The sequence below is a fragment of the Rahnella inusitata genome, from assembly GCF_018288855.1.
Classification (GTDB): Bacteria; Pseudomonadota; Gammaproteobacteria; order Enterobacterales; family Enterobacteriaceae; genus Rahnella; species Rahnella inusitata.
Genome location: NZ_CP065024.1, coordinates 2,127,731 through 2,358,416, shown reverse-complemented (window position 1 = coordinate 2,358,416; position 230,686 = coordinate 2,127,731). Strand labels below are relative to the sequence as shown.

212 protein-coding genes, 3 tRNA genes, 1 pseudogene and 1 other annotated feature (2 of these 217 cut by a window edge) are annotated in these 230,686 nt (G+C 52.1%); of the genes and pseudogenes, 97 read left to right on the top strand and 119 right to left on the bottom strand.

Annotated elements, in window-relative coordinates:
* Positions 1–221 carry the 5' portion of a PQQ-dependent sugar dehydrogenase gene (locus I2123_RS11090; RefSeq protein WP_213050441.1) on the bottom strand. 931 nt of this gene lie to the left of the window's left edge, so 221 of the gene's 1,152 nt are visible here — the first part of the coding sequence; its start codon is at positions 219–221; its stop codon lies off the left edge, out of view.
* A gap of 297 nt (positions 222–518) precedes the next feature.
* Between I2123_RS11090 and I2123_RS11085 the strand changes: the two genes are divergently transcribed.
* The 4 genes from I2123_RS11085 (at position 519) to I2123_RS11070 (ending at position 7,351) form a co-directional block, all read left to right on the top strand.
* Positions 519–1,592 (top strand): sugar ABC transporter substrate-binding protein, encoded by a 1,074-nt coding sequence (locus I2123_RS11085; protein ID WP_213050440.1) that lies wholly within the window; start codon positions 519–521, stop codon positions 1,590–1,592.
* A gap of 181 nt (positions 1,593–1,773) precedes the next feature.
* Positions 1,774–3,141 carry a glycoside-pentoside-hexuronide family transporter gene (locus tag I2123_RS11080; RefSeq protein WP_112168136.1) on the top strand — a complete coding sequence of 456 codons (1,368 nt, stop codon included), beginning with the start codon at positions 1,774–1,776 and terminating at the stop codon, positions 3,139–3,141.
* Between the two features lie 103 nt (positions 3,142–3,244).
* The gene (yicI, locus tag I2123_RS11075) at positions 3,245–5,569 is read left to right on the top strand and encodes an alpha-xylosidase (protein ID WP_213050439.1); all 2,325 of its coding nucleotides are present in this window, start codon (positions 3,245–3,247) and stop codon (positions 5,567–5,569) included.
* 357 nt (positions 5,570–5,926) lie between these two features.
* Positions 5,927–7,351, top strand: coding sequence for a CBM96 family carbohydrate-binding protein (locus I2123_RS11070; RefSeq protein ID WP_213052444.1), 1,425 nt, complete (start codon positions 5,927–5,929; stop codon positions 7,349–7,351).
* Between the two features lie 56 nt (positions 7,352–7,407).
* On the opposite strand, the gene xylR is transcribed toward I2123_RS11070, so the two are convergent.
* From xylR to xylF, 4 genes are all read right to left on the bottom strand, one after another.
* Positions 7,408–8,595, bottom strand: coding sequence for a D-xylose utilization transcriptional activator XylR (gene xylR / locus I2123_RS11065; RefSeq protein WP_112168139.1), 1,188 nt, complete (start codon positions 8,593–8,595; stop codon positions 7,408–7,410).
* A 181-nt stretch (positions 8,596–8,776) separates the two neighbouring features.
* A complete protein-coding gene (gene xylH / locus I2123_RS11060; protein ID WP_213052443.1) occupies positions 8,777–9,976 on the bottom strand; it encodes a xylose ABC transporter permease XylH in 1,200 nt (399 codons plus the stop codon).
* The gene (locus I2123_RS11055; RefSeq protein ID WP_213052442.1) at positions 9,969–11,510 is read right to left on the bottom strand and encodes a xylose ABC transporter ATP-binding protein; all 1,542 of its coding nucleotides are present in this window, start codon (positions 11,508–11,510) and stop codon (positions 9,969–9,971) included. Before I2123_RS11055 ends, xylH begins: the two co-directional genes overlap by 8 nt.
* Positions 11,511–11,576: 66 nt before the next feature.
* Entirely contained in the window at positions 11,577–12,569 is a 993-nt protein-coding gene (xylF, locus tag I2123_RS11050) for a D-xylose ABC transporter substrate-binding protein (RefSeq protein WP_213052441.1), read from the bottom strand.
* 380 nt (positions 12,570–12,949) lie between these two features.
* Between xylF and xylA the strand changes: the two genes are divergently transcribed.
* The 4 genes from xylA (at position 12,950) to I2123_RS11030 (ending at position 17,267) form a co-directional block, all read left to right on the top strand.
* Positions 12,950–14,269, top strand: coding sequence for a xylose isomerase (gene xylA, locus I2123_RS11045; protein WP_213052440.1), 1,320 nt, complete (start codon positions 12,950–12,952; stop codon positions 14,267–14,269).
* A 103-nt stretch (positions 14,270–14,372) separates the two neighbouring features.
* Positions 14,373–15,824, top strand: coding sequence for a xylulokinase (gene xylB, locus I2123_RS11040; protein WP_213052439.1), 1,452 nt, complete (start codon positions 14,373–14,375; stop codon positions 15,822–15,824).
* 350 nt (positions 15,825–16,174) lie between these two features.
* Positions 16,175–16,579: a CidA/LrgA family protein gene (locus I2123_RS11035; protein WP_112168145.1), complete on the top strand. Its 405-nt coding sequence runs from the start codon at positions 16,175–16,177 to the stop codon at positions 16,577–16,579.
* Positions 16,572–17,267: a CidB/LrgB family autolysis modulator gene (locus I2123_RS11030; RefSeq protein ID WP_112168146.1), complete on the top strand. Its 696-nt coding sequence runs from the start codon at positions 16,572–16,574 to the stop codon at positions 17,265–17,267. Before I2123_RS11035 ends, I2123_RS11030 begins: the two co-directional genes overlap by 8 nt.
* 304 nt (positions 17,268–17,571) lie before the next feature.
* Here the strand turns inward: I2123_RS11030 and flgL are convergent, their stop codons facing one another.
* From flgL to flgB, 11 genes are all read right to left on the bottom strand, one after another.
* Positions 17,572–18,534, bottom strand: coding sequence for a flagellar hook-associated protein FlgL (gene flgL / locus I2123_RS11025; RefSeq protein WP_213052438.1), 963 nt, complete (start codon positions 18,532–18,534; stop codon positions 17,572–17,574).
* Positions 18,535–18,597: 63 nt separating this feature from the next.
* Positions 18,598–20,250, bottom strand: a complete 1,653-nt coding sequence (gene flgK / locus I2123_RS11020) for a flagellar hook-associated protein FlgK (protein ID WP_112168148.1) — start codon at positions 20,248–20,250, stop codon at positions 18,598–18,600.
* Between the two features lie 187 nt (positions 20,251–20,437).
* Positions 20,438–21,388: a flagellar assembly peptidoglycan hydrolase FlgJ gene (gene flgJ / locus I2123_RS11015; protein WP_112168149.1), complete on the bottom strand. Its 951-nt coding sequence runs from the start codon at positions 21,386–21,388 to the stop codon at positions 20,438–20,440.
* Complete coding sequence (locus tag I2123_RS11010) at positions 21,388–22,494, bottom strand: flagellar basal body P-ring protein FlgI (RefSeq protein ID WP_112168150.1); 1,107 nt, start codon at positions 22,492–22,494, stop codon at positions 21,388–21,390. The genes flgJ and I2123_RS11010 overlap by 1 nt, the downstream gene beginning before the upstream one ends.
* Before the next feature lie 10 nt (positions 22,495–22,504).
* Positions 22,505–23,179: a flagellar basal body L-ring protein FlgH gene (locus tag I2123_RS11005; RefSeq protein WP_244879919.1), complete on the bottom strand. Its 675-nt coding sequence runs from the start codon at positions 23,177–23,179 to the stop codon at positions 22,505–22,507.
* Positions 23,180–23,319: 140 nt separating this feature from the next.
* Positions 23,320–24,102 carry a flagellar basal-body rod protein FlgG gene (gene flgG / locus I2123_RS11000; RefSeq protein WP_056769747.1) on the bottom strand — a complete coding sequence of 261 codons (783 nt, stop codon included), beginning with the start codon at positions 24,100–24,102 and terminating at the stop codon, positions 23,320–23,322.
* A 21-nt stretch (positions 24,103–24,123) separates the two neighbouring features.
* Positions 24,124–24,879 (bottom strand): flagellar basal body rod protein FlgF, encoded by a 756-nt coding sequence (locus I2123_RS10995; RefSeq protein ID WP_112168151.1) that lies wholly within the window; start codon positions 24,877–24,879, stop codon positions 24,124–24,126.
* Between the two features lie 29 nt (positions 24,880–24,908).
* Positions 24,909–26,156, bottom strand: coding sequence for a flagellar hook protein FlgE (gene flgE, locus I2123_RS10990; protein ID WP_112168152.1), 1,248 nt, complete (start codon positions 26,154–26,156; stop codon positions 24,909–24,911).
* A gap of 178 nt (positions 26,157–26,334) precedes the next feature.
* Entirely contained in the window at positions 26,335–27,027 is a 693-nt protein-coding gene (gene flgD / locus I2123_RS10985; RefSeq protein WP_112168153.1) for a flagellar hook assembly protein FlgD, read from the bottom strand.
* 11 nt (positions 27,028–27,038) lie between these two features.
* On the bottom strand, positions 27,039–27,443 hold the full coding sequence (gene flgC / locus I2123_RS10980; RefSeq protein ID WP_112168154.1) for a flagellar basal body rod protein FlgC: 405 nt from the start codon (positions 27,441–27,443) through the stop codon (positions 27,039–27,041).
* A gap of 6 nt (positions 27,444–27,449) precedes the next feature.
* Positions 27,450–27,860 (bottom strand): flagellar basal body rod protein FlgB, encoded by a 411-nt coding sequence (flgB, locus tag I2123_RS10975; protein ID WP_112168155.1) that lies wholly within the window; start codon positions 27,858–27,860, stop codon positions 27,450–27,452.
* A gap of 176 nt (positions 27,861–28,036) precedes the next feature.
* Between flgB and flgA the strand changes: the two genes are divergently transcribed.
* The 3 genes from flgA (at position 28,037) to I2123_RS10960 (ending at position 29,718) form a co-directional block, all read left to right on the top strand.
* The gene (gene flgA / locus I2123_RS10970; RefSeq protein ID WP_213052436.1) at positions 28,037–28,762 is read left to right on the top strand and encodes a flagellar basal body P-ring formation chaperone FlgA; all 726 of its coding nucleotides are present in this window, start codon (positions 28,037–28,039) and stop codon (positions 28,760–28,762) included.
* Positions 28,763–28,956: 194 nt separating this feature from the next.
* A complete protein-coding gene (gene flgM / locus I2123_RS10965) occupies positions 28,957–29,259 on the top strand; it encodes a flagellar biosynthesis anti-sigma factor FlgM (RefSeq protein WP_112168157.1) in 303 nt (100 codons plus the stop codon).
* A 21-nt stretch (positions 29,260–29,280) separates the two neighbouring features.
* Complete coding sequence (locus I2123_RS10960; protein ID WP_112168158.1) at positions 29,281–29,718, top strand: flagella synthesis protein FlgN; 438 nt, start codon at positions 29,281–29,283, stop codon at positions 29,716–29,718.
* A gap of 219 nt (positions 29,719–29,937) precedes the next feature.
* On the opposite strand, the gene I2123_RS10955 is transcribed toward I2123_RS10960, so the two are convergent.
* Complete coding sequence (locus I2123_RS10955; protein WP_112168559.1) at positions 29,938–30,507, bottom strand: GNAT family N-acetyltransferase; 570 nt, start codon at positions 30,505–30,507, stop codon at positions 29,938–29,940.
* A 129-nt stretch (positions 30,508–30,636) separates the two neighbouring features.
* Here I2123_RS10955 and dapF point away from each other — a divergent pair, with 129 nt between their 5' ends.
* From dapF to aroQ, 5 genes are all read left to right on the top strand, one after another.
* Positions 30,637–31,476, top strand: coding sequence for a diaminopimelate epimerase (dapF, locus tag I2123_RS10950; protein WP_213052435.1), 840 nt, complete (start codon positions 30,637–30,639; stop codon positions 31,474–31,476).
* A gap of 326 nt (positions 31,477–31,802) precedes the next feature.
* Positions 31,803–33,182 (top strand): MFS transporter, encoded by a 1,380-nt coding sequence (locus I2123_RS10945; RefSeq protein ID WP_112168557.1) that lies wholly within the window; start codon positions 31,803–31,805, stop codon positions 33,180–33,182.
* A gap of 91 nt (positions 33,183–33,273) precedes the next feature.
* The gene (locus I2123_RS10940) at positions 33,274–34,536 is read left to right on the top strand and encodes a gallate dioxygenase (RefSeq protein ID WP_213052434.1); all 1,263 of its coding nucleotides are present in this window, start codon (positions 33,274–33,276) and stop codon (positions 34,534–34,536) included.
* Positions 34,533–35,369, top strand: coding sequence for an amidohydrolase family protein (locus I2123_RS10935; protein ID WP_213052433.1), 837 nt, complete (start codon positions 34,533–34,535; stop codon positions 35,367–35,369). The genes I2123_RS10940 and I2123_RS10935 overlap by 4 nt, the downstream gene beginning before the upstream one ends.
* 15 nt (positions 35,370–35,384) lie before the next feature.
* Positions 35,385–35,825 carry a type II 3-dehydroquinate dehydratase gene (gene aroQ, locus I2123_RS10930; RefSeq protein WP_112168554.1) on the top strand — a complete coding sequence of 147 codons (441 nt, stop codon included), beginning with the start codon at positions 35,385–35,387 and terminating at the stop codon, positions 35,823–35,825.
* On the opposite strand, the gene I2123_RS10925 is transcribed toward aroQ, so the two are convergent.
* Positions 35,794–37,041 carry a LysR family transcriptional regulator gene (locus I2123_RS10925; protein WP_213052432.1) on the bottom strand — a complete coding sequence of 416 codons (1,248 nt, stop codon included), beginning with the start codon at positions 37,039–37,041 and terminating at the stop codon, positions 35,794–35,796. The genes aroQ and I2123_RS10925 overlap by 32 nt on opposite strands.
* Positions 37,042–37,203: 162 nt before the next feature.
* On the opposite strand from I2123_RS10925, the gene galB reads away from it, so the two are divergent.
* From galB to I2123_RS10905, 4 genes are read left to right on the top strand one after another with little or no spacing between them, the layout of a single operon-like run.
* Complete coding sequence (gene galB, locus I2123_RS10920) at positions 37,204–37,959, top strand: 4-oxalmesaconate hydratase (RefSeq protein ID WP_213052431.1); 756 nt, start codon at positions 37,204–37,206, stop codon at positions 37,957–37,959.
* Complete coding sequence (locus I2123_RS10915; protein ID WP_213052430.1) at positions 37,956–38,681, top strand: 4-carboxy-4-hydroxy-2-oxoadipate aldolase/oxaloacetate decarboxylase; 726 nt, start codon at positions 37,956–37,958, stop codon at positions 38,679–38,681. Before galB ends, I2123_RS10915 begins: the two co-directional genes overlap by 4 nt.
* A 9-nt stretch (positions 38,682–38,690) precedes the next feature.
* The gene (locus tag I2123_RS10910; RefSeq protein ID WP_112168550.1) at positions 38,691–39,803 is read left to right on the top strand and encodes a 4-oxalomesaconate tautomerase; all 1,113 of its coding nucleotides are present in this window, start codon (positions 38,691–38,693) and stop codon (positions 39,801–39,803) included.
* A complete protein-coding gene (locus tag I2123_RS10905; RefSeq protein ID WP_213052429.1) occupies positions 39,796–40,683 on the top strand; it encodes an NAD(P)-dependent oxidoreductase in 888 nt (295 codons plus the stop codon). The genes I2123_RS10910 and I2123_RS10905 overlap by 8 nt, the downstream gene beginning before the upstream one ends.
* Positions 40,684–40,816: 133 nt before the next feature.
* Here I2123_RS10905 and I2123_RS10900 read toward each other — a convergent pair whose 3' ends face one another.
* From I2123_RS10900 to I2123_RS10870, 7 genes are all read right to left on the bottom strand, one after another.
* On the bottom strand, positions 40,817–41,776 hold the full coding sequence (locus tag I2123_RS10900) for an oligopeptide/dipeptide ABC transporter ATP-binding protein (RefSeq protein WP_213052428.1): 960 nt from the start codon (positions 41,774–41,776) through the stop codon (positions 40,817–40,819).
* A complete protein-coding gene (locus tag I2123_RS10895; protein ID WP_112168547.1) occupies positions 41,776–42,804 on the bottom strand; it encodes an ABC transporter ATP-binding protein in 1,029 nt (342 codons plus the stop codon). The genes I2123_RS10900 and I2123_RS10895 overlap by 1 nt, the downstream gene beginning before the upstream one ends.
* 1 nt (position 42,805) lies before the next feature.
* Complete coding sequence (gene ddpC, locus I2123_RS10890) at positions 42,806–43,717, bottom strand: D,D-dipeptide ABC transporter permease (RefSeq protein ID WP_112168546.1); 912 nt, start codon at positions 43,715–43,717, stop codon at positions 42,806–42,808.
* 3 nt (positions 43,718–43,720) lie between these two features.
* The gene (locus I2123_RS10885; RefSeq protein WP_213052427.1) at positions 43,721–44,737 is read right to left on the bottom strand and encodes an ABC transporter permease; all 1,017 of its coding nucleotides are present in this window, start codon (positions 44,735–44,737) and stop codon (positions 43,721–43,723) included.
* 87 nt (positions 44,738–44,824) lie between these two features.
* Positions 44,825–46,405, bottom strand: coding sequence for an ABC transporter substrate-binding protein (locus I2123_RS10880; protein WP_213052426.1), 1,581 nt, complete (start codon positions 46,403–46,405; stop codon positions 44,825–44,827).
* A gap of 38 nt (positions 46,406–46,443) precedes the next feature.
* Positions 46,444–47,025 (bottom strand): D-alanyl-D-alanine dipeptidase, encoded by a 582-nt coding sequence (gene ddpX, locus I2123_RS10875; RefSeq protein ID WP_213052425.1) that lies wholly within the window; start codon positions 47,023–47,025, stop codon positions 46,444–46,446.
* Between the two features lie 30 nt (positions 47,026–47,055).
* A complete protein-coding gene (locus tag I2123_RS10870; RefSeq protein ID WP_213052424.1) occupies positions 47,056–47,928 on the bottom strand; it encodes a MurR/RpiR family transcriptional regulator in 873 nt (290 codons plus the stop codon).
* Between the two features lie 395 nt (positions 47,929–48,323).
* Here I2123_RS10870 and I2123_RS10865 point away from each other — a divergent pair.
* Positions 48,324–48,399, top strand: a tRNA-Asn gene (locus I2123_RS10865).
* Between the two features lie 161 nt (positions 48,400–48,560).
* On the opposite strand, the gene I2123_RS10860 is transcribed toward I2123_RS10865, so the two are convergent.
* Positions 48,561–48,713, bottom strand: a complete 153-nt coding sequence (locus I2123_RS10860) for a Hok/Gef family protein (protein WP_112168542.1) — start codon at positions 48,711–48,713, stop codon at positions 48,561–48,563.
* Positions 48,714–49,035: 322 nt separating this feature from the next.
* On the opposite strand from I2123_RS10860, the gene I2123_RS10855 reads away from it, so the two are divergent.
* A complete protein-coding gene (locus I2123_RS10855) occupies positions 49,036–50,349 on the top strand; it encodes an NAD(P)/FAD-dependent oxidoreductase (protein ID WP_213052423.1) in 1,314 nt (437 codons plus the stop codon).
* Between the two features lie 53 nt (positions 50,350–50,402).
* Here I2123_RS10855 and I2123_RS10850 read toward each other — a convergent pair whose 3' ends face one another.
* The 10 genes from I2123_RS10850 to I2123_RS10805 form a co-directional block, all read right to left on the bottom strand.
* Positions 50,403–51,059, bottom strand: coding sequence for a methionine ABC transporter permease (locus I2123_RS10850; RefSeq protein WP_056780917.1), 657 nt, complete (start codon positions 51,057–51,059; stop codon positions 50,403–50,405).
* Complete coding sequence (locus I2123_RS10845; protein WP_112168540.1) at positions 51,040–52,194, bottom strand: methionine ABC transporter ATP-binding protein; 1,155 nt, start codon at positions 52,192–52,194, stop codon at positions 51,040–51,042. The genes I2123_RS10850 and I2123_RS10845 overlap by 20 nt, the downstream gene beginning before the upstream one ends.
* An 11-nt stretch (positions 52,195–52,205) precedes the next feature.
* Positions 52,206–53,048, bottom strand: coding sequence for a MetQ/NlpA family ABC transporter substrate-binding protein (locus tag I2123_RS10840; protein WP_112168539.1), 843 nt, complete (start codon positions 53,046–53,048; stop codon positions 52,206–52,208).
* A 168-nt stretch (positions 53,049–53,216) separates the two neighbouring features.
* Positions 53,217–53,321 carry an AraC family transcriptional regulator gene (locus tag I2123_RS25455; protein WP_274611825.1) on the bottom strand — a complete coding sequence of 35 codons (105 nt, stop codon included), beginning with the start codon at positions 53,319–53,321 and terminating at the stop codon, positions 53,217–53,219.
* A 150-nt stretch (positions 53,322–53,471) separates the two neighbouring features.
* Positions 53,472–55,778 (bottom strand): phosphatidylglycerol--membrane-oligosaccharide glycerophosphotransferase, encoded by a 2,307-nt coding sequence (gene opgB / locus I2123_RS10830; protein WP_213052421.1) that lies wholly within the window; start codon positions 55,776–55,778, stop codon positions 53,472–53,474.
* Positions 55,779–56,216: 438 nt separating this feature from the next.
* Positions 56,217–56,933 (bottom strand): ABC transporter ATP-binding protein, encoded by a 717-nt coding sequence (locus tag I2123_RS10825; protein WP_112168536.1) that lies wholly within the window; start codon positions 56,931–56,933, stop codon positions 56,217–56,219.
* Positions 56,930–57,805: an ABC transporter ATP-binding protein gene (locus I2123_RS10820; RefSeq protein ID WP_112168566.1), complete on the bottom strand. Its 876-nt coding sequence runs from the start codon at positions 57,803–57,805 to the stop codon at positions 56,930–56,932. Before I2123_RS10820 ends, I2123_RS10825 begins: the two co-directional genes overlap by 4 nt.
* An 11-nt stretch (positions 57,806–57,816) precedes the next feature.
* Positions 57,817–59,109 carry a high-affinity branched-chain amino acid ABC transporter permease LivM gene (gene livM, locus I2123_RS10815; protein ID WP_213052420.1) on the bottom strand — a complete coding sequence of 431 codons (1,293 nt, stop codon included), beginning with the start codon at positions 59,107–59,109 and terminating at the stop codon, positions 57,817–57,819.
* A gap of 10 nt (positions 59,110–59,119) precedes the next feature.
* Positions 59,120–60,034, bottom strand: a complete 915-nt coding sequence (locus I2123_RS10810; protein ID WP_213052419.1) for an ABC transporter permease subunit — start codon at positions 60,032–60,034, stop codon at positions 59,120–59,122.
* A gap of 60 nt (positions 60,035–60,094) precedes the next feature.
* Positions 60,095–61,219 (bottom strand): branched-chain amino acid ABC transporter substrate-binding protein, encoded by a 1,125-nt coding sequence (locus I2123_RS10805; RefSeq protein ID WP_112168533.1) that lies wholly within the window; start codon positions 61,217–61,219, stop codon positions 60,095–60,097.
* A 471-nt stretch (positions 61,220–61,690) separates the two neighbouring features.
* Between I2123_RS10805 and I2123_RS10800 the strand changes: the two genes are divergently transcribed.
* From I2123_RS10800 to I2123_RS10790, 3 genes are all read left to right on the top strand, one after another.
* Positions 61,691–61,906 carry a YgdI/YgdR family lipoprotein gene (locus I2123_RS10800; RefSeq protein WP_112168532.1) on the top strand — a complete coding sequence of 72 codons (216 nt, stop codon included), beginning with the start codon at positions 61,691–61,693 and terminating at the stop codon, positions 61,904–61,906.
* Between the two features lie 108 nt (positions 61,907–62,014).
* A complete protein-coding gene (locus I2123_RS10795; RefSeq protein WP_213052418.1) occupies positions 62,015–62,929 on the top strand; it encodes a LysR family transcriptional regulator in 915 nt (304 codons plus the stop codon).
* Positions 62,930–63,064: 135 nt separating this feature from the next.
* The gene (locus I2123_RS10790; RefSeq protein WP_213052417.1) at positions 63,065–63,571 is read left to right on the top strand and encodes an SRPBCC family protein; all 507 of its coding nucleotides are present in this window, start codon (positions 63,065–63,067) and stop codon (positions 63,569–63,571) included.
* A 14-nt stretch (positions 63,572–63,585) separates the two neighbouring features.
* Here I2123_RS10790 and gstA (I2123_RS10785) read toward each other — a convergent pair whose 3' ends face one another.
* Positions 63,586–64,209: a glutathione transferase GstA gene (gene gstA / locus I2123_RS10785; RefSeq protein ID WP_213052416.1), complete on the bottom strand. Its 624-nt coding sequence runs from the start codon at positions 64,207–64,209 to the stop codon at positions 63,586–63,588.
* A 130-nt stretch (positions 64,210–64,339) separates the two neighbouring features.
* Here gstA (I2123_RS10785) and I2123_RS10780 point away from each other — a divergent pair, with 130 nt between their 5' ends.
* Complete coding sequence (locus tag I2123_RS10780) at positions 64,340–65,212, top strand: LysR family transcriptional regulator (RefSeq protein WP_213052415.1); 873 nt, start codon at positions 64,340–64,342, stop codon at positions 65,210–65,212.
* Positions 65,213–65,314: 102 nt separating this feature from the next.
* Here I2123_RS10780 and I2123_RS10775 read toward each other — a convergent pair whose 3' ends face one another.
* Positions 65,315–66,517 (bottom strand): MFS transporter, encoded by a 1,203-nt coding sequence (locus I2123_RS10775; RefSeq protein ID WP_213052414.1) that lies wholly within the window; start codon positions 66,515–66,517, stop codon positions 65,315–65,317.
* Between the two features lie 63 nt (positions 66,518–66,580).
* Here I2123_RS10775 and I2123_RS10770 point away from each other — a divergent pair, with 63 nt between their 5' ends.
* Positions 66,581–67,603 (top strand): AraC family transcriptional regulator, encoded by a 1,023-nt coding sequence (locus I2123_RS10770; RefSeq protein WP_213052413.1) that lies wholly within the window; start codon positions 66,581–66,583, stop codon positions 67,601–67,603.
* A 281-nt stretch (positions 67,604–67,884) separates the two neighbouring features.
* On the opposite strand, the gene I2123_RS10765 is transcribed toward I2123_RS10770, so the two are convergent.
* The 5 genes from I2123_RS10765 to I2123_RS10745 form a co-directional block, all read right to left on the bottom strand.
* Positions 67,885–68,568 carry an O-methyltransferase gene (locus I2123_RS10765; protein WP_213052412.1) on the bottom strand — a complete coding sequence of 228 codons (684 nt, stop codon included), beginning with the start codon at positions 68,566–68,568 and terminating at the stop codon, positions 67,885–67,887.
* A gap of 260 nt (positions 68,569–68,828) precedes the next feature.
* Complete coding sequence (locus I2123_RS10760; protein WP_213052411.1) at positions 68,829–69,893, bottom strand: bifunctional transcriptional activator/DNA repair enzyme AdaA; 1,065 nt, start codon at positions 69,891–69,893, stop codon at positions 68,829–68,831.
* The gene (locus I2123_RS10755) at positions 69,877–70,653 is read right to left on the bottom strand and encodes an isocitrate lyase/PEP mutase family protein (RefSeq protein ID WP_213052410.1); all 777 of its coding nucleotides are present in this window, start codon (positions 70,651–70,653) and stop codon (positions 69,877–69,879) included. The genes I2123_RS10760 and I2123_RS10755 overlap by 17 nt, the downstream gene beginning before the upstream one ends.
* 738 nt (positions 70,654–71,391) lie before the next feature.
* Entirely contained in the window at positions 71,392–71,667 is a 276-nt protein-coding gene (locus I2123_RS10750) for a hypothetical protein (RefSeq protein WP_213052409.1), read from the bottom strand.
* Between the two features lie 74 nt (positions 71,668–71,741).
* Positions 71,742–71,912 carry a hypothetical protein gene (locus I2123_RS10745; RefSeq protein WP_213052408.1) on the bottom strand — a complete coding sequence of 57 codons (171 nt, stop codon included), beginning with the start codon at positions 71,910–71,912 and terminating at the stop codon, positions 71,742–71,744.
* Between the two features lie 528 nt (positions 71,913–72,440).
* Between I2123_RS10745 and I2123_RS10740 the strand changes: the two genes are divergently transcribed.
* The 3 genes from I2123_RS10740 to nudI all read left to right on the top strand — a co-directional run bounded on the left by I2123_RS10740 (position 72,441) and on the right by nudI (position 74,228).
* Positions 72,441–72,926 (top strand): GNAT family N-acetyltransferase, encoded by a 486-nt coding sequence (locus I2123_RS10740; RefSeq protein ID WP_213052407.1) that lies wholly within the window; start codon positions 72,441–72,443, stop codon positions 72,924–72,926.
* A 138-nt stretch (positions 72,927–73,064) separates the two neighbouring features.
* Positions 73,065–73,517, top strand: coding sequence for a GNAT family N-acetyltransferase (locus tag I2123_RS10735; RefSeq protein WP_213052406.1), 453 nt, complete (start codon positions 73,065–73,067; stop codon positions 73,515–73,517).
* A 285-nt stretch (positions 73,518–73,802) separates the two neighbouring features.
* Entirely contained in the window at positions 73,803–74,228 is a 426-nt protein-coding gene (nudI, locus tag I2123_RS10730) for a nucleoside triphosphatase NudI (protein WP_213052405.1), read from the top strand.
* 275 nt (positions 74,229–74,503) lie between these two features.
* Here nudI and I2123_RS10725 read toward each other — a convergent pair whose 3' ends face one another.
* From I2123_RS10725 to I2123_RS10715, 3 genes are all read right to left on the bottom strand, one after another.
* Positions 74,504–74,761, bottom strand: a complete 258-nt coding sequence (locus I2123_RS10725; RefSeq protein WP_213052404.1) for a hypothetical protein — start codon at positions 74,759–74,761, stop codon at positions 74,504–74,506.
* A gap of 453 nt (positions 74,762–75,214) precedes the next feature.
* Entirely contained in the window at positions 75,215–75,547 is a 333-nt protein-coding gene (locus I2123_RS10720; RefSeq protein WP_112168525.1) for an NIPSNAP family protein, read from the bottom strand.
* A gap of 33 nt (positions 75,548–75,580) precedes the next feature.
* Positions 75,581–76,525 (bottom strand): sugar-binding transcriptional regulator, encoded by a 945-nt coding sequence (locus tag I2123_RS10715; RefSeq protein ID WP_213052403.1) that lies wholly within the window; start codon positions 76,523–76,525, stop codon positions 75,581–75,583.
* Between the two features lie 208 nt (positions 76,526–76,733).
* Between I2123_RS10715 and dalD the strand changes: the two genes are divergently transcribed.
* The 3 genes from dalD (at position 76,734) to I2123_RS10700 (ending at position 81,005) form a co-directional block, all read left to right on the top strand.
* On the top strand, positions 76,734–78,131 hold the full coding sequence (dalD, locus tag I2123_RS10710; RefSeq protein WP_213052402.1) for a D-arabinitol 4-dehydrogenase: 1,398 nt from the start codon (positions 76,734–76,736) through the stop codon (positions 78,129–78,131).
* Between the two features lie 10 nt (positions 78,132–78,141).
* On the top strand, positions 78,142–79,605 hold the full coding sequence (gene xylB, locus I2123_RS10705) for a xylulokinase (protein WP_213052401.1): 1,464 nt from the start codon (positions 78,142–78,144) through the stop codon (positions 79,603–79,605).
* Positions 79,606–79,718: 113 nt separating this feature from the next.
* Entirely contained in the window at positions 79,719–81,005 is a 1,287-nt protein-coding gene (locus tag I2123_RS10700; RefSeq protein WP_112168521.1) for an MFS transporter, read from the top strand.
* Between the two features lie 47 nt (positions 81,006–81,052).
* Here the strand turns inward: I2123_RS10700 and hemB are convergent, their stop codons facing one another.
* From hemB to I2123_RS10685, 3 genes are all read right to left on the bottom strand, one after another.
* Positions 81,053–82,027 (bottom strand): porphobilinogen synthase, encoded by a 975-nt coding sequence (gene hemB / locus I2123_RS10695; protein ID WP_112168520.1) that lies wholly within the window; start codon positions 82,025–82,027, stop codon positions 81,053–81,055.
* A 211-nt stretch (positions 82,028–82,238) separates the two neighbouring features.
* Positions 82,239–84,338, bottom strand: coding sequence for a peptidase domain-containing ABC transporter (locus I2123_RS10690; RefSeq protein ID WP_213052400.1), 2,100 nt, complete (start codon positions 84,336–84,338; stop codon positions 82,239–82,241).
* Positions 84,325–85,611, bottom strand: coding sequence for an HlyD family secretion protein (locus tag I2123_RS10685; RefSeq protein WP_112168518.1), 1,287 nt, complete (start codon positions 85,609–85,611; stop codon positions 84,325–84,327). Before I2123_RS10685 ends, I2123_RS10690 begins: the two co-directional genes overlap by 14 nt.
* Positions 85,612–86,054: 443 nt before the next feature.
* Between I2123_RS10685 and I2123_RS10680 the strand changes: the two genes are divergently transcribed.
* Positions 86,055–86,246, top strand: a complete 192-nt coding sequence (locus tag I2123_RS10680; RefSeq protein ID WP_056781007.1) for a hypothetical protein — start codon at positions 86,055–86,057, stop codon at positions 86,244–86,246.
* 84 nt (positions 86,247–86,330) lie between these two features.
* Here I2123_RS10680 and I2123_RS10675 read toward each other — a convergent pair whose 3' ends face one another.
* From I2123_RS10675 to pspA, 6 genes are all read right to left on the bottom strand, one after another.
* Positions 86,331–87,398: a YcjF family protein gene (locus tag I2123_RS10675; RefSeq protein ID WP_213052399.1), complete on the bottom strand. Its 1,068-nt coding sequence runs from the start codon at positions 87,396–87,398 to the stop codon at positions 86,331–86,333.
* A complete protein-coding gene (locus I2123_RS10670) occupies positions 87,395–88,792 on the bottom strand; it encodes a YcjX family GTP-binding protein (RefSeq protein ID WP_112168516.1) in 1,398 nt (465 codons plus the stop codon). The genes I2123_RS10675 and I2123_RS10670 overlap by 4 nt, the downstream gene beginning before the upstream one ends.
* Complete coding sequence (locus I2123_RS10665) at positions 88,767–89,018, bottom strand: phage shock protein PspD (RefSeq protein ID WP_213052398.1); 252 nt, start codon at positions 89,016–89,018, stop codon at positions 88,767–88,769. The genes I2123_RS10670 and I2123_RS10665 overlap by 26 nt, the downstream gene beginning before the upstream one ends.
* Before the next feature lie 71 nt (positions 89,019–89,089).
* Positions 89,090–89,449, bottom strand: coding sequence for an envelope stress response membrane protein PspC (gene pspC, locus I2123_RS10660; RefSeq protein ID WP_112168514.1), 360 nt, complete (start codon positions 89,447–89,449; stop codon positions 89,090–89,092).
* Complete coding sequence (gene pspB / locus I2123_RS10655; RefSeq protein WP_056773709.1) at positions 89,449–89,676, bottom strand: envelope stress response membrane protein PspB; 228 nt, start codon at positions 89,674–89,676, stop codon at positions 89,449–89,451. The genes pspC and pspB overlap by 1 nt, the downstream gene beginning before the upstream one ends.
* A gap of 96 nt (positions 89,677–89,772) precedes the next feature.
* Positions 89,773–90,444: a phage shock protein PspA gene (gene pspA, locus I2123_RS10650; RefSeq protein WP_112168513.1), complete on the bottom strand. Its 672-nt coding sequence runs from the start codon at positions 90,442–90,444 to the stop codon at positions 89,773–89,775.
* Between the two features lie 256 nt (positions 90,445–90,700).
* Between pspA and pspF the strand changes: the two genes are divergently transcribed.
* The 9 genes from pspF (at position 90,701) to I2123_RS10605 (ending at position 101,608) form a co-directional block, all read left to right on the top strand.
* Complete coding sequence (pspF, locus tag I2123_RS10645) at positions 90,701–91,705, top strand: phage shock protein operon transcriptional activator (protein ID WP_112168512.1); 1,005 nt, start codon at positions 90,701–90,703, stop codon at positions 91,703–91,705.
* Between the two features lie 368 nt (positions 91,706–92,073).
* A complete protein-coding gene (gene sapA / locus I2123_RS10640) occupies positions 92,074–93,738 on the top strand; it encodes an ABC transporter substrate-binding protein SapA (protein WP_112168563.1) in 1,665 nt (554 codons plus the stop codon).
* Entirely contained in the window at positions 93,735–94,700 is a 966-nt protein-coding gene (gene sapB / locus I2123_RS10635; protein ID WP_112168511.1) for a putrescine export ABC transporter permease SapB, read from the top strand. The genes sapA and sapB overlap by 4 nt, the downstream gene beginning before the upstream one ends.
* On the top strand, positions 94,687–95,577 hold the full coding sequence (sapC, locus tag I2123_RS10630; RefSeq protein WP_112168510.1) for a putrescine export ABC transporter permease SapC: 891 nt from the start codon (positions 94,687–94,689) through the stop codon (positions 95,575–95,577). The genes sapB and sapC overlap by 14 nt, the downstream gene beginning before the upstream one ends.
* A complete protein-coding gene (gene sapD / locus I2123_RS10625) occupies positions 95,577–96,569 on the top strand; it encodes a putrescine export ABC transporter ATP-binding protein SapD (protein WP_112168509.1) in 993 nt (330 codons plus the stop codon). Before sapC ends, sapD begins: the two co-directional genes overlap by 1 nt.
* The gene (gene sapF / locus I2123_RS10620; protein ID WP_213052397.1) at positions 96,569–97,384 is read left to right on the top strand and encodes a putrescine export ABC transporter ATP-binding protein SapF; all 816 of its coding nucleotides are present in this window, start codon (positions 96,569–96,571) and stop codon (positions 97,382–97,384) included. Before sapD ends, sapF begins: the two co-directional genes overlap by 1 nt.
* 237 nt (positions 97,385–97,621) lie before the next feature.
* Positions 97,622–98,824 carry a CMD domain-containing protein gene (locus I2123_RS10615; RefSeq protein WP_213052396.1) on the top strand — a complete coding sequence of 401 codons (1,203 nt, stop codon included), beginning with the start codon at positions 97,622–97,624 and terminating at the stop codon, positions 98,822–98,824.
* A 586-nt stretch (positions 98,825–99,410) separates the two neighbouring features.
* Positions 99,411–100,922: a dipeptide/tripeptide permease DtpA gene (gene dtpA / locus I2123_RS10610; RefSeq protein WP_213052395.1), complete on the top strand. Its 1,512-nt coding sequence runs from the start codon at positions 99,411–99,413 to the stop codon at positions 100,920–100,922.
* A 131-nt stretch (positions 100,923–101,053) separates the two neighbouring features.
* Positions 101,054–101,608 carry a serine acetyltransferase gene (locus tag I2123_RS10605; RefSeq protein WP_213052394.1) on the top strand — a complete coding sequence of 185 codons (555 nt, stop codon included), beginning with the start codon at positions 101,054–101,056 and terminating at the stop codon, positions 101,606–101,608.
* A 16-nt stretch (positions 101,609–101,624) separates the two neighbouring features.
* Here the strand turns inward: I2123_RS10605 and I2123_RS10600 are convergent, their stop codons facing one another.
* On the bottom strand, positions 101,625–103,520 hold the full coding sequence (locus I2123_RS10600) for a diguanylate cyclase domain-containing protein (RefSeq protein WP_112168504.1): 1,896 nt from the start codon (positions 103,518–103,520) through the stop codon (positions 101,625–101,627).
* Between the two features lie 165 nt (positions 103,521–103,685).
* Positions 103,686–104,717 (bottom strand): AraC family transcriptional regulator, encoded by a 1,032-nt coding sequence (locus tag I2123_RS10595; protein WP_112168503.1) that lies wholly within the window; start codon positions 104,715–104,717, stop codon positions 103,686–103,688.
* Positions 104,718–104,887: 170 nt separating this feature from the next.
* Between I2123_RS10595 and I2123_RS10590 the strand changes: the two genes are divergently transcribed.
* The 4 genes from I2123_RS10590 (at position 104,888) to gstA (I2123_RS10575) (ending at position 108,957) form a co-directional block, all read left to right on the top strand.
* Complete coding sequence (locus I2123_RS10590; protein ID WP_112168502.1) at positions 104,888–105,157, top strand: hypothetical protein; 270 nt, start codon at positions 104,888–104,890, stop codon at positions 105,155–105,157.
* Between the two features lie 344 nt (positions 105,158–105,501).
* Positions 105,502–107,175 (top strand): putative bifunctional diguanylate cyclase/phosphodiesterase, encoded by a 1,674-nt coding sequence (locus I2123_RS10585; RefSeq protein WP_213052393.1) that lies wholly within the window; start codon positions 105,502–105,504, stop codon positions 107,173–107,175.
* A gap of 124 nt (positions 107,176–107,299) precedes the next feature.
* Positions 107,300–108,166, top strand: coding sequence for a 4-hydroxy-tetrahydrodipicolinate synthase (gene dapA / locus I2123_RS10580; RefSeq protein WP_213052392.1), 867 nt, complete (start codon positions 107,300–107,302; stop codon positions 108,164–108,166).
* Positions 108,167–108,351: 185 nt separating this feature from the next.
* Positions 108,352–108,957 carry a glutathione transferase GstA gene (gstA, locus tag I2123_RS10575; protein ID WP_213052391.1) on the top strand — a complete coding sequence of 202 codons (606 nt, stop codon included), beginning with the start codon at positions 108,352–108,354 and terminating at the stop codon, positions 108,955–108,957.
* 78 nt (positions 108,958–109,035) lie between these two features.
* Here the strand turns inward: gstA (I2123_RS10575) and pdxY are convergent, their stop codons facing one another.
* From pdxY to anmK, 5 genes are all read right to left on the bottom strand, one after another.
* Complete coding sequence (gene pdxY, locus I2123_RS10570; RefSeq protein ID WP_213052390.1) at positions 109,036–109,896, bottom strand: pyridoxal kinase PdxY; 861 nt, start codon at positions 109,894–109,896, stop codon at positions 109,036–109,038.
* Positions 109,897–109,999: 103 nt separating this feature from the next.
* Complete coding sequence (gene tyrS, locus I2123_RS10565) at positions 110,000–111,274, bottom strand: tyrosine--tRNA ligase (RefSeq protein WP_213052389.1); 1,275 nt, start codon at positions 111,272–111,274, stop codon at positions 110,000–110,002.
* A 162-nt stretch (positions 111,275–111,436) separates the two neighbouring features.
* Positions 111,437–112,102, bottom strand: coding sequence for a pyridoxamine 5'-phosphate oxidase (gene pdxH, locus I2123_RS10560; protein WP_213052388.1), 666 nt, complete (start codon positions 112,100–112,102; stop codon positions 111,437–111,439).
* A gap of 105 nt (positions 112,103–112,207) precedes the next feature.
* Entirely contained in the window at positions 112,208–112,522 is a 315-nt protein-coding gene (locus I2123_RS10555; protein WP_112168495.1) for an MliC family protein, read from the bottom strand.
* A gap of 85 nt (positions 112,523–112,607) precedes the next feature.
* Complete coding sequence (gene anmK / locus I2123_RS10550) at positions 112,608–113,726, bottom strand: anhydro-N-acetylmuramic acid kinase (protein WP_112168562.1); 1,119 nt, start codon at positions 113,724–113,726, stop codon at positions 112,608–112,610.
* A gap of 396 nt (positions 113,727–114,122) precedes the next feature.
* Between anmK and I2123_RS10545 the strand changes: the two genes are divergently transcribed.
* Positions 114,123–114,593, top strand: a complete 471-nt coding sequence (locus I2123_RS10545; RefSeq protein WP_112168494.1) for an outer membrane lipoprotein — start codon at positions 114,123–114,125, stop codon at positions 114,591–114,593.
* Positions 114,594–114,720: 127 nt separating this feature from the next.
* Here I2123_RS10545 and slyA read toward each other — a convergent pair whose 3' ends face one another.
* Complete coding sequence (gene slyA, locus I2123_RS10540) at positions 114,721–115,155, bottom strand: transcriptional regulator SlyA (RefSeq protein WP_112168493.1); 435 nt, start codon at positions 115,153–115,155, stop codon at positions 114,721–114,723.
* Positions 115,156–115,349: 194 nt separating this feature from the next.
* On the opposite strand from slyA, the gene I2123_RS10535 reads away from it, so the two are divergent.
* Genes I2123_RS10535 through I2123_RS10525 form a run of 3 tightly spaced genes read left to right on the top strand, consistent with a single transcriptional unit; the run spans position 115,350 to position 118,495 of the window.
* Positions 115,350–115,574 (top strand): DUF1656 domain-containing protein, encoded by a 225-nt coding sequence (locus I2123_RS10535; RefSeq protein ID WP_112168561.1) that lies wholly within the window; start codon positions 115,350–115,352, stop codon positions 115,572–115,574.
* A 2-nt stretch (positions 115,575–115,576) separates the two neighbouring features.
* The gene (locus I2123_RS10530; RefSeq protein ID WP_213052387.1) at positions 115,577–116,434 is read left to right on the top strand and encodes an efflux RND transporter periplasmic adaptor subunit; all 858 of its coding nucleotides are present in this window, start codon (positions 115,577–115,579) and stop codon (positions 116,432–116,434) included.
* Between the two features lie 9 nt (positions 116,435–116,443).
* Positions 116,444–118,495, top strand: coding sequence for an FUSC family protein (locus I2123_RS10525; protein ID WP_213052386.1), 2,052 nt, complete (start codon positions 116,444–116,446; stop codon positions 118,493–118,495).
* A gap of 18 nt (positions 118,496–118,513) precedes the next feature.
* Here I2123_RS10525 and I2123_RS10520 read toward each other — a convergent pair whose 3' ends face one another.
* Positions 118,514–119,410 carry an aldo/keto reductase gene (locus I2123_RS10520; RefSeq protein WP_213052385.1) on the bottom strand — a complete coding sequence of 299 codons (897 nt, stop codon included), beginning with the start codon at positions 119,408–119,410 and terminating at the stop codon, positions 118,514–118,516.
* 116 nt (positions 119,411–119,526) lie between these two features.
* On the bottom strand, positions 119,527–119,766 hold the full coding sequence (locus I2123_RS10515; RefSeq protein WP_112168489.1) for a DUF1289 domain-containing protein: 240 nt from the start codon (positions 119,764–119,766) through the stop codon (positions 119,527–119,529).
* 200 nt (positions 119,767–119,966) lie between these two features.
* On the opposite strand from I2123_RS10515, the gene nemA reads away from it, so the two are divergent.
* From nemA to rnt, 3 genes are all read left to right on the top strand, one after another.
* Positions 119,967–121,058, top strand: coding sequence for an alkene reductase (gene nemA, locus I2123_RS10510; RefSeq protein WP_112168488.1), 1,092 nt, complete (start codon positions 119,967–119,969; stop codon positions 121,056–121,058).
* Positions 121,059–121,217: 159 nt separating this feature from the next.
* The gene (gloA, locus tag I2123_RS10505) at positions 121,218–121,625 is read left to right on the top strand and encodes a lactoylglutathione lyase (protein WP_213052384.1); all 408 of its coding nucleotides are present in this window, start codon (positions 121,218–121,220) and stop codon (positions 121,623–121,625) included.
* 103 nt (positions 121,626–121,728) lie between these two features.
* Positions 121,729–122,445: a ribonuclease T gene (gene rnt / locus I2123_RS10500; RefSeq protein WP_112168560.1), complete on the top strand. Its 717-nt coding sequence runs from the start codon at positions 121,729–121,731 to the stop codon at positions 122,443–122,445.
* A gap of 103 nt (positions 122,446–122,548) precedes the next feature.
* Here the strand turns inward: rnt and I2123_RS10495 are convergent, their stop codons facing one another.
* Positions 122,549–122,896 (bottom strand): Grx4 family monothiol glutaredoxin, encoded by a 348-nt coding sequence (locus I2123_RS10495; RefSeq protein ID WP_056773605.1) that lies wholly within the window; start codon positions 122,894–122,896, stop codon positions 122,549–122,551.
* Between the two features lie 462 nt (positions 122,897–123,358).
* Between I2123_RS10495 and I2123_RS10490 the strand changes: the two genes are divergently transcribed.
* A complete protein-coding gene (locus I2123_RS10490; RefSeq protein WP_112168486.1) occupies positions 123,359–124,261 on the top strand; it encodes a C40 family peptidase in 903 nt (300 codons plus the stop codon).
* A 164-nt stretch (positions 124,262–124,425) separates the two neighbouring features.
* Here I2123_RS10490 and cydH read toward each other — a convergent pair whose 3' ends face one another.
* The gene (gene cydH, locus I2123_RS25785) at positions 124,426–124,515 is read right to left on the bottom strand and encodes a cytochrome bd-I oxidase subunit CydH (protein WP_112168485.1); all 90 of its coding nucleotides are present in this window, start codon (positions 124,513–124,515) and stop codon (positions 124,426–124,428) included.
* 333 nt (positions 124,516–124,848) lie between these two features.
* On the opposite strand from cydH, the gene purR reads away from it, so the two are divergent.
* Both purR and I2123_RS10475 read left to right on the top strand, forming a co-directional pair.
* Entirely contained in the window at positions 124,849–125,874 is a 1,026-nt protein-coding gene (gene purR, locus I2123_RS10480) for an HTH-type transcriptional repressor PurR (RefSeq protein WP_112168484.1), read from the top strand.
* Between the two features lie 372 nt (positions 125,875–126,246).
* Positions 126,247–130,002, top strand: a complete 3,756-nt coding sequence (locus I2123_RS10475) for a S6 family peptidase (RefSeq protein ID WP_213052383.1) — start codon at positions 126,247–126,249, stop codon at positions 130,000–130,002.
* A gap of 57 nt (positions 130,003–130,059) precedes the next feature.
* Here I2123_RS10475 and punR read toward each other — a convergent pair whose 3' ends face one another.
* Positions 130,060–130,965, bottom strand: a complete 906-nt coding sequence (gene punR / locus I2123_RS10470) for a DNA-binding transcriptional activator PunR (protein WP_112168482.1) — start codon at positions 130,963–130,965, stop codon at positions 130,060–130,062.
* Positions 130,966–131,101: 136 nt separating this feature from the next.
* Here punR and punC point away from each other — a divergent pair, with 136 nt between their 5' ends.
* Both punC and cfa read left to right on the top strand, forming a co-directional pair.
* The gene (gene punC / locus I2123_RS10465; RefSeq protein ID WP_213052382.1) at positions 131,102–132,313 is read left to right on the top strand and encodes a purine nucleoside transporter PunC; all 1,212 of its coding nucleotides are present in this window, start codon (positions 131,102–131,104) and stop codon (positions 132,311–132,313) included.
* 348 nt (positions 132,314–132,661) lie between these two features.
* On the top strand, positions 132,662–133,813 hold the full coding sequence (gene cfa / locus I2123_RS10460) for a cyclopropane fatty acyl phospholipid synthase (protein WP_213052381.1): 1,152 nt from the start codon (positions 132,662–132,664) through the stop codon (positions 133,811–133,813).
* 79 nt (positions 133,814–133,892) lie between these two features.
* Here the strand turns inward: cfa and I2123_RS10455 are convergent, their stop codons facing one another.
* Positions 133,893–134,546, bottom strand: coding sequence for a riboflavin synthase subunit alpha (locus I2123_RS10455; protein ID WP_112168480.1), 654 nt, complete (start codon positions 134,544–134,546; stop codon positions 133,893–133,895).
* A gap of 254 nt (positions 134,547–134,800) precedes the next feature.
* On the opposite strand from I2123_RS10455, the gene I2123_RS10450 reads away from it, so the two are divergent.
* From I2123_RS10450 to I2123_RS10430, 5 genes are all read left to right on the top strand, one after another.
* A complete protein-coding gene (locus I2123_RS10450) occupies positions 134,801–136,174 on the top strand; it encodes an MATE family efflux transporter (RefSeq protein ID WP_213052380.1) in 1,374 nt (457 codons plus the stop codon).
* Positions 136,175–136,387: 213 nt separating this feature from the next.
* Positions 136,388–136,464 (top strand) — tRNA-Val (locus I2123_RS10445).
* A 28-nt stretch (positions 136,465–136,492) separates the two neighbouring features.
* Positions 136,493–136,569: transfer RNA gene (locus I2123_RS10440), tRNA-Val, on the top strand.
* A gap of 565 nt (positions 136,570–137,134) precedes the next feature.
* A complete protein-coding gene (pykF, locus tag I2123_RS10435) occupies positions 137,135–138,547 on the top strand; it encodes a pyruvate kinase PykF (protein ID WP_112168611.1) in 1,413 nt (470 codons plus the stop codon).
* A 293-nt stretch (positions 138,548–138,840) separates the two neighbouring features.
* Entirely contained in the window at positions 138,841–139,077 is a 237-nt protein-coding gene (locus I2123_RS10430) for a major outer membrane lipoprotein (protein WP_056773575.1), read from the top strand.
* A gap of 233 nt (positions 139,078–139,310) precedes the next feature.
* On the opposite strand, the gene I2123_RS10425 is transcribed toward I2123_RS10430, so the two are convergent.
* The 7 genes from I2123_RS10425 to sufA form a co-directional block, all read right to left on the bottom strand.
* A complete protein-coding gene (locus I2123_RS10425) occupies positions 139,311–140,324 on the bottom strand; it encodes a L,D-transpeptidase family protein (RefSeq protein ID WP_213052379.1) in 1,014 nt (337 codons plus the stop codon).
* Between the two features lie 266 nt (positions 140,325–140,590).
* Complete coding sequence (sufE, locus tag I2123_RS10420) at positions 140,591–141,004, bottom strand: cysteine desulfuration protein SufE (protein WP_213052378.1); 414 nt, start codon at positions 141,002–141,004, stop codon at positions 140,591–140,593.
* A 28-nt stretch (positions 141,005–141,032) separates the two neighbouring features.
* Positions 141,033–142,253 carry a cysteine desulfurase SufS gene (gene sufS, locus I2123_RS10415; RefSeq protein WP_112168607.1) on the bottom strand — a complete coding sequence of 407 codons (1,221 nt, stop codon included), beginning with the start codon at positions 142,251–142,253 and terminating at the stop codon, positions 141,033–141,035.
* Entirely contained in the window at positions 142,253–143,554 is a 1,302-nt protein-coding gene (gene sufD, locus I2123_RS10410; protein ID WP_213052377.1) for a Fe-S cluster assembly protein SufD, read from the bottom strand. Before sufD ends, sufS begins: the two co-directional genes overlap by 1 nt.
* On the bottom strand, positions 143,529–144,275 hold the full coding sequence (sufC, locus tag I2123_RS10405) for a Fe-S cluster assembly ATPase SufC (protein ID WP_213052376.1): 747 nt from the start codon (positions 144,273–144,275) through the stop codon (positions 143,529–143,531). The genes sufD and sufC overlap by 26 nt, the downstream gene beginning before the upstream one ends.
* A 120-nt stretch (positions 144,276–144,395) precedes the next feature.
* Positions 144,396–145,919 (bottom strand): Fe-S cluster assembly protein SufB, encoded by a 1,524-nt coding sequence (gene sufB, locus I2123_RS10400; RefSeq protein ID WP_112168604.1) that lies wholly within the window; start codon positions 145,917–145,919, stop codon positions 144,396–144,398.
* A 47-nt stretch (positions 145,920–145,966) separates the two neighbouring features.
* Positions 145,967–146,338: a Fe-S cluster assembly scaffold SufA gene (gene sufA, locus I2123_RS10395; protein WP_112168603.1), complete on the bottom strand. Its 372-nt coding sequence runs from the start codon at positions 146,336–146,338 to the stop codon at positions 145,967–145,969.
* A 455-nt stretch (positions 146,339–146,793) separates the two neighbouring features.
* On the opposite strand from sufA, the gene I2123_RS10390 reads away from it, so the two are divergent.
* Positions 146,794–147,198, top strand: coding sequence for a hypothetical protein (locus I2123_RS10390; RefSeq protein WP_213052375.1), 405 nt, complete (start codon positions 146,794–146,796; stop codon positions 147,196–147,198).
* A 107-nt stretch (positions 147,199–147,305) separates the two neighbouring features.
* Here I2123_RS10390 and I2123_RS10385 read toward each other — a convergent pair whose 3' ends face one another.
* Positions 147,306–147,725: a hotdog fold thioesterase gene (locus I2123_RS10385; RefSeq protein ID WP_112168601.1), complete on the bottom strand. Its 420-nt coding sequence runs from the start codon at positions 147,723–147,725 to the stop codon at positions 147,306–147,308.
* A gap of 16 nt (positions 147,726–147,741) precedes the next feature.
* Positions 147,742–150,798: a D-2-hydroxyglutarate dehydrogenase YdiJ gene (gene ydiJ / locus I2123_RS10380; RefSeq protein WP_213052374.1), complete on the bottom strand. Its 3,057-nt coding sequence runs from the start codon at positions 150,796–150,798 to the stop codon at positions 147,742–147,744.
* A 332-nt stretch (positions 150,799–151,130) separates the two neighbouring features.
* Between ydiJ and ydiK the strand changes: the two genes are divergently transcribed.
* The gene (gene ydiK / locus I2123_RS10375) at positions 151,131–152,228 is read left to right on the top strand and encodes an AI-2E family transporter YdiK (RefSeq protein ID WP_112168600.1); all 1,098 of its coding nucleotides are present in this window, start codon (positions 151,131–151,133) and stop codon (positions 152,226–152,228) included.
* Between the two features lie 424 nt (positions 152,229–152,652).
* Here ydiK and ppsA read toward each other — a convergent pair whose 3' ends face one another.
* A complete protein-coding gene (gene ppsA, locus I2123_RS10370; protein ID WP_213052373.1) occupies positions 152,653–155,028 on the bottom strand; it encodes a phosphoenolpyruvate synthase in 2,376 nt (791 codons plus the stop codon).
* Positions 155,029–155,538: 510 nt separating this feature from the next.
* Here ppsA and ppsR point away from each other — a divergent pair.
* The 6 genes from ppsR (at position 155,539) to I2123_RS10340 (ending at position 161,560) form a co-directional block, all read left to right on the top strand.
* Complete coding sequence (ppsR, locus tag I2123_RS10365; protein ID WP_213052372.1) at positions 155,539–156,360, top strand: posphoenolpyruvate synthetase regulatory kinase/phosphorylase PpsR; 822 nt, start codon at positions 155,539–155,541, stop codon at positions 156,358–156,360.
* A 127-nt stretch (positions 156,361–156,487) separates the two neighbouring features.
* Positions 156,488–157,534: a 3-deoxy-7-phosphoheptulonate synthase gene (locus tag I2123_RS10360; protein ID WP_213052371.1), complete on the top strand. Its 1,047-nt coding sequence runs from the start codon at positions 156,488–156,490 to the stop codon at positions 157,532–157,534.
* 358 nt (positions 157,535–157,892) lie between these two features.
* Positions 157,893–158,927, top strand: coding sequence for a hemin-degrading factor (locus tag I2123_RS10355; RefSeq protein ID WP_213052370.1), 1,035 nt, complete (start codon positions 157,893–157,895; stop codon positions 158,925–158,927).
* Positions 158,924–159,754, top strand: a complete 831-nt coding sequence (locus tag I2123_RS10350; RefSeq protein WP_213052369.1) for a heme/hemin ABC transporter substrate-binding protein — start codon at positions 158,924–158,926, stop codon at positions 159,752–159,754. The genes I2123_RS10355 and I2123_RS10350 overlap by 4 nt, the downstream gene beginning before the upstream one ends.
* A 17-nt stretch (positions 159,755–159,771) precedes the next feature.
* Positions 159,772–160,779 carry a FecCD family ABC transporter permease gene (locus I2123_RS10345; protein WP_112168610.1) on the top strand — a complete coding sequence of 336 codons (1,008 nt, stop codon included), beginning with the start codon at positions 159,772–159,774 and terminating at the stop codon, positions 160,777–160,779.
* Positions 160,772–161,560: a heme ABC transporter ATP-binding protein gene (locus tag I2123_RS10340; RefSeq protein WP_213052368.1), complete on the top strand. Its 789-nt coding sequence runs from the start codon at positions 160,772–160,774 to the stop codon at positions 161,558–161,560. Before I2123_RS10345 ends, I2123_RS10340 begins: the two co-directional genes overlap by 8 nt.
* Before the next feature lie 53 nt (positions 161,561–161,613).
* Here the strand turns inward: I2123_RS10340 and I2123_RS10335 are convergent, their stop codons facing one another.
* The 15 genes from I2123_RS10335 to I2123_RS10265 all read right to left on the bottom strand — a co-directional run bounded on the left by I2123_RS10335 (position 161,614) and on the right by I2123_RS10265 (position 176,756).
* Complete coding sequence (locus I2123_RS10335; protein WP_213052367.1) at positions 161,614–163,068, bottom strand: protein adenylyltransferase SelO; 1,455 nt, start codon at positions 163,066–163,068, stop codon at positions 161,614–161,616.
* A gap of 139 nt (positions 163,069–163,207) precedes the next feature.
* Positions 163,208–163,936 carry an EAL domain-containing protein gene (locus tag I2123_RS10330; RefSeq protein ID WP_213052366.1) on the bottom strand — a complete coding sequence of 243 codons (729 nt, stop codon included), beginning with the start codon at positions 163,934–163,936 and terminating at the stop codon, positions 163,208–163,210.
* Positions 163,937–164,265: 329 nt separating this feature from the next.
* The gene (locus tag I2123_RS10325) at positions 164,266–165,282 is read right to left on the bottom strand and encodes a lipoate--protein ligase (protein ID WP_213052365.1); all 1,017 of its coding nucleotides are present in this window, start codon (positions 165,280–165,282) and stop codon (positions 164,266–164,268) included.
* 83 nt (positions 165,283–165,365) lie between these two features.
* On the bottom strand, positions 165,366–165,845 hold the full coding sequence (locus I2123_RS10320) for an NlpC/P60 family protein (protein WP_082465713.1): 480 nt from the start codon (positions 165,843–165,845) through the stop codon (positions 165,366–165,368).
* A gap of 157 nt (positions 165,846–166,002) precedes the next feature.
* Complete coding sequence (arnF, locus tag I2123_RS10315; protein WP_213052364.1) at positions 166,003–166,392, bottom strand: 4-amino-4-deoxy-L-arabinose-phosphoundecaprenol flippase subunit ArnF; 390 nt, start codon at positions 166,390–166,392, stop codon at positions 166,003–166,005.
* Positions 166,389–166,721, bottom strand: coding sequence for a 4-amino-4-deoxy-L-arabinose-phosphoundecaprenol flippase subunit ArnE (gene arnE, locus I2123_RS10310; protein WP_112168589.1), 333 nt, complete (start codon positions 166,719–166,721; stop codon positions 166,389–166,391). The genes arnF and arnE overlap by 4 nt, the downstream gene beginning before the upstream one ends.
* Positions 166,718–168,388, bottom strand: a complete 1,671-nt coding sequence (gene arnT / locus I2123_RS10305; RefSeq protein ID WP_213052363.1) for a lipid IV(A) 4-amino-4-deoxy-L-arabinosyltransferase — start codon at positions 168,386–168,388, stop codon at positions 166,718–166,720. Before arnT ends, arnE begins: the two co-directional genes overlap by 4 nt.
* Positions 168,388–169,287, bottom strand: coding sequence for a 4-deoxy-4-formamido-L-arabinose-phosphoundecaprenol deformylase (gene arnD, locus I2123_RS10300; RefSeq protein ID WP_213052362.1), 900 nt, complete (start codon positions 169,285–169,287; stop codon positions 168,388–168,390). The genes arnT and arnD overlap by 1 nt, the downstream gene beginning before the upstream one ends.
* Positions 169,288–169,300: 13 nt before the next feature.
* Entirely contained in the window at positions 169,301–171,283 is a 1,983-nt protein-coding gene (arnA, locus tag I2123_RS10295) for a bifunctional UDP-4-amino-4-deoxy-L-arabinose formyltransferase/UDP-glucuronic acid oxidase ArnA (protein ID WP_213052361.1), read from the bottom strand.
* Positions 171,283–172,263, bottom strand: a complete 981-nt coding sequence (arnC, locus tag I2123_RS10290; protein ID WP_112168585.1) for an undecaprenyl-phosphate 4-deoxy-4-formamido-L-arabinose transferase — start codon at positions 172,261–172,263, stop codon at positions 171,283–171,285. The genes arnA and arnC overlap by 1 nt, the downstream gene beginning before the upstream one ends.
* Positions 172,263–173,405 carry a UDP-4-amino-4-deoxy-L-arabinose aminotransferase gene (gene arnB, locus I2123_RS10285; RefSeq protein ID WP_112168584.1) on the bottom strand — a complete coding sequence of 381 codons (1,143 nt, stop codon included), beginning with the start codon at positions 173,403–173,405 and terminating at the stop codon, positions 172,263–172,265. Before arnB ends, arnC begins: the two co-directional genes overlap by 1 nt.
* A gap of 343 nt (positions 173,406–173,748) precedes the next feature.
* Complete coding sequence (btuD, locus tag I2123_RS10280; RefSeq protein ID WP_112168583.1) at positions 173,749–174,525, bottom strand: vitamin B12 ABC transporter ATP-binding protein BtuD; 777 nt, start codon at positions 174,523–174,525, stop codon at positions 173,749–173,751.
* A gap of 30 nt (positions 174,526–174,555) precedes the next feature.
* Entirely contained in the window at positions 174,556–175,107 is a 552-nt protein-coding gene (locus I2123_RS10275; RefSeq protein WP_112168582.1) for a glutathione peroxidase, read from the bottom strand.
* 57 nt (positions 175,108–175,164) lie between these two features.
* Positions 175,165–176,172 (bottom strand): vitamin B12 ABC transporter permease BtuC, encoded by a 1,008-nt coding sequence (btuC, locus tag I2123_RS10270; protein WP_213052360.1) that lies wholly within the window; start codon positions 176,170–176,172, stop codon positions 175,165–175,167.
* A gap of 146 nt (positions 176,173–176,318) precedes the next feature.
* Positions 176,319–176,756, bottom strand: coding sequence for a DUF2502 domain-containing protein (locus I2123_RS10265; RefSeq protein WP_112168580.1), 438 nt, complete (start codon positions 176,754–176,756; stop codon positions 176,319–176,321).
* 271 nt (positions 176,757–177,027) lie between these two features.
* On the opposite strand from I2123_RS10265, the gene I2123_RS10260 reads away from it, so the two are divergent.
* Positions 177,028–177,183 (top strand): lipoprotein, encoded by a 156-nt coding sequence (locus I2123_RS10260; RefSeq protein WP_167457459.1) that lies wholly within the window; start codon positions 177,028–177,030, stop codon positions 177,181–177,183.
* Between the two features lie 358 nt (positions 177,184–177,541).
* On the opposite strand, the gene ihfA is transcribed toward I2123_RS10260, so the two are convergent.
* From ihfA to thrS, 8 genes are all read right to left on the bottom strand, one after another.
* Entirely contained in the window at positions 177,542–177,838 is a 297-nt protein-coding gene (gene ihfA / locus I2123_RS10255) for an integration host factor subunit alpha (protein WP_004089944.1), read from the bottom strand.
* Between the two features lie 4 nt (positions 177,839–177,842).
* A complete protein-coding gene (pheT, locus tag I2123_RS10250) occupies positions 177,843–180,230 on the bottom strand; it encodes a phenylalanine--tRNA ligase subunit beta (RefSeq protein WP_112168579.1) in 2,388 nt (795 codons plus the stop codon).
* Between the two features lie 14 nt (positions 180,231–180,244).
* Complete coding sequence (pheS, locus tag I2123_RS10245) at positions 180,245–181,228, bottom strand: phenylalanine--tRNA ligase subunit alpha (RefSeq protein ID WP_112168578.1); 984 nt, start codon at positions 181,226–181,228, stop codon at positions 180,245–180,247.
* A gap of 99 nt (positions 181,229–181,327) precedes the next feature.
* Positions 181,328–181,452: a sequence feature (Phe leader region), on the bottom strand.
* On the bottom strand, positions 181,403–181,447 hold the full coding sequence (gene pheM / locus I2123_RS10240; RefSeq protein ID WP_106120997.1) for a pheST operon leader peptide PheM: 45 nt from the start codon (positions 181,445–181,447) through the stop codon (positions 181,403–181,405). (Overlaps the previous feature by 45 nt.)
* Before the next feature lie 113 nt (positions 181,453–181,565).
* Positions 181,566–181,922, bottom strand: coding sequence for a 50S ribosomal protein L20 (gene rplT / locus I2123_RS10235; protein ID WP_056773451.1), 357 nt, complete (start codon positions 181,920–181,922; stop codon positions 181,566–181,568).
* A gap of 42 nt (positions 181,923–181,964) precedes the next feature.
* Positions 181,965–182,162 (bottom strand): 50S ribosomal protein L35, encoded by a 198-nt coding sequence (rpmI, locus tag I2123_RS10230; protein ID WP_056773448.1) that lies wholly within the window; start codon positions 182,160–182,162, stop codon positions 181,965–181,967.
* A gap of 95 nt (positions 182,163–182,257) precedes the next feature.
* Complete coding sequence (infC, locus tag I2123_RS10225; protein ID WP_013576136.1) at positions 182,258–182,809, bottom strand: translation initiation factor IF-3; 552 nt, start codon at positions 182,807–182,809, stop codon at positions 182,258–182,260.
* 3 nt (positions 182,810–182,812) lie between these two features.
* Entirely contained in the window at positions 182,813–184,741 is a 1,929-nt protein-coding gene (gene thrS, locus I2123_RS10220) for a threonine--tRNA ligase (RefSeq protein ID WP_112168577.1), read from the bottom strand.
* Between the two features lie 290 nt (positions 184,742–185,031).
* Between thrS and I2123_RS10215 the strand changes: the two genes are divergently transcribed.
* A complete protein-coding gene (locus I2123_RS10215) occupies positions 185,032–185,715 on the top strand; it encodes a MarC family NAAT transporter (protein WP_112168576.1) in 684 nt (227 codons plus the stop codon).
* Positions 185,716–185,740: 25 nt separating this feature from the next.
* On the opposite strand, the gene I2123_RS10210 is transcribed toward I2123_RS10215, so the two are convergent.
* Complete coding sequence (locus I2123_RS10210) at positions 185,741–186,376, bottom strand: transglycosylase SLT domain-containing protein (protein ID WP_112168575.1); 636 nt, start codon at positions 186,374–186,376, stop codon at positions 185,741–185,743.
* A gap of 322 nt (positions 186,377–186,698) precedes the next feature.
* Between I2123_RS10210 and I2123_RS10205 the strand changes: the two genes are divergently transcribed.
* Positions 186,699–187,568 (top strand): fructosamine kinase family protein, encoded by an 870-nt coding sequence (locus tag I2123_RS10205; RefSeq protein WP_213052359.1) that lies wholly within the window; start codon positions 186,699–186,701, stop codon positions 187,566–187,568.
* Between the two features lie 108 nt (positions 187,569–187,676).
* Here the strand turns inward: I2123_RS10205 and I2123_RS10200 are convergent, their stop codons facing one another.
* A complete protein-coding gene (locus I2123_RS10200; RefSeq protein WP_213052358.1) occupies positions 187,677–188,225 on the bottom strand; it encodes a YniB family protein in 549 nt (182 codons plus the stop codon).
* 192 nt (positions 188,226–188,417) lie between these two features.
* On the opposite strand from I2123_RS10200, the gene hxpB reads away from it, so the two are divergent.
* The 5 genes from hxpB (at position 188,418) to I2123_RS10175 (ending at position 193,343) form a co-directional block, all read left to right on the top strand.
* Positions 188,418–189,083: a hexitol phosphatase HxpB gene (gene hxpB, locus I2123_RS10195; RefSeq protein WP_213052357.1), complete on the top strand. Its 666-nt coding sequence runs from the start codon at positions 188,418–188,420 to the stop codon at positions 189,081–189,083.
* Between the two features lie 298 nt (positions 189,084–189,381).
* The gene (gene kduI / locus I2123_RS10190) at positions 189,382–190,218 is read left to right on the top strand and encodes a 5-dehydro-4-deoxy-D-glucuronate isomerase (protein ID WP_112168571.1); all 837 of its coding nucleotides are present in this window, start codon (positions 189,382–189,384) and stop codon (positions 190,216–190,218) included.
* Between the two features lie 77 nt (positions 190,219–190,295).
* The gene (gene kduD, locus I2123_RS10185) at positions 190,296–191,057 is read left to right on the top strand and encodes a 2-dehydro-3-deoxy-D-gluconate 5-dehydrogenase KduD (RefSeq protein WP_112168570.1); all 762 of its coding nucleotides are present in this window, start codon (positions 190,296–190,298) and stop codon (positions 191,055–191,057) included.
* A 150-nt stretch (positions 191,058–191,207) separates the two neighbouring features.
* Complete coding sequence (locus tag I2123_RS10180) at positions 191,208–191,765, top strand: metal-dependent hydrolase (RefSeq protein ID WP_112168569.1); 558 nt, start codon at positions 191,208–191,210, stop codon at positions 191,763–191,765.
* A gap of 186 nt (positions 191,766–191,951) precedes the next feature.
* Positions 191,952–193,343, top strand: coding sequence for an L-cystine transporter (locus I2123_RS10175; protein WP_112168568.1), 1,392 nt, complete (start codon positions 191,952–191,954; stop codon positions 193,341–193,343).
* An 85-nt stretch (positions 193,344–193,428) separates the two neighbouring features.
* On the opposite strand, the gene kdgR is transcribed toward I2123_RS10175, so the two are convergent.
* Positions 193,429–194,220, bottom strand: coding sequence for a DNA-binding transcriptional regulator KdgR (gene kdgR, locus I2123_RS10170; protein WP_120078191.1), 792 nt, complete (start codon positions 194,218–194,220; stop codon positions 193,429–193,431).
* A gap of 237 nt (positions 194,221–194,457) precedes the next feature.
* Here kdgR and I2123_RS10165 point away from each other — a divergent pair, with 237 nt between their 5' ends.
* Positions 194,458–195,861 (top strand): MFS transporter, encoded by a 1,404-nt coding sequence (locus tag I2123_RS10165; RefSeq protein WP_112168833.1) that lies wholly within the window; start codon positions 194,458–194,460, stop codon positions 195,859–195,861.
* 61 nt (positions 195,862–195,922) lie between these two features.
* Here I2123_RS10165 and htpX read toward each other — a convergent pair whose 3' ends face one another.
* From htpX to I2123_RS10145, 4 genes are all read right to left on the bottom strand, one after another.
* Entirely contained in the window at positions 195,923–196,804 is an 882-nt protein-coding gene (gene htpX / locus I2123_RS10160) for a protease HtpX (RefSeq protein ID WP_112168832.1), read from the bottom strand.
* A gap of 290 nt (positions 196,805–197,094) precedes the next feature.
* Positions 197,095–199,170 (bottom strand): carboxy terminal-processing peptidase, encoded by a 2,076-nt coding sequence (gene prc, locus I2123_RS10155; RefSeq protein WP_112168831.1) that lies wholly within the window; start codon positions 199,168–199,170, stop codon positions 197,095–197,097.
* 19 nt (positions 199,171–199,189) lie between these two features.
* Positions 199,190–199,879 carry an RNA chaperone ProQ gene (gene proQ / locus I2123_RS10150; protein WP_056773403.1) on the bottom strand — a complete coding sequence of 230 codons (690 nt, stop codon included), beginning with the start codon at positions 199,877–199,879 and terminating at the stop codon, positions 199,190–199,192.
* A gap of 95 nt (positions 199,880–199,974) precedes the next feature.
* Complete coding sequence (locus I2123_RS10145; protein ID WP_112168830.1) at positions 199,975–200,472, bottom strand: GAF domain-containing protein; 498 nt, start codon at positions 200,470–200,472, stop codon at positions 199,975–199,977.
* 256 nt (positions 200,473–200,728) lie between these two features.
* On the opposite strand from I2123_RS10145, the gene yebS reads away from it, so the two are divergent.
* The 5 genes from yebS to I2123_RS10120 all read left to right on the top strand — a co-directional run bounded on the left by yebS (position 200,729) and on the right by I2123_RS10120 (position 208,806).
* Positions 200,729–201,976, top strand: a complete 1,248-nt coding sequence (yebS, locus tag I2123_RS10140) for a membrane integrity lipid transport subunit YebS (protein ID WP_213052356.1) — start codon at positions 200,729–200,731, stop codon at positions 201,974–201,976.
* Positions 201,945–204,575, top strand: a complete 2,631-nt coding sequence (locus I2123_RS10135; RefSeq protein ID WP_112168828.1) for a PqiB family protein — start codon at positions 201,945–201,947, stop codon at positions 204,573–204,575. Before yebS ends, I2123_RS10135 begins: the two co-directional genes overlap by 32 nt.
* Positions 204,576–204,818: 243 nt before the next feature.
* Positions 204,819–206,288: a 16S rRNA (cytosine(1407)-C(5))-methyltransferase RsmF gene (gene rsmF / locus I2123_RS10130; protein WP_274611821.1), complete on the top strand. Its 1,470-nt coding sequence runs from the start codon at positions 204,819–204,821 to the stop codon at positions 206,286–206,288.
* Between the two features lie 368 nt (positions 206,289–206,656).
* Positions 206,657–208,378, top strand: coding sequence for a sensor domain-containing diguanylate cyclase (locus I2123_RS10125; RefSeq protein WP_112168826.1), 1,722 nt, complete (start codon positions 206,657–206,659; stop codon positions 208,376–208,378).
* 185 nt (positions 208,379–208,563) lie between these two features.
* On the top strand, positions 208,564–208,806 hold the full coding sequence (locus I2123_RS10120) for a DUF1480 family protein (RefSeq protein WP_112168825.1): 243 nt from the start codon (positions 208,564–208,566) through the stop codon (positions 208,804–208,806).
* 44 nt (positions 208,807–208,850) lie between these two features.
* On the opposite strand, the gene I2123_RS10115 is transcribed toward I2123_RS10120, so the two are convergent.
* The 4 genes from I2123_RS10115 to I2123_RS10100 all read right to left on the bottom strand — a co-directional run bounded on the left by I2123_RS10115 (position 208,851) and on the right by I2123_RS10100 (position 215,753).
* Positions 208,851–209,501, bottom strand: a complete 651-nt coding sequence (locus I2123_RS10115) for a C39 family peptidase (RefSeq protein ID WP_213052355.1) — start codon at positions 209,499–209,501, stop codon at positions 208,851–208,853.
* A 144-nt stretch (positions 209,502–209,645) separates the two neighbouring features.
* Positions 209,646–210,038 carry an ASCH domain-containing protein gene (locus I2123_RS10110; protein WP_112168823.1) on the bottom strand — a complete coding sequence of 131 codons (393 nt, stop codon included), beginning with the start codon at positions 210,036–210,038 and terminating at the stop codon, positions 209,646–209,648.
* 97 nt (positions 210,039–210,135) lie between these two features.
* Entirely contained in the window at positions 210,136–212,976 is a 2,841-nt protein-coding gene (locus tag I2123_RS10105) for a WG repeat-containing protein (protein WP_213052354.1), read from the bottom strand.
* On the bottom strand, positions 212,976–215,753 hold the full coding sequence (locus tag I2123_RS10100; RefSeq protein WP_213052353.1) for a WG repeat-containing protein: 2,778 nt from the start codon (positions 215,751–215,753) through the stop codon (positions 212,976–212,978). Before I2123_RS10100 ends, I2123_RS10105 begins: the two co-directional genes overlap by 1 nt.
* 516 nt (positions 215,754–216,269) lie before the next feature.
* On the opposite strand from I2123_RS10100, the gene I2123_RS10095 reads away from it, so the two are divergent.
* Positions 216,270–216,527, top strand: a complete 258-nt coding sequence (locus tag I2123_RS10095) for a DUF1883 domain-containing protein (protein ID WP_213052352.1) — start codon at positions 216,270–216,272, stop codon at positions 216,525–216,527.
* 272 nt (positions 216,528–216,799) lie between these two features.
* Complete coding sequence (locus I2123_RS10090; RefSeq protein ID WP_213052351.1) at positions 216,800–217,978, top strand: M20 aminoacylase family protein; 1,179 nt, start codon at positions 216,800–216,802, stop codon at positions 217,976–217,978.
* A 7-nt stretch (positions 217,979–217,985) separates the two neighbouring features.
* Here I2123_RS10090 and I2123_RS10085 read toward each other — a convergent pair.
* The 4 genes and pseudogenes from I2123_RS10085 to I2123_RS10070 all read right to left on the bottom strand — a co-directional run bounded on the left by I2123_RS10085 (position 217,986) and on the right by I2123_RS10070 (position 221,786).
* A pseudogene (locus I2123_RS10085) lies at positions 217,986–218,683 on the bottom strand (extensin-like domain-containing protein).
* Between the two features lie 317 nt (positions 218,684–219,000).
* Positions 219,001–219,219 (bottom strand): DUF7661 family protein, encoded by a 219-nt coding sequence (locus I2123_RS10080; protein WP_213052350.1) that lies wholly within the window; start codon positions 219,217–219,219, stop codon positions 219,001–219,003.
* 156 nt (positions 219,220–219,375) lie between these two features.
* Positions 219,376–220,878 (bottom strand): ATP-dependent nuclease, encoded by a 1,503-nt coding sequence (locus I2123_RS10075; protein ID WP_213052349.1) that lies wholly within the window; start codon positions 220,876–220,878, stop codon positions 219,376–219,378.
* Positions 220,879–220,925: 47 nt separating this feature from the next.
* Positions 220,926–221,786, bottom strand: a complete 861-nt coding sequence (locus I2123_RS10070; protein WP_213052348.1) for a helix-turn-helix domain-containing protein — start codon at positions 221,784–221,786, stop codon at positions 220,926–220,928.
* Positions 221,787–221,900: 114 nt separating this feature from the next.
* Between I2123_RS10070 and I2123_RS10065 the strand changes: the two genes are divergently transcribed.
* The 9 genes from I2123_RS10065 to I2123_RS10025 all read left to right on the top strand — a co-directional run bounded on the left by I2123_RS10065 (position 221,901) and on the right by I2123_RS10025 (position 229,218).
* Positions 221,901–222,317, top strand: a complete 417-nt coding sequence (locus I2123_RS10065; RefSeq protein ID WP_213052347.1) for a hypothetical protein — start codon at positions 221,901–221,903, stop codon at positions 222,315–222,317.
* Between the two features lie 31 nt (positions 222,318–222,348).
* Entirely contained in the window at positions 222,349–222,855 is a 507-nt protein-coding gene (locus I2123_RS10060) for a phage regulatory CII family protein (protein WP_112168813.1), read from the top strand.
* A 2-nt stretch (positions 222,856–222,857) separates the two neighbouring features.
* Positions 222,858–223,028 carry a phage filamentation protein Fil family protein gene (locus I2123_RS10055; RefSeq protein ID WP_213052346.1) on the top strand — a complete coding sequence of 57 codons (171 nt, stop codon included), beginning with the start codon at positions 222,858–222,860 and terminating at the stop codon, positions 223,026–223,028.
* A gap of 7 nt (positions 223,029–223,035) precedes the next feature.
* Entirely contained in the window at positions 223,036–223,338 is a 303-nt protein-coding gene (locus tag I2123_RS10050) for a hypothetical protein (protein ID WP_195814404.1), read from the top strand.
* 66 nt (positions 223,339–223,404) lie between these two features.
* Positions 223,405–223,686, top strand: a complete 282-nt coding sequence (locus tag I2123_RS10045; RefSeq protein ID WP_244879904.1) for a DUF2732 family protein — start codon at positions 223,405–223,407, stop codon at positions 223,684–223,686.
* The gene (locus tag I2123_RS10040; RefSeq protein WP_213052345.1) at positions 223,686–223,910 is read left to right on the top strand and encodes a TraR/DksA family transcriptional regulator; all 225 of its coding nucleotides are present in this window, start codon (positions 223,686–223,688) and stop codon (positions 223,908–223,910) included. The genes I2123_RS10045 and I2123_RS10040 overlap by 1 nt, the downstream gene beginning before the upstream one ends.
* A gap of 79 nt (positions 223,911–223,989) precedes the next feature.
* Positions 223,990–226,251, top strand: coding sequence for a replication endonuclease (locus I2123_RS10035; RefSeq protein WP_213052344.1), 2,262 nt, complete (start codon positions 223,990–223,992; stop codon positions 226,249–226,251).
* Between the two features lie 135 nt (positions 226,252–226,386).
* Positions 226,387–226,554 carry a hypothetical protein gene (locus I2123_RS10030; RefSeq protein WP_213052343.1) on the top strand — a complete coding sequence of 56 codons (168 nt, stop codon included), beginning with the start codon at positions 226,387–226,389 and terminating at the stop codon, positions 226,552–226,554.
* A gap of 486 nt (positions 226,555–227,040) precedes the next feature.
* Positions 227,041–229,218, top strand: coding sequence for a hypothetical protein (locus tag I2123_RS10025; protein WP_213052342.1), 2,178 nt, complete (start codon positions 227,041–227,043; stop codon positions 229,216–229,218).
* A gap of 25 nt (positions 229,219–229,243) precedes the next feature.
* Here I2123_RS10025 and I2123_RS10020 read toward each other — a convergent pair whose 3' ends face one another.
* The gene (locus I2123_RS10020) at positions 229,244–230,272 is read right to left on the bottom strand and encodes a phage portal protein (protein WP_213052341.1); all 1,029 of its coding nucleotides are present in this window, start codon (positions 230,270–230,272) and stop codon (positions 229,244–229,246) included.
* Positions 230,273–230,686: the 3' end of a terminase ATPase subunit family protein gene (locus tag I2123_RS10015; RefSeq protein WP_213052340.1), read on the bottom strand. Its footprint extends 1,350 nt past the window's final position; only the last 414 of its 1,764 coding nucleotides appear in the window; its start codon lies beyond the right edge, outside the window — the gene reads right to left on this strand; its stop codon occupies positions 230,273–230,275.

Below are 230,686 nucleotides of genomic sequence, written 5' to 3'. Positions count from 1 at the left end.
TGCCACAGACGCAGCTGACCGCTGCGCTCGGTGATCAGTGCGCCGCCATTATCCGGCAGAAACGCCAGCGACCATGGGTTTTCCAGCCCGGTGGCAAGTTCGGTGACATCCGCACGCGCTGACGTTGGGGAGATGGGTGCTTTCGGTGCCGCATAAACGTTACTGGCCAGCAGAGCTAGTGCGAAAACGGGCAGTAAGGTGTCGCGGAAAGGATAAGTCATAGGGCTTCCTCCGGTGGCATCTTTTCAGGTGTGTGCTTTTAGTCTAGGCCATGTGACTGATTTTGCTCACACAGCGGCGCTGATCTATAACTAACAGGAATAACGCCGTACTGAAATATAATAACAACAAAGCATTCCCTCCTTCTTAACATACCGGTAGACTGCTCCGACAGAATAGCCGTCTGGACAGACAGACTTCTGTACATCCTCACTCTGGAATGCCTTATTGCATACCGAAATGACACCAGATGTTTTCCCTGCCGCAAGCAGACATCGCACCGACGGAGTTGTTAAATAATGAAAAAAATATCCGCATCCCTGCTGGCACTCAGCCTGTTCTCCGCCCTTCCGGCGTTTGCTGCTGATACCACGCCAGCGCCTGTTCCGGCGGCGATTGCTCAACACAACGGTCCGGTACGCATCGCCATTGTGCGTAACCTTGGCTCGGACGATAACACTACCCAGTTTCTTGCCGGTGCGATCAAACAGGGTCGCGCCCTCGGCTTTAAAGTTGATACATTTCTGAGCAACGGCGACGACGCGAAATTCCAGGATTTCGTTAATCAGGCCATCAGTCAGAAATACGACGGCATCATTCTCTCGCAGGGTCGCGGTCCGTACTCTGAAGCGCTGGTTAAACGTATCGCCGCGGCGGGCATCGCGGTGTCAGCATTTGATACCGAAGTACCGGAAAATATTCCGGGCGTGACCGTCACCCGTCAGGACGACGCGTCACTGGCAAAAGCGTCCGTCGGGCAGCTCGTCAAAGATTTCAACGGCAAAGCCAATATCGTCAAGCTGTGGGTGGCCGGATTCCCGCCGATGGAACGTCGCCAGAAAACCTACGAAGCCATCCTTAAAGAGAATCCTGGCATTCATCAGCTCGAATCTATCGGTGCGGTCTCTTCTGACGTGCAGGGCGATACCGCCAACAAAGTCGGTGCGATCTTAGCGAAATACCCGAAGGGCCAGATCGACGCTATCTGGGGTGCATGGGATGCCTTCAGTCAGGGCGCATATAAAGCGCTGAAAGAGAATGGCCGTACTGAAATCAAACTCTACAGCATTGACGTCTCGAATCAGGATTTGCAGTTGATGCGTGAAAAAGGCAGCCCGTGGCAGATGACCGCAGCGGTGGATACGCAGCTGATCGGTGCGGTGAACCTGCGCATTGTGGCGCTGAAAATTGCCGGCGAGAAAACCCCTGCGACCTATGAGTTCCCGGCGCAGACCATCCCGCAGTCCCTGCTGCTCAGCCAGCCGGATGGCATCAACGTGACCGGTTTGAGCAAAATTATTCCAGGCTGGGGAAAATCTGAAGATTTCACCGCACCGTGGTTTGCCACGCTGGAAGCGAAGTACAAAAAGTAATTTTCTGAACCTCCCGGAAACGGGAGGTTTTTTCATCGTTTTTTGCGCTCAACTTTCACCCTTTTGCCCACTGCGATCACAGAAATAAAGAAACATAAATTCAGAAGCAAAAATCTCAATAGCCCTTCCCGCCGCCAACCTATAAAAAAGTACTCTCCCTTTTCATACGGACAATGAAGCAATGAGTACAGAAATCCTTTCAGTCAAGGAAAAGATTGGTTATGGATTAGGCGATGCCGCCAGTCATATCATTTTTGATAATGTCATGTTGTACATGATGTTTTTCTACACCGATATTTTTGGCATCCCTGCCGGCTACGTGGGCACGATGTTCCTTCTGGCGCGCGCACTGGATGCTATCTCTGACCCGTGCATGGGATTACTCGCTGACCGGACCCGGACCCGCTGGGGTAAATTCCGTCCTTACGTGCTGTTTGGCGCCATTCCGTTCGGCATTGTCTGCGTGTTCACCTACACCACGCCGGAACTGAGCATGACCGGCAAAATGATTTACGCCGCCATTACCTATACGCTGCTGACCCTGATGTACACCGTGGTCAACATCCCGTACTGCGCTCTCGGCGGGGTGATCACCAACAATCCGGAACAGCGCATCTCCCTGCAATCCTACCGCTTCGTGCTGGCCACCGCGGGCGGCATGCTGAGTACCGTGCTGATGATGCCGCTGGTGAACTTCATCGGGAAGGGCAATCAGGCGCTTGGCTATCAGGGCGGGATCGCCGTGCTGGCGATTGTCGCGGCGGTGATGCTGGCGATTTGCTTTGCCACCACCAAAGAACGAATCGATCCGGGCAAACCTACCGGCACCATGCGTGAAGACTTGCGTGATATCTGGCATAACGACCAGTGGCGCATCGTCGGCCTGCTGACCATTCTCAATATTATGGCTGTCGCCGTTCGCGGCGGCGCGATGATGTATTACGTCACCTATATTCTGGGTAATCCGGTGCTTTTCGCCTGGTTCCTCGGCGTGTACTCCGTTGGCAACCTGTTCGGCAGTGCGCTGGCAAAACCGCTGACCGACTGGAAATGCAAAGTCAGCGTCTTCTGGTGGACCAACGCCATTCTGGCCGCCCTCAGCCTGTGCATGTTCTTCCTGCCGGTGAATGGCAGCGTACTGATGTTCATCTTTATCTTCGTTATCGGCGTTCTGCATCAACTCGTCACGCCAATCCAATGGGTGATGATGTCCGACACCGTCGATTACGGCGAATGGAATGATGGTAAACGCCTGACCGGCATCAGCTTCGCGGGCACCCTGTTCGTCCTGAAACTGGGTCTGGCTCTGGCCGGCGCAATGATCGGCTGGATGCTGGCCGGTTCCGGTTACCAGTCCGGTGCCGCCACGCAAAACGCCGCCACCATGACCAGTATTGTCGCGCTGTTCACGCTGGTTCCGGCGGTCTGCTACCTGCTGAGCGCCATTATCTGTAAACGCTTTTACATCCTGCGCACCCCGCTGTTGCGCCGCATCATTGACGAAGTCGCGCAAGGCATCCGCCGCAATCAGCAAGAATTTATGAAATGATTTTGGTCTTTTGAATTTATGAAACTGGCCCAGCATCATTTGTACTGAATCCTGGGGATAACGCAGAGTCAGTGCAAAGGATGCAGGGCAAAAGGAGATATACATGAAAATCAGTGATGGTAACTGGTTGATCCAGGACGGCCTGACGCTCACTCACCCGCTACAGGTGTTTGAAGTGCAAAGATCAGGAAACGAGATGGTGATTTACGCCGCGCCGAAAGACGCATCGGAACGCGCCAGTCAGCTGGATTCGCCGCTGTTTACGCTGCGTTTCTTCTCGCCGCAAAGTGGCGTGATTGGTGTACGCATTACGCACTTCGACGGTGAAACGGACAAAGGTCCGCACTATCCGTTGATTCAGTCTGATACGCATGAACTGCATTTTGAAGACAACGACGACTTTGCTGCATTACACAGCGGCGATTTGTCGGTGCGCGTCACCAAAGGCAACAACTGGACGCTGGATTTCCTGCGCAATGGCCGCCGCATTACCGGCAGCGTGGCGAAATCTAACGGTTACGTGCAGGACGGCAACAGCCAGAAAACCTACATGATGGAGCGACTGGATCTGGGCGTCGGCGAAACCGTGTATGGTCTCGGCGAACGTTTTACCGCGCTGGTCAAAAATGGCCAGACCGTCGAAACCTGGAACCGCGATGGCGGCACCAGCACCGAACAATCTTATAAAAATATCCCGTTCTACCTGACTAACCGTGGCTATGGCGTGCTGGTGAATCATCCGGAATGTGTATCTTTTGAGGTCGGCTCTGAAAAAGTCTCCAAAGTTCAGTTCAGCGTGGAAGGCGAATACCTCGAGTATTTCGTCATTGATGGCCCGACGCCGAAAAAAGTCCTCGACCGTTACACCCGTCTGACCGGCCGCCCTGCGCTGCCGCCCGCCTGGTCATTCGGGCTGTGGCTGACCACGTCGTTCACCACCAATTATGACGAAGCCACGGTCAACAGCTTTATCGACGGCATGGCCGAACGCCAGCTGCCGCTGCACGTTTTCCACTTCGACTGCTTCTGGATGAAAGCTTTCCAGTGGTGCGATTTCGAATGGGACCCGGCCACCTTCCCGGATCCAAAAGGTATGTTGCAACGTCTGAAAGCGCGCGGCCTGAAAATCTGCGTATGGATTAACCCGTACATCGGCCAGAAATCACCGCTGTTCCACGAAGGTAAAGAGAAAGGCTACCTGCTCAAACGCCCTGATGGCCGCGTCTGGCAGTGGGACAAATGGCAGGCGGGCATGGGTATCGTTGATTTCACCAATCCGGAGGCCAGCGCGTGGTATGCCGGACACCTGAAACGTCTGGTGGATATGGGCGTCGATTGCTTTAAAACCGACTTCGGCGAGCGTATTCCGACTGACGTGGTCTGGCACGACGGATGCGACCCACAGAAAATGCACAACCACTATGCATTCGTGTACAACAAACTGGTGTATGAAACGTTGCAGGATAAACTCGGCGCTTCCGAAGCCGTTCTGTTTGCGCGTTCCGCCTCGGTGGGCGCTCAGCAATTCCCGGTGCACTGGGGCGGCGACTGTTACGCTACCTACGAATCTATGGCGGAAAGCCTGCGCGGGGGCTTGTCCATCGGCCTGTCTGGTTTTGGATTCTGGAGCCACGACATCGGCGGTTTCGAAAACACTGCACCGGCACATATTTATAAACGCTGGTGCGCTTTCGGGCTGCTCTCAAGCCATAGCCGCCTGCATGGCAGCAAATCCTATCGTGTGCCCTGGGTTTACGACGATGAAGCCTGCGACGTGGTACGTCAGTTCACACAGCTTAAATGCCGCCTGATGCCGTACCTCTATCCTGCGTCGGCGCAGGCCGCCAGCCACGGTACGCCAGTGATGCGCGCCATGATGCTCGAGTTCCCGGAAGATCCGGCTTGTGACTATCTGGATCGTCAGTACATGCTCGGTGATAACGTGCTGGTTGCGCCGGTATTCAGCGAAGAAGGGAATGTCGATTTCTATCTGCCGCAGGGCCGCTGGACGCATCTGCTCAACAACGAGGTGGCGGAAGGTTCCCGCTGGCACCGTCAGCAACATGGCTTCGACAGCCTGCCGCTGTATGTGCGTCCGAACACCCTGCTGGCACTGGGCTGCAACGATCAGAAACCGGATTACGATTACAGCGAACGTCCGCAGTTCCATCTGTTTGAGCTGGAAGACGGTGCTATTGCCGAAAGTCAGATTACCGATCTGCAAGGCAATGTGGTCTTTACCCTGAATGTTCATCGCAGCGGTGACACCTTAACGCTGACCACCGAAGGAAAAGCAACGGACTGGGCGTTGTGCCTGCGTAACATTCACAGCGTGAAGAATTGCTCACTGGCAACTGCCTCAAAGAACGAGCAAGGTACTGTCATTACGCCGGAATACGGTCACAATCAGTACACCATCACGTTATAAAATTCAGCTTTTTACTAATAATCTTACCCTGCCCCGGCGTTATCCAGCGCCGGGGCTTTTTTATGTTCCTAAACTCCGCGCTGTTTCCCGCCTTTTCTCACCATAAAATAACTCACAAATTTAAATTAGATGAATGTGAGTGTCTCTCAGAATATTTATCAAATAATAATCAATGCCCATAAATAATATTAAACAAGCTCACCGGATATGAAATTAACCTTGCTGTCCTGTACTCCACCACAGGACGATGAAACATTTCATTAACGGGATAGCAACTTAATATTGAATGGTGATGAGATTTTATTTCACACATACATTCGCAGCCTTTCCCATAAGATTATCTGAAGGATATTCAGCATGAAATATACCTTGTGTGCTTTAGCCCTGTTAACAGGATCATTCGCACTGATACCTCAGGCCGCGATGGCGGCTGATGCGCAAATAAACGTTGACTGTAACTTCAGTCATATGAAACCTGACGACGCTATTCTAATGCCCGGAATGCCGGGGATGGCGATGTCTCATGATTTTGTCGGTAACCGTTCTGCTGATGCCTATTCAACGGCGGAAAGCCTGAAACTCCATCCGAAAACCACTTGCGATAACGCCGCCGACAGCACTGCCTACTGGGTGCCTACCATGATGCTGCCCGATGGCACCATCGTGAACCCGACGTATATCAAAAACTATTATCAGGCCGATAACGTATTGCAGTATCCCATCACCCCTTATCCCTACGGTTTACAGTTACTGGCGGGCGACCATAGAGGGACAACGGCGAATCCTCACGTCACTTTCCTGTGCGCTAACGGGACTGGTTATACCAATACCGCCGACCAGATCTGCGGCCTGCGTGCAGCAGGCGACGCCGTTCAGTTCAATATCGGCGTGATGTTCCCCGACTGCTGGGATGGTGTAAATCTGGCCGCTAAAGGGACGAAGAATGCGGTTTACAGCAACAGCAACGGCCAGTGTCCGGCAGATCATCCGGTTAAACTGGCGAAGGTGAATATGAATATCGCCTATGTGCTGACAAACATTACCTCACTCGATGTCAGCAAAATCAAACTTTCCCTGGACCCGAAAACGATTGATGGAAAGCTGACGACACTTTGGGGGAGCATTTATACCGCTCACGGTGATTTCATGAATGGCTGGTCGGATGACGCCACTAAATTCATGGCTGACCGCTGTATGAATTACTCAATGGATTGCGGTACTAACATCCCTTACAGCTATTCAGATGTCGAAGCCGATACCTATGTCAGCGACCAGACTGACAGCAATAAAAACTTTGGTGATGCAAAAACGTTACTGGTGCAAGATAACTGGAACACACCGGGTCGCGACCAAAATAAACAGACACTAGCATTAATGAAATTTAAAATACCCGCGCTTCCTGCCAATATGGATGACTATCCGGGTGTCGATTTCAAATATAAAATCCGTGTCTTCGACGGTAATATCTCTGACACTGCTGCAGTTACAATTTACTTCTATCCAACGGATCCCGGTGCATGGGATGAAAATACGGTCACCTGGAATAACAAACCGGCATTTAAATACACCGCCGATGGCAGTATGTATATGGATAACGTCCAGCAATTCCGTTATGTCGATGTCGATAAAGCGGTTCGTGCTGCCATTGCCGCCGGTAAAACGGAAGTCGCTTATTATGTTGGCGGCGAACGTAATGGCCGTACCCTCTCCATCAATTCCAAAGAAAGCGGAAAAAACCCGACACTGATGCTGATTGGTTATAAGGAGGTCGTCGAACCTTAACCGGTTTGCCCTGCTCAATTCTGAGCAGGGCATTTCTTCAACACTGACGGCGCACCTTAACTCTCCTGATAGACCCCTTCACCGTGAATACTGCGATACTCTTTTGGCGTCATTTCATAGCCTTTTCTGAATACCGAGTAGAAATATTGCAGTGACGGATAACCACACATTTGTGAGATCTCATTTATCGAAATCGACGTCGCCGCCAGCAGATTACGGGCACGGTCGAGTTTTTCTTCGTGGATCACACCGTGAATGGTTTGTCCGGTTTCATCCTTAAAACGCTTCTCGAGATTAGAACGCGACATGCCAATGGCATCCAGCACCTGTTCCACCTTGATACCTTTACACGCGTGGTAGCGGATGTAATGCATCGCCTGGATCACTGCCGGGTCCCGCAACGAGCGGAAATCGGTAGACCGGCGCTCCACCACTTTCACCGGCGGCACTAAAATACGCTGCAAGGGCAAATCGCGCTGATCGAGCAACTGATGCAGCAACTTCGCCGCGCGATAGCCCATCTGACGCGTCCCCTGCACCACCGAAGATAACGCCACGCGCGACAAATAGCGGGTGAGCTCCTCATTATCAATCCCGATCACGCTGAGTTTTTCGGGTACAGGAATATTGAGATGTTCGCAGACCTGTAATAAGTGACGGGCGCGGGCGTCGGTCACCGCAATAATCCCCGTTTGCTGCGGCAGGGTTTGTACCCAATCGGCCAGCCGGTTTTGAGCGTGCTGCCAGTTCTCCGGCGCGGTTTCCATCCCCTGATACACCACGCCCTGATACTGCTCGGAAGCCACCAGCGTTCTGAACGCGTGCTCACGCTCCTGCGCCCAGCGTTTTCCGCCGGTGTCGGGTAAACCGTAAAAAGCGAAACGGTTAATGCCCTTTTCTTTCAGATGCATAAAGGCCGCTTCCACCAGCGCAACGTTGTCGGTGGCGATGTAGTGAACCGGCGGATAATCTTCTTCGCGATGATAGGAACCCCCGACGCCGACAATGGGCACTTTGAGATCTTTAAGCAGGGTTTCGATTTCACGATCGTCAAAATCAGCGATAACGCCGTCGCCCAGCCAGTCCTTAATGTTATCTATGCGACAGCGAAAATCCTCTTCAATGAAGATATCCCAGTCACTTTGTGAGGCCTGCAAATACTCACCCACGCCTTCCACCACCTGACGGTCGTAGACTTTATTAGCGTTAAAGAGCAGCGTAATCCTGTAGCGTTTTTCAAACATGCCTGTTTCTCACCGATGATCCCATTAACGAAAGCCTTGTTCCTCCACACGGAAGAACAAGGCTAATTGCGTTGCTCAATATCACAACCACCCAAGATCTGCAGATTCGGCGTTGTAATTCTGTGAGGTATCACAGGTTTCCCGGTGGCAACGCCTGCAAAACCTGCCTATCACGACGCTTTTATGCGCGACGTTTGGTGGCTGAATCCATCCATACAGCCAGCAATAAAATCGCGCCCTTGACGATGTACTGCCAGAACGTCGGCACGTCGAGCATACTCATGCCGTTATCGAGGGAGGCCATGATAAAAGCGCCCATCACTGCCCCAGCGACACTGCCGACGCCGCCCGCCAGGCTGGTGCCACCAATGACGCAGGCTGCGATGGCATCAAGCTCCGCAATATTACCGGCCGATGGCGAACCTGCGCCCAGACGAGAGCTGAGGATAAGCCCGGCAATCGCCACCATCAAACCATTGATGGCAAACACCGCCAGCTTACTGCGTTCAACGTTAACACCCGACAGGCGCGCCGCTTCAATGTTGCCGCCAATCGCGTAAATACGACGACCAAACGACGTGCGCGACGCCATAAACATCCCGCCCAACATCAGCGCAACCAGAATCAGCACCGGCGTCGGGACGCCACGGTAATCGTTGAGCAGATAAATCGCCCCCAGCGCTACAATAGCGGTCAGCGCCTGACGAGTGACGTCCGTTTGCGCGGCGGCTACCGGCAGCCCGAGCGCGCTGCGCTGTTTACGTCTGCGCCATTGCCAGCCGATAAATGCCGCCAGCGCCACCGCACCGATACCAAATCCAAAAGAATCCGGCAGATAACTCTGGCCAATTAACGACATCGCCGGAGAAGTCGGTGATACCGTGGTGCCGCTGGTGATCCCGATGAGGATCCCGCGAAAAGCCAGCATCCCCGCCAGTGTCACGATAAATGACGGTACTTTGCGATACGCCACCCACCAGCCGTTCCACGCGCCGAGCAGTATTCCCAATACCAGCGTGACCGCGATAGTCAGCGGCAGCGGCCAGCCAAGCCAGACATCAAATATTGCCGCCACGCCGCCCAGCAATCCCATCATCGAGCCTACGGACAAATCGATTTCCGCCGAAATGATCACGAACACCATCCCCACGGCCAGAATGCCGGTGATCGCCGTCTGGCGCAGCAGGTTAGAAATATTACGTGCGCTGATGTACGCGCCCTCGGTCGTCAGGCTGAAGAAAACGATAATTACCGCAATCGCCGCCAGCATAACGAAGACCTGAAGGTTAATGTTTTTCAACTTTTGCAGAGAAAATGCGGCAAGCGGTTTGCCTGCATTTGCAGAGTCAGGGGTGGTTTCTGGCTGGGTAAATTTAGACATATGATTCACTCCTCAATGCGGCTTCCATGACCTGTTCCTGGCTCAAATTGTTGTTCTCCAGACAGGCTTTAACCTGCCCGAGATGCATGACTACCACACGGTCGCTGAGCCCCAACACCTCGGGTAACTCGGAGGAAATGACGATGACAGCCATTCCCTGCGCAGCCAGCTGGCCAATCAGTTTGTAGATTTCATGCTTCGCGCCGACATCAATTCCGCGCGTAGGTTCATCGAGGATCAGGATTTTCGGCTTAAGTAACAGGCAACGCGCCAGAATAGCCTTTTGCTGATTACCGCCGCTCAGACGACCAATCGCCAGTTCAGAGGAAGACGTTTTAATTTTCAGCTGTTTCACTGATTCGCTAATGGTGTATTGCTCCTGCGCCTCACGCAGAATACCGCCGCTGCTAAACTGACTAAGTGCGGCCAGCGTAATATTGCTGCCCACCGCCATGACTGGCACGATGCCGTCACGCTTGCGGTCTTCCGGCACCATCGCCAGCCCGCGCCGCATGGCATCCCGGCAGTCGGTTATCTGCACTTTGTTGCCTTGCAGCCAGATATCTCCCGACCACTTTCCCGGATAGACGCCGAACAGGCATTCCATCATTTCCGTTCGTCCCGCACCTACCAGCCCGGCCACGCCCAGCACCTCGCCCTGGCGCAGGGTAAAACCGGCGTTATCCACCCGTCTGATATGTCGGTTCACCGGATGCCATGCGGTCAGGTACTCGACGCGCAAAATCTCATCGCCAATCTGCCGGTCGCGGGGCGGGAACAGTTCAGTTAATTCGCGCCCGACCATCATCGAAATGATCTCCTTCTCGGACGTGCCTGCCGCATTGCAGGTGGCGATGTGTCTTCCATCGCGGATGACGCAAAGTTTGTCAGAAATGGCTTTTACTTCAGTCAGCTTGTGGGAAATATAAATACAGGCGATATCGTGGTGGCGCAGATCGCGGATAATATCGAGCAGAACGGCGGTTTCGCTTTCGGTCAGCGAAGCGGTGGGTTCATCGAGCACCAGAAGTCGCACCTGCTTATTGAGCGCTTTGGCAATCTCCACCAGCTGACGCTGCCCCAGGCCTAAATCGCCAACCGGGGTATGCGGGTCAATATCCAGTTTCACCTGCGCCAGCATACGCTGGCAGCGCAGATACATTTTGTCGGTATCGAGCAGGCCGTAACTGCCCCATTCGTTGCCGAGAAACATGTTTTCCAGCACGCTCAGTTGTTTCACCAGCGCCAGTTCCTGATGAATAATCGCAATGCCCTTTTGTTCGGTGTCGCGGATCCCTTTAGCGCTCAGTCTTTCACCAGAGAAATAAATCTCGCCCTCAAAGGTGCCCTGCGGATAAATACCGCATAACACTTTCATTAAGGTGGATTTCCCCGAGCCATTCTCACCGCACAGCGACAAAACCTCTCCGGCGGCCAGCGTCAGGCTAATATTATCGACCGCTTTCACCGCGCCGAATTTCTTGGTGATATTACGCACTTCCAGCAGCGCTGATTTTTCAAATTGTTCTGGCATATTATGCATCCTGATAAAAACAACACATCATTGCGACATGTTGTTTTCATAGAAAATATTGAAAAATTAAAGATCCGCTTTTTTATGGAAGCCGTCGGCAATAACCGTGCTTTCAATATTATTTTTATCGACAGATATTGGGGTTAATAAATAGGAAGGCACTTCTTTTTTACCGTTATTTAAAGTGGCATTAGATTTAGGCGTTTCGCCCTTACCAAGCTGCACAGCAATTTCTGCTGCATCATTGGCAAGTTTTGTGATCGGCTTATACACCGTCATCGTTTGTGTACCCGCTTCGATACGTTTGATGGCCGCCAGATCGGCATCCTGCCCGGAGATGGCCACTTTACCCGCCAGACCCTGTGCGGATAACGCCTGAACTGCGCCCCCTGCTGTAGCGTCATTGGAGGCCACCACAGCATCAATTTTGTTGTTATTCGCGGTCAGCGCATTTTCCATAATTTTCAGCGCATTTTCCGGCAACCAGCCGTCGGCCCACTGATCGCCAACCACTTTGATTTTCCCGTCTTTGATCAGCGGATTTAAGACCTTCATCTGCCCGGCGCGGAACAGCTTGGCATTGTTATCTACCGGCGACCCACCCATCAGGAAGTAATTGCCCTGCGGGACACGTTCTACCAGGCTTTGCGCCTGTAGTTCACCGACTTTCTCATTATCAAAAGAGATGTAGAAATCAATATCGGCGTTGTTGATCATACGGTCGTAGGCCAATACTTTGATGCCTTCACGCTTGGCTTCTGCGATAACGTTGCTCAGCACTTCGCCGTTGTAGGGAATAATCACCAACACATCGACGCCGCGGTTGATCATATTTTCGATCTGCGCCATCTGGGTTTCTTCATTGCCGTTGGCTGATTGCACGAAAACATCCGCACCCAAGGTTTTCGCTTTAGCCACAAAGATATCACGGTCTTTTTGCCACCGTTCTAAACGTAAGTCATCAATCGCCATACCTATTTTGATTTCTTTCGCCACACCTGCCTGGCTGAACAATATCAACGCAGCGCAGGCAGAAAGAATCATTTTATTCATTTTCATTTTTCAGACCTTTTATAAGAATAAGAAGAGGCAGATACAGAGAACCGTACAGAAATGACACAGGGATTGTTGTCGCTGGATAATTAATCGGCAATTGCAGATTTTAATCACCTCGTTATGATTTTTTGTTTATTTCCGGAAATATGATGGGGATCATGGTTTGATTGTAATTCAACAGGAGTTAGTAATTTTATTATCGAGGCATCACGAAAAATGAAGAGAAAAGCAAGATGAACTGGGTTAATTTTGCGATCTACTGCACATTTAATAATTCTATTAAATTGAGTGTGAAATAACGTAATTGTTAGAACAACGGACAACTCCGAAGATAGGGCCTCAGCCTCCCAGTCCCGCTGGGCCCGTTTTCAAGGAGTTTTTCAATGCACGCATATTTCGACAAGCTGGATGCAGTTCGCTATGAAGGTGCTAACAGCACTAACCCGCTGGCATTTCGTCACTACAATCCTGAAGAAGTGATCCTCGGCAAAACCATGGCTGAGCATCTGCGTTTCGCCGCCTGTTACTGGCACACTTTCTGCTGGAACGGCAACGACATGTTTGGCCCTGGCGCATTTATTCGCCCATGGCAGCAGCCGGGTAACGAACTGGAACTGGCAAAACTCAAAGCCGACGTGGCTTTCGAATTCTTCAAAAAACTGAGCGTGCCTTATTATTGCTTCCATGATGTTGATGTGTCGCCGGAAGGCGCGTCACTGAAAGAATACGTCAACAATCTGGCCGTGATGACCGATGTCCTGGCACAAAAGCAGGAAGCGACCGGCGTTAAACTCCTGTGGGGCACGGCGAACTGTTTCTCAAATCCACGCTTTGGTGCAGGCGCAGCAACCAACCCAAATCCTGAAATTTACAGCTGGGCGGCAACGCAAGTGGTGAGTGCGATGAACGCCACCAAGAAATTGGGCGGCGAGAACTACGTCCTGTGGGGCGGTCGCGAAGGCTACGAGACGCTGTTGAACACCGACCTGCGTCAGGAACGCGAACAACTGGGTCGCTTCATGCAAATGGTGGTCGAGCATAAACACAAAATCGGTTTCCAGGGCACCTTGCTGATCGAACCAAAACCACAAGAGCCTACCAAACATCAGTATGATTATGATGTGGCGACGGTATACGGATTCCTCAAACAATTCGGGCTGGAAAAAGAGATCAAAGTGAACATCGAGGCGAACCATGCCACGCTTGCCGGTCACTCATTCCATCATGAAATCGCCAATGCCATTGCATTGGGCATCTTCGGCTCTGTCGATGCCAACCGTGGCGACCCGCAGTGTGGCTGGGATACCGACCAGTTCCCGAACAGCGTGGAAGAAAATGCGCTGGTGATGTACGAAATTATCAAAGCGGGTGGTTTCACCACCGGCGGTCTTAACTTTGACTCCAAAGTACGTCGCCAGAGCACCGACAAATATGACCTGTTCTACGGCCATATCGGTGGCATGGATACCATGGCACTGGCGCTGAAAGTTGCAGCACGCATGATTGAAAGCCGTGAACTGGATAAACACGTCGCCCAGCGATACGCAGGCTGGAACACGGAGCTTGGTCAGCAGATCCTGCAGGGTAAAATGTCTCTGGAATCTCTGAGCGCACAGGCGCAGCAAAATGAGATCAACCCTCAGCACCAGAGCGGTCAGCAGGAACGTTTAGAAAATCTGGTTAATCGCTATCTGTTTGGTTAAATCCTCGTTGTGATTTGCGCCCTGTCCGCCTCTGGTTTACAGGGCGTTGTTTCTGTAAGACTTCAGGGACGGGTTTTCACCTTACTTAAAAAAGGAATCTGGTATGTATCTCGGTATAGATCTCGGCACCTCTGGCGTTAAAGCGATTTTACTCAGCGAAGAGGGTCAGGTGGTGGCCAGCCACAGTGAGGCGTTAACCCTTTCCCGCCCGCACCCTTTGTGGTCAGAGCAAAATCCCGCTGACTGGTGGAGCGCCACAGAGAAAGCCGTTTTAGCCCTTTCGCAGTTACACGCATTAAAACAAGTGAAAGCGGTGGGAATTACCGGTCAGATGCATGGCGCAACTGTGCTGGATGCGCAACAAAACGTATTACGCCCGGCGATCCTCTGGAACGATGGCCGCAGTTTTAGCCAGTGCCAGCAGTTGGAGGCCGCGGTGCCGGATTCGCGCGAGATCACCGGCAACCTGATGATGCCCGGTTTTACCGCCCCGAAACTGCAGTGGCTGCGTGAAAACGAGCCGGAACTGTTCGCCAAAATTGACAAGGTATTACTGCCAAAAGATTACCTGCGCTGGCTGATGACGGGCGTTTTCGCCAGCGATATGTCAGATGCTGCCGGCACTATGTGGCTGGATGTCGCTAAACGTGACTGGAGTGACAGCCTGCTCGCCGCAACTGGCCTGACCCGCCAGCACATGCCCGCGCTGTTTGAAGGTAATCAAATCACCGGTCAGCTGTTACCGGCACTGGCCTCCCGCTGGGGCATGGATTGTGTTCCGGTTATTGCAGGCGGTGGTGATAACGCCGCCGGTGCCGTGGGCGTCGGCCTCTACAAAACCGGCCAGGCGATGCTGTCGCTCGGCACATCGGGGGTGTACTTCGCGGTCAGTGACGGTTTCCTTAGTAATCCGCAGCAGGCAGTTCACAGTTTCTGCCATGCCTTGCCGGACACCTGGCATCTGATGTCTGTGATGCTCAGTGCCGCCTCCTGTCTCGATTGGGCTGCGAATCTCACCGGTACCGCATCCGTTGGCGAGTTGATCGGTCTGGCTGAGAATACGCCTCCGGCGGATTCACCGGTCTGCTTCCTGCCGTACCTGTCGGGCGAACGCACGCCGCACAATAACCCGAATGCCAAAGGTACCCTGTTCGGCCTGACACATCAGCACGGCCCTGCCGATATCGCCCGCGCGGTCCTCGAAGGCGTGGGTTTCGCCCTCGCCGACGGCATGGATGTATTACATGCCACCGGTCTGAAACCACACAGTATTACGCTGATCGGCGGCGGCGCGCGCAGCCCTTACTGGCGGCAAATGCTGGCGGATATCAGTGGTCTGACGCTGGAGTATCGCACAGGGGGTGACGTCGGACCCGCGCTGGGTGCCGCAAGGTTAGCGCAAATTGCGATGAATCCGGGAAGCCCGCTGGAACAATTCCTGCCGGAGCTGGCGCTTGAACAAGTGCATCAACCTGATGCGCAGAAACATAAAGTTTATGCAGAGCGGCGGAAGGTATTCCGGGAGTTGTATAAGCGCCTTGAGGATTTGATGTAAGCCAGATCGGACTTAATGCATTCCCGGTGGCACCGAGGGACATCAGTTACCCGACCGGGAAAGTTTTTTTCTCAATGAGAGTGATCACTTAGCGCCCTGCACCGAAAACAACACGAAAGGCCAGTCGATCACTGCACGTGAAAAACCGAAACAATCCCGGTCAGTTTAAAACCGCTTTTCAGTGGTGCCCGCACACAAAAACCGTTTTGGAGTCCGGCCTGACTTCATTTTCCCCGCGCCAACCGCCCCCCTATGGAATACACTTCATTCCTAAATTTCATACTGAGTTATGTGGCACAGATCACATCTTAATTGTATGATGAATGCATCATTCAACTGGGTGAAACACCATGAGCAACGTAGTATCTCTGGCATTTCAATATATTCGGGCGTTTATTCTGATTTACCTGTGTTTATTCGCCGGTAACGCGATTTCCTCGCTTTTGCCCCTTACTATTCCCGGCAGCATCATCGGGATGCTGATTCTGTTTTGTCTGCTCTCGACGCAAATTCTGCCGTTTAAATGGGTGAAACCCGGCTGCAACGTGCTGATCCGCTACATGGCATTATTGTTTGTTCCGATAGGCGTCGGCGTCATGAATTACTACGAACAGCTGCGCACGCAATTCGGCCCGCTGGTGGTGTCTTGCCTGGTCAGTACTTTGATTGTGCTGCTGGTGGTGGCGTACTGCTCTCACTATATTCACGGGGATCGCGGCACTGTTAAGGCTAAAGCGGAGGATAAAAATGATTGATATTCTGTGGTCACTGCCGCTGACGCTGCTGGTCTTTTTCGCCACCCGCAAGCTGGCAATCCGGCTGAAAATGCCGCTGCTGAACCCGTTGCTGATGTCGATGGTGGTGATCATTCCCCTGCTGCTGGTGACCAATATCCCCTACGCGCGTTACTTTGCGGGCAGCAAAATTCTCAATGACTTGCTGCAACCCGCCGTTGTCGCGCTGGCGTTCCCGCTGTACGAGCAACTTCATCAGATCCGCGCGCGCTGGAAATCCATTATCAGCATCTGTTTTATCGGCAGCGTAGTGGCGATGGTCACCGGGACGGCGATTGCATTATGGATGGGGGCAACGCCGCAGATCGCCGCGTCGGTCTTACCGAAATCCGTCACTACGCCGATTGCGATGGCGACAGCGCAATCCATTAACGGCATTCCGGCGATCAGCGCGGTGTGTGTGATATTCGTGGGTATTCTCGGAGCGGTGTTCGGTCACAGTATTCTCAACCTGCTGAAAATCACCACCAAAGCCTCACGCGGTCTGGCGATGGGTACCGCCTCGCACGCACTCGGTACCGCTCGTTGCGCCGAAATGGATTATCAGGAAGGCGCATTCAGTTCACTGGCGCTGGTGATTTGCGGGATTATCACCTCCCTGCTCGCCCCTTTCCTGTTCCCGGTTCTTCTCGCGCTTTTCGGTCACTGAAAATCGCATATCGAAAACGGGTTGCCCTAAATAGCTTTCGTCGCAGGAAGGCGGCAAGCGAAAGAGTCCCGATGGACTGACTCAGATATCAGTGATCCGGGCGAGTACATGCAGCCCACTCAGGACCGGCGCGAAATAGGAAGGGGGAAAAAGTGTATGTCGTCCAACCTTAGAAAGACGACATACAAAACTGAAAGTACCCGGTTTAAGTACAGTCAGAAAAAAGCCTGCATACACGCTTTGAAAGCCGGTATGCAGTCGATAACGAAGATGAGAAGTCTTGCGCAAAGACGCGCAGGAGGGATTACGAATTCATCTGGAACAGTGACATACCCTGCATGGCGCTGTATGTCTTATAGGAAGCCTGAAGCGCAACCTGTTGCAGCGTGTAGGTCGAAATCGCTGACGTCCAGTCAGTGTCCACTAAGTTACTCAGTTTACTGGCGTTGGTTACTTCGCGGTTATCACCCAGCGTGTCCAGCGTGTCCAGTTCACTCATCTGCGTACCCAGTTCAGAACGCACAGACAGCACGTTGTTGAGCGAGTTACTCAGACCACGGTTAGCTTTGCCGATTGCATCCGTGTATTCGGTATCGGTCGCATAATCCGCAGACGGCGTTTTCAGCGCTTTCAGCGCGCCGTCGATAGTTTTGAAGATATCCGCTTCACTGGCAGAACCATCGGGCTCGGCTTTCGCATCACCGGTTAAGGTCTGGAAAACTTCGTTGCCGGTGTGGTTGATGGTCATCGTACGGCTGGCATCAACCTGCTGTGAAATCTCTGTGGTGCCGCCAACATAGGTTACATCGCCGGTGGTCGCATCCTGGGTGAACGGCGCCGTATCGCTTTTATAACCAGCAAAAATATAGCGACCATTACCGTCGGTGCTGTTCGCCATGTTCAGAATCTGAGACTTCAGGCTTTCCAGTTTCGTCGCCAGTGAAGAGCGGTCATCATCACTCAGTGAACCGTCACCGGCCTGAACGATCAGTGTCTGCGCGTCCTGAATGGATGACGTTACGCTGGACAGGATAGATTCTTCCTGACTCATGCTCTGATTGGCGAAGGTCCGCGCCACCGAATACTGGCTGTTCTGAGCAGATGCCTGACGAACCAGCACTGCCTGAGAAGCCGCCAGCGGATCGTCTGAAGGCTTACTGACTTTAGAACCGGTCGAAAGCTGTAAACCCGTTGCCTGAAAACGGTTCTGACCATCCAGCACCGCATCCATATTTTGTGTGTAAATCATATTGGTACTAAGGCGCATGGCATCAGTTCCTTATCAGTTCGAATTATTCTTTCTCAATACCCGATACGTCATTATCAGGTATTAACGAAGGTTGATGATCGCGTCGAAAATCGTCGAAGCCGTCTGCACGACCTGTGCGTTCGCCAGATAATATTGCTGGTAGCGTTGCAGATCGCCGTACTCCTCATCGAGGTTAACCCCGGAGATAGACTGCTGCTGCGCGGTCAATTGCGTCACAATGTTGGCCTGCGCAGTGCTGGTCGTTGTCAGCGTGCTGACCTGATTACCCACGTTGCTCACCAGGCTGGCGTATGCGCCGGACAGGGTGGATTTGCCTTCCACCAGTTTGGCGGTTTGCAGGTTTAGCAATTTCTGGGCATTGGTGTTATCGCTGACGCCGCTGTCTGCCGCGCCTGCTGCTGCGATCAAAGATGAATCGCTGATAGCCACGTTCAGGCTGCCCGCCACATTGCTAACGGTTTTGAGCGTAAAGCTGTCTTTGGTCGAAGGCGTTCCGGTAACGGAAACTGCCAGGCCGTCGAAGTTCAGGGTCGCATTGCCGCTGGCATCGGTGCCTGCGGTCGGGCTGATTTTTGCTCCGTCAGATACGCGGGTCACATCCCAGCCGGTGCCGTTATACGCCATGGTGTAATCACTGGCTTTCACCGCGGTGGTGTCGGTATAAGCCACGCTGATATTGGCGGTACCGGTGTTCTTCACGTTGCCAACGGTGGTGGCACCGGTGAAAGAGAAGAAGTTGGTCCCGGCGTCACCATTGAGGTCAAAACCGGCTTTATTGGTGCTGTTGAAGCTGTCGGCCATGCTCAGCGCCAGCTGGCCCAACTGGTTGATCGCAGGCTCGAGGTTATCTTTACGAAATGCCAGCGTGCCGCCGAGTGAACCGGTGGTCAGGCGGCTTTCCTGAAGTTCTGTCACTGTGCCATCGGGCTGAGTCATGCCCACGGTCAGCTTGGTCGGATCTGCGCTGGAAGCCATTGCGACAACAGTTTTTGCATTGCCGCCGTTGACTAATGGCATGCCGTTGGCAAAGGAGACGTTGTAAGTGTCGCCATCCTGCTGCGTCACGACCACGCCGCTGATGTCGTTGAGCTGGCTGACCAGTTGATCGCGCTGATCGAGCAGCGCATTAGGCTCCTGACCGGTGCTGCCACGGGTGGCGGTGATCTGGCTGTTCAGTTTGGCAATCTGCGTGGCGTAGGTGTTGATCTGATCAACGTTCTGCGAAATCTGCTGGTTCACCGCAGTGTTCATGTCGTTGAGGTATTTCGCCGAACTGTTGAACTGTGCGGTCAGGCCCTGCGCTTCCCCTAAAACAGCCTGACGCGCGGCGCTGTCGCTGGCGTTGCTGGTCAGGGTTTGCAGGCCTTTAAAGAAGGTGGCCATGGTCGCATCGATACCGGTGGAGCTGTCGCCCAGTAAGTCATCGATAGAGCTGGCCTGATCGAGCTGGGTGGATAACGCGCTGCTGGTTGCGCTGGAGCCCAGCAACTGTTTCACCACAAAAGAGTTATATTCGCGATTCACGCCAGTGACCGTTACGCCGTTACCGATGTAACCCGCGCCCGTCGCCGTGCCATTGCTTTGGTTGATGATCGTTGTCTGACGGTTGTACCCGGCGACACTGACGTTAGCGATGTTGTTTCCGACGGTGCTGAGCGCGGCCTGCGCTGCGTTCAGTCCGCTCATTGCGGTATTGATTAAGCTACTGGACATGAGTGACCTTCTGGCTGCCGGTGTAAAAGTTTACCGCCGGATAAGTAAAGGGGTTGGGTCGGGGTGTTGGCCTTTTCCCATATTGATCTGGTTATCGGCGTGTGGTGCGAAAACTTGAGAGAAAAATGGCAACCGCTTTCAAACTTTTTTAATGCCTGAGAGGAGGTTGCCATTTTAAACGCGTATATCAGAAAATATCTTTGAGATCATGACTGTAGGCTTTCACAGCCTGCTCACCCGCGCCTTTGATTTTCTGGATCACGCTGACCAGTTTATCGGCGTAATTCGGGTCAGTGGCGTAGCCTGCTTTTTGTAGCGCATGTGCCGCTTGTTCCGGCGTACTCGCCGAGGCTACCTGCGCATAACGTGGGTTGTTGGTCAGCAGTTTGATGTAGTCGCTGATAGCTTCCACATACGAGCCGTATACGCGGAAACTGGCCTGGACTTTTTTCGCTACGCCGTTGGCGTATTCGGTGGTCGTGATATTAGTGGTCGGGCCGTCCCAGCTGCTGCCCGCTTTGATGCCGAACAGGTTGAAGCTGCGTTTGCCATCGCTGGTCGGAATTTCACGCTGCCCCCAGCCGGATTCCAGCGCGGCCTGCGCCATGATCAGCTGGTGCGGAATGCCGCTGTCTTTACTGGCGACCTGCGCCGGAATGCTCAGGTTAGAGACGAACTGCCCGCTGTCTTGCGAAAGCGGTGCGCCGCCGGTGGTGCGATCCGGTGCCGCAGGGATGGCTTTACGCAGATACTGTTCCATTGCCTGAATGGGCAGCGTTTTCAGCACTTCGTTATCCAGCGCCATTGGCACGGTGCCCGCTAGTTCTGACGGTTGTTTGGTGCCGCCGGTTAACTGTTCAACCATCATGTCCGCCATACCCAACCCTTTGTTGGACATGTCCTGCGCAATTTGCTGATCGTACATCGATGTATAAAGCTTGGTTTGTTCGTTGCTCAGCAGCCCGCCTTCCGGCAACGCCTGACGCATGCTTTTCAGCATCATCTGCACGAACACTCCTTCAAACTGTTTCGCCACTTCTTTAATGTGCGCTTGCGGATCCAGCGACACATCCCGCTTCAGCTTGTTCAGGGACTGCGTGTCATACGCCGCCCCGGACATCGACATCAGATCGCTCATCAGATAATTTCCAAATCAGCACGCAGGCAACCGGCTGTTTTCATGGCCTGCAAAATAGACATCAGATCGATAGGCGTCGCCCCTAACGCGTTCAGCGTACGGACAACGTTGTTCAGGCTGGCGCTGGAGCGAACCTGCTGTATCGACCCGCCGGACTGACGCACGGAAATATTGGTGTTAGGCGTCACCACCGTCTGTCCCCCACCGAACGGCGTATTGGGCTGGCTGACATCGTTCTGACGATCGACGACCACGGAAAGATTGCCCTGCGCGACCGCGCAGCTGTCGAGCGTGACGTCACGGTTCATGACCACCGAGCCGGTACGGGAGTTGATGATGACTTTCGCGTCCATCGGCCCGACGTTGACTTCGATGTTCTGGATCTGCGCCAGAATGCGCACCTGAGAAACATTACCGCGCGGCACAACCACCTGAATGTTGCGCGAATCCAGCGCGGAAGCCACACCCATGCCCTGACGGTTGATAGCATCGCTGACCTGCTGGGCCAGGTTAAAGTCTTCGTCATTAAGTTGCAGGCTGATCACGCCTTCGGTGCCGAAGGTGCTTGGCAGTTCGCGTTCAATGGTTGCACCGCCGGTGATACGCCCGCCGGAAACCTGGTTCACCGTCACGCTGCTGCCACCGGCAGATGCTCCGGCACCGCCGACCAGTACGTTACCTTGTGCCAGCGCGTAGACCTGATTGTCGACCCCTTTCATTGGAGTCATCAGCAAGGTGCCGCCGCGAATGCTTTTGGCGTTACCCATGGAAGAGACCACCACGTCAATAGCCTGTCCTGCGCGGGAGAACGGTGGCATTTTGGCGGTGACCATCACCGCCGCGACGTTTTTCAACTGCATGTTGGTGCCAGCCGGAACGGTGATGCCGAGCTGAGATAACATGTTGGTCAGCGTCTGCGTGGTGAACGGCGTCTGCGTGGTCTGGTCACCCGTACCATCGAGGCCGACGACCAGACCGTAGCCGATCAGGGCGTTATCACGCACGCCCTGTACCGTGGTCAGATCACGAATACGATCGGCGGATGCGGGCAGTATCACCAGGGCGGACATCGCCAGACAGAAGATACCGGAAAGAATTTTTCGCATGATTGCCTCGTTATAACGGCGATAAGTTTAAGAAGAACCGCTGCAACCAGCCCATGTTCTGCGCTTCGTTGATGTAGCCATTCCCTACGTACTCGATACGCGCATCGGCCACCTGCGTGGAGACCACCGCATTCGCGCCGCTGATGGTGCGCGGGTTGACCACACCGGAGAACCGGATGAATTCGGTTCCCTGATTAATTTCGATTTGTTTCTCACCGACAACTTTCAGGTTGCCGTTGGCCAGCACTTCGCTGACCGTGACGGTCAATGTTCCGGTGAAGCTGTTGTTGGCGGCAGCGCCACCTTTGCCCGCGAAGGTGTTATCGCCGGACGTGTCCACCGCAGCGCGGGCATTGCCGAACAGCCCTTCCAGATAGCGCGGCGTGGTATCAAAGCCAAATTTGGTTGACCCGTTGCGGCTGGCGTTCGCCGAGGAGCTTTTGCTCGCACTGACGTTTTCCTGCAACACGATGGTCAGGGTATCGCCGATATTGCGCGGACGACGGTCTTCGAACAAAGGCTGATAACCATAGTTCATCGGCTGAACTGACTGGAAAATCGAACCGTTAGGAACCGGCGGTGCGGCAGGCGCAGGTGCTGCTGTGGTCGTGCCTGGCACCAGCGGGGTGTGCGGAAAATACGCGCAACCGTTCGCCAGTAACGTCACAAACAGCGGCAGAACCAGCTTGCCTGGTCGGTTTACAAGAGAAGTCTTTACCGACGTTATTTTTTTGGTCACCACAGTTATCGCCTTAAAAAAATCGACCTGACAGGAATCAGAAACCGTACAGGACAGGAGCGCTTAAGCCCCCGTCCTCTCATACATTACAGCTGCGAAAGTTTCTGCAGCATTTCGTCCGAGGTGGACACTGCTTTACTGTTGATTTCATACGCGCGTTGCGTCTGGATCATGTTGACCAGCTCTTCCGCCACGTTGACGTTCGAGGTCTCAACATAGCCCTGATACAACAGGCCAGCGCCGTTCAGGCCCGGTGTACTTTCTGTCGGTGCGCCGGAACTTTGCGTTTCCTGGTACAGGTTTTCACCCATTGATTCCAGGCCGCTGTTGTTGATAAAGGTGCTCAGGGTTAACTGACCAACCTGCTGCGCTGCCGTCTGTCCCTGCTGGGTGACGCTGACTATCCCGTCGCGACCCACGGTCATGCTCAGGGCGTTAGTCGGGATGGTGATCGCAGGAATAACCTGATAGCCGCTGGAGGTCACCAGCTGACCGTTCTGATCAACCTGGAAAGAACCGTCGCGGGTGTAGGCCGTGGTGCCGTCAGGCAACTGCACCTGGAAGAACCCCTCACCTTTGACGGCAATGTCTTTACTGTTGCTGGTCTGCGACAGGTTACCCTGCGAGAACAAGCGTTCAGTAGAAACAGGGCGCACACCGGTACCTATCTGCAAACCCGAAGGCAGGTTGGTCTGTTCGGACGACTGCGCACCCGGCTGGCGGATTGTCTGGTACAGCAAATCTTCGAATACCGCACGCTGGCGTTTAAAGCCGTTGGTGCTGACGTTCGCCAGGTTGTTGGCGATGACGTCCATGTTGGTCTGCTGGGCATCCAGACCGGTTTTCGCGATATAAAGCGATGGGATCATGTCGTTACTCCTCTGCCATCATCAGGTCAGTGACAGCAGATTATTGGCACGTTGTTCATTTTCATCGACGCTGTGGATGACTTTCATCTGCATCTCAAAGCGGCGGGCGTTAGCTATCATGTCAACCATGGTTTCGACCGGTTGCACGTTACTGCCTTCGAGCGTTCCGGGCATAACGTGAATGGTCGGATCGGCCTGAAGCGCATTACCACGGGTCTGTGCAGTTTCCGGCGTCAGGCGGAACATGCCGTCGTCGCCTCGCATCACTTCACTGCCGGTGGCTTTAACCAGTTTCAGTTTACCGAGCTGACCCATGGTGTTCGGGTCAGCGCCGGCTTCCAGCACAGCAATCGTGCCGTCCGCAGAGATGGTCAGCTGCGAATTTGGCGGCACTTCGATTGGCCCGTTGTCACCCATCACCGGATGACCTTGTACGGTCAGCTGGTTAGTGGGTGACACCTGCATGTCACCGTTACGGGTATACGCTTCAGAGCCATCAGGCATCTGCACCGCCAGGAAACCATCCTGCTGTAAGGCCACATCCAGCGGACGGCCCGTGTAGTTAAGCTTCCCCTGCGACATGTCTGCGCCCGGCGTAGACGCCGTGACCAGTGTGCGGGTATCCAGACTTTGGCCATCCACCGGCACCGCGCGCATGGCTAAAAGCTGTGCACGAAATCCCGGTGTGGAGGCGTTAGCCAGGTTACTTGACGTGACCGACTGCTGTACCAGCGTCTGGCTGGCGGCGCCCATCGCGGTGTAGATAGCGTGATCCATAGTGCTGCCCTATCGAGTTTTATCGCGCGTTAGCGCAGGTTAACCAGCGTGTTCAGGATGGAGTCCTGAGTTTTGATGGTTTGCGCATTCGACTGATAGTTACGCTGAGCAACGATCATATTGACCAGTTCAGCACTCAGATCGACGTTGGATGATTCCAGCGCGCCACTGGTGATGCTGGCGAAGCCACCTTCGCTGGCGATGCCGTTAACGGCCTGACCAGAAGAAGAGGTCGCAGTCCAGACGTTGTCACCTTCAGATTTCAGACCTTCCGGGTTAGAGAAGGAGCTCAGCACGATCTGGCCGAGCAGCTGGGTTTTCTGGTTGGAGTACGTGCCGGTGATGGTGCCGTCGTTATTGATGGTGTAGCCGGTCATCTGACCTGCTGCGTAACCATCCTGCGTCAGGGAACCGATGCTGTTGCTGCCGGTGCTCTGCTGAATACTGCCGGTGAAATCCAGTGCAACCGTTTGTGGAGAAACAGCGCCATTGGCGGTGTTGTTCATCGGCAACGTCAGGCTCAGGCCCGTCTGCGTAGTGCCGTCGGCGGCGTTTGTGCTGGTCAGCGCGCCGCTTGAGCTGAAGTTCAGCGTACCAATTTTACCGGCGGTAGAACCGGTCACGCTGCCATCCTGAGAGTAAACGTCCCAGCTGTTGGCGACCGTCGCAGACTTCACGAAGTACACGTTGTTATCGTGCGCGTTACCCAGTGAGTCATAGGTCGTGATGCTGTTGACGTAGTTGTAGCTGGTGTCATCGCTGCTGTTGAACGTGGCAGTTTTTGGTGCGGTGTCCGTAGAGTTCAGGTTCGCCACCATGGTGCCACCGACGGTGGATTTGGCGCTCATCATGGTCGTTGGCACGCTCAGTGCAACAGGCTGTGCGCCCGCAGCGATGGTCGGCGGTGTACCCGTGGCCGGGAAACCGGTCACGCTCAGACCCTGCATGTTTACCAGATTACGGTTCGCATCCAGAGACAGCTGGCCGTTTCGGGAGTAGTACACGGTGCCGCTGCTGTCGGCCAAACGGAAGAAACCGTTACCGCTCAGTGCAACGTCCAGACCACGGGATGTCGTGGTGGTGGTGCCGTCGTTAAAGTTTTGTGTGACTGCGGCGACTTTAACGCCCATCCCCGTTTGTGAACCGGCGAACATATCGGCAAAAGACGCGGTCGCGGTTTTGAAACCGACGGTCGCGGAGTTGGCGATGTTGTTACCAATCACGTCCAGGTTGGACGATGCTGCGCTCAGGCCGCTGACTGCTTGCGAAAAGCTCATGTTAGCTCCAGTTTACTGTGTAGTGTTTATGCATCTTTAGCTCCTCCCCTGCGAAGAGGCGTCTTTGGCTCCCTGCCCTGCGAAAGGGAGGGTTGGGGTGGGGTATTACTGGCCATTAAGACGCAGCCAGTTATCCCGCCTCCCCGCCTCCCCCTTCGCAGAGGGAGGAGCAAAACGATTACAAAATCTGTCTTACCTGATCGACTGTCGTCGTTCCGCGCACACCGAGATCCAGCGAGGTGCCGGTCGTGTTGTTGATCACGCCGTTTACCAGTGCATAGTTCAGCGGCGTTGCCACCATTTGCTGATTGTTATTCAACGCATTGATGCTGAAGGAATAGCTGCCGTTCGGGGCTTTGGTGCCATCGTCCTGCGTGCCATCCCAGGTATAGCTGTGGACACCGGCAGTCTGGGAACCCAGGCTGATAGTCTTCACGGCTTTGCCGGTGGAATCGGTGACGGTAGCCGTGACGTTGTCCGCGGCGCTTTCCAGCTCCAGACCAAATGGTGTGGTGCTGACGGTGCCGTCGGTATCGCTGCCGACCAAAATGGTGCTGCCGGAAACCATCACACCGTGGCCGATCAGGGAACTTGCCTGAACTGAGGAGCCACTGGTGATTTGTCCGGAGATGCTGCCCAGCGTTGTGTTGAGTTTTTCAATACCGCTCACGGTACTGATTTGCGCTAACTGGGTGGTCAGCTGGCTGTTATCCATCGGATTGGTGGGATCCTGGTTTTTCAGCTGCGCCACCAGCAAGGTCAGGAAACTGCTGGATAAGTCATCGGCCGAACTTCCGCTGGTCGTGGACGTCGCGCTGGCCGCCGCAATGGTGTTATCCGTGGTGTCGTTAATCGACGTGGTAATTGCCATGGTTCGCTCCGCTATTGACCCAGAGTGAGAGTTTTCATCATCAACGACTTGGTGGTGTTAAGCACCTCGACGTTGGCCTGATAACTGCGGGAAGCAGAGATGGTGTTCACCATTTCGCTGACCACATCTACGTTTGGCATCTGTACATAGCCTTTAGCATCCGCCATCGGATTACCCGGCTCATACACCATGCGCATCGGCGCCGGATCATCGACTATTTGCGCCACTTTCACGCCGCCGGTTTCCTGGCCAGGTGCGGCATTTACCTGAAACACCACCTGTTTGGCCCGGTAAGGCTGACCATCGGGACCGGTGACGCTGTCGGCGTTGGCCATGTTACTGGCGCTGACGTTCAGACGCTGAGACTGCGCAGCGAGCGCAGAACCGGCGATATCAAAAATACCCAACATCGACATATGAAATTATCCTTGCAACACGGACATCATCGATTTGACCTGTCCACCAAGGACGGTCAGATCAGTCTGATAGCGCACGCTGTTATCGGCAAAATTGGTACGTTCACGGTCCATATCGACTGTGTTACCGTCCGCCGAAGGTTGGTCCGGGATCCGGTACATCAAATCCATATCGGCTGCCTGAGCGTTCGATGCCGGAATGTGGCGGTCAGACGTCAGTGACAAAGACATACCGCTGCCACTGGCGCGGCCTTGCTCCATCACTTTCTGTAACTGACTGGCGAAATCAATATCGCGCGCCTGGTACCCTGGGGTATCGGCGTTGGCGATATTGGCTGAAAGTATTTCTTGCCGCTGGGCGCGCAGGTTGAGCGCTTCCTGTTGGAACTGTAGTGCGGCGTTCAATTTGTCGAGCATGCGCCCTCCGCAAAATGAGATTTTGGAGCCGACAGCATAATTGCGGGTGTCAATAACCTATCGTCTGAATAAGCGCAAAATCGGGCGCTATTTGTTCCTTTAGGAATTGAAAAGTGCGGGTAGACTTGTCGCCAGTAGACTTATGGCCCGCACACTGGCACAAGGATAAATCGCGAATGAGCAGACTGATGATGGGACGCTGCCGCTTCATACTGACCTGCATGCTTCTGGGTGCAACGGTCAGTGTGGGCAGTTATGCGCAAAATGCACCGGTGAAAACCATGCCCGCTCAGATCAATAGCGATACACTGCTCTCCAGCCAGTTACAGCAGTTCTTCCGTCAGCAATATGCCGATAGCGGCATGCAGGTTTCTGTGCAGGTCACCACGCCGGTGGCGCGCCAGCCACAGTGCCTCGCGCCGCAGTTTATGCTTTCGCCAAACGGCCGCACCTGGGGCAATGTGTCGGTGGCGGTGAACTGCAACGGGAAAAAAAGCTACGTGCAGACCAAAGTGCAGGTGAGCGGAACTTACTGGGTGGCGGCGAAAAATGTCCCTGCCGGTGCGCACCTTGCACAAGCAGATATGCAGCAGAAGACCGGAAGACTGGATCTGCTGCCGCAAAAAGCGATTTTAGACAGCCAACAGGCGCTTAACGGCGTGACCTTGCGCAACATCAACATCGGTCAGCCACTGACGCTCTCTATGCTGCGCCGTCCGTGGATGGTTCACGCCGGTCAGGAAGTGCAGGTGCAGGCGACGGGCAGCGGCTTCAACGTGTCCAGCGCAGGTAAGGCCATGAACAATGCAGCAGCAAATGAATCCGTCCGGATCAGGATGCCTTCAGGCGTGATAGTCAATGGTACGGTGGGTTCAGACGGGTCTGTCACGGTGGAAATTTAGTGATGAATCGTCACTTTTTCGGCAATAAAGGCTAAAGTTATTCCTCCACATGTCGATAACACACGTATCAGAGTCGTCACACGACGGCATTTTTAGGGTATTGACCCTAACTTATTGCCCTGAACAGTTCGTGTTGCACGGAGCAAACGCACCGGCAACGTGAAGTCTGACGGGCAATTACCGGAGAAAAAAATATGGCTATTGATCGTACTCAAGGCGTTTCGCCTCTCAGCCCGATCCAGCAACGCGATCCTTCTGAGACGTCTGTACAGAACGCGCGTAAAGAAGACACCGTTTCCAGCACCAAAACCAGCGGTACCGCAGTGACACTGAGCGAAGCCCAAACCTCGCTGACTCAGTCAAGTGCGCAGGATATTAATACAGCCCGTGTAGACGAGCTGAAGCAGGCGATCCGTGATGGCAAACTGACAATGGACACGGGCAAAATTGCCGATGCCCTGTTGCAAGACACACAGGATTATCTCAAAGATTTTTAAGTTGAAAGGTAATTAGGCACGATGAAGAACTTTATCAAGACCATGACTACCCTGGTTGAAACGTTGCAAGCGCTGGATCAAGTGATTAATCACGAACAAACGATACTGTGCTCAGGCCGCGTTAACGGAGCGGCCCTGCAACACATCACCGAGCAAAAAAGCTCCTTGCTGGCCACGGTAGACTATCTTGATAAACAACGTCGTCAGCACGACGAGCGCCTGAAACAAACCGCACCCTACTCGCGTCAGCCAGAAATCGCCGCGATGTGGAAGCAGGTGGTACAAATGACCACCAAACTGAGTCAGATCAACCGGCACAACGGATTACTGCTGGGGAAACAGATCGACTACAACACTGAGGCTCTCGCGATCCTCAACGCCAGCCAGTCGCAGAAATTCTATGGTGCGAACGGGCTGGAGACGGTGACGGGACAAATGGTCCGTAAGATCTCCGTCTGATCCCAGACTAAACGGGTCTGAGTGCCTGGTGCTCGGATCAAGAACGTTGTCTGCGACAAATTTATGGCGTGCTATACCCCCTCCCAACCTCCCCCTTCGCAGGGGGAGGAGCAAAGCAAACCTGCCACATGCTCAGTCTGCTCCGTTTCGTGCGAAGGCCAGGAATGGCTGGGTTATTAAGAGCAAATCAATATTTAGCAGACACCGCGATTAAGCGCTCTAGGCTCGCTTAAGCCGATAAAGGCAATGCTCCTCCAGCCAGCTCCCCTTCTCTACCGCCGGATGACTGAAGTTCTCATGCGGATTACTCACCATGCCCATCTTCTTCATCACCGCCTGTGAACGCAGATTTGGCAGTGCAGTGAATGCCACAATTTCGCTTAGCCCCAGCTGAGTAAACCCGGCATCCAGCGCGGCGCGGGCGGCTTCGCTGCAATAACCCTGACCCCACGAATCCGCCCGTAAGCGCCAGCCAATTTCGACGCAGGGGGTAAAAGGCAAATCGTAGCCCGGCGTATGCAACCCGACGAAACCGATGAACTCGCCGGTTTCACGCAGCTCAACCGCCCAAATGCCCCATCCGCGCTCTGCTATCAAATCCCGGCAGCGGGTCGCCATTTCATCGCTCTTCTCGCGGGTCAGCACGGATGGGAAAAATTCCATCACTTGTGGATCTGCATTCATTGCAGCAAAGGGGGCGAAATCATTGTCCTTCCATTGCCGGAGGATCAGTCGTGGCGTCTCGATATTGAGTGCAGGGGAAGCGACAGGAACGGTAAATGCATCCATCAATGACTCCTTTACAGGGCTATATTCCAAACAGATAAGTATTCGTTTTAGCACATCAAACATTGAAATATAAATGGATTCCGATTAAAGCTATTCATATCAATGATAAATTAGCCGGAAGCCATCACTATGATTTTTCACCGCTATCACGGGCTGGGTAACGATTACCTGGTCTGCCATCACAGCGTCGCGAGTCAGCTGACCAACAAACAAATCCGACGTATTTGCGATCGCCACTATGGCATCGGTTCCGACGGTTTGCTGATCGATTTCGATGACGCTGACATACCGACATTACGCATCATTAATCCAGACGGTTCTGAAGCCGAGAAAAGCGGCAACGGCTTACGCATCTACGCCCGTTATCTGTTTGATATTGGCCGCGTCGAACATCAGCCATTTTTGGTTAATACGTCAGGCGGTCAGGTCAGATGCGAAGTGACCGAAGGCGCGCATCAGGTGATCGTCGATATGGGGCAGGCAAAGTTTTCGCCGTCGGCGTTACCGGCAAGCGTAGAGGGTGATGAAGCGCTCGCGCTGCCGCTGGTGGTGGGTGGCCACACGCTTAGCGCTACGCTGGTCTCGATGGGTAATCCCCATTGCGTGATAAAGGTGGAAAAGCTGGATTTACATCTCGTGAAGCAACTCGGGGCAGAAATAGAAACGCTCTCGATTTTTCCCAAACGCATCAACGTACAATTCGTCCAGGTGCTGGATCGCCGCAATATCAGTATCGGCATCTGGGAGCGCGGTGCGGGATATACACTGGCATCCGGCAGCAGCAGTTGTGCGGCGGCCAGCGCGATGCACAAACTCGGGCACGTCGATGACAACGTCACGGTGCATATGCCGGGCGGACAGCTGGCGATCCGCTTCAGCGGTGATTTTCAGGTGAATATGCGCGGGCCGGTGCAAAAAATCGCGACCCTCACACTCGATGACGACTGCTTCTGGGATATGCCCGGCTGACTGATTTGCTGTAATTTACGCCCTCTGTAATTTCCCTTCTCTCCTAATATTTTCTCCGACGGCAGCCGGTCTGCCGTACTTTCAGAAAAACCAATATAAACAAAACTCATACCTGCATAATGATTTTATGGCAGACATCGCCGTTTGCAGCCCCTAAGTTGGTAATCTGGAAGTGCAGCAGTGACAAGTCAACTCATTGTTTAATAAATAAAATAATTTTAATAAAACCCCTCTACGGGTCTGCGGTGTGCCCCGCCTGCCGGTGGAATTATTCTCAAAGTTTTAATCCGATCACATATTAATAAAAAAAACAGAGAGCGTACCCTATGAGCAACAACACCATCGTGGATGTTAAAACGTGGATAGACGAACGCCCGATATCGAAATATCAATGGGTGGTTCTGTCGCTATGTTTCATCATCATTATGTTCGACGGCTATGATGCCGCGGTGATGGGATTTATCGCCCCGGCGCTGATTGAAGACTGGGGCATCAGCCGTGCGGAAATGGGACCGATCCTCGGTGCCGCCATGTTTGGGGTAGCGATTGGTGCGCTGATCGCCGGGCCGAACGCGGACCGTTTCGGGCGCAAACGCGTGCTGATGTGGTCGATTTTGTGTTTCGCCCTCTTCAGCCTGCTGAGCACCTTTGCCCGTACGCCGGTAGAAATGGCCGTGCTACGTTTTCTTACCGGCCTGGGATTAGGCGCGGTGATGCCCAATACCGTGACGCTGGTTTCCGAATATATGCCTGAGCGCCGCCGCAGCCTGATGATCACCGTCATGTACAGCGGCTTTAACGTCGGCTCCGGTGCAGGCGGATTTATTGCCGCCGGGCTGTTGCCGGACTACGGCTGGAAAGCGGTAATTTTCGCTGGCGGAATTTTGCCGTTGCTGATGCTGCCTTTGCTGATGTGGATCCTGCCCGAATCGGCCATGTACATGGTGGTACGCAACGTCGCCAAAGAAAAGATTGCCAAAGTTCTGACCCGCGCCGGTGGAATGTTCAGTGCCGACACCAAATTCGTCCTCAAAGCACCGGTTATTCAGAAAAAAGCCAAAGTCTTCCAGCTGTTCACCAATGGCTACGCCAAAGGAACCCTCGTGCTGTGGGTGACCTATTTCATGGGGCTGTTCGTGATTTACCTGCTCAACGGCTGGCTGCCGACCATTATGCGTAACGGCGGATTTTCTCTGGAGCGCGCAGCGATTGTCGCCGGTTTATTCCAGCTCGGTGGTACCTTCGGCGGCCTGATGGTCGGCGGCCTGATGGATAAATTCACTGCAAAACGCGTCATTGCCGGTTTCTACATGATGGGCATGGTGAGTCTGCTGTCGCAGGGCATAGGTAACTTCGGCCCGGACGTTCTCGCCCTGCTGGTCTTCATCAGCGGCGTGTGCATTAACGGCGCACAGACCGGCCTGCAGGCCTTTTCCCCGGCTTTCTATCCGACCGAGATGCGCGCCACCGGCGTCTGCTGGATGCACGGCATTGGCCGCAGCGGCGCGATCATCAGCTCATCGATGGGTGGCATTCTGCTGGGCGTCTTCTCCGGCGAAAACATGATCTTCATTATTTTGGCGCTGCCTGCGTTGCTGGCTGGCCTGAGCATTCTTTTACACCGTGCGGCGCACCCGGCCGAGATGATCAAAGGCGTTGATATTACTGACATCCCGGAGTTGTCGCGCACCATGAATGTCCGCTAATCTCTGAGTTAGCCTACTAATAATTAGACCGAAACATAACTCACGCGGCTTATGCGCCGCGCTTACCCTACATCAGTATTAAGGATTGAAGATGGCTAAAATCATAGGCGGTTTAGCAGTTTCACATACCCCGACCATCGGTTTCGCCGTGGATCATAACAAGCAAGAAGAGAGTGCCTGGGCACCGATTTTTGAGGGTTTTGCCCCGATGCAGGCATGGCTGGAGGAGAAGAAACCCGACGTATTGGTCTACATTTTTAACGACCACGTCACCTCTTTCTTTTTCGATCACTATTCGGCGTTCACGTTAGGCATCGACGATCATTATGAGGTTGCCGATGAAGGCGGCGGTCCGCGTGATTTGCCGCCGGTAAAAGGCCACGCGGCGCTGTCGCAGCACATCGGTGCCAGCCTGATGGCAGACGAATTCGACATGTCGTTCTTCCAGGATAAACCGCTGGATCACGGCCTGTTCTCGCCGCTTTCCGCCCTGTTGCCTCACGATGGCGGCTGGCCGACGCAAATCGTCCCGCTGCAAATCGGCGTGTTGCAGTTCCCAATTCCGACCGCCCGCCGCTGCTATAAACTCGGTCAGGCACTGCGACGTGCCATTGAAAGTTTCCCGGAAGATCTGAACGTGGCGATTGTCGCCACCGGCGGTGTTTCTCATCAGGTTCACGGCGAGCGCTGCGGGTTTAACAACCCGGACTGGGACGAGCAGTTTGTCGATATGATTGTCAACGATCCGCAGCGTCTGACCGAAATGACGCTGGCGGAATTCGCCACGCTCGGCGGGATGGAGGGCGCGGAAGTGATCATGTGGCTGGTGATGCGCGGTGCGTTGTCGGCCAACGTGAAGAAAACCCATCAGGCCTATTACCTGCCGTCAATGACCGGCATCGCGACGCTTATCCTCGAAAATCAGTCCCGTGAAGCGCCGTTTGACGTGCAGCAGCGCCAGCGGGACAAAATCGCGCAGCAGCTGGCGGGCGTCGAAAAACTGCCCGGCACCTACCCGTTCACGCAGGCGCGCAGCCTGAAAGCCCTGCGCATCAACCGGTTCCTGCACCGGCTGATCCAGCCTGCGTGGCGCGAACGTTTCCTTACCGATCAGAACGCCATGTTTGCCGAAAGCAAACTCACCGACGCCGAGCAAAAACTCCTGCGCGAGCTGGACTGGCGCGGCATGATCCATTACGGCGTCAGTTTCTTCCTGCTGGAAAAACTTGGCGCGGTGGTCGGCGTTTCCAACTTACATATCTACTCCGCAATGCGCGGCGAAACGCTGGAAGAATTCCAGAAGACCCGCAATCAGCAAGTTCTCTATTCCGTGGCAGGTAAAGCAAAAGCATGACGATATTCGAGCAACCCAAGATAGACACTCACCATCATGTGTTTGATCCGGCGCGCTTCCCGTACCTTCCGGACACGCCGTACCGTCCGGAAGAGCACGAGATTGGCACCGCCGATTATTATCGCGCGGTGATGCAGGCGTATAACATCCGTCATTCACTGATTGTCGGTCCGACGTCCGGTTATAACACTGACAGCGCCTGCCTGCTGGATGCGCTGGAAGAAGGTAACGGGCGTTTTAAAGGCGTCGCGGTGGTGCCTTTTGATATCACGCAGGACAGGCTCGCGCACCTGAAAAAGGCCGGTGTGGTGGGGATTGCGATGAACGTCGCGATGCTCGGCACGGCGCCGTTTTTACACCTCGACCGGCTGATGGGCGACCTCGCTGAACTCGATCTTTTCGCCGCGATTCAGGTGCAGGACGACCAGCTGCTGGCGCTGTTACCGCTGATTAACCGCACGCGAACGCGGTTGTTGATTGACCACTCAGGCCGTCCGGAGGTGTCGAAAGGTCTGCAACAGCCCGCGTTTCAGGCGCTGCTCGGACTCGCCGGACAGCAACGCACCTGGGTAAAACTCTCGGGCTTGTCGAAGTTCAGCCACCAGCCGTTTCCTTATCAGGACGGCCACGCGTATCAGCACGCGCTGCTCGACGCCTTTGGGGCTGAGCATTGCATGTGGGGATCCGACTGGCCGTTTCTGCGTGCCGGACACCGGATGGATCTCGGGACATTACTGATGCTGGTGGAACAGCTGTTCCCCGATGAAAAGACCCGACACCAGATCCTGTGGCAAACGCCGAAAGACCTGTTTGACTTTAAAGATTACGCATAACCAAAAGGGATGATGATGAGCTATAAAATTGCCGTCTTTAACGGCCCGAACCTGAACCTGCTCGGCACCCGAGAGCCAGAAACGTACGGTCACGACACGCTGGCGACTATCGAAAAACGTTGCCACCAGACCGGTGAAAGCTGCGGCGCAACTATCGAATTTTTCCAGACCAATCATGAAGGGGAGCTCATCGACCGTATTCAGGCCTGCCGTGGCAAAGCGGATGCGATTGTCCTCAACGCCGCCGCATGGACACACACCTCCGTCGCCATCCGCGATGCGGTGACCGCCGTCAACCTGCCGTTGTATGAAGTACACATCACCAACGTGCATAAGCGCGATGCGTTCCGCCACCACTCGTTTCTTTCCGACGTTTCCGTCGGCGTGATTTGCGGGTTCGGCATTCAGGGGTATGAATACGCCATCAGGCAGGCGGTGGTGAATTTGAAGAAGTGATGTAGCCGCACACCTTGCGGATCTCCGCCACCAGCGCCCCGGCGGCGGGTGACAGCAAACTCCCTGCACGGAATGTCAGGCCGATGGCGCGGTGCGTATCGGCCAGATCCAGCGGCAGTTTTACCAGTTCACCGGATTCCAGTTCGTGCTCAAACTGGCGGGCAGAGACTGCCGCCAGCATGTCGGATCCGAGCAGTAATCCGCGCACAATCCCCAGATCCCCGCTTTCCACCACCGGATCCGGCGGCGGAATATCCATCGCGACAAAACTGTTATCCAGCAACCGTCTTGCCGGAGTTTCCGCACGTGGCAGCACCCAGCGCGCCTCGCGTAAATCCTCGTGTGCCACCTCTCCTGCCAGCAACGGATGCCCTTTTCTGGCTAAAATCACCATGCTTTCGGTGAACAACGTTTCGGTCACCATATCCGCCGCATAATCGCTTGAGCGCAACGCGCCGAAGATAAAATCCACTTCGCCGGAGCGCAGTTCGGAGGCCAGCGTGCTGAACGCGCTTTCGTTAGTCACCACTTTCACGCCGCCGTAGCGCTGCGTCAGGCCGATAATCGCCTGCGGCAATAATCGCGTGCGCCCGAGCGGCAGCGCACCCACCTGCACGGTGCCTTCCAGCACCCCACGACGGGCAGCAATGTCCGCCGGAATATGGCGTAACTCGTTCAGCGCACGGCGCAGATTGGGCACAATGTCCTGTCCCGCCAATGACGGCATCATGCCGTGCGGCGTGCGTTCGAGCAGTGCCACGCCCGCCCCGTTCTCCAGCACTTTCAGCGCCGCGCTGACCGCAGGCTGGCTGAGCCCAAGCAGCGTCGCGACGGTCTGCATATGGCGTGTTTTGCACAGGGAAATAAAAATTTGCAGGCGGCGAACGTTGAACAGATATAACGGCTCGGTTTCGCTGCGCGTCTGCCCCGTTTTGCCGTGGAGTTTCGCCAGCTGCGCAGGGATCAGATGCAGCTCAGCGATCGCCCGCCGCGCGCGGGGTAATACGCATTTGCCGAAATCGGTCAGCAGCATGCCGTTGGCGTGGCGTTCAAACAGCGGCACATCCAGCGCCTGCTCCAGGTCGCGGATCGCCCTGGTCACCGCCGACTGTGTGCGGTACAGCTCATCGGCCGCACGCGATACGCTACCCTGATCGACCACCTGACAAAAAGCCCGTATTTGCATCAGGTTACTCAACATCTCAGCTTGCGCCATCCCCTTCTCCCGTCAGGTTTTTTTTCGTGACATACCTCTGCAATATAAATAAAACGCATACCCCCTGCAATTAAATGAATTACCCGCCAGATACGCAGACTGACAGCATGGACGAATGCAGAACCTCTTCCGGGATCAGAACAAAAACGAAGGAAACGCCTCATGACTCAGTTCAAGCAAGATGATGTAAAAAACGCCAAAAGTGCTTTAGTGGTCAGCGCCCACTCCGCCGATTTCGTCTGGCGTGCAGGCGGTGCCATCGCCAAACATACGCAGGCCGGTTACGCCGTTCACATCGTTTGTCTGTCTTTTGGTGAACGCGGTGAATCTGCCAAGCTGTGGCGTAAAGGCAATATGAGCGAAGAGATTGTGAAGGCGTCGCGGCGTGAAGAAGCGATGGCGGCGGCGGACATCCTCGGCGCGACCGTCGAATTTTTTGATATGGGCGATTATCCCTTGCGCGGTGACAAAGAATCGCTGTTCCGCCTGGCCGACGTTTACCGCCGCGTGCAGCCACATTTCGTGCTGACGCACTCGCTGAAAGACCCGTACAACTACGATCACTCCATGGCCACCCATCTGGCGCAGGAAGCGCGGATTATCGCGCAGGCTGAGGGTTATAAGCCGGGCGAAACCATCGTCGGCGCGCCGCCGGTCTACTGTTTCGAGCCGCATCAGCCGGAACAGTGTGAATGGAAGCCTGACGTTCTGCTCGATATCACCGACGTCTGGTACAAAAAATATCAGGCCATTCAGTGCATGGCCGGACAGGAACATTTGTGGGAATACTACACCCGCGTCGCTCAGCAGCGCGGCGTACAGGCCAAACGTAACGTCGGCATCACCAGCACCAAAAACATCGTGTACGGCGAAGGCTATCAAAGCATCTTCCCGCGCGTGACGGAGGATTTGGCATGAGTCTGATCGGTAAAAAAGGCGTGGTGGTGCGCAATATTCCACGGGCGAACAAAGCGGACGTGAACGCGCTGGCCGCGTTCGGCGTGGCCACGGTTCACGAAGCGCAGGGTCGCAAGGGTCTGCTCGACCCGGCCATCCGCCCGATTCAGCAAGACTGCGCGATTTCCGGCAGCGCCGTCACGGTTCTGACCGCGCCGGGTGATAACTGGATGTTTCATGTGGCGGTAGAACAGTGTCAGCCGGGCGATATTCTGGTGGTCGCCCCGACGTCTCCCTGTTCCGACGGTTTCTTCGGCGATTTGCTGGCAACGTCGCTGAAAGCGCGCGGCGTGGTCGGGCTGGTCGCCGATCTGGGCGTGCGTGACACCAAAACCTTGCGTGAGATGGGCTTTCGCGTCTGGTCACGCGCGGTTTACGCGCAGGGGACGGTGAAGGAAACCCTCGGTTCGGTGAATGTGCCGGTGGTTTGTGCCGGTCAGCTGGTGTATCCGGGGGATGCAATTGTGGCTGACGACGACGGTGTGGCGGTCATTCGTCGTGAAGAGGTCGCGCAGGTTCTCCACGCCAGCCGCGAACGCGAAGCGCTGGAAGAGAGCAAACGTGCGCGCATGGCGGACGGCGAACTTGGGCTGGATATCTACAGCATGCGTCCGCGTCTGGACGAAAAAGGGCTGACCTATTTCGATTCCACCGAAGACCTGGAACAGGCCGAAAAACGCTGAGGAGCCGTCATGCCACAGACCCGAATTCCCTGCATGCTGATGCGCGGTGGCACCTCTAAAGGCGCATTCTTTCTGGCTGAGCATTTGCCACGGAGCGAAAAATTGCGCGACCGCGTGCTGCTGGCGGTGATGGGTTCGCCCGATCCGCGCCAGATAGATGGCCTCGGCGGCGCGGATCCCCTGACCAGCAAAGTGGCGATAGTGCGCCCGTCGGCGAGGCCAGATGCCGATGTTGATTACCTGTTTGCACAGGTGAATGTCGACAAAGCGGTGGTGGATTATGGCCAAAACTGCGGCAATATTCTGGCCGCGGTAGGCCCTTTCGCCATCGAACGTCAACTGATATCCGCCCGCGAAGGCATTACGCCGGTGCGGATTTATATGGAAAACACCGGCCAGATTGCCACCGCCAGTGTGCCGGTGGAAGACGGACAGGTACGCTATCAGGGTGATTTGCGTATTGACGGCGTGCCCGGCACAGCGGCAAAAATCAGCATTGAGTTCGCGGATATTGCCGGTTCCAGCTGCGGCGCACTGTTGCCGACTGGTCATGCGCGCGATACCTTCGACGGCATTGAGGTCACCTGCATTGACAACGGCATGCCGGTGGTTCTGCTGCGCGCCGCCGATCTCGGCCGCAGCGGCTATGAAACTCGCGAACAGCTCGATGCCGATGATGAACTCAAACAACGGCTGGAATCCATCCGCTTGCAGGCCGGTGTGAAAATGAATCTCGGCGACGTCGCTCAGCGCACCGTGCCGAAAATGACGCTGATCGCCGAACCGCGCGACGGCGGCACGCTCGCCAGCCGGACGTTTATTCCCCATCGCTGTCACGCGTCGATCGGCGTACTCGGCGCGGTCAGCGTCGCCAGCGCCTGCCTGATCCAAGGCTCCGTCACTGAAGGGCTGGCGCGCACGCCTTCCGGCGACTCGCCACTTGTCAGCGTGGAACACCCGACCGGCGAATTCAGCGTCGAATTACAACTCGATCCGACCGGCACCGGCGCTGAACGCCTGACCGGCTGCGCGTTGTTACGCACCGCCCGGCTGATCTTTGAAGGCCGCATCGCCATTGCGGCCAGCGTCTGGGACGGTCGTCAGGAGAATGAGGATGAATAATGTCACCCGTATCGCCTTAATCGGCTTCGGCGAAGTCGGCACTATTTTGGCCACCGATTTAAAAAAGCAGGATCCGTCACTGGATATCGTGGCGTTCGATAAACAAACCGGTGCCGGGTTTCTCTGTGAACGCGCTCATCTGGCGGGGATCCGTCTGGAAAGAACCTTGCAAGCTGCTGTTAAAGGCAGCCAGATTATTTTCTCTGCCGTCACCGCCGCCGAATCCCTCAACGTCGCCCGCGACGTCGCACAGCATATTTCGGCGAATCAAACCTTCCTTGATTTAAATTCGGTTTCGCCAAACACCAAACGCAGCGCGATGGAGGCCATCGAACAGGCGAGCGGCGCCTACATTGACGTCGCCGTGATGGCGCCCTACCCGCCGGCACGCCTGAAAACCCCGCTGCTGCTTGGCGGTACGCACGCCCACGCGGTCAGCCAATGGCTCAACGGACAAGGTTTTAGCAGTCAGGTACACAGCAACGTGGTCGGCGAAGCCTCGGCAATCAAGATGTGTCGCAGCGTGATGATCAAAGGACTGGAAGCCCTGACCGCCGAATGCCTTACCGCCGCCCGACAATACGGTGTCGAACAGGAAGTCGTCGCTTCGCTGCACGCCAGTTTTCCGTCACTGGGCTGGGACGGTGCATTCCCGCATTATCTCATCAGCCGGATAGCGGAACACGGCAAACGCCGCGCGGAGGAGATGCGGGAAGTGGTGAAAACATTGGAAGATGTCGGCGTCGCCGGAGACATGAGCCGCGGGACAGTGCTGAGCCAGCAAGGGCTGGTGGATGCGCTGGCCGTGAAAGGGATCCGGTATGGAGATCTGCAGCCGTTTGACTGGACGCAGATGGTGGATTTATTGCATCGTCGGTGAGTGCTCGGGGTGGGGTATTGAACTCAAATAAAAAAGTTGAAGTGTGTTTCAACAAATTTATTGCCCGTTATACCCCTTCCGGCCTCCCCCTTCGCAGGGGGAGGAGCAAAGCAAATCTGCACAAACTAACCATTTATGCCCGCTCAGCGACATGTACGCGATGACACCTCGCGACGCCCCCTCCCGCCGCGCGGGCCAGATCCTGCGGCATCTGACATCCGTCTCCCGCCAGCGGGCATCGCTCCCGAAAATAACAGCCTTTCGGCAGGTTCCGGTTACTGGGTAACTCGCCTTTTTTATCGACAATCCCGTCATCCAGCGCACGCCCGGCGCGGGGGACGGAATCGAGCAGCAGGCGGGTGTACGGATGTTGGGGATCGGTCAGTACTTTTTCAGCCGCGCCGAGTTCAACGATTTGGCCTAGATACATCACTGCCACGCGATCGCTCATGTGACGGACCACCGAGACGTTATGCGAAATCAGCACAAACGTCAGATTGCGCTGGCGTTGCAGTTCGACCAGCAGATTGAGGATTTGCGCCTGTACGGAAATATCCAGGGCGGAGGTCGGTTCATCGAGCACGATGATATCCGGCTCGGAAGAAAGTGCGCGGGCGATGGAAATGCGCTGACGCTGGCCACCGGAAAATTCGTGCGGCAGGCGGTCGAGATACTCTGCGCGGATGCCGACCTGCCCGGCCAGCGTGGCAGCTAACTCGCGGCGCTCACGGCTGCTGTTGTGTTTTTGCACGAACACCGGCTCAGTGATAATCCGCCAGATCGGCAGACGCGGGTCGAGCGAGGACTGCGGATCCTGAAACACCATCTGCATGCCGGAACCAAACCAGGAGTTATCGTGACGGGCGCGGTGAATCTCACCGCTGCTGGGCTTTTGCAGGCCCATCAGCAACTGCGCCAGCGTACTTTTTCCACAGCCGGATTCGCCGACGATCCCCAGGGTTTCGCCGCGAATGATGTTGAGATCTAAACCGTTCAGCGCATGGACGTAGCCGGTGGGTTTGCCTCGCCAGTTGACGGTCGCGGGGAAACGCACGCGTACATCCTGAAGTTCCACTAAGTGTTCAGCAATCATCAGGATAGCTCCTCAATAGGGGGTAAAGGTGACGGGCTGGCAATACGTTGCGGATGCCAGCAGGCGACAGATTGCTGCGGAAATGCCTTTTGCGCAGCGAGTTCTGGCGTGACGAAACAACGGTCGTCGGCGTGCTGACAGCGCCCGCGAAAGGCGCAGCCCTGCGGCAGTTTAGCCAGATTCGGCACCGTGCCGGGAATCGCTTTAAGCAGACTGCGCGGCGTACCGTTTTCCGGCGCGGCCTGCAATAATCCGATGGAATACGGGTGCGACGGCGAGTCGATCACCTCCGCCGTATTGCCGCTTTCAATTACATGCCCGGCGTACATCACATAAACCCGGTCGCACAGCTGTGAAACCACCGCCATATCGTGCGTGATAAACAACACCGCAGTGCCGCTGGCCCTGGCTTTACGCTGCAACAGCCGTAAGACCTGACGCTGCACCGTGACGTCCAGTGCAGTGGTCGGTTCGTCGGCGATGATCAGTTCCGGTTCGCAGGAAAATGCCATTGCGATCAACACGCGCTGACGCATTCCGCCGGAAAGCTCGAACGGATAGCGCGACATCACCTGTTCCGCGTCGGCAATCTGCATGTCGTCGAGCAGTCCGATAGCCTTTTTCCACGCCTGGGCCCGGCTGACTTTCTGATGCAGGCAGATAACTTCGCACATCTGTCGGCCAATTTTACGCGTCGGGTTCAGCGCGTTCATCGGCTCCTGAAAAATCATCGCCACCCGCGCGCCGCGCAGTGTACGCATTTCCTCTTCGCTGGCGTGTACCACGTCGGTGCCAAGCATGCGAAGTGTGCCGCCGGTGACGGTAAAACCGTCCGGTGGCAGCAGGCGCATCGCCATCATTGCGGTGACCGATTTACCGGAGCCGGACTCCCCTACCACGCCGACGATTTCTCCGGCGTGGACCGCCAGCGAGACCTGATTCAACGCTTTCACTTCGCCGCCGTATACGGGAAACACCAGTTGCAGCTTGTCGATTTCCAGCACCGGTGCGGTGGGTTGTTCTGTCATCTCAGCGCCCTCTGCTTTTGGGATCCAGCAGGTCGCGCAGACCGTCGCCGAACAGGTTGAAACCGGTGGCCGTTATCAGAATGGCCACACCGGGAAACGCCGAATACCACCACTGATCGAGAATATAGTTGCGGCCATTGGAGACCATCGCGCCCCACTCGGCGGTCGGTTGCTGCGCGCCGAGGCCGATAAAGCCCAGCGTGGCAGCCATCAGAATCGACGTACCGATATCAAGCGACGCTTGCACCACCAGCGGCGGCATCACGTTACGCAAGACGTGCCAGGTGATGAGATGCCAGCGCGACGCGCCAAAGGTGCGCGTCGCCTGCATGTACGCCTGATGGCGCAACATCAGCGTTTGCCCGCGGGCCAGCCGGACGTAAAACGGAATGCGCACCACGGCAATGGCCAGCATCGCGTTGAACAGACTCGGGCCGAGCGCGGCGGCCAGCGCCATGGTCAGCACCAGCGACGGCACCGACAGCATGATGTCCATACAGCGCATGATCAGCGCATCGACAAGGCCGCCCACCACGCCGGAGAAGCAGCCGAGCAGTGAACCGATGCTGCCCGCGATGATGACCACCGCCAGCCCGGCGGCGACCGATTGCTGGCTGCCTGTCAGCACCCGGCTAAATAAATCACGCCCGACTTCATCGGTGCCAAACCAGTGCCCGGCAGAAGGTGCCTGCAGGCGATCGGTCAGGCTGATGGCATTGGGATCGTACGGCACCAGCCACGGCGAGAAAATCATGATAAACAGCACAATGAGCATGATTGCCAGACCCAGCATGGTCAGCGGGCTGCGGCTCAGCAGATGAAATGTTCGCCGCCAGCTGGCGAAGCGTGGCCTGACGTCTGGTGCCACGATATCGGCACGGTGATTGTTCACACCCGGTTCAATAACAGACATCGGTCACCCCTCCCGGCCAATGCGTGGATCGATCCACACATACAGTAAATCCACACACAAATTGACGATGACGTAAGCAAACGACACCACCACCGCAAACCCCATCACCGCCGGGAAATCCAGCGCCTGAATCGAGTTGACCACGTACGCCCCCATCCCTGGCCAGGCGAACACGGTTTCGGTCAGCACCGCGCCGTACAGTAAATCCCCCATCGCCAGACCGAGCACGGTCACCGACGGGATCAGCGCATTGGGCAACGCATGGCTGAGGATCACCCGCCAGCGCGATAAACCGTTGGCACGCGCGGTGCGGATATAATCTTCGTTAAGCTGTTCGAGCATCGCCGAACGGATCTGCCGCGCCACAATCCCCATATGCACGAACGCCAGCGTCAGCGCAGGCATCGCCAGATGTTGCAGGCTGTTCCAGAAAGTCTCCCAGTTGCCGGTCAGTAAGGAATCAAGAACGTAAAAACCGGTGATATTGGCAGGCGGGTCCAGCCAGTCATCCAGCCTTCCGCCGCCCGGCAGCAGATTCAGATGGCCGTAAAACAGGATAATGACGCCCAACCCCAGCCAGAACGCCGGAGTGGAAATCCCCAGCACGGAAAGTAAACGCACCAGATGATCGGGGAATTTATTCTGATAAACCGCTGACAGCACGCCGAGCGGAATACCCAGCACAATCGCCAGAAACAGCGCGGTAAACGCCAGTTCTAAGGTGGCCGGGAAGAAGGCTTTCAGGTCTTCCAGCACCGGACGACCGGTGCGAATTGACGTCCCAAGATCCCCATGCAGCAAATCGCTGACGTAACGGAAAAACTGCACATACAACGGCTGATCCAAACCCAGTTGCTGACGGATATGCGCGACCATTTCATTGCTGGCACGATCGCCTGCCAGCAGACGCGCCGGGTCGCCGGGGATCATATGCGAGATGATAAAAGTAATAACGCATACCCCTATCATCACCAAAACCAGCCCCCAGCATCGCTGGCGGATTAGTGTCCAAAAAGTCATTTCGCCTCCCAAACCCTCCATACTTCGCGTTGCAGATGCGGTGGCGACGCGACGTATGTTGGGTTTATGCGGAATCAATACGGGGATTTACTTTTTGCTCATCTGGCCGACGTTGAACACCTGCTCCAGCATCGGATTGAACACAAAACCTTTGACGTCTTTGTTCATCGCGACCTGATAGTTTTTCTGGAACAGATACACGTAAGCCGCTTCATCAATGACAATTTTCTGCGCCTGCTGGTAATAATCCGTACGCTGTTTCTGGTCGGTGACAGACACCGCTTTTTTCAGCAACGCATCGACGTCAGGATTGGAATAGAAGGAACGGTTGCCCGGCAGCCCTTTTTTGTCAGACTCGAACCAGTAGTTCATAAACATGTACGGGTCGGCGAAATCCGGGCTCCAGTTGCCGATAGAAATGTCGTAATCACCCTGCCCGATACGGTCGCGCATGGTGGCGTTGGCCAGTTTTTCCAGCTTAACGCTGATCCCGGCCTGACCGAGGCTCGCCTGCACCGCCAGCGCGATAGATTCCCAGTTCGGATCGTTATCCGAATAGAGGAAATCCAGCGTCTGCGGTTTGTCTTTCACTTTGGTGAAATCGGCTTTGGCTTGCGTCATGTCGAAGGTGTACTGCTTCGCCGTCGGGTCGAAACCCCACATGCCCTCCGGGATCGGCCCGCGCATCTGTTTAGCGTTCCCGCCCATGATGCCTTTTACCATGCCCTGATAATCCACGGCTGAGGAAATCGCACGGCGTAAATCCACCTGATTAAGCGGCGTTTTGGCGTTATTGAGATACAGATAGGTCACACGTAATGACGGGAATTCTTCGACGGCGACTTTGTCTTCTTTCTTCAGCGCCGCCAGCTGATCCATCGGCAGAGAATCGGCAATATCCAGATCGCCGCGCGACAGTTGCAGGCGGCGGGTGGCACTCTCGCCGATAATTTTTACCGTCACGCGTTTAAAGGCCGGTTTAGCGCCGCTGTAATGCGGGTTTGGCACCAGCACCAGTTGCTGCCCTTTCTGCCAGCGGTCCAGCTTGTAAGGACCGGAACCGGCTGTATGACCGGCCAGCCAGGCTTTTCCTTCATCAGCAGGATTGGCTTTGGCGATGGCCGGATTGACGATGCCCGCGCCGTCATTCGCCAGCGTGTAGAGGAAGGGGGCAAACGGTGATTTCAGCGTAAAGGTGACGGTCATCGGATCAACTACCGTGACGGTCATATCTTTCGGAAAGGCTTCCGACGGGCCCTGACCGATTTTCATCAGGCGCTCGAACGACCATTTCACCGCATCGGCATTCACGTCGGTGCCGTCATCAAATTTTGCGCCGGGCTTGAGTTTGAACGTCCAGATCAGCTGATCGGGTGAAGCAGTCCAGCTGGCGGCCAGATCCCCTTCCACCTGCGTCGATCCTTTGCCCCCCTGCGTTTTATACTGGACGAGCCGCTGATAGGCCGGGTAAGTGACCGTCCAGTCGTTATTGTCGATTGTCACCGCCGGGTCCAGCGTTTGCGGGTCCGCGGCCTTACCGATCACCAGCATGTCTTTCGGCACCGCCGACTGCGCTGAGAGGCTTACTCCTGATACCGCGAGTAAAATGGCACCGGCGATCCGCGTTTTTGTGGACATGCGCAATGAACTGATTGCTGTGTTATTCATCGTTGAACTCCTGGCTTGAGGAAAAAGAGAGACGAGGATCAGGCGGCGTTAATTGGCGGATAGCAGCCAAACCGCTCTTCCAACAACGGATACGTTTTGGCATCCGGTAATTCAAAGTGCCACCACTCGCTGGTGATACCCTTGTAGCCACCCGCAGCCATCACGGCATTGAGCAACAGTCGGTTGCGCTGAATGTGCGGCGGTAAATCCGGATAAAACGGGTGCGAGACTTCGGTCATTTCGTCAAAGCCCGCGCCCATATCCAGCACCTCACCACGCTCATCGAGCAGGGTAAGATCCACCGCCACACCGCGGCTGTGGTGGGATCCGAGCTTGATATCCACCACATAATCGGGGTTGGGAAACGCAGCCCACAAACAGGCCTGCGCCGCCTGCGGACGATAAGCGTCGTAGATTTTCAGCCGCAATCCCGCCAGCTTTGCCACGGTGTCGCAGCGAACCAGCGCGGCAGCGGCGTCCGGATGCAACAGGCAGCGCGACTCACGATAAATCGGCTGACCGGTCAGGTTATCTGCGGTGGCATATTTCAGGTCGATCACCGCATCGGGCAGCGCCTGCGCCAGATCGATCAGGGGTACGTCAGGTGTTTTGGTATTCATCAATAAACTCTGTCCGCTGTTTTTAGAAAATTACGATTCAAACTGGCCGAGCTGTTTCTGCAAAATCCGGTTATTTGCCAGCCGCTCTTCGACGTCGTTTCCGCGCAGTTCCAGCACCGAGGAACACAACAGGTTGAAAAGGCAACTGAGCGGCGCCATCGAATCCCAGAACTGACCGGTGTCCGTTTTAACCTGCAATAAATCCACCGGATAATCGCGCGCCCAGGGGCAATAAATGTCGGTGATCAGCGCCACGTTCAGCCCGCGCTCGCATGCCGCTTCACAATAGGTTTGCGCCAGTTTCGAATACGCACGGGTGTCGGTGACCACCAGATATGGACGGGCGAATTCAGAATTCAGGGATTCGACATAGGTGCCGGAAAGGCCGTCGGCGAAATACACTTTCGGGCGCAGATATTCGAGATAGCTCGAGAAATTATTGGCGATCCCCCGCACCGACTGGATGCCGAGAATAAACACCGCCTCGGCCTCGGCCAGACGGCGGCTTACCTGCGCAAAACTCCCGGTCTGCGCCAGCTGATAGACGTGATGGATGGCGTCGAGTTCGAGCGTCAGTGACTGTTCAAGTTTTTCCTGGCGCGGTTGTTTGCTGCGTTCGCGGTACGCCCCCAGACGGTCAGTGACCACCCACGGCTGGTAGGGAGTACCACTTTGCTGACGCAGTGTTTGCTTAAAGTCATCCAGATTGCGATACCCGAGGCTGCGCAAATAACGTCCCACCGAAATCCCGCTGGTCGCCGCGCTTCGCGCGATGCTGTCTGCAGTCTCAAACGGAATTTGTGCAAGATTCGCCAGCAAATAACTGGCAATGCGTTTCCCCGTTGGCGTCTGCCCGGCAAACGAGGCTTCGATTTGTTCAATCACATCCTGCGCTGGCTGCATCGGTTAATCTCATGTTGCTTTATTGTCATAAAGCTAGTGGTTGTTAGTGAGATAACAATGCACGGGGTGTGCCAATTGCGAAAAATGATTGAAATTTGTGCAGTAGCTCTGAATTCGCTGCCCTCTCAGGGCTTAAAGTTGGCAAAAAACGTGCTCAGGATTGGGGATCAGCAACAGTGCTCGCAACTGATGCACAACAAACAGGCAGCTTATGAGTGCTTTTAGTGCAACATTGGCTGTCAGCGTGGGAGCGGAAGAACAAAATGGCGGAGGATTTAATCACTTTGTCTTAATAGTCAACAAGTTGGATATTAAGAAAGCAGTCAGACAACTTTTTTCGTTAACCCTTTGACATGCACAGGGGCAGTCGCTATTATTCGCCCCGTTCCAACGATTCCTCTGTAGTTCAGTCGGTAGAACGGCGGACTGTTAATCCGTATGTCACTGGTTCGAGTCCAGTCAGAGGAGCCATATTAGAAAAGCCCGCTTAAGGAAACTTAAGCGGGCTTTTTGCTGTCTGGAAAACAGTGATATCCGGTAAAGCATGAACGTAAACGACGAAGCAGGAATGGGTGCCTGAGGTTCTATACTTCGACAACAACCAAAAAGGTGGGGCGAACCCCACCCTACGGTTAGCGCTTAATTTCGTAGCTTAAGACTGCCGCAATTTCCGTCAAACCCTGTTTAATATGCAGCTCACACAGTGAGTCACGTACCATCCAGGTCCAGGCCAGCAGCGTGAAACAAATCACGATGAGTCCATGTAAAACAAGCTTTCGCGACATCTTACCCTCCGTTGCATTTCTGCTATTAAGAGGCTATTCTCATGCTGTCTAGGTATGGAAAGCCTCGGGTTGATTGAAAAATTAACTCGGGGCTTTTGCCTTATATGTTCTGAACAACAATGCTCAAGCCACATAAGCCTCAAGCACCCGCGCGCATTTTACCCATATTCCCCAGCCTGCTTTTTATTCATTTTGTCCTAATTTTCGCCACTGACTCGCTGTCGTTACTCCAACCGTTATATCTTTATCCTTATTGCGCATTAGACATCTATACGGCCATGAATTAGGATCGAACTCTCCGGGATAACGGCATGATGCGACAATGAAAATTAGAAATTTACCTCTCGATCAAAATATCAACGGCTGGGCAGCACTTCGGGGGAATACCCCGCGTCATCCCGCTTTGCACGGCAACGTGACGGCAGACTGGCTGGTGATCGGTGCCGGGTTTGCAGGGCTGGCATTTGCAAGGCGGATTGCCGAACTTCGTCCGCATGAGCACGTTGTGGTGCTCGAGGCTTTGGACGTAGCAGATAACGCCTCGGCGCGTAATTCCGGGTTTGTGATAGACCTGCCGCACACGGTGGGCAGTACGTCGGCAGAGCTGGAGCAGGCTCATACCTATCGCCGGCTGTTGCAGTTTGGGCTACAGAGTTTGAAAGAAACTGTTGATCAGCACGCTATTGAATGTGACTGGCAGAATTCGGGTAAATACCATTGCGCGGTCAGCGAGCAGTTTGACGGCGAGATTGCGCACTATCAGCAGGAGCTCAAGACGCTCGGCGAAAGCTTTGAACTGCTGGATAACACAGCACTGAAACAGCGTCTGGGCACCGGTTTTTATCGCAGCGCCGTGTATACGCCGAACTGCATTTTGGTGAATCCGGCAGCGCTTATCAGCGGGCTGGTCGCATCGCTGCCGTCGAATGTGACGGTCTACGCCAACTCCCCTGCCTTGCAGATCGATACCCAGGGCACTATCCGAGCTGAAACGCCGCATGGTGAAGTGCGGGCGCGTAAACTGATGCTGGCGATCAACGGCGCGGCGCGGGGATTGCCGCTGTTTATAGGGAACGTGTTTGCGATGTCGACCTTCGCGACGCTGACCGAGCCGCTGACGCCGGAACAGCGTCAGCGCATTGGCGATATTTCACCCTGGGGCTCAACCCCGGTGAATGCACTGGCCGGGGCAACCCTGCGCTACACCGCCGATCACCGTTTTCTGATCCGCGAGCACGTCAACTTTACGCCGGGTCTGGTGACCGGCGCGGTGGAGACTGGCCTTCACGCCCGCCGCCATCAGCAGCTGTTCGCGCGAATTTACCCGCAGCTACAGGACGTCAATATGGCTTACACCTGGTCAGGTCTCATCAGCATTACCCGCAACGGTGCACCGGTCTGGGGAAACCTGTCGGAGAATGTGTACTCATCGGCGGGATGTAACGGCTCAGGAAGTTCCAAGCAAAGCGCATTTGGCCGGTTGCTGGCAGAACATGCGCTGGGGGAAGACAATCCGCTGCTGGCGGATATGCAAACCGTCGGACGCGCCAATTATCTGCCGCCGCGCCCGTTCCTGGATGTCGGTGTGAAGAGTTTTATGGCCCGTGAGCGCTGGCGTTCGCGCAGTGAGCTGTAACGCGAAAGCCGGTCACCTTGCAAAAGATGACCGGCTTGTTTAATCAACGAGGGCTAATGACGTTTATCGACGCGGGCGACGATGCGGTCGCCCAGCCACTGAATGCCGCACACCATGACAATCAGCACGACAATCACTTCAATCATGACCACCGTTTCAAACCTCTGGTAGCCGTAGCGGATTGCCAGATCACCTAACCCGCCCGCGCCAATCGCACCGGCCATCGCCGATGCACCAATGAGCGCCACCAGCGTCACCACGAATCCGGACAAAATGCCTGGCAAGGCTTCCGGGATAAGTACGTCCCAGACAATGCGCAGTTTGCTCGCACCCATCGCCCGCACAGCGTCGATCAGCCCGCGATCAACATCTCGCAGGGAAACTTCAGCCACGCGCGCAAAGTAAGGCGTCGCAGTAATTGAAAGCGGAACGATCGCCGCCCACGTCCCGAGTGATGTGCCCACCAGAAAGCGTGTGACCGGAATTAACGCCACCAGCAAAATGATGAACGGCAACGAGCGAAAACCGTTGATGACAAGCCCGAGCGACCGGTTCACCCAGCGGTTTTCAGCGATGCCGCCGGGGCTGCTCATCACCAAAATCAGCCCTAAAGGCAGACCGGCAATCAGGGAAAACAGCCCGGAGATGGCGGTCATCAGCAACGTTTCTTCGACGGCATTAATCAATAAATCAAGCATTACTGGAGACATAGCCTGTCAGCTCCACGGTTGCCTGGTGCTGTTCCAACCAGTGTAAAACGGCCTGCTCTGAGGCGGCATTATCGACCGGCACAGAGAAGAAAAAGCGCACGATGGCGTAATGCTGAATATGATCGACCCCGCCCTGGATCAGGCGAAATTGTCCCGGCAGTTCGGCAGCCATCAGCGTAAGGATTTCGCCCTGTCTGCCCTGCCCGGCGTAATGCACGCTGTAAATCGCCTCGCCCTGACGTACCGGCGTCAGCCGTTCGGCCAGCGCCTCCGGCAGTTGCGGCAGCAAGCCCTGTAAAAGGGTGCGTGTCAGCTGCGACTGAGGATGGGCAAACACCTGCCAAACGGGGCCTTCTTCGATAATTTCCCCACCGTTAATGACCGCCACCCGATGAGCGATCTTTTTGATCACTTCCATCTCATGAGTGATGAGCAAAATAGTGATGCCGAGTGTCTGATTCAGCGACTGCAACAGCGCCAGAATAGAGCGGGTGGTTTCAGGGTCAAGCGCCGAAGTGGCTTCATCGCACAGTAACAATGCCGGACTGGCAGCCAGCGCGCGCGCAATGCCGACGCGCTGTTTTTGCCCGCCAGACAACGCTGCCGGATAGTTTTTGGCTTTGTCTTCCAGCCCGACCAGCGCCAGCAATTCGGCCACACGCGCCTGACGGCGAGCCTTGTCATACCCGGCGATTTTCAGCGGCAGCGCGACGTTCTGTTCGACAGTTTTGGCCGACAGCAAATTAAAATGCTGAAATACCATGCCGACGCGGCTGCGCACCGATTGCAACGCTTTCTCACTCAGGCCGGTTATCGCGTGGCCTTCGATTTCGATCACACCGTCGTCGGGCTGCTCCAGTCCGTTAAGACAGCGGATCAGGGTGGATTTCCCTGCCCCGCTGCGGCCGATAAGGCCGAGGATTTCTCCCCGCCTTACCGTTAACGACACATCCTTGAGTGCCTGCGTGGTGCCGAACCGGCGGCTAACGCGGTGCAATCGCACCACGTCTTCGGCATCATCTGCCGCGCTTGTTCGCTCAGCTCTTACGAACGCGTTTACTCCCGCTGCGGCGGCTTTTTTGTCATCCGCAGAGGTAGCGGTAAAATGCGCGTCGATCTCAGAGATTATCGTCATGCTTTACATCCTTACCAGGCCGTGACGCCGGTGCCTTTATAAACCTTATCAAACACTTTTTTCACGTCGTCGTTCTGGTAGGAGGAAACGAGTGTTTTCACCCACGGCGCATTGGCGTTTTCTGTTTTCACTGCAATGAAGTTGTTGTACGGGTTGCCTTTGACCGGCTCCTGCGCAATGCGATCGGCTGGCGTCAGGCCACTTTTCAGCGCCCAGTCAGTATTGACGATCGCTGCATCCAGATCAGGTACGGAACGGCCAATAATGCCGGAGTCCAGCTCTTTGATGACGACGTGGCGCGGGTTTTCTGTGATGTCTGCGGTGGTCGCGAAAATGCCTGCGCCCGGTTTGAGTTTAATCACACCGGATTGTTCGAGCAGGATCAGGCCGCGCGCTTCGTTGGCCGGATCGTTAGGCACGCCAATGACCGCACCGTCTTTCAGCTCGTCAGCTTTTTTCACTTTTTTAGAATACAAACCGATTGGCCACACGGCGGTATAACCGACGCGCACGATGTCGTAATGATTCACTTTGATCTGATTATCGAGGAACGGCTGATGCTGGAAGGCGTTGGCATCGACTTCGCCATTTTGCAACGCTTCGTTAGGCTGGTTGTAATCATTAAACACCACCGGCTTAACGGTCAGCCCTTTCGCCGCTGCCTGCTTCACCACTTCCCGCCAGACATCTTCGTCTTCGCCGCTGATGATACCGACTTTGATGGTTGTTTTATCTGCTGCATGAGCAGCCGTCAGCGGAGCCAAAATGCCGCTGGAAATCATGACAGCGGACGTCGCTGCCAGTAAAAAAGCACGGTTAACGCGGGTCTTAGTTTTGTTAAATTTTGTACGCATCGAGTATCCCCAAAAGTGTGTATGAGCTGCCTGCACAGGGCTGTGATTCTGTGCAGGAATTTGGCGAGTATACCCATCGGCTTATTTCTTTATAATATTGTTTAAGAGATACATATTCCTGAAATGAATATGTGAAATGGCAAAGTAAAGCGATAAAAAAGATAAGGTCTATCCGCGCAGGGATTTGGGTGAAAAACCAAACTTTTTGCGAAAAACAACGGAGAAATGAGCGGGCGTATAGCCCACGTGATATGCGGCAGTCGAAACGCTCATACGCGACGCCGACCAGATTCTGGTGTTTGAAGAAGGCAGACTGGCACTCGGTGGCTGGCTGACGGGCGGATCCGCTAAACCCGCGCGGGGTGGAACTTCAGCTAATAAAAAACCCGCCGCAGCGGGTTTTCTCATTCTTACAACCCGGCCTTACGACTCAGGTTCTACCGGCTGCACTTCCAGGGAAACCATGCCGATGCCCAGCTTACGCGGCTGGAAACCGCCGCTGGTGCCTTCGGTTGGTTCGGTCGGTGACGGCGGCGTGATGACAATGCTTTGCGCCGCGCCAGGATTGGTGAACTGAACTTTCACCGTGCCGTCTTTATCACCAAAGGAGACGAATTGCTCCTGATCGCCAACGCGGACTGACACCGGTTTATCGATGTTACTGCCGTAGGCTCTGGCGCGGATCACCACGTCGAAAGTGGTTGGCAACGGTTTGACGTAATCGATTTTCACCGACGGTGCGAGATTCGCATCAGACCAGCGTCCCCAGTTCTCCACGGCGGAAACCCCGGCAATTGCTTTCACCTGCTCAGGCAGCCCCGGTACCATGAAGGCAATCGCGGCGGATTTATACGTCGTGTCCGCATCATCAATATTGAGCGTTTTCACCGTCCGCTGATAAATTGCATTGCTGCCAGACATGTCCTTCACAAAATCGACTTTACCTTTGAAGCTATCGCCGTTCGCCTGCACGATAGTCGGGCGCGCCCCGAGATTACCGGACGCCACGCAAAGACCGGTATTGAGCGACAGCTCAGGTGCCCAGACGCGGCCCATTTCATAGCATTTATCCACCCAGACGAAGTTATCGCTGGTTGACAGCGTAGCGAGCTGTTTTTTCAGCGGCGTGGATAAATAGACGTCAAACATCGGCTCGATTTTGTCTTTGGTGACTTTCAAAATGAACGGCGTTTTGATGGTCATGCCAGAGAAGGTGAAGCTGTTTTCCTTGTTGCTGACGGTGTAATTTTTGATGCTGTTTGGGAAGCCCCACTGTTTGATAACCGCCGGTTTCCAGGCATTCACTTTGTCATCGATATTGAGGAACTGCTCGGTCATGGACGTCGCGGAAATCCCGCTGCGCCCGAGGCCAATGTAGTTATCGCCGCCCATCATATCCAGCACAGTGGCGCCGTTATCGAGCGTGCTGCGCTTGGCGGCATTCAGATCGCCCACCGGATGACGGCCATCGAGCACGAAGAACAGGTCTTTGCGATTCTGTTTGGTCAGCGTGCTGTAAGCGGTGTTGTTCATCGCCAGATGATCGGAAGACACCACGATGAGGGTGTTATCGAAATAGCCCGAGGCTTTGATCTTGTCGATAAACGCCGCAATCAGCTCCTGACTGCACGAGACCGCGCTCAAAGACTGATTCGGTTTGCCGGTCAGCGGATAGGCTTTACGTGTGCAGCCACGGGAGATAAAACCGTCCGGGTGATGCGTATCGACAGTCAGCGTGAACAGGGAGAACGGTTTACCAGCTTTGCTCAGCTCGACAAACTTCTTGTACACCTCGTCCAGCAGCGTGTCGTCATACCAGCCCCAGTCATTTTTGTACGCCGGATCCGCAACGGTCGGACGCAGTTCGTTATAGCCGTACAGATGATCAAAACCGTGGGACTTCAGGAAGGTGCCTTTACCGGCAAACGCCAGTTCCGCCCCCTGATAGAAATAGTTGGTGTAGCCGGCGCCTTTGAGGACATCACCCAGACAAACGTTTTCCGGATAGAACGTCGCTAAGGCGCTGGAGGCATTGCCGTCAAACGGCGCAAACAGCGGGATGCCGCACTGAGAAGCCACCATACCGGCGATGGTGTAACCGGTGCCCGGCACCTGCTTAGTGTTAGTAAAATCGGTGCTCTGCGCTTTGTGGCGACTCAGTTCAGTGGTCAGCCCCGGAAAGACGTTGTCATCGAAATAAGTGCGTTCCAGACTTTCGCCGTAGATGTAGACCAGATTCGGCTTTTTCTCGCCCTTCACGGCTTTGACCGGGACTTTGTAATAGGTATCAAAATCCGCACCGCTGCCGGAGATTTGGGTTTTCACCAGGCGGGAAATGTTCTGGAATGCCTGCGTGGAGCCGACCGAGAACACCGCCAGCACCACGGCCAGCACGCTGTACACCGCGCTGCTGTTTTTGGCGCGACGTTGTTTGAGCCCCCAGGCAAGCAGCCAGAAGACGATGATCAAACCGGCCAGTAAACCAAGGAACGGCAGGATGTATTTGTTCAGACCGGCGCCTTTCAGGCTGCTGGTGACGGTATAGAGCACGGCATCGGTGATGCCCTCACCGGTGAAATAGTTACTGCCGATAAGGATCACGTTCAGAATGACGTAAAGCCCTAAAAAGAACAGCACCAGCGAAAACCAGATGCGCCCGGCCGACGCCCGTGTGACGTAGAAATAGATAGAGGAGAGAAACAAAACAAATGAAAGCCACTCAGAAGCCATTTTTAGCGCCCTGTCTGATTAAAAAAAATAAACACAACGACCCAGTCTGCTGATTGGTCAGCAGCGCCGACGGTTAAATTCATCGAGTAAATGACCCGTTTGTCATTCACTTCATCCCTGAGACAGGAAAATTTTGTGCCAAAAACGGGTGACGCTATATAGCCTGCTGAACAACAGGGGGTCAACGCCCTGATGCTGTTTTAGGTCACTGATTTGTCCGAATAAACCTCTTTCTCACAAATTCGTGATGGTTATCTCTGTATGATACCTCAAAGATTTAACCTTCCGGTCACTAAATTGTAGGAATTGGATGTTATCGGAAGAGTATGAGCAAATTGTGGAGGAGGGTTTTGGGAATCAGATAAAACTGAGAGGGACATCTAAAAAAACCCGCGATACGGGCATCACGGGTCTGAATGTTCAGTGCAGTCGAGTTTCCTACGCGCCGCCTAAGTACGCCTTCCTGACCTGCGGATCGACCAGCAACGCCTCCCCGCTGCCGCTCATACGGATCTGACCGTTAACCATCACGTAAGCGCGATCGGAGAGTTTCAGGGCATGGTGCGCATTCTGTTCAACCAGAAAAATCGTCATACCGTTACGTGCCAGTTCCCGCAGCGTCTGGAAGATCTGTTTGACGACAATCGGTGCGAGGCCAAGGCTCGGTTCATCCAGCAACAACAGTTTCGGACGGCTCATCAGTGCCCGCGCAATCGCCAGCATTTGCTGCTCTCCACCGGACATGGTCATCGCCCGCTGCCTGCGTCGCTCTTTCAGGCGCGGGAACAGTTCGAACATTGTTTGCAGATCCTCCGCCGCGTATTTATTGCCGATGGGAATGGTGCCCATCAGCAGGTTTTCTTCGACGGTCATATCCGGGAAAACGCGCCGCCCTTCCGGCGACTGCGCAATGCCCTTTGATGCCACAAAATGCGTGGATTTACGGCTGATATCTTCGCCACAAAATAAAATCTGACCGCTGCGAATGCGCGGCTGGCCAAAAATCGACATCAGCAGCGTTGATTTTCCCGCCCCGTTCGCGCCGATCAGCGCCACAGTTTCGCCCTGATCCACCTGCAAAGAGACCTGTTGCAACGCCTGGATCGCGCCGTAATAGACGTCCACCTCCCTAAACTCCAGCATCGCCTGGCTCATAGGCTGACCTCGTCTTCGTCAGCACCCAGATAGGCTGCGATGACTTTCTCATTGTTTACAATCTCCTGCGGCGGCCCTCCGGCAATCACGTCGCCGTGGTCGAGCACAATAATGTGATCGGAAATCTCCATCACCATGCCCATATCGTGTTCGATCAGCAGCACCGTAATGTCGTGATGGTCACGTAGGAAGCGGATAATTTTGCTCAGTGTGCGGGTTTCCACCGGATTCAGCCCGGCAGCCGGTTCATCAAGGCAAATCATTTCCGGCGCGGTGCACATGGCGCGGGCGATCTCCAGCCGCCGCTGCTGGCCGTAAGACATCTCCCCCGCCAGCCGGTTGGCGCAGTCCACCAGTTCCACTACTTCCAGCCAGTAAAATGCCCGATCCAGCGCCTGATTCTCGGCACGACGATAGCCCGGCGTATTGAGCACTCCGGCAATCAGATTGCGGTTGGTTTGCATGTGCTGCGCCACCAGCAGGTTTTCCACCACCGACATTTCGCGGAACAGACGGATATTCTGAAAGGTGCGCGCCAGCCCGGCACGGTTCACCAGATGGGTGCCGCCAAACATTTTGTAGAAAATCCGCCTGCCGAGCTGCGCCGGTTTCAGCCAGTCATCCGGCTGAAATTTCTGCCCGAGCACCTGAACGACGTTGGTCGAGCCAGTTCGCGTGTTGAGTGAAATCGTGCCACCGGAGGCTTTATAAAAACCGGTCAGGCAGTTAAAGACTGTGGTTTTCCCTGCGCCGTTCGGGCCAATCAGGGCGGTGATTGAACCTCGCTTCACGTCGAGACTCACATCGTTGAGCGCCTTAATACCGCCAAAGTGCATCATCAGATGTTTAACGCTGAGGATGCTTTCATTCATGACCGCGGCATTCATGGTGCGACTCCTTTACGTACGGCAAATCCGCTGCGGCTGATGCGGATCAACCCGCGCGGCCGCCAGATCATCATCACCACCATCAGCACGCCAAATAACAGCACGCGATATTCCGCAAAACTGCGCAGCAGCTCCGGCGCGACGGTCAGCACAAACGCCGCCAGCACCACGCCGATGGTCGAGCCCATACCGCCAAGCACCACGATGGCGAGGATCAGCGCGGATTCGAAAAAGGTAAACGAGGTAGGATTCACGAAGCCCTGATAGGTGGCGAAAAACACGCCTGCGATCCCGGCGGTGGAGGCCCCGAGCGTAAATGCGGAGAGTTTAACCAGCACGTGATTCAGCCCCATCGCGCGGCAGGCGATTTCATCTTCCCGCAGCGCTTCCCACGCACGGCCAATCGGCATGCGTGTCAGCCGGTGTTTGATGAACAGCACCAGCAATACGACCAGAACCAGCACGGCGTAGATAAAAATAAACTTCATGTTGGGGTTATACGTCAGATGGAAAAACTCATGAAAAGGCACGCCGCCCTCTTTTGCCCGCCGCCCGAACTCCAGCCCGAAAAAGGTTGGCGCAGGCGCAGAGACGCCGTTCGGTCCGCCGGTAAACGACAGCCAGTTGGTCAGCACCAGCCGGATGATTTCACCAAAGCCGAGCGTGACGATTGCCAGATAATCGCCGTGCATCCTCAGCACCGGGAACCCGAGCAGCGCACCAGCCAGAGCGGCCATCAATGCCGCCAGCGGCAGCATCGACCAGAACCCGAGACCAAGATACTGATAGCCAAGCGCCAGCCCGTAAGCCCCTATGGCGTAAAACGCCACGTACCCGAGATCCAGCAGCCCCGCCAGCCCGACCACAATATTCAGCCCGAGACCGAGCAGCACGTAAATCAGCCCTAAAATCGCGACGGTCAGAATGTATTTGGTGGCGACAAACGGAAAGAATATCGCCAGCACGATTAACAGCGGCAGCACCCAGCGCAGGCTGCTTTTATGATCCACATGCCGGACATACACTCCCGCGCTTTCGCTTTCAAAGCGTGCCCGCATTTTCTGCCCGGCGGCGGTTTCCAGAAAGGCGCTAAGCAAGAACCGCCCTGCCATGACCGCGGCGATAATCCACACCAGCCGTTGTGAATGGAAGTTGAAGCTGTAGCCATCGAGCACCACGCCGACCACCGGCCCGAAGATAATCAGCGCGACCAGCCCGGCGAAAATGGCATCCAGCAGACAGCGTTTCAGCGAGAAGCCGCCATCAATAACAGCAGTTTGTGACGTCATTTTTTCTCCCTCACACTTTAGATACTACCGGGCGACCCAGCAGGCCCTGAGGGCGGAAAATGAGGATCACCACCAGCAATCCGAAGGAGAACACATCTTTGTAATCCGAGTTCACCATGCCCGAAAACTGCGCTTCGGCGACGCCTAAAATCAGGCCGCCCAGCATTGCGCCCGGCAGCGAACCGATCCCGCCCAGCACAGCTGCGGTAAAAGCTTTGATGCCGATGATAAATCCGGCGTAAAAATCAAAAGTGCCATAGTTCATGGTCACCAGCACGCCCGCCAGCCCCGCCATCGCCGCGCCAATCATAAATACCAGCGAGATGATGCGGTCGGTATTGATGCCCAGAATCGACGCCATCTTGCGGTCCTGCTGCACCGCGCGGCACATACGCCCGAGTTTAGTGCTGCTGATAATCCACGACAGCACCAGCATTCCGACAAACGCCGCCACCAGAATGAACAATTTGGTATAGGTCATCTGCACGAAGCTGTCGCCGATGTGAAAACGCAGCGCGCCATCAAACATTGTCGGGATCCCCTGCTGTCGCGGACCCTGACTGATTTGTGCGTAGTTTTGCAAGATGAGCGACATGCCTATCGCGGAGATCAGCGGCGCGAGGCGGGTGGAGTTTCGCAGCGGTTTGTAGGCAATGCGCTCAATCGCCCAGCCATACACGCCGGTCACCACGATGGTGAACACCAGAGTGCCGAGGATGAGCAACGGAAAAGAGTGCACCCCGAAGAAAGACAGCAGCGCCAGCGCGATGGCGCAGAGGTAAGCGGAGATCATATACACCTCGCCATGGGCAAAGTTGATCATCCCGATAATGCCGTAAACCATGGTGTAACCGATGGCGATCAGCCCGTACACCGCACCCAGCGTGATGCCATTAAACAGCTGTTGCAGGAAGAATGAATCCATAAATACGCAGTCTCTTTTTGCGACCGCGTTCAACGGGAACGCGGTCTTTGGCTGATATGGTTATTCTTTCACTTCCTGGTATTTGCCTTTGTCATCCCATTTATAAACCACGTAATCGGAGACTTTCAGATCACCTTTGCTGTCCCAGGATTTTTTACCCATCACGGTATCGACGCTGTTCGCTTTCAGCCAGGCGCTGGCCTTGGCAGAATCGGTGCCGCCGGTGGCTTTGAACGCGGCAGCAATCGCCTGCACGGAGGCGTAGGAATACAGCGTGTACCCTTCCGGCTCGAACTTATTGGCGCGGAATTTATCGATAACGGTTTTCCCTTCGGCGATCAGACGCGGGTCTTTGCCGAAGGTCATCAGGATGCCGTTGGTGTATTGCGGACCGCCCGCTGCCGTTACCATTTCTTCATTGACGATGCAGTCGCCGGAGAAGAACGTCGCCTGCACGCCCTGTTCACGCATCTGGCGCACTAACGGACCGGCTTCCGGATGGCAACCGCCGAAGAACACCACGTCAGGTTTCTGCGCACTGATTTTGGTTACCAGCGCATTAAAATCTTTTTCGCCACGCGACAACCCTTCGTACATCACTTCCTTCACGCCGCGTTTGTTGAGCGCCGCTTTGGTGGCATCCGCCAGCCCCTGACCGTAGGTGTCCTTGTCGTGAATGATCACGACTTTTTTGGCTTTCAGTTTGTCGATAATGTAATCACTGGCGACCAGCCCCTGCTGATCGTCACGCCCGCACATGCGGAACATATCGCTCATGCCGCGTTCGGTGATTTGCGGGTTGGTGGATCCGGGGGTGATGGCAATGATTCCGGCGTCGTTATACACCTCGGAAGCTGGCATCGTAGAGGACGAACAAAAATGGCCGACCACCGCCTGCACTTTGTCCTGATCGACTAAACGGTTAGCAACGGCGACCGCTTGTTTTGGCTCACAGGCGTCATCGCCTTGGACCAGTTTGATTTTTTCGCCATTAATCCCGCCGGCGGCGTTAATGTCTTCGGCGGCCTGTGTAGCGCCATGCCAGTACTGATCGCCATAGGTGGCGTTCGGACCGGTGAACGGGCCTGCAACGCCAATCACAATATCTGCATGCGCGGAAAACGCCGTCGCCAGACACCCTGCCAGTAAAAGAGAAAGCGGATTTCTTATAAATTTCATCGACATCATCGTGTTCCTTAGTAGCCTGTTTGAGCAAAATGGTTTTAGTAAGAACGCCGGAGCGTGGTCTTAAATCCTGACGCTAAACACGAACAAAAAGCACTGAATGGAGTGGTTGAAATCTTCCCGGGGACGACTGCGGAGTTTCCTTACGGTTTCGCTAAAGGTGTAAACCTCAAGCAAAATTGCTGCCAGTGTTGCAATCTGAAACACAATTGCAGGTCATTTTGAGTATAGAGCGCGTGCGGCAACCCCCCGGAGCAAGTTGCAGAAACAACGGCGGGATCACACCGCACTGCGCTGGTGCTGAAAAGATGAGGGAAATGAGGATGTCGCCGCGCTGTGCACCAAAATAACCCGCCAGAATTCATGCGAACTGCCACGCACAATTACGCTTCGTGACATTTTTATCCTTTGCATGTTCTGGCGGGTTGTTTTGTAATGCGGGCAGAAAATTGCAAAGGGAACGACTTAACAATGAAGAAATTATCTTGCCTCGCCGCCCTCGCGCTGGCCCTGACGCTCACCGGCTGCGCCAGTGATTACGTGATAAACACCAAGGCCGGTGATCAGTTCTTCGCCCATGGCGAACCCGATCGCGACCGCGATACCGGCATGACCAGCTACACCGACATGAACGGTGATTATCATCTGATGAATACCAATGATATTGCGGGGATTGTGAAAAAGTAGGTGGTTTGGTTTTAAATTATCCCCGCAGAAAGGCTGAACGGGCTGGACACCCTTTTCCTGAGCATTTAGCCTCAATTAAAATTATTATAATTGTCAGGCTACTTCATAATGAAAAATGATATCAGAGCCCTGGACCTTAACCTTCTTAAGGCCCTGGATGCGTTACTGGACGAAGGCAGCGTGACGCGGGCTGCACAGCGCCTTTCCCTGACTCAGCCTGCCGTCAGTGGCATGCTTACCCGCTTGCGTGATTATTTTGGCGATCCCCTCTTTGTTCGCACCAGTCACGGCATGGTTCCCACACTGCGGGCCAGCGAGCTTTCTATGCCGGTAAAGCAAATCCTCACCGATATCGCCATTTTGCTAAAACCAATGCAATTTGATCCCATGACGGCGGAACTGACTTATACCCTTGTCGCAACGGACTATGCACTTAAGGCCGTTGTCGTTCCGTTGATAGCCGCGCTAAAGCAACATGCGCCGCGCATCAGAATCGCCGTAAGGTCCGTGGACAGTGAGCGCATGTATCAGCAACTATCACGGGGTGAAGTTGACCTCGCTCTGGTTACCCCACAAACCACACCCGATGACCTGCACGGACGAGCCCTTTATCAGGAAGAATATGTTTGCGTAGCACGTTGCCATCATCCTCTGGCGGCAGCTTCAGAAATGACGCTCGAACAATTCTGCGAACAGGAACATATTCTGGTGTCCACAGAAGGTCGCTTTATGGGTGTAACGGATGAGGCACTGGCTGAGCTCAGTCTTACGCGGCGGGTAGGTGTATCGGTTAACAGTTTTCTGGTGATACCGGATATTTTGCGATCAACCGATATGATTGCCGTTGTGCCCAGTCGTATGGTCCCGGTTGACAGCGATCTCGCCATCATCCCCTTGCCGCTAAACGTCCCGGGATTTACCAAGAGCATGGCCTGGCACGAACGAACCCATCGAGACCCCGCTCATCAGTGGATCCGCGCTTTGTGCGTAGAGATCAGTCAGCATTCTACTACCGTGATATAACTTTTCTTATTCTAAGAATAAGAAATGGTAATTCGCCTTATAACTCCATTGCGCCAATAATCACGGTCATCACGTTGAGTGTTGCTGCCGTAACGGCACACACAGTGCAATCAATTAACGCAACTGGAGAAATTTATGAACGCGATTAACTGGCCAGAAGGTTTTGTTCCGGGTTTTACCGATAACTTTGTCTCTAATGAAATGATTATCCCGGCTCTGAATGTCAATGATGTCTGGCCGTTGCTGAGCCAGCCATTCCTGTGGCCGGACTACTACAAAAACTCCGCCGATGTGCGCTTTTATGACAATAAAGGACCGGAACTGGAAGATCGGGTGCGCTTTTACTTCAGCACCTTTGGTTTCCCTGTTGAGGCTCAGGTCGTGGAGTTCGTTGCGCCAGCAGAAGGCCAGCCTGCTCGTCTGGCATGGCACGGTTGGTCCGGTGAAGAAAACACTGCTGAACGCCTTGATGTACATCATGCATGGCTTTTGGAAGATCTCCCCGGTAACCGTCTGCGTATCCTGACTCAAGAAACTCAAAACGGGAGCCCGGCCAAAGAACTGGCAAATACGCGCCCCAATCCCATGCTTAATGGTCATCAGGAATGGCTTGATGGCCTGATTGAGGCGGCGGCGAAATAATTAAGTTTCGTCCGTCATAAGCCTTCTCGGGCCTGTTGAGATGCTTCTGCAAGTAACGCAGCCTGTACGGCAGGACGCGCGCTGATATTTGCCATATATGCCGATAGCACAGGCCAGCGATTCAGGTCGATGGAAAAGAATTTACACCACCCCAGCACGGTGAAAAGGTAAGCATCAGCAACGCTGAATGTCGGGCCGGTCAGATAGACTTTCTCATTAAGCGTATCCTGCAAAAAATCGAACCGCCGGAACAGCTTTTCGCGGAAAATCGATCTGACGTCTTCTGGCAGCGCGGGATTGAACAGCAGTGCGGATCCCGCGTGTACTTCACTGGTGATAAAGTTCAGCCATTCCTGCAGACGCACGCGCGCCCAACTGTCCCCTCGAGGTGCCAGCCCGCTTTCCGGCTTCAGGTCAGCGAGATACTGCACAATGGCCGGACCTTCGGTGAGGATCTGGCCATTGTCCAGCTCAAGTGCAGCGACATAGCCTTTAGGATTAATGGTACGAAAGTCGCGTCCGTCCGCAGTGAGCTTGCTCCTGTTGTCCACTTTGACCAGTTCATATTCAAGCCCGAGTTCGCACAGAACGATGTGTGGTGAAAGCGAACAGGTGTCAGGCGCGTAATAAAGTTTCATTGTCTCTCCGATAAAATTGAAAAGCTGTTTAGCCATATTCTGGCCGTTCCTCAATACACTGTGCTTAATGTGTCTCGTGCTGTAAAATTAATGATCCATAAATTAGCTATTAGCTGAGCTACTGATAATCATGATGAATCTTTTACACTGGCGTTTACTGGTGGCCGTTGCGGATGCCAGCAATATCACCCGCGCTGCTGAGGATGTAGGAATGACTCAGTCCGGTGCCAGTCAGGCTATCGCTCAGTTAGAGGCTTCACTTGGGTTCCCGGTGTTCACGCGTGAACGTCGACACATCGGCGTCACCGCGCTGGGTGAGCAGGTGATCGAACAGGCAAGGAAAATGCTTGCGCAGCTCAACGCTATCCGCGCGCTGGCTGATGAGAGCCGCGGTTTAAGTGGCGGACGCATTCGCCTCGCCAGTTTTCCCTCTGTGACTTCCACATTGTTGCCTGGACTGCTGCGCGACTTTAAGCGTCTGCATCCGGGTATAGAAGTGGTGGTATTGGAAGGGACGGACGAGGAAGTTGAGGAGTGGCTTGCAGCAGATACTGTTGAACTGGGGGTAGTAATGAACCCCGCACCGGGAAGAACAAACGTGGTATTAGGGCAGGATGCATGGGTCGCGGTGATGCCATCCGGTCAACAGCAGGAACGTAATTCAAGGGCGCGCGGCATAACGCTGGAGGAACTGGCAGGCCAACCCTTTATTCTCGCGACAGGTGGATGTATCGTTAATGGAAAAAGTCTGATTGAACAGGCAGGCTTGCAACTCTGCGACGTGCGCGTGAAAGTACGAGACTGGGTCAGCGCCTGCATGCTGGTGCGTGAAGGCATGGGCGTTACGCTCGTACCTGAATCTGCCTTGCCAGCTGAATTGCGAGGCCTGTGTGTGATGCCGGTGGCACCCCCTATACATCGTGAATTTGGTCTGGTTTGTTCGCCATCCGGAAAAACTTCTGGTGCCACGCAGGCATTACTAAAGGGGCTGCATAAAGGCTGATGATCAACGTAGAGATAATCACTGCGTTTCTGCCACCAACCCGTCACCGGTGCGCCTGCTGACGGTGATGAGCGGCCTGCGGACAACAAATATCGGAAGTGGTCAGGTCAGCGCGACCCTCACCTTTAGTCCAATAACGAGCGTGGCAAAAAACATTATGCAACCAGCGGTAATGAAGACACCTGTTACGCCGCTGAAACCAAAGAGTAATCCTCCCAACGCAGCACCAGCAGCAATTGAGGACTGAACTGCTGCGACTACCATGCCGCCAGCAGTTTCAGCCTGATCGGGAACGGCACGCGCTACCCAGTTTGACCACGCAACGGGTACGCCACCAAATGCCATCCCCCACAACGCGACGAACAACATCAATCCTTTTTCATCCAGTGGCAGCAAAACCATGCTTAATGCCGCTAAACCGACAAGCGCTGGCATGAGTATCAGGGTAAGACGCAGGCTTCTCTCCATCAGCCACCCGGTTAGCAGCGTACCGATAAAATTAGCGATGCCAAATCCAAGCAGTATCAAAGACAAACGATCCACATCAATTTGGGCAATATTTTCCAGAGCCGGACGAATATAGGTAAACAGCGCATACTGACCAGTATGGGCAATCACACACCCCGTCATTCCCATCGCAATGCCTGGACGGCGGAGTAAATCCATGACAGATGCCGTTACCATCATTCTGCGCGGAGCCATTCCAGGAAGGGTAAACAGTTGAAAGAGCAGTGTCAGCAGGCCTACTGCGGTGGCAGCGATAAAAGCACTACGCCAGCCATAAAGCCCGCCTAAATAGCTCCCCAGCGGGATCGAAACTACGGTACCGACAGCAATACCGCTAAAAATAATGGAGAGAGCACGCGGGACGCTTTTAGCAGGGACAAGCCGCATAGCTACGGCAGCAGCCATACTCCAGAAGCCTCCCAGCGCGATGCCCAGCAAAATGCGCATGACTAACAGAACAGCCAGGCTGGATGAAAGTGCGACAAGCAGGTTGGAGGCAATCATCAGGACGGTAAAACTAAGCAAAACATTTCGGCGATCATAATTACGCGTCAGGCGGGGAACCATCAGACCAGCAAACAGGGCCACCACAGCGGTTACCGTCACAGCCTGACCAGCAAGAGCTTCGGTCACCCCGAGATCGGCAGCCATGGGTGTCAACAGACTGGCAGGAAGATATTCTGCAGTCAGCAAACCAAACACGCCCATCGTCAGTGAAATAACGGCCATCCATGCGGACTCTTTGGGTTCCGAACTATTCAAACCAGCGGATACAGCTTCAGTTGCTTCATTTCTCATAACACACTCTTCTTGGAGTAAAAATTACAACACCAAGTCTAGAGTTGAGCTGCCGGACGATCTATGATGCCTCATCCTGATTTTTTACCCGAAACGCCGATTATGCCTGTGAATAAACATTTTGCCCTCTCATCCGAGCTCATCAGTGAATTGCTGCTGGAAATGCGGCTGCGTGGTGTGCAGTATCGCCGTTTACAGACTGCCTCTGAGTTTGGCGTCGGTTTTAGCAACAGGCCGGGACATGCCTATTTTCATTACATCGCTGTGGGTACAGCTCTGCTTCGCACACACGACGGTACGTTGCACGAACTGAAAGCCGGAAGCATGGTATTTATGCCGCAGGGTGAGGATCATCAGCTTGTATCGGATGTCAGCTGTTCATTTCAACATATCGACACATTAGGCTCTGCTCCTTTAGGCGAGGCCGTCAGCGGAATCAATACTTGCCCAAGTTCTCATCCGACACCCAGCACGGTTCTATTTTATGGCTGTATGGAGTTCGATCTCGGTGGAATGCAGGGTCTTGGTAAACTGATGCCGCAGGCCATAGTGGTTGAGGCAAATGAACAGATCTATCCGGGGCTGGTTCCCATTCTGGGCGCGATGAAATTTGAAATCTGTTCCGGACGCGCTGGCTTCGCGGGCATTCTGGCCCGCCTCGCAGAAGTGGCGGCAGCCATGATTGTGCGAGGATGGATCGAAAACGGCAGCGAGAACGCCGCTGGCCTGATCGCTGCGTTACGTGATCCACGACTTGCCCGTGCTATTCTGGCCATTCATCGCGATACGGGTCGGGAGTGGTCCGTTGCTGAGCTTGCTGCCCAGTCGCATGTGTCACGTTCTGTTTTTGCTGAACGCTTCAAATCAATCATCGGCATACCACCTCAGCGCTATGTAAGGGAGGTACGAATGCGCATCGCAGGTCACTGGATTATTCACGAAAAGATCTCAATTGAGACCGTTGCTCTTCGCCTCGGCTATGCCTCACAGGCAGCGTTTAGCAGAGCTTTTAAGCGCATTAATGGATATCCGCCGGGCGCTATGCGTCAGCGACCAGCGCGAGGCGTTAATACAGTAAATGAGTGAATGTTATCTTTATCATTTGCTGGACACTTTATGAGGCCGCTCTCAATATTAAAAACTGAGCGGGCATGCGCGCATGAATGGCTCGCTGTGAGCGAATAGCGGAATTTGTATGCTGTTATCGCTGAAAGAAAATGCGACCTAGTTTGGTGATTAAAACGGCGAAAGAGGTTTATATAAAAATCCGTTAATCCGCAGGGAGTTGTGTATTTTATTGAATCTCGAAAAACGGTGTAAAAAAACCACCTGACGGCGGCTTTATTCTGATTGAATGAGATGGATAGCTATATGGCTTTAACTATAGCCATGATAAAACCATCCCACTCTTTCTCACCGACAGTTTGTATTGCTGTAGCTTCAAGTCGTTCGTCTTCTGAAATCATCTGAATAAACTCTCGCAGTCCCTGCACATTAGGATCGTTACTATCAGAATCAATCACACCACCGCCACGAACCACATTATCCCCTAGGATCACAGTACCTTCCCTGGACAACTGTATTGCCCACTCCAGATAGCGTGGATTATTAACTTTATCGGCATCAATAAAAATAAGGTCATAAGGTGCTTTGAGCATCGGTAATACATCAAGGGCGGCACCAATATGCAGATCAACCCGTTCAGTCAATCTTGCATTATCTATATTTTGTCGGGCAATTTTTGCATGATGCTCATTAAATTCTATGGTTGTCACGCGCCCGTGTTGCGGTAAAGCTTGAGCCATCCAGATCGTGCTGTAACCTCCGAGCGTTCCTATTTCAAGAACGCGAGTAGCACGTATCATTTTGATTAAAAGCTCCAGCATTTTACCCTGTAAGGCAGAGACATCGTGTGCGGGTAACTCATGAGCGGCATTATTGGCGAGAGTGCATTTCAAATCCGGTCCTTCGGGGGCGAGTTTTTCAGCAAACCAGGTATCAACCTGTGCCCATTTTTCAGCGTCTCTCGAAGGATAATCAGGGGTTCGCATGGGGGATCTACCTCTTCTTTAGTCGCTTTATCTGAAGTTTGCATGTGGTTTATTACAATGCTGGGTGCATGAAACGCTCCCCATTGATTAAAGTTCTGTAGTTTTTTGAGTGTACGCTTCTGGCATAAATCTGCCCGCGAGAAATGCTTCGGAAGGTTATAAGCGAAAGGCGGGCCTTACAATCAGATCGAGTTAACAGGGCTGCACATGGATAGCTAAGTGCCCAACTCAGCTTTCCACATCCTGTTTAGTTTTAGCTGTCAGCAGGTATCTGCCTGTGAGCAATGTTTTCGTTCATGTTCGATTAACCATTCTTTGCGCGCAATGCCACCGCCGTAACCGATCATCGCACCATCTTTGCCGATGACTCTGTGACAAGGAATCACTATAGCTATTCGGTTTGCTCCATTTGCGGCGGCCACCGCGCGTACTGCGTTAGGTTTTCCAATCTGCCCGGAAAGAGCTTGATAGTGTGACGTTTGTCCATAAGGAATAGCACGCAACCCCTGCCAGACGGAGCGTTGAAAATCACTGCCTGGAGCATCGAGCGTGAGCTCAAACTGTTGTCTCGTTCCGGAAAAATATTCACTAATCTCTTTTTCCGCTTGTCGAGTATGGCTGTTTTCCCCTGATATTATTCGGGCATTCAGCAGACGTTGAAGGTCACGGAATTCCGTCTCCAGCATTCGGCGGTCGGTAAACTCCAGCAGGCAAACTCCCCGTTCCGTAGCACAGACGAACATTGGACCCAGTGTCGTGGTAAATCGTTGAATTATAATTATCTGAGTCTGATCTGTTGGAGCAACACCCGTAATTCGCTTATAGGTATAAGCAAAACCACTTAATGATTCGTAGCCATTATCAAAAGCCACATCGGTGGCAGCAGACCCACCTTTTAGTTCCTGAAGTGCGATATTCACCCGCTGCATTCGTTGAAATGCCTGGAAGGTAATACCGTGGTTTTGTAGAAACCAGCGTCGTATCCGCTCGGGGCTGATATCGTGCTTACGTAGCTCAGTGTCGCTTATGCGTGTTTTAGGGTTGGCGCGCACGAGTTCGAGTGCTTGTTCGATAAAAAACGGAGCAGTGTGCGCATTTTCAGTGGGTCTGCATACTTTGCAGGGGCGAAAACCTGCATCCAGAGCAGATTTTAAATCTTTATAGAATTCGACATTCTCACGTTTTGGTTTCCTCGCACGACATACCGAGATACAAAATACCCCTGTCGTTTTGACACCAACGAAAAACACCCCTGTATATTCCGAAGCGCGATCGAGTAATGCCTGATACCAGATGTTGCACTGGGTATTATCGAGAACTTTCATCAATGAAAACTCCTGCAAATGTTTGCTGCGACTGGATAAGTAGCATTAAATCTTTAAGCTTCGATTGAATGGCTGAATGAACGAAATTCCCCATAGAAATACGCCTCACACCCATTTCCCCCAGCCTTTCGAACGTGGGAAGATCTGGCATACACATGACGTTTAATGGAATATTAAGCTCTTTGGAAAAGGTCTTAATATCTTTTTCTGACGTCAGACACGGGACAAAAAGCCCGTTTGCCCCCGATGCTTCATACAGTCGGCCACGTAAAAGCGTTTCCTGTAAAGCATGTTCATGATTAAGTAGGTATGTATCAGTACGGATATTAATAAATAGTTGATAACTCTCGTCGTTCAACGCGTCACGAATCTCTTTTAATTGACTGGAAAATGCAACCGCATCAACAAGTTGTCTGACACCGTTAACAACTCTGCTGTCCTCAAGATTTACCCCAACAACCCCAAGCTGCGCGAGACGTTTAAGATGGGTCGTTATCTCATCAGCTGTGCCACCAAATCCCGCTTCAACATCAACACTTAATGGTAAGTTACTGACAGATTGGATACGGGTAACAATGTAAAGCAATTCATCAAAAGACATTGCTTCTCCATCTTCGTAACCTAACGTCGCGGCAATCGCTGCACTTGAAGTCCCCATGGCCTGATAGCCCGACTGGTGCGCCAGAATTGCACTAGCAGCATCCCAGACATTGGCGATGAGTAATGGTTTGTTTTGATAGTGAAGTTCCGTGAAGTTCATGATCCTCTCCTTTAATAAAGTACAGGATGAATCTAGAACATCCGATGAAACCCTCACAACCGAAAATTGGACGACCATTTTTTTAAGCCGCGATAAGAACTCATCTGCTCGCTGTTGACTAACATAGCCGGTGTTAGAACGCCAGCTTTTGGCGCAAAGCTGCCTGTCATGCTTGGTTAAAAAACAGGTCCAAGGTAGGATATTTTCCTTTTTCCAAGCGTCCCCAATCAAGCTATATCATTTTTAACGGAACTGACCGTGGCTAATTTTTTGTTTCCTGTTTCCTTCACGATGGACGTTTACCATAGATCCCCAACTTACAGCCCAACCAATTGCATCTTTTTGACGCTCGCATTGAAACAATATTTTTTGAGTTCCTTCCTACTCAACAGCATTGGGCGTTCTCGGTGTAATTTAGATAGGGCTCTCTTGCAAGATGCCCTATAGTTTTATATGTCGCCGTCATTTCTTTGCTCGGAATTACAAAGAGTTTCTATGAGACTGGTACAAACTGAGTGATTTCTAAAAACCAAAGTTAATAAAAATTAAATGGCCTGGGGGCCGTTGTTCTGTCAACTTTGAGCAAGAGAACCATGCAGTTTATTTTCCTGATAATCTCGTTCACATCTGGGCAACATACCTTGTTTCATCCGTTCCCGCCATCTCCACCATTTCCTCCATCGCCACCATCGCCACCGCCATCACCGCCATCTCCACCTTTTCGTGAGAGCGCTGACCTTAATTGCTACATGGAACGGCCGCGCCGCCTTTACCAGCCGCACCGCCTTTACCCCCTTTACCACCATGTCCGTTGTTACCGTCCTTACCCGGCTGCCCATCTTTACCAGAATGCCCGCATTTTACCGTCACTGGCTTAAGAGAACTTACCTGGTCTGCTGACACAGTGATTGCGGCCGTTCTGTTCTGCGTTATAGCATCTTCAGCATGTATTGCACCCGACAAGCAAAACTCAGCGCAAAACAAAAATGCCACTAATTTAAGATTCTTATTCACAAAGAAGTCTCCTCAACTGCATGTTATAAAAACTGCCAGATCGAGAGATCTGGCAGATTGGGATTTATATAACCTTAGTCGCCGCCGTTACCACCATTTCCACCGGTTCCACCCGCTCCTCCATCACATGTAATAATAATCAGATGGTCAATAGAAGATGTATTGAAGTGGTGGAGTGGTTCCACTGCTCTGGATAAACCTGTAAAGGAGATGAATAACAACGCTGCAATTCTACTTACTTTCATAATTAAAACCTCATTGTCAAAAGTTGGGTTCTTATTTGAGGTAAAAGAATGCCTAATAACCTTGCAAAATAAACATAGCAACCGATTTGTGAAATCTTTATTTAATAATGTAATATTTCATTTCCTTTCAATTTTTTTATTGTTGTTGAGAGGGGGGTATTTTAAATTTTTGTTTTTTGTTTATGTATTGTTTATGTCGGCAGTCAAATAATCTGCTTTCAACCTATTCCTCCAGTTATTATAAAAGCCAAATACATTATAGAAAATGATTGCTTTGTCAAAAAAACTTAATAAACATAAAAGGAGATGACTACGTGTGAATTTGAGATCAGCAGTAATGAAATTCAACGCAAATGATCTAACTCTGCTCTTGTAGGGGCCGCTTCGAAAACGGGAAATATCCAACTTTAAACCAAGCATGACAGACAGCTTTGAACGAGTAGCGGACATAACATCCTCGGAATAGTTTGGGGACAGTGTTGTCCCATCACCCGTTCCGAGCTGATGCTTTCCTTGGCAGGATACTTTATGCTGGTCACACTCATTTTGCAGGATATGACCATGATAACCGTAGAGAAATCAGATCCATTTTCTTCAGAATCCCATCGCTTAATCGAAATGCTGTCAGCAGAACTTGCCGCTATTACGGGTGATAACGGCAAAAGCAATTTCACCGTTGAAGCAATGTATGATGACAAAGCCTTATGGGTATTGGCAAAGAATGCTCATGGCGAAGCAATAGGATGCGGAGCTATTAGGCCGTTAACACAAAATACAGCAGAGCTTAAAAGAATGTTCTCAGACCGAAGTGTACCAGGGGTTGGGGGAGCTTTACTTACTTTTCTGGAAACATCTGCAAAAGATATGGGATATAGCGAACTCAGACTGGAAACTCGACACATCAACCATCGGGCTGTAAATTTCTACGAGAAAAACGGATATATCCGCATTGAGAATTACGGCCCCTACATAGGTAGGACAGAAGCCGTCTGTTTCTCAAAAGCATTACGCTGATTGTATTAATCGGACAAGCCGTCCGCTCCTGGCACAGAACGGGCATTGATGGCATTAGAAGTATGAAAGTGCCATTGTCATACTGGACACAATCGTAGTTCTGTCCAGAATATGCAGATTGAAATCAGTGGGAGAATCATGGATATCCAACTCACAAACGTTACCCCGGAAAGCGCAGGATTTGCTGAGTTAAAATCGCAGAGCATGGCTGAAGGATTTAACATGTTACGCCGACTGGAAGATAACTGGCTTAGCGGACTGAACCGCTTTGACGGACCCGGAGAAAAACTAATTGGAGCTTCTGTAGATGGATTGATCGTTGGCGTTTGCGGACTCAACGTTGATCCATTTACGCTAAAAACTGGCATCGGACGTCTGCGACATCTCTATGTAGACTCAGGATGGAGAAAAAGGCAGGTTGGCAGCGCCCTGCTCAGTGAAATACTTAAGGATTCTGGCCACTGGTTTGATTTTATCAACACAAACGCTCCTCCATCGGCATTCACCTTCTATGAACGAGCTGGCTTTATTGCTTTAACTGGCATAGAAAAAGTCACGCACCATCTATGCCTCAGAGACCCAGCGCGTTAATACAGTCACGTGCTAGACAGACCGCATATTCTGTCCAGTGAACCAATTTTCAGGAGCGCCTGCCCAGATACAGCCCTGACGCAACCAAACCGTACCACTTTCAGGCAAATCAGAGCCATTACAGTTAAATCCGCGCCGCCTTGGACACACTGCGTTTTCTAACCAGGCATGCAGAACGGCGGCTTAAACATCTTCGTCAGCGAGTTATGATTTGTAATCATCCGGGTGAAATTGACACCTTTTCTGATAGGGTAATTCAGAAAGCAATAATGTTAAGGAGATAAAATGCGCCAGAGAGTAATCGTGTGTCCTGTGATACAAAATGACGGTGAGTATCTGCTTTGTAAAATGGCTTCCGATCGTGGGGTTTTTCCGGGGCAGTGGGCTCTGCCTGGCGGGGGAATGGAACCCGGTGAAATGATGGAAACTGCTCTAAGGCGCGAAATCATGGAAGAACTAGGTGAGGAGCTTCGTATCACTGATGTTAAGCCGTGGGCATTTCGTGATGATATCCGGACTAAAATGTATCCAGATGGAAGCACCGAAGAAATTTACATGATTTATCTTATATTTGACTGCATTGCCGCTAACCGGAATATTACCTTTAACGAGGAATTTCAGGAAATTATCTGGGTGTCACCTGAAGCAATGAAAAGTATGGATTTGAATGAAGCGACACGGGTTACTTTTTTCCAGAAAGGACTCATTTAGCGAGCAACCCCTGCCTTCATGGCAGGGGTTTAGTCATTGATGATTAAGTCTGTCAAAGTAGCTGGAGCTGCCATTACCTACTCTATCTGCACCTACTTCGTCTCTTCACGTGGTTTTTTAAAAAATATGATCTGAGTGGTGAGAAATGTTAGTTAGTTTCATGCTGTTCATGTCAGTTCCTCTGAAGGATTGATTGGTCTGTTATGAGCGAGAAGCGGAAGTACGCATTTGTTCTCACAACTGGTTAAGGCATTACTAACATCACGATGTATCAATTAACGGGTTAAGGTCATTCCTCCATCGCCCGCCATCGCCGTTGCTGCCTGATCCAGCATTGCCCCGTTCCCCCTTCGCCACCCCTTCGCCGGGGCCACCGTCGCCCCGTTTCCACCATCGGAAATCAGTAAAGAGGAATGGGAGAAAAGGATCGGATGGCCAGAAGACGCATAACTGAAGTGTGTGAATGCGGCCAAGACAAAAGGAGACCATTTAAGTAAGACAAAGCATCGTTTATAAAGGTTTTGGCTGATCATTGTTGCCTCCGTCACCACCAGCGCCTCCAGGGGCATTATCTGATGATCCACCCTCCCCACCGTGACCACCGTTGGCACTATCGCCCGAATTTTTATGATGTTTGGGGTGCTGTAGCATGCAACTTATTTACATATTTACAAAGTAATACGTATTACACTTTTTTAAGAAAAAAATACCCAGCGTTAACTGGGAATGTATTCAATGGTCGATCAAATTAACGTCATAAAATTGTATTATCTCAAACAACCTTATCCTGACAGAAGCCCCACACACTTCAGCGCCCTTAACCCCGACCTTATAACGCTTTGTGCCTCACTAATAAATCATCCCGGAGTTGATATCATTCTGACGCCAGTCCAGGGCTAAGAGATCGGTTTAGCTTACGACTAAGCCTTTCGTAAGCATTTCAAAACCGCCCTTTACCGAACATAATCCCCAACCACAATTACCTTTCAGTCTATCCTCCTCAACCCATCGGTGGCAGCACTCGTAAGCATCAGCACCGATTTTACACTGGTTTGAATCCGGTCAATGATGGCAGCCCGGGGTCCCGTTCGCCATGCATCACTACTGTAGAATTCTTCCTGTGAAGATTTTAAATGCTCAGGATCACTGTAGGCGCGGATCAGGTAATAGGAATCCTCATCGTGCAGGGAATTTCCAAAAGAAACGACATCCATTCCCGCATCACGATGGAGAGGCACACTCTGTTCTGACATGATTCTATGAAAATCATGTCCTGTTCCCGGCTTCAGGGTGTACTGCAAAAGCTCAACTGTTTTCATCATCCCTATCCTTTTATCTAAGACCCACGCCCACTACCCCAACAGCGCCTGCGCACAAACCTCATCCGTGACCAGCCCGTTGATCCAGCGGCCATTGAGCGCGGCACGGATGGCAACGTGTTTGCCCGATCCCCCTGCCAGCGCGATCACCGGCTGGTCATCGTGCGGCTTCGGCCCGACGCTGGTCAGGCGGGCATTGAGATCGCTGCTGATGCGGTTTCCATCCGGATCCATGAAATGCCCGAGCACTTCGGCCACGGCGCCTTTCTCCATCAGCAGCGCCACGTCGTCGCCGCTGATAAAGCCGTCCTTATGCAGCGGACAGCCCGGTTCAATGGTGCCGATGCCAATAAATGTCACGTCTGCCTGACTCGCTTTTTCGCTGACCGTACGGTAAATGCGGTGGCTGCACCACATCGCGCGGTCTTCCTCGCCGTCGGCGAACAGCGGCGCGGGAAGAATGAAGTAGCGACCCTGCGTTTTTTGCGCCATCAGCAGCGGCACGTCGTATCGGGTACAGGAACCGTCGGAGGCAATCGCACCGATCAACGAGACGCTGCTGTGCTGCGGCCGTTCGATATCCGCCAGCTCGTCGATGGCCGCTTTCAGGCTGCGCCCGGATCCCACGCCGATAATCATCGGTTTATCGCTGCGGATAAACTGCGTCATCACTTCCGCGCCAGCCACCGCGATGGCGTGGTGGATCCCGGCACTTTCCATCCCCTGCCCCGGCACTACCTGACAGACGCCCAGCCCGTAACGCTTTTGCAGCTGTGACGCCAGCTCCATGCAGCGCCCGACGGAGTGAGAAATATGCACGCTGACCAGCCCGTTATCCAGCGCGCTGGCGACCAAACGTTGCGCAACCTGACGCGAAACGCCGAGCGCATCGGCGATTTGATTCTGCGTTTGTCCTGCCACGTAATACATCCACGCCGCCCGCGCCGCCAGATCCAGTTTTTTATCATTCTTACTCATGCGCACCGCCCGACCCGAAGATTTCAATGGCCGGATTTTATCGTCTTTCGCCCTGCGCCGTGATCGCTAAATCCCCTGAAAAACAAAATTTGTGAGCTAAAGCCCAACTAAAGAGCAAATGTTCTATTAGGCTTAGCGCAAATGAGCAAAAGCCCACTAACAGAGCTTAAGCCCAAATTAAAGCTAAAAACCCTTAACGGAGAATCTGATGAACAAGACTCATAACTCTGCGTCATCCGTCTGGCTGCATATTGGCAGCGGCTCGTTCCACCGTGCCCATCAGGCATGGTATCTGCACCGTTTGTTGATTCAGGGCGACGATCGCTGGTCGATTGCGCTGGGCAATATTCGTGAAGACGGCGTACCGGTGCTGAATGCGCTGGCTGCGCAGGAGGGCAAATACGTGCTCGAAACCGTGACGCCACAGGGTGAGCGGGCATATGAAACGATCACGTCGATTCAAAAAATCATTCCGTGGGATAACGAACTGGCAGCGCTGGTTGCACAGGGCGCGGATCCGCAAACCAAAGTGATTTCATTTACCGTGACTGAAGGCGGTTATTACCTCGATAACCAGTTCAATCTGGATCAGCAAAATGCCGACGTTCAGGCCGATATCCACGGCGGATGCCGCACGATTTATGGTGCCATCGCCCACATTCTGGCACGTCGCATTGAACAAAAAGGGGGTGACGTCACGCTGCTTAACTGCGACAACCTGCGTCACAACGGCGAACGATTCCGCAACGGGCTGTTGCAGTTTTTGGCACTGCGCCAGCAGAAAGACGTCATCGCCTGGGTGAAAAACCACACCCGCAGCCCGAATACTATGGTTGACCGCATCACGCCGCGTCCCTCACCGGAAGTGGCGATGCGCGTTGAAGCGGCCACCGGCTTTAAAGACCGTGCACCGGTAATGGGTGAAGCTTTTATTCAGTGGGTGGTGGAAGACGATTTCATCGCTGGCCGCCCGGCGCTGGAGGATGTCGGCGTGGAAATGGTGGGATCCGTACTGCCGTATGAGGAAGCGAAGATCCGCATCCTCAACGCCAGCCACAGCTGCATTGCCTGGGCGGGCACCTTGCTCGGGCAGAGCTTTATCGACGTGAGTACCCGCACGGAGAACATCTGCCGAATGGCCTGGGACTACGTCACCGAAGACGTGATCCCGTCCCTTTCGCCGAGCCCGCTTGATCTGGCGAGTTACCGTGATGTGGTGCTCGAGCGCTTCAGTAATCCGCACATTCAGGATACCAACCAGCGCGTCGCCGCCGACGGTTTCTCGAAAATTCCGGGGTTCATCACGCCGACTTTGCAGGAATGTTATCAGCGCGGTCAGACACCGCGCGCGACCGCCATGCTCCCTGCGCTGTTCTTCGTCTACATGCAGCAATGGCACCTTGGCCGTCTGCCGTATGAGTATCAGGACGGCATTCTGGATGCCGCTGCGGTTCACGCCCTGTTTGACAGCGCCGACCCGCTCGCCCGCTTTGCCACCGACGAAAAACTGTTTGCTTCACTGGCAGCAAAAAGCGAATTCACCGACCTGATGCGCCAGTCCGTTGCACGGGTTAATCAGTGGCTGAGCGACGCGAAACGCGCCTGAGGAAAACGCTATGTATCTCGGACTGGATTTAGGGACATCAGAAATTAAAGCCGTAGTGATTAACGACGAAGGCACGCTGCTGGCAAGCGTCGGTGAACCGCTGGATGTCTCCCGCCCGCATCCGCACTGGGTAGAACAGAACCCGGAAGACTGGTGGCAGGCGACGCAGCGGGTGATCGCCCGTCTGCGCACCCGGCTGCCCCAGCAGTGGCGGGAGATTCGCGCCATAGGCCTTTCCGGCCAGATGCACGGCGCGGTGTTGCTCAGTCGCGAAGGGCGCATCCTGCGTCCGGCCATTCTGTGGAATGACACCCGCAGCGCGGCGGAATGTACGCAGCTGACGCAAAGCGCGCCGGAGCTGCATCAGGTGGCAGGGAATCTGGCGATGCCCGGCTTCACTGCGCCCAAGCTGTTGTGGGTGGCCCGTCACGAGCCGGATATCTTTGAGCAAACGGCGACCGTGCTGCTGCCAAAAGACTATCTGCGCTGGATGATGAGCGGCGAAAAAGTCTCTGATATGTCTGACGCGGCGGGCACGTTGTGGCTGGACGTGGCCAAGCGCGACTGGTCAGATTCCCTGCTCGCTGCCTGCGGACTGACGCGGGACCATATGCCGCGCTTAGCCGAAGGCAGTGAGGTCAGCGCCACGCTGAAAAATGATATCGCCCGCGCCTGGGGTTTGCGCGATGACGTGGTGATCGCCGGTGGCGGTGGCGATAACGCGGCCAGTGCGGTAGGCATTGGCGCGGTCGATCCCGGCGATGCGTTTATTTCGCTCGGCACTTCCGGCGTGCTGTTTGCGGTGAACGATCGCTTTCGCCCGAATCCGCAGTCCGCCGTGCATGCGTTTTGCCACGCGCTGCCCGACCGCTGGCATCAGATGAGCGTCATGCTCACCGCCGCCAGTGCGCTGCGCTGGTATTGCAATCTGGTGGGCAGCAACGAAACCACGCTGCTGGCCGAAATCGCGCAGCTAAACCCGGCGCAACAGCGTCAGGCACCGTTGTTTTTGCCCTATCTTTCCGGCGAGCGCACGCCGCATAACGATCCTTACGCCACCGGCGCGTTTCACGCCATGACGCACAGCACCGACCGCGCCGCGCTGGGTTATGCGGTACTTGAAGGTGTGGCCTTCGGCATGGTCGATGGCCGCGACGTGATGCGACAGGCGGGCACGCAGTTGCAACAATGTTCGCTGGTCGGCGGCGGCGCGCGCAGTGACCGCTGGGCGCAACTGATGAGTGATGCACTGGATCTGCCGGTGATCACCCACAGCGGCGGTGAAGCCGGAGGCGCACTCGGCGCAGCCCGCCTGGGCTGGCTGGCCGCAGGCGGGAATTTTTGCGAAGTGTGCAGCAAGCCGCCGGTCGCGCGACAGTTTATGCCCGACGCCGGTGCCCGCGACATGCTGAGCGAGCGCCTGAAAACCTGGCGTGAGCTGTACCAGCAGCAGGTCGCGCTGCGTACTGTCTGAACGTCTGAATTACCCCGTTGATCACCGTTTTTATAACAACACTGAGGGCGCTCAAGCGCCCCTTTTCTGACCCTACCCCACCAGCTGCGAGAACGTTCGCAGAGGAGTCTGACATGCAAAAAACACGTACGCATTGGTTCGGTTTACCGATGAATCTGTTCTGGGGCTATATCGCCATTGCGCTGTTCATGAGCGGCGATGGCTTCGAAATGGCCTTCCTTTCCAAACACATTATCGATATGGGCTTCACCGCCTCCGAATCCGCCGTGGTCTTTACGGTGTACGGATTAGCGGCCGCGCTGGCGGCCTGGAGTTCCGGCGTCGTCGCCGAGATTATCACGCCACAGAAAGCCATGCGTATCGGCTTCATTCTTTGGGTGGTGATGCATGTGCTGTTTATGCTGTTCGGTTTAGGGATGAAAAACTATCCGCTGATGCTGCTGTTTTATGGCATTCGCGGGCTGGCTTATCCGCTGTTTATCTATTCGTTCGTGATGCTGGTGGTGCAAACCGTTCCGAAACAAAACCTCTCCTCAGCGATGGGCTGGTTCTGGGCGATGTACTCCATCGGCATTGGTTGTATCGGCAGCTATCTGCCCAGTTTCACTATTCCTTTTATGGGCGAAACCGGCACGCTGTGGTTTGCGATTGCGTGGGTGCTGGCAGGCGGGCTGATGGCTATCGTCATGCTGCGCAAAGTCGGGAAACCGGGCAGCAAAGCCGGGCTGAGCAAAAAAGAAAAACTGGCCGAACTGAGCCGCGCGGTGACTATTCTGTTTACCAACCGCAATATTTTGCTTTCCTGCCTGATCCGCATTATTAACACGATTTCACTGTTCGGTTTTGCGGTGATCATGCCGATGCTGTTCGTCGGACGCCTCGGTTTCACCATGTCAGAATGGCTGCAAATCTGGGCAGTGTTCTTCTTCGTGACAATTTTCACCAACATCATGTGGGGAATTTTAGGCGAAAAAATTGGCTGGCTGCGTCAGGTTCGCTGGTTCGGCTGCATCGGTTGCGCCATCTCCAGCCTGACATTCTATTATCTGCCGGTCTACGCCGGGCATAATTTCTGGGTGGCGCTGATCCCGGCCATCATGCTGGGCATTACGGTCGCCGCTTTCGTGCCAATGACCGCCGTGTTTCCGGTGCTGGAGCCGAATCACAAAGGCGCGGCGATTTCGATTTACAACCTGTCTGCCGGCCTGAGTAACTTTGTCGCTCCGGCGATTGCGTCCGTCGTGCTGCCGTTCTTTGATATCGTTGGCGTGGTGTGGGTCTACACCGCACTGTATCTGGTCGCCGCCGTGCTGACGGTCATGGTAAAAGTCGAACAGCCGGGGCATCCGTCTAAGATACGCAGCGAACCGCTGGCGGGCAGCTCCGCCGCACAGGCATAAAAAAACCGGGCAAAAGCCCGGTTTTTCATTTCCAGCATTGGCAGAAATCAGACGCCCTGCTCTGCAATATCCATCGCGAAGTAGGTCAGGATGATGTCTGCACCCGCACGTTTGATAGCGCCAAGGCTTTCACGCACCACGGCGCGTTCATCGATAGCACCGGCCTGTGCGCCGAATTTTATCATCGCGTATTCACCGCTGACCTGATACGCCGCCAGTGGCAGACGTGAGGCTTCGCGGATATCGCGGATAATATCGAGATAAGCGCCTGCCGGTTTGACCATCAGCGCATCAGCCCCTTCCTGCTCATCGAGCAAAGATTCGCGCACCGCTTCGCGGCGGTTCATCGGGTTCATCTGATACTGCTTCCGGTTGCCTTTCAGCACGCTGCCGCCCGCTTCACGGAAGGGTCCGTAGAGGGAGGATGCGAATTTAGTCGAGTACGCCATGATCGAGGTGTCGATAAAACCGGCTTCGTCCAGCGCGCTGCGGATGGCCTGTACCTGACCGTCCTGTGCGGCGGACGGGGCGATGAAATCAGCACCGGCGGCAGCGGCAACGACAGCCTGCCTGCCGAGGTTTTTCAACGTGGCGTCATTGTCTACGCCGTGATCGTGCAATACGCCGCAGTGACCGTGCGAGGTATATTCACAGAAGCAGGTGTCGGACATCACGATCATTTCCGGCACGGTGTCTTTACAAATGCGCGCCATGCGGGCGACCAGACCGTTTTCGTTCCAGGTGTCGCTGCCGGTGGCATCCATGTGATGCGAAATACCAAAGGTCATGACCGAGCGGATACCGGCGCGGGCATAGCGTTCGATTTCAAACGCCAGACGGGATTCAGGAATACGAAGCACACCGGGCATAGCTTCGATGGGCACGTATTCAGAGGTTTCTTCTTCTACGAAAATCGGCAGTACCAGATCATTCACGCTGAATTCAGTTTCCTGAAAAAGGCTGCGCATGGATTCGGACTGTCTCAGGCGGCGAAGGCGTGAGCTCGGGAACTGATTCGACATGAAAACTCCTAGAAATTAATCTGTTGCGCTGAAATTTTTTAGAAACAGAAGCGCAGACAGTTCAGACGGCAGGAGGCAAAGCAGCGCCGTCAGACGATGAAGCCCGTATTTTATAATAACTTTTAAACAAATGATGAACTTTCCGTGAGGAGATGTAACGAAGACCACATTTTAAAAGGCGATCCCGAATTGGGATCGCCTGAGGAAAGGTTTATCCAAGTTTGATCTCGCGATCCGCCGAAGCAATGGTCGATGGCCGGTGGGCGATAAAAATGCGCGTGATGTCCAGTTCGCTGATGGCCTGATTAATCCGCGCTTCATTGTCCAGATCCAGATGGCTGGTGGCTTCATCGAGGAACAGGATCGCCGGGCGTCGGTAGAGTGCGCGGGCGATCAGCACCCGCTGTTTCTGGCCGCCGGAGAGGCTGCCGCCCAGTTCGCTTATCAGCGTTTCATAGCCCATCGGCATCCGTTCAATATCCTCATGAATGTTGCAGCGACGGGCGCAGTCAACGATGCGCTCTTCATCCTTTTGCTCGTCAAAGCTGGCGATGTTTTCGGCAATTGACCCGGCGAACAACGTATCATCCTGTAACACACAGGCAATACAGCTGCGATAGTTGTTCAGCCCGGCGGTGGTGATATCCATGCCGTTAATCAGGATCCGGCCTTCGGTGGGTGAGAGCAAACCCGTCATGATTTTCATCAACGTGGTTTTGCCCTGCCCCGACGGCCCGGTGATCGCCACACTTTCTCCTGCGGCCACCGACAGGTTCAGGCCGTTAATCAGCGGTGCCGTCAGGCTGTCGTATTGAAACACCAAATCGCGCACATCCAGCGACGCCGCTTCGCCCGCCCGCAGCAGTTCGCGTTCCGGTAATGATTTCTCGGTAGCGGTCAGTGCGATATCGGCGATACGGTCGCGGTGCAATGACAGCATTTTCAGCTGCAACATCATATTTAGCAGGTTTGCCGCACGTTCCGAGAACTGCCCGCGATAGGTGTTGAACGCCACGAACATCCCGAGCGTCATATGCCCGTCGATCACCTGCGTTGCCCCCAGCCACAGCAACGCGACCTGATCGAGCGTGGCGATCAGCGTATTCCCGCCGGTAAACATCATTTCAAATTTGGTTTTACGCACCGTCGCATTGGCGTTATCAATGTTCAGATTGAGCCAAAAATTGGCGCGCGCTTTGGATAATCCGAGTGCTTTCAGCGTACTGATGCCGTACAGCGTTTCCATAAAGTGCGAACCGGCCCGCGCACCTTTGACGATTTGCTCTTCCGAAACCTGGCGATAGGCGTTATAGGTCGTCAGACGGAAAATCACGTACACCGCCGTGAAGCCTAAAATCACCCAAATCAGCCAGCCACCGTAGAGCACCATCATCACGATCAGTCCCACCGACATAATGCCGTCGATAATGCTGTTGACCACGTTGGTTGTCAGCGTGGTGCGCAGCGTATCGAGCGACGTGAAACGTGACTGGATATCGCCGAGTTTACGTTTTTCGAAATAATCGAGCGGCAGTTTAAGCAGATGGTCGAACAGCCGCGCTTTCCACTGCACGTCGATAAGCGTGCTCATCACCAGCGACGTCCAGGCGCGCAGCATACTGACGCCGGTGCGGAAAATGATGAAGAACAGCAGTCCGAGACAAATGAGGGTCAGTAAATCCGGGTCTTTTGCCGGGATCACGTGGTCCATCACCAGCTGCATCCCGACCGGCAGCAACAGATTGACGGACTCAATCATCAGCGACAGGCAGAAAATTTTAGCCAGCGCCGGAATCAGGCCGCTGACGTTGCCCATCATTTTGCGCAGATCAAGCCTGACGCGCGGCCTCTCAGAAGTGAAGCCGCTGTCCGGCCACAGCTCTAACGCTACGCCGGTAAAATGCTCGGACACTTCGCGCAGGCCAAGGGAACGGCGGCCAAACGCCGGATCGTGAATTATCACTTTGCCCTGTTTCACACCGACCAGTACAACAAAATGGTTGAGATCCCAGTGCAAAATACAGGGCGTTTTCAGCGCATTCAGTTCATCGATATCCAGCTTCAGCGCGCGGGATTTCAGCTCATTGGCGGCGGCGATGTCCATCAACGTACGCAGCGTCGCGCCGCGCGAGGAAATGCCATAGCGCTGACGCAACGTTTGTAAATCCACATATTTGCCATGGTAGCCACACACCATGGCCAGACAGGCCAGCCCGCACTCGGCGGCTTCGGTCTGGATGATTTGCGGCACGCGGTGCCGCCAGCTGAAATGCAGGCGGTCAGCCAGTTCGCGAACGTTATCGAGATTCATTGATTGGCCCCACCACGCTTTTCTTCATGCTGTAATACGGAGAAAGCATCCACTGATACAGCGGTCTTTTCTCCAGAAAGAGGGTCGATTGTGCTTTCATCCCGCTGGATAAATTCAGTGTTTCGCCGTGCCAGTTCATGGCTTTTTTATCCAGCGACACAATCACTTTGTAATAGGGTCCGCTGACCGTGCCGTTGGCCGTTCTCGGCGCGCTGGCGTAGGAATTCAGCTCCTGTTCGGACACCGGCGCAGAAGAGATCGATTCCACCTTGCCGGGGAACTGGCCATACTTTTCAAACGGATAGGCTTCGTAACGAATGTTGATATGTTCACCGGCTTTAACATAAGGCACGCTTTCGTTGGGCAGCCACGCCACGAGGAAAAACGGGGAATTTTTTGCCGGCACCAGCTGGGCGAGGCTGTCACCGGCATTGACCATCTGCCCCGGCGTGACGCTCAGTGAGGAAATTTTGCCGGAGGTCGGCGCTGTTATCAGCAGCGATCCTTTGGCATCGGCCTGCGCCAGCTGGCGTTCGAGATCGTTGCGCTGATAGCCGTACTGCGAGATTTGATTGTCAAATTCGGCGGCGCGGGTCACCAGTTCGCTGCGCAGATTGGTTATCTGTAATGCTTCCTGAATCGCCTGCGTATTCAGGCTCTGGAACGAGGTTTGTTGCTGATAAAACAGGTAACGCTGGTTGTTCAGCTGATCGGTATTGATCAGGCCTTTCTTCTGATACGCGCCATAGTTCTGCATGCTTTTCTTCATCGCGTTCAGGCCTTCCTGCGCGGAATCCACCATGCTTTGCGAGACTTCGTGCGCTTTCTGATACTGATCCAACTGCTGTTGCAGATTCTCCAGCGTTTCCTGCTTGTTGTGCTGAAGCTGCACGATGATGGCATCAATCTGCTCACGTTGCTTTTTGATTGCCGCAAGCGTGGTGGTGCTGACATTCCCCGCCTGCGTCACCCGGCTGACATCAATCTCATACAATGGCTGGCCTTTTTTTACCGGCTTGCCGGTATCGACGTAAAGCTCTGTCACCACACCCTGTTCCGGGCTGAAAAGGTTAATGCTGTGCGGCTGCGTGATGATTTCACCGCTGACGTTAATGCGCCGCGTGTAGTTGGCGAAAATGAGGAAAATCAGGAGTGCGAAGATAAAAATGGCGGTCAGCGTGGTGACAATCCATAAAGGCCAACCGGCGAGTAAAAGTGCTTTCCCCGCCCAATGGCTTTGCTGATGTTCATTCACCTCTTTACGAAAGAGCATATTTTAGCCCCCGGATGAACACCGTTTTTATGAACATAATGCAGATCTCTGAAAATAGGATCTGTGAAAGATAGCAGTCAATATTTTGGCTGCCACCGCGAATACTCTGAAACAAGCAAAGAAGATATTTGCGGCTGAAGATAATCGCGCAGAGAAATTAAAAACCCGTTATTCCAGATCACGCTGAGATATATTTTGGCGCTGAATTTTTACTCGTATTTTTATTAAAACCTTAACACCACAAGATTAAATTCACATAAAAACAACGGATTATAATTAAAATCCCACATAGGAGATTATTCCTAGTCAAATTCTTCTCATGGTGCTCTAGGCTTAATCCCTGTGAAGACATTGCGTAAAAATTATCTCCATAGCATTACTCAATGTTTTCATCTCCCCGCAATTTTGGGGACTGGCTTTAACAGATAAGAGGATGACCTAAGATGAAACAATTAACAGAACGTGATATCGAAATGGTTAATGGTGCGGGTTGGTCGGAAGATGTGAATAAAGTGGCTGACCGCCTGTCAAACTTTGGTCAGGACGCGGTAAGTGACACCGGTAATGCGGTGAACAAGGCGTATTCACAAATTTCCGACGGTCTTGCTAAAGCACAGAACTATCTGACCACCTAGTTTTTGCTTCACAGGTGAATCAGAGTAATACAGGCCCCCGCTTCGGCGGGGGCTTTTTTATGGTGATTTATCAGCGATGGCATATCAGACGCCTGATTTCGTCTTATCGTTCCTGACCATGCTGTTTTTCAGTTTGCCCACCAGCTCTTTGCGGAAATCCCCGAGCTTCGGTTTATCTCCTTCCAGCCACGGCAACGGACGGCAGAGTTCCATGGTTTTAATGCCCAGACGGGCGGTCAGCAAACCGGCACCGATGCCCTGGGCAGCGCGGGCGGAAAGACGCGCAGCGAGATCCTGTGACATCCAGTCCATCCCCACTTCACGCACCAGTTCGGACGCTCCGGCGAACGCCATATTCAGCAGCACTAAACGAAATAGCCGGATACGGCTGAAGTAGCCAAGTTCGATGCCGTAAAGCACCGCGATACGATTGACCAGACGCAGGTTACGCCAGGCGATAAACGCCATATCCACCAGCGCCAGCGGGCTGACGGCGATCATCAGCGCGGATTCTGCTGCGGAATGGCTGATTTCACGTCGCGCCTGCGCATCCAGCACTGGCTGTACTAAACGGGCATAAAGCTCAACCACTTCACGGTCGTTCTGCGTTTCGTGTAAGGACGCCTGCCAGCGTTGCAACGCCGGATGGCTGTTATCCAGTCCGGCCTGTACCGCCAGTTTTTCGCAAAATGCGCGCCCCTGCCCTAATCCGTGGCTGTGCATCAGATCCCTGGCCATATCACGTTCGTCGGCGCGCTGGCGCAGACGGTACAGACGCCGCCATTCGGTGGCAATGGAACCGACACCGGCGAATACGATAAGACCGCCCGCCGTGCAGGCACCGAGCGCCACCCAGTCCTGCTGGACCCACGCCTGATGCACCCATTGCACGCCCTGCGCCACGACGCTGACACCCAGCACCGCCACGCCCAGACGCACCATTTTGCTCCACAGGCTGCGGCGCGGTTTCAGCGCGCGGCTGAGCACCGCTTCTGCTTCGCCCTCTTCCTGCTGTTCGTCAGTCTCAGCGGAAACGGGAATAAAGCGCCCGGACATCATTTCGTCAAACGCCTGCGCAGGGCGAAGAACCGGTTCAACCGGCGCTTTTAATTCCGTTTCAAAATCGATACGCGGTTTTAAAGGTTCGCTCATCGCATTTTATCTCCCAGTAAAAACTCCATCACCGCGTCCAGACGGATGTGCGGCAACGGCTGATCCACGCTCATCTCGCGCGGACGAAACTCATCAAAATGGAACCCCTGTTGCTGCCAGAACGCATGGCCCGGCAGGCGCGCCGGGACTTCGCCGGGAAAGACCGTCAGCGGCGCGCCATCGGCCAGGCGGTGGCCTTTCAGCGCGGGCAGACTTTGCCCCTGATATTCCACCAGCCCGGTTTCGGTCGCCTGCACCGAGGCCAGCCCGGCGCAGTCCATGCTGATGCCTTCGAACGCGGCGTTCTGCCACGCTTCCTGCACCAGTTGCTGTAACAGCGACACCAGATTGGCGTGCTGATCGCCGGTAATGTGGTCAGCTTTGGTGGCGGCAAACATCAGTTTATCGATGCACGGATTGAACAGGCGGCGGAACAGCGTGCGCTTGCCGTAGTGAAAACTCTGCATCAGTTGGGTCAGCGCCAGACGCATATCGTTAAACGCCTGCGGCCCGCTGTTGAGCGGCTGAAGACAGTCCACCAGTACAATCTGCCGGTCAAAACGAACGAAATGCTCTTTGTAGAAACCTTTCACAATGGTCTGGCAGTAATAGTCAAAACGGGCGCGCAGCATACCGAGATTACTGTTTTTATCCGCCTGCGCCAGCTGGGCATCGGTGTACTGGTGCATCTCGGGCCACGGGAAGAATTGCAACGCCGGGGCACCGGCCAGATCGCCCGGCAGAACAAAACGACCGGGCTGGATAAAGTGCAGCCCTTCGGTCTTGCAGCGCACCAGATAGTCGGTGTACGCCTGAGAAATTGCGCCCAACAGATTTTCATCGGCCGGTGCCAGCGGATCGCATTGCTGGCACAGCGACAGCCACGGTTTCGCCCATTCGGCCCGGTCGCCTTGTAACAGCCCCGCCATCTGGCGTGACCAGTCGAGATAGTTTTGCTCCAGCATGGGTAAATCGAGCAGCCATTCGCCGGGATAATCGACAATTTCCAGATATAACGTGGAAGTATCTTTGAAGTGGCGAAGCAGAGAATCGTTGGAGCGATAGCGCAGTGCGAGACGGATCTCGCTGACGCCGCGAGTGGGCGTCGGCCACGCAGGTGGCGTGCCGAACAGCGACGCCAGACCTTCATCATAGGTAAATCGCGAAACGCCCAGATCGCGCTGTGGCACGCGCTTTACGCCGAGCAGACGCTCCTCGCGGGCAGCAGAAAACAGCGGCAGACGTGCGCCGCTGTGCATATGTAAAAGCTGGTTAACGAAGGCGGTGATAAAAGCGGTCTTTCCGCTGCGGCTTAAACCGGTGACGGCCAGCCGCAGGTGCCTGTCCATGCCACGATTGATCAGTGAATTAAACTCGTTTTGTAGTCTTTTCATTGCTCTCCCTGGCGTAGCGCCCAAACAGCGCGGTCAAAATTCGTTTGAATAACGGTTCTAATAATAGTGCTAAAACGTAACGAACGGGTCCTTTTGCTACCACGCCCAGCACGCGGGCTGCCAGCCCGGCAGGGCCAAACGTCAACGCCAGTGTCACAATCACGCTGAAGATTTTCGACAGCAGGCTGCTTTTACCCGGCAGCGAGGAATTCAGATAACGGGTCATAAAGATTCCTTAAGCGGGGACGTGAAAAGGAAATTGGCAACCGGCGCGACGTCCGGCGGCCAGAAGCATTTTTAGAGCTGACGGAAACGGCTGCGTACGCCAAAGGTTTCCGAGGTGACATAACGTTCTACTTGTCGTAACCGCTGTTCACTGGCTTTCAGCTCGCGGTCGGCTTCTTCCAGCAGGTTACGTGGCGAAGGCGCGGTTTCGCCTTCATATTCGCTGGCGGGCACCGGATCCAGCACGTAGCTAAGAATGATGTACGCCACCACGGTGAACATAAACAGGCCGAAGAAAATCGACAGCACCGCCATGATCCGCAACAGTTTTACCGGAACACCCAGATAGTGCGCCAGCCCGGCCAGTACGCCTTTGACCACGCCCTCTTCCGGCACGCGGTAGAGTTTTCGTTCAGACATTCGGCTCGCCATTATGATTGCCTCCAGCCCGGATGTTCGGAATCCAGAATTTCTTCCAGCGCCTGAATACGTTCGCGCATACGCTGCGCATCTTGCGTCAGGCTGGAGAGATTTTGCATCTCATGCTGACTAAGCTGAGTGCCATTTTGCTGGCGATTGCTGTAGTGAAGCCACAACCAGACAGGCGCCACGAATAAAACGAAAATGGTCAGCGGAATGGCTAAAAACAGGAAGCTCATTGTCTCTCCTTATGAGTCTTTTTAGTGCCAGTGAAGGCGTTGTCCTGCAATGTGAACCTGCCCGCAGGCAGGTTCATCGACGATCATCGTGGGGGATTACGCGTCTTTGCTCACGTTCATTTTCGCTTTCAGGGCTGCAATTTGCGCGCTGATTTCATCATCGGCCTTAAGATCGGCGAACTGCTGATCCAGCGATTTCTTTTTGCCGATACCCACGGTTTCCGCTTCCGCTTCCATGTGATCGATACGACGTTCAAATTGCTCGAAACGCGCCATCGCTTCATCAATCTTCCCGCTGTCGAGCTGGCGGCGAACGTCACGTGAAGAAGACGCGGCCTGATGACGCAAGGTCAGCGCCTGCTGACGGGCACGAGTTTCGGTCAGTTTGCTTTCCAACTCGCCGATTTCCGATTTCATGCGATCCAGCGTTTCTTCCACCACGGTCACTTCATTTTTCAACACAGCAACCAGATCGGACAGTTTTTGCTTTTCGATAAGCGCCGCACGCGCCAGATCGTCTTTATCTTTACGCAGCGCCAGTTCGGCTTTGTCCTGCCATTCGTTCTGCTGAGACTCGCCCTGATCGATGCGGCGGATCAACTGTTTCTTTTCTGCCAGCGCACGGGCAGAAGTTGAACGCAGTTCCACCAGCGTGTCTTCCATTTCCTGAATCATCAGACGAACCAGTTTTTGTGGATCTTCTGCTTTATCCAACAGCGTGTTGATGTTGGCGTTAATGATGTCAGCGAAGCGAGAAAAAATACCCATAATCGAAATTCCTCTTTGATTCTGTTGGCATCCGGCCTCAGCCGGTTTTAAGGGATCCGGCCAATCTGTTACCGGTTAAAGCAGCCGTCACTGATGACTTGCCGCAGTAAACCTATATCAGGATCCGTGCCAACTTTTTTAAATCGTTATCTTCATGAATAAATTGAATTTTTTATTTTCGACTCTGCTATGCTTATTTTTCGAGATGACTATTTTCACCAAGTGTTAGTGTAATTCACCACACAAGGAAAGCCTGATGACTGATAATACAGACAATTTACTCGGCGAAGCCAACGCCTTTATTGAGGTGCTGGAACAGGTTTCGCAGCTGGCGAAACTGAATAAGCCGGTGCTGGTGACCGGCGAGCGCGGCAGCGGCAAAGAGCTGATTGCGCATCGTCTGCATTATCTGTCACCGCGCTGGCAGGGGCCGTTCATCTCACTTAACTGTGCGGCACTGAATGAAAATCTGCTGGATTCCGAACTCTTCGGCCACGAAGCCGGTGCGTTTACCGGTGCGCAGAAACGCCATCTCGGGCGTTTTGAGCGCGCCGACGGCGGCACGCTATTCCTTGATGAGCTGGCGACGGCGCCAATGCTGGTGCAGGAAAAGCTGCTGCGGGTGATTGAGTACGGACATCTGGAGCGCGTCGGTGGCAGCCAGCCGTTGCAGGTCGACGTGCGGTTGGTCTGCGCGACCAATGATGATTTACCGGCGCTGGCGGAGGCGGGAAAATTCCGCGCTGATCTGCTCGACCGTCTGGCCTTTGATGTAGTGCAGTTGCCGCCGCTGAGGGAACGCCAGCAGGACATCATGTTGCTGGCCGAACACTTCGCTATTCAGATGTGCCGTGAGCTCTCGTTGCCTTTATTTCCCGGCTTTACCGATGGCGCTCGTGACACGCTGATGACCTACCGCTGGCCAGGAAATATCCGCGAGCTGAAAAACGTCGTTGAACGCTCGATGTACCGTCACGGCACCAGCGAATTTCCGCTCGACAATATTATCCTCAACCCGTTTGCGCGCCGGACTGAACCTGAGCAACAGGCAGAGACAGAAGATAATCCGTCTCTGCCCACGCTGCCGCTGGATTTAAAACAATGGGTGACCGGTCAGGAAAAAAATCTGATCGAACAGGCGCTGCGGCAGGCGCGTTTCAATCAGCGCAAGGCGGCCGGATTACTGAACGTGACTTACCATCAGTTACGCGGAATGTTGAAGAAACATGGGATACAGGTTAATGCACAGGAAGATGACTAAATTTCAGGCAAAAAAAAGCCAGCACCCGAGCTGGCTAAGTAATTCTGGAAGCAATGTGAGCAATGTCGTACCTCGCGATTAACGCCCCTGGCGGGACACCTCTCGTTCGGTGAAAAGGATGATAATGGTTCTCAGTATCGTCTGTAAAGCACTTTGTTGAGAATATTTCTCATTACCACATCAACAATAAGACTACTCTTTGAACAACCCTGAGATCGTTAAGGGCTCCTCTTTTTCCCCTTTCGCCAAACTACAGGGCAATTTTTGCGCAATGTGCCGCAGGAATACGCGGTGTTTCGCGCAATGGATTGGGGTACCTCGCAGAGTACGGTACACTTACGGCATTGCACCTTAACTTTGAAGCCTTTATGCGTCGTTTAACTTTGTGGATGCTTTTACTGAGCGGCTTGTCCACAGCAGTGTTTGCTGAGACTGCCCCAACACACGCCAGCCCGCCGGTCGTCAGTGCACCGAATAAAGATATTCGCCAGAGTGGCTTTGTCTATTGCGTCAACGGAATGATCAATACCTTTAATCCGCAGAAAGCCAGCAGCGGACTGATCATTGATACCCTCGCGGCGCAGTTGTACGACCGCCTGCTGGACGTTGATCCCTATACCTATCGTCTGATCCCGGAACTGGCCCAAAGCTGGGAAGTCCTTGACGACGGCGCCACCTACCGTTTCCATTTGCGCAAAGACGTACCTTTCCAGAAAACTGGCGGGTTCTCGCCGACGCGTAAAATGAATGCTGACGACGTGGTGTTCAGCTTCCAGCGCATTATCGATCCGAATAATCACTACCACGCCGTCAACGGCGAAGAGTATCCGTATTTCGACAGTTTGCAGTTTGCAAAAGCCATTAAGAGCATTAAGAAGCTGGACGATTCGACGGTGGAGTTTCGCCTCAATAATCCTGACGCCTCTTTCCTCTGGCATTTAGCGACGCACTACGCACCCGTGCTTTCAGCCGAATATGCGGCCAATCTGCAAAAAGCCGGTAATGAAGAAGAAATTGACCGTCAGCCCGTTGGCACTGGCCCGTTCCAGCTCGGCGAGTATCGCACCGGCCAATACGTGCGACTGACGCGCAACGGCAGTTACTGGAAAGGCACACCGCGCATGGCGCAGGTGGTGATCGACATGGGCGTCGGCGGTACAGGGCGGTTATCCAAACTTCTGACCGGCGAATGTGACGTGCTGGCCTATCCCGCCGCCAGTCAGTTGTCGATTTTGCGTGAAGACCCTCGTTTACGCCTCTCGCTGCGCCCTGGCATGAACGTGGCGTATCTGGCGTTTAATACCAACAAAGCGCCGCTAAACGATCCGCGAGTTCGTCAGGCGGTGGCGCTTTCTATTAATAACCAGCGCCTGATGCAGTCGATTTATTACGGCACCGCAGAAACTGCCGCATCTATTTTGCCGCGCGCCTCCTGGGCATACGACAGCAATGCGCAGGTCACAGAATACAATCCGAAGAAAGCACAGCAAATCCTGAAAGATTTAGGTCAGGAAAAGCTGACGCTGCATTTGTGGGTGCCCACGGCTTCTCAGTCGTTTAACCCAAGCCCGCTGAAAACCGCAGAACTGTTGCAGGCTGACCTCGCGCAGGTCGGCATAAAAGTGGTGATCGTGCCTGTCGAAGGCCGTTTTCAGGAGGCCAGGCTGATGGAGATGAACCACGACCTGACGCTGACCGGGTGGTCAACGGACAGTAACGACCCTGACAGTTTCTTCCGTCCGATGCTCAGTTGTGCGGCGATCCATTCACAGACCAACTATGCTCACTGGTGTGACCCGAAATTTGATGAACTGCTGCGCCAGGGCTTACTTTCCCAGCAGCTTTCTCAGCGCATTGAGTTTTATCAGCAGGCGCAAAAAATTCTTGAGCAGCAGTTACCGGTTCTGCCTCTGGCCTCCTCTCTGCGCCTTCAGGCTTATCGTTACGATATAAAAGGTCTGGTGTTGAGCCCGTTTGGCAATTCCTCGTTTGCCGGTGTGTTTCGCGATGATGAAGGAAGGAAGGCACCATGATCATCTTCACGTTACGTCGAATCCTTTTACTGCTGGTGACGCTGTTTTTCCTCAGTCTGGTGGCATTTAGCCTGAGCTATTTCACGCCAAACGCTCCACTGCGCGGTGCGTCTCTTTGGGATGCCTACCATTTCTATTTCACCAGCTTATTCCAGCTGGATTTTGGCGTTTCCAGTATTAACGGCGAAAGCATTACCTACCAGCTCCAATCCGTATTCCCGGCGACCATGGAACTTTGCATTCTGGCGTTTGCGCTGGCGTTAATCGTCGGTATCCCGCTGGGTATTCTGGCGGGTGTTATGCGCGGAAAGTGGCCGGACGTGGCAATCAGTAGTCTCGCGCTGCTCGGGTTTTCCATTCCGGTATTCTGGCTGGCGGTGTTGCTGATGCTTTTCTTCTCACTCCAGCTCGGCTGGCTGCCGGTGTCCGGGCGGCTGGACTTGCTCTATCAGCTGAAAACCGTCACCGGCCTGACACTGATTGATGCCTGGCTGTCAGATTCGCCCTATCGCCATGAGATGATTGTCAGCGCCGTCCGCCATATGATTTTACCGATTGCCGCGCTGGCGGTTGCACCGACCACCGAGGTGATCCGCCTGATGCGAATTTCAACCGACGAAATTCTGGCGAAGAACTATGTAAAAGCTGCTGCGACGCGTGGTTTATCCCGCTTCACTATTATCCGCCGCCACGTGCTGCACAACGCGCTACCGCCGATCATTCCGAAACTCGGCCTGCAATTTTCCACCATGCTGACACTGGCGATGATTACTGAAGTCGTCTTCAACTGGCCGGGTATCGGGCGCTGGCTGATTAACGCCATCCGCCAGCAGGATTACGCCGCGATTTCCGCAGGCGTGATGGTGGTGGGTTCGCTGGTGATTGTGGTTAACGTGTTCTCAGACATTTTAGGCGCACTGATGAATCCATTGAAACATAAGGAATGGTATGCCCTTCGATAACGTATACCGCGAAAAACAGGTACCGAGCCCGCTGCGCCATACGTGGGGGATTTTCTATCGCGACACGCTGTCGATGATCGGTTTCTACGGCGTCATCGGATTGCTGTTCCTGTGTGTTTTCGGCCATTTGCTGGCGCCCTATGCGCTGGATCAGCAATTTTTAGGGTATCAGCTGTTACCGCCTTCGTGGTCGCGCTACGGGAATGTCGGCTTCTTTCTGGGCACTGACGATCTGGGCCGTGACCTGCTGAGCCGGATCCTGACCGGCGCGGCGCCGACCATTGGCGGTGCGCTGGTGATTACGCTTGCGGCGTCGCTGTGCGGTGTAATTATCGGCGTGCTTGCCGGGATTTCGCGCGGGCTAAAATCGGCCATTCTCAATCATGTGCTCGACACGCTGTTATCGATCCCTTCCCTGCTGCTGGCCATTGTGGTGGTGGCTTTTCTTGGCCCGAAACTGGAGCACGCGATGCTGGCCGTCTGGCTGGCGCTGTTGCCACGCATTTCACGCACCATCTACAGCGCAGTGCACGACGAGCTGGAAAAAGAATATGTGGTCGCCGTGCGTCTGGACGGTGCCTCCACCTGGCAAATCCTGCGTTACGCGGTTTTACCCAATATTGTCGCGGTGCTGGCAACAGAGTTTACCCGCGCGCTGTCGATGGCCATTCTGGATATTGCTGCCCTCGGTTTTCTCGATTTGGGTGCGCAACTGCCGTCGCCGGAATGGGGCGCGATGCTCGGAGACTCGCTGGAGCTGGTGTATGTCGCGCCGTGGACGGTGATGCTGCCGGGTGCTGCGATCCTTATCAGCGTATTGCTGATCAACCTGCTGGGTGACGGTGTGCGTCGGGCGATCAATGCGGGGGTGGAATAATGCCGTTACTTGATATCCGCAATCTGACCATCGAATTTATGACCTCCGAAGGCCCGGTTAAAGCGGTCGATCGCGTCAGCATGACGCTCAACGCCGGTGAAATTCGCGGGCTGGTGGGGGAATCCGGTTCGGGAAAAAGCCTGATCGCCAAGGCCATCTGCGGCGTGACCAAAGATAACTGGCGCGTCACCGCTGACCGGATGCGTTTTGACGATATCGATTTGTTGCAACTGACCCCGCGCGAACGCCGCAAGCTGGTCGGCCAGAATGTATCGATGATTTTTCAGGAACCTCAGTCCTGTCTGGATCCTTCCGAAAACATCGGGCGGCAGCTGAGTCAGGCGATCCCCGGCTGGACCTATAAAGGCCGCTGGTATCAGCGTTTCCGCTGGCGCAAATACCGTGCCATCGAGCTGCTGCACCGCGTTGGCATTAAAGATCACAAAGACATCATGGCCAGTTATCCCTATGAACTCACCGAAGGCGAATGCCAGAAAGTGATGATCGCTATCGCGCTGGCCAATCAGCCGCGCCTGCTGATTGCCGATGAGCCAACCAACGCGATGGAACCGACCACGCAGGCGCAGATTTTCCGCCTGCTCGCGCGTCTGAATCAGAACAATAACACCACGATTTTATTGATCAGCCACGACCTGCAAATGATGAGCAAATGGGCCAACCGTATTAACGTGCTGTACTGCGGGCAAACGGTGGAAAGCGCGACCTGCGAAGATCTGCTGGCGGCGCCACACCACCCTTACACGCAGGCATTAATCCGCGCGATGCCTGATTTTGGCCGTTCGCTGCCGCACAAAAGCCGGCTGAACACGCTGCCAGGCGCGATCCCTTCGCTGGAACATTTGCCGATTGGCTGCCGTCTGGGGCCACGCTGCCCTTACGCTCAGAAAAAATGTATTGAGACACCGCGCCTGCGTCTGGCAAAAACCCATGCTTATGCCTGTCACTTCCCGCTGAATATGGAGGAGCAATAATGGCCGAGACCTTGCTCGAAGTTCGTAACCTGAGCAAAACGTTCCGTTATCGCACCGGGCTGTTTCGCAAAATGAATCTTGAAGCGGTTAAACCCGTCAGCTTCACGCTGCGGGAAAAACAGACGCTGGCGATCATCGGTGAAAATGGTTCAGGGAAATCCACGCTGGCGAAAATGCTGTCAGGCATGGTAGAGCCCAGCGGCGGTGAAATCCTGATTGACGGTCATCCGCTGGCGTTTCGCGACTATCGCTTTCGCAGCCAGCAAATCCGCATGATTTTTCAGGATCCAAGCACCTCGCTCAATCCGCGTCAGCGAATCGGCCAGTTGCTGGAAGCCCCGCTGCGTCTGAACAGTGAAATGGATGCACAGCAGCGTGAGCAGCGCATTAACCAGACGTTACGGCTGGTGGGCATGTTGCCCGACCACGCCAACTACTATCCCCATATGCTCGCCTCCGGTCAAAAGCAGAGCGTCGCCCTCGCCCGCGCGCTGATCCTGCAACCGAAAGTGATCGTTGCCGATGAAGCGCTGGCGTCGCTGGATATGTCGATGCGTTCACAGGTCATAAACATGATGCTCGAGTTGCAGGAAAAGCAGGGAATTTCGTACATCTATGTGACGCAACACCTTGGCATGATGAAACACATCAGCGATCAGGTGCTGGTAATGCATGAAGGTGAAGTGGTTGAACGCGGTAATACTGCTGAAGTGCTGGCTGCGCCGCTGCATGACCTCACCAAACGACTGATCTCCAGTCACTTTGGTGAAGCCCTTACCGCCGATGCCTGGCGTCGCGATGGTAACGGTCGCTGAGAACAGGCGATTAGCAGGTTTCTGAATAAAGCGGTATCAGGCAACTGATGCCGCTTTTTTTTGACAATCACAGTACAAATTGTCGCCATTAATAGATTCGACTGTTATTTCTGCGGCTTTCTATTCCATTTCGCTATGATTTATCGCTTAACATTATTTTATCTCGACACGAGGATAAGCAACGATAGGGTCTGTAAATTTGCCTGAGGTATCAGGCCTGAAGCAAAGGACCCGATCATGGAACAACAACGCAAGGCCGCGCACAGCGGCTGGTATCACGAAACTCAATCCAGCCAGCAGGGTCATCTGCCGCTTGATCCGCACGCTGCGTTGGCACAGGATCGCTTTCTGCTCGGGCAAGATGCACAACTCGACCCGACGCTGCGCTCGCTGATTCATGAGCGGCAGGGATTACTGAATGCCTCCCGCGCCTGTTACGACGTGCTTTTTCCCGACAGCCTGAAGGTTTCCCGCACCGAGACGCTATCTTTATATGACCGGCTGAGCAGCGCGCTGACCGTCGCGCAGGTGAGCGGCGTACAGCCACTTTGTAGCCATTACGCCGCACGCCTCGCCCCGCTCTCCAGCCCTGACGCCTCCCGTGAAAGTAACATCCGCCAGACCCATATCACTCAGTTCGCCAGATTACTCGCCACCCAGCCGACCTTAATTACCCCGCCTATGCTGAGCCAGCTCAATGACGTTGGCCTGAGCACACAGGACATTGTGACCTTTACCCAGCTGATCGGTTTTGTGAGTTATCAGGCGCGCGTACTGGCCATTTTGAACGGACTCCGTGGCCGGGCGGCAGCGGTATTGCCGGGCTTCCCTTCTCCGGAAGGTTGCGAGCAGAAAGGGTATTCTCTGGCGATGTTGCAATGGTCCTCGCGGCTGCCGGAAGTCGCTCCCGAAAGTGCCAGTCAGCATCAGCAGGATGTGCTGGATTTGATTGCACCGGACGCCCGCTCCTCTTCTTTCTACACCTTACTGGTACACAACGCCGATGCACTGAGCGAATTTTCCGCCGTGTTTAACAACATTATGCAGGCGGGCGAGCGCCCTAAAGCCGCGTGGCGTGAACTCGCGGCGGTAGCCACTTCAGAGCTTAATGGTTGTTTGTACTGCGCGGGGATCCACGGCCGGTTGTATCTGGAAGCTGAAGGCCGTGCGGAATTGATCGAACAGCTGTTTGAAGCGACTTATCGTGACGACGTGGTGGATGCGGTTTCGCAGAAACAGGCTGGCAGCGCAGAAGCGGCCTTACTGGAAAGCGTGATTGCCCTGACCCGGACTCCCGAGCGTTTTGATGCGCGACTGCTGCACGGGCTTTCTGACGCGGGCTACACTGCCACGCAATCTCTGGATATTTTGCTGACGGCCGCGTTGTTCAGCTGGTCAAATCGTCTGATCCAAACGCTGGGCGATACAGTGAGTCAATGATCGGCTAATTTCCAGACTTTCCCACTGATGCTTTATTCTTCAACTCCGGCAGGATTTCCCCCTGCCTGAGACTCCAATTGTAAATGACCCCGCCGTTTAACCGCTCTAAGTCGTACTAATCTTATTTTCAATCGAAAATTTAGTGTTAAAACGAGAAGCAGATCACATTACCCTGTTTATCGTTTTCCACTTCCCTTTTTTGCCCCGCCTCTCATGGATAAAGTAACGCATATGCACGCACAAGCAGATTTATTCACTGCATATTCAATTTTAACGAGTGAATGAAGCCACCTTTAAACGCTATGAAAAAACAAAAGATATATGCATTTAGAGATGATTATTCATACAACATATTCGCATTGTCTATTTCAAAAACATAAACGTTAATTCTGCATAACATTTCGAACACAGTTTAATCAGTACGGAAAAGTTATATGTAACCGAATATGTCAAACTCCTTGCCTCATTTACGAAGATAGTGAACATTACCTGCCGTCATCCCATCTTATAACAATGCAAAGGGTGCTTAATTCGCGCCACTTATGCGTTTCCGCCATACGGCCGGAAGGAATAAACAGAGGTACGAGTGTCAACTGCAAACAAAACACCTAACAACGAAAGCGTGAGTCTGAACGCCTTCAAACAGCCAAAAGCGTTTTACCTGATTTTCTCCATCGAACTTTGGGAACGTTTTGGTTATTACGGCCTGCAAGGGATCATGGCGGTTTACCTGGTCAAGCAACTTGGCCTGAGTGAAGCGGAATCGATCACCCTGTTCTCATCCTTCAGTGCGCTGGTCTACGGCTTCGTGGCTATCGGTGGCTGGTTGGGTGATAAAGTGCTGGGTTCCAAACGCGTCATCGTGCTGGGCGCGATTGTGCTGGCATTAGGTTATTCCTTCGTTGCGTATTCCAACCACGAAGTCTTCTGGGTTTATCTGGGTATGGCGACCATCGCCGTCGGCAGCGGCCTGTTTAAAGCAAATCCATCCTCATTGCTTTCTACCTGCTATGAAAAAGATGACCCGCGTCTTGATGGCGCATTCACCATGTATTATATGTCGGTCAACATCGGCTCATTCTTCTCCATGCTTGCCACCCCTTGGTTAGCTGCGAAGTACGGCTGGAGCGTCGCGTTCTCCCTGAGCGTCGTCGGTATGCTGATCACTATCGTGAACTTCATGTTCTGCCGCAAATGGGTAAAACGTCAGGGTTCAAAACCTGACTTCGAACCGTTGCAATTCCAAAAGCTGCTGATGGTACTGGTCGGCGTTGTGGCACTGGTGTTCATTTCCAGCTGGTTGCTGCATAACCAAACCATCGCACGTATGGTTCTGGCAGTCGTTTCTATCGGGATCATCATTGTTTTTGCGAAAGAAACTTTCGCGATGAAAGGCATTGCACGTCGTAAGATGATTGTGGCCTTCCTGCTGATGATGGAAGCCGTTGTATTCTTCGTGCTGTACAGCCAAATGCCAACTTCCCTGAACTTCTTCGCGATCCATAACGTGGGTCACGATCTGCTGGGTATCAGCTTCCAGCCAGAGCAGTTCCAGGCACTGAACCCGTTCTGGATCATGGTTGCCAGCCCGTTGCTGGCCGCGGTTTACACCAAAGTCGGTGACCGTATGCCAATGCCGCACAAATTTGCGATCGGTATGGTGTTGTGTTCCGGTGCGTTCCTGGTGCTGCCGTGGGGTGCAAGCCTTGCTAACGAACACGGTATCGTCTCCGTTAACTGGCTGGTACTGAGCTATGCGTTACAAAGTATCGGTGAGCTGATGATTTCGGGTCTGGGTCTGGCGATGGTGGCACAACTGGTTCCGCAACGTCTGATGGGCTTCATCATGGGCGCATGGTTCCTGACGACTGCTGCGGCAGCGATTATCGCAGGCTACGTGGCGAACCTGACCGCTGTTCCTGCGGACATTGAAGATGCCCACGCATCTCTGGCGATTTACAGCCATGTGTTCCTGCAGATTGGTATGGCGACCGCTGTGATTGCCGTGCTGATGCTGGTGACCGCGTCTAAACTGCACCGCATGACGTTGGATCGCGACACTGACGAAAAACAACCTGAGCTGGCTTCCGCGAAATAATCGCAGAGCGCTTTTGATGATGGTTGACGAACGCCTCCTCCGGGAGGCGTTTTTTTTGGGAGGAATTTAGCAAACGTCTTCATTGTGTTAGGATTGTGTAAGTTAAAACTTACCAAACCGGACCTTTTCTGATGAGCCAGAATTACAGCAAATACGAACAACTCACCCGCTATCTGGCTGCTGATATACTGAAAAACAAAAAGTCATTTTCCTGGCGACGCATCATTGTCAGGTGTATTAAACAGCCTCATCACCGGTATATCTTTTGGTGGAGAATTGCGAGTTACCTCTATTCCACTGACAGCCATTTTTGCAAAAGCCGTGCACGGAAGATCAATTTCTCACTCATCAAAAAGTACAGCATCGAAATTATGCTGGGCGCGCAAATTGGCGAAGGGATCAGGCTGCCTCACCTGACGGGCATTGTGATTAACCCCTATTGCGTTATAGGGAAAAATGTCCGGATCAGGCAAAACACCACGATCGGTATCAAAGAGGATATCGGCGGCACAAGCGTGTTGATTGGCGATAATGTGGATATCGGCGCGAATTGCTGCATCATAGGTAACGACATTACTATCGGCAAAAATGTCGTGGTCGGGGCGATGTCTTACATCAATAAAAGCATCCCGGAAAACGCCGTTTGCTATACAGAGAAGACCACTAAAATCATCATCAAAACCTGATATTTCAGTATCGCACTCACCCCAGATAATAGCGTCCCTTCCCTCCCTGTTTAGCCCGGTACATTGCAGCATCTGCGCGGGCCATCAAGGTTTCAGGCATGAGCGGCTGACGCGCACGCCCGACGGCGACGCCGATACTCGCAGACAGCGCCACCGGTATACCGGCGACTTTTTCTATCGAACCGAGCGCGCCTATCAGATCAATACAGATCCGGCTGACGTCAGTTTCAGTGTTGCCCAGATGACTCAATAAAACGGTGAATTCATCGCCCGCCAGACGTGCGACGATATCCTGCGAACGCAAATTGTCGCGCAGGGTATGCCCGAAGAATTTAAGAACCAAATCGCCAAATTCGTGCCCGTAGGTGTCGTTGTACGCTTTAAAATTATCAATATCCAAAAACAGCAATGCGATATCTTTGTCTGCCTTTTCTTGTTGTCTGGCAGCGTAAATCAGAGATTGTTGGAACGCCCGGCGGTTAGGCAGGCCGGTCAGGGAATCATGGTTTGCTTCGAACTCCAGCTGCGCCTGAAGTTTCTTTATCTCGGTGATATCCGTTGAGAGTCCGTAATAGCCGTTACGTACATCGTCGCAGGGAATAAGCGTTGTGTGTAAAACGCCGCCCGTGCCGTGCCCTGAGTCTTCCGGCAATTCAATTTCGTAGCTGACAGTCTGCCCCTGCAAAACCTGACGGATAAAGGGCTGAATGACCTGATAAGTCGCGTAGCCCATCACATCGCGCACCTGCTGCCCGCGGACTTTTTCCTCTTCAACGCCGTACCAGTTTGCATGGAAGTGATTCACAAAGGTGTACTGCTCACTGGCATCTACATGGCAGATCAGAGCCGGAATATTATCGGTGATTGCGCGCAGGCGATTTTTACTTTCGGTGAGTTCCCGCTCGCGCGTCAGACGCTGGGCAATCTCCTGATGCAGCTGATCCATCGCCACCTGCAATTCGATGGTGCGCGCCGCGACCCTTCGCTCAAGGTCACCCTGCAGCGAATACAGCGCCTGTTCGATGTGCTTGCGCTCGGTGATATCGCTGATGACCACAATGTAGTGGTGCGCTTCGCCTGCGGCGTTACGCACCAGCGAGGCGGTGAGTGTGACCCAGAGCGTGCTGCCATTGGCGCGTTGCAGAAGTTTTTCGACACTGAAGCTGTTGATTTCGCCAGAGAGCAAGCGGGGGATGAGAATGTTTTCAGCGTACACATCGTCGGCATGGGTGACGTCATGCAACAGGCAGGCGCGCAACTGATATTCGGCATAGCCCAGCATATTGCAGACTTGCGGATTGATGCGCAGCCAGCGCCAGTCGAGCGCCACCAGCGAGAATCCCACCGCCGCATGTGCAAAGGTTTGCTCAAACAGGGCTTCACTTTTGGCCAGATTGTCTTCGACGGTGGCGGTGTACTGACGGTTCTCCAGATGCAGGATGTAACTTTGCACCAGCGCCGTCATATCCAGCAATGTCTGCTGGTCTTCATCGCTCCATCCACGCAGCTGGTCGTCGAGCAGACAAAAGGATCCGAGTGCCACACCTTCCTTGGAATACAGCGCGCAACCGGCATAAAACACAATATGCGGATCTCCCGCTACCAGCGGATTATCGTGAAAGCGCAGGTCCAGTCTGGCATCTCTGACAATGAGCGGTTCGGAGCCCAAAATGGTGTGGCCGCAAAAAGACGTATCACGGGGCGACTGATTAATATTCAGGCCGGTCTGGGATAAAAACCACTGACGCTCCGCGTCAATCAGTGAGACCACTACCGCTTTAGCCTGAAACTGCCGGGCAGCCATGCGGGTGATGCGGTCTATCTCCTCGATTCTGGGCGAATCCAGTATGCCCAGAGACGCCAGAATGGTCAGACGCGCCTGTTCATCTACTGCCTGCTGAGGGACTAACATGATGGACTCTCAATGATTACCGTTGGACAACTCAGCAAGTCTACTGTGTTTACCCGCAAAAACGGCGCTCATTCCACCCATTGCGGGCAAAAATCAGAATAGTGACAGATCATAAAAAAACTAATTAATTAACAATCTTTAAACAATGAGTGGAAAATCAATTCATTAAAGGGAACTGACCCAGTTGACATGTGTAGCGCCAGGATGCCCCGATTGCTCGGCGTCGCGACGGAATCGGTCGCGCATCTCCGACGGCGTGGCTCCGTAAAACTCATGGAAATACCGGCGCAGCACGCTCAGTTCTAAGCCGCAGTGACGGGCAATCGCGGCCAGGCTTTGATCAGACATTGACGATGTGCGCAACAGACGCTTCGCCAGCAGCACGCGGCGGCTGCGGATAAACTGCGCAATACCGCCAAGCGGTTCGAACAAACGATATAAACCTGAGCGGGAAATCGCAAAATGTTTACACAGTGCATCAATGCCGATCGGCTTGCTCAGATGCTTTTCAATGTGCAGACAGATGCGTTCAAGCCGTGCGCTTTGCTCGAAAGGATGCTCCACTTTTTTACCGGCGACCAGATGCAACGTTTGCAGGAAGACCGATGCGGCCCCTTCGCCGGTGCTAAGTACTTCCTGCTCAGTCATCTGATCAAAAACCTGCACCATGGTCGCGAAGTGATTGCGTAAAATAATATTCACCGGCGATGACGCAGGAAGACGCTTGCCGTGCAGCGAGGCGATATCCACATTAAAATTCAGGCTGTGCTTGGGCATAATGATGTACTGATAGGTACCAAGACGCGGTTTTACATCCCCCGGATAAACGTGGATTTGTATCGGCTGCGACATATCCTGGATCAGGATGTCGCCCTGTGACAGTTGAAAACGCTCGCCAAAACACAGGCAGTCCATTCCGCCGATAATGACGATAAAAATCACGATATGATCGGGCATCGAGAACAGGTTGCCGTACTGGCGGTTAATGTCATGCTCGCTGACCGTCAACACCCCACCAATCACGCGGCCAAAGTTATAACCGGTGACGCCCCAGTCAAACTCTTCACGGTTTTTGTCTGGCAGCTCCAGTTTAAAACCGGCGCTCGACATCCCGTCTTCCCATTCATAAAAACGGGTTTCAAAATCCTGATAAATGTTGGCACCATCAACAATCTTTCGTGAAGACGAGTCGCTCATTTTCTCACCGAGAATTAAGATAATTCCTAAAAGATACTCTACGCGCCGCTGGGAAATCAATCACCAGACGAAAATAACGATAAGGAAATGAGACAGCCAATTTGCTATTCTTAACAAGCACGTTTTCAGCCCTCACCCCGATGACTCGCCCAACTCACCAGGAAAAGCCGATGGAAAAACGAAAAGTCCTGGATGAAGGACGTCAGTTAAAACGCATCAATGCCGAAACCCGTCGTCAGTCTCATATGCACAAATGGTTCGCCATCGTGGCTGCGCTCGACTGCGTCCTGGTGATTTTCTACGATCAGGATATGCGTAACATCGTCTTCTCCGCAGGGGTTTGCATTGTTTGTACCGTTCTGTGGCTGAAAGGCCGTAAGCAATCACGCGGATACCGACGTGAGTGGGATAAAAAGTTCGGCACTAAGAAAGATCTTTAGTCTGAACAGACGTAGTCATGCACTTTCACACCTTTACCAAATACCTTCCTGACGTCATAAAGAAATTCCGAAATGTTATATTCACCGGTCAGTTTTTCGACGACGGGCAGGGAAAATAACGTTATCGTCCTGAAAAAAACGCACAGGGGTTAATTGATCGTTATTCACCCGAATAAAATGTTGAATACTTTACTTAGCACATGATAACCAATTGAATTTTAGAATTTAAAAACAACCTTAATATTCTCATCCATTTGTGAGTAATAATTGCAAAAACCTGATGAAGTTATTGCCCGAACAGCCGGGCCACATCACCTTCATTTTCTGCTCGGGGTATTTCTCTCATGCTTACTGATATTGCGATATGCCAGGCAGTTCTCGATGCCCTTCCCGAAGCGACAGTATTAAAAGACGATCTGCGTAAACTGGTATTTCTTAATCAGAAAGCCAGCGAATTTTATGGTCGTTCGCGTGAAGAACTGATTGGTGAAGACGTCTCCTTCTTCACCGACCCTGAACAGGCCGCACGTCAGCGCGAGCGCGATATTGAGATACTGGCAACCGGTGAAAAAACGGTTCATGAAGAAACGATGATTGACCCTGCCGGAAAACGACGCAATGTGCTGGTGAGGAAATCCCGCGTCACGCTTGAGCAGCGGCATTATATTCTCACCTCAATCATGGATATTTCGCTGCTGCGAAATTCCGAGGCGCAGATCCGCTATCTGGCGCGCCATGATGTATTAACTGGCCTGCCAAACCGTACCGCATTAAATGAAGAACTCAGCCAGATTGCCGCACAACGGATGTATCGTCCGGAAACCTACGCCCTATTCCTGCTTAATCTCAATGACTTTAATTACATCAACGATACCTACGGTTATCAGGCTGGCGACGCTATTTTATGTGAATTTGGCCAGCGTCTGCGCAATGAAGTCGGGATATCCGGTATCGTTTCGCGCATAGGCGGCGATGAATTTTCAATTATTCTGCGCGACAGTCCGACCAGTGAAATGACGCATAATCTTGCACTGGAAATACTGGTCATGATGCGTCAGCCTTTTACGCTGACGCGCGCTAATCCGCTGATCACACTCTCCTTTGGGATTGTCATGTTTGGCGCTGAAAATATTACCGCCGGTGAAATTATGCGTCGGGGGAATACCGCCCTTCTCGAAGCCAAGCAGCGCGGTAAAAATGTTTTCTCGTTTTATTCAGAATTACTCGATGCCAGCACCGTCAGCAAACGCATCATGGTCAAAGCGCTGGCCGAATCGTTATCCAGAGAAGGCGATCTGACCTGCGTCTATCAGCCGATCCTGCGCAGTCGTGATGAGAAAGTGGTATGCGTGGAAGCGCTGGCGCGCTGGAATCACGGCGTGCTGGGCGCGGTGTCCCCGGTACAGTTTATTGCGCTGGCCGAAGAGACCGGTCTGGTCATTCAGCTGGGTGAAATTGTTCTGCGTCAGGCCTGCCGGGATATAAAACCCTTCAATCAGCTCAATCTGGCGATCAACGTTTCGGCGGTGCAACTGGGCGAGCCCGATTTCGGCGCGCGGATCCAGGCGTTGCTGGCCGAAGAGGGTTTCCCGACTTCTCGCCTTGAACTCGAACTGACCGAAACCTCGGTGATGAATGCGAACTCTACCAGCCTCAGCCACCTGATGGAACTGCGTAAGCTGGGGGTGAAAATCTCACTGGATGATTTCGGTACCGGGTATTCCAGCCTCAGTTTGCTCAAAGATATCTCGGTCGACAGCGTGAAAATCGACCGGTCGTTTGTGCAGTACGTCACAGAAGTGAATGATACTGCCGCCATCGTCACCGCAGTCTCTCAACTCGGCAATAAAATGCATCTCAACGTCATTGCAGAAGGCGTTGAAAATCAGCTGCAAAAATCCTTTTTAGTATCAGCGGGTTGCTCGCATCTTCAGGGGTATCTTTTTTCACGCCCGGTGCCGGTGGACGTTTTGAAAACGCTGTTGGGCGCCGAAATGGATATCTTAGCCAGCAGTTAAGTCAGGCTCTCATAAGAGTCATAGATAACTCAAAACACCTTATTAATTCATTCAATTGGCGCTCGTCCCTGTTTTACTGACATGATCTGAGGCTGATCAATTACGCCGTTTAAGGAAATACAACATGTCATCGTTTTCAGGTATCTGGGTTCCACTGGTCACACCCTTTCGTCAGGGCGAGATCGACTTTTCTGCACTGAAATCCTTGTGCACCCGGATGCTCAAACGGGGCGTCGACGGCGTTGTCGTCTGCGGTACCACCGGTGAAGCACCGATGTTGACCAAAGAAGAACAATTGCAGGTACTGGATGCGGTACTGGAAATCGTACCGGGAAATCAGGTGATCATGGGGCTGTCCGGCACCCATATGCCGGTGATCCGCGAGATGCAGGACGCGATTTCCCGCCGTCCGATCGCCGGTTTTCTGGTGCCTGCACCGTATTACATTCGCCCTTCCCAGCCAGCGCTGGTAGCCTGGTTCACTGAAATTGCCGATAACGCCTCCGTACCGGTGATGCTCTACAATATTCCCTACCGCACCGGCGTACAGATGGAACTCGATACTCTGCGCCAGCTGGCGAAGCACCCGCGCATTACGGCCATCAAAGATTGCGGCGGCAGCATTGATCTGACGCTGTCGCTGATAGCTGACGGTGAGCTGGATGTCCTGTGCGGCGAAGACGTACAGATTTTCGCCACCCTCAGTCTGGGCGGCGCGGGCGCGATTGCTGCCTCGTCACATATCTTCCCGGAAGAGTTTGTCGCACTGATCAAACAGTTTAAAGAAGGCGATCTGATCGCTGCCCGCCAAACTTTCTTCGGCCTGTTGCCCATGATCCGCCTGATGTTCTCCGCCCCCAATCCGGCAGCGATTAAGTTCGCCCTGTCGCTGGACGGGTTGATGGCAAACGAACTTCGTTCGCCGATGTTGCCTGCGCCGGAAAATGTCGAAACAGCGATCCGCAACTATCTTAATCAGCACTCCCGCTAAATCTGATGGTGTGGCGAACGGCGCAACGTTCACCACGCCGTAACTTTGTGTTATCAGACGCAATTAAAACACTGACTTTTGCTCCCGCCGGTTCTAGGATAGAAGCAGTTTGTCTATACCCTGTCGCTGCCCCGTGAACCGGAGCGTTCCCGGGGTTGCCTGATTACTTATCAGATGGAGTGATTATGAAACTGTACTATAAGCCCGGTGCCTGTTCCCTTTCCCCACATATTATTCTTCGCGAAGCCGATCTGGATTTCAGCATCGAGAAAGTGGATTTAGCGACCAAAAAAACCGAGACCGGTGACGATTTTCTCACAGTCAATCCAAAGGGTCAGATCCCGACGCTGTTGCTCAACGACGGCAGCATCCTGACTGAAGGCGTGGCGATTGTGCAATACATCGCCGATCAGAAACCTGACCGCCAGCTGATGCCGGAATCCGGCACACCGGCCCGTTATCACGCGCTGGAATGGCTGAACTATATTGCCACCGAACTGCACAAGGGTTTCTCGCCGCTGTTTAATCCGAAAACGCCGGAAGAGTTCAAAACCCTCACCCGTGAAGCGCTGAGCAAAAAATTTGCCTACGTGAATGAATCACTGAAAGGAAATCAATTCCTGCTGGGCGCACGTTTTTGCGTGGCTGATGCGTACCTGTTTACCGTGATGGGTTGGGCTAAAGCGCTGAAATTCGATCTGAGCGCGCTGACCGATTTGAATACATATCTGGATCGCGTGGCCGCACGTTCGGCAGTTGATGCTGCCCTGACGGCTGAAGGTCTGAAATAAGTTTTCGTAGAAGCATAAAAAAACGCCCCGGCTGACTCAGCGCGGGGCGTTTTTATTAATCAGGCTTTAAGATTTTTATTACAGCTTAACAGCCGGGAAATGATGTTCCGGGTTTACCATTTTGTCCTGTGCGGCGACGATTTGCAGTTCGTACTCGCCCATCGCGTGTGTTGCCAGCATCACTTCGTACACCGCAGCTGTCACATGTTCCAGGGCTTTATCCAGTGCTTCGCCTTTCAGCAAGTTCACCAGCAGTAAACCGCTGGTCAGATCACCCACGCCGACCGGCTGACGCACGCCAAAATCCACCAGCGGACGATCGATATGCCAGGCTTCTTCTGGCGTCACCAGCAACATTTCAAAGCGGTCACTGTGATAGCCAGCGCGGCTCAGATGTTTCACCAGCACGATTTTCGGGCCTTTGGCGATAAGCTCACGCGCGGTGGCGACGGCCTCTTCGACGCTTGCCACTGCGTGGCCACTGAGTAATTCCAGCTCCAGCAGATTTGGCGCGATGATGTCGCAGTTGATTAAGGCCTGATTGCAATGAAACTCCGCCACGCCCGGCGCGACGATACAGCCTTTTTCAGGATGGCCCATTACCGGATCGCAAAAATACCAGGCATCCGGATTCGCCGCTTTCACCCTTCGTACTATCTCCAGAATACTCTGGCCCTGCTCAGGCGAGCCGATGTAACCGCTCAGCACAGCGTCGCAATCTTTCAGGCGATCAATTTCACCGATACCCTGCGCGATTTCAGTCAAATGGCTGGCTGGCATTACGCAACCGGTCCAGTGGCCGTATTGTGTATGGTTAGAAAATTGAACCGTATTCAGAGGCCAAACGTTTGCGCCCATGCGACGCATAGGAAATTCCGCCGCGCTGTTACCGGCGTGACCAAAAACGGTGTGTGACTGGATCGAAAGAATGCTTTTCATGAGGAATTACCGATAGCAACGTCATCGGAAGATGGCGGAATGACTGAGATGTCTTGGCAAAAATGAGGGGCCGTTGAGCCCCTCATGATGCCGGTCGTAAAGCTTATGCCCAGAGCAGCAGGGTGTAGTTCTTTTTACCGCGACGCAGCAGAGTGTAACGGCCAAACAGGCGATCACTGTCAGCAAAGCTGTATTCAGTGTCTGTCTGTTTTTCGCCATTAACGGATACGGCGTTTGAGGAAATCATGGTGCGCGCCTGTCCTTTGGACGGTGCCATACCGGCAATCACCAGCGCCTGTTGCAGATCGGTATCACGCGGCACTTCAAACAACTCAAGGCCGTCCTGCGCCAGCTGGCCGAAATCGACTTCGGTCATTTCGTTCAGGGAGCCGGAGAACAGGCTCTGGGTGATGCGTTTCGCCGCGGCCAGACCTTCTTCGCCGTGTACCATGCCGGTGACTTCTTCCGCCAGTACGTACTGCGCGCGCGGGGCTTTGCCGCTGTTTTTGTCTTCCTCTTCCAGTGCATTGATCTCTTCAATGCTCATGAAGGTGAAGAACTTCAGGAAACGGTAAACGTCGGCATCAGCGGTGTTGATCCAGAACTGGTAGAATTTGTACGGGCTGGTTTTCTTCGGATCCAGCCAGACTGCGCCGCCCTCGGTCTTACCGAATTTGGTGCCGTCTGCTTTAGTGATAAGCGGAACGGTGAGGCCAAAGACCTGCTTCTGGTGCATACGACGGGTTAAATCTATACCCGATGTGATGTTACCCCACTGATCGGAACCCCCGATTTGCAGCACCACTTCATGGCGGCTGTACAGCTCGGAGAAGTCGTAACCCTGCAACAGGTTGTAAGAAAACTCGGTGAAGGAAATACCGCTGTCATCGCGATTCAGGCGCTGTTTCACCGCTTCTTTGTTGATCATCTGGTTAACAGAGAAATGTTTACCGATATCACGCAGGAAAGTCAGCACGTTCATGCCGCCGAACCAGTCGTAGTTATTTGCGGTAATCGCGCTGTTTTCACCACAATTGAAATCAAGGAAAGGCGAAACCTGATGACGGATTTTCTCAACCCATTCGTTTACGGTTTCATTGGTATTGAGCTTACGTTCGGTAGCTTTGAAACTTGGATCGCCGATGAGGCCAGTCGCGCCGCCCACCAGTGCCACAGGTTTGTGGCCGCTGAGCTGGAAACGCTTCAGGCAAAGCAATGGCACCAGATGACCCAAATGCAAGCTGTCTGCGGTAGGATCGAAACCGCAATAGAGTGCAATTGGCCCTTGCGCCAGTCGCTCTGCTAACGCTTCTTCATCCGTCACCTGGGCAACGAGGCCCCGCTCTTGCAGTTGTTTAATCAGGTTGCTGCTCGCCATCAAAGACTCCGTTTGTATGTACTAAGAATTATGTACTGAATGTGTGCAGATACGTGTCCGGCATCATGCCGCGCATGTGCCTTTTCTCTCACCATTACGGGGGACGCCATAGAATAAAGCGCTCATCGCCCGAGCGCTAGGAATTCGCATCATTTTGTTCGTTCAGGGGGCGAGACGGTCTATTTTCCAGCCAGTTTCGCTTTCTTCGGCATCGCGCTGATAAATGAAGCGATCGTGCAGACGGTGTTCGCCACCCTGCCAGAACTCCATAGAATCTACTTTCACACGGAAACCACCCCAGAAGCTCGGTAACGGCACTTCGCCTTTGCTGAACTTTTGTTTCAGTTCGAGGAACTTGCTTTCCAGCACGCCACGCGCCGAAATCCGGCTGGACTGCTGGGACACCCACGCGCCGATCTGGCTGTCTTTCGGGCGGCTGGTGAAGTATTTCATCACTTCCAGCGTGGAAAGACGTTCGGCCTGACCGAGTACGATGACCTGGCGATCCAGCATGTGCCACGGGAACAGCAGGCTGATGTGCGAATTCAGTGCCAGCTGTTGTGCTTTGCGGCTGCCCAGATTGGTGTAGAACACCAGCCCTTTTTCATCGTAGTGCTTGAGTAACACGATCCGTTGGAACGGCTGCCCGTTCTCATCAACCGTAGCCACCACCATCGCCGTGGGATCGGCCAGTTTGGCCTCACAGGCTTGTTTCAGCCAGTGCTCAAATAATGGCAGCGGTTCGGGCGTCAGATCGGCACGACGCAGCCCGCCACGCGTGTATTCACGACGCGAGTCGGCAACATCAAATTCATTATTATCAGCCATATGGATTCAATTGCGTATCAACAGGAAGGTAACTGCATTGTGCACCCGCCGCGTCAGGATCTCAACGTTCCTGACGCGGGGTTTTAGAAAGTAAATGGGGCTGAATTAAGACTTTTGAACACAGTCATCGATGATCACGTTATCACCGCGCTGAACGAAGGCCTGATTGCCTTTGGACCAGAAGGTGTAATGGCTGTCGCTGTATTTCGTTCCGGACGCCGATTCCACTTGTTTCAGTTTCAGCTGTTCACCATCAAGCACCATGCTCACCTGCCGTGCAGGTTTATCCAGTGTGACAGTCAGCGGCAAGGTGCCGCACTGATAATGTAATTCCTGCGTCGGGCTTTCGGCCTGATGTTGAAACTGGCTACATCCGGCCAGCGTTAATCCTGCTAAAGCAGCGAAAATCGCCTTTTTCATCTGTGACTCCCTGAGTGTTTTTGGTCTATCTCCGATATGTACCACGCCCTCTGGCGCAGCACATTGAGATAAAACCGAGAACGCATCAGGTGCGGGAAGAAACCACCGGATAGATGGCTCCGAGCACGGTTTCCCGACTGGCACCGGTCACTGACGGCAGATTGCCCGACTGGCCGGATAACGTGCGGAACGCCAGCCAGGCGAAGGCCAGAGCTTCCATGTCGTCGCCACTGATGCCAAAAGCATCGGTGGTGCAAACTTCGGTGCCCGGCAACATCGCGGATAAGCGCGCCATCAGTAGCGGGTTGCGTGCACCGCCGCCGCAGACCATCAGACGATCGCAGCCGCCGGTCAGTTGAACCTGTTCGGCGATGCTCACCGACGTCAGTTCGGTCAGCGTCGCCTGAACATCCACCGCAGACACTTCAGGGCCGCGCGCCAGCTGCTTCTCCAGCCACGACATGTTGAAGTATTCGCGCCCGGTGCTTTTCGGCGCAGGTTCGGCAAAATAAGAGTCGGAAAGCATTTGCTGTAACAGCCGTAAATTCACCCGCCCCTGACTCGCCCATTGGGCGCCTTTGTCGTAAGGCTGATTCTGATGGCGTGAAATCCAGGCGTCCATCAACATATTACCGGGGCCGGTGTCATAGCCGCGTACCGGCTGTCCCGGCAGCAGCATGGAAAGATTGGCAATGCCGCCGATATTGAGGATCATCCGCCTCTCGGCCGGATCGGCCAGCAAGGCCTGATGAAATGCGGGCACCAGCGGCGCGCCCTGCCCGCCCCATGCCATATCACGGCGGCGGAAATCGCCGACGGTCGTAATCCCGGTCATAGCCGCAATGCGGTTGTTATCACCGAGCTGCATCGAAAATGTGGTGTCGCCTTTTGGCTGATGCCAGACCGTCTGACCGTGGCAGCCGATCGCCGTCACTTCCTCCGGTGAAATACCCGCGCTTTTCAGCAACCCCTGCACCGCTTCACCAAAGAGAATTCCCAGCTGGGTATCCAGCGCGCCGACCTGCTCCAGCGTCACCTGTTGCCCCTGACACATCCCGAGCACAGCGTTTTTAAGTGCGAGGGGAATGGGATGCGAATAGCTTGCCTGCTGTGCGACCATACGTTCGTCGATAGCAGCCAGCACGACATCAACGCCATCGAGGCTGGTGCCAGACATCACCCCGATGTAGCGACCCGACTTCATAGATAACATTCTTCATTCCTCAGTAAAAAGGCCCTGACTGGCTATCTCACAGAGTAGGCCGAATTCAGATCACAACACCATGAATTACTGAATTTTTATCATACCCTGTGATGACCCCGTGTTTTTCATCTCACGATACCGTCTTTTTCAATTTATCCGTGATGTAAAAACAAGCACTCAGTATGTTAAACAGCGGTGTTTTTGATTTCACACAAAGCTGTCTTAAACTTAAACCTGCGTTTATTATTAGTTGAAGAGAACTTCGTTATACTTGAAGACAGTTAAGTGAATATGGTAAATGACAGCCTCGACAGTGATGTTGAACTGTGTGTCAGTTTTTCTCTGTTGTTGTCGCTACCCTGTCAGAAGTGCAGCAGCATCTTAAAGGAGCTATTTATGATTAAGCGTTTACTTGTCGTCGCACTTGCCGGCGTTTCCCTTGCTGGCTGCGTCAGCGATAACTCTCTGTCTGGCGATGTATATTCTTCTTCGCAGGCAAAACAAATCCAGCAGGTCACTTACGGCACCATCGTTTCTACCCGTGCGGTGCAGATCCAGGGTGGCGATGATTCCAACATCATCGGTGCGCTGGGCGGTGCCGTATTAGGTGGTTTCCTCGGCAACACCGTGGGTGGTGGTACCGGTCGTAGTCTGGCGACCGCGGCAGGCGCAGTCGCCGGTGGCGTTGCTGGTCAGGGTGTACAAAGTAACCTTAACCGTTCTAACGGTGTAGAACTGCAAATCCGTCGTGATGACGGCACCACTATTCAGGTTGTTCAGAAAGCCGGCCCGACTAAATTCAGCGTCGGCCAGCGTGTCAGCATGGCGAGCAGTGGCAGCACCATTACAGTGTCTCCAGGCGCCTGAGTCTTCTCAGCTGCAATGCAGCCTGAAACCAAAAAACCGAAGCCAATGGCTTCGGTTTTTTTATGGATAACCCTTTTTGAAATCAGGGCTGAAACAAGGCTGTGTGACGTAAAAAGAAATCTGTTTCTTATGATTTGCTTTGCAGTGAAGCAATATTTTTTTCCAGCCGGGACAACATTCCGCCCAGTTGTTCAATTTCTGCCGCTGACATACCGGACAAAATTTCTTTGCGGGTAGAGTCAATTACCGTCTCCATTTTGTGGATAATCGGCGCGGATTCTTCCGTGAGTTTGATGCGTTTGGCACGGCGATCGCTGGCGCAGGTCTGCCGGGTAATCAACTTTTTTTCTTCGAGCTGATCCAGCGTACGAACCAGAGAAGGCTGCTCAATCCCAATGGCTTTCGCCAGCTGAATTTGTGACTGTTCTGGAGGTAACATATTGATATTATGCAGTGTTACCCAATGAGTTTGCGTGAGTTCTAACGGCTTAAGCCGGTCATCGATTAACGCACGCCAGGCACGAACTAATCGTGCTAGATCTGACCCAAGATTCGATTCCAATTATCCCCTCCTTATAATTAGCATGCTAAGATAACTCCCCAGAGTTTAGCTTAGTTTTAGGAACTTTAATCGAGAAATTACAATTCAATATATAATGACAGGTACTATTACACCCGGAAACCGCAGGTCTGTTTCCAATGGTAACGTCGTTTATAACACAATCACTGGCAGAGATTAATATTGTGAATGCGCAAATGTTTCACGCAGGCTTCCCACTCCCCGATTTAGTGCTGGGTGCCTCACTTTATTTCCCCCCTATGTTCAAAGCATTTTTACTGGGACTGGTATTTTGGCTTTTGATACATCGGGTGCTGCGTGATTGGATCTATTCCGGTGAAGTCTGGCATCCGACGTTGATGGATTTATCCCTTTTTGTGATCTCTATTTGTGCTGCACTGTTGCTCATGGTGAACCTCTGAAAATGAAATTCAAAACCCTCAAATACTTCTCAACAGTGCTGGTTTTTGCCGTCGCAATATGTGCCGGATGGTGGATGTGGAATTACTACATGCAATCGCCATGGACGCGTGATGGTAAAGTACGGGCCGAAATTGTTGATATCACGCCGGAAGTGTCCGGTCGCATTATTGATATCAATATTCATGACAACCAGTTCGTGAAAAGTGGCGATCCGCTGTTCAGTCTCGATCCGGTGCCATTCAAAATTGCGGTAAATAATGCCGAGGCCGAACTGGCGAAAGCTGCCGCAGATTTAGCCAAAGCCAACCATGAAGCCGCACGCCGCCGTGGTCTGGGCACAAATGTTATTTCAGCAGAGTCGCTCGATGAATCTAATATTAGCGCCAGAGCGATGCAGGCGGCTTATCAGGCTGCGCAGTCATCATTAGAGCAGGCACAATGGAATTTGAGCAAAACCAATATTGTTGCGCCAACCGACGGTTATATCACCAATCTGCAAACGCGTAAGGGCAATTACGCCACCACCGGTACGCCGCTGGTCGGTCTGGTTGATATTCACTCTTTCTATGTGCTGGGCTATTTCGAAGAAACTAAGCTGAAAAATATCCGCGAAGGTGCGCTGGCTGATATCACTTTATTCAACGGCAATATCCCGTTGAAAGGTCAGGTGGAAAGTATTGGACGGGCGATTTACGACCAGAGTCAGGACGCCTCTGATGACCTATTGATGAATGTTAAACCGAACGTTCCGTGGGTACGTCTGGCGCAGCGCGTACCGGTGCGCATTAAGCTTCAGGATGTGCCGGAGCATACCGTGCTGGTCGCAGGAACCACCTGCACCATTTCGATCCTTAATTAAGGCCACGCCATGAACTTCTCCTGGCTGGAATGGAAAAATACCCCGTGGGGAAAAGCCACGGGCGGCCAATGGCGCTATGCCCTGCGTAATTCCCTGGCGATGGTGCTTTCACTGCTGGTCGCCTTTGAATTTCAGATGGATGAACCCTATTGGGCGCTCACTTCCGCTGCTGTAGTCAGCTTTCCCACGGTTGGCGGCGTCATCAGTAAAAGTATTGGCCGTATTATCGGCAGCCTGCTTGGCGCAGTCGGTGCGGTATTTATCGCCGGTCATTGTCTCAATGAGCCGTGGCTGTTCACTTTCGCCATCGCAGGCTGGCTGGGTCTGTGTACTTACATTTCCAACCACTATCAAAACAATGTCTCCTACGCTTTCGCCCTCGCCGGTTATACGGCGGCGATCATCGCGTTCTCCACGGTTAACGTCACCGATACGACGCAAATTTTTGATATTGCTCAGGCGCGCGTCGGTGAAGTGATCACCGGTATTCTGTGCGGCGGTTTTATGATGATGGTGCTTCCCAGTACCTCAGACGGAGACGCCCTGCTCACGTCGCTGCGAAAAATGCACACACAGATGCTGGAACATGCCCAACTGTTGTGGAGCGCGGAAATTAATGATCAGATCCGTAGTTCCCATGAAGGACTGATCGGCCAGATCCTGACGCTGAACCTTTTGCGCATTCAGGCCGTCTGGAGCCATTACCGGCTGCGCCGCCAGAACAATGTGCTCAATTATTTGCTTCATCAGCAACTGCGTATGACCAGCTATATTTCCAGCCTGCGTCGTATGCTGCTGAACTGGCCCCAGCCGCCGGAAAATCTCACCCCCGTCCTCAGCGTCTTGCTCGACGAACTGCGTAATCCGCACACTGATAAGTACCGGCTCTCACAAATCCTTTTACTGATTAAACCAAATGATACTGCCGATTTCCGGCATCAGGCGTTCTGGATGCGCTTACGCGATTTTTGCTGGCTGTATTTACGCAGCGAGCGCTGGTTGCGCCGCGTGGAAAACGCCAACGTCGCAGAAGCGGAGATGCTCCAGCCGCCAAAAATTAGCCATCTGGCGCAGCATACCGATACGGTTGAAGCGGCCTATAACGGTCTGCGCACCTTCCTGTGCATCGTGATCGGCTGCGCATTTTGGATGACGACGCAGTGGGATTCTGGCTCCGGTGCCGTTGCGCTGACGGCGGTCAGCTGCGTACTTTACTCCTCCACCAGTTCCCCTATCAGCAGCGTGACACTACTGATCAAATCGCTTGGTTTGCTGTTCATCGGCTGTTTTATTCTCAAATTCGGGCTGATGATTCAGATCGATAATTTTTGGGTCTTTTGCGCGTTTTTCCTGCCATTGCTGGTCACCATGCAGATGATGAAATTGCAGTACAAACGCTATGCCGGATTGTGGGGGCAAATGATCGTCTTCATGGGCTCATTTCTTGCGGTGACTAACCCGCCGGACTATGACTACGGGGCATTTATGAACGATGGCGTCGCGAAAATCGCGGGCGTAATGCTGGCAGGGATTGCGTTCCAGGTACTGCGACCAAGTTCGGATAAGCGTAAAAGTCGCCGCATTATTCGTGCGCTGCGTCGCGACTTTATGGATCAGCTCAGCCGTAAACCGTCGCTGAGCCATTTCCAGTTTGAATCGCTGATTTACCACCGCATGAACCAGCTCAATCAGAGTAAAGACCAGCTTTCCCGTACCTGGTTGCTGCGTTGGGGCGTGGTGCTGCTTAACTGCAGCCACATCGTCTGGCAGCTGCGCGAATGGGAAACCCGTTCAGATCCGCTGTCAGCAGTGCGTGACGTCTGTATTCACTGTCTGAAAGGCGTGATGACGGAGCGCGGCGTTAGCCACGAGAATCTGGATGCGACGCTGGCGGAGTTGTTGCGCATGAGTAATTCACTGGCGCATCACCCTGAACCGGCGGCGCGCGAACTGGCTGGAGTTATCTGGCGGTTATACTGCTCGCTGTCGCAGCTGCAACAGGCGATTTCGGCGGATAACGGTCCGGCGGGCCCTGCGATAACCTCCGCAAAACCCGCCTGACCTTAAGACAGCGATGGGTTACGGAACGTCGTAACCCAGCGCAGCTTTACGAATGCGGAACCACTGCTGGCGGGTCATTTCCAGGGACAATGCTTTGTACGCAGATTTCACCCGCTCGATTTTACCGGAACCGATGATCGGTAATGGCTCAGACGGCAAACGCATGATCCACGCGTACACAACCTGCTCGATATTATCGGCACCTATTTCATTCGCCACATTCTGAAGTTCATCGCGCAGCGGCTGGAATTCAACATCGCTGAACAGACGACCACCGCCCAGGCACGACCACGCCATCGGTTTGATGCGCAGCTGCTGGCAGAGATCTAGCGTCCCGTCGAGGATAGCAGGTTGATGGATTGGGGAAATTTCCACCTGATTAGTCACCAGCGTGAACGGCAGGCGTGATTGCAGCAGGCTAAACTGCGCCGGCGTGAAGTTAGAAACGCCGAAGTGTTTCACTTTGCCATTTTTGTGCAACTGAGTGAAAGCCTCAGCGACTTCGTCGGCATCCATCAGCGGATCCGGGCGATGTATCAACAATAAATCCAGATAATCGGTATGCAGATTGCTCAGGGATTTTTCTGCACGCTGAATGATGTATTGCGTATCAGTAATGTAGTGGCCGATTTTGTTTTCAGGATCGGCGGTGGTCGCAATACCGCATTTGCTAACCAGTTGCAGTTGTTCACGCAGCGCGGGCTTGAGACGCAATGCTTCGCCGAATGCCGCTTCGCACTGATAGCCACCGTAAATATCGGCGTGATCGGCGGTCGTGATGCCCAGCTCGATATGTTGCTCCATAAACGTCAGAAGCTGCTGCGGCGTCATGTCCCATTCCATCAGACGCCAGTAGCCACAGATAAGCTTCGAGAAAACCGGGCCTTGCGGCGATATAGGAGTACGTGGATCCATGATGATTTCCTTATTTTGATATTTTCGACCCACAGAATACACAACGACCGGCGCGCTGTATTGATGCTGGCAGGCAGAATGAACAGGAAGTGAAACGGGAATGCCCGCTTTGATGGTTAAAAAAGCTCAGGCTGTTCAGGCAGAGGCTCATCCGGTAATTTTCCGGCACGCTGCTGACGCAATAAGCGTTGCTGGCACAAACGCAGCACATGGCGTTTCTCGGTATCGGTCATCTTAATCCAGCCAAAACGCTCATCGCGGCTGCGCTGGCAACCACGACAATAGCCCCGCTCATCGGCCTGACAAATGCCACGACACGGACTGGGGATTTCAAAGAACTCGAGCTGTTGAGCCACATACCCTCCGCAAATAACGGTGAGCTTTCATTCAAGACGTTTTCTCGCCATCCCGCAAGGTGATTTATAAAAAGGCACCTTGCGCGTAGTCAGAGACGGGGCAGATACGTTAAAAAGTACCCATATAACTAAGGTCGTATGATGCAGAGCCCTTTTCTTCACCTCATACCGATCGATCCATTAACCTCGGAGTTACTGAAATGACTAAGCTTTTCTCCCCGATTGTTGTCGGTAAAAATACCTTACCGAACCGTGTCTTTATGGCTCCCCTGACCCGTCTGCGCAGCATTGAACCGGGTGATATCCCGACGCCGCTGATGGGTGAGTATTACGCACAGCGCCACAGTTCCGGCCTTATCATCACAGAAGCAACGCAAGTTTCCTTCCAGGCCAAAGGTTACGCCGGTGCACCGGGCCTGCACACGCCGGAACAGGTTGCTGCGTGGAAGAAAATTGTTGCGGGTGTTCATGATAAAAACGGGCACATCGCCGTTCAGCTGTGGCACACCGGCCGCATCTCTCATAACAGCGTTCAGCCAGACAACCAGACGCCTGTTTCAGCATCGGCTGTAAACCCCAATACCCGCACCAGCCTGCGTGATGAGCAAGGCAACGCGATCCGCGTCGATTGCCCGACGCCACGTGCGCTGGAACTGAGTGAGATCCCAGGCATCATTAATGATTTCCGCCAGTCAGCAGCTTATTCCGCAGAAGCCGGTTTCGATTACATCGAGCTGCATGCGGCACACGGCTATCTGCTGCACCAGTTCATGTCTCCCGCTTCTAACTTGCGTGAAGACCAGTACGGCGGCAGCATCGAGAACCGTACCCGCCTGACGCTGGAAGTGGTTGATGCGGCGATTGAAGCCATCGGCGCAGAGCGCGTGGGTATCCGTATTTCCCCACTGGGTCCGTTCAACGGTCTGGATAACGGTGAAGATCAGGTGCAGGCGGCCATCTATCTGCTGGACGAACTGAACAAACGTAAACTGGCATATCTGCATATTTCCGAACCAGACTGGGCCGGCGGCAAACCTTACACCACAGAATTGCGCGAAGTGATCCGCGCGCATTACCAGGGCGTAATTGTAGGTGCCGGTGCTTATACCGCGGAAAAAGGCGAAGAGCTGATCGAAAAAGGGTATATCGATGCGGTGGCCTTTGGCCGCAGCTATATCGCAAACCCGGATCTGGTGGAGCGTCTGAAATCTCACGCCCCGCTTAATGAACCAAAGCCAGAAACTTTCTACGGCGGCGACGCTCAGGGTTACACCGATTACCCAACGCTGTAATCGTTTAAACCAGTAGTCTCCACCTGCAGGCGACCGATACCCTCCGGTCGCCTTTTTTTGTTCACAGATTCAGCACCTGTTCTGTGTTTTACAGACAAAACCGCCTCTATCGGTTAGGCTGAACCTGATTGTTCTCATCCTGCAAATAAAGAGGAACCTATGCGTTTACTCCATACCATGCTTCGCGTCGGCGATCTGCAACGTGCTATCAGCTTCTACACTGACGTTTTAGGTATGCGTCTGCTGCGTACCAGCGAAAATACCGAATACAAATATTCTCTGGCGTTTGTCGGATATACCGATGAAAGCGAAGGCGCAGTCATTGAGCTGACCTACAACTGGGGCGTTGACAGCTATGACCTCGGCACTGCCTACGGTCACATCGCATTAGGCGTCGATAACGTGGCGCAAACCTGCGACGACATCCGCAACGCCGGTGGCAAAGTCACCCGTGAAGCGGGCCCGGTCAAAGGCGGCTCCACCATTATCGCGTTTGTGGAAGATCCGGACGGTTATAAAATCGAGCTGATCGAATCCAAACACGCAGGTCAGGGTCTGGGCAACTGATACGTTGCTACCCGGCTTCAGGGCGCGAAAGCGCCCTTTTTATTGCCCGCTTTATTGCCGAATGTTTACCTCACGCCTGCAAGTGGCGGCAAAATTTGTCATAATGTGCGCTGAATTCGATGAAGATAAGAAACTAATGGCCGAGAATAGTGACATTAACGCGCTGAAAGGCCGTTTCCGTGGTTTTTATCCCGTAGTGATCGACGTAGAAACTGCCGGGTTTAACGCCAAAACTGATGCGCTGCTGGAAATCGCGGCGATCACCCTGAAGATGGACGAAGACGGCTGGCTGGAAAGCGACGAGACCGTGCATTTCCACGTTGAGCCGTTTGAAGGCTCCATTCTGGTGCCCGAGGCGCTGGCTTTTAACGGGATCGACCCAACCAATCCGCTGCGAGGCGCGGTCAGTGAATACGATGCACTGCACGAGATTTTCAAAGTCATCCGTAAAGGGATGAAAGAGCAGAATTGCAACCGCGCAATCATCGTGGCGCATAACGCCAATTTCGATCACAGCTTCCTGATGGCCGCTGCCGAACGCGCCGGTCTGAAACGTAACCCGTTCCATCCGTTTGCCACGTTCGATACCGCTGCATTAAGTGGTCTGGTTCTCGGGCAGACTGTACTGGCGAAAGCCTGTATCAGCGCGGGCATGGTCTTCGACAGCAGTCAGGCGCATTCCGCCCTGTATGACACCGAGCGCACCGCAGAACTGTTCTGCGAGCTGGTGAACCGCTGGAAACGTCTCGGTGGCTGGCCGCTGGCAATGAGTGCCGATGAGCAGGAAGATGAAACTGCATCGGAAGAAAATCAGCGATAGAAATGCTGATGATCGCAACGCGTATAAAAACAAAAAGAGCGACATCATGTCGCTCTTTTCTATTTCATTTACCGCCGTTCAGGCAGGCAATGACTTCTGGTGATTATTCTTCAGATTCAGAAGATTTGTATTTCTCAGCCGTTTCTTTGATCAGCTGTTGCAGTTCGCCGCGCTGATACATCTCAATGACGATGTCGCAGCCGCCGACCAGTTCACCATCTACCCACAGCTGCGGGAACGTTGGCCAGTTGGCAAACTTAGGCATTTCTGCGCGGATGTCCGGGTTCTGCAAGATATCAACGTACGCGAAGCGTTCGCCACAGGCAGACAGCGCCTGTACAGCTTGTGCAGAAAAACCGCAGCTTGGCAGTTTTGGAGAACCTTTCATGTACAGCAGAATCGGGTTTTCAGAAACTTGCTTCTGAATTTTTTCAATAGTTGGAGTGGTCATTTCTTGCTTCCTCAAGCCGGTACAGGCTGTCACGGTCATTACTCTTCACGCGCAGCACTCAAAAACGGTGCTGAATCACACTACCCTCTATTGTAACGATGGCAGCTGTCAGATAAAAACGCCATTTTTTGCAGGGTCTTTCGCAATACTGGCATTTTATTTCACTATTTTCGGTGCTTGCGTCAGGGTTCACAAAATAAAAGATTCATCGAGAATAACATTTTTAGCGGTCGGGTTAACACCGGATTTGCAATTCGCCATGGTTTAGCTCAAATATTAACACACTGAAATATGGTCATTTTTTTAACTAAAAATGGCGTTTATTTCAGCATAAAAAAAGCTATTAACTTTTTCTCACAATATGATCTAGAATCGAGGCAATTCGTGCTGTTTTGTCTGGTTCTTTTAGGCAATACTCTGACATCTCTGATGTTTAACCTAACCACTCATGGTAACGAAGCTATGCGCTTACTGTTCACGCTTTTTGTGCTGCTCTTTACCCAGCTATTTTTGAATATAGCCCAGGCCTCACCGCAGACCCGTGTTGCGGCCGATCAGAAAAAGAATCACGTTAACCAGGTTACCCCTGAAGAACGCCGAAAGCGTAAGACGGTTGCTGCCAAAACCACAAAAAAAACCAAAGTGGCACCGGTCAAAGAACAACAGAGCCACGAAAAGAATGCGAAGAAGAGAGTTAAAAGCACCGAACTGGTTAAGCGAAAAAACGCTTCAGAGAAAACAGTAAAAACAACGCGGGCTGAGAGCAAAAAAGAAAAAACACTCAAGACCACCCGGGCCGAGAGCAAATCCACCAAGAAATCTAAAACCCAGGCTCTGGCAAAAAACGCCACGACGAAGGCCAGCAAGAAAGAAGCCTATGGTCGCCACCGTAAAGGTAAAAAGTTAGTTGAAGAAGACAGCAAGCCGATTACATTAAGTGCGACGCATAAAAAACGTTATCAACATGCGCAGCAAACGGCGATGACCAAGCTGATGCATCAGGTCGGCAAGCCTTATCGCTGGGGTGGCACCTCACCTAATACCGGATTCGATTGCAGTGGTTTAGTTTATTACGCGTACAAAGATTTGATTCGCATTAAAATGCCGCGCACGGCCAACGAAATGTACCACCTGCGCGACGCAGCGCCGGTGAAACGCGGCGAGCTGGAATCAGGCGATCTGGTGTTCTTTAGAATCAATAACCGCGGAGCCGCGGACCACGTCGGGGTTTACGTCGGTAACGGCAAATTTATTCAGTCTCCGCGTACCGGTGAAGACATCAAAATCACTTCCCTGGGCGATGATTACTGGCAAGACCATTACGTGGGCGCACGTCGGGTAATGACCCCGAAAACGATCCGATAATAAACAGTTCGTTAAGTCTGAAGTTTCGCTAATCAGCCATTGAATAGCATTTAACGAAGCGTTTCTGCAGGGAAGAGTATCGGCGCAAAGGTCACTGCGTAAAATAGAAAGGGCGATTCCTGTAACAGGTAATCGCCCTTTTTATTGCCTGACTTGCGCGTCTTTTAGTTCATTACTGCGGTGAAGCTGAAAGCGACAATCACGAGCAAAGCGCAAACCGTGGTGATTAATGACAATTTTAGATTGCGGTCCATAAAACCCCCTTACAGATCAATTGTGGCGCTTCATTTAGCCACACTAAATGTGTGCCAACGCATTTTCTCATACTTCCCGGCTAAAATCCCGCGTTGATTCATGCGCGATAACCCACAATAACACTTCCACTTTCCTGCAATATAAGAGAAAATTGTCGGTTACCACGCCTGTGTGCCGGTCGATTTCTCCCGAGGGCGCTTTACGCCTCACTCTGACGAACTCACCCAACGATTTCACTGCCTTTTTATAAGCCCGCAGTGAAATCCACGCAAGCAAACGATTAACATAATGCTAACGTGCTGAAACACGTGAGTTCAGGAGTCATTCCTTACATGGCAACGATTAAAGATGTCGCAAAGCGCGCTGGCGTTTCCACCACAACCGTGTCGCACGTCATCAATAAAACACGTTTCGTCGCCGAAGACACCAAAGCCGCGGTTCTGCTGGCCATCAAAGACTTGCACTACTCACCAAGCGCCGTCGCACGCAGCCTGAAGGTCAATAACACTAAAACGATCGGCCTGCTGGCGACGTCAAGCGAAGCGCCCTATTTTGCCGAAGTGATTGAAGCCGTGGAGAACAGTTGCTTTTCCAAAGGCTACACGTTGATTTTGTGTAACTCACACAACAATCTGGATAAGCAGCAGGCCTACCTGGCGATGCTGGCACAAAAACGTGTCGATGGTTTGCTGGTGATGTGTGCGGAATACCCTGATGAACTGCTGAACATGCTGGAAGAATACCGGTCAATCCCGATGGTCGTAATGGACTGGGGCGAAGCGCGTAAAAACTTCACCGACAGCATCATCGATAATGCGTTCGAAGGCGGATACATGGCCGGACGCTATCTGATTGAACGCGGCCATCGCGATATCGGCGTGATCCCGGGGCAGCTGGCGCGTAACACCGGCGGTGGCCGCTTCCAGGGTTTTGTGAAAGCGCTGACCGAAGCCAATATTCCTTTGCGTGAAGAATGGGTCGTCCAGGGTGATTTCGAACCCGAGTCAGGTTATCAGGCTATGCAAAAAATCCTGATGCAAAAGCAACGCCCGACCGCCGTGTTCTGTGGCGGTGACGTCATGGCGATGGGCGCGATTTGTGCAGCCGATGAATTCGGTTTGCGCGTTCCTCAAGACATTTCCGTTATCGGATATGATAACGTGCGTAATGCCCGTTACTTCTCACCAGCGCTGACCACGGTGCATCAGCCGAAAGAGCGTCTGGGTGAAATGGCCTTCACGATGTTGCTCGATCGCATCGTCAGCAAACGAGAAGAATCTCAGACCATCGAGGTACATCCGAAGCTGGTAGAACGCCGCTCAGTGGCCGATGGCCCTTTCCGCGACTATCGCCGTTAATGTTTGCCTTTACTCTTTGCTATTAATGCTTTTAACGCCTGCTTTTGCAGGCGTTTTTATGCAACACGCGCATTAATTTTTAGTGAAAATTTGTCACGATAAATCATATCTGACCCTTATTATTTATTAAGTAAATTCATTTATTACATGAATTAATCCACTACAAATAATTACCTTCATAATATCATTCGCGTAAGTTATCTATAAAAAAAACAATACAAAATACATATTAAAAAAAATTTCCCTATATATTACAGGCAAATGAAGATTACACATGATTTCAGAAAGCAGACTAGCACAATTAAAATTTCACTTTCCAAAAAGGTTCAACTAATATCCTTCACCTTTTGAAATGGAAGTAAGGAAAATCTAATGGAATGGAAACCGAGTGTACTCGCAACACTCATCTCTTGTGCTATTTTCAATACCCACGCAGGAGTAATGCGTGAAGATGTATCGGTACAAGACTACCGGGACTTCGGTGAAAACCTGGGTAAATATACCCCCGGAGCCGAAAATGTAGAGGTTTTTAAAACTGATGGTACGTCTGCGGGCTTCTTAAATTTCCCGATCCCCGATTTTAGCTCCACTGATGACTCCGCCGTTGCAACGTTAATTTCACCCTCTCACATCGTGAGCGTTGCTCACAACGGTGGCTATAAATCAGTAAAATATGGAAATAATGCGAAGTATTCTTACACTTATCAACTCATCAGCAGAAATGTCGATCCCTCAGGCAGAGATTTTCATGTTCCACGCCTAAATAAAGTTGTAACAGATGCGGCACCAGCCCCCATGATGCTCGCTAATGATGCCCGTAACGATCATGAAAGATATAAATATTACACTCGGGTTGGTTCAGGCACTCAAGTCCAGGTCATTCCGGGAACAAATAAAACCAAACAGCTAAGCAGCGCTTATAAATGGAAATCGGGCGGGACAATGATTAATCCCACCTTTGAAAACTGGAGATTACGGTGGACAAACTACGCGCCAGACGATGCGCGTACGACGCCTTTTAGTTCTGCTGCGCAAGGTGGCGATAGCGGAAGTCCGCTATTTGTCTATGACAGCGTAGATAAACAATGGGAATTGTACGGTGTAACGACGTCGGGTAATGGTTCACCCCCTTACGCGTTGACCACGTATAACTTAGATCTGCAGACAGCCTTTATAAAATCGATCATTGATTCAACGACGGATCCCGATGTCGTGGATGTGCAGGCTGATGGCGATATTCATTGGGGGACCGCCGCTATAACCCAGGGCGATTCTCAGTGGATATGGCATGGTCTAAGCTACGCGCTCCCTACTCAGGCAACCAATGATCAACTGAACGCAACACACGACCTGCGTTTCAATGGCGAAGGTGGTCAACTTGTGCTGGATTCTTCCGTGAATCTGGGCGCGGGTAAACTTCAATTTTCCAATGATTATCGCGTCACCTCCGCGACAGGTGCGAATGCCACCTGGGTGGGTGGCGGCGTAGAAGTGGATGATGGTAAAACGGTTGACTGGGAAGTTAACGGCCTCAAAGGCGATAACCTGCATAAAATCGGTGAAGGGACACTGTATGTAAATGCTACCGGCGTTAATGAGGGTGGACTGCGAGTCGGTGACGGTACCGTGGTGTTGGCCCAACAAGCTGACCAGAACAATAATCGCCAGGCATTTTCTACCGTCACGTTGGTCAGTGGCCGTCCAGTTGTGCAACTTGGTGACGAGAGCCAAATTGCCGGCGATCAGATTCAATTTGGTGCGCGCGGGGGCACTCTTGACCTGAATGGTTACGATATGTCTTTCGCGACGATAAATCACAATGACGATGGTGCGATTATAGCTAACACCAACGATGCTGAACAATCTACGTTGACGCTAAACAACACTTCTTCCCAGAGTTTTATCGGTCATTTAGGCTCGTCGGAACATCCTGATGCGCTTAATATTGACTATGTCCCGGCAGGAGATAATAGCTGGAACTTTGCTGGCGGAGTGGATGCTAATGATATGACAGTGCGTGCGGGCACTGCGATCTTCAGTGGACGAGTGACTCCTCATGCGGCCGGTACGGTCTTCAGCGATGACTGGATCAACGAAAGTTATCATGTGAATCATCTGCTGGTTGAAAGTGACGCCGATTTTATTCTGAATGAACATGCTTCAATGGTCGGCAAGGTGACGCTTGCAGAGCGCGCCAGCATGCAAATGACAGGTAAAACACACTTCACCGGTGATATTGAAGTGGGTAAGCAGGCAAAACTGGTGGCCGTCAATGATACAAGCACATTGGCAAGCACCGATGGCACGGTGGATAGCTGGCTTAATGGTCAAATTTCAGGCGAAGGGTCGCTTGAAAAATACGGCAGCGATACCCTGTACTGGACCGGCGAAAATACCTTGACCGGCGGCGTAGAAATTTATGGCGGGACACTTAAACTTCAGGGTTCTGTGGCTTCGGATATGATTTTGCACGATGCGACTGAGTTAGCGGGTGCGGCCACCATGAATAATCTCACGCTGGGTGATAATGTCATACTGCGTCCTTATGCTGAGCCAAACTTACTAACAGCGGGGAGTTTTACTGCCGCCTCTCAGGGAGTTAATGGTAATTTCATAGCCGGCAATAACACTCACCTCTATCTGCGTACCGGGATGGACGAGCAGCAATCAGTCAGTGATACGTTATTGATTTCAGGAAACGCTGATGCAGCTCAGGCTGTCACGTTACATGTTGATTTATCCGGCAATGGTTATATGACCGACGTGAATAATAGCGGTATCGCCGGTTCTGCCGAAGGGATATCACTTGTTCAGGTCGGGGGAACGTCGACGAAAGACACTTTCCAGCTTGAGCATGGGTACGTCGCAAGCGGACCATGGCAGTATTCCCTCTATACGTTTGCCCCTGGAAAAAGTGATGCATCACAGCGTCTGGTTGACGGCATAGGAAATCAATATTGGGATTATCGTCTGGAAACACGTTATTTGACCGAGGGTGATGAACCTTTACCCATTCCAGACCCGACTCCGGATGTGCCAGATGTTGTTCCGGATCCTACTGTGGATGTGCCTGACGTTGTTCCGGATCCCACCGTGGATGTGCCTGACAACGTTCCGGACCCCACTCCTGTTGCCCCGGCACAACCGGGCCGCCTGGCTGTGATTCCGCAGGTTCCTTCATACTTGTCGTTGCCATCAGCATTGCTCAGCTATAACAGCCGGGTGACACAGACTTTCCAAAATCTGACAAACACCTCCACCATGGAAGGGCCCGAAAGCGAGCACTACCCTCTCTGGCTCCAGTACATCAATGGTGAAGATAACTATCACTCATCGCTGGGTTTTACTGATTACGGATACGATTACACCCAGAAAGAACAAGGCTGGTTACTTGGCGGCAAAGTGATGCACCTGGGTACCGACGAGCAATATCTGGCATGGAATTTAGCCATTTCCAATGCGGATTTGAAAGTTACGCCGGATGCAAAAGACGGTAACAGTGAAGGCAATTACAAAACCTACGGGCTGACTTCTTTACTGACATTCCATCATCAAAGTGGCTGGACATTCGACCTTGGTGCGGACATGACCAAATACGATGGCGATGTTTCGACCGAGGCGCGTGGAAAAGTAGCAGACATTGATGCTTATTCCTGGAGTGGCACACTGGAAAGCAGCTATCCCTTTGTCTTTGGCGAGCATGAATTTGCTCCAGTATTGGGTGCAGGCATCCAGGTGCTGAGTGTGGATGATTTCACCGACATCGACGATGTTGACGTGCATTACGACAATATTGTCCGCCCGACAGGAAAAGCAGGTATGCGTTATCGTTACAAACTGCGTAACAGCGCTGTGGGCAACATGATGCTTTATTCCAGCACTTATCTCACTAAAGACTTCAGCGATACGCCAGATGTATGGGTTAGCAGCACCCGTAATCACGATGTTTCTTCAACATTTGATATGGGAACACCGGGAAGTTCGGCGACGGTTGACGTTGGGGTTATTAATGAACTAACACCGTTCATCTCTCTAAATACCGGTTTCCAGTATCAGCAGCGTCTGAGCAGCGATGATGAAGGCATTAACTCGTGGCAGGGCAATGCAGGGGTAAAAGTGACGTTCTAAAAGAACATTCACAATGCAGGTAAAAATCCATCTCGTGAAGGGATGGGTTTTTATTTTCTAATCGCGCAGCCATTCCTGATTCATCGTATCCGTATCGCCCATGTATTCCAGCAGCCACGCCAGTGATGGCGACGCATTACTTTGATCCCACGTCAGGCAGCACGGGCTGTCCGGGAATCGGTTCTCCAGCGTAAGAATCTGGAGTTTTTTTTGCTCAATCCATGGCATGACGCGATGAACTGGCATCATGCCCACGCATAATCCCTCGGTCAGACACTCCAGCGCACAGGTCCAGTCGGGCACCACCAGACGCCGTTGGTTATCCAGCGTCCAGGTATCGCGCTTAGGTAAGGTCCGCGAGGTATCCTCCAGACACAGCGCCGGATAAGGGCGCAGCTGCTCGTCGTTGAGCGATCCGGTGTGTTGCGCCAGCGGGTGCTGCGGGCTGACCACGCAGTGCCAGTCCATAAAGCCCATGTCGCGAAAACTGAAACGGCCGCCGACCGGTACGGCGCGCGTTGCACCGATAGCCACATCCGCACGGCCATCCACCAGCGCATCCCAGACACCGTTAAACACCTCCGAGTGAATAATCAGTTCGGTATCCGGGAAATGCCGGTAAAAATCCAGCACCAGACGACGTGTTCTGGCCGGTTTAACAATCCTGTCCACCGCCACACGCAGTTCGCCGCGCCAGCCGTTGGCTACCTGCTGACACTGGCGCCGCGTGGCTATCATTTTTTTTGTCAGAATTCGGGCTTCATCAACAAAAACCTGCCCGGCCGGAGTCAGTACAACATCCCGATGCCGCCTTTCAAACAGCGGAACGGCCAGCCATTGCTCGAGCTGACGGACGGTGTAGCTGATAGCAGAAGGCACACGGTGCAGATCTTGCGCTGCTGCGCTGAAACTGCCGGTTCGTGCTACTGCATCCACCACTTCAAGTGCATATTCGGACCACATCAGTTAGCCTTCAATTTTTTTGATAGCAGACTGCAAATATTAGCGTTTCACAAGACTGTTATCAAAGCGTTAAACTCCGCATCCGAACCTATTTCTGCGTCAGATCATCTGCAATAAACACATTAATGAGACCAAAATGAAACCCTCCTTTGGATTTATGCTCTATCTCGCCGGATTGAGCATGCTCGGCTTTTTAGCTACCGATATGTATTTGCCTGCATTTAGCGCAATGCAAACCAGCCTGATGACCAGTCCGGGTATGATCAGCGCCAGCCTGAGTATTTTCCTCGGCGGCTTTGCTGTCGGGCAACTGCTGTGGGGGCCGCTCTCCGATCGTATAGGCCGGAAACCGGTGCTGCTGATCGGCCTGACGCTGTTTGCCATCGGCTGTCTTGGGGTTCTGTGGGTGGAAAATGTCCGTGCTCTTCTGGCGCTGCGTTTCCTGCAGGCGATGGGCGTTTGTGCTGCTGCTGTCACCTGGCAGGCGATCGTCGTTGATCGTTTCTCTGCGGACGTGGCGAAGAAAACGTTCGCCAGTATCATGCCGCTGGTTGCCCTTTCCCCAGCGCTCGCTCCGCTGCTTGGCGCATGGGTATTGAATCATTTTGAATGGGAAGCCATTTTCGCCCTGCTGACGGTCGTTGCGGTGCTACTTGTTATCACCACGCTCACTTTGCGAGAAAACAAACCTGCTGAGCATCCGCCTGAAAGTAAAGCCGGATTCGGCACCTTACTGAAATCCCGCGTTTACACCGGCAACGTGATGATTTATGCCACCTGCTCTGCCGGTTTCTTCGCCTGGCTGACCGGATCTCCGTTTATTTTAAGCGATATGGGTTACTCACCGGCGGTCATCGGCCTGAGTTACGTACCTCAAACGATCGCTTTCCTGCTGGGCGGTTTTGGTTGCCGAATGCTGATCAGTAAACTGGATGGCAATAAAATTCTGCCGTGGTTGCTGGCGGGATATTGCCTGAGCGTGGTCTGGCTTTTCGTTATCGCGATGTTCACCGATGCCGGGTTGGTGAGCTTGTTAATACCGTTCTGTCTCATGGCTTTGGTGAATGGCGCAATCTATCCAATTGTTGTCGCAAATGCATTAATGCCATTTCCTGCTAATACAGGCAAAGCCGCCGCGTTGCAAAATACACTTCAGTTAGGTTTGTGTTTTATCGCCAGTCTGATGGTTTCCGCATTTATTGCGCATCCACTGATGGCGACAGTGACCACCATGCTGTCTACAATAGTGTTGGTCGTGTTGGGTCGCTGGCTGTCACAACGGCAAGTAAACCAACAAGTTTGCGTGGAAGAAACCCCGCAGGAAGTTGAAGCACAACATACTCACTGATCGCGATAATGACCTTTAGTTACAATCACTTAAAGGTCATTAGCATCCAAAGCGATTAACTATTGAGAATGTATGCAGTCGAGCCTATACTCAATAAAACCTCTAAAAATAACACTTTTACAAAACTTTTATTACAAGCTTTTGTGTGCCCCGCGGAGTGCGTCACACTATTTTTCATGGATGATTGTCCTGCAAACCTTGTAGTTTGTGGGGGTTTTTCTAAATTTCCTCTGTTGGTGTCGAATATCGGACGAGGCGCTCAGTCGTCTGTTCTCATAAAGACCTGCAAAATAGCCTTTGCTTTTCCCGGCAGGTTAATAAGTCAGAAGAGAAAGTGATGGAGAAGCTATGAGTTCATCGTGTATAGAAGATCAAAGCATTCAGGATAATCAGTGGTATCGGATCGTCAGCGAAATGTTATCCTCCGCGGATATCCGGATTAATGGTAACCGCCCTTTTGACCTTAAAGTAAAAAACACTGACTTCTACAAGCGTGTTTTGCAGGAAGGTTCTCTGGGTTTGGGTGAAAGTTATATGGACGGCTGGTGGGAATGTGAACGCCTGGATATCTTTTTTCAGCGCGTATTGCGAGCCGGTTTAGAAGATAAACTTCCCCGCCATTTTAAAGACACACTTCGTATCGCAGCTGCGCGTATTCTGAATCTGCAATCCCGTAAGCGCGCGTGGATTGTTGGTAAAGAGCATTACGATTTGGGCAATGATTTATTTACACTTATGCTCGACCCTTATATGCAATATTCCTGCGGCTACTGGAAAGATGCGACCACCCTTGAGGAGGCGCAGGAAGCCAAACTCAAAATGATCTGTGACAAGCTGCAATTAAAACCGGGCCTGCGCTTGCTGGATATCGGTTGTGGCTGGGGCGGATTATCTGAGTACGCGGCGCGCCATTATGGCGTCAGCGTGGTGGGTGTGACGATTTCTGCTGAACAGCAAAAACTCGCGCAGGATCGCTGCGAAGGGTTGGATGTCACCATTCTTTTGCAAGATTATCGTGATTTAAACGATCAGTTTGACCGCATCGTCTCCGTCGGTATGTTTGAACACGTTGGGCCGAAGAATTATCAGACCTATTTCAATGTTGCTAAACGCAATATTAAACCCGACGGTATTTTCCTGCTGCACACCATAGGTTCGAATAAAACAGACCTGAGCGTGGATCCCTGGATTGATAAATATATCTTCCCGAACGGCTGCCTGCCTTCGATTCAACAGATTGCACACACCAGCGAATCCCTGTTCGTGATGGAAGACTGGCACAATATTGGCGCAGATTACGACCGCACGCTGATGGCCTGGCACGAACGCTTCCAGCAGCACTGGCCGCAACTGGCTGAACGTTATGGCGACCGCTTCCACCGGATGTTCACCTATTACCTCAACGCCTGCGCCGGAGCTTTTCGCGCACGCGATATTCAGCTGTGGCAGGTGGTATTCAGCCCGCAGGGTGTAGACGGCGGTATCCGCGTTCCGCGTTAATCTCGCGGGCCCTGGTCAAAAAAAAACCGGACAGCCTTTTGTGTCCGGTTTTTCTTTATCTTAACGAGGATAAAAAGGTTTATTCCGCCTTTTCGATCATCGCCTTCGCCGTGGCAATAGCCGCTTCACGACTTTCTAACACGCGTTCTACCGTATCGACAATCGCCTGAGTTTGCGGATCGATCTCGATATTAATTTTGTCACCGAGACGCTTAGCGCCTAATGTCGTTCGCTGTAGCGTTTCAGGAATTAAATGCACGCAGAAACGGGTACGGGTCACTTCACCGATGGTCAGACTAATACCGTCGATGCCGATATAACCTTTATGTAATACATATTTCATCAAATCTTCATGTGGCATTCTGAACCAGATTTGACGGTTATTTTCGGAAGTCAGAATTTTGGCGACTTCCGCGGTGCAAATAATATGGCCCGACATTAAATGGCCGCCGATCTCATCATTAAACCGCGCAGCGCGTTCCAGATTGACCTGATCGCCGACGTTTAAATCGCCGAGATTAGTCAGACGGAGCGTTTCTTTCATCAGGTCAAAGCTGACCAGATCGCCCTGCACTTCCGTTACCGTCAGGCAACAGCCATTGTGCGATACAGAAGCGCCGAGCTGGAGGTTATCCAGCATATCTTCTGGCATGCGAACAATATGGGTACGGAAATTCGGTTTTTCGTCAATCGACACTACCGTTCCGGTTCCCTGAACAATTCCGGTAAACATAGCCCTTTCCTCAATGCTGAATTCTGTTGTATTAAGACAACGCTGACGCCAGTTTGCCGCAGATTTAATTGAAAGCCAAATCTGCACGGCACAAATAGCACTGCCTGATTGGATATCATTATTTAACCGACCATTAACAGCATCGTTTGCTTAAAAAAAAGGAAGCGGTACAATCTTCGGGCTATTCTCTTGTCTTTAATGCCACCTGACGTGGCGTTTTTTCATCCAATATAATCAAAAATAAAGGTGTATGTGTGCAGAAGTACCTTGCAGAAGCGCGGGTCTTATTAGCGCTTGCCATCCCGGTTATCCTTGCGCAAATAGCCCAGACCTCCATGGGCGTGGTGGACACAATCATGGCAGGTTCCGTCAGTGCAACGGACATGGCCGCCGTCGCCGTCGGGACCTCCATCTGGTTACCGGCTATTTTATTCGGACACGGTTTATTACTGTCGCTGACGCCGACGATTGCCCATCTCAATGGCGCAGGCCGACGGGATAAAATCGGTCATCAGGTACAACAAGGGTTCTGGCTGGCCTCGGGTGTTTCCGTGCTGATCATCGCCTTGCTGTATCACTGCGATCAGATTATCGGCCTGATGCATAACATCGATCCGGAACTGAAAGAAAAAGCCGTCGGCTATTTACGCGCCATTATGTGGGGCGCACCGGGCTATTTATTTTTCCAGGTCCTGCGCGATCAGTGTGAAGGATTGTCGAAAACAAAGCCGGGCATGGTCTTTGGTTTCATCGGCCTGCTGGTGAACATTCCGGTTAACTACATTTTCATCTACGGTAAGTTCGGTGCCCCCGCGCTTGGCGGCGTCGGGTGTGGTGTTGCAACGGGTACGGTGTATTGGGTTATGTTCTTTATGATGCGCTTTTACGTGCGCCGTAATTACACGATGCGCGATATCGTCCCCGCAACACGCTTCGCCAAACCCGACTGGCCAACGTTACGCCGCCTGACTCAGCTCGGCATGCCGATTGCGCTGGCGCTGTTCTTTGAAGTGACACTGTTTGCCATCGTCGCTCTGCTGGTTTCTCCACTGGGGATTGTGGCAGTGGCCAGCCACCAGATCGCGCTGAACGTGGGCTCGCTGATGTTTGTCGTCCCACTGTCGCTCGGCGTGGCCGCGACGATCCGCGTTGGTTCGCAATTGGGGAAATCCTCGGTCGACGGCGCCAAAGTGGCTGCATATACCAGTATCTTCACCGGAATTATCATGGCCTGCTGTACGGCCTCGACAGCGATTCTCTTTCGTGAACATATTGCCGCACTCTATAACGACAGCCCTGAAGTCGTGATGCTGGCTTCCCATCTGCTGATATTCGCGGCCTTGTTCCAGATTTCAGATGCCATTCAGGTCATCGGCAGCGGCATTCTGCGCGGCTATAAAGATACGCGTTCTATCTTCTATATTACGTTTGTCGCCTACTGGGTGCTGGGATTGCCGGTCGGATACATGCTCGGGCTGACGGATTTCCTTGTTCCGAGGATGGGGCCGAGCGGGTTCTGGTGCGGCTTTATTCTCGGGCTGACGTTTGCCGCCGTGATGATGACGTTCCGTATGCGCTGGTTACAGAAGCAACCTTCATTCACGATTTTGCAAAAAGCTGGCCGATAGGTTTACCGGTCACGCACGATGAATTATTCACCGGTGCGTGGCCTTTTCTCCCTCCCTGATGGCCGTTATGCCTAAAAAAACAACGCAATGCGCATAAGCTCGTCAGTCGCGCACAATATGTAAGAAAAATGTCTTTTTTCCCTTGCCAGCCTTCAGAGACGTCGTTAATATTCGTCCCCGTCGCCAACACTGGCTGACAAGAAAGAAAACGATGCGTCCGTAGCTCAGTTGGTTAGAGCACCACCTTGACATGGTGGGGGTCGGTGGTTCGAGTCCACTCGGACGCACCAATTTCTTAGCTGTACCGTTGCATGATGTGCGTCCGTAGCTCAGTTGGTTAGAGCACCACCTTGACATGGTGGGGGTCGGTGGTTCGAGTCCACTCGGACGCACCAGCAACTCTTATTACTCTCTCGCCTTTACCTCTGCAGTACTTTCCTGATTCAAACACCTTCATTTCCACAGAACCTTTACCCCTGATCTTCCCAACGGTATATCGACAGACTCCTTGCGCCCATTGGTCTTCTTGTCGGCTTATTTCGTCTTTGTAGCATTTTCGAAAGTCACGTAACGAAACTGTTATGCCTGTGATTTCCCCGCTGCCCGCTTTGGATATTTGCGCAACAACGCTCAGTCATCTGCCCTAAGCTTGCGCATTATCACGTTTTTTATTTGGTTTCCCACCTCGTTCCCCTCTATAATACGCATCGTCTCTTCGATTGAATGGTTTCAGCCCCTTGATCTGTCGATATCGCACTTATATAAGCGTGACCACTCCCGTAGCGATCTTAAATCGCACTAATCGCTATGCTTTGGCTGAACTAACTACACCATTCCTTTCACAGTCTTCTACGCTTAGTAATGATTTGATCAACCAGGCAAGACTTCAATTCCGCGCGGGCAGCCATGCTGTCAGGCAAACACGTTTCCAATCCATCACAACTTGTAGATAAAATCGTCATGAAAAAGACCAAAATTGTTTGTACCATCGGACCGAAAACTGAATCCGAAGAAATGCTGACCAAACTGCTTGATGCAGGCATGAATGTAATGCGTTTGAACTTCTCTCACGGTGATTACGAAGAGCACGGTCAACGCATTAAGAACATCCGCAACGTGATGGCCGCGACTGGCCACAAAGCAGCTATCCTGTTGGACACCAAAGGTCCTGAAATCCGTACCATGAAACTGGAAGGCGGCAAAGATGCTGCACTGGTTGCGGGCCAGACCTACACTTTCACCACCGACCAGAGCGTAATTGGTAACACTGAACGCGTTGCTGTGACCTACGCTGGCTTTGCTGCCGACCTGAAAATCGGTAACACCATTCTGGTGGACGATGGCCTGATCGGTATGGAAGTGACTAACGTCACCGAAACCGAAGTGACCTGTAAAGTTCTGAACAACGGTGATCTGGGCGAAAACAAAGGCGTTAACCTGCCAGGTGTTTCTATCGCACTGCCAGCACTGGCTGAGAAAGACAAACGCGACCTGATCTTCGGTTGTGAGCAAGGCGTTGACTTCGTTGCTGCCTCTTTCATCCGTAAACGTTCTGACGTTCTGGAAATCCGCGAACACCTGAAAAACCACGGTGGCGAGCACATCCAGATCATCTCCAAAATTGAAAACCAGGAAGGCCTGAACAACTTCGACGAAATCCTTGAAGCTTCAGACGGCATCATGGTTGCCCGTGGTGACCTCGGCGTTGAAATCCCGGTTGAAGAAGTTATCTTTGCGCAGAAGATGATGATCGAAAAATGTAACCGTGCACGCAAAGTGGTTATCACCGCAACGCAAATGCTCGATTCCATGATCAAAAACCCACGCCCTACTCGCGCAGAAGCGGGTGACGTTGCTAACGCCATCATCGACGGTACTGATGCCGTGATGCTGTCTGGCGAAAGTGCTAAAGGTAAATACCCGCTGGAAGCTGTGACCATCATGGCGACCATTTGCGCCCGTACAGACCGCGTTATGCAGAGCCGCATCGATGGTCAGAACGACAACCGCAAACTGCGCATTACTGAAGCCGTCTGCCGTGGCGCAGTAGAAACTGCCGAAAAACTGGATGCTCCGTTGATCGTTGTTGCAACCAGCGGTGGTAAATCTGCTAAAGCTGTGCGTAAATACTTCCCGCACGCGACTATCCTGGCGCTGACCACTAACGAAATCACTGCACGTCAGTTAATCCTGACCAAAGGCGTTGTGACTCAACTGGTGAAAGAAATTGCCTCTACTGATGATTTCTATCGCATTGGTAAAGAAGCGGCGATTGAAAGCGGTTTAGCGCAGAAAGGTGATATTGTAGTGATGGTTTCTGGCGCGCTGGTTCAAAGCGGCACGACCAATACTTCTTCGGTGCACGTTGTTTAATTAAAAATGTGACCCAGAGCATGAATAAACGCTGCCTACCGTGGCGTTTATTTTTTCGAAAAGCCTCTTTTTTCTTAAAAAGTGCAGAAAATAGAATGCATGAAATTGGGATAAGTCCCATGGAATACAGCTGTTTTCCCTGCAATTTTTAACTTTTTCGTAAAAAAAGATGCTTCTTTGAGCGAACGATCAAAATATAGCGTTTACCGACAAAAAATTATTCTCATTAGAAAATAGTTTGTGTAATACTTGTAACGCTACATGGAGATTAACTTAATCTAGAGGGTTTTATAATGAATCGCACTAAACTGGTACTGGGCGCTGTAATCCTGGCTTCAACTATGCTGGCTGGTTGTTCAAGCAACGCTAAAATCGATCAACTGTCTTCAGACGTTTCTACTCTGAACTCTAAAGTTGACCAACTGAGCAACGACGTGAACGCAATGCGTTCTGACGTTCAGGCAGCTAAAGACGACGCAGCACGCGCTAACCAACGTCTTGACAACCAAGCTCACGCTTACAAGAAGTAATATTTACTTCTCTAGTTCAATGGCGCACTCAGTGCGCCATTTTTTTTACCTGTAATTTCCCCCGCAGTTATGTCATTGCTCCTCGCCTCTCTCTCATTTGTTTCTGAATAACACTTTTGTGTTACTCATCTCCTCTAAAAGCACCCTCCGCCTCCCGCCAGGGCTTTGGACATAAAAAAGGAGCCATGATGGCTCCTTTGACAAAAAACGCTTCTGAATGGTTTCAGTACCCTTTACTGCGTACTTGCTGTATCCACTGCAGGTTGTGTGGCCGCTGCGGTCTGCGGTTCGTTGACAGCCGGGGCCGTTCCCGTCGCTTTATCACCGACGCTTACTACCACAGGCATGCCTGAACGCCGTTTAATGGCTTCTTTCACCATCTCAGCATTCGTGTCGTCATGCTTGATGAATTTCTTCATCGCTGCAGTCAGCGCAATCGGTTTGGTCTGCGGATCGTCTTTTTCGGTGTGTGAGAGTGGCTGATGTACTTCGATATAGCGTTTACCGTCAGGTTCGATGTCATATTTGATCGGCTGATTGACGATTTGTACACGAGTCCCTTTAGGCACGGTGTTAAAAAGCGCCTCAATATCATCAGGGCGCAGACGGATACAACCGGAACTCACGCGCATCCCGATACCAAAGTTAGCGTTTGTCCCGTGGATCAGGTACTGCCCTGTCCCTGCTGACAAACGCATCGCAAACAGCCCCATCGGGTTCTCCGGCCCCGCTGGCACCATGCCAGGCAGCTTAATACCGTCTTTCAGGTAGGCTTTACGGATATTGGCGGTAGGCGTCCAGGTCGGATTAGGGATTTTCTGGCTGACCGATGTGATCATCTCTGGGGTGTTACGACCCAACTGGCCAATACCAATCGGATAGACGACGACTTTATCTTCGCCTTTCGGATAGTAGTACAGACGCAATTCCGCGAGGTTGACCACAATACCTTCACGCTTGGTGTCAGGTAACAGCATTTGCGAAGGGATGGTCAGCACCGTGCCGGGTTTCGGCAAATAAGGATCGGTGCCCGGATTGGCTTCCAGCATAGCGATCAGGCCAATTTGATATTTGGCGGCAACGGCTTCAAGCGGCTGGCCGTCGTTTGGCACCACATAAGTCGTGTTTTCGCCAATCAGGCGGCTATTATCCGGCGGCAGAGGATATTCTGCTGCACTTGCGGTCAGGGAGTGCGTTGCCATCATTGTGCCAACTAACATTGCCAGAAGGGGTAATGCGCGTCTCATACTCAGTCCTTTTTTGGCCTGCACTCAGACAATCTGAGTCCAGACAATTATCTTGTCTGTCAATACTAGCAGCGCAGAATTTCAGAGCAATCAAACCGCAGAAAATCAGAAAGTTACCTTATCGTTAGGCAGGCATTAAACGTGGCAAAATCGAATTTTAAACAGATGAAAAATCAGGAGTAAAACGGAATGAAGCGAGGGGAAGAACAAAAAAGGCTTTGCTCATTAGCAGACGATTCCTAATGAGCAAAGCGGTCAGTCAGGTGTTAAGCAAGCGCCGCGGCATTCGCGCGGATAGACCGGATCATTGCTTCCAGCCCCTGAGAGCGTGAAGGTGTCAGATGCTGGCTGAGTTCCAGTTCGGTGAAGAACGGACGCACATCCAGCGCTACCACATCACGCGGCGTCAGCCCCTGATAGAGACTGAACACGATAGCTACCAAACCTTTTACAATGGCCGCATCGCTGTCACCTCCGAAAGTCAGTGCACCGGTGTCATCCGTGCGCATGACAATCCACACCTGACTCTGGCAACCGGAAATCAGGTTTTTATCCTGACGATATTCCTCCGGCAGAGCCGGTAACTGGCCGCCGAGTTCAATGACATACAGATACTTTTCTTCCCAGTTTGGGCAACGGGAAAAATTTCTGACTAACTTATTTTTATCTGGCAAAGCCATAACAACATCCTGAGCGGGGTTGCCGGGCTTAACCCAACAACCGGTGAATACGTTGCAGTCCTGCGACCAGACGGTCGACTTCTTCGTGGGTATTGTACATCGCAAGCGACGCGCGGCACATAGCCGGAACACCGTAGAAAGACATTAACGGCATCGCACAGTGGTGACCGGTACGGATGGCAATACCGTATTGATCGAGGAAACTGCCCACATCGTAAGCATGATGTTTCCCCAGATTGAACGCAATAACGCCTGAACGGCTGGCAGGACCGTAAATATGAATATCCGGTACCTTCGCCATTTGTTCCAGCGCATAAGCCATCAGTTCATTTTCGTAGGCATGGATATTTTCCAGACCCAGCTCAGTCACATACTCCATGGCTGCGCCCAGTCCCATGATGCCACCGGTATTTGGCGTACCGGCTTCAAAACGCCAGGGGGCTGCCGCGAAGGTGGTACCTTCGGTCAGACTGACGTGTTTGATCATAGAACCGCCGCCTTCCCACGGTGGCATCTGATCAAGCAATTCTTTACGACCGTACAGAATACCGATGCCGGTTGGCCCGTAAAGTTTATGCCCTGACCAGACATAAAAATCACAGCCCAACGCCTGAACGTCCACGGCGTAATGCATCACAGCCTGCGCGCCATCTACCAGTACGGTCAGACCGGCGGCTTTAGCCTGAGGAATGATTTTTTCCAGCGGATTCACGGTACCCAGTACGTTCGAAACATGCGCCAGCGTCAGCAATTTCGTACGCGGGGTGATCAGCGCGTCGAGCTGTGCGAGATCAAGCTCACCCTCCGGCGTCAAATGCCAGACGTCGATATGGAGATTGCGCTCTTTCGCCAGCATCTGCCAGGGCACGATATTCGCGTGGTGTTCCATTTCGGTCAGAATAATTCGATCGCCCGGCTGCAACAGTACACGGCCATAAGTATTGGCGACGAGGTTAATGGCCTCCGTGGAACCTTTGACGAAAACAATTTCTTCCGCAGAAGCCGCATTCATAAAATGAGCGGCCTGAGTGCGGACGTTTTCCATCTGCTCTGTCGCTTCTGCGCTCATGGTGTGAATGCCGCGGTGAACCGCAGCATAACCTTGTTCGAAGAAAGACATTTCACGTTGAATAACCTGACGCGGTTTCTGTGCGCTGGCTGCGCTGTCAAGATAAGCCAGCGGCTGGCGGTTAACTTCACGGCTCAGCACAGGGAAATCGCTACGTACTCTTTCCAGTGGAAAAGTCATTACTTACCTCGATTGAGTCGACCCGCAATACGGGCAATCACGACGTCACGCAGGGTTTCATTCTCGATGGCTTCCGTCAGTTCAGCAGCAAATGCAAAGATGATCATTTGCTGTGCATCCTGACCGCTAATACCACGGGTACGCAGATAGAAAAGCTGTTCATCGTCGATACGACCGACAGTCGCACCGTGGCTGCATTTCACATCGTCGGCATAAATCTCCAGCTGAGGTTTAGTATCGACCTCAGTATGCTTGCCCAGCAACAAGTTGTTGTTGGTCATCTTGCCGTCGGTTTTCAGTGCGTGCTTCGCCACTTTGATCATGCCGTTGAAGATGGCTTTCGCGCGATCGTTGACGATCACTTTGTGCAACTGGTTGCTGTTGCAATAACCTTTATTGTGTTCCAGATACGTACGGGTATCAGCAATCTCAGTATCAACCGGCAGAACCAGGCTGTTCATGTTGAGATTGGTGTTCTCGCCGTTAAGCTGCGCACTGGTGTTATTACGGGTCAAACCCGCGCCCAGCAGGAAACTGTGGCTGGCGACACGTGCATCACGACCAATAACCAAATCATTATGCGAGAAGTGGAAGCTCGCCTGGCTTTCAAATGCCAGCTTGTAATGCGTGAAATCAGCATTGTCGCCCACGTTTACCGTCATACGCGCACCGGTAAAGTGGCCGTGATCGTTAAGACTCAGGTAATGCTCAATCACTTCAGCGTTAGCGCCGCTTTCGATCGCCATATGATAGCGATGATGGACGGTATTCATTTCACGTGACTGATCACGACCGCTGCTGATGTGTAACAGATACAGCGGTTTCTCAGCCTGTTTACCCGCAGGTAAACGCACAGATAGTGGATCCTGCGCCAGACTTTCAGTCAGATGCAAAAACACTTCAGACTGAATCGGATCAGGCAGCGTTTGCTGCGCCGCCGGGTTCAGTTTTTGGATCTCAAACGCGCCCGTTTCAGTATCACTCAGGCTCGCATCGAAGCGGCCATCGACGAATACCAGACGGTAGCAATCCAAAGGCAATGCCAGCGATTTCACGGTTTCAGCCGTTACCGCCTGCTGCTGAGGAGCAAAAAACTGATTGCCCAACAGGGATGAGACCGGCGTATATTTCCAGTCTTCCAGTTTGGCATGCGGAAAACCGAGGCGCAGCACTTGTTGCCAGTGTGCATGTGCGTGAGCAGATTGTTCACCACCGCGGCCTTCAAAAAGACGGTAAAGCTGCTGCATGGCATGTGAACTGCCCGCCGCAGGTACATTACTCTTCGTCGGTAAGCCAGCCATAACCCTGCTCCTCTAACTGTTTAACCAGGCTGAAATCGCCAGATTTTACAATACGTCCCTGATACAGCACGTGCACATAATCAGGCTTGATGTAGTCGAGGATGCGTTGGTAGTGGGTGACAATCACGAATGAACGTTGGCCATCGCGCAGCGCATTAACGCCGTTAGACACAATCTTCAGCGCATCGATGTCCAGACCGGAGTCGGTTTCATCAAGAATGCACAGGCTTGGCTCAAGCGCTGCCATTTGCAGAATATCGTTACGCTTTTTTTCACCGCCGGAGAAACCGACGTTGACGGAACGGGTCAGCAGATCCGCAGGCATTTTCAGCATGGCAATCTTCTCTTCAATGAAATCCGCGAAGTCAAAGCGGTCCATCGGCGGCAGATTACGGTATTTACGCACTGCGTTAACTGAAGTTTGGAGGAAGAAATGGTTGGTCACACCCGGGATTTCTACCGGGTATTGGAACGCCATGAACACACCTTCACCCGCGCGGTCTTCCGGCGCAAGATCCAGCAAATCTTTACCATTGAACATTACGGAACCCTCGGTCACTTCGTAATCTTCACGGCCAGCCAGCGTCGCGGAGAGTGTACTTTTACCTGAGCCGTTCGGGCCCATGATGGCGTGTACTTCTCCCGGTTTGATCTCCAGATCAAGTCCCTTAAGAATTTCCTTTTCTTCGACACGGACCTTCAAATTCTTGATGCTTAACATACGTATCCTTGAGTTTGCGCCTGCGCGCTCATAATTCTGATTATGCTTTGACTGTGCTGAACTCAAACCTGTTCGTCGCCGCGTCACACCACGTAGCAACGACAGGAAAAGACGCCGGAATTACCCGACGCTGTGTTCAAGGCTGATCGCCAGCAGTTTCTGTGCTTCGACAGCAAACTCCAGCGGCAGCTCGGAAAAGACATCTTTACAGAAACCGTTAACAATCATGGAAATCGCGTCATCTTCGCTGATACCACGTTGCAGGCAATAGAATAGCTGGTCATCACCGATTTTAGACGTCGTGGCTTCATGCTCCAGTTGCGCGGTGTTATTGCGCACTTCGACATACGGGAAGGTATGCGCGGCGCTGTCCGGACCGATCAGCATGGAGTCACACTGGGTAAAGTTACGGGCATTTTCAGCACCCGGCAGAATCTTCACCAGACCACGATAGCTATTCTGGCTGTGACCTGCGGAGATACCCTTAGAGATGATCGTCGATTTGGTATTTTTACCAATGTGAATCATCTTGGTCCCGGTGTCTGCCTGCTGCTTGCCACTGGTCAGCGCAACGGAGAAGAATTCGCCAATCGAGTTATCGCCTTTAAGGATAACGCTTGGGTATTTCCAGGTGATCGCAGAGCCAGTTTCAGACTGCGTCCAGGACATCTTCGACCCTGCGCCTTCGCACAATGCACGTTTGGTCACGAAGTTGAGGATCCCGCCGCTGCTGTCTTTGCTGCCGGAGAACCAGTTCTGCACGGTGGAGTATTTCACTTCAGCGTCTTTATGCAGAATGACTTCGACGACGGCGGCGTGCAGCTGATAGGTATCACGCACCGGTGCTGAACAACCTTCGATGTAGCTGACGTAGCTACCTTCGTCGGCAATCAGGATAGTACGTTCGAACTGACCGGTTTTGGCCGCGTTGATACGAAAATAGGTCGACAGCTCCATCGGACAGCGCACGCCTTTTGGAACGTAAACAAAGGTGCCGTCGGAGGCGACCGCAGCGTTCAGCGCAGCAAAGAAGTTATCCTGCGCGGGCACAACGGTACCGAGGTATTTGCGAACCAGATCCGGATATTCGTGAATGGCTTCGCCGAATGAGCAGAAAATGACGCCGGATTCCGCCAGCTTCTCACGGTACGTCGTGGAAACAGAAACGGAGTCGAAAATTGCATCGACGGCCACTTCTTTCCCTTCACGTACCGGAACACCCAACTGCTCAAAGGCTTTTTCCACTTCGCTGGTCAGGTAATTTTTACCATCAAGCGCCGGAATGCCGTGAGAATCTGCGGGTGGCTGTTGCGTAGCACCTGGCTGAGAACCACAGGTATCATCACAGCTGCCACAAGATGGCGCGGAATAATAGCTATAATCCTGATAATCGAGAGGCGTGTAATACGCTTTCAACCAGTGCGGCTCTTCCATTTTCAGCCAAGCATGATAAGCCTGCAGACGGAACTCCAGCATCCACTCAGGTTCGTTGCGTTTCGCGGAGATCGCGCGAACCACATCTTCGTTGATGCCTGATGCTAGTTCATCGGTTGCCAGCTGGGTAAAGAACCCTTCTTTATAATTCGTTCCCTCGCCGACCCAAGACTGCACATCGTCTGGAATTTCTACGTTGCTTCGTGACATGTTGGTTACATCGCTTTGTTTACAATAATCTTAAAAACGGCCGGTGCTTACAGGCCGAAACTTTCGCCACACCCGCAGGCATGCTGAGCTTTAGGATTATTGAATTTAAATATCTGATTCAGCCCTTCGCGGACGAAATCCACCTCGGTTCCGTCGATGAAAGGCATCGCCTTCAGCGGAACAAACAGCAAAGCGCCGTCATGCTCAAACACCAGGTCATCGCTGGCCGGTTGTTTGGTTAAATCCAGAACGTAGCCAAAGCCAGCGCAGCCCGATTGTTTCACCGAGAGCTGAAGACCTTTGACTTCTGGATCCTGGGTCATCAGGGTTTTCACCTGTTTCGCCGCAGCATCAGTCAGGATCACGCCTTGCCAAACGTTGTCGTCTAAAGAGAACGAGCCGACAGTTTCAGTTTGCATCTGTCTTACCTCATAGTTTTACGGTCATAGACAAGACCTATTGTCTCTATTCTAGTGATAACATTTATCACTTCAACCTCTTGTTTTAAGAGGGTATAGCGATGACCCACGAGGAACGCCACTCAATGTGCATCGGCTTTGGGTCTGGTTGCCAGCGGGTCTTGAACACCGCAACCATCAACTGATTGAATAAGTTGTCAATTTTTTGTTAAAAAACGCAAAATTAACCTTATAAAGATCATGGTTTAATAGCTTTCATTAGGTCTATTATAAAACATTCATCGGAAATGCCTATTTATGAATTCACCCTAAACGCAATAATAAGGCTCTTTTTGTTTACTCATTTTCGCGGAAAAATGAAAAAACCGATGAAAACGTTGATCCGGTTATTTTTTGACAATATGATGTTCGTTCTTTGATAATGATTATCATTAAGATAAACCGGAATACTGAGAATGGCTCAATCGGTAAATGCGTGGTTGCAGAGTAAGATCGACGAATACAAATCCAGTGTCCGCGATGCCACCGTGGATTTCTATATGGCGGATGCCGCCTTACGCCGCCCTGACGCACACCTCTGCCAGCTAAAACGCCTCAACAGCATTTGTCTGGACATGGCCAATTTATGCCTGCAAAACGGGGATGATCACAGTTATCTGCATGCGTTATGCAAACTGCATAACCGCCTGATACTGGAAATAAACAGTGTCGGTCGTTGCGAACTCTTCCGTGTTCAGAGCTACCATTTTGCGCGGCATACGCTCAAACTCATTTGTCAGTATTATGCCATGATGGGCATCTGGGAAAAAGCGACAGCCTTCCAAACAGACTTTGCCAAACGCGTCCCCTATCATCTTTGATTGCGTTTCAATGCGTTAGCTGATGAATACTGCGAATAAAAAAGGCGGACAACTTTTCAGCCTGTCCGCCCCTTCTGTTTTCTACCTGCCTGACTCATTCACTCAGATCATCTATCGATAACCATCGTTGTCAGTCTGGATACACAGCAAAGCCCGCCCTGCTGATCGAAAATTTCAATCTGCCAGACCTGGCTGCGACGACCGGCGCGTAATGCACGGCATACCCCACGGACATGCCCTTCCCGCGCTGACTTCATGTGGCTGGCATTGATTTCCACGCCAACCACCGTCTGTGTACCTTCGCTGCACAGATATCCCGCCATTGAGCCCATGGTTTCAGCCAGTACAACGGATGCCCCACCGTGCAACAAACCGAAAGGCTGAGTCGTACGTTCATCCACCGGCATTGTAGCTTCAAGAAAATCCTCGCCCAGCTGGGTGAACACAATTCCTACGTGCCCGACCATGCATCCCTGACTACCTGCATTGAGCGCATCAAGGGTGGTGGTTCTTTTCCAAAATGACATCGTGCTTCCTTATGTATCAGGGAATGATTTCCAGTAAAGCCTGCAAAGGATGTCGGACTCCGTTGCCTTCAATACGTTTGACCTGACTGCGGCAGGAGTAGCCGGTCGCCAGGCAGCGCTGACGCGGCAGACGCTGTAAGGACGTGTGCCATGAGAGCTCGTAAATTCCCAGCGAGTTTTGCAGGTTTTTGGTTTCGTGACCGTAAGTTCCGGCCATTCCACAGCAGCCCACGCCGACATTTTCAAGCTTAGCGCCGTAGCGGGCAAAAATATCCCCCCACTGCTTACCGCTGGTTGGCAACGCCGTGCTTTCAGTGCAGTGTCCGAACAGATACCAGGGCTCACCGCTCTGCTGTTGTGGTGGACGTTCTGCCAGCCACGTATCTAACCATTCGTGTACCAACTGAACCTGGAACGAACCGCGGGCATCCCCGAGAATTTCCTTATATTCATCGCGATAACACAGCACCAGCGCCGGATCGACTCCCACCAGTGGCATGCCTAACTGAGCTACACGGTTAAGGAACTGAGAAGTTTTCTTAGCGGTTTTTGCAAAGCGTTGCAGGAAGCCTTTAATGTGCTGCGCTTTACCGTTCGGTGAGAACGGCAGCAGTACGGGTTTCAGACCCAGTTTTTCGATAAGCCGGATGAAATCAGCCACGACCTGCGCATCGTAAAAACTGGTAAACGGATCCTGCACCACCAGAACATATTCACCGCGCTGCGCCGGAGATATTTTCTCCAGCTGTTCGAGCGTCATCGTGCTGGCACGATGCCCCAGCAGTTGCTCACGGAGCGTCGGTGTAGACAGCAAAGGCAGGTCTACCATGCCGATGCTTTTACGGCTCATTTCCCGCACCCATGGCTGTTTCAGGAAGAAGTTAAACAGCTTCGGTGCTTTGGCCATCAGCGGCGCATAACTCTCAACGCTCGCGACGACATGGTCGCGCGCCGGGCGCAGATAACGGGTGTGATAAAGCTGAAGGAAACGCGAGCGGAAGCCGGGTACGTCAATCTTAATCGGGCACTGGGTGGAACAGGCTTTGCAGGCCAGACAACCTGACATCGCCTCTTTCACTTCATGGGAAAAATCATATTCACCTTTGTTGGCGTGCCAGGTATTACGCGTGCGGTCGATGAGAGTGCGGAAACTCAGCCCTTTCTCCGGCAAGGCATTTTCCAACGCCAGCGGATCAACACCCTGCTCAGATAGCAAACGCAGCCATTCACGGACTAATCCTGCCCGTCCTTTTGGAGAATGAATACGGCTACCGGTGATTTTCATCGACGGACACATCGGGCTTTTCACATCAAAGTTGAAGCAAAGACCGTTACCGTTACATTCCATTGCACCACGGAACGACTGACGTACTTCCAGCGGAATGCGGCGATCCAGCGTGCCACGTTTTGCCGCATCGACTTTCATCATCGGCTCATCGCAATCAAGTGGCGCGCAAATTTTACCTGGATTCAAACGGTTATCCGGGTCAAACGCCGTTTTAATCCGGCGAAGCTCATGGAACAATTCCTCACCGAAAAATGCCGGACTGTATTCTGCCCGGAAACCTTTGCCGTGCTCGCCCCACAGCAGGCCGCCATATTTCGCGGTCAGTGCAACGACTTCATCTGAAATTTGCTTTAGCAGCATTTCCTGCTGCGGATCACACATATCGAGCGCCGGACGTACATGCAGTACGCCGGCATCGACGTGCCCGAACATGCCATAACTCAGATTATGACTGTCCAGCAGCGCGCGAAATTCAACGATATAGTCAGCCAGATGCTGCGGCGGCACGCAGGTATCTTCCGCAAACGGCAGGGGTTTGGCCTGCCCTTTCGCATTGCCCAGTAGTCCGACCGCTTTCTTACGCATATTATAAATGCGCTCAATACCGGCAAGATCGGCACAAATCTGATAACCAATCACGCCGCCTTCCTGGTCACTCATCAGTCCGTCGAGGCGTTCACAGAGTGCGCTGACCTGAGCTTCAATCAGATCCGCGTCGTCACCGGCGAACTCAACGATGTTAAGCCCCTGCATGTCTTTGCCATCGACGTCTTTGATATATTCGCGAACGCTGTGCCAGACGATATCTTCGCGCGCCAGATTCAGCACTTTGGAATCCACGGTTTCTACCGACAGCGCTTTGGCTTCGACCATTACCGGCGCATTGCGCAGTGCGGAATTAAAGGAGTCGTATTTAATGTTGACCAGACGGCGCACTTTCGGGATTGGCGTGATATTCAGACGCGCTTCAGTAATAAAGGCCAGTGAACCTTCCGAGCCGGTGAGGATACGGGTCAGATTGAAGGTTTGCAGATCATCACTTAAAACGTGGCGTAAATCGTAGCCGGTAAGGAAGCGATTGAGTTTCGGGAATTTTTCGATCACCAGCGCGCGGTTATCACGGCAACTGTCGAGCACAGTGCGATAGATGCGGCCGATAACAGAATCCTCTTCGCCGAGTTTATCGGCCAGCGCCGCGGGTATTGCCGTGGTGTCGAGCATGTCGCCACCGAGCACAATGGCGCGCACACCCAGCACGTGGTCTGAGGTTTTGCCATAGACCAGCGAACCCTGACCGGACGCATCGGTATTGATCATTCCGCCAAGCGTTGCGCGGTTACTGGTAGACAGCTCCGGCGAGAAGAAATAACCCAGCGGGCGCAAATAATCGTTGAGCTGGTCTTTAATCACACCGGCCTCGACCCTAACCCAACCTTGTTCAGTATTAATATCGAGAATTCGGTTCATATGACGGGACATATCAACCACAATCCCGCGATTCAATGACTGACCGTTAGTGCCGGTGCCCCCGCCGCGCGGCGTGAAGACCAACGTTTTAAAACGTTCCTGCCCTGCCAGGCGTGCTATCAGGGCAACGTCAGAGGTTGCCAGTGGAAACAGAACCGCATCCGGTAAGAGCTGATAAACGCTGTTGTCAGTTGCCATCGTCAGACGGTCGGCATATGTGGTGGTGAGATCACCGGTAAATCCGTCGTTTTTTAAGGCTTCCAAAAAATCGAGCACCAGCTGGATAACACCCGGCGCCTGAGAAATCTGTGGGATCATTGAATTATGACTCTGTCTTTGTTGTATGCCTGGCAAGCGCTAAGCGATTTGCCGGATCTGCGGGGCAGATCCACCCTGTTCTTTACCCAGATTAAAAACTAACATACTTCTTTTTTAAGCGCTCCGTCTGGTTAACCATTGTTGCATTTGTTTCATGACGTGCCGCAAAACGCACGTTTAGCAACAACGTGTTGCAACTAAATTTGCTGCACGCTATCCAAAACCAACCGAATGTTCCATGCTTATGCATGGCACCGGCCGGAGCGCTGTGTCGCTAATTTTTTGGAGGCTCAAGGCTGATGCCTCTTCGTTTATCCTTTTGAGAAACATGAATGAATCTCCCAATTAAACGTTATGACTTACCGCAAATTATGTTTGGGGTGCTGTTTATTGCGCTGATGACTATCGCCAGTATCTGGATAGTGCAGCCCTTTATTTTGGGCTTTGCCTGGGCGGGCATGGTGGTCATTGCCACCTGGCCGCTGATGATCAAACTACAGCGCATTATGTGGGGACGACGCTTCCTTGCCGTCATCGTTATGACGCTGTTACTGATCTTGCTCTTCGTATTGCCCATCGCTTTACTGGTCAGCAGCGCAATCGAAAATGGCGCGCCGCTGGTGGCTCTTGCAGGAAATCCATCAACCTTACACATGCCGGATTTCCACTGGCTGAACTCGATTCCGCTGGTCGGCCACAAGCTCTATTCCGGCTGGCATGCGCTGATCAACGGTGGCGGAAATGTTCTGATGACTAAGGTTCAGCCTTACGTCGGGCAAACGGCATCGTGGTTCCTGACACAGGCTGGGCATCTGGGTCGCTTTATCGTCCACTGTTCGCTGATGCTGTTATTCAGCGCCTTGCTGTACAGCCGTGGTGAGCAGGTTGCGATGGGGATACGTCACTTCGCCGTTCGTCTGGCCGCTGAACGTGGTGATGCGGCGGTGATCCTTGCCGGTCAGGCGATTCGCGCCGTGGCTCTGGGTGTGGTCGTGACAGCCATTGTGCAATCGGTTCTCGGCGGCATCGGGTTGGCCATTGCCGGCATCCCTTATGCCACCGTATTGACCGTGGTGATGTTCGTTTGCTGCGTGGCACAAATTGGCCCATTGCTGGTGCTTATCCCGGCCATTATCTGGCTGTACTGGTCCGGTGATAACACCTGGGGCACCGTACTGCTGGTATGGAGTTGCGTGGTTGGTTCTCTTGATAATGTGCTGCGACCAGTGCTTATCCGCATGGGTGCTGATTTACCCATGCTGCTTATCCTCTCCGGCGTTATCGGTGGGCTGTTTGCTTTCGGAATGATAGGTCTGTTTATCGGCCCGGTCGTCCTCGCTGTGTCTTACCGCCTGATTTCACTGTGGGTGCACGAAGCGCCGGAGCCTGAATCAGACCCGGTAGAAGCGCTAAAAGCTCTCGAAGATTAATCATTCAGTCCCTTTATAAACGCCCGGTGTACTCTCAGACAAATAAAAGAGAAGACACCGGGCGTTATTATTCCTTTTAAATTTCTGCCCCGCCGCTCGTCTCGTAAAAAATTCAAGAGTTATTCAGGTGAGAATAAAACCTATTAGGAGGATTCTTACAGACTAAATACCTTGAGAAACCTAGTATTATTAACAGTTCGGATTTCAACCCACTGATATATATACACGCTTTCCCCTGAAGCATGTATACCCCCAAATTGCTGTGTGTAGTCTTTGCCTGTCTTCGAGACGGGCTTTTTTTTATCTAAAATTTCCCCTCTGTGTAATTCTAATCCCAACAGTACGTCTCGCATTTTATGCCATAAAAAAAACCATCGTTTTTACACGATGGCTTTCAGAATATTTAAATTATGGCGTTAAGATTTTATTTTTCTGCCAGTGCAAGCCAGGTTTGCACCACTGTATCCGGGTTCAGGGACAAGCTGTCTATCCCTTCATCCATCAGCCATTGGGCGAAGTCCTGATGATCGGACGGACCCTGGCCGCAAATACCGACGTATTTACCCTGTTTCTTGGCGGCCTTGATCGCCATCGACAGAAGGGATTTCACGGCTTCGTTGCGCTCGTCAAAGAGTTCAGACACCACGCCTGAGTCACGATCGAGACCGAGCGCCAGTTGCGTCATGTCGTTTGAACCGATAGAGAATCCGTCAAAGTGCTCAAGGAATTGATCCGCCAGCAGCGCATTGGATGGGATCTCACACATCATGATTACCTTAAGGCCGTTCTCGCCGCGTTTCAGCCCCTGACGTGCCAGTTCGGCCACCACAGCTTCCGCCTGTGCCACAGTACGCACGAACGGGATCATGACTTCAACATTGGTCAGATCCATGTCATTACGGACCCGTTTCATCGCCTCACATTCCAGCGCAAAGCAATCGCGGAAGCTGTCAGAGACGTAACGTCCCGCACCACGGAAACCGAGCATAGGGTTTTCTTCATGCGGTTCATACTTCTCGCCACCGACCAGATTGGCATACTCATTGGATTTAAAATCTGACAATCGCACAATGACGCGTTTAGGCCAAAAAGCTGCACCCAGTGTCGCAATCCCTTCAGTCAGGCGCGCGACATAGTATTCGCGCGGGCTGTCGTAACCCTGAATCAATTTGCTGATTTCGGCCTTCAACTCAGGTGTTTGCTGGTCAAACTCCAGCAACGCTTTAGGATGCACACCAATCATGCGGTTAATGATGAACTCCAGACGCGCCAGCCCGACACCTTCATTAGGCAAACAGGCGAAATCAAAGGCGCGATCGGGATTACCGATATTCATCATGATTTTCAGTGGCAATTTTGGCAGTTCATTGACTTCAGAACTTTGCACCGTAAAGTCCAGTTCATCCTGATAGACGTAACCGGTATCCCCTTCAGAGCAAGACACAGTGACTTTTTGGTTTTCCTTGAGTTTTTCGGTTGCATCGCCGCAGCCCACCACCGCCGGGATCCCCAGTTCGCGGGCAATAATCGCGGCGTGACAGGTACGTCCACCACGGTTTGTCACAATCGCCGATGCTTTTTTCATGATCGGTTCCCAGTCCGGATCGGTCATGTCAGTCACCAGCACATCTCCGGCTTTAACGTGATGCATTTCGCTGATGTCATGAATGATTTTGACCGGCCCGGCACCGATGCGATGACCAATTGCACGGCCTTCCACCAGAACTTGGCTGCTGCCGTTGAGCTGGTAGCGCTCCATGACCTGACCGTTTGAACGAACGGTCTCTGGCCGCGCCTGCACGATGTACAACTTACCGTTATGACCGTCCTTCGCCCATTCGATATCCATCGGGCGACCGTAGTGTTTTTCGATAAGCAATGCCTGACGCGCCAGTGCCTGAATTTCGTCATCGGTCAGCGAGAATTGCGTGCTGAGTTCTGCGGGTACATCTTCAATCTGTACCTGTTTGCCATGTTCCTGACTCGGCGCGTACACCATACGGATTTTCTTGGAACCCATAGTGCGGCGCACGATCGCCGGTTTGTTTTTGGCAAGCGTCGGTTTGTGCACGTAGAACTCATCCGGGTTTACTGCGCCCTGCACAACCATTTCGCCCAGACCGTAGGCTGAGGTGATAAAGACCACCTGATCAAAACCGGATTCGGTATCAATGGTGAACATCACCCCCGCGGCCGCAAGATCGGAACGCACCATGCGCTGGACACCGGCCGAGAGTGCCACGCCGCGATGGTCATAGCCCTGATGCACACGATAGGAAATCGCACGGTCATTGAATAAAGAGGCATACACATGTTTCACGGCAATCAGTACCGCATCAAAGCCCTGTACGTTCAGGAAAGTTTCCTGCTGCCCGGCGAAGGATGCATCGGGCATATCTTCGGCAGTGGCAGAAGAACGCACGGCAAAGGAAGCGTCAGGTTCGCCTTCCGAAAGCTGCTGATACGCCTCGCGGATTGACACTTCCAGTTCAGGCTGGAAAGGCGTCTCGATGATCCACTGCCGAATTTGCGCCCCCGCCTGCGTCAGTTGAGCGATATCATCGACGTCGGTTTTATCCAGCAACTCATGAATGCGATGGTTAACACCACTTTGATCAAGAAAATCATTAAACGCCTGAGAAGTGGTGGCAAAACCGTTAGGGACAGAAACCCCTAACTCAGACAAATTAGTGATCATTTCCCCGAGGGATGCGTTCTTGCCCCCGACTTTATCAACGTCGTTCATACCCAGTTGGTTGTACCAGATAACATTGCGTAAATCGGGATCGAGATGAGCCATGAAACAATCCTTTCTTAATATTCAGTAGGAGAGCAGAGAGTCGTAATTCAGTCACAGTCAAATGACTTAATGTCCTTTAACTGCATGTCCTTTCAAACACGCGGTCATTTCGAGACTAGCATATTGATCCATAAGAGCAGGACAGGTGAATCGTTCCAGCAAATCAAACTATTTTTGTTTAGGAAAATTCCAGAGTGTCTTTAGGCTTTCTTCCTGTAAAAAACCTATAACCCCTTATGAATCAGCGATGAATAACCGGACATTTCGTTATGTACACTACGCTACCAGAGAAGCTGACGCGCTGCTGAAGCAAATCAAAAAGGTGCGGGATAACGCGAAAAAATTAAAATCCCATTTCATTTATTACAGTCATTTTGCGCAGTATCTCGCAGCAATGAATTTAAGAATGCCCATCCGATGAAATAGCCTTTTTATTTAGTGAAATTCTGGTTATTACTAAACAGGTTCCCGGAAGGGATAAGGCAAACAGAAAGAAATCAGGAGCGGTTTGTGGACAGATGTGTGTTTTACGTTTCCGATGGCACGGCAATTACGGCGGAAGTTTTAGGCCATGCCGTGTTGTCACAATTTCCGGTGAATGCGACTACCTATTCCCTGCCCTTTGTAGAAAGTGAAGCACGGGCGAAAACGGTCGTTCAGCAGATCAATGACATATTTGAAAAATCCGGCGATCGCCCTTTGGTGTTCTATTCCATCGTTTCGCCCGATATTCGCAACATCATCAAAGCCAGCGAAGGGTTTTGTCAGGACATTGTTCAGTCGCTGGTCGCACCGCTGCAAAATGAGCTCGGCGTAGAACCGACGCCCATTGCCAACCGTACACACGGACTGACCGCCAGCAATATCACCAAATACGATGCCCGTATCGCCGCCATTGATTACACGCTGGCGCATGACGATGGCATTTCGCTGCGTAATCTCGATCAGGCGCAAGTCATTTTGCTCGGCGTTTCCCGCTGCGGGAAAACACCGACCAGCCTTTATCTGGCGCTACAGTTTGGTATCCGCGCGGCAAACTACCCTTTCACTGCCGATGATATGGATAACATCCAGCTGCCAGCCGCATTGAAACCTCATATGCACAAGCTATTCGGACTGACGATTGACCCCGAACGCCTGACGGCGATCCGCCAGGAGCGTGTAGAAAATAGCCGTTATGCCTCACTGCGCCAGTGTCGGATGGAAGTCTCTGAAGTGGAGGCACTTTTCCGCAAAAATCAGATCCGCTATCTCAACAGCACAAATTATTCCGTGGAAGAGATTGCCGCAAAGATTATGGACAGTTTCGGCATGAGCCGGCGCATGTTCTGACCCTTTTGCTGATGTGAGTGGCATAACCTGCCAACAGTGGTTGAATTCATCTGTTTTTGCGTTATTGTGATCGCCATCACTTCCCGGTATTCCTGCCGCAGAGAAGAATCAAATTTTAGAGAGCACCATGTCACAAACAGATGAGCTGCGTACGACGCGCATCGACAGCCTGATTACGCCTCAGGCACTGGCAGATAAACTGCCAATATCCCCGTCGGTCGCCCAACACGTGATGGCATCACGTAAACGTATTGAAAAAATAATTACCGGTGAAGACCCGCGCCTGCTGGTGGTCATCGGCCCTTGCTCGATTCACGATATTGAAGCTGCTATTGATTACGCCGGAAAGCTGAATGTGCTGCGTGAAAAATATCAGGATCGTCTTGAAATCGTGATGCGTACCTATTTCGAGAAACCCCGCACCGTGGTTGGCTGGAAAGGCCTGATTTCAGATCCCGAACTTAACGGTTCATGTCGCGTTAATGACGGTATCGAGCTGGCACGCAAGGTTCTGCTGGCGGTCAATCAGCTGGGTATTCCGACGGCGACCGAATTCCTGGATATGGTCATCGGCCAGTACATCGCTGATCTGATCAGCTGGGGCGCTATCGGAGCGCGTACTACGGAGAGCCAGATCCACCGTGAAATGGCGTCTGCATTGTCCTGCCCGGTTGGCTTTAAAAACGGCACTGACGGCAATACACGTATCGCGATTGATGCCATGCGCTCTTCACGCACCAGCCATATGTTCCTGTCACCGGATAAAAACGGTCAGATGACGATTTACCGCACTGCCGGTAACCCGTACGGTCATGTGATCATGCGCGGCGGTAAGAAACCAAATTATCACGCTGAAGACCTGGAACAGGCTTGCCAGAATCTGGCAGAGTTTGACCTGCCACAGCGGCTGGTGGTCGATTTCAGCCACGGCAACTGTCAGAAGCAACACAAACGTCAGCTGGATGTGGCCGCTGATATTTGCGAGCAAATCCGCAGCGGTTCGACCGCGGTCGCGGGCATCATGGCGGAAAGTTTCCTGATTGAAGGCACACAGCCTGTCGCCGCCAGCAAACCGCTGGTTTACGGAAAATCGATCACTGACCCTTGCCTGGGTTGGGAAGATACCGAAACGCTGCTAGCGATGCTGGCAGAGGCGACAGGTAGCCGGTTCTGACCGGTTGTTCTGGTGAAAACTTAAAAACTCACTCTGGGCGACATTTTTGTTGCCCTTTTTTGTCCCTCTGCCTCGCTCGTCCCCGTTAATTAAAACGTCCTGCCAGCAGCAATCCCCTTCGGCTATCCCACGGTATTTACAGGGTTATTTGCCGAAAATTACATTCTGCCAACAAAAATTTTCTTGATGTGTTTCTTTAATGATTTGATAATGATTATCAAATTGATATTAATTCCCATTACCAACGCGTGGGATAATTTGGTGCTTTGAGAATAATATTTTACAAATCATTCACATAACAGCTCAAATTTTTATCTGCCCGATGGCGGATGACATTTAAGACTATGAGGAAACAGCCATGCATCCAGTTCACTATCAGGATTACTTACAGGCCAAAGAAGCGAATCCGGGTAAATATGCCCGCGATCTGGCTGAAATTCTTGGCATCAGCGAAGCCGAATTAACGGCCTTACGCGTTTCTCATGATGCAGCAAAACTGGATGTTGATGCCCGTAGTTTGCTGGCCGCGCTGGAAAGTGTGGGTGGAACGAAATCCATTACCCGTAACGACTATGCTGTTCACGAGCAGCAAGGCCATTATACAAACCAGCATCTGAACGGACACGCCGGGTTAATTCTCAATCCACGCGCGCTGGATCTGCGCTTGTTCCTGCAACACTGGGTGCACATTTTCAGCATGACGGAATCGACTCCGCGCGGCGATCGTCACAGCATTCAGTTTTTCGATGCCCAGGGCGATGCGGTGCATAAGGTCTATACCACCGATGAAACGGATATGGCGGTGTGGAATGCGTTGTTGGCTCAGTACAAAAGTGATGTTAATCCGCCGTTGCAACGGGAAGCCGTACCGGAAAATCCGCTGGTCAACACTGCCGACACCCGTACTCTGGATGCCGAATGGCGCGCAATGACCGACGTTCATCAGTTCTTCCAGCTTCTGAGACGCCATGATGTAACCCGCCAGCAGGCTTTCAAAGCGGTCGGCGACGATCTCGCATGGCGCGTTGAAAACGGCTCTCTTACCCGTTTGCTGAATATCGCTAAAGACGATCAGAACGAGATCATGATTTTTGTTGGCAACAGAGGCTGCGTGCAGATCTTTACCGGCCAAATCGAAAAAGTGATGCCGCAGGGTGAATGGATCAACGTCTTTAACCCGCGCTTCACGCTGCATTTGGTAGAAAGCGCCATCGCCGAAAGCTGGATCACCCGCAAGCCGACGAAAGACGGTTTCGTCACCAGCCTGGAACTGTTCGCCGCCGACGGCACTCAGATCGCACAGCTTTATGGTCAGCGTACCGAAGGCACGCCGGAGCAAACTCTGTGGCGCGAACAACTGGCGCAGCTCTCCAACGAAGGCGTTGCCGCATGAAGCACACTTTAAACGTTCTGATCGCTGCGGCATCCTTGCTGACCGCACCCGTTCTGCATGCAGCAGAAAAGCTGGTGAGCATCGGCGGTGACGTCACAGAGATCGTTTACGCGCTGGGCGCGGGCGATGAACTGGTCGCGCGCGACAGCACCAGTTTACGTCCAAAGGCGGTTCTCGCATTGCCGGATGTCGGTTATATGCGCCAGCTAAATACCGAAGGTATTCTCTCCATGCACACGACGCTGGTGCTCAGCAGTGAGCTGGCGGAACCGTCGCTGGTGTTACAGCAAGTGGCGCAAAACGGGGTGAAAGTGATCCGCGTGCCGGGCACGGCATCTGTCGATACCGTACCGAAAAAGATCGACGTGATTGCTAAGGCACTGAACCGTCAGGCCGAAGGTGAAAAGCTGATCGCCACCTACCGCACGCAACTTGCAGCCATTAAGCACGAAACCTTGCCGGTCAAAATGTTATTCGTGATGAGTCACGGCGGCATGAATTCCATGGCGGCAGGTCAGGATACGGCAGCAGATGCGATGATAACCTCCGTTGGCGCAAAAAATGCCATGCAGGGGTTCAGCCGCTATCGTCCCCTTTCACAAGAAGGTGTGATCGCCAGTGCGCCGGACATCCTGCTGCTGACCGCTGACGGAATTAAAACTCTGGGTGGTATGGATCAGGTGTGGAAATTACCGGGCGTGGCGATGACGCCAGCGGGTAAAAACAAGCGCGTTCTGGTGCTGGATGATATGTCGCTGCTTGGCTTTGGATTGCAAACTCCGGCAGTGATGGCGCAACTTCGTCAGGCAGCGGAAAGCGTGAAATGAGCAGCATGAGCCCCCCAATGCCATCACGTCGGCGCTCACCGGTTTGGGCGCTGACGGGTCTCGGCGGAGCTCTGCTGTTGCTGGCCATTCTGGCGGCGAATACCGGCGCAATGTCCCTTTCGCTGCGAACGCTGATGGGCTTGCCGCTCAACGACGGCTTATGGCAGGTCTGGCTGACCGTACGCCTGCCCCGCGTGTTGCTGGCGGTGGTGGTCGGCTGCGCGCTGGCCAGCTCCGGCGCGGTGATGCAAGGATTGTTCCGCAATCCGCTGGCCGACCCCGGATTACTGGGGATAAGCTCCGGCGCGGCGCTGGCAGTGGCGCTGACCATTGTGATGCCATTCTCCCTGCCGCCGTTGCTGGCCCTTTACAGCCATATGATCAGCGCCTTTGTCGGCAGTCTCGCCATTTCACTGATCGTCTTCACGCTGAGCCGTTTCGGACACGGCGGATTATCGCGTCTTCTGCTGGCGGGAATTGCTATTAATGCACTGTGCGGCGCGGCGGTTGGCGTGCTGACTTATATCAGCGACGATCAGCAGCTGCGTCAGTTCTCCCTGTGGAGTATGGGTAGCCTCGGGCAGGCGCAATGGCCGACGCTGGCTGTCGCTTCCTCCCTTATTTTGCCAGCCTGCATCGCGACGTTCTTTATGTCCCGACGCCTGAATATTCTGCAACTGGGCGAAGAGGATGCGCACTATCTTGGCGTCAATGTCCGCCGTACACAGTTGCAGTTACTGCTGCTGAGTGCTCTGCTGGTCGGAGCTGCGGTGGCGGTATCGGGCGTGATTGGCTTTATCGGTCTGGTGATCCCGCATTTGCTGCGCATGCGCATCGGCGCCGATCACCGCTGGTTGTTACCGGGTTCGGCGATGGCAGGAGCCTGTCTGTTGCTGTTGGCCGATACGCTGGCGCGCACGCTGGTGGCTCCGGCGGAAATGCCGGTCGGTCTTATCACCAGCATCATCGGCGGCCCTTATTTTTTATGGCTGATCCTGCGTCCGGGAGTGCCGCGTAATGTCTGAACTATCTTCGTCCCTGATCGCAGAAAACCTGGTGTATTCCGTTGAAGGACGCAGGCTGATTGATGATGTCTCGGTCAGCTTGCACAGTGGTGAAATGGTGGCGCTGATTGGCCCGAACGGCGCAGGCAAATCCACGCTGATGCGCATGCTCACCGGCTTTCTGGCGCCGCAAAAAGGGCATTGCTCACTCCAGGGTAAACCGCTGACCGAATGGCCTGCGCAGGAACTGGCGCGTACCCGGGCGGTGATGCGCCAGAACAGTACGCTGGCTTTCGGGTTTAGCGTGCGGGAAGTGCTGACGCTCGGACGTTCACCGCACGGCCAGCTGAATATGCAACATGCACTGGCCGAAGTCATGACGCAAACCGGGTGTCTGAATCTGGCAGATCGTGATTACCGGCATCTTTCCGGCGGCGAACAGCAGCGCGTCCAGCTGGCTCGCGTGTTGATCCAGCTGTGGCAGCCGGAACCTTCGCCACGCTGGCTGTTTCTGGATGAACCAACGTCTGCGCTGGATTTGTATCATCAGCAACATGCCTTGCGTCTGTTACGTCAGTTAACGCAAGAGACGCCACTTTCGGTGTGCTGCGTACTTCATGATCTGAATCTGGCGGCGCTGTATGCCGACCGGATTATTCTGCTGCACAGCGGGAGAGTGGTCGCCAGCGGGACGCCGGCGGAGGTGTTAAATGAAGAGACGCTAAGCCGCTGGTATCAGGCTGATCTGAACGTTTGCGCCCACCCTGAAACCGAATTACCCCAGGTGTTCCTGCGCCAATAACACTCCACGTTAAAACTGCGCCACAGGGGATCCCCTCTGTGGCGCAAAGTGGCTCAGCTTGAGCAGGAAATTTCCAGATGTTTACCCCAGTCTGGCGGCAGAGCGGCCAGAGAGTCGTAGTGAGGATTATCGCTGTACGGGTCACAGAGTGCCTGATGTAATTGCGTCAGCGCAGTGATGTCGTCCACTTCGGCTTTTTCGATCGCCTGCTGAGCCAGATAATTACGCAAAATAATGCGCGGATTACTCTGTTTCATCGCCTGCTGACGCGTTGCGTCGTCCACGTCTTCTTCCTGCAACCGCTGGCGATAATCCTGGTACCAGCTGTCAAACGCTGCGCGATCGATGAATTCATCGCGCAGCGGCGAACTGGCCTGTTGCTGTTCGACCTCACTTAGCATGCGGAAGGTCCGGGTGAAATCCCGCCCCTCTTTCGCCATCAGGCTCAGTAATCCGGTCAGCAAATTGTTGTCTTGCTTATTTTCGCTGAAAAAGCCCAGTTTGCCGCGCATCAGCGTGCCGTAAGCTTTCATCAGCGCAGGCTCATACTCGCCCAGCGCCGCCTGTAACTGTTCGGTGCTCATCAGGCCGGAAAGCGTCTGCGCCAGGCGATGCAAGTTCCAGTAGGCCACCGCAGGCTGATTATCGTAACTGTAGCGTCCCTGATGGTCAGAGTGGTTGCAGATATAACCCGGCTGATAATCATCGAGAAATCCGTACGGGCCGTAATCCATCGTCAGGCCGAGGATCGACATATTGTCAGTATTCATTACGCCGTGCGCGAACCCGACGCTCTGCCACTGTGCAATCATCTTTGCCGTACGTTCAACCACCTCGGTGAACCACCGCTGATACCGCTGCGCCTCCAGCGGTTCGCTTTCCAGCAGCTGCGGCCAGTGATGCGCGATGACGTAATCTGCCAGTTGCTTCACTTGCTCAGGTTGTTTGCGATAATAAAAATGCTCAAAGTGACCGAAGCGGATATGGCTTTCGGCAATGCGCATCAGCATTGCGCCGCGCTCGGGTTGTTCGCGAAATACCGGCTGATCGCTGGTCACGATAGTCAGCGCGCGCGTCGTCGGTATGGCTAAATGGTGCAGCGCTTCGGAAGCCAGAAACTCTCGTACTACAGAACGCAGTACCGCGCGGCCATCGCCCATGCGTGAGTAAGGCGTCAGCCCCGCGCCTTTGAGATGCCAGTCAACCCGTTTACCCTCAGGCAACACCTGTTCGCCGAGCAGAATACCGCGCCCGTCGCCCAGTTGCCCTGCCCACTGACCAAACTGATGTCCGCTGTAAACCTGCGCCAGCGGTAACACACCGGGGAAAAATTTTTCGCCACACCAGAATTCCCGATGATCATGGTCGAAAAGCGTTTCATCGAGACCCAGTTCCTGCGCCAGCGGTGCGCTGTGATAAAGAAGCCGTGCGCCCTTAAGCGGCGTCGGTTGCAGTGCGGTATAAAATCCGCCGAGCTGGTCGGCGTAGTGATGTTCGAATAGCGGCATAAATCCCCCTTTTCTTAAGTGTAGAGCCGCGCCGCCGTGATTAACACGGAGTAACAGCAGGGAGATAAGAGGCGATTAACAAAAATCCCGACACAGCGCAGGCTGGCCGGGATTAGGAGACATTAAGTGAAACGCCCGATTAATGAAATTGGACAGGCCTGACAAGCAGGCTGTCGAGTTGCTCAGGGTCGACGCCCGGCCACAGCAGGCCTTTTAGCCCCTGAACATCTTTCTTAAGCAGGGCGTCAAAATAGTCCTGATTATCAAGCCCATCCACCACAATATTTCGGCAAAAACGGTTCACGTTTCTCAGTAATGAAGGCATTACGATGGAGAAATGCTCCCCTTCGTATAATTGCCAGAACAGATTTTTATCCAGTTTCACCCACTGAAAAAGATGGTCAAAAATGGGCGCCATGTTGACGTTGCCTGAACCGAAATTATCCAACCAAAGGGTAAAATGCTTTTTCAGCGCCATTAACTGCTGATTATTGCGACCATCAGAAAGCTGCGGAAATGACTCATTGAGATTGAGCTGGACAAAATCATGGGTTTTGAAAGCATCGCGCAGGATTTCATCTTCCAGCAAAATCGCTACCAGTCTTTCTTCGACGCCGATATTCAAAATCACCTGATTGTCACTAAACCATTTTGCATGCTCAGCCGCCCAAAGCTGTTGTTCATTGAGAAAACGAAACAACTGAGCCTGAGACAGCAGGTTTAAAACCAGTTCTGTCGGCATGGTTAACTTGCTGTCTGTGCTGGAAAAGCGACAAATTAATTCAATCGCCAGCAATTTCCCCTCAACGGAGTAAATCGGCTGACACAGAAAGCTGCTGTTAAAGGCCGTATCGAATTGTATTTTCATTATTTTCCAAAACTCAACGGCACTACGAGGTGACTCAGGCCTTTCTAATTTATCCTTCCACTGAAATGACGGAAGCCCGGGGTATCAAAGAAATATGAGGAATTGACTATCAAAATCAAGTTTAGGACTAATCTTATCGCCAGCCTCCTAAACGTGCAACTTCGGGCTTGATGCAGGGAGATTTTGCAGCAAAGAATCAGCTTCCCGCGCAATTTTTTTTCGCGCAGAATATGCGAAACCCTAAACTTTTCGCTAACGGTTATAAGGTGTTGTGAAATATTGCGCAAGCCCCGGAGACCGCGCCACCGGAGTTTCTCCGGGTTTTCAGATTATTGAACGCAACGGGCCAGCCAGGTTTGCAACTCGGTTAACTCGGCACTGAGGGCCGGAAATTGTTCAATGATTTTGTTACAGGCCAATGAAACATCCTGCGCGCGGTACCGTGTTGCGGATAGCTGCTCAGCCAGCGCCAGCAAAGGTGCCGGATTGAGGCTGTCAGTGAAGATTTGTGCCCGGCTGATATTGCCCTTTTCCACATCAAAGTGGATATCCACGCCCCCCCAGACAAAGCGTTCGTTAAGTTCGTGGCTGAAAGCCGGCGCTTTACCAAAATTCCATTCCCAGCTGCTTTGTTTGGCAAACCGTTCCGAAAAACCGGGTAAATCAGGGAAAACATCTGGCGAAATGATTTCTGGTTCAACGCGCTGGCCGTACCAGTCAAAGAAGGCATCGGTGACCGCGGCGCAAATCTGGTCGTGATGAATGTCGGGCACAAATTCGTTGAGATTCGCCACCCGCGAGCGCACAGAGGTGATGCCTTTGGCCTGCAGTTTTTTGACATCAGGATTGAGATAGTTCGCCAGACGGCTGAGATCGGCATTTAGCAATAAGGTGCCGTGATGAAAACCGCGATCGGCTGTTTCACGATAGGCGGACCCGGAAATTTTTCGCTCACCTTCGCAGGTCTGCACCACCAGATCATTGCGTCCAGATGCACTGGCATCAATCCCCAGCGCTTTAAGTGCATTCAATATGATGCCGGTAGACACACTTTTGTCGTATTCAGGTTTGCCTGCCATAAAAGTAAAACAGGTATTCCCAAGGTCGTGGAAAACCGCCCCGCCCCCGCTGCTGCGGCGAGCCAGCCGGATACCGTCCTCTTCCATCCTGCGGGTATTACATTCTTTCCACGGATTTTGCGCCTGCCCGATAACCACGGTTTCCGCATTACGCCACAGAAACAGCACGCGCTGGTCGGTGGTCATTTCGCGAAAAATACAGTCTTCGACGGCAAGGTTGAACCAGGGATCGTAAGAATCGGAAAGTAATAATCTGAGAGGTGTCATCGCGTATTCATCCTGAAAAAGTCTGCCTCGATAATAACAGCAAACATCGGGATCAAATACGCGGGGAGATCAGGGAGACTCGGTCATATGCGCCGCGCCTGCCAGTAGACTTTGCGCCAGTAGACGTTGTCGAGCGAAGAACGCGTAACCCCCTGACTGGTCGATGCATGGATAAACTGATCGGCGGTGTCGTAGATACCAACGTGTAATCCGTTTTCACCGCTGCCGGTTTTAAAGAAAACCAAATCGCCGGGAAGCAGCTCATCACGGGAAACTTTCGTGCCGATTTTGGTTTGATCGGCGGTGGTGCGTGGAAGCACAACGCCAAAGCGATCGCGATAAGTACGGAAAACAAAACCGGAACAATCGACGCCGCTCGGTTGCAATCCGCCATAACGATAAGGTGCGCCATGCCACTGACTGAGCTGATCGTTAAGCTCGGCGACCACGGTAATGGAATCGGCGAAGCGGCCACTTGGCGGCGGCGCGTGGCTGCTACAGCCGTTAAGAATTAATGCGGCAACAGCCAGCAGGGAATACATGGATACGGACGACCAGCGCATAGTGCATTCCTTCTTGAATAGCGTCACGGCTGAGGCCATAACGCGAGAATTTACGCGGGCCGGATAAGTCGCCGTTATCTAAGAACTAATAGAATTTAGCGCTATTTTATCCGTCATCCAACCTTTAAATGATGATTTTTATCGTGGCCGGACCGTATCAGTGAGGATTTTTAGCCGGTTTACTGTGGATCACCCACACACCGGTGAGGATCAGCATTCCGCCAAGTGTTTTGGTTAAGCTGATGCTTTCATTGAACCAGGGCAGCGTGACGGCAGCGATGTAGACCAGCGCGTAGCTCAGACTGAGCAAGGTATAGGCTCGGTTGAGCGGTAAAACGCGCAGCGCGAAGAACCAGCAGGCCATTGAAAGCGCATAGCCGCACAGCCCGAAAAACACCGCCGTCAGCGCGTTTAAGTGGTTCTGTACAAAGAGAATATTGATGTCAGGAAGTGAAAACCACGGGATTTGCACCATCCCCCACTTCATCAGCAGTTGCGCCATCGTCACTAACAGAACGCTGGCCCCGCCCCACAGGTATCCTTTCATAGGCTGACACTCATCAACGCGATGCCCGACATGATCAGCGCCACGCCAAACCAGTGTCGCCCATCGACCTGTTCATGGAAAAACCAGCGGGCGCAGAGCGTGATCAGGACAAAATTCAGGCTGAGCATCGGATACGCCAGGCTAAGCGGCAGAAGCTGTAAAACGCGCAGCCACAGCAGCATAGCGATGCCCAGTAACAGCACCGCCAGCGCCAGCCAGCGCAGTACACGAGCCACGCCTTTGCCCGAAAACTGTGCGGCCTGCTTCTGACAAAGCTGGCCGGCACAGGTGATCACGCTTACCGCCAACACCAGAAGGAATCCGGTCATGGCAGTTTTTTGTAGAACAACAGCGCCTGACGGTCGATAAGTACTGTTTTATCAGCAGCTGGCATTGTTGATTTGACGTGGGCATTTCGGTCAAGTCTGAGGATCACAGAAACATTTCCTTCCTGACGGGCTTTTTGCAGCCACGCAGGGAAACTGGCCGCATCAATAAAGTTATCTTTCGCATCAGGATAACTTAATCCGTACTGCAACTCGCCCTTCTCATCAAACATCAGGATATCACTGCGTTTGAGCGCCCAGGCAATGGCAGTGGCCACGCCCACGTTATCCGTCAGGACATAACGACTGTCCTGCAACAGGCCCATATTTTTATCTAAAAAGATCTGCGGCTGTTTGGAATCCATCACTTTTTGGGGAATAGCCTGCCCGACCAACAGCGCCAACACCAGCGGGCAGGCAGCGCCCCAGTACCAGCGTTTTTTCACATTGGTGAGAGACATTGCCCCTGCAAGCGCCCATACGGCAAAGCAGAGAATACCGATCAGGGCGCGCGGTAACTCGGTGCGGGTAAATACGGCTTTAACGTTGATCGGCAGAATACCCGATATCACCAGAACAGTGATCGCCATCAGAACACCAAAAATGATGTTAATGACACCGTTAGCCTTCAGTGCACGTAACTTTCCGGACTGACGGATCTGTTCGAGGTGATCGGCAATCAGCAAGGCCAGCGGCGCAAAGCACGGCAGAATATAGGTGGGCAGTTTCCCTTTGGCGATACTAAAGAAAATCAGCGGCATAATCGCCCAACTCAACAGGAAAAACAGTTCCGGGCGCATAACACGTTTAGTCCATCCCTCGCGCAACGCCCCCGGCAGCAGACCCAGCCACGGCAGCGCCCCCAGAAAGAGCACCGGCAGATAGAACCAGAATGGCGCTTTGTGCTGTGCATCCGCTTCTGCAAAGCGCTGAACATGCTCAACCCAGAAGAAATAGCGCCAGTAATCCGGCTCCTGACGGGCGATGGCCAGCACCCATGGCAGGCTCAGCACAACGGCGCTGACAATCGCCAGCGGCCCCCAGCCGAACAGCGTTTTGAAACGCTTTTCGCGCCAGATAATCGGCAGAACTGCAATCACCGGCAGCGCCAGCGCGATAAAGCCTTTGGTCATGAACCCCATGCCGCAGGCCAGTCCCAATACTATCCAGCTGATGGCTTTTTGCGGCGTGCGGGAGACACGAAGACAGAAATAGCTGGCGACCATTGCGGCGGTCATCCACAGGGTGATCATCGGATCCAGCACGCTGTAGGTGCCGATACTAAACACCAGCGTGAAGGAGAGATAAATCAGCGTGGCGATGTATGCAGTCTGGCGGTTACGCCACATCAGATTGGCCAGCCAGAACACCAGCAAGGCGCTGATCAGCGTGCTGAACACGGAGCCAAAACGCACAGCAAAGTTGCTGTCGCCAAAAATCATCTGGCTAAGATTATTGAACCAGTAACCCGCCACCGGTTTTTCAAAATAGCGTAAGCCCAGCAGATGCGGCACCACCCAGTCGCCGCGCTGAAGCATTTCGCGGCTGATCTCGGCATAACGGGTTTCATCGGGTTGCCATAACAGGCGGGTATTAAGAGGAACAAGATAAACCAGTGCGAAGAACACCAGAACCAGTGTGCTCCACACGCTTTTATATGCTTTCGACATCAGGAAAAACCTTCTTGCTGACAACCTAACCAGCCTTCCCGTCCGGGGAAACTGGCGCGAATCACTTTGCCTTTTGGCAGCGTACTGAGATCTTCGGGCAATAAATCCCCCAGCGCACAGAACCTGATCCCCTGTGCCGCAGCACGGGTTAATAGCTCTTCAAACTGCACTGCCAGCGACATTCCTTCCACTTCCGCGTGAATGGTGTACACCGGTACGCCTCCATCCTGCGCGATAGCTTCAAGGATAAAGTCGTTGAAGTTATCGGCGTTGATGTCCCCACCGGCCACTTCATCATAGGTCGGTAACGTCACCGGAATTTGTACCGTCCCGAGAGTGCCATTTTCCAGCACCGGCAGGAACGGATATTTCCCACGGCAATCGCTGTTGTAATAAAAATGGAACCGCTCTTTAACTTCGATAACGCGTTCATCAGCGCGCCAGCCAGCCACCGCCGAGCATTCAACATCGTGACCGAGACTTTTTTCCAGTGCGTCGAGACCCAGCTGAATTTGCTGTTGCAGTTGTTCCTCAGACCATTTGCCCACTTTCGCCTGCCAGCCCTGATGATCCCAGGCGTGCAACCCGACTTCATGCCCGCGTCTGGCGGTTTCTTTCATCAGATAACCGAGATCACGCGCAATAGGTTTACCCGGCCACGCGGTACCGGCCAGTAAGATATCCCAGCCGTAGAGTGACGCGGCATTGGAGCGCAGCATCTTCCATAAAAAGCGCGGTTTAAGCAGGCGCCATAAGTGACGCCCCATGTTGTCCGGCCCGACGCTGAAGAAGAAACTGGCGGTAATATTATGTTTTGCAAGCACTTGCAGAAGCTGAGGGACACCCTCGCGGGTGCCACTCCAGGTATCTACATCAATGCGCAGACCCACTTTCTTCATGTATGGCACCGTTTCAGGACTGACCAGATTCAGGGTTCACAGAGCGCAGGAAGAAGTCCAGCGTATCGGCAACGGTTTTATCCATGCCCACTTCCGGTTTCCAGCTCAGCAGACGACGGGCATTTTTGATGCTCGGCGTGCGGTGTTCCACGTCCTGATAGCCTTTGCCGTAATAAGTGCTGCTCTCGACCAGATTGAAACCGGCAAACGGCGGGAACTGTGCGCGCAGCGGATGCGCTTCAAAGCTCGCCAGCAGCATTTCCGCCAGTTCACGAATGCTCGCTTCGTTGGTCGGGTTACCGATGTTGATTATCTGGCCATCACACAGGTTGTCGCGGTTTTCAATGATGCGGAACAGCGCTTCGATACCGTCGTTGATGTCAGTGAAGCAACGCTTTTGTTCGCCGCCGTCCACCAGTTTGATCGGAGACCCTTCAACCAGATTGAGGATCAGCTGCGTGATAGCGCGGGAACTGCCGATACGCGCGGCGTCGAGGTTATCCAGACGCGGCCCCATCCAGTTGAACGGACGGAACAGGGTAAACTTCAGGCCTTCTTTGACGCCATACGCCCAGATCACCCGGTCGAGCAGCTGCTTGGACACGGAGTAAATCCAGCGCTGTTTGTTGATTGGCCCGACAATCAGACGTGAGTTATCTTCATCAAACTCTTTGTCATCACACATACCGTAAACTTCGGACGTGGACGGGAAGATAATGCGTTTTTTGTATTTGACACAATCACGAACGATTTTGAGGTTTTCCTCGAAATCGAGTTCAAATACGCGCAGCGGGTTGCGGGTATATTCGATTGGCGTGGCGATCGCCACCAGCGGCAGCACGACGTCACATTTTTTGATGTGATACTCGATCCACTCGGAATGAATGCTGATATCGCCTTCAACGAAGTGGAAATGCGGATTGCCCATGAAGCGGCTGATCGCGTCGGAACTGATATCCAGACCGTAGATTTCGTAACGATCTTCGCGCAGCAAACGCTCGCTGAGGTGATTACCGATAAAGCCGTTCACACCGAGGATCAGGACGCGGGTACGGCGCTTCATCACTGCGGTTGGCAAGGTAGAAAGACGCATTTCCGGCATGATGCCCAGCTCCAGCGCCAGTCGGGAACCCTGAACGTAGAGGCCATTTTCACTCTGACCGGCCTGAATTTCCAACGCGCCCTCGCCGCAGGCGATGGTCAGCGGATGAGCAGAAAGCACGGTGCCTGGCTGGTTATCATGCTGAGTATTGAGCGGCAGCGCGCGCCATACTGTGAGTTTGCGCTGTCCGAGGTACGTGAAAGCGCCCGGATACGGCTCAGTGACGGCGCGGATCAGGTTATTAATTTCAGTTGCCGGTTTGTGCCAGTGAATTTCACCATCAGCCGCCGTGCGGCGACCAAAATAAGTCGCCTGCGCTTCATCTTGCGGCGTCAAGGTGATTTTCCCGGCTTTCATTTCCGGCAGTAAATCCGTCAGCAAATCTTTCGCAGCATCGCGCACTTTGGCATGCAGCTTCAGCGCGGTGTCTTCAGCCGTAATGGCAACTTTGCGCTGGCCAACGATATCGCCCGCATCAGGACGTTTCACCATTTTATGCAGGGTCACGCCGGTTTCCGTTTCGCCATTGACCAACGCCCAGTTTACCGGCGCACGGCCACGGTAGCGCGGCAGCAGAGAACCGTGCAAATTGAAACCGCCCTGCGGCGCCAGAGACAGAATGTCTTCGCTCAGCATGTTGCGGTAGTAGAAAGAGAAAATAACATCAGGCTGCAAGGCACGAATGCGGTCAACCCACAGCGGATGATTGACGTCTTCCGGCGCGTACACCGGCAAATTTAACTCAGCGCCCTGACGGGCAACGGAGGAAAAGAACTGGTTCTCATTCGGCGCGTCCGTATGGGTAAAGACCGCCTGAACGTCATAACCGGCATCAACCAGAGCCTGCAAACCAACGCAACCAATATCATGGTAGGCAAATACAATCGCTTTCATCACTCTTCTTCCTGACTGTTTTCTTCGGAACGAACGCCGACGACTTTTTGAACGAAATAACGGGGACGTGCGCGAACATCGTTATAGATCCGCCCGATGTATTCACCGAGTAATCCCATGCCGACAAACTGCGCACCGATAAACATAAATAACAATGCAAATAGCGTAAACACGCCTTCCGCCGCCCATTCAGGGCCGTTGATAAGGCGCATCAGAATCAAGAACACCGCCAGCACAAATCCGAAGAGAGCAATCACACTGCCCACAACGCTGAGCATGCGCAACGGGGTGGTCGTCAGGCAGGTGATCAGGTCGTACATCAGATTGATAAGCTTCATCAGGCTGTATTTGGAATCACCAAATTCACGCTCGGAATGCTGAACCGGAATTTCCACGGTTTTTCGCGCGAAGGTGTTGGCGAGGATAGGAATAAACGTGCTGCGCTCATGGCAATGCAGCATGGCTTCAATGATGTGGCGGCGGTACGCACGCAGCATGCAGCCGTAGTCGCCCATCGATTTACCGGTAGCCCGCTGGATCATCATGTTGATCATCTTCGACGCGGTTTTACGGAACCATGAGTCGCGACGGTTCGCACGAACGGTGCCCACAACGTCATAACCTTCATCGGCTTTAGCAACCAGACGCGGAATTTCTTCCGGCGGGTTTTGCAAATCGGCATCGAGCGTGATCACCAGATCACCGGTCACATGGCTGAAACCGGCCATGATCGCCGAGTGCTGACCATAGTTGCGGTTGAGTAAAACGGCCACGATGTGGCTGCCAGGTTGTTCTGCGGCGGCGGAAAGCATGTCACCGGAGCTGTCCGAGCTGCCGTCATCCACCAGTATAATTTCGTATTTTTGGGTCAGTTGCTGACAAGCGGCCTGTGTACGCGATAACAACGCGGGCAGGCTTTCTTCTTCGTTATAGACCGGGATGACCACCGAGACTTTACGAATGGGTTCATAATGCGCCACTACTGCGCCTCCAAAAGGGAAAAGAGAGCTGCGACAACACGGTCAACGTCGCTGTCTTGCATATCAGGGAAAAGTGGCAGGCTGCATAAACAGGCGGAGTTCCATTCGCTGTGTGGCAGGCTGAGTTGCGGATAACGTTCGCGGTAATATTTTTGAGTATGCGCGGCACGGAAATGTAAACCGGTACCGATGCCCTGCTCTTTCAGGCGTTCCATCAACGCATCACGGCTGATGCCGCAGCGTTTCTCATCCACGCGGATCATGAACAAGTGCCAGGCATGAAGGTGCGGATAGTCCGGCACGCTCATCGGCAAATAGGCCGAGCCTTGCAGCTTGTCGAGATAACGTTGTGCCAGTTCGGTACGGCGGGCATTCATTTCATTCAGGCGCTTCAACTGGACGACGGCAATCGAGGCGTGAATATCGGAAAGGTTGTATTTAAAGCCCGGCTCGACCACTTCTGCCTGCGGCTTGCGTCCCTGAACCTGACGGTCAAAGGCATCTACCGCCAGACCGTGGAATTTCAGTGCACGCACCTTCGCCGCCAGCTCATCGTCGTCGGTGGCAATCAGGCCACCTTCGGCGCAAGTCATGTTTTTAATGGCGTGGAAGGAAAAAATGGCCGTTCCCTGTGCGCCAATCCAGCGATCCCGGTAACGGGTACCGGCGGCGTGGGCGGCATCTTCGATCACCGCAATACCGTGCTGATTTGCCACGGCATAAATGGGGTCGAGATCCAAAGGCGCTCCGGCGTAATGCACCGGAATAATGGCTTTAGTCTTAGGCGTGATGGCAGCCGCAATGGCTTCGGCGCTGACCATTAATGTGTCAGGGTCAACATCAATCATGACCGGCTCGGCACCGAGCAGCACAATCATGTTGAGGGTAGAAACCCAGGTCTGGGAAGGGGTAATAACTTCATCGCCGGGACCGATGCCCAGCGCCATCAGGGTAACGTGCATCCCGCCGGTTGCGGAACTGACCGCAATGGCATGTTTACAACCGAAAGCCGCAGAGAAATCTTGTTCAAGCTGATGTGTTTGCGGGCCGGTGGTTATCCAGCCAGAACGCAATACTTGCCCTACAGCCTCGATCTCTTCTTCGCCCATAGAGGGGCGGGAAAAAGGCAAAAAGTTTTCCATGACACTATCCCAAAAGGTAATTAGCACATACCGACTTTAGACTGCGTTTATTTAACCGTAAGTAAACACCGTCCTGAATTATGGATCTTATGATGTCGGTTTAAGCTTAATTTAACCTTAAGGATTTGCCAGTTATGTGAAGTTAAACAGAAAGTAAATAGCACAAGGATAAATAGTAAACCACGCAATAAATTCAATAAAATCATCAGATTAAAATATATTAAGATTTTATTAAAATAATGAACTTTATTAAAAGAAGAGTGATGAGTATTTTTTATGAGCAATTAAGGGCTAACATTGGCACATTGCGGGTTTTAAATATAATTAAACTGCTATTCATTTTTTAGAAAGAAGACTTCGCCGTGGTCATTATCCACTGACGGCCTGCCAGAGAATGTATCTGAAATGTGACGTGATACACCTGTGAAAGACGCTCAACTTGCATCACATCAGCACATTCACCGGCAGCGATCACTTCCCCTGCGGACATCAGCCAGACCTGACGGGCATAGTGCAGAGTGTGATTCAAATCGTGATCGCTCATTATGACAGAACGTCCGGCGGCACATAATTCGGTCAGCAACTGATCCAGCGCCTGCTGCTGCGCCACATCAAGACTGTTCATCGGTTCATCCAGCAAGAGAATTTGCGAGTCAGGATTCACCGCCGGCCAGACCTGCAATAACACCGCTGCCAGCCGCACCCGCTGCCATTCGCCACCGGAAAGATGCGTGACCGGTTTGGCCAGTTTGTCACTAAGCTGTAACGCATCGCAAAGCCGTGTGATGGTATGTTCCAGCGCGGCGGGATCGGCGAGACGAGGCTGATGCAAAGATAAATATTGAAAAACCGGCATCAGGGATGCCGGTGTAAGTTGCTGGCAAAGCCAGGCGCGCAGTCGGGCGAGTTGAACACCGGAGAAAGCAGAAACCGGCTGGCCGTTAAACAGCACATCGCCTTTGACTTCGCCCTTGCCTTCAAACACCCCGGCCAGCCTCGCCAGCAAGGTACTTTTCCCCGCACCGTTTGGCCCGATGAGGTGAACGCGGCTGCCCGGCGCAATATTTGCGTTAAACGCCTGAAGACGCCCTTCCACACTTATCTCACGACACTCCAGCATCTGCGTTCCCTGCCCTTTTGAGGATTTAACTTATTTCGCCAGTGCGGCTTTGATGGCTTCCATCAGAATCGGATCTTCCGGTGCCATATCCGGCGCAAAGCGCTGCACCACGGTGCCGTCGCGTCCGATGAGGAATTTCTCGAAGTTCCACAGAATATTTTCTGGTTTGACCGGCTGACGGCCTTTGCTGGCCAGACGCTCGTAGAAACCGCTGGCTTCTGGTTTGACTGCTTCTGGACGGGCGGCAATCAGCGCGCTGTACAGCGGATGGCGGTGTTCGCCATTGACGTCAATCTTGCTGAACATCGGGAATTTCACGCCAAACTGCGTGGTGCAGAAGGTTTTGATTTCGTCTTCTGTGCCCGGCTCCTGCGCTCCAAACTCATTGCACGGGAAACCAAGCACTTCAAAGCCACGGTCGTGCCATGCCTGATAAATGTTTTCCAGACCTTCGTATTGCTTGGTCAGGCCGCACTGCGACGCCACATTGACCACCAGCAGTACCGAACCTTTGTAATCGCCCAGTGTTTTAGTCTGGCCATCAATGGTTTTCAGGGAGATATCAAAAATGTCATTACTCATCGTTTTTTATCCTGATAGTGAAAGGTAAGGAATAAGGATTGATTGCAGGGATCCCGCTCAGCGAATTTGTCCGACTCTGACCAGTAACCAGATAAACACCGGCGCGCCCAGCGTGGCAGTCACCACACCAATCGGCAGTTCGGCCGCGTACAGCCCGATCCGCGACAGCACATCCGCCAGCAATAACACCGCCGCGCCACACAGCGCACAGGCCGGTAGCAAACGGCGCTGGTCAGTCATACCACACAACCGAAGGATATGAGGGATCACCAGACCGATAAACCCTATCACACCTGCCAGCGCAACGCTCAGTCCGACCATCCAGCCAACCGCGAGCACCAGAATATATCGCCACGTCGTCATTGAGACACCTAGCTGCCGGGCCTGTAAGGTGCCCAGTGACAGCAAGTTTAACGTTTTGCCCTGAAAGGTCAGCCAGAGCAGCACGGGTAATAACATGATCCCGAGCCAGATTTGCCGCCAGTCAACGCCGCCAAAACCCCCCATCATCCAGTACATGAGCTGTCGGAGATCCATGTTACTGCTGAAATAGATAGTCCAGGTCATCAGCGCACTGCACACAATCCCGATGGCGACGCCCACCAGTAGCAAACGGGCATTGGTTAGCCGGTGCCTGCGGGCGGCATACAGAAGGAAGAAAGTGACCACCAGCGCGCCAGCCACGGCGGCGAGGCTCATCAGCCAGACCGGCAGCATTCCGTGGCCGAACATGACACAAAATACCAGCGCCACGCCCGCACCGTTAGCGACACCAAGCAGGCCGGGTTCTGCAAGCGGGTTTTCAAACAGCGACTGCATCACTGCGCCGGCGACAGCCAGGCTCGCACCGACCAGAATCACCGCAATCGCACGCGGGAGACGCAGTTGCCATACGAACAACCTCGCTTCACTGCTCAGCCATTGATTGGGCCATAACCAGTTTTCGCCTGCACTGAGGCTTAGCGTCAGCACCAGAATCAAAAGAACAGACAGAACAAACACACCGCGGTGATCGCGCTGCTTTTGCCGTTGTTCGAGTGCAGAAAAAGTCTGCCGGATTGACATGAATTGCAGATTCCAGAAGCGGACGGGAAAAAGAAGAATTTCGCTATCCTACCGATATTAGGCAGTTAGCTCTAGTGTACGGAAACAGAAAATGAAAAAGCCGGTGACTGAGCACCGGCTTTGATATTTTTTACAACCGCGGGTGATTAACGCCCCGGCTGACCATTCGGAGGGATCGGCTGCCCGTTCCCCTGATGGCCGTTGTTACCGCCCTGATGGCCATTGTTACCGCCACCGTTGTTGCCACCCTGATGACCGTTATTATCACGGTTATCATGATGGTCGCCCCCCTTCGGACGCCCCTGATTATGCGGCTCGCTATGACCGCGCTGAGGCGGTTTTGAATCCCAGCGGTTGCCGTGCCAGTACATGCCACGCTCATTGCGCTCACCGTAATGATGGCCCTGATGAGCACGCCACCACTGCGGCGGACGCCAGTCATAACCATCCCAATAGTAACCGCGCTGATCCTGATCCCCGAGGTGAAGCGATACGCCTGGTACGTTAAGGTCAATAGAAACATTTGCCTGTGCGATCACAGGCAATGCCAGCGCACAACAAAGCAATAAAAGAGATTTTTTCACGATAGTCACGCCTTCTTAATTTTTTATGACGTGTTTTTTATATCAGGGGGAATTGATACTGACTATGAGGAATAGGCGGATTTTCGTTTAACTTGCTGCGACCTTACACAAAAAATACAAACATATCCTGCTTGAAATAATTCAGCAGGATTGAGTTCGTTATCTATTCAATTCTTACGACGACATTAACAAATCTTAACTTAACCCTGACAACAGGTTATTAAAGATTTATTTATACTCACAGTGTTTATTCAAGCAAAGGATGTATTTTATGCGTCGTATTATAGCCCTGTTAAGTGTTGCCCTGGTTGTAGTCAGCCTGAGCGGCTGTCTGTTTCCTCCGTTCTGGGGCCCTGGTGGCGGCGGCGGTCACGGTGGTGGTCATGGCGGCGGCCCTGGTGGCCCTCGCATGTTTTATAACCATTAATCACATAACGAATTCATTTCATTCGGGTTAAAGCGGATACATAATCTAGGGCATCAGGCATTATTTATCTGCGCCAGAATGCGGAATTTAATTTAAGGGGCTTCGGTCCCTTTTTTTCATTATTGAAATACTCATTTTTTTATAATTTTATTTTTAATGAGAAATCAGAATCAATGAATACACCCCCTGTTCCGCCTTGAAATTAAATCTATCAGACTAATCCTGAACAGCCCACCCCTTTAACACTATCTTTTCACTTTCTGCGCGAATTGCTTAACGGCGTAAAAAATGCTGATGTCACCGGGTCAAATTGCAGCCAAAAAAAAGGCCGCTTTCGCGGCCTTTCAGAAGATGTTACTTATTCTTTCGGAGTGGCATTCTCTACGCGACTCTTCAATTTTTGTCCCGGACGGAAAGTCACCACACGACGCGCCGTGATCGGAATATCTTCGCCGGTTTTCGGGTTACGTCCCGGACGTTGGTTTTTGTCACGCAGATCGAAATTGCCAAAGCCAGACAGTTTAACTTGCTCGCCATTTTCCAAAGCTCTACGAACTTCTTCGAAAAATATTTCAACAAGGTCTTTGGCATCCCGTTTGCTAAGCCCAAGCTTCTCAAACAGGTGTTCTGACATTTCAGCTTTAGTAAGCGCCATAGGTTCAATCCCTCAAGGATGCTTGGAATCGCTGTTTTAGAGCCTCTACGCATTTTGCAACGGTAGCGGCGATCTCCTCTTCTTCCAGTGTACGGCCGGTATCCTGCAACACCAGACTGATAGCCAGGCTCTTGTAACCTTCCGCTACGCCCTTGCCACGGTACACATCAAACAAGTTTACGCCAACTACCTGATTTGCGCCAACTTTCTTGCACTCTGCCAAAATATCGTCTGCGGGCACCTTTTCAGCCACAACAACAGCGATGTCACGACGGTTCGCCGGGAAGCGGGAAATCTCTTTCGCATCAGGCAGTACGCGGTCTGAGACCTTATTCCACAGCATTTCGAAGACCACAGTACGGCCATTGAGATCGAGTTTACGTTCGAGTTCAGGATGGACTACACCAATGAAACCAATACGTTCGCCGCGTAAATAAATTGCAGCACTCTGCCCCGGATGCAATGCAGGATTTGCTTCAACCCGGAACTGCACGTCGTTCATTTTGCCGGTAAGCTCAAGAATCGCCTCAAGATCACCTTTCAAATCGTAGTAGTCAACGGCCTGACGCGCCAGATCCCAATGCTCTTCATTTTTATTGCCGGAAATCACCCCTGACAGCATGACGTCCTGACGGATACCTAAATCAGCTTGGGTATCAGGCACAAAGCGAAGGCCGCTTTCGAATAAACGCACGCGGCTTTGCTGACGATTTTGGTTATTTACCACCGCCGTCAGCAAACCTGACCACAGGGAAAGGCGCATAGCCGACATTTCAACCGAAATCGGGCTTGGCAGGATCAGCGCTTCTTCGCCCGGGTGCAGTAACGCCTGCACTTTAGGATCCACAAAACTGTAGGTGATCGCTTCCTGGAAACCACGGTCAACCAGCAGATTTTTCACTCGTTTCAGTGACAAATTGGCTTCGCGGTGCTTAGTCATTTCCAGATTGGCTTTCACCGGCACATCAGGAATGTTGTTGTAGCCGTAAATGCGGGCAACTTCTTCCACCAAATCTTCTTCAATCTGCATGTCGAAACGCCAGCTCGGCGCCACAGCCACCCAGTGATCGCCTTTGTGATCAACTTTGCAGCCCAGACGGGTCAGAATGTCCGTCACTTGTGCGTCTTCAACGTGGTGTCCAATCAGGCGATCCAGCTTTTCACGACGTAGCGTAATGGTAGCGGCTTTCGGCAGATGAGCCTGAGAAGTCACATCAATGACCGGGCCGGCTTCACCACCACAAATGCTCAGCAGCAGCGCGGTAGCGCGCTCGATAGCTTTGTGTTGCAGCTCAGGGTCAACGCCACGCTCATAGCGGTGTGAAGCATCGGTATGCAAACCCTGACGGCGCGCACGACCCGTGATCGACAGCGGAGCAAAGAATGCCGACTCAAGCAGGACATCCTGGGTTTCATCGTTCACGCCAGAATGCTCACCACCAAAGATACCGGCCATCGCCAGCGCTTTATCATGATCGGCAATAACCAGCGTATCTTCTTTCAGCTTGGCTTCTGTGCCATCAAGCAGCGTCAGTGCTTCATCTTTCTGCGCCATACGCACCACGATACCGCCGTTGATACGGCTCAGATCGAAGGCGTGCATAGGCTGACCGAGTTCCAGCAGCACGTAGTTAGTGATATCCACCACGGCATCAATAGAACGAGTGCCGCAACGACGCAGTTTTTCGCGCATCCACAATGGCGTTGGCGCTTTAACATTAATGCCTTTGACCACACGGCCTAAATAGCGCGGGCATGCGTCTGGTGCCTGAACGTCAATAGACACGGAAGCGTCGATGGTTGCTGCGACCGGATTCATCTCAGGTTCAACTAAAGGCAGTTGGTTAACCACAGCAACATCACGGGCTACGCCAATGATACCGAGGCAATCAGCCCGGTTTGGCGTCACGCTGATTTCGATGGTGTTATCGTCCAGCTTCAGGAATTCGCGGATATCCGTGCCAACCGGAGCATCCAGCGGCAGCTCGATGATACCGTCGTGATCTTCGGAAATACCCAGCTCGGAGAACGAGCACAGCATCCCTTCTGAAGGCTCACCGCGAAGCTTAGCCGCTTTGATCTTGAAATCACCCGGCAGTACGGCACCGACGGTCGCCACAGCAACCTTCAGACCCTGACGGCAGTTAGGTGCGCCACAAACGATGTCCAGCAGACGATCGCCGCCGACGTTCACTTTGGTAACACGCAGTTTGTCGGCGTTCGGGTGCTGACCGCACTCAACCACTTCACCGACAACGACGCCATTGAATGCGCCAGCAACCGGATCAACGCCGTCCACTTCCAGACCGGCCATAGTGATTTGGTCAGATAATGCTTCGCTGCTGATGGCTGGGTTTACCCACTCACGCAACCAGAGTTCACTGAATTTCATGTGATATTCCCGCCTTACTTAAACTGTTTGAGGAAACGCAGATCATTTTCGAAGAATGCACGCAGGTCAGTTACGCCATAACGCAACATGGTCAGACGTTCCATGCCCATACCGAAGGCAAAACCGGAATACACTTCCGGATCAATGCCGACGTTACGCAATACGTTCGGGTGCACCATGCCGCAGCCCAGCACTTCCAGCCATTTGCCGTTTTTGCCCATGACGTCAACTTCCGCAGAAGGCTCGGTGAACGGGAAATAAGATGGACGGAAACGGATCTGCAAATCAGCTTCGAAGAAGTTGTTCAGGAAATCGTGCAGTGTGCCTTTCAGATTGGAGAAGCTGATGTCTTTATCAACAATCAGGCCTTCCATCTGATGGAACATCGGGGTATGCGTCTGATCGTAATCGTTACGATATACGCGGCCCGGGGCAATGATGCGGATAGGCGGTTGCTGGTCTTTCATGGTGCGGATCTGCACACCGGATGTCTGCGTACGCAGCAGACGTTTAGCATCAAACCAGAAGGTGTCGTGGTCTGCGCGCGCCGGATGGTGGCCAGGAATATTCAGGGCATCAAAGTTATGATAATCATCTTCGATTTCCGGACCGGTTTCCACGGTAAAGCCTAATTCACCGAAGAAGGTTTCAATGCGGTCGATAGTACGGGTCACCGGATGCAAACCACCGTTTTCTATACGGCGGCCTGGCAGGGAAACGTCAATTGTTTCTTCGGCCAGACGGGCATTCAGTACTGCGGACTCCAGCGTATTTTTACGCGCATTCAAAGCTTCCTGAACCTGCGTTTTCGCTTCGTTGATCACGGCACCCGCCGCCGGGCGTTCATCCGCTGGCAAGTCACGGAGGGTCGTCATCTGGAGTGTCAGGTGGCCTTTCTTACCCAGATATTCGACACGCACATTATCCAGCGTGGCGATATCCTGAGCACTCTCTACGGCTGCCTTGGCGTTGGCAACCAGCTCTGCGAGATGTGGCATTGCTTTCCTCTTCTTCTGGCCAAAATGGCCCGATGTAAAATAACCGTGATTAATCAGGGGCGCGATTTTGACCCTGAACCTTAGTGTATAAAGCACAGATACAAAAAAGCCTCCACGAGGGAGGCTTAGGCGCTACTTTTCGTTTCTTCTCTTACGCGCGAAAGCCTTCCTGAGTCAGGCGCTAAAGTAAAAAAAGAAACGGAAAATAGCAGCATTCATGCTTGCGTTACCTTGTTGAAAAAACTGTTAAAACACGAGTGACGATAGTACACAATGAATGGAGTTACTTACAAACACAAAATATAAAAGAGGGAGCAAGCTCCCTCTTTCACCTGACTTACGCCAGTGCTGCTTTCGCTTTCTCAACCAGAGCGGCAAATACCACTTTGTCGAAGACTGCGATGTCAGCCAAAATCTTACGGTCAATTTCAATAGAAGCTTTTTTCAAGCCGTTAATGAATTTGCTGTAAGACATGTCGTTCTGACGAGCTGCTGCGTTGATACGCGCGATCCACAGCTGACGGAACTGACGTTTCTTTTGACGACGGTCACGGTAAGCGTATTGACCAGCTTTGATAACAGCCTGGAATGCAACACGATATACGCGCGAACGGGCACCGTAGTAACCTTTCGCCTGCTTTAAAATTTTCTTGTGACGTGCACGTGCAATCACACCACGTTTTACGCGAGCCATATGCTCTCCTGAGTTTTATATTCTAGATGAAAAAAAGTGTATTTATGCGTACGGCAGACATGCAGAGACAAGGCCCAAATCGTTCTTGGATACCATGCCTTTTGGACGCAAGTGACGTTTACGCTTAGTAGCTTTTTTGGTCAGAATATGACGCAGGTTAGCGTGCTTACGCTTAAAACCACCGTTGGCGGTTTTTTTGAAGCGTTTAGCGGCGCCGCGTACTGTTTTGATCTTTGGCATTTTACATTCCACTTCGCATTGTTATTAACATGAATCAGAAAGGCGAATCCAGCATACGCGGTGCGAACACCGCGCAGCAGGATTACTTGGAAGCCTTACTGTTTCTTCTTAGGTGCGAGCACCATGATCATCTGACGACCTTCGATCTTCGTAGGGAAGGATTCGACAACGGCCAGTTCAGAATCTTCACACAGGTCTTTACGGACGCGGTTAAGCACTTCCATACCGATCTGTTGGTGCGCCATTTCACGCCCACGGAACCGCAGGGTGATTTTGGCTTTATCGCCATCTTCCAGAAAGCGAATCAGGTTGCGTAGTTTGACCTGATAGTCGCCATCATCGGTACCAGGTCGGAATTTGATTTCCTTAACCTGAATAACTTTTTGTTTCTTCTTCTGCTCTTTAGTCGACTTGCTCTTCTCGTAGAGGAATTTGCCGTAATCCATGATTCGACAAACTGGCGGCTCGGCATTCGGACTGATTTCTACTAAATCGACGCCCGCTTCCTCAGCTTTTTCAAGAGCTTCATTCAGACTGACAATACCAATCTGCTCGCCATCGACGCCTGTGAGGCGAACTTCTTGCGCGCGAATCTCTTTGTTAATGCGATTAGGACGCGCCGGTTGAACTCGTTTTCCGCCTTTAATACTTTATTCCTCCAGTTGATGAAGACTTCTGCTGCGGATTTCCGCCAGCAGTTTGTCAACGACTTCGCTAACATCCATGCTTCCTAAGTCTTTGCCGCGACGAGTACGAACAGCAACTTTGCCTGCTTCGACCTCTTTATCGCCACAAACTAACATGTAAGGAACACGGCGTAGCGTGTGTTCGCGAATTTTAAAGCCAATCTTCTCATTTCTCAAGTCGGCTTTAACGCGAATGCCTGCATCTTGCAGTTTTTTGGTTAATTCTTCGACATAGGTAGCTTGTGTATCAGTGATATTCATGATCACTACCTGAACCGGAGCCATCCATGTTGGGAAGAAGCCTGCGTATTCTTCAGTCAGAATACCAATGAAGCGCTCCATTGAACCCAGAATAGCACGGTGAATCATTACCGGAACCTGACGGTCGTTGCTTTCGCCAATATACGACGCGTTCAAACGACCAGGTAATGAAAAGTCGAGCTGCACGGTACCACACTGCCACGCACGATCCAAACAATCGTACAAGGTAAATTCAATTTTTGGACCGTAGAACGCACCTTCACCCGGCTGATAATCGAACGGAATCTCGTTTTCAGTCAGTGCTGCCGCGAGATCATCCTCAGCGCGAGTCCACATTTCATCAGTACCGATGCGCTTCTCAGGACGGGTGGATAATTTCACCACAATCTTCTGGAAACCAAAAGTGCTGTACATGTCATAGACCATGCGGATGCAGCTGTTCACTTCATCACGTACCTGCTCTTCTGTACAGAAGATATGGGCATCATCCTGAGTGAAACCACGAACGCGCATCAGACCGTGCAATGCACCTGATGGCTCGTTACGGTGGCAGCTGCCGAACTCTGCCATACGCAGCGGCAGGTCACGGTAAGATTTCAGACCCTGATTGAAGATCTGAACATGGCCCGGGCAGTTCATCGGTTTGATGCAATATTCACGGTTTTCAGAAGACGTGGTGAACATCGCTTCTTTGTAGTTTTCCCAGTGACCTGTTTTTTCCCACAGCACGCGATCCATCATGAATGGACCTTTCACTTCCTGATAGTCGTAAGACTTCAGTTTCATGCGTACGAAGGCTTCCAGCTCACGGAAAATTGTCCAACCGTCATTGTGCCAGAACACCATGCCTGGTGCTTCTTCCTGCATGTGGTACAGGTCAAGTTGCTTACCGATTTTACGGTGATCGCGCTTGCCGGCTTCTTCCAGACGTTGCAGGTAGGCATTAAGTTGTTTTTTCTCAGCCCATGCTGTGCCGTAAATACGTTGCAGCATTTTGTTGTCGCTGTTGCCACGCCAGTACGCACCGGAAGTTTTCTGCAATTTGAAATGATGGCAAAAACGCATGTTCGGAACGTGAGGACCACGACACATATCGACGTATTCTTCGTGGTGATACAGGCCAGGACGGTCATCATGACTGATGTTCTCATCCAGGATCGCCACTTTGTATTCTTCGCCACGGCTTGCAAAGGTATCGCGTGCTTCCTGCCAGCTGACTTTCTTTTTAATAACGTCGTAATTCTTTTCAGCCAGTTCGTGCATGCGCTTTTCAAGCAGTTCGATGTCTTCCTGAGTCAACGTACGATCTAAATCCACGTCGTAATAGAAGCCATTATCGATAACCGGGCCGATAGCCATTTTGGTGTCAGGCCAAAGTTGTTTAATGGCATGACCCAAAAGGTGCGCACAGGAGTGGCGCAGAATTTCAAGACCGGCTTCGTCTTTAGTGGTAATGATCGCCAGTTGTGCATCGGCCTCGATAAGGTCGGTAGCATCCACCAGTTCGCCATTAACGCGGCCAGCGATACAGGCTTTCGCCAGACCAGGACCGATATCAAGGGCAACATCAAGAGGAGAAACGGGACGATCAAAAACGCGCTGGCTTCCGTCAGGAAGAGTAATAACAGGCATGTTAATTCCTTAATCTACAGTGGTGCCCCACACGACAGAGCACATCTAGAAAAATATTTGAGTTTGAATTCGTATAGTTATTCACGCTATTCAGCTTTACCTTGCCGAATATAAGCACCCTGAATACATCACAGTGTCGTATCGGGATGCGACGCAAAAACAGACAAGGAGTTTAGCACCCGTAAAGTGCGCATTTCCAGCAACCTGTGTTGCTTAGTGCGGATATTTTTCGTGTAATCACTCCCGGAGCAGCTAAGGTAAATGAAAGACGCACACTAAAAGGGAAATTTATGACAGAAGTCGGCCAGTTATTTCAGGCAATTGGATTAGGTCTGGTGGTGATTCTGCCGCTGGCAAATCCGCTCACGACCGTGGCTTTGTTGCTGGGCCTTTCCGGGAATATGACCGCGCAGGAGAGAAACCAGCAATCGCTGATGGCCTCAGTATACGTCTTCATTATCATGATGGTGGCCTACTATGCCGGACAGGTAGTAATGAATACCTTTGGTATTTCTATTCCTGGTCTGCGTATCGCAGGCGGTCTTATCGTGACGTTTATCGGTTTCCGGATGCTTTTCCCTCAGCAACACGTGGAAGAAAAAGTGCTGATGGAAAACAAAACCGAAGAAATGAAAAGGCAGGATTCGCCGAACATTGCGTTTGTCCCGCTGGCCATGCCTAGTACTGCCGGGCCGGGTACGATTGCGATGATCATCAGCAGTGCGTCTACTATTAAAGACGGTGTCGATTTCCCGCATTGGGTGATCATGGTGGCACCGGTGATGATTTTCTTCCTTGTGAGCCTGATTTTATGGCTGACGCTGCGCAGCTCCGGCGCAATTATGCGTCTGGTTGGGAAGAGTGGCATTGAAGCGATTTCAAGACTGATGGGATTCTTGCTGGTATGTATGGGCGTGCAGTTCGTGATTAACGGTATCAGTGAGATTATCACTCACTTCCCGCCAGCAGCCTGAGCTGCTGGCAGAAGGTACGACACGCCTATCGCATCGCCAGATAGGCGTTGTTAACTTTCCACAAATAACGCGGAGCCTGTGGCGCCGGGTGTTTTTTCTGAACGTGCTGATAAAACTCGGTCGGCGACATCTGATTGATTTGGGCAATCGCGAAGGTCTTATCTTTCGCGAAAGTTCTCAACAGAGCCCCTGCGCCATTTACGTACGCCACGGTTGTCGCATAACGACGCGTCTCAGGATTGCTTATCCCGGCAAGCTGTTGCTGTAAAATGCTGAGATAAGCCGTGCCTAAGTCGATATTTACTGCGGGATCTTTAAGATCACGCGGTGAAGGTTGACCATAACGTCCTTTCATCCGGTAGGCATCGCGTCCTGCCGTTGAGGCCTTTAGCTGCATTAACCCAATCGCATTCGATTTACTGACAACGGTTGGGTTATATCCAGATTCGACCTGAATGATGGCTTTTACCAATGTTTCATCTACGCCGTAAGTGCTTGCCGCCTGACGAATTACTTCGCCGTAAGGTCCCTGATGCATTAATGAAGTATCAGCCCGCGAAGGCGGTGTTGGTTTCAAAAAATGCGTCGTCTGAACCGGCGTTTCTTTAGCGCAACCCGCCAGTAATAGCGCGGCCATCAAATAAAGAATGTTTGGTTTCACATTATCTCTCTCGCGACTTGGACGAGATGTAGCATATACATCTTCTTCCCACACCTGAATATCTTTTTAGTCTATTATTAATATTGTTTTGTTAAACAAGGGGGTTAGAGTCATGTCGATAAGACAATTCTGCTAATAAAACCTGTTTCACTTCACATATTCTTAAATTGTCTTTTTCATTACCTGAAAGCTCAATTTCGCCAACGCTTACATTGCGTAAATTAACGCCTTATTCTGGTTCAGCCGTGCGCAGGATCAGGTTTTTGAGGCAAAAAAAACGCTAACTTAATGAATTATCGGGCCAGTCAGAAGGGGTGATACCATGTGGCAAGCCGTCAATCGTTTGTTGAGTGAACATCTGGGCAGTGCAGAAATCCGCGAACGTGTTGAGCTTCCGGGAGGAGAAATTCATCCCGCCTGGCGGCTGAGTTATGGTGACAGGGATGTATTTGTAAAGTGCAACGCGCGTGAAATGTTACCGATTTTCGCCGCCGAAGCCGATCAGCTCGCCTTGCTCGCCCGCAGCCAGACTGTGCGCGTTCCTGAAGTGTACGGCGTCGGCAGCGATCGCGATTACAGTTTTCTGCTGCTGGAATACATTCCGCAAAAGCCGCTTGATGCCCACAACGCCTATTTATTAGGTCAGCAGCTCGCAGCACTCCATCAGTGGAGTGAACAGTTACAGTTCGGGTTGGATTTCGATAATGAACTGGCAACGCTTCCGCAACCCAACAGCTGGCAACGACGCTGGGCGAAATTTTTCGCAGAGCAACGCATCGGCTGGCAGTTACAGCTGGCAGCTGAAAAAGGCATGGTGTTTGGCAATATCGAAGACATAACCGCCATAGTTCATACCCGTCTTCAAAATCATCAGCCGCAACCTTCTCTGCTACACGGCGATTTATGGCCGCATAACTGCGGCCTTGCTGATAATGGCCCGGTGATTTTCGATCCCGCCTGTTATTGGGGCGACAGGGAGTGCGATCTGGCGATGCTGCCGTTATATCCGAATGTTCCTCCCCAACTTTATGATGGCTATCAGAGTAAGACACCGTTGCCTGATGACTTCATTTCGAGGCAGCCGATATACCAGTTATATTATCTGCTTAACCGTAGCAATTTATTCGGCGGACAGCATCAGGTGGTAGCACAACGCGCCGTAGAAAGATTGTTACACGGCGATATTAATTAGCAGGGTAAATAAGTGGAAGCTCAAACAAATAAGGCCTGAATATTTAAAATATTCAGGCCTTATTTATGCAGCGAAATCGCTATATTGGCTCGCCCAATTTCTGATCCACTAAGCCAGTAAACCCAGCAATTTCAGAATGAAATAGCCGATAACGGCAATGATAATTGGCAGAATATACAGCGGGAAATATTGTACAAAAATCGTATGACGTGGGATCACAATTCGTTCTTCAATCTGAGGACGTGTGCGCCCTTCTGCACCTTTGGCCTGCTCCAGAATTAGCTGATCCTGAATGCCTTCCCGGATATGTTTCACCTGACGTGACATTCTTGCGCCGGACGCCTGAAGCGCCAGACCGACAAAAATCAGCCAATAAATAATGAAGAACATAATGTTCGCGCTCGTCATCCCCTGGCCTAAAGACGGCACCGGAGAGTTGTACCAGAACATATTAAGAAAAGTGGTGTTAAATCGCACCATATCCACCATGACGTGGACGAAATCCAGCATCACCGCATTGATGCCTTGCTGAGCTTTAGTATGCTCATCAATAAAAGTAAGTAATGAAATCAGTGTAGAAAGCAGCGCAGGGATGAAAATTACCCACCCTGCAATCCTTTTAAGGACTGCGACACGTCCGGCTTGTTGGTACGTCATGAATTCCCCTTGTTAGGACGTCTTTATCAACGGCTAAGTTTACCCACAGAAAGTCTGCTCTGCTCATCATTTTAATCAGTTAGCGCCACACTTCGTCGAAAATGAGACCTTTAGGAATTTGACCAACGGATTTATCCCTTTCACTGCCAGTGATAGAGTAGCATTTCATTCACTGATCCGGAGTTCACCCGCATGGCTTATGCACGCCCTGTTAATGCCGCAATTTTCGATATGGATGGTCTGTTAATTGATTCTGAACCTTTATGGGTTCAGGCAGAACTTGATGTGTTCAGCAGTCTCGGTGTGGATATCACACAGCGGCATTTACTGCCGGATACACTCGGCCTGCGCATCGATCAGGTGGTGCGGATGTGGTATCAGGCACTGCCGTGGCAGGGGCCGAATCAGGAAGAAACCTCAGCAATGGTGATCGCCCGCACGATTGAGCTGGTTGAACAAACCCGCCCGCTGCTGCCTGGCGTGACGCATGCGCTGGAACTGTGCCGCGATCAGGGCCTGAAAATCGGTCTGGCTTCCGCGTCGCCGCTACACATGCTGGATACCGTGCTGGAGATGTTCAACCTGCAGTCGTATTTTCAGGTACGCGTGTCTGCCGAAAAACTGCCTTACAGCAAGCCCCATCCGGAAGTGTACCTGCTCGCTGCGGCAGAGTTGCAGACCGATCCGCTCAACTGCGTCACGCTGGAGGATTCCTTTAACGGCATGATCGCCACCAAAGCAGCCCGTATGCGCTCGATAGTCGTTCCGGCCCATGAATTCAGCGCCGACCCGCGCTGGGCGCTGGCAGACACCAAATTGTCCTCACTTGAAGAACTCATTCCCGCGCACATCCGCTGACTGACCGGCGTAGCAGACTGAAATCCACTGCTGCGTCGTTGGTTTCCCCTTCGCACCCTTTCGTATTCCCTTCCCGCTCCCCTCCTTGTCGATTAATCGGAAAACTTGAGCTGCCTCATAAATAAATAAAACGTTATTTCATTTTTATTGAATTCGCGTGCCAATGAACTTATGCTTTCTGCAATACGGACGAGCCGGGAGCTTTCCTGCTTCTGCACGCTGTTACTGCCACGCAACGGTCAGACTAGCCCGGCAAGTCCTCCTTTATATGCACATCACAACGCACGAGAGGCACGACATGCAAGTTCGTCAAAGCATCCACAGCGACCACGCTAAAACCCTTAATACCGCTGAGTTACGCCGCGAATTTCTCATTGAAAAGATCTTCGAGAGAAATGCCTACACCATGACGTACAGCCACATCGACCGCATTATTGTTGGTGGCGTGATGCCAGCTGAAAAAACCGTCTCTGTCGGGGATGAAGTCGGTAAACAGCTCGGCGTGAGCTATTTTCTTGAGCGCCGTGAGTTGGGAGTGATCAATGTCGGCGGGCCGGGCGTCATTGTTGTCGATGGCACAACTTATGAAATTGGTCACGAAGAAGCGCTGTACGTCGGCAAAGGCGCAAAACGGGTTGAATTCAGCAGCATCGATGCCGCTAAACCGGCCAAGTTTTACTACAACAGCGCTCCGGCTCACACCACTTTCCCGAACAAAAAAATCACGCTGGCAGAAGCCTCTCCGCAAACCATCGGCGATGCCGCCACCAGCAACCGCCGCACCATCAATAAATTCATCGTGCCGGACGTTCTGGAAACCTGCCAGCTGACCATGGGGCTGACCAAACTGGAAGAAGGCAGCCTGTGGAATACCATGCCGTGCCATACCCATGAGCGCCGTATGGAAGTGTATTTCTATTTCAATATGGAAGAAGAAACTGCGGTCTTCCACATGATGGGGCAACCACAGGAAACGCGTCATCTGCTCGTTCACAACGAGCAGGCGGTGATTTCTCCTAGCTGGTCAATTCATGCGGGCGTGGGAACGAAAAACTATACCTTTATCTGGGGTATGGTCGGTGAAAACCAGGTATTCGACGACATGGATCACGTCAAAGTCAGCGAAATTCGCTAATCCAGTGACTCCGCCACATCACGGCGGAGCCTTCCAATCTTTCAGGCGAATGTGCCGTTGCAAAAGAGACTCTGATTATGATCCTCAATGCGTTTGAATTAACTGGCAAAGTTGCCATCGTGACCGGTTGTAACACCGGCCTTGGGCAAGGAATGGCGCTCGGACTGGCGCAGGCGGGCTGCGATATTGTCGGCATCAATGTGTCGGAACCAGGTGAAACAGCTGAAAAAATCATCGCAACAGGCCGTCGCTTCCTCGATCTGCGTGCCGATCTAAGCAGCATTCAGGGGATTACTGGACTGATAGAAAAAGCGGTCAGCGAATTTGGTCATATCGACATTCTGGTGAATAACGCCGGGATTATTCGCCGTGAGGATGCTATCGAATTCAGTGAAAAGAACTGGGACGACGTCATGAACGTCAACAGCAAAACGCTGTTCTTTATGTCACAAGCCGTCGCGAAACAGTTCATCAAACAAGGTAACGGTGGCAAGATCATTAACATCGCGTCGATGCTGTCCTATCAGGGCGGAATACGTGTGCCTTCCTACACCGCGTCGAAAAGTGCGGTGATGGGCCTTACGCGGCTGATGGCCAATGAATGGGCGAAGCATAACGTCAACGTGAATGCGATAGCGCCGGGGTACATGGCGACCAATAATACTGAGCAACTTCGCGCGGACGGTGAGCGTAGCAAAGAGATTCTCGACCGTATCCCGGCGGGTCGCTGGGGCTTGCCGGAAGACGTGATGGGGCCAGTGGTTTTCCTGTCCTCAAAAGCTTCGGATTATGTGAATGGCTACACCATCGCCGTCGACGGTGGCTGGCTGGCACGTTGAGATTGATACGTGACAATTTTAAGGCGTATTTTTATACGCCTTTTCCTATTTAATCAATCCGTTGACAATTAGTTACAGGGTTCCGCTTCCAAGATTGTGACAGTTTCACTTATACTGGATAAAATAACAGTTATCCAGTTCGGACGCGTCATGACGGCGGAAGGCCACCTCATTTTTTCTATCGCCTGTGCGGTATTTGCCAAGAAGGCGCAGCTCTCACCCGAGCTGGCGCACGGCGACTGGTGGCATATTATCCCAGGGTCTTTGCTGACGTGCCTGCTGCCGGACATTGATCACCCGAAATCACTGATAGGCCAGCGCCTGAAATGGATTTCCCATCCGATTGCCCGCGCTTTCGGACATCGCGGCTTTACGCACAGCCTGCTGGCGGTCATCGGCGGTATTTTCCTTTTACGTACCCATTTCCCCCACGACTGGGTTATCCCGGCTGATGCCTTTCATGCCATGGTCATTGGCTACCTTAGCCATATTCTTGCCGATATGCTGACGCCAGCGGGTGTTCCTCTGCTCTGGCCGTGCCGCTGGCGTTTTCGCTTGCCGATCATTAACAGTCAGAAAGGCAATCAGCTGGAACGCACGCTTTGCCTGATGCTGGTCGGATTTACGCTGTTCTGGCCCGACTGGACGCCCATCATTGGTGCAATCAATCCCGAGATATTTAATCATCTGCTGAAACTGTTTATCTGATTAGAATAAAATAGCGGCAATCCGGCGATAATTAATACGAATATCACCAAAAAGTTATAATGCATTCTTTTTGGATATAAATGATCGGCCACCCAAACTGATATTCTTCACTCCAACGCTATGGGATGGTGCAATCCTTTTTGGAACACCCGTTTAAAATATAAAACTATAAGTCTGGAGTTTGGTATGAATCTTCCGCTCGTTCTTAACGTAGTGGTTTTTGTTGCTTTGCTTATACTGCTGGCGCAAACCCGTCACAAGCAGTGGAGTCTGGCAAAAAAAGTCCTGGCTGGTCTGGGGCTCGGTGTGGTTTTTGGTCTGGCGCTGCAGCTGATTTACGGCTCTGATGACCCGGTTCTGAAAACGTCGATTACCTGGTTTAACATCGTCGGTAATGGTTATGTGCAGTTACTGCAAATGATCGTGATGCCGCTGGTGTTCGTCTCTATTTTAAGTGCGGTCGCGAAATTACATAACGCGTCCTCATTGGGCAAAATCAGTTTCCTGACCATCGGCACTCTGCTGTTTACCACGCTTATCGCCTCACTGGTCGGTATCTTTGTGACAGGTCTGTTTGGCCTGACCGCGGAAGGTCTGGTACAGGGTACGCAGGAAACCGCGCGTCTTACCGCCATTCAGTCTAACTATGTCGGCAAAGTAGCGGACCTGAGCGTTCCACAGCTAATCCTTTCCTTTATACCTAAGAACCCGTTTGCTGATCTGACCGGTGCAAGTCCGACATCAATCATCAGCGTGGTGATCTTTGCCGCATTTGTGGGCGTTGCTGCCCTGCAACTGGTGAAAGATGATGCGGATAAAGGCCCTCGCGTTCTGGTATTCATTGATACCCTTCAGGCGTGGGTAATGAAGCTGGTGCGTCTGGTGATGAAACTGACTCCGTACGGCGTGCTGGCTTTGATGACCAAAGTAGTGGCAGGTTCGAACATTCAGGATATCGTCAAGCTGGGCAGCTTCGTGGTGGCTTCATATCTGGGTCTGGCGATTATGTTCGTCGTCCACGCTGTTCTGTTGTCCTTCACCGGCGTTAACCCGGCGAAATTCTTCCGTAAAGTCTGGCCGGTGCTAACCTTCGCGTTCACCAGCCGTTCAAGCGCAGCGACTATCCCGCTGAGCGTGGAAGCGCAAACCCGCCGTCTGGGTATTCCGGAATCTATCGCCAGCTTCGCCGCATCCTTCGGTGCCACTATCGGCCAGAATGGCTGTGCCGGTCTCTATCCAACCATGCTGGCCGTAATGGTTGCTCCGACCGTCGGCATCAACCCGTTTGATCCTATGTGGATTGCAACACTGGTAGGTATCGTAACACTGAGTTCTGCGGGTGTTGCAGGCGTCGGTGGCGGTGCAACCTTCGCGGCGCTGATAGTGTTGCCAGCAATGGGCCTGCCGGTCACGCTGGTCGCGCTGCTTATCTCCGTTGAGCCGCTGATCGATATGGGTCGTACTGCGTTGAACGTGAGTGGTTCCATGACCGCCGGTACCATCACCAGCCAGATTCTGAAACAAACCGATAAAACGGTGATGGATTCAGAAGAGACAGCTGAGCTGGCTCACCGCTAAGTTCTCAACGTTCAAAAACAAAAAACCGAAGCGCTGGCTTCGGTTTTTTTTTCATCTTTTACTGCTGCTGCGTAAAGTAAAAAAATCAGAACGGATAGTCGTGAAAACCAATCTGCTCTGAAATATTACGTGCCGCTGTGTGTAGCATCGCAACGTAGTCAGTCTTACTTTCTTCAGAGAAACGGATCGTAGGGAAGGAAATACTCAACCCCGCGATCACTACGCCGAAACGGTCGAATACTGGCACAGCGATACAACGAAGCCCCTGCTCCTGTTCTTCATTATCTTCACCGTAACCTTGCAGACGCACCTGCTCCAGCGCCGATTGTAAATCAGTGGCATTCATAATGGTGTTTTCAGTACTGCGGGTGAATTCAATTTCCTGCAACAGCGCACCCACTTCGGCTTTATCACCCCACGCCATCAGCACTTTACCAATAGCGGTGGTGTGAAGCGGGTTACGGCGGCCGATGCGAGAATGCATGCGCAGGTTATACATCGAATCGATTTTATGGATGTAGACAATGCCGTCTTCATCCAACGCACCAAGGTGGATGGTTTCACGTGTCAGACGCGACAACTCACGCATCTGAATATCCGCACTGCGGATCAGATCGACGTTTTGCAACGCCTTCGCGCCCAGCTCAAACAATTTGAGGGTCAGCGAGTATTTCTCTGATTCCCCTTCCTGCGCGACATATCCCAGAGATTTCATCGTCTGTAAAAAACGATAGACAGTGCTTTTTGACATCATGACGCGTTGAGAAAGTTCAGTGATACCAATCTCGCGCTCTTCGCCCAGCGCCTGCAAAATACCAAAAACTTTCAGGACCGAGGAAACGGAATCGGGTTGCTTATCAAGATCTGCGATAGCCATAGAATGAATTACCTGCTCGCGTTGGTTTTGTTTCAAAAAAAATAGAACGTGGTTTTTATTATAGTGGTAAGCATCACGCAGAAGCAATCGGGGCATTGAACAGGCGTGCAAGAACTGTTAACCCCGTTTCAGAATCTGCATCGTCTAAATAAATCGTCACAGACTGTGACTGTTGTCACTTTCCGTTGATTAGCGTAGTAATATTACCCTCACTGATGACAATGCACTGCAGACTCTATGACGCCGACTTCAATACCCAACGACGGACTTCCCGTTCCCCAAAGATACGGGGCGATTCTGGCAATCGCTCTGGGCATCACCGTTTCAGTCCTCGATGGCGCCATCGCCAATGTGGCACTACCGACGATCGCCAATGATTTCCACGCCAGCCCGGCGGCGTCTATTTGGGTGGTGAATGCCTACCAGTTGGCGATTACCATCTCGCTGCTTTCTCTCGCCTCGTTAGGGGATATTTTCGGCTACCGACGTATCTATCAGACGGGCCTGCTGGTATTTAGTATTACGTCGCTGTTTTGTGCGCTGTCGGACTCACTGGCCACGCTGACTGTCGCCCGCGTTTTACAGGGCTTTGGCGCGGCGGCGATCATGAGTGTCAACACGGCGCTCATCCGGATTATCTATCCGCAGCGCTTTCTCGGTCGAGGCGTGGGGATCAATGCGCTGATTGTCGCCGTCTCGTCTGCCGCCGGGCCAACTATCGCGGCCGGCATCTTGTCGGTGGCCTCCTGGCAGTGGCTGTTTGCTATCAACGTCCCTATCGGCATCGCCGCCCTGCTGCTGGGTCTAAAATTCCTGCCCCCTAACTCGACGAGAAGCCAGGGGCAACGCTTTGATTTTACCAGCAGCGTGATGAATGCCCTGACCTTTGGATTGCTGATCATCGCTATCAGCGGTTTTGCTCAGGGCCAGAATCATATGCTGATTTTGGGGGAAGTTGTCGCGTTGCTGATAATTGGCTGGTTCTTCGTGCGCCGTCAGCTCTCACAGCCTTTTCCTCTGCTGCCGGTTGATTTGCTACGTATTCCAATTTTCAGCCTGTCACTGGGCACGTCACTTTGTTCATTCAGCGCGCAAATGCTGGCATTCGTCTCACTGCCCTTCTTCTTGCAAAATACGCTTGGGCTGAATTCGGTGGATACCGGTTTACTGCTGACGCCGTGGCCGCTGGCGACGATGGTGATGGCACCGATTGCAGGACGTCTGGTTGAGCGTTATCACCCCGGAATGCTCGGTGGCATCGGGCTTATCGTCTTTTCATTCGGACTGTTTTCGCTCTCCTTACTGCCACCAGAACCTTCACATCTGAATATTATCTGGCGCATGCTGCTGTGTGGCGCGGGATTTGGGTTATTCCAGTCACCGAATAATCACACCATCATTACCTCTGCGCCGCGTAACCGCAGTGGTGGTGCCAGCGGCCTGCTGGGCACTGCGCGCCTGTTAGGTCAAACGACGGGGGCAGCGATGGTGGCTCTGATGTTTAACCTGTTCCCGGCACACGGCACACATGCTTCATTGATTTTAGCGGGGACGCTGGCCGGAACCGGGGCGCTCGTTAGCCTGCTGCGCATGACGCAGAAAACCAGCAGTCAGAAGGCCGCTGAAAATTTGAAATCCTGAGCACGCCTCAGAACGCAAAATGCCCGGCAACTGCCGGGCATTTTTATTTAGCGCGTTAAGCTTACTTCAGGTATTCGCCGCTGCGCAGCGCTTCAATTCGTTTATCCAGTGGCGGGTGAGACATAAACAGCTCACTGAACGACTTGGATTTACCATTGATGCAAAACGCCATCATGCTACCCGCTTCCTGCGGTTCATGGCTGGTTTTCAAACGCTGCAACGCCGCAATCATTTTTTCCCGACCAACCAGTTTTGCGGAACCGGCATCTGCATGGAACTCACGATAACGAGAGAACCACATCGTGATGATACTGGCCAGAATCCCGAACACCAATTCCAGCACTGTGGCTACGGCGAAATAAATCATCGGATTGCCGTTACCACTTTCTTCGCCATCACGGTTGCCGGACAGGAAACCGGAAGCCACCTGCGCGATCAGACGCGAAATGAAGATCACGAAGGTGTTCACGATCCCCTGAATCAGAGTCATGGTGACCATATCGCCGTTGGCAATGTGGCTGATTTCATGGGCGATAACTGCTTCAGCTTCATCCTGACTCATGCTTTGCAATAAACCGGTACTCACGGCCACCAATGACGCGTCACGGCGCGCGCCGGTTGCGAACGCATTAATATCCGGCGCATGATAAATGGCGACCTGTGGCATCCCGATCCCCGCCTGCTGAGACTGACGGCGAACAGTTTCTACCAGCCAGCGCTCAGTTTCGTTACGCGGCTGCTCAATCACTTCACCACCCACCGAGCGCAACGCCATCCATTTAGACATCAGCAAAGAGACGATAGAACCACCGAAGCCAAACAGCCCGGCCATGATCATCAGCCCCGGCACGCTGCTGGACTGAATGCCTGTCAGGCTGAGCACCAGCCCGAAGACCAGCATAACTGCCAGGTTAGTCATCAGGAACAACGCTATACGCATCATAAAATTTTCATTTCCTCATCGTTACTTCATTATTATTTATTGAGTCATACCACCGGGATTTACCACACCCGGCTGATACTGATCCTATGGGCTTCTTTTACGGATTCAAGAGTCTGCGCACTACAGCCGCCCAAAATCACAATACTTTACATATTGAAGTATTTTATTTTACATCTACCCCCGGTGTTTTGGACACGACTTTCCGGCAGCTGTTTCCCTTTTGTTTTTGTTCCATAAAAAAAGCGCACCGGAGTGCGCTTCTTCAAAGTGACTGTCAGGCTGCAAGTTGATTATTTTGCAGCCGGAGCCTGATCACCCAATGCTTTTTCCAGCTTACCGAGGTCGACCGCGATATTGTCGGCTTCATCGAGATAAGGGTCTGGCGCCACATAATCTTTCGGCAAATCATCCAAAGATTTCAGTGGTTTCTTACCTTCACGTTTGAAGCGTTCATTCAGGCGGTTCAGACGCAGTGCATCATCCTCTTTATCTTCTTTATCACGCTGGGCGTAATTCAGAGAGGCGATATCACGTTTTTCTTTCAGCGCTTTGTAGCGCGCGATATCTTCCTGGATGTACTGGAACTCTGGATCTTTCGCAATACGCGCATCGTGATTTTTCAACAAATCAGGCAGGAACGGCTTCATGTCACCCAATTTGCTGTATGTCGCGGCGTTAATGCTATCCCACGGAAGCGCGTTATCTTCGAACTTCTCGCCCGTTTCAATCGACTCAATACCGGTTGGCATCAGAATATCCGGGGTAACCCCTTTACGCTGAGTACTGCCGCCGTTGATGCGATAGAACTTCTGGATAGTGTATTGCACGGAGCCCAGAGCAGGCCATTCAGGGCGCAGCATCTGATCGTAAATACGGTTCAGCGAACGGTACTGCTGAACGGTACCTTTACCGAAAGTAGGCTCACCTACGATAAGCGCGCGGCCATAATCCTGCATGGCTGCGGCGAAGATCTCAGATGCCGAAGCACTGAAACGATCGACCAGCACTACCAGCGGACCTTTGTAGTACACGACGCCATCGGTATCGCTGTCCTGACGAATGCGGCCGTTGTTATCGCGAACCTGCACAACAGGACCACTTGGGATAAACAGACCCGACAGAGAAACCGCTTCTGTCAGTGCGCCACCGCCATTGGTACGCAGATCGATCACCAGACTGTTGACGTTTTGTTTCGCCATCTTCTGCAACTGCACTTTTACATCATCAGTCAGACCGACGTAGAAGCCAGGAATGTCCATCACGGCGACTTTTTCAGAGCCGACATTTTTGATGGTCATTTTGACTGCACGGTCTTCCAGACGGATTTTTTCGCGAGTCAGCGTGATAACGTGGTTTTTGGCATTTTTGCCCGCTGGCAGGATCTGCAGGCGAACTTTGCTGCCTTTCGGCCCTTTGATCAGCGCAACGACGTCATCAAGACGCCAGCCGATCACATCCACCATCGGTGAAGGTTTGCCAGCCTGAACCTGACCTACGCCAACAATACGATCGCCCACTGCAATGGCTTTGCTTTTGGCCGCCGGGCCGCCTGCAACCATCGAGTTGATGACTGTATAATCGTCGTCACCTTGCAGAACGGCACCAATACCTTCCAGAGACAGGCTCATTTCGGTATTAAATTGCTCGGTACTGCGCGGAGAAAGGTAGTTCGTGTGCGGGTCGATTTCATGCGCAAAGGCATTCATCACCAGCTGGAATACGTCTTCGCTGTTGCTTTGTGTCAGACGCTTCATCGCGAAATGATAGCGTTTGGACAGCACATCGCGAATTTCCTGATCGTTTTTGCCGGTCAGCTTGAGGTTCAGCTCGTCATATTTGACTTTCGCATCCCACAATTTGTCCAGCTCCGCGCGGTCTTTCGGCCACGGGGACTTACTGCGATCAAGTTCAATCGTGTCATTGCCAGTGAAATCCATCGGGCGGGCAAGCACTTTCAACGCATAATCATAGCGTTCAAAGCGACGTTTTTGCGCCAGATTGAATAAAGCGTATGGCGTGGTTAACTGACCGGTTTTCAGTTCCTCACCTAAAGTAGCGCGCTTGTTGGTAAATTGCGCCACGTCAGAAGCCATCAATACGTTATGGCCATAATCGAGCATGTTGAGGTAACGGTCGAAGATCTTCGCTGAGAAATCTGCATTAAGGTCGAATTGACGATAATGCGAACGGGTAAAGCGTGCCGTAACACGCTCGCTCACCGTGGCGTCCTGCGGATCCTGTGTCAGGTCAGGGAGTTGCGAGAGAGTGACCGGTGCACTCTCATTCGCTGCAAAGCTGGTATTCACCAGCCCCGCTCCTGCCATTAACAGACCTGCGATAACGCTTAATCTGACAAATTTGTTCATGCCTGAGTTGGCCTCCGTATCAGAACTGCAAGTGTTCTGCGCGCACGATCATCGCCAGACCCGAAGAGAGTTGAACGCGAACACCGTCTTTAGCAATTTCCAAAACGGTAGCATCCATCGCACTCTGTCCTGCTCTGACTTTGATTTCCTGGCCAATTTGCAGTTTTGAAATGTCTGTTACTGGCACATGACGCGGTTCACGTTTTTCCTCACGCGGTGGACGAGGTGTACGTGGTTTGCGATTCTCCTGACCAGCCACAGCAGCGGGCGCATTTTCACGACGCGGCGCAGGTTTTTTAGCGGCCGGACGTGGACGACGTGGCTCAGTAGTTTCACCGGCTTCACGACGCTTAGCCTGTTGTTCTGCACGTTGTGCCTGAACGCGGGCTTTTGCTTCTTCCAACTGTTTACGGGCATGTTCGACGTGCTGCTCTTCAAGAACGCCACATGAATTACCATCAAGGTCAACGCGTTCTGCGCCAACTTTAACGCCGTACAGATAGCGCCAGCTTGAGGTATACAGACGCAGAGCAGAGCGTAACTGAGTTTTGCTCAGATTCTCTTCACCTTGCACGCGCTCGACCAAATCCGCAAAGATACCGATCTTTAATGGGCGTGCTTCGCCTTCGGCGGTAAAACAGAGCGGGAACCGCTCAGCCAAAAAGGCGATGACTTCTTTACTACTGTTCAACTTAGGTTGATTTTCCATGAAATTTCCTGATTACAACGGGTTTGCCAACCGGCGCAGGCATGAACAGGCGCCATTATAATGACGCCATTATTAAATGCCACGTTATCCGACGATCAACTTACGATCAGATTGACATATTTTTCAGCATCGCAGTTTTCAAGATGCTGGCAAAGCCCGCTGACTAACTCTGTCAGCCCCTGTTCATCGGCTTCATCGAAGCGTTGATAAACGGTGCTATCAATGTCTAATACGCCGATAACTGTTCCTTTCACCGTAATGGGCAGAACAATCTCGGCATTACTTGCTGCGTCACACGCAATGTGGCCCGCAAAGGCATGGACATCGCCCACACGCTGAACGGTATTTTCCGCCACTGCGGTACCGCATACGCCTTTTCCTACCGGAATACGCACGCAGGCAATTTTACCCTGGAATGGACCAAGCACCAGCGAAGTGCCATCCATCAGATAAAAACCCACCCAGTTGACGCCTTCAAGACGTTCAAACAGTAAAGCACTGGTGTTCGACAGAGTGGCAATAAAATTGTTTTCTCCGGCGATCAACGCGTTCAAATCACGTTTTAATTCCGTGTAGAATGCTTCTTTATTCATGTAGTAACCAATAATAACCTAAGGGCACTGAGCCGTTCTGGTGTGCTTAACCTCTCTAAAATAAGCATTAAATGCCCATTTGAACAAGGTTAATCCTGTGTGACATCAAAAAGACTCGCCTACAATAACTGTTTGCCGACCGCATAATACGTTATTTTGTCAAAAAAACCTGGCTGATCTTGGCCTGATGGCCTCGCCTGCCCCCTTGAGGGGATGCGTAATTGTAACAACAGGTATTCTTACTACTCCAGGTACTATGAAAATAAACACAATATCAGCGCAGATCCCGCAAGTTCGCTACCAACGCTGTAGCGAGTGCGACCATCTGTTTTCGCTGCCGGCACTCAAACGCACACAGACGGCACACTGCCCGCGCTGCAATGCGAAAGTCGAAAAAGGCCGGGTATGCTCACTGCCCCGCCTCATCACCATTGCCATCAGCATTTTGCTGCTCATGCCGTTCGCTTACACCGAACCGCTGATCAGCATCAGACTGTTAGGCACGAAAATTGATGCGAGCCTGCTCGAAGGTATCTGGCAGATGTCGCGTCAGGGCGATCCGGTCACCGCCAGTATGGTCGCCTTTTGCACCATCGGCGCGCCGCTGACGCTGGCGCTCTCCATCCTGTATCTTCATTTTGGCAGCAAACTGGGCATGAATCTTAAACCCGTGCTGCTGATGCTCGACCGTTTGAAAGACTGGGTGATGCTCGATATTTATCTGATTGGCATGGCCGTGGCCAGCATCAAAGTGAAGGAATATGCTGATATCAACGTCGGCCTGGCGCTGGCGGCGTATCTGATGATGACGGTGATGGTCACGCTGACCATGATTAATCTCAACATCGAGCAGCTGTGGGAAGAGTTTTATCCGCAGCGGCAGCCGAAAGGTGTGCCCTCTTCGTTGCGACTCTGTTTATCCTGTAAATTCACCGGTCAGCCTGATGATCGTGGTCGCTGTCCGCGTTGCCACACGCCGATGCGGTTGCGTTATAAACATAGCCTGCAAAAAACCTGGGCCGCGCTGATTGCGGCGATGGTTTTTTTGATCCCGGCGAACATGCTGCCGATTTCCATTATTTATGCCAACGGCCAACAGTTGAAGGACACCATTTTTTCTGGCGTAGTGTCGCTCGCCACGTCAGGAAACGTACCTATCGCTGCGATTGTCTTTATCGCCAGCGTTCTGGTGCCCTTCACAAAAGTTATCGTGATGCTGACTTTACTGCTCAGCATCCATTTTAAAGCGATTCAGGGACTGAAAACGCGCGTACGTTTATTACGGCTGGTAACCTGGATCGGACGCTGGTCAATGCTCGATTTATTTGTAATTTCATTAATGATGTCGCTGGTAAATCGTGACCAGCTTTTGTCATTTACAATGGGACCGGCGGCTTTTTACTTTGGCTCCGCCGTGATCCTGACCATTCTTGCCGTTGAATGGCTTGATAGCCGCTTGATTTGGGATGCACATGCAACAGGAAACGCCGAATACACCGACTGAAGCACGGATAAAACACAGACGCCGGATTTCACCTTTCTGGCTGCTGCCGTTTATTGCTTTACTGATCGCCGGATGGCTGATTTACAGCAACTATCAGGAGCGCGGCGCGACGGTGACGATCGATTTCCAGTCTGCTGCTGGGATTGTTGCGGGCCGGACGCCTGTCCGCTATCAGGGTGTGGAAGTCGGGACGGTGGAATCCATCAGCCTGACCAAAGACCTGCGCACCATTCAGGTGAAAGTCAGTATCAAAAGCGATTTGTCTGACGCGCTACGTGAAGGCACGCAATTCTGGCTGGTCACGCCGAAAGCATCACTTGCCGGAGTTTCCGGGCTGGATGCGCTGGTCGGCGGTAACTACATCGGAATGATGCCAGGGCCCGGCGAAGAAAAAGATCACTTTGTCGCACTGGATACGCAGCCTAAATTCCGGCTTAACACCGGCGAACTGATGATTCATCTTCACGCCAAAGATCTGGGCTCGCTGAGCACCGGTTCACTGGTGTATTACCGAAAAATCCCGGTGGGTAAAGTCTACGATTACGATATCGAAAGCGGCAATAACGGCGTAACCATTGACCTGCTGATCGAGAAACGTTTTGCGAATCTGGTCAAGGACAATACCCGCTTTTGGAACGTATCGGGTTTCAAAGGGGATTTCAGCCTGAGCGGCGCAAAAGTGCAGATGGAAAGTCTGGCGGCTCTGGTCAATGGCGCGATTTCAATGGATTCGCCTAATGACGGTAAACCGGCGAAAGCCGATCAGTCCTACGTGCTTTACCCTGATCTGGCGCAGAGCCAGCGCGGTGTGGAAATCGATCTGGACTTACCGAATGGCGACGGCCTCTCCGAAGGCCAGACGCCGCTGATGTATCAGGGATTGCAGGTCGGTACGCTGACCAAAATCACCCTGCAGTCAGACAGCAAAGTCACCGGTAAACTGACCGTTGACCCTTCAGTGCTGGATATGATCCGAACTGGCACACGCATTGAAATGAACAGTCCGAAAATCAGCCTCAGCAATGCCAACCTCAGTCAGCTGCTGACCGGCAATACGCTGGAACTGATCCCAGGCGAAGGTGAACCGCAGAAGCATTTTGTGGTGCTCGACAGTAACAGCAAGCTGCTTCAGGATCCTGGCACCATCAAGCTCCAGCTGATTGCACCGCAAAGCTACGGCATTGATGCCGGTCAGCCGATCAAACTGTATGGCATCACCGTCGGGCAGGTCATGGATCGTAAACTGACTGACGAGGGTATCGTCTTCAATGCCGCTATCATGCCGGAATACAAAGATCTGCTGCATAAAGACAGTAAATTTGTGGTCAACAGCCGCGTGGACGTGAAACTGGGTATTGATGGGATGGAGGTGCTCGGCGCTAGCGCTCAGGAATGGGTTGACGGCGGCGTGCGCATTATTCCGGGTACCAAAGGCGCACCGGGACAAAAATACCCGCTCTACAGCAATGCCGAAAAAGCGGCTGAAGGCATTCAGGGCGAACAACCCGGCGCGACGCTGACGCTGACGGCGAAAAGCCTGCCAGACGTGCAAACCGGCTCCGTGGTGCTTTACCGCAAGTTCCAGGTAGGTGAAATTGTTAACGTCCGCCCGAAAGCCAATCTGTTCGAAGTGGATGTCTACATTCAGCCTCAATACCGCAACTTGCTGAGCGATAAGAGTATCTTCTGGGCGGAAGGCGGCGCTAAAGTTCAGCTGAACGGCAGCGGCCTGACAGTTCAGGCATCGCCGCTGGATCGCGCGTTAAAAGGCGCCATCAGTTTCGACAATCTGGAAGGTGTGACACTCACCAAAGGCGTTAAACGTATTCTGTATGATTCAGAAACGTCTGCCCGCGCTGTCGGCAGCCAGATCATTCTCAATACCTACGATGCCAGTAAGCTCTCGCCGGGGATGCCGCTGCGTTACCTCGGAATTACTATCGGGCAGGTGGAGTCCCTGAAGCTGGATCCTCAGCTCAATCAGGTCGCGGCAAAAGCCGTACTGTATCCTGAATATGTAGATAATTTTGCCCGCCGCGGCTCGCGCTTCTCAATTGTTTCACCGGAGATTTCCGCCGGTGGCGTCAGTAATCTGGATACGCTGCTTCAGCCTTACATCAACGTTGAAGCCGGAAAAGGTGCGCCAACGCGTAACTTTGATCTGCAGGAATCGACCATTACCGATTCACGTTACACCGACGGTTTAGGCATTGTGGTTGATGCCGCCGAAGTGGGTTCGCTGCAAATTGGTACGCCAGTGCTGTTCCGCGGTATCGAAGTGGGTACGGTTTCAGGGTTCTATCTCGGCGCCATGGCCGATCGCGTCAACGTCACGTTGAGGATCAGTAAAAAGTATCAGTATCTGGTGCGCGCAAATACTGTCTTCTGGCTGGCTTCCGGGTATGACCTGCAATTCGGGCTGACCGGCGGGATGTTCAAAAGCGGGACGTTCCAGCAATTTATTCGTGGTGGGATTGCCTTTGCAACACCACCTACCACACCGCTGGCACCGAAAGCCGCCAACGGCAATCACTTCCTGCTCAACCCGGAAGCGCCAAAAGACTGGCAAAACTGGGGCACAGCTATCCCAAGAAACTGACGGGGTGAAACAGGCAGAAGAGTAAAGCGTCCGCATCATGGATGAGGCGGAACGAGCCATCAGGAATGATTTCGCGGCGTCTTTACGATCTGACTGTTCTCACCGCTGCCGACACTGTTTCATTAGTCTCAGGCCACCTTCGGGTGGCCTTTTTATTTTGGGAAGGTGGCGGCTGCCGTGGATCTTGTGTAAATATGTTAGACTCCGGCGCTGGAAAACTTATTCAGTTCTGGAACCGCACCTTTGTCAAAACTCACCACAGCCAGCGCCTTTGCGGAGAAATTACCCGCCGCCTTTCTCGACGCAACTCGTGCCGTCATGCCTGAAAATCTCAGCATGGAAGATTTCATTGCTGCATGTCAGCGCCCTCTCCGCCCGAGTCTGCGTGTCAATACGCTAAAAATCAGCGTGCCCGCATTTCTCGAGCTGGCCGCCCTCTATCAGTGGGCGTTAGAGCCGGTACCCTGGTGCGCGGAAGGTTTCTGGATCAACCGCCACGCGCTGGATGAGTCACGGTTAGGAAACGCACTCGCGCATCTGGCGGGGCTGTTTTATATTCAGGAAGCCAGTTCCATGTTGCCGGTGACCGCGCTGTTTGCCAACGATACGCAACCGGTCCTGGTCATGGACGTCGCCGCTGCGCCGGGTTCCAAAACTACGCAAATCGCTGCGCTGATGAACAATCAGGGCGGCATTCTCGCTAACGAATACTCCGCCAGCCGTGTCAAAGTTCTGCATGCCAACGTCAGCCGCTGTGGCGTGAGCAATACGGCACTCACGCATTTTGATGGTCGGGTATTTGGTGCCGCCCTGCCGGAAACCTTTGATGCTGTCCTGCTCGATGCCCCCTGTTCTGGTGAAGGGGTTATCCGCAAGGACGCAGATGCGATGAGTAACTGGTCGCAAGAAAGCGTTAAGGACATTGCTTCCACCCAGCGTGAGCTGATCGACAGTGCCTTCCATGCGCTGAAACCTGGCGGCGTGCTGGTGTATTCGACTTGCACACTCAACGCACAGGAAAACCAGCAGGTTTGCCAATGGTTGCTCGAGACCTATGCTGACGCCGTTGAAGTGGAAACGCTGGAAACTTTATTTGATGGCGCATCGAAAGCCGTCACGCCGGAAGGTTATCTGCATGTTTTCCCACAGGTTTACGACAGCGAAGGATTCTTTGTCGCGCGTTTTCGTAAAACAGATTCGGTCACGCGCTTACCCGCACCCGGTTATAAAGTTGGCCGCTTCCCGTTCTCTCCGATGTCGCGTCAGGACACTGCGGAAATCGTGAGTGCCGCTGCGTTCTCCGGCCTGCGCTGGCCTGAAGAACAGTTCACGCTGTGGCAACGCGATAAAGAAATCTGGCTCTTCCCGGCCGTGTTCGAGCCGCTGTTTGGTAAAGTGCGCTTCTCACGCATCGGCCTGCGTCTCGCAGAACGTTTTCCGAAAGGGTTTCGCTGGCAGCATGAAGCAGTGATTGCCTTCAGTGCCCCTGATGCGGCAAATCGTTTTGAGATAACTGATGAACTCGCGCAAAGCTGGCTGCGTGGGGTCGATATCTACCCGGACGACGCTCCGCCTAAAGATGAATGTCTGGTGACGTGGCTCGGTCAACCGCTGGGTTTAGCGAAGCGAATTGGCAGCAGGATCAAAAATAGTTTGCCGCGTGAACTGGTGCGAGATGGCGCGACGCGGCACACCGATTTGCCAGGCGATTAATTACTTTTACCCTGACGAAAACCCCTGCGCCAGAACATCTCTCTGCTGGCGCAGAATAATCTCTTTATACTTTTCTAAAAACAGCAAAATACCCCGACTGCTCACTTTAGTTAATACTCCCGACTGATACCTTAAGGTGAAGTCTTGAGAGCTAAACTCAGGAATAAAATGCCTTCAAAAAATTTTATGCTACTTATCGTCGATATCGACCTATTTTATCCAGAAAGGTTTATTGAATTATAAGTAGGAATAATCCTAACCTGACATGTATTATTGCCCTCAACATGACATTGCTAGTGATATATCATTTTTATAAATGAATCATAGTGCCTGATGTTGAGTAAAGACCTGCCAGTCGGAGAAGTATCATGTCGGATCAAATGAAACTCGAATCAGCAGATGGACTGCTTTTACAGGAAATGGCCAGTCTGCGGGATATCATCGATAACAATTCTGACTGGATTTGGGAAGTCGATGCACAAGGACGTTACGTTTTTTCCTCGAATAAATGCATCGAATTTCTGGGAGTCCCGCCTGAAGAAGTCATTGGTAAAACCCCGTTTGATTTTATGCCGCCTGACGAAGCTAAGCGCGTCGGTGAGCAGTTTGCTGCGATTGTCGAACGCCGTGCGCCCTTTGGCGGATTACTCAACCGTAATATCCGCCCGGATGGAACGGAGGTTATTCTCGAAACCAGCGGTGTTCCGTTATTTGACCACGACGGTAACTTTCGTGGTTATCGCGGCATCGACCGTAATCTGACCAATCTGGATCAGGCTCCCGGACAACGTCTCTTCCAGCTGGAATCCATTTATTCAAACGCGCCGGTTGGCCTGTGTTTCATCGATCTGCACATGCGCTATGTGACGGTGAATGACGCTATGGCGAACATTATCGGTCTGCAACCGTTTGAAGCGATTGGTCGTAAAGTCGGCGTTTTCCTCCCCGGCCTCTCGCCGCTGCTCAATAATGCGCTGGAACTGGCGCAGCGTAACGAGCACACACCTGACCGCGAATTTTCGGTTCCTGGTAAAAACCAGGTTTTCTTTGTACGCATCAAAGCCGCTTATGACGCGCAAACTCAGCTGAGCGGTCTTTCTGTAGCAATGACCGATATCACCAGCCTGAAGCGAATGGAGAAGGCGCTGCGGGAAAGCCAGGAGCATTACCGTAATATGGTCGAACTGAACCCGCAAATTCCGTGGACAGCGGATCCGCGCGGTATGCTCAGTGACGTCAGTTCACGTTTTCAGCGCATCACGGGCATGACCCGTCAGGATATTCTGGCCGATAAGTGGATCCAAAGTATGCACGTGGAAGACCGCCGTGCCGCCGTGCAGACGTGGGAACAATGTCTTAAAACCGGCGCACCGCTGGATATCGAAGTGCGTTTTTGCCACGTTGACCGTGGCTGGAACTGGATGCGAATTCGCGCTGCGGCGAGCTATGCGCCGGACGGCTCCATCCAGCGCTGGTATGGCACGGCTGAAGATGTTCATGAGCGAAAACTGCTTGAACTTAAACTGGTGAAAGCCAACCGCCGTCTCGAAATTCAGGCACGCACGGATTCGCTGACCAAATTACCTAACCGCCGTGAATTCAAGAAAGTGCTGAGCCACGAATACATGCGTGCGAAGCGCAATCGCACGCCGCTGACGGTGGTGATGATCGATATCGATTATTTCAAACATTTCAACGATCATTACGGCCATTTATCAGGCGATGCCTGTCTGCGTCTGGTTGCCCGAACTCTGCGCAGATCGCTTAAACGCAGTACGGACGTGGTTACAAGATTTGGCGGTGAAGAGTTTGCGGCTATTCTGCCGGATACCGATTTGAAAGGTGCCTGGATTGTCGCCCAGCACATCATGGAATCCATTGAAACGCTGGGTATCAAACACAGTTTCAGCGAATTTAACCGGGTAACCATCAGCCAGGGCATCGCCACCTATATGCCCGATCAGGATCCCGGCCTCGACGATCAGTCAGATATCGTCAGTGCAGCCGATGAGGCGCTGTATTTATCCAAAAACAACGGCAGAAATCAGATTAATGCCATGCCGGTTTCAGTCAGATTTAATCCGCTTTAAAGTTCCCTGCAAAGCCGGAACGTCTGTGCGACGCCCCGGCTGTTCATCAGATTGATCCCACTTTCCTCACGCTCATAAAAATCTTATGGCACTTTTTGTGCTGTCGACTATTCTCAAATAAGGGCGACTAACTGGTCGTACCTGATGTTGTTCAATTTTCTGGTTTATCTGGCAAGGAGTACCCGATGGCAAAATCGAATATAAGAATTGGCAGTTACGAAATTGATGACGCGCAGTTATCCACGCCGGAAGCGAAAGGCGGCGATATGGTGCACATTCCATGCAAATCAGATCCTGATTTGTGCATGCAGCTTGATGCGTGGGATGACAACACCAGCGTGCCGGCGATTCTGGATGGCCGCCATTCAGTGTTGTATAAGGAAAAGTATGACAAGCAAAACGATGAGTGGATTATGAGACTGGAGTGACACAGCATGGCGAACGGGACGTTGTTCGCCATGCCGCCATGCGGTCATTCCCCGGCTGCCACCAGTGAAATACCCCGACCGGCAAAAAAGCGCGAAAATTCATCCACTGATAAAGTAACGTCCCGCTGTGATGCAACATCATGGCCGGAAGGATTATGAAAGGTCACAGACTGCGCATCGGCGCGGGTGACCAGCACCAGATGCCCGCCCTTGTGGGGTGGTGAAAAATTGGGCACGCGGATAGACGGATGGACAGACGCGATGAAAAAACGATGCTGCTCCAACTCTGCCGCAATTTGTTCAGTATCCATATCCACTCTGACCTGTGCACTCAGCCCTAACTCTTCCCGAACATACTCAACAAAAGGCGCATAAATCAGGCCTTTGATATTTTCACCTTCGCGAACATACGCACCATACGGCAGGCTTCTCTGTGTGAGATTTAATATCGGCACGACTTTGCCTGAGGTTGCTGCCAGAACCATCTTCAGGCAGCACATTCCGCAGACATGATTCGCCCACTCGATAAACTCTTCCTGCGTGGAAGCGCCTGACTCTGGCCAAAGCGCAATATCCCTGAGGGTAATGTCTCCGGCAATGATCCCGGCCGCGGAGTCAGGGTCTTCCCACTGACTAAAATAAGGGATACCGGAACGGGTGGAGAAGGCGGTTAGATGAACAGAATTGGCAGACATAACGGTTTCCTGAACAGGAGGCGACGACATCAGGGGTTTATAAAAATAATTAAATACATTAACTTAAACGAAGAGCCTGGCGGAAAAATCATCCTAATGAAGAAAGTTCAGGCCCTGGATTGTAGCCGGGCCTGAACAGAGAATTTAGAATTTCTCCACTAGCTTAAACTTCATCAACAACAGCGGCATAGTTGGCTCAAACATTTCGTACTCTTCGAAGAAACGCTGATGCTCTTTGCGCCAGTAAGCCAGTGTGCGGTCACCCTCGCCTTCTTCGAATGCATGTTGCTCAGTCACCTGATCAAAAGGTACCTGCTTCACCTCGGTCAGCTGCACGGCGCAAACCGGATTGTTGCGACCATCAACCACGACAAAGATCTCGCCGGCCTCGGGTTCAGGATCGTCGTCGAGGTTAGAACAGGTTGCTGTTTTAGTACCGTCGATAACACGCTTGGCCAGTTCATCCGCTGATGACTCAGTATCACCAAACGACCAACGTTCTGCGTCCCTGTATTTTAGTGGGATCTGCGGGATCATAATTTATCCTTTCAATTGAGATAGTTCACAGCCATTACCTGTAAACATTAGCACAAAAAAACCCGCCGAAGCGGGTTTCGGACAGAGAAGGCACGCACTATTTCGTACAGTTTTCTGGCATAGCGGGCGGCCACTGTCGTGAACTCCCCGCACCGTACAACACGGAAATACCGCATTCTTTGTCGACGCGTGCCAACGGTTTCCCGGCCTTATTGATCATCATGGACATTGCCGGCGTGGAGACTACGGCAACGCCGCTGTCAAACGGCGACACCGCACTGAAGACCGGCGGAATGACGAAGTTACCCTGCGCATCGACAAAACCATAGTTCTGGTCAATGCGGGCAAACGCCAGACCGTCAACCGGCAGGCCGAGATCGGTATAGGCGACACCTTCAACCGGTTTACCCTGCGCATCAATCCAGGTTTTACGGCCATCTTCATGGGTGAGTACCGCGTGTCCATCCGTCATGCGGCTGGCATGTCCCTGAACGGTCAGAACCAGCTTGCCTGTGTTATCCACGTAGCGTGTCGAAGGCACACCCTCGAGGGCGTCATACGATACAGACCATGCGCTGGCAACAGGAAGCGCCCACTGACCCTCGGGCATTGCAGCGACACGTGCACCTTTATCGTCAATTAACTCTGCACTCGCCGTGGTTGAACGCAACGCTCGCCCCTGTTCGAAGGCAGAGCCCTCAGTCTCTGCGACGGGCTGAATCTGCCATTCACCCTGCGCATTGAGATAACCTTCCTGCGGTTGGCGTGAAAGTTTCACCCAGTCGCCAAGTGCACTGATGTGGGTCTGCTGTTCGTGCAGCTGAATGTTACCTGCGGCATCCAGCAGCCAGGACTGGCCTGCAGCCGACGTTGCTAAAATCCGGCCATCAGTGAACTGTGTGACGGATAATCCCGCCGTCGGCGAAATACGTGTTTTTGCATCATTACCGATGATTTCAGCGAGGACGCCGGATTGAGGTTGATCGGCTACGGCTGGCTGAGTCAGCAACCACAGCGCGACATTAATGCGCTGCACTTTGGCGTATTTGGCTTCCACCAGCATTTTACCCTCACCCTCCACAATGCCCCATAAGCCGTTGGGCATCTGAACTTCAGCCTGATCATTAGCGTAATTACCGACAGTTTTATACGCTGGCTGGGAAACAGATTTCTGGGCGTTCGCATCAAAAATCCCCCACAGCGCGCCCTCTGCAGCCGTTTCATGGTAGCGGAACCAGCCATTGCCCGCAGATTGAATCTCAAACACGTTTGGCAGATCATAGTGTTTGCCAGCGTGATCCATCGCAGTCAGCTTGCCATCAAGATAATCCAGCGCATAACCTTGAACGAAAGGTGAAATATTATCTTCGGTGAGCGGGATTAGCGTCTTACCCTGCGCATCAACCACACCCGTTCCATCAGCAGTGACCACAATGAACTGTCCGACGTTTTGACTGCTGTCAGCGGATTGAATATCCAGCCATTTTGCTTCCAGCTGAAGCGAACCATCAGGGCGCAGGAAACCGGCTCCGCCCTTACCTTTATTGCCATCAGGGCGGATTAACGCCAGAGGTAATTGCGCCGAGACGGGCTCAGCGCCGACGTTCAGAGGTTCAATATGGCTGTCGCCCAGAGTAGTGATGCTTTTCTGGCTCAGCAGCGCTTTACCCGCGGCATCAACCACATTCAATACTTCGCCCTGATCATTACGCAGCCACAAGCGATGATTAATCACATCGGCACTGGCAATTTGCGCCAGCCATCCTACATTTTGTGTGCCGCCAATCATGCCGCCAGACGGTGCCACGATCGCGTTAACTTTTTTCTGGTCGCCCTTAGTCGTTACCAAAAAATCACCGGTATTTTGCCCCAGCGGTTCGCTGGCGGCAGGCAATGTCAGTGGCTGTTTGCGGCCCGGTACATAAAGCGTAATGGCGTCTTTAGCCAAGGGATTCAGAACATAATCGCCAGCTACGCGTAATGCGGAAACCTCAGCGTCGCTGAACGTCGCGATTACAGCCGCAGAGTTATCGAGCAATTTGATACCGTCGGCGGTTTTCGCCAGCCAGAACGCGCCGGTCTCTTCACTGACCGTCAGGTACTTTTGCTTATCCTGGACGCCATCGGCACTGATCAGCGTAATGCCGTCGGCATTTTTCGCCAATGCCACGGCTGGATTGCGAGGATCATGTGTAATAGCGGAATACTGTGGCTGAATGCGCCAGGTGAGATTCTCGTCGGCAATGCCATAGCCTTGGGTCGCATCAAACGCGATAAACAAACCCTCGGTCCCAAAAGGCTCGACGACTTCCATTTTGTCAGTCGCCACGTGGCGGACACCATCCGGTGAAAGTAATACGCTTTTGAATGAAAGCCGCAGACGTGCAGGTATCCCATCGGTGAGCAGCGCTTCATCAACCAGCTCATCAAAAGGTTTACCGGCTTGTTCGCCCTTTCTGTTGACCAGTTGCGGCTTTCCAGCCTGCACGACAGCCGCCAGACCCGACTTCGTGAAAGGCTGCACGCTGTCAAAGGTCGGCTGGATCAGCCAGTTACCCGTCGTATCAATAAAGCCCCATTTACCTTTCTGCTTCGCGGCAGCGGCACCGTTTTGATAATCCCCGACGTCGTCGAAAACGGGTTTGATCACCAGTTGACCCTGATTATCTAAAAATCCCCAACGGTCACCGTTTCCCGCCGCTGAAGGCAGAAACACGGCAGCGCGCCCTTCATGCACATCACGCAGGCACAGGTTTTGCGCCAAAGGCAGCGCATTTCGGGCCTGAGTCTCCGTTTGCGACGATGGCAGCAATGCAGAACAACTGGTCGCGTCAGCCGCCATCACTGGTGTTGTTAGCGTCAATAAGGCCAGCGCGCTGGTGGTATTAAACGCACCAGAGAGTGCGCGGTGCAGCCTTGAAGGTTTACTAACAATCATTAATTGCCTCCGTTACTGCAAGCAGGCGCTTTTGCGGGCCACAGATAAGCGCCTTTGGCATCAACAATGACCCGCTGATTACAGCGAATCTGAATTTTTGCCTGAACGGCACCTTCAGCGTTGAGCAGGCTGACAACACCTTTTCCACCAGCCCATGCGTGTTTCTCGCTAAAGTCACCAGCCCAGTCAAACTTAGGCAGCACAGCGAAACGGCCTGTCGGATTGATATAACCGAATAAGTTGCCGTAGGTCGATTTCTTCATGGCGGCGGCGAAATTATTATTCATAGCACCGACCTGATCGAAATAGGCACCGATCAGTTTTTTGCCCTGCTGATCAACAAAGCCAAACAGACCTTTATCGTTTCGCATTGGGATCACACCCGAGCTGGCTTTATCAGCCAGCAGGCTGCCCAGCCCGGCGAAGCGCTGGACTTCGTTGCCGTCGTTATCGTAGAGCACCGTTTCACCGGTAGCATCGTCATTCATAACCAGACGCGTAAGGGAGTTCAGCGGCTGCGCCTGTTCAAAACCATCCAGCGGTTCACCGCCGTGATCGTTAATAAGCGTAGTTTGACCGTCGCTGTTTGCACGGCTCCAGTTAAGCGGCGCAATGAAACTAAACGCTTCGGTGTACAACGGCTCGATCTGCCAGTCACCCTTACCGTTGATTGCGCCAAAGTGCGGGGAGAAATTGAGCATCACCCAGTCTCCTTCGACGGAGCTTGAGGAAGCCGCAATGCCTTTACTCAGTGGCGCACGCCCCGCATCATCGAGCAACGCGACACCACCTTCAGCAGGCTTAACCAGCCAGTGGTTCTCACCCACCCTTTGCGGGCTGGCAAGTAAGTCAGTGGCCAGAGCCAGACCGTTTACAGCGCTGTAGAGCCCGTAATGGCTGGCAACCGCGCCGCGCTCGCCGGGTTGATCGTTATCAGCGATGGTAAACATACCGTCGCCAACGTACTGAGGTTTGCCACTGCGGTCTGCAGAGGGGGGAATGGCCCAGGAACCATCACGGTTAATCACGCCCCATCCTGCATCAGCTTTCGCTAACGCATAACCATCGGTGAAGGATTCGATTTGTACAAACTGAGGCGCAGCTTTAATTCCTTTACTGGCGATATCCCATAAGCCCCAGCGCCGCGCGTCATTATCACCTTCCGTGTAATACAGCAAACCGGCAGACAGACGCTGTGCGTTTTGCTCAATATTTGCAGGCACTTCAACCGCATTGCCGTTGCGATCGATTAAACGGCGCGTCTGAGTATTGTTACTACTATCAACGGCCCAGGTGTAATCGCCGCTGAACGGAGTAATGTCGGAATAGGTAGGCTGGATAACCCATTTACCTGCTGAATCCACCGCGCCCACTTTTTTGCTTTGAGTACGAATAATCAGCGGACCCTGAGCACTCTCACTTTCAGCGGTTGCACTTTCAATCGCGGCCCACTGAGGGTCTGAGAGCACAGTACCCTGCGAGGTAAGAATGGCGGGGGGTTTGCTGGCATCGGAAGGTTTCAGTAGCGCCCAAGGCAGATTGCGCGATACATCACTGTTGCCGGCGGGTAATACAGGCGCGTCATCAATCATCGCGCTCGCCGCCAGCGGTTGCAGCTGGTAATCCTTCAAGGCAGCAAGCGTAGGATCATTGAGCAACGCTACGCCGTTGTTATCATAAACCTGTACCACCTGAAGCGTTTTACCTTCGTTTTGCGTCACCCAAAGGCGGTTACCTTGTTGCAATAACTGTGGCTTGTTGGCTTTGACGGTCACAACCTGATTATCGGCACCGATAATCATCACCCCTTTACTGCCTTGCCCAACGACAGCCTTACCCCAGACCAGAATGTTCTCAGACTGATCGGCAGTAATATCCTGCACTTTTTCGAGCTTGCTGTTCAGCAACTGTTTCGAGTTATCGTTCGTTGTCACCAGCCAACTTCCTGAGGACAGCGGACGAACGGATTTGTACTGATCTTTACTCAGAGAAACACCCTGACGATCAACAAAAGCCCAGTCATTCTTGTTTTTCACCGCAACCACATCACCGTTAAGCAATGGTTCGTCGCGGGTTTTGAGAATCATTGGGTCAATGGCCCATTCACCATTTTTATTGAGATAACCCCAGAAACCGTCGTTGGCCGTATCGCGTTTTTTGGCCGGAATCAGCCCGGACTGCGGCAAATCGAGCGCCATGACATCATCGGGTAATGACAGAGAACGATCGGTGGAAGCGTTCCACAACGCAGGGGAAACCTGAATTTGTACGCTTGCAAGCGCCTGACCCTGCATAAAACCGTTGGTGTCCAGAGAGGCTGCAAATGGCAGCGTTTTGATGACTTGCCCTTTGCGGTTGATCATCGCCAGACGGTTGTCCGTAACCACCAGCGCGGTACCCCGCGCATTAAAATCGGTGGCGCGTGTGAAACTTGGCTCAATCGCCCAGTTACCTTTTTTATCGATATAACCGAACTTGTCGCCCTTTTTGACAGCGGCTACGTCATTCACAAACCCGCGCGCTTCACTGAAAGCAGGTTTAATGACCATATGCCCGGTGGTGTCGACAAAACCCCACAACGGTTCACGGCTCAAACCTACCTGAACAGGTGAAAGTCCCTGCTGGAAGGGTAACTGGCAGTCTTTTGCCGTTTTTGCATTGCTACATGCCCGTAACAGCGCATCATCCGCATGTACCGGCAGGCTAAAAGTCGCGTTCAGAATCAACGCTAATGCACTGAAATTTCTGAAGTGTTTGAATGTTTCGGAGCAAATCATCCGATGCCCTTATGACTGAATAAGATTAGAAAGTGTAGCGCACACTCATTTCATGACCCGCTCAACCAGCGGGTTTGACGGCAAAAAATCCGATAATAATCAATTTCAAGCGTGCACACATGCCAGACCCCATAGGGTGTCAGCTTGCGAAAGAAAAAGCAGCTATTTTATTACTCTGTAACGAATGAATATGCGTAATCACTGGCGTTCACGATATCCCATGAATGTTACCTCCCGGATTGTTTTTCTTACCCGCTGTTAACCGACCTTCCACAACACGCTCTGGTGACAAAAGTTTAAGCACTTTCGTTAACAACCAAGCGACGACTTATTCACGAAACTTTGATGGAATCTTATAACTATTGATTAAGGTCATTATTTCGCCACCTTTAGTCTGCTTTTATAAGTTAAAGCACGTTATGTGACTCACATCACTCCCAGCCTCTGCGGCTTAAATCCTGGCAGTGTCCGGTTACAGCGTATTTCAGGTACTTCACTTATCATTGAGGGAAAGTCATGCCAATTGTTCGAACCAGATTAAGTCTGTTTGGAGGCGATACTGTCGTCATACGTTGTTCAGAAAAATGTCACATCCATCTGATGTGTGAAAATGACGCAGAGCAAAAGGGCCGTCACACCGGTTTCGGCGACGTCCTCACCGTGAATAATCAAAACACGGCTTATGTCGGCATCCCTTATAAAGGGATCTGGAGTGTCCTCATTGATTCTCAATGTGACTCCCTCGAGCATTCAATTACCTATCTTCCTGCCTGATTTCCATCCCCCTCTTAAAAATGTCTTATCTGGCAGGCCACTTTTCGCCTGCCAGATATTCCCAAATCGCGTTGGCGGCTGTCTACAGCACAAATCATTTTTTGGACGATGTCGCGGAAAACACTTTAGCCAGTTACATCAGTTACATAGCGGTATTGAATTGAACATTCCAGAATCGATATAAACCTTTTCATGTGCGTTAATTAGTGATTGCCAGCCCTCATCGCGCACTGCATTCTGTTTGAACTCACAGGCACAGACAGATACTTATAATGACTCACAAAACACTTTGCACTCTCGATGACGTGGTCGATCTCGAGCCGGGGTTGCGTGAAATTCGCCAGCACCTGCATCAACATCCCGAGCTTTCCAATGAAGAATCCGCTACTGCGGCATTAGTCGCGGACAAACTGCGCGCACTTGGTTATCAGGTCACCACCGGCGTGGGCGGATACGGCGTCGTGGGCACGCTGAGGTCCGGCCCGGGCACTCGCAGTATTGGCATTCGCGCAGACATGGACGCTCTGCCTATCACTGAACAAACCGGTGTCAGTTATGCCAGCCAGACGCCTGGCAAAATGCATGCCTGCGGTCATGATGGCCACACCTCAATGCTGCTTGGCGCGGCGGAACAACTGGCACGTAGCAAAAACTTTTCTGGCACTGTTCATCTCATTTTTCAGCCTGCAGAGGAAATCGGTTTCAACAGCGGTGCCGAACGTATGCTGGCTGAGAAATTGTTCGATCGCTTCCCCTGCGACGCCGTATATGGACTGCACAACCATCCGGGGTATCCGGTTGGGAAAATGATGTTCCGCTCAGGGCCATTTATGGCCGCCTGCGATACGGTAAATATCACTATTCATGGCAAAGGCGGACACGCCGCACGTCCGCATATGGCCGTGGATCCTATTCTGGTCGCCGGAAGTTTAGTGGTCTCATTGCAATCGATCGTTTCACGCAGCATTGACCCGAATGAGACGGCGGTCGTTACCATCGGCTCACTGCATGCCGGCCATGCTTCGAATGTTATTCCGGAAACAGCGCGTCTGGAAATGAGCGTCCGTTCGTTTGATGCGGGCGTGCGGAAAATCCTCGAAGATCGTATCCGCACATTAGTCGAAAACCACGCCGCGGGTTATGGGGCGCGTGCCGAGATAGACTATGTGCCGGGATATCCGGTTCTGGTCAATCACGACAGGGAAACTGCCTTTGCATGCGAAGTGGCAAAAGAGCTGCTGGGTGAAGAGAACGTCGTGGAGAACTTGCCGCCGATTTCAGGCAGTGAAGACTTCGCCTATTTCCTGCAACAAAAGCCAGGCTGCTTCCTGCGACTGGGGAACGGCGACAGTGCTGCGCTGCATAATCCGGCTTACAACTTTAACGATGAAAGCCTGACATTTGGCGCGGCTTACTGGACACGTCTGGTCGAGCGGTATTTAGCAGATTAATGTTCTGTTAACGACAGAAACCAAACCAGCGCAAGCCAAGATGGAAATGATTGGCGTGCGCTGTGTTGTAATCCGGTCCGATTGAATTTCCGAAGTACGGGCAGCTTTGCGTAAAAAGTGTATGGATAAACTGCCCTTCATCACCGGTTTGCGGCCATTGCTTCAAGACCGTCAGCTGTCGCCCGTCTTCAGCCAAAATCCGGCGATATCCAGCGCTTCCGCCGTCGCATGTTCACTCAGCCTGGCATTCGGTTTGTTATAAATATTGCGACAGGCATAACTGCCCAGATGATCGATACGTACCAGCGGTGAACGCAGTGCTTCACTTGCCAGTGGCTTCGCCACCTGAGAAACAAACATCGCGCTGCTTAGCGCGAGACGACAACTGGCCAGATAACTCGAACTCAGTGACACATCCCCTAATCCCCGGACCCGCACCGGATCCTTCAGCGGACACTTCCCGCCCATATTCCCGACAGGCGTAAACTGAATCGCCCCCGCCGCTTGCGCGCGTTCGAGCGCCTCAAGGCAGGCTTGCGGATTATTATCAAGACGGCGGAGTTTATAACGAGTAATGAGGTTCGGAGAATCACTGACAGCGAGTGGCGCCAGAGGGTTGTAAGCCGGAGGGATACGCTCAGTAATCCACGGCGCACACAATATAAGGGCAATCATAAGAACCGTCAGGCCAATCCAATATCGCATAACTCTCCTTTATGACGGCCGATGCAACCCAATTTATTTCTTCTGCACAGACCGGAGTTTATCGATAAAAAGATAGCGGTTATACGCTCAATGTAAACCCGCCATCGGCAGAGTTACATCTCCGGAACTAAACTTACTCAGATTTGACATAACCCTACATTCTGTTTGATACCTTAGATTTCGAAGACAAAGTTTCTTCTCCTGTGTCCACTGTGAACTGTCCTTCATAGTGCGTAAGACCCTCGCTTTAACCCTTTCAGCCCGCCCCGAGCGGGCTTTTTTTTGGCCTGAATTTCAGCGGTAATTGCACGCAGTTATCATTCGACACGTATAACATCAGGATGCTTTTCGCTGGCTGATTCATGAAAAATATCCCCAAGCCAACCCGGTATTTCATCCTCTGTCAGGTCATCAGGAATGATAATGTCATACAGCCTCGAAAATTTTCTCTCCGACATATCAGCGCGAAACACCTGCCAACCTTCTGATGTTTGCTTAACGCCAAGGTATCTTCCGAAAACTTTGTAAATCAGCATCGATGCCTCTTGCATGGAAAGGATTAAATATTGGGTTTGAAGGGTGTTAGGTGAAAAAAAGACCGAATACTAATCTCGGCCTTTTTTTTCAATAAGTTAACCTACTTTCTGGCGAAATAATGGCGACAACTTCATTACCCACCCGCAGAAATAAGCCTACCTTATTTCAACCACATCGCTATTTTGGGGTAAATATTCTCGTATCTGAACATGAAAATCGTTAATAAACTCTTGATTTGCTTCGCACCATTGAGTGAGAAAGGCTTCTTTTACTCTAGCCTCTGAAACGAACCCAATTGCCTTGCCCAATTGACTAAATAGCAGATGATAATCTCTGTTAGTATTTCGAACGCTTCTTAGCTTGTTCTTTAACTCATTTTGGTATTCGTATGGCTTTAACAATCTTATGGATAACTCCCCAGAAACATCATCTATCCTCTGTAAAATATCATCATAAATAGTAGCCTCAGGCCTAGTTCCAGGCAGTCTAAAAATCAAATCCTCCAATGAATGTCTCTGTAAGGAGTCACCATCAATTATGCATAAGGAAGGTTGTCGAACACTAGGATCAAGATTATGATTCTTATGAACTCGTACTGCGGTACCATCACCTTTCATTGGGTGAATAGAAATTGCATCTAACGCGACATCTGGCATGAAACTTAATATTGCTCTAACCCATTGCTCAGCAAATTCGTCTTCGACAAAAATCACTAGCGCAGAATTTATTTGCCCACTAATTGCACGAAGTGATTTAACATCTAATTTCCCTTGATAAAGTTCTCCATTAACAGATGCCCAAATAGCTTCACTAGGCAAAGGAATTAATGCATCATTAGAGTGAGTAGTAAAGACGGCTTGTATTTTTTTTCGTTCAGCAAGCTCTATTAAATACTCAACCATTCTTATAGTTGCTATCGGATGTAAGCCATTTTCTATTTCTTCGATTATTACAAGGGTGCCATCTTCTGCGGATTCAAGCTGCAGTACCATCCGAATAATACTTGACTCACCAGCACCAAAATGGAATTCGGAAAATGAATCACCTGTATCATTTACACCTGACAGTAAGGTAACATTGCCAGAATCATCCACAATCATATGTTTAAACTCAGAAACATCTTTATCGAGGATAGCTGAAACTGAAGTTGAAACTATATTTGAAAGACCCTCGATCCTATCGGCCTGAACAACAAAATTATTTGAAACACATCTTCTTAACTCTTTACGTTCAGAGGCGGGTACGGTTCTTATTACCCCGAAAATCAAGACATTTCTATCTAATGTATTTCTTGCCCATTTTAGATTGTGATATTTTGCAGTGCGTCTTAATATATCATTGGGTTTTGCGACTCTATCTATGGCTTCATATTCTATTTTCCAGTTTTGCATGCTTGCATCATAAGCACCACTTTTAGCAAAAAATAATGCAGGTGCTACTTCCTTGTATAGGATCGCTGAAGCGCCGGCGATGGTTGATTTACCACCTCCATTGGGTCCAACTATTGCTGTAACAGGAAAATCAAAAGTAATCGTTTTATTATTTATTGAGCGAGCTTTTTCAATAATTATTTTCAATAAATACTTATCATATCTACGAGCTCTTACTCTTTCGAGTAAGTTATTTATCGTGCCTTGTCTAATTTCACTTTGAAACATACTAACACCCCATTCCGTATTGCTATGTTAAAGAAATAATCTGGCTACTAAAGATTATTTTCAAAGGTAACGACGACCTTTCCGCATACTGTTACATCATTGTAATCGCACATAAATTGAATATTATTGCTTTTTACTCTTAGTTTTTTTGCTGGAAGTAGAACCACATCGTAAATATCATGCTTTGAATTAATATCTAATAACCAACGACCATTACTAATATCTTTGATACCAAAATCAACTAACCATGAGCATATTCTGTTGGCAATTAATACGGGTTCAATAAAAATGTGAGAAAGAAAGCTTAAGTCTGAATTCCAATGTCCAGCATCCTCGAGAACACCTGAGTTTAGTTCTTTCTTTAAAATTGATTGGCTTAATGCCGATGGTGAATTTTTTGCTTCACCAGTCGCAACCCATGATAGGCATACACCAGTATCTAAAGCAGAAGCAATCACAAGGTCTGCAGGAAAAAACTCTCTACGAACCCAAGTGCTGATTGTACCGGTCGAGACTTCAAAATATTCGCTTAGCTCTTTTTGCGTTTTAAAACCGTATGCATCCATGATCCGTTTTAGTACAGGCCTTCCTCCAGTGGAGAGCATTTTGCGGATTAAATCACTTCCTTTAAGTGACGGAGCGGTAGAGGACGGGGAGAAGCCTATAATATCATTATTTTTTTTATTTGCATTTGCAAACCCACCACTAACTAACCAGTTGAGATCCGCTCCGGTATCTAATGCGCATTTGATGATGGCGTTACCGGGAACGCTTCCTCTCTGCATCCATGCACTGACGTTTCCCGCAGGTATCTCAAGGCAGGCAGCGAGTTCTTTCTGTGTTGTCACCCCATAAGAGGAAGACAAACGTTCCAGTACTTCCGATGCATTAGGTTTAGATTCAGACATTGCCCACCTTGAAAATACAAAAGTATTTTACAATTCTATGTTTGTATTCTAAAGTGATCACACACCACATGCTACACAGTAGAACTCAAACTGCTTAAAAGGAGATTTTGCTTTATGTCTGATCAGAATGCAATTCAAGCGCCCGTTGAAAAGACTATCGTTTCTAAGGAGCTGTTAAACTCTGTTGTCTCCCAGATCCTTCCAGCGTTAGAGTCAGCCCTGTCTGCAACTATCGTGAACTCAATTAGTTTGCAACTGACCACCCTCGCTAACTCCCCGACAATTTCTAAGAAAGATTTTGCTGCAATCAACGGCATCAGCTCCGCAGTCCTTGAGAAGTGGATTGCTAATGGCGTAGTCCTGCTTGCTCCAACGCCTACTACCACGATCACGCAACAGCGTAAAAACCGTAAAACAGGTCAAATGCAAACTTTTGTTATGGAACGTCATGGTAATGCGCTGATCAACCTCGAAGCGTGGCGTCAAAAGAATCGTCAGCAAGCCATCAAGTGCCGATACATAAAGCCTTGAGTCAGAATATTCAAACAAGTAGGGACTAACAATGTTTGATTATCGTGTTTCCAAACACTATCACTTTGACGATGCATGCAAGGCTTTTGTGAATCGTCATAACCTCACCGAACTTGCGGCTCAGATGGGCACTAAGCCCCAAATTCTGCGCAATAAATTTAATCCAGAGCAACCTCATAAACTCACTTGCGAAGAGCTTTTGCTAATTACTGATCTCACTGAAGACGCTGCACTGCTCGACGGTATGCTGGCACAAATTAACTGCCTACCTTCTGTACCTGTCAATGAAATCGCTACCTCTAATCTTTCGACTTATGCGCTACAAGCGACTGCAGCCGTAGGTTCAATCGCTGCAGATGCTGTAAAGGGCGGTGCTGTCAGCTCTCAAAGAAAAATGTCACTGCTGGCAGGCGTAAACGCTGGTATCAGGCATTTATCGCTGATCGGTCTGGTTGTACAAGGCCGAGTACATGCATCACCGGCTCTGGCGTCTGCAGTGGGCGCTATCGCGAACGTGACGACTAACGGACTGCTGTAATCATGCCTATTTCAATCGCACCTCTTCTGAAGCAACAGAGTCCATCCCGTCATTTTGGTCATGGCTGGCTGGAAATGCCTGATGGAAATATATGGAACCCAGTAATCAAAAAGCGTCCCATTTGCCAGGCTCAGAAGAAAAAAAACACTGTCTTAAAACGTATATTTAGTTGAGGTGATTATGTTTTTAGTTAATGAAGAACATATTCAAATTGGCAAAAAACATCTGTCAAAAATTAAACAGATGCTAGAACACAAAAAGAATGTAGCGCAGGAGACATTTGATACTCAGCCGCTGCATATGCGCAAAACGATCTGCTTTCATGCTGGTTTAAAACAGCGACATGTTGATATGAAGTATGCAGAGTTAACGCCAACAGAAAGGCATCAAGTGGTTGCAGCATTGAATTCTTTACTGGGATTAACTGAATCACTGCCTAAATTTATCAGCGAAGACGACTGCAAAATAAATATTAAACACTAACCCACAACAAAATTAACAGGCGTCAACTCGCCGGGCATTCTTTTGCCTAAAAAACAGGAAAACACTATGAACAACATCATCAATAAATCTCGTCACGGCTTTGCTGGTTTACCGGTTACCGGTTTCGATATGGCTTCAGCAGCTGAAGGTGATTACACCGCTAAACTCACAATGTTGCTGAACTCCGTGCGTAACGAAGAGCGCGCCAATCGTGCTGTAGTATTTGCTTCCCGTCTTGAGGCTATTGCAAGTTTCATCACCAAAAAGGAAATGACCGGCATCGAAGCCGCCGAAGCTTTGCGTGATGAAGCTACGCGCATTCAAAATGAAGCCGGAGATTTTCACTGATGGCCGATGTAATCGACGCCGCTCAAGAACGTGCAGAACTGATTCTCGCGTCTCAAATTCAAGCTGCCCGCGCATCTGTTGCAGGCGTTTCAGCGATGTTCTGCATTGAGTGTGATCGTCCCATTCCCGAAGAGCGTCGCGCAACTCTGCCAGGCGTTGAGCTTTGCGTGTACTGCAAAGAAATTGCTGAGATGACAGCCAAACATTATCGAGGGGACAAATGATAATTCTCTCGATAGCGTTGATCATTCTGGCCGGCATTAATGCTGGCTATCTGATCACTGATATCAAAGATGGTCTGTAATGCTGACCAGCCGTTTTAATCCTCACACTGGAACGCCCGACGTATGGGCGTTCCCCTGGAATAAACCCCTCACCCCGATCGTGCCTCAAGAAAGACCGAGACCGCTTACCCGTGATGAATACCATCAGGGGCAAGCCGTTTTAATCAGACTAAAAAGTCTATCGAATGATCTGCGTGAAATCTTCAATGGCCGTTACGCACACCTGCTTAATACCCAGGGGATTATCGCTGCCTACAAATACCTGATTTACACTCTGGGACGCAGCATCCTGCCGCGTGTTGATGCAGTTAATTCAGCTCACACAATGAATGCTGATGCCTCCATGAGATTCATGTCAGAGGCAGATACCTATCACGGGCTGCCGAGCATGACTGATAAGCCACTACGCAGGTTTGCTCAGGACATCGCGCGACAACTCAAAGACATCTATGAAGACCGTTGCGAACAGTTGCTAACTCAATACCACGGTGATAACGCGATTCTTTTTGATCGTGATACGCAGTGTGAACTTTATGGCGAAATCGCGGGTATGGCTCAGGCCTTCAATGTCAGGCCGATGCACTGGACAAGGTACCTCAAGGACAAGCTTGATACTGTCTCCGCCATAGCTGGCCTGTCTCGCTTGGTTAATCCTGAATGGTGGCTAAGTCAGCTCAAAGGTCAGCGAACCCGCTGGCGTGAATCTTTGCTGATCGCAATAGGCAAGGTAAACCGCGACGCCTCTCCCTATGCCAGTAAGCAGGCGATTCGTGAAGTGCGTGCGCGCCGCCTGTCGAATCTCGACTACCTGAAAAGCTGCGACCTTGAAAACGTCGAAACCGGCGAGCGCATTAGTCTGATCGATAAGGTAATGGCGAGCATCTCCAATCCTGAGATCCGCCGTATGGAACTAATGAGCACCATAGCCGGTACCGAGAAATATGCTGCGGCAAATGGCGATGTCGGCATGTTTTTGACTATCACTACCCCTTCCAAATATCACCCGACGCGCATTGTTGGCAAAGGCGATAATAAACGCGTTCAGCGTAATCATGCGTGGGACAAAGAAGCGTATACACCGAAAGATGCGCAGCGTTATCTATGCGGGATCTGGAGCAAAATGCGCACCGCGTTCAAAGATAGCGGTCTGTCCGTTTACGGGATGCGCGTTGTCGAACCTCATCACGACGCGACCCCGCACTGGCACATGATGTTATTCACCAAACCCGACATGCGTCAGCCGGTGATCGATATCATGCGTAAATATGCCATGAAAGAAGACGGCGACGAACGCGGCGCAGCAAAGAACCGCTTTGACTGTAAGCACCTGAACCGTGGCGGCGCGGCTGGATACATCGCTAAATACATTGCGAAAAATATCGACGGCTACGCACTGGAAGGCGAGCGTGACCACGAAACCGGCGAGTTGTTGACAGACTCCGCTGCCGCTGTTACCGCCTGGGCTGCTACCTGGCGTATCCCGCAGTTTCACCCTATCGGTCTGCCAACGATGGGTTCATACCGTGAATGTCGCCGTATCCGTTCCATCAGCCTGACTGAAACCTTTGACGAAGAAGTCGAAGCAGTACGCGCAGCTGCTGATGCCGGTGATTTTATGGCGTACATGGAGGCTCAAGGCGGCGCGAATGTTCCACGTGAAGATCAGACCGTGCGTGTAGCTCGTCGGGTTGCCGCTGAACTGAACGCCTACGACGAAGAAGTGAAAAAGGTTGTTGGCATTTTTGCCCCTCACCTCGGCGACTCTCGTGTTTATGAAACGCGTACAACCCAATGGCGCATCGTTTCTTCTGCCGTTGACGTTGAGATTTTGACGTCAAAAAGCGCCTCCGGCGCGCCTCGGAGTCCTGTCAATAACTGTGGGTTGGGAGGAAACAAAACGGCCACAAATGTGCGCGATAACCCTGCTAGGAGCGTCACCACAGCGACCACTTATGACAACTTGCGAGTTATTGACTGGACAGACACTGCCGCCGTGAAGGCGATTGTGGCGCGTATGCGCGAAGAAACACCGAGGATCAGCAAAACTCAGCGTAGTTTTGACCCGACTAAAAGGCGTGTTGCAGCTCCTTCTGCCAGATTGACCCCGCAGGAACGTGACAGATTGCCTCAGATTCAACAAGAGTTGCTCAAACACGACATCAGACCGGAGAAGTGGGAACTTGAGGCCTTAGTCAGGGGGGCAAAAATCACTTTTGGAGACGTTGAGATCCAATACCCTCCGCTGCAGGATTGGGCAGAATTTTATGGAAATGATAACTGATTAAGTATTCATCAGAACTATGGCTCGACCATTAACATGCAGTTTTTTATGGAATTTGTTATAGAATGGACATATTATACTGTACAAATAACCAGTGCATTGGAGTGAGTAATGGAATCCTCTCATGAGCTAAAAATGGCTTTGACTAAAATCCGGCTAATGGCTGACATCGCACAGTCAGCCCAGTGCAGAAATGATGAGTACGCACTGGTTATGGAAATGATCTCTGATATGGCTGATCAGGTATTGGATGAAGAGGAAGCCACGTATGCGCCCTTCACGGTTTACGACGACGAAGAATAGCCTGGAACATCGGGTGATCCCCTTTAAGAAGCTCTGCATGCATTGAGTGCATGATTTAGCATGGTGATCGCCCTGCCCTTTTCTCCCCGCCAGACCAGTGCTGGCGTGGATCACACCGGATCGCGCAATTGCATCAAAAGCGACCTATAAAGCGGGCAGGCGTGGCGGGGATAGCATTGCGCGCAGTTATGTTTCACTGAGCTTAATAGATTGGGTACAATCCATACAAAACCAACATAATAAATTTACGACCAAATCACAAAAGTATTAAAAGGGTGATTTTTTAGCAAAAAATTGAGGAATTAATTTTTGATAAATAGTATATACATTAAGCTCTGTTACTTTAAAGTGACATTATCGCGTTGCCTTTGAATATACTAATTCACTTTTCCGCATCGGCGACTTAACACAACATAATGATTAATATGCAATTTTTAAAAGCGTAATCAGTGAAATTTAAGGTTTTTTATGTTAGGGAGAGAGGGGATGGTAACAAAACCGTTGTCAAATGAATTAATTTCGCTTGTTAACTATGTTGAACTCAACAAAAGTGGATGGTGGAAAAAAGCAACATCGCAAATTATAGTTGGATTTTTATGGGAATGTGAAAGTGACATCACTGCAATAGATTTACACGCAAAGATCACTTCAGACCTAAATATATCCATTCCAATTGAAAACATCACTTCACAATTAGACTATTTATTATCGAAAGAAAAAATCTTAAAAAACAACTTGAGTTACCGACTAACTGAAAATGAAAGAAAGTCATTAAAAATAAGAAACATAGCATCATTTGATGAAAACGCTAAAGTTGAGACTCTTTTTAAAGCATTATTAATTAAAGAGAAAATAACTCAGGACACTAGTATAGTATGGGAGGATTTTAGAACTGAATTAATAAAATCCATACAAAAAATAGGCGCAAACACGTATACATTCCTTAAAAATGGTACTTTATATAATAATCACGATTGGTTAAATGGTTTCCTTAATAAATACCCATCAGAACTGCACATTAGCTTAAAGAAAGTATTGACGGAATTTTTTAACCCAAATGTTGAATACACAAAAAATTATATACTTAGATCGTTAAATGCTTATTTTTTCGTTGAAGCTACCCAACTGAAAAAAGAAACCATTAAAATCCTAGAAAATACAAAAAAACAAAGAAATGTTAAGATAATTCTTGACACTAATTTTGTCTTCTCTGTTTTAGGGCTTCATGAAAATCCTGCGGACGAGTCTGCCGCATCATTACTAAGCCTCTCTGAAAAAGTTGGCAGTGTTAAAATATCATATTACATCCTACCAACCACGCTTGAAGAAATAAAGAAAGTAGTAGCTTATCAACTTGATAACTTGAAACGCGTTCGCTATTCTCCGCATTTAGCAAGGGCAGCTATTAAATCAGGAATAAAAAGTAGCATTGCTGCAAAATATTTTACCGAGTGCTCAAAAACTAACGATATACTTTCTCCAGAAGCATACTTTTTACCATATACTGATGGATTAGTTAGACACCTTGAACACAAAGGCATAAAGATTTTAGAATGGCCAACTGTACACTATCCTAGTGATGAACGAATTATTAGTGACCAAGTAACTCTTTGGAAAAAAGAAGAAAAAAGACCTGAAAGCCAAAGAAAAAGATACGAAGCAATCGAACATGATTTGATTTTTTGGTATATTATAAAAGACCATCGTGAAGAAACAGCTGAATCCCCATTAGATGAAAATTATTGGGGCGTTACAATTGATTTCTCAATGATTCATTTTGATCAACTAAAAAGAAAAATTCGGCAGACTAATCTCCCAGTAGTTCTACATCCAACAAATCTTGTTCAGCTACTGCAGTTTTGGGTACCTAGGGATGATGCATTAGAATCAGGGATATTGGAAACAATGAGGCTTCCACTCCTATTCGGAGAGTTTGATGCTAAAGATGAAAAAGTCACCATTGAAATAATACAAGCATTAACCACCTTCAAAAACATCAATGATATTGATATTGATATTTTGAGCTCAATGCTTGCAGACAAAGCTTTAAAACAAAAAATTATTGACAGTGATAGCAGCAATGATGAAATCATAAGCTTCTTAGAATCTGAATTTGCTAAGCAAGCAACACATTACAAGACATTATTTGAATCAAAAAAATCTCAAATAGAGGAGGTAAACTCTAAGCTTGAGAATTTAGCTAGTGAGAATAATTCATTTCTTATCGATTCAGAGTCTAAAATCACTGCAAAAGATGAACAAATAGCTCTTCTTGAACAAAAGATAACTCAAATAGAAGAAAGCAACCTCCGAATACTTGAACAAAAGAGGAATAGAAAAGATAAGTTTTTATTCATCACATATTTTGCCCTCATTCCACTATCTATACTCATTTGCATATTTATTTTTGCATTCCCATGGTTAGTTAATAAATTCCATCTTGAGTTTATAGGTAAATTAATCACAGCCGGTATGATATGCTACGCCACATTACTCATACTTTCATTTTTCTCAGAGTTAACCTTAAGTAAAAAACCCAAGCTTAATGAGTGGGTTTTAATAAAAGCATTTAAAAATACAACAAGCAAAGTATTAGTCCCATTAGTGATTGCTATATTCACAATGAAAGATGAAATTTTGGAAATGATCAGCAAAATTCAATAATATCAAAGGAAGAATCATGCATTTTTTAAAAATTTTGTTGTTCTAAAGAGTAATATTTAAATTCCAACACCACTCTACCTGTATGATTTTTGACTTCCTTCATCCTCTCCTGCAGCGGCGTCAGCTCGTTCCTTACGAATACCTGCGCCGCCTTCTCTACATCCCCAAACCCTCCAGCATTATCAGGAATAATCCCCATCATCTGCGGCGGAACGCGGTGCGCGCTCAGAAGGTCATCACGGCTGGATTTTTTTATATTGAAGAAATCATCTTTGGTAGCGACTTCACTCAGCGGCAGGATCTGGATGCCGTCTTTCTTGCCGTTCGGCGCGTACATGAACAGATTGCGGAAGTTGCCCAGGCCTTTTGTGTCCCGCATTGCCTTACGCATTGAATCGATATCACTGCTGCTCTGGGCGGCGTCGGTCATATACAGGATGTAACCTGCGTGCGCGCCGTTTTGGTAATACTTGCGGCGGAACAACGTGGCGGCCTCGTTTAGCCAGGCAGAGTTAAGCGCGCTCAGATATTCAGGCAGCCCGTAAATCTCCTGGTTAATGTCCGGTTCGATAAGATGGAAGATGCTGCCTGCTGCGAACTGATGCGGCTCTTTCCATCCCTGCACAAACCAGTACGTCCCCTCTTCCACTCCGCGACGCATATACTTAGCTGGTACGGCCTCAAATCGCAAAGGTTCGCCGAGCTGGTTGCGGATCAGTTCCAGATACGCATTTCCGAAGACCAGATAGTCCAGAGCAAATTTGCTGAACTCCTGCTGGCTCAGCAACGGATGCGGGATAAATGTCGAAGCGAGGATATTGCGCTTCACGTAAATCGGGGAGCTGTGATGAACGGCGGCGCGAAGGCTGCGGGCAAGGCCGTCGAAACTGACCGGCGGCTCATACCAGCGGCCGTTGCCAGTGCATTCGATATAATCCAGAATCTCGCGGCGGTCTAAAACCGGCGTCGGATCACCGAAGCTGAATATCTCTGCGCCCTGCTGGTTTTCGGTGGTGGTGGTCTGCGTGGCTTTACGGTTTTTGCGCTTGCTCATTTAGTAGAACTCCAGAATGTTCGGGCTTTGTCCGCCATTGGCGGCGGTCAGCGGTTCGTTTAACAGGGCGTGCATGATTGCCCACGCGACGTCGGCGTGGCTGGCCTCTTCACTGCGGCTGGCTTCGTAGGTTGAACGGTTGCCGCTGGCGGTCATTGTTTTGCGGATCGCCATAAACGACGCGGTGATGTCGGTATGGCCGGTGTCATACTCAAGGCGGCCGGAGCTGATGGTGTCTTTCGCCTTAAGTACCAGCGCGGTTTTCACCTCGGGGCTGTAACGGATCTCACGCGCCGCCGGAAAGAACTGCTGAACAAGCTGGAATACGCCCTGCCCGATGCCAGTCGCATCAATGCCGATGTACTCCACGGCATAACGATTGGTGAGTTCCTCGATACTTTTGGCCTGCGCGGC

Coding starts and splice junctions, on each gene's coding strand:
- I2123_RS10665 (WP_213052398.1), bottom strand. CDS start 89,018: ATGACCCGTTATCTGAATTCCTCGCTGCCGGGTAAAAGCAGCCTGCTG.
- pheS (WP_112168578.1), bottom strand. CDS start 181,228: ATGCCACATCTCGCAGAGCTGGTTGCCAACGCCAAGGCAGCCGTAGAG.
- hemB (WP_112168520.1), bottom strand. CDS start 82,027: ATGTCGAATCAGTTCCCGAGCTCACGCCTTCGCCGCCTGAGACAGTCC.
- I2123_RS10790 (WP_213052417.1), top strand. CDS start 63,065: ATGAACGCGATTAACTGGCCAGAAGGTTTTGTTCCGGGTTTTACCGAT.
- I2123_RS10165 (WP_112168833.1), top strand. CDS start 194,458: ATGACGCCGACTTCAATACCCAACGACGGACTTCCCGTTCCCCAAAGA.
- sufB (WP_112168604.1), bottom strand. CDS start 145,919: ATGTCACGAAGCAACGTAGAAATTCCAGACGATGTGCAGTCTTGGGTC.
- I2123_RS10725 (WP_213052404.1), bottom strand. CDS start 74,761: ATGATCAGCCAAAACCTTTATAAACGATGCTTTGTCTTACTTAAATGG.
- I2123_RS10175 (WP_112168568.1), top strand. CDS start 191,952: ATGAATCTTCCGCTCGTTCTTAACGTAGTGGTTTTTGTTGCTTTGCTT.
- I2123_RS10600 (WP_112168504.1), bottom strand. CDS start 103,520: ATGTTAGTCCCTCAGCAGGCAGTAGATGAACAGGCGCGTCTGACCATT.
- I2123_RS10335 (WP_213052367.1), bottom strand. CDS start 163,068: ATGCCGCTATTCGAACATCACTACGCCGACCAGCTCGGCGGATTTTAT.
- I2123_RS10205 (WP_213052359.1), top strand. CDS start 186,699: ATGTGGCAAGCCGTCAATCGTTTGTTGAGTGAACATCTGGGCAGTGCA.
- I2123_RS10955 (WP_112168559.1), bottom strand. CDS start 30,507: ATGGATGCATTTACCGTTCCTGTCGCTTCCCCTGCACTCAATATCGAG.
- I2123_RS10670 (WP_112168516.1), bottom strand. CDS start 88,792: ATGAAAAGACTACAAAACGAGTTTAATTCACTGATCAATCGTGGCATG.
- galB (WP_213052431.1), top strand. CDS start 37,204: ATGACTCAGTTCAAGCAAGATGATGTAAAAAACGCCAAAAGTGCTTTA.
- I2123_RS10715 (WP_213052403.1), bottom strand. CDS start 76,525: ATGAGTAAGAATGATAAAAAACTGGATCTGGCGGCGCGGGCGGCGTGG.
- I2123_RS11080 (WP_112168136.1), top strand. CDS start 1,774: ATGAGTACAGAAATCCTTTCAGTCAAGGAAAAGATTGGTTATGGATTA.
- I2123_RS10090 (WP_213052351.1), top strand. CDS start 216,800: ATGACTCACAAAACACTTTGCACTCTCGATGACGTGGTCGATCTCGAG.
- I2123_RS10595 (WP_112168503.1), bottom strand. CDS start 104,717: ATGAGCGACTCGTCTTCACGAAAGATTGTTGATGGTGCCAACATTTAT.
- I2123_RS10035 (WP_213052344.1), top strand. CDS start 223,990: ATGCTGACCAGCCGTTTTAATCCTCACACTGGAACGCCCGACGTATGG.
- ppsA (WP_213052373.1), bottom strand. CDS start 155,028: ATGGCTCATCTCGATCCCGATTTACGCAATGTTATCTGGTACAACCAA.
- sapC (WP_112168510.1), top strand. CDS start 94,687: ATGCCCTTCGATAACGTATACCGCGAAAAACAGGTACCGAGCCCGCTG.
- I2123_RS10095 (WP_213052352.1), top strand. CDS start 216,270: ATGCCAATTGTTCGAACCAGATTAAGTCTGTTTGGAGGCGATACTGTC.
- I2123_RS10145 (WP_112168830.1), bottom strand. CDS start 200,472: ATGAATAAAGAAGCATTCTACACGGAATTAAAACGTGATTTGAACGCG.
- I2123_RS11055 (WP_213052442.1), bottom strand. CDS start 11,510: ATGCCAGAACAATTTGAAAAATCAGCGCTGCTGGAAGTGCGTAATATC.
- I2123_RS10530 (WP_213052387.1), top strand. CDS start 115,577: ATGAAATTCAAAACCCTCAAATACTTCTCAACAGTGCTGGTTTTTGCC.
- I2123_RS10490 (WP_112168486.1), top strand. CDS start 123,359: ATGCGCTTACTGTTCACGCTTTTTGTGCTGCTCTTTACCCAGCTATTT.
- btuC (WP_213052360.1), bottom strand. CDS start 176,172: ATGTCAATCCGGCAGACTTTTTCTGCACTCGAACAACGGCAAAAGCAG.
- I2123_RS10795 (WP_213052418.1), top strand. CDS start 62,015: ATGAAAAATGATATCAGAGCCCTGGACCTTAACCTTCTTAAGGCCCTG.
- sufC (WP_213052376.1), bottom strand. CDS start 144,275: ATGTTAAGCATCAAGAATTTGAAGGTCCGTGTCGAAGAAAAGGAAATT.
- sufD (WP_213052377.1), bottom strand. CDS start 143,554: ATGGCTGGCTTACCGACGAAGAGTAATGTACCTGCGGCGGGCAGTTCA.
- rnt (WP_112168560.1), top strand. CDS start 121,729: ATGTGCGCTGAATTCGATGAAGATAAGAAACTAATGGCCGAGAATAGT.
- ydiJ (WP_213052374.1), bottom strand. CDS start 150,798: ATGATCCCACAGATTTCTCAGGCGCCGGGTGTTATCCAGCTGGTGCTC.
- I2123_RS10135 (WP_112168828.1), top strand. CDS start 201,945: ATGCAACAGGAAACGCCGAATACACCGACTGAAGCACGGATAAAACAC.
- I2123_RS10700 (WP_112168521.1), top strand. CDS start 79,719: ATGCAAAAAACACGTACGCATTGGTTCGGTTTACCGATGAATCTGTTC.
- I2123_RS10120 (WP_112168825.1), top strand. CDS start 208,564: ATGGCAAAATCGAATATAAGAATTGGCAGTTACGAAATTGATGACGCG.
- flgA (WP_213052436.1), top strand. CDS start 28,037: ATGAGCAGACTGATGATGGGACGCTGCCGCTTCATACTGACCTGCATG.
- sapB (WP_112168511.1), top strand. CDS start 93,735: ATGATCATCTTCACGTTACGTCGAATCCTTTTACTGCTGGTGACGCTG.
- livM (WP_213052420.1), bottom strand. CDS start 59,109: ATGACGTCACAAACTGCTGTTATTGATGGCGGCTTCTCGCTGAAACGC.
- I2123_RS10545 (WP_112168494.1), top strand. CDS start 114,123: ATGATTAAGCGTTTACTTGTCGTCGCACTTGCCGGCGTTTCCCTTGCT.
- I2123_RS10345 (WP_112168610.1), top strand. CDS start 159,772: ATGCCATCACGTCGGCGCTCACCGGTTTGGGCGCTGACGGGTCTCGGC.
- punC (WP_213052382.1), top strand. CDS start 131,102: ATGAAACCCTCCTTTGGATTTATGCTCTATCTCGCCGGATTGAGCATG.
- arnE (WP_112168589.1), bottom strand. CDS start 166,721: ATGACCGGATTCCTTCTGGTGTTGGCGGTAAGCGTGATCACCTGTGCC.
- I2123_RS10760 (WP_213052411.1), bottom strand. CDS start 69,893: ATGAAAGTTCTCGATAATACCCAGTGCAACATCTGGTATCAGGCATTA.
- I2123_RS10940 (WP_213052434.1), top strand. CDS start 33,274: ATGGCTAAAATCATAGGCGGTTTAGCAGTTTCACATACCCCGACCATC.
- I2123_RS10840 (WP_112168539.1), bottom strand. CDS start 53,048: ATGCGTACAAAATTTAACAAAACTAAGACCCGCGTTAACCGTGCTTTT.
- sapA (WP_112168563.1), top strand. CDS start 92,074: ATGCGTCGTTTAACTTTGTGGATGCTTTTACTGAGCGGCTTGTCCACA.
- pspB (WP_056773709.1), bottom strand. CDS start 89,676: ATGAGCTTCCTGTTTTTAGCCATTCCGCTGACCATTTTCGTTTTATTC.
- I2123_RS10030 (WP_213052343.1), top strand. CDS start 226,387: ATGGCTTTGACTAAAATCCGGCTAATGGCTGACATCGCACAGTCAGCC.
- sufS (WP_112168607.1), bottom strand. CDS start 142,253: ATGACTTTTCCACTGGAAAGAGTACGTAGCGATTTCCCTGTGCTGAGC.
- flgK (WP_112168148.1), bottom strand. CDS start 20,250: ATGTCCAGTAGCTTAATCAATACCGCAATGAGCGGACTGAACGCAGCG.
- I2123_RS10025 (WP_213052342.1), top strand. CDS start 227,041: ATGGTAACAAAACCGTTGTCAAATGAATTAATTTCGCTTGTTAACTAT.
- dalD (WP_213052402.1), top strand. CDS start 76,734: ATGAACAAGACTCATAACTCTGCGTCATCCGTCTGGCTGCATATTGGC.
- I2123_RS10110 (WP_112168823.1), bottom strand. CDS start 210,038: ATGATCCCGCAGATCCCACTAAAATACAGGGACGCAGAACGTTGGTCG.
- I2123_RS10200 (WP_213052358.1), bottom strand. CDS start 188,225: ATGACGTACCAACAAGCCGGACGTGTCGCAGTCCTTAAAAGGATTGCA.
- sufA (WP_112168603.1), bottom strand. CDS start 146,338: ATGCAAACTGAAACTGTCGGCTCGTTCTCTTTAGACGACAACGTTTGG.
- I2123_RS11030 (WP_112168146.1), top strand. CDS start 16,572: ATGATTGATATTCTGTGGTCACTGCCGCTGACGCTGCTGGTCTTTTTC.
- I2123_RS10050 (WP_195814404.1), top strand. CDS start 223,036: ATGTTTTTAGTTAATGAAGAACATATTCAAATTGGCAAAAAACATCTG.
- rpmI (WP_056773448.1), bottom strand. CDS start 182,162: ATGCCAAAGATCAAAACAGTACGCGGCGCCGCTAAACGCTTCAAAAAA.
- I2123_RS11035 (WP_112168145.1), top strand. CDS start 16,175: ATGAGCAACGTAGTATCTCTGGCATTTCAATATATTCGGGCGTTTATT.
- I2123_RS10905 (WP_213052429.1), top strand. CDS start 39,796: ATGAATAATGTCACCCGTATCGCCTTAATCGGCTTCGGCGAAGTCGGC.
- htpX (WP_112168832.1), bottom strand. CDS start 196,804: ATGATGCGTATAGCGTTGTTCCTGATGACTAACCTGGCAGTTATGCTG.
- cydH (WP_112168485.1), bottom strand. CDS start 124,515: ATGGACCGCAATCTAAAATTGTCATTAATCACCACGGTTTGCGCTTTG.
- I2123_RS10520 (WP_213052385.1), bottom strand. CDS start 119,410: ATGGATCCACGTACTCCTATATCGCCGCAAGGCCCGGTTTTCTCGAAG.
- flgE (WP_112168152.1), bottom strand. CDS start 26,156: ATGAGCTTTTCGCAAGCAGTCAGCGGCCTGAGCGCAGCATCGTCCAAC.
- ydiK (WP_112168600.1), top strand. CDS start 151,131: ATGAATCTCCCAATTAAACGTTATGACTTACCGCAAATTATGTTTGGG.
- purR (WP_112168484.1), top strand. CDS start 124,849: ATGGCAACGATTAAAGATGTCGCAAAGCGCGCTGGCGTTTCCACCACA.
- flgD (WP_112168153.1), bottom strand. CDS start 27,027: ATGGCAATTACCACGTCGATTAACGACACCACGGATAACACCATTGCG.
- I2123_RS10425 (WP_213052379.1), bottom strand. CDS start 140,324: ATGAGACGCGCATTACCCCTTCTGGCAATGTTAGTTGGCACAATGATG.
- I2123_RS10615 (WP_213052396.1), top strand. CDS start 97,622: ATGGAACAACAACGCAAGGCCGCGCACAGCGGCTGGTATCACGAAACT.
- I2123_RS10065 (WP_213052347.1), top strand. CDS start 221,901: ATGTCTGATCAGAATGCAATTCAAGCGCCCGTTGAAAAGACTATCGTT.
- xylA (WP_213052440.1), top strand. CDS start 12,950: ATGCACGCATATTTCGACAAGCTGGATGCAGTTCGCTATGAAGGTGCT.
- I2123_RS10475 (WP_213052383.1), top strand. CDS start 126,247: ATGGAATGGAAACCGAGTGTACTCGCAACACTCATCTCTTGTGCTATT.
- ihfA (WP_004089944.1), bottom strand. CDS start 177,838: ATGGCGCTTACTAAAGCTGAAATGTCAGAACACCTGTTTGAGAAGCTT.
- I2123_RS10770 (WP_213052413.1), top strand. CDS start 66,581: ATGATGCCTCATCCTGATTTTTTACCCGAAACGCCGATTATGCCTGTG.
- I2123_RS10915 (WP_213052430.1), top strand. CDS start 37,956: ATGAGTCTGATCGGTAAAAAAGGCGTGGTGGTGCGCAATATTCCACGG.
- I2123_RS11010 (WP_112168150.1), bottom strand. CDS start 22,494: ATGCGAAAAATTCTTTCCGGTATCTTCTGTCTGGCGATGTCCGCCCTG.
- flgM (WP_112168157.1), top strand. CDS start 28,957: ATGGCTATTGATCGTACTCAAGGCGTTTCGCCTCTCAGCCCGATCCAG.
- I2123_RS10885 (WP_213052427.1), bottom strand. CDS start 44,737: ATGACTTTTTGGACACTAATCCGCCAGCGATGCTGGGGGCTGGTTTTG.
- xylB (WP_213052401.1), top strand. CDS start 78,142: ATGTATCTCGGACTGGATTTAGGGACATCAGAAATTAAAGCCGTAGTG.
- I2123_RS10360 (WP_213052371.1), top strand. CDS start 156,488: ATGTCACAAACAGATGAGCTGCGTACGACGCGCATCGACAGCCTGATT.
- kduI (WP_112168571.1), top strand. CDS start 189,382: ATGCAAGTTCGTCAAAGCATCCACAGCGACCACGCTAAAACCCTTAAT.
- sufE (WP_213052378.1), bottom strand. CDS start 141,004: ATGGCTTTGCCAGATAAAAATAAGTTAGTCAGAAATTTTTCCCGTTGC.
- ddpX (WP_213052425.1), bottom strand. CDS start 47,025: ATGAATACCAAAACACCTGACGTACCCCTGATCGATCTGGCGCAGGCG.
- pykF (WP_112168611.1), top strand. CDS start 137,135: ATGAAAAAGACCAAAATTGTTTGTACCATCGGACCGAAAACTGAATCC.
- prc (WP_112168831.1), bottom strand. CDS start 199,170: ATGAACAAATTTGTCAGATTAAGCGTTATCGCAGGTCTGTTAATGGCA.
- I2123_RS10350 (WP_213052369.1), top strand. CDS start 158,924: ATGAAGCACACTTTAAACGTTCTGATCGCTGCGGCATCCTTGCTGACC.
- pheT (WP_112168579.1), bottom strand. CDS start 180,230: ATGAAATTCAGTGAACTCTGGTTGCGTGAGTGGGTAAACCCAGCCATC.
- hxpB (WP_213052357.1), top strand. CDS start 188,418: ATGGCTTATGCACGCCCTGTTAATGCCGCAATTTTCGATATGGATGGT.
- I2123_RS10720 (WP_112168525.1), bottom strand. CDS start 75,547: ATGAAAACAGTTGAGCTTTTGCAGTACACCCTGAAGCCGGGAACAGGA.
- I2123_RS10385 (WP_112168601.1), bottom strand. CDS start 147,725: ATGTCATTTTGGAAAAGAACCACCACCCTTGATGCGCTCAATGCAGGT.
- I2123_RS10845 (WP_112168540.1), bottom strand. CDS start 52,194: ATGACGATAATCTCTGAGATCGACGCGCATTTTACCGCTACCTCTGCG.
- sapF (WP_213052397.1), top strand. CDS start 96,569: ATGGCCGAGACCTTGCTCGAAGTTCGTAACCTGAGCAAAACGTTCCGT.
- I2123_RS10925 (WP_213052432.1), bottom strand. CDS start 37,041: ATGGCGCAAGCTGAGATGTTGAGTAACCTGATGCAAATACGGGCTTTT.
- I2123_RS10805 (WP_112168533.1), bottom strand. CDS start 61,219: ATGTCGATGAAATTTATAAGAAATCCGCTTTCTCTTTTACTGGCAGGG.
- arnA (WP_213052361.1), bottom strand. CDS start 171,283: ATGAAAGCGATTGTATTTGCCTACCATGATATTGGTTGCGTTGGTTTG.
- ddpC (WP_112168546.1), bottom strand. CDS start 43,717: ATGTCTGTTATTGAACCGGGTGTGAACAATCACCGTGCCGATATCGTG.
- I2123_RS10115 (WP_213052355.1), bottom strand. CDS start 209,501: ATGTCTGCCAATTCTGTTCATCTAACCGCCTTCTCCACCCGTTCCGGT.
- I2123_RS10040 (WP_213052345.1), top strand. CDS start 223,686: ATGGCCGATGTAATCGACGCCGCTCAAGAACGTGCAGAACTGATTCTC.
- I2123_RS11070 (WP_213052444.1), top strand. CDS start 5,927: ATGAAATATACCTTGTGTGCTTTAGCCCTGTTAACAGGATCATTCGCA.
- I2123_RS10215 (WP_112168576.1), top strand. CDS start 185,032: ATGACAGAAGTCGGCCAGTTATTTCAGGCAATTGGATTAGGTCTGGTG.
- I2123_RS10945 (WP_112168557.1), top strand. CDS start 31,803: ATGAGCAACAACACCATCGTGGATGTTAAAACGTGGATAGACGAACGC.
- I2123_RS10455 (WP_112168480.1), bottom strand. CDS start 134,546: ATGTTTACCGGAATTGTTCAGGGAACCGGAACGGTAGTGTCGATTGAC.
- I2123_RS10585 (WP_213052393.1), top strand. CDS start 105,502: ATGCTTACTGATATTGCGATATGCCAGGCAGTTCTCGATGCCCTTCCC.
- flgJ (WP_112168149.1), bottom strand. CDS start 21,388: ATGAGCGATCTGATGTCGATGTCCGGGGCGGCGTATGACACGCAGTCC.
- I2123_RS10340 (WP_213052368.1), top strand. CDS start 160,772: ATGTCTGAACTATCTTCGTCCCTGATCGCAGAAAACCTGGTGTATTCC.
- I2123_RS10555 (WP_112168495.1), bottom strand. CDS start 112,522: ATGAAAAAGGCGATTTTCGCTGCTTTAGCAGGATTAACGCTGGCCGGA.
- flgL (WP_213052438.1), bottom strand. CDS start 18,534: ATGCGCCTTAGTACCAATATGATTTACACACAAAATATGGATGCGGTG.
- I2123_RS11085 (WP_213050440.1), top strand. CDS start 519: ATGAAAAAAATATCCGCATCCCTGCTGGCACTCAGCCTGTTCTCCGCC.
- I2123_RS10080 (WP_213052350.1), bottom strand. CDS start 219,219: ATGCTGATTTACAAAGTTTTCGGAAGATACCTTGGCGTTAAGCAAACA.
- I2123_RS10260 (WP_167457459.1), top strand. CDS start 177,028: ATGCGTCGTATTATAGCCCTGTTAAGTGTTGCCCTGGTTGTAGTCAGC.
- arnB (WP_112168584.1), bottom strand. CDS start 173,405: ATGGAAAACTTTTTGCCTTTTTCCCGCCCCTCTATGGGCGAAGAAGAG.
- xylR (WP_112168139.1), bottom strand. CDS start 8,595: ATGTTTGAAAAACGCTACAGGATTACGCTGCTCTTTAACGCTAATAAA.
- nudI (WP_213052405.1), top strand. CDS start 73,803: ATGCGCCAGAGAGTAATCGTGTGTCCTGTGATACAAAATGACGGTGAG.
- I2123_RS10605 (WP_213052394.1), top strand. CDS start 101,054: ATGAGCCAGAATTACAGCAAATACGAACAACTCACCCGCTATCTGGCT.
- I2123_RS10275 (WP_112168582.1), bottom strand. CDS start 175,107: ATGAGTAATGACATTTTTGATATCTCCCTGAAAACCATTGATGGCCAG.
- gloA (WP_213052384.1), top strand. CDS start 121,218: ATGCGTTTACTCCATACCATGCTTCGCGTCGGCGATCTGCAACGTGCT.
- I2123_RS10320 (WP_082465713.1), bottom strand. CDS start 165,845: ATGCGCTGGTCGTCCGTATCCATGTATTCCCTGCTGGCTGTTGCCGCA.
- gstA (WP_213052416.1), bottom strand. CDS start 64,209: ATGAAACTTTATTACGCGCCTGACACCTGTTCGCTTTCACCACACATC.
- I2123_RS10060 (WP_112168813.1), top strand. CDS start 222,349: ATGTTTGATTATCGTGTTTCCAAACACTATCACTTTGACGATGCATGC.
- I2123_RS10960 (WP_112168158.1), top strand. CDS start 29,281: ATGAAGAACTTTATCAAGACCATGACTACCCTGGTTGAAACGTTGCAA.
- I2123_RS10100 (WP_213052353.1), bottom strand. CDS start 215,753: ATGATTTGCTCCGAAACATTCAAACACTTCAGAAATTTCAGTGCATTA.
- pspA (WP_112168513.1), bottom strand. CDS start 90,444: ATGGGTATTTTTTCTCGCTTCGCTGACATCATTAACGCCAACATCAAC.
- tyrS (WP_213052389.1), bottom strand. CDS start 111,274: ATGGCGAGCAGCAACCTGATTAAACAACTGCAAGAGCGGGGCCTCGTT.
- arnT (WP_213052363.1), bottom strand. CDS start 168,388: ATGTCGAAAGCATATAAAAGCGTGTGGAGCACACTGGTTCTGGTGTTC.
- kdgR (WP_120078191.1), bottom strand. CDS start 194,220: ATGGCTATCGCAGATCTTGATAAGCAACCCGATTCCGTTTCCTCGGTC.
- I2123_RS10810 (WP_213052419.1), bottom strand. CDS start 60,034: ATGGATTCATTCTTCCTGCAACAGCTGTTTAATGGCATCACGCTGGGT.
- anmK (WP_112168562.1), bottom strand. CDS start 113,726: ATGAAGTCGGGTCGCTACATCGGGGTGATGTCTGGCACCAGCCTCGAT.
- I2123_RS10105 (WP_213052354.1), bottom strand. CDS start 212,976: ATGATTGTTAGTAAACCTTCAAGGCTGCACCGCGCACTCTCTGGTGCG.
- I2123_RS10850 (WP_056780917.1), bottom strand. CDS start 51,059: ATGTCTCCAGTAATGCTTGATTTATTGATTAATGCCGTCGAAGAAACG.
- I2123_RS10680 (WP_056781007.1), top strand. CDS start 86,055: ATGAAACAATTAACAGAACGTGATATCGAAATGGTTAATGGTGCGGGT.
- xylF (WP_213052441.1), bottom strand. CDS start 12,569: ATGAAAATGAATAAAATGATTCTTTCTGCCTGCGCTGCGTTGATATTG.
- rplT (WP_056773451.1), bottom strand. CDS start 181,922: ATGGCTCGCGTAAAACGTGGTGTGATTGCACGTGCACGTCACAAGAAA.
- I2123_RS10935 (WP_213052433.1), top strand. CDS start 34,533: ATGACGATATTCGAGCAACCCAAGATAGACACTCACCATCATGTGTTT.
- I2123_RS10735 (WP_213052406.1), top strand. CDS start 73,065: ATGGATATCCAACTCACAAACGTTACCCCGGAAAGCGCAGGATTTGCT.
- cfa (WP_213052381.1), top strand. CDS start 132,662: ATGAGTTCATCGTGTATAGAAGATCAAAGCATTCAGGATAATCAGTGG.
- pdxH (WP_213052388.1), bottom strand. CDS start 112,102: ATGGCTGATAATAATGAATTTGATGTTGCCGACTCGCGTCGTGAATAC.
- I2123_RS10860 (WP_112168542.1), bottom strand. CDS start 48,713: ATGTCGCGAAAGCTTGTTTTACATGGACTCATCGTGATTTGTTTCACG.
- I2123_RS10900 (WP_213052428.1), bottom strand. CDS start 41,776: ATGATTGCTGAACACTTAGTGGAACTTCAGGATGTACGCGTGCGTTTC.
- flgG (WP_056769747.1), bottom strand. CDS start 24,102: ATGATCCCATCGCTTTATATCGCGAAAACCGGTCTGGATGCCCAGCAG.
- I2123_RS10775 (WP_213052414.1), bottom strand. CDS start 66,517: ATGAGAAATGAAGCAACTGAAGCTGTATCCGCTGGTTTGAATAGTTCG.
- flgB (WP_112168155.1), bottom strand. CDS start 27,860: ATGCTCGACAAATTGAACGCCGCACTACAGTTCCAACAGGAAGCGCTC.
- dapA (WP_213052392.1), top strand. CDS start 107,300: ATGTCATCGTTTTCAGGTATCTGGGTTCCACTGGTCACACCCTTTCGT.
- pspC (WP_112168514.1), bottom strand. CDS start 89,449: ATGGCGAGCCGAATGTCTGAACGAAAACTCTACCGCGTGCCGGAAGAG.
- I2123_RS10870 (WP_213052424.1), bottom strand. CDS start 47,928: ATGCAGCCAGCGCAGGATGTGATTGAACAAATCGAAGCCTCGTTTGCC.
- I2123_RS10020 (WP_213052341.1), bottom strand. CDS start 230,272: ATGAGCAAGCGCAAAAACCGTAAAGCCACGCAGACCACCACCACCGAA.
- nemA (WP_112168488.1), top strand. CDS start 119,967: ATGACTAAGCTTTTCTCCCCGATTGTTGTCGGTAAAAATACCTTACCG.
- I2123_RS10690 (WP_213052400.1), bottom strand. CDS start 84,338: ATGAATCTCGATAACGTTCGCGAACTGGCTGACCGCCTGCATTTCAGC.
- aroQ (WP_112168554.1), top strand. CDS start 35,385: ATGAGCTATAAAATTGCCGTCTTTAACGGCCCGAACCTGAACCTGCTC.
- I2123_RS10740 (WP_213052407.1), top strand. CDS start 72,441: ATGCTGGTCACACTCATTTTGCAGGATATGACCATGATAACCGTAGAG.
- proQ (WP_056773403.1), bottom strand. CDS start 199,879: ATGGAAAATCAACCTAAGTTGAACAGTAGTAAAGAAGTCATCGCCTTT.
- I2123_RS10745 (WP_213052408.1), bottom strand. CDS start 71,912: ATGAAAGTAAGTAGAATTGCAGCGTTGTTATTCATCTCCTTTACAGGT.
- I2123_RS10325 (WP_213052365.1), bottom strand. CDS start 165,282: ATGACACCTCTCAGATTATTACTTTCCGATTCTTACGATCCCTGGTTC.
- xylH (WP_213052443.1), bottom strand. CDS start 9,976: ATGTCTAAATTTACCCAGCCAGAAACCACCCCTGACTCTGCAAATGCA.
- I2123_RS10125 (WP_112168826.1), top strand. CDS start 206,657: ATGTCGGATCAAATGAAACTCGAATCAGCAGATGGACTGCTTTTACAG.
- I2123_RS10075 (WP_213052349.1), bottom strand. CDS start 220,878: ATGTTTCAAAGTGAAATTAGACAAGGCACGATAAATAACTTACTCGAA.
- I2123_RS10855 (WP_213052423.1), top strand. CDS start 49,036: ATGAAAATTAGAAATTTACCTCTCGATCAAAATATCAACGGCTGGGCA.
- xylB (WP_213052439.1), top strand. CDS start 14,373: ATGTATCTCGGTATAGATCTCGGCACCTCTGGCGTTAAAGCGATTTTA.
- I2123_RS10590 (WP_112168502.1), top strand. CDS start 104,888: ATGGAAAAACGAAAAGTCCTGGATGAAGGACGTCAGTTAAAACGCATC.
- I2123_RS10765 (WP_213052412.1), bottom strand. CDS start 68,568: ATGCGAACCCCTGATTATCCTTCGAGAGACGCTGAAAAATGGGCACAG.
- I2123_RS10880 (WP_213052426.1), bottom strand. CDS start 46,405: ATGAATAACACAGCAATCAGTTCATTGCGCATGTCCACAAAAACGCGG.
- I2123_RS10755 (WP_213052410.1), bottom strand. CDS start 70,653: ATGAACTTCACGGAACTTCACTATCAAAACAAACCATTACTCATCGCC.
- I2123_RS10180 (WP_112168569.1), top strand. CDS start 191,208: ATGACGGCGGAAGGCCACCTCATTTTTTCTATCGCCTGTGCGGTATTT.
- I2123_RS10390 (WP_213052375.1), top strand. CDS start 146,794: ATGGCTCAATCGGTAAATGCGTGGTTGCAGAGTAAGATCGACGAATAC.
- I2123_RS10910 (WP_112168550.1), top strand. CDS start 38,691: ATGCCACAGACCCGAATTCCCTGCATGCTGATGCGCGGTGGCACCTCT.
- I2123_RS10525 (WP_213052386.1), top strand. CDS start 116,444: ATGAACTTCTCCTGGCTGGAATGGAAAAATACCCCGTGGGGAAAAGCC.
- I2123_RS10800 (WP_112168532.1), top strand. CDS start 61,691: ATGAAGAAATTATCTTGCCTCGCCGCCCTCGCGCTGGCCCTGACGCTC.
- gstA (WP_213052391.1), top strand. CDS start 108,352: ATGAAACTGTACTATAAGCCCGGTGCCTGTTCCCTTTCCCCACATATT.
- I2123_RS10055 (WP_213052346.1), top strand. CDS start 222,858: ATGCCTATTTCAATCGCACCTCTTCTGAAGCAACAGAGTCCATCCCGT.
- sapD (WP_112168509.1), top strand. CDS start 95,577: ATGCCGTTACTTGATATCCGCAATCTGACCATCGAATTTATGACCTCC.
- I2123_RS10820 (WP_112168566.1), bottom strand. CDS start 57,805: ATGAATGAAAGCATCCTCAGCGTTAAACATCTGATGATGCACTTTGGC.
- opgB (WP_213052421.1), bottom strand. CDS start 55,778: ATGGCTTCTGAGTGGCTTTCATTTGTTTTGTTTCTCTCCTCTATCTAT.
- I2123_RS10430 (WP_056773575.1), top strand. CDS start 138,841: ATGAATCGCACTAAACTGGTACTGGGCGCTGTAATCCTGGCTTCAACT.
- I2123_RS10330 (WP_213052366.1), bottom strand. CDS start 163,936: ATGAAAATACAATTCGATACGGCCTTTAACAGCAGCTTTCTGTGTCAG.
- dapF (WP_213052435.1), top strand. CDS start 30,637: ATGATTTTTCACCGCTATCACGGGCTGGGTAACGATTACCTGGTCTGC.
- I2123_RS10780 (WP_213052415.1), top strand. CDS start 64,340: ATGATGAATCTTTTACACTGGCGTTTACTGGTGGCCGTTGCGGATGCC.
- yebS (WP_213052356.1), top strand. CDS start 200,729: ATGAAAATAAACACAATATCAGCGCAGATCCCGCAAGTTCGCTACCAA.
- arnD (WP_213052362.1), bottom strand. CDS start 169,287: ATGAAGAAAGTGGGTCTGCGCATTGATGTAGATACCTGGAGTGGCACC.
- arnF (WP_213052364.1), bottom strand. CDS start 166,392: ATGAAAGGATACCTGTGGGGCGGGGCCAGCGTTCTGTTAGTGACGATG.
- I2123_RS10685 (WP_112168518.1), bottom strand. CDS start 85,611: ATGCTCTTTCGTAAAGAGGTGAATGAACATCAGCAAAGCCATTGGGCG.
- kduD (WP_112168570.1), top strand. CDS start 190,296: ATGATCCTCAATGCGTTTGAATTAACTGGCAAAGTTGCCATCGTGACC.
- flgC (WP_112168154.1), bottom strand. CDS start 27,443: ATGTCGATGTTGGGTATTTTTGATATCGCCGGTTCTGCGCTCGCTGCG.
- I2123_RS10045 (WP_244879904.1), top strand. CDS start 223,405: ATGAACAACATCATCAATAAATCTCGTCACGGCTTTGCTGGTTTACCG.
- thrS (WP_112168577.1), bottom strand. CDS start 184,741: ATGCCTGTTATTACTCTTCCTGACGGAAGCCAGCGCGTTTTTGATCGT.
- I2123_RS10895 (WP_112168547.1), bottom strand. CDS start 42,804: ATGACAGAACAACCCACCGCACCGGTGCTGGAAATCGACAAGCTGCAA.
- I2123_RS10995 (WP_112168151.1), bottom strand. CDS start 24,879: ATGGATCACGCTATCTACACCGCGATGGGCGCCGCCAGCCAGACGCTG.
- I2123_RS10825 (WP_112168536.1), bottom strand. CDS start 56,933: ATGAGCCAGGCGATGCTGGAGTTTAGGGAGGTGGACGTCTATTACGGC.
- yicI (WP_213050439.1), top strand. CDS start 3,245: ATGAAAATCAGTGATGGTAACTGGTTGATCCAGGACGGCCTGACGCTC.
- btuD (WP_112168583.1), bottom strand. CDS start 174,525: ATGCTGGAGTGTCGTGAGATAAGTGTGGAAGGGCGTCTTCAGGCGTTT.
- I2123_RS25455 (WP_274611825.1), bottom strand. CDS start 53,321: ATGAGCGTTTCGACTGCCGCATATCACGTGGGCTATACGCCCGCTCAT.
- punR (WP_112168482.1), bottom strand. CDS start 130,965: ATGTGGTCCGAATATGCACTTGAAGTGGTGGATGCAGTAGCACGAACC.
- I2123_RS10495 (WP_056773605.1), bottom strand. CDS start 122,896: ATGACCACTCCAACTATTGAAAAAATTCAGAAGCAAGTTTCTGAAAAC.
- I2123_RS10070 (WP_213052348.1), bottom strand. CDS start 221,786: ATGTCTGAATCTAAACCTAATGCATCGGAAGTACTGGAACGTTTGTCT.
- I2123_RS10535 (WP_112168561.1), top strand. CDS start 115,350: ATGTTTCACGCAGGCTTCCCACTCCCCGATTTAGTGCTGGGTGCCTCA.
- pdxY (WP_213052390.1), bottom strand. CDS start 109,896: ATGAAAAGCATTCTTTCGATCCAGTCACACACCGTTTTTGGTCACGCC.
- I2123_RS10355 (WP_213052370.1), top strand. CDS start 157,893: ATGCATCCAGTTCACTATCAGGATTACTTACAGGCCAAAGAAGCGAAT.
- pspF (WP_112168512.1), top strand. CDS start 90,701: ATGACTGATAATACAGACAATTTACTCGGCGAAGCCAACGCCTTTATT.
- I2123_RS10675 (WP_213052399.1), bottom strand. CDS start 87,398: ATGAGCGAACCTTTAAAACCGCGTATCGATTTTGAAACGGAATTAAAA.